Genomic DNA, 229,777 nt, shown 5'->3' with positions numbered 1-229,777 from the left:
GCGTAGGAAATGCCCTCGTCGGAATTCAGGCGCGAGGAAACGATCTCCTTCTTGATCATGGTCCCGACCCGGAAGTGCTTGCCGATGTCCCGGAGGAAGTCGATGGCACTCATCGGCGCCGTCCAGTCAAGGTTGTTGACCATCTGCGCCGCGTTGTCTCCCTCGAAGCTGAGGAAGCGCTGCACCTGGCCCTGCAGGTAACCGACCCATTCCGAGACGGTTTCCTTGGTGTTCATGGTGCGCTCGGCCGTGGGGCGCGGATCTCCGACCAGTCCGGTGGAGCCACCCACCAGGGCCAGCGGACGGTGGCCCGCCAGCTGCAGCCGGCGCATGGTCAGCAGCTGCACCAGGTTGCCCAGGTGCAGGCTCGGAGCCGTGGGATCAAAACCGCAATAGTAGGTGATCGAATCCCCGGCGAGCATTTTCTCCAGTTCGGCCTCGTCAGTGGACACGTGGACCAGGCCACGCCACTTCAGTTCCTGCCAAACGTTCTCGAAAGTCGGATCATTCTTCTGGGCGCTCAGGCCCGCTGGGGTTTCGGTAGTCACGGTTTCCAAAATATCAGTCTTCTTCTTCGACAATGCCAGCGGGAACCGGGCGTGCAGCAATAAGACGCAGCCGCTGTGTGGGCCGGGTCATCGCCACGTAGAGGTCCCCCACCTTGCCGGCAGCAGCGGTCAGCAGCTCTTCGGGCTCCAGGATGACGACGCCGTCGAACTCCAGGCCCTTGGCTTCCCGGGGCGAGGTGACCACGATGTCCTGCTCCAGGCCTCCCGCGCCGGTGCCCAGGCGGCGGCCGTACACGGCGCCGACTTCCCGGCGGACGGCGTCGAGGTGGTGCTCCTCGGCGATGATCGCCAGCAGCCCGCCCTCGAGCGCGGCCAGGTCCTCGGGCAGGGTCTCCATCAGGCGGGTAATCAGCCCGCCATCGGGCACCTGGTCGATGAACGGCGCCCAGCGGCCTTCGCGGACCGCCTTGGGTGCGGACACCACGAGCCCTGCCGCATTGGCCATCCGCACTGCTGCTTCGGCGATCTGTGCCGGGGTGCGGTAGTTGACGGTGAGCTCTTCGAGGGTCCAGCGCTCCCCCACAAACGGGGTCAGCGCCTGCTGCCAGGAGGTGGCACCGGCAGCGGAACTGGTCTGGGCGATATCGCCGACCACGGTGAAGGACTTCAGCGGGCAGCGGCGCATCAGCAGCCGCCACTGCATCGCGGACAGTTCCTGCGCCTCGTCCACCACGATGTGCCCGAAGGCCCAGGTGCGGTCGACGGCGGCGCGGTCGGCGGCGGTCAGGCGCTCCTCCCCCACGGTGTTGTGGTCGGCCAGGTCCTCGGCGGAGAGGATGCCGTGCGCGCCGGAGTCTTCGAGGAAGCCCTCGGTGTTCTCGATGGCGCGTTCGGCGTTGGCCAGGTCCCGCTTGCGCTGTTCCTCGCGCAGGGCGTGGTCGCGTCCGGCCGAGGCGTCAAGCTCGCCCAGCAGTTCGGCGGCCTCGTCCAGCAGCGGAATGTCGGATTCGGTCCACGGGGCGTCCGGGCTGCGGCGCAGCAGGGCGATTTCCGCATCCGTCAGGGCGGGGGCGGCAGCTTCGAGCTGGCCGGGCTTGCTGAAGAGCTCGGAGAGCAGTTTCTCCGGCGTCATCGGCATCCAGCACAGGTTCAGGGCCACCCGTACATCGCGGGAGCTGCGCACGTCTTCGGCCAGGTAGGCACGGTCGGTGCTGTTGCCGGCGCCGGCCGATTCCTCGAGCTGGTCGGTCAGCTGCTCGGTGAGTTCGCGCAGCAGGATCTTCACGAACGTCACGCGGGCTTCGTTGTGCGGCTTGCCGGTGGCGCGGGCCTTGTCGCGGGCCCGGGCGACCATTTTCGGCGTCAGCGTGAGGATGGTTCCCTCAACGTTCAGGCGGCGCGGTTCCAGGACCATGCGCTGGCGGTTCGCGACGGCGTTGGCCATCACCTCCACCATGTCGATCCGGCCCTTGATTTCGGCGACGTGGGCGTCCTCTTCCTGCACTGCGGTGATGCCGGGCATCAGCTGGCCGAGGCTGGACATCACGACGCCGGTCTCGCCCAGGGAGGGCAGCACACGTTCGATGTAGCGGATGAAGGCATTGGAGGGGCCAACCAGCAGCACGCCGGCTGACTTGAGCCGTTCGCGGTGGGTGTACAGCAGGCAGGCGGCGCGGTGGAGCGCGACGGCGGTCTTGCCCGTTCCCGGTCCGCCCTGCACCACCAGGGTTCCGGCCAGCGGTGCCCGGATAATGCGGTCCTGTTCGGCCTGGATGGTGCCGACGATGTCAGACATCTGTCCGGTGCGCTTGGAGTTCAGCGCGGCCAGCAGGGCGCCTTCTCCCTGCAGGGCGGCTTCCTCTTCGAGCATGCTGTAGTCCAGGACATCGTCTTCGATGGCCTGCACGTTCCTGCCTTTGAGGATCAGGTGGCGGCGTCGTCGTACGCCCTGGCGTTCAAATGCCGTCGCCTGGTAAAAGGTGCCGGCCTCGGGGGCACGCCAGTCGACCATCAGGCGCTGCAGGTCCTCCGTGGAGAGGCCGATACGGCCGATGTAGCGCTCCTCGCCGTCGTCGAGGTCCAACCGGCCGAACACCAGCCGGTCATCCACGGCGTTCAGCTGTGCCAGGCGGTCTTCATACATGGTCGCAAAGGCATCGCGCTCGGAGCGGTTCTGGTGCGAACCGGCGGAGTGGCTGCGCCGCACCTGGGCCAGCTGTTCGCGCTTTTCCTCGCGGAGTTCATCGAGTCGCTGGTACAAACCGGCGACATAGTGTCGCTCATGTTCCAGCTCGTGGTGGGCAGAAGACGTTTCAGGCATGTTCGCGTTCCCTCTCGCAAAGGCAGACCGTCAAGTTTAGCGTGGATTTGGACATTTTCCACGCATTGGGCTAGACGGGGGTGGACACCGGCCCTGCCGGGGTGGTCGTGGCGCGCCGCAGGGGTGCGATGACCGGGCCGCATTACAGCTGCCCGGTCATGACATGGAGCGTCTAGTAAGCGGCCAGCGCGTGGACGGGATAGTCGTGAAGCGCCGTGCGGCCGCCAAGGTCGCGCAGTTCGAGCACGACGCCGAAACCGGCAACAATTCCACCGGCTTGTTCAATGAGGCGGGCCGTGGCGCCGAGCGTCCCGCCGGTGGCCAGAACGTCGTCGAGGATCAGGATCCGCGAGCCGGCAGGGAAATCGTCCTGGTGGACCTCGAGCGTGTTTTCGCTGTATTCCATGGAGTAGCTTTCCGAGTACGTATCGCGCGGCAGCTTGCCGGGCTTGCGGACGGTCAGGACGCCCTTGCCGGCAGCATATGCGGCGGCTGCCGCGAGGAGGAAGCCGCGGGCTTCGATGCCTGCAACGTAGTCAAAGCGGCCCTTGTACTCGGCCAGCAGGGAATCCACGACGGCGCGGAAGGCCTCTCCGCCAGCGAAAACGGGGGTCAGGTCACGGAAGACCACACCCGGCTTGGGGTAGTCCGGTACAACTGCTCCCAGACGTTCGATCGTTTGTTCAATGGTCTCGTTGTTAACCGGTTCTGCCGGGGCATCTTTCACCCGTCCACCTTACCCGCTGCGTCCGCTCCGGCCCGAGCCGTATGAACAGCTGTGGTACTTGTCTCGCCGCCTCCCGTTGTCCTCGAGACAGTCCGAGCGGCGTCACACGGGGCGCGGTCCCGGGCGGGGGTGCAGCCGGGCGGAGTAATCGGCTGGAGGAATAAAGGGGCAACAGACCCCGGTTGGCATGTTTTGGGTGCTTTGGACAGGGCACTAAATTTAACGGCCCCAACAGTCAAGGATTTCAACACATATGGCTAACCTCCACGAAGTGCTTCAGAACAAGATCGGGTTCGGTACGGCCCCGCTGGGAAACATGTTCCGCGACATTCCGCAGGAGGAAGCGCTGGCAACGGTTGAGGCCGCCTGGAACGCGGGCATCCGCTACTTCGACACCGCTCCCTTCTACGGGGCCGGCCTGGCGGAATTACGCCTGGGCGAGGTCCTCTCGGAATACAACCGCGACGAGTATGCGCTTAGCACCAAAGTAGGGCGGCTAATCCTGGATGAAGAGGAGGAAAAAGGCTCCGGCCTCTTCAACCATGGGCGGTCGAACAAGATCGCCACGGATTACACCGCAGATGCGACCCTGCGGTCCATCGAGGAGAGCCTGAACAGGCTGAAGACGGACCGCCTGGACTTTGTGTTCATACATGACACATCCCGGGATTTCCTCGGGGATGAGTGGGTAAGCAAGTTCGACGAGGCGAGGACCGGCGCTTTCCGGGTACTCGCCCGGCTACAGGACGAGGGCGTGATCAACGGGTGGGGCCTCGGCGTCAACACCACCGAGCCGATCGAACTGGCTATGGACATGGACGAGGCTGCGCCGACCATGAGCCTCTCCGCCACTCAATACACGCTGCTGCAGCACGAGCGTGCCCTGCAGCGCATGATGCCCGCTGCGCTGGAGAAAGGCGTCGGCATCGTGGTCGGCGGACCGTTCAACTCCGGCGCACTGCTGGGCGGCAATTACTTCGACTACGCCGAAATCCCCCCGCAGGTCAAGGCTCGGATTGCTGAGCTGACCTCGATCGCCCAGCTGCACGAGGTGAGCCTCAAGGCCGCTGCCCTGCAGTTCTCAACCGCCCACCCCGCTGTGGCTGCGGTCATCCCGGGCTCCAGCCGGCCTGAACGCGTCGCGGAGGATATTGCCGCGATGAAGGTTGAGATTCCGGGCGCCTTCTGGGACGACCTGCTGGAAAAGAAGCTCATTTCAGCACAGGCTCCGCTTCCGCGCTCCTAGCAGGCGGCTTCGCGGGACGGCGTTCGGGATGGCACTCATCCCGAACGCAGTCCTGCGTTTCACGGCCGGAGGGCCGTCGCTCCTGCGGCCGTCCGGCGCCGCGGCTGCGCGGGACGGTACTTGGAAACAGTTGGCTCTCCGGTAAGCCAGTAGCGCCAGGGGTACTCGATGCTGCCGCCGGGTCCGCTGACACCGACGCGCGGCCCGGTGGATACGGCGGCCGGCGGCGTCGGGTGGGCAGGCAGCTCCAGCCGCAGCGGTGCGGCAAAGACATCGGCTCCGTCCAGTTTCCGGTTGATCCCCAGGGCCTGGGCCAGCCGGGCCGGGCCGCGGGCCAGATCCAGGTCGGTCCGAGGGTTGCCGCGGCGTTCCCGGGCTGTTTCGATGCCGTCGACGATCTCCCCGGCCCGCAGCAGCAGCCCCGTGGCCTGGCCGTCAACGCCGCAGACGACGTTGGCGCAGTAGTGCATTCCATACGTGAAGTAGACGTAAAGGTGTCCGGCCGGGCCGAACATCGTATTGTTCCGGGCGGTGCGGCCGCGGAAGGCATGGGAACCGGGATCCACGTCCCCCATGTAGGCCTCTACCTCGGTGATACGTACGCTCACTGGTTCGCCGCCGTCGTCGTGCGTCAAAACCGATCCGAGCAGGAGCGGGGCTGCATCGATAGCGGGGACCGCCAGCCGTAAGCGGGTGCTTGTCTCATCCATCTTCCGACCGTAGCAAGAGCCGGTGCCGTGGCCGGAATCGGGCCCCCTGGGCCTGGTGCGGGGAGCCCGTCAGACCATCCCGCGGTAGAACCTGCGGAGTGCGGCAAGGCGGTGCGAATTGGGATGCGGGGTCTGGCCGTCGAGCTGGTCGCGTACCGCGTCGAGGCCTGCGTGCCAGGCGGCAAGCAGCGCGGCTGTTTGATCCTGGCTTCCGGTGGCCGGTTCCCGGAGAGTGGCTTTGGTTTCGTGCCCGTCGTCGGTCATTTCCAGTTGTGCGTCCCCGCCAAGTTCCAAGGTTCTGCCGACCGCCTCCACTGCCGCTTCCACATCCTCCGACGGCGCCCGGTACCAGCGTTCAAACACCAGCTCGGCGTCGTCGCCCGCGCCGATCACCCTTCCCATCGTGGGCGAGACATCGAATTCGCGGGAGTACGCATCGCGCAGGGCCAGCCACTGCTCCATGCTGTCAGGATCCGGCTCCCGTCCCGCGGCGACGTTGGCGAAGGAGTTCAGGATCCCCTGCCAGCCTGCGCTGCCCTCGGCCAGGAAATCAGGGGTATCGGTGCGGGAACGGAACTGCAGGAGGGCTCCCCCGCCGCTCTCCAGGACCTGCCACTCCAGTACGGATTCCAACCCCAGCTGGTCCTCCCACGTGATCTGCAGGCTGGAGCGCGGTTCGAGCTGCAGGACTGTACCCGAGGTGCTGCCGCCGTCCATCTCCAGCGTGTATTCCTTGCCCAGCTGCCATTGCGGGGTCACCTGTCCCAACCAATGGGAGACCTTTTCCGGATTGGTCAGGATGTCCCAGATATGGGCGGTCGGATAGTCGAACTGATGGTCGAAGGCAACCGCATAGCCATCGGAGAGCTTTTCGATCCGCCCTTCGAGAACGGGTAACGCACCGGACTGTTCAGGCATGGCCGCCGTCCTTCTGATCGGTGGGAACCACGGTTTGGTGTTCCAGCGTAGCCGCGGTCCGGAGAGTCCGTAAGCCCGCTGGGCTGTCCTGCATGGGGCGCCCGATACCTGCTGTTCAGGCACCTGTTCCAAGAACGACTGCGGCAGGTACGTGTGGCCGAAGGGTGCCTGGGCAGCCGGGCTTCCGGTGCTAAGCGTCCTCAAGCTGCTAAATCTGACGTTTGACCTGCGGAGATGATCGGCGGCGGAAATGTCGGTGGTGGTTGAAAGTATGTGTTCATGGACACAACAACGACGTTTGGCCAACGAATCAACCCTCCACCTGACGCTGCCTGGCGCGATGGATTTCAGGGGTGGGATCCGGTGTGGGACACACAGCCGCCCGATCCCCACCGGCCACCCGATCCCGATTGGCCACCCGATCCAAAGCCGCCGGACCCATGCTGGCCGCCCGGATCCATCCCGTTCGATCCGCTGTGGGCCTCAGGCTCCCGTTCCACCCCCTTGGAGGACGACGGCGGCGGCTGCGGTGGCGCGCGTGCCGGCTGCGCTGCCAGCGAGTGCATGACGTTCCGTACGAGCCGCCGTGGTCCTGTTGCCACTCTGCAGGCTCCGGAAGGCGCTCTCCTCAAGGGATTTACCGGATCCCTCGGCCTGCGCGGTGCATCCGCCCTCGACCAGGAGCTGACAGGTGCCGCACTGCAGGATTTACGGCTTTTGGAAGGCTGGGCCGCTGCGGCCAAGGTGCGCCTGGTGCACCGCCAGCACCTGCTCATGATCGACGAACTCGACCGCTTCGACCGGCAGCGTGATGCCGAGGAAGCGGAACGCAGGGCAGCCAGCAACGCCGACAGAGACAAACCAGACGGCGGCGAGACGGACGGCGGCGCACCCTCAGGTCCTGGTCCGGGCCCGGCAGCCCGTTCTCGAGCAGGTGCCGGTTCCCGTTTTCGGGGTGCCGACCGCAGTCTGGCGTTCAGTCTCACCGCCACGGAGATCGCTACCTTGTTCCGGATTCCCGAGGGAACCGCCATGGCTCTGGTCGAGGAAGCCGACGACCTGTGCATCCGTTGCCCCGAGACCCTGCACCAGCTGGAAACCGGGGCGATCACTCTGGCCCAGGCCCGGACCATCCTGGACCAGACCAGAACGCTGATGAACCCCGAACCTGTGGCTGGCGCGGCCTCGGGTGATGCCGGTGACTCTGGCGACGGGGCTGAGCCTGAGAACGACCCTGACGATGCCGGGCAGTTGAAGGATCAATCAGATGACGAGGCTGCGCTCCTGTTTCCGCCCGGTGCCGCTGCGGCCCTTGAGCAGGAACTGCTCACTCTGGCACCGGAGCTCACCAACGCACAGCTGACCCGGAAAGCCCGAAGACTGCGCGAACGGAGCTTTCCGCAGAGCATTCCGGTCCGGCACCGGACCGCCTTCGAGCAGCGCAGGGTCTGGTTCCAACCCAAACCCGACGGGATGGGACACCTGACCGCCTGCCTTCCCGCGGCCCAGGGCCAGCAGATCTATGGTGCGCTCACCGGAGCCGCCCGTGGAGAGCAGGCTCAGGGCGACCCGCGCGGTCTGGACCAGCTGCGCACCGACATCCTCGCGTCTTTGCTCCTGCACACTCCCGAACCTTGGATCGGTGCTGCCCCCGGTAGCGGTGCTCACTCCGGCACCGGGGCTCACGCGGGCACCGGGGCTCACGCGGGCACCGGGGCTCACGCGGGCATTGACCATGAAGGTGCCGGCGGTGACTCTGAGGATATTGGCTCTGGCGGTACCGACTCTGACGATGGCGATGATCTTCCGTCGCTGCCACCGGGTACGGTCGCGGAAATCATGGTCCTGATCAACGCCGACACACTCTTCGGCGCCGATGATGCTCCGGCCGAGCTGGCCGGCTACGGGCCCATCACCGCCGAAGCCGCCCGCCGGCTCGCCCGCACCGCGCTGCGGTGGACCGGCTTGGTCCAGGACCGGGCCACGGGTCAGATTCTGGGCGTGGGGCGGCGACGTAAAGTGCCGGCCGGACTGCGGCGGTGGCTGCAGGCGCGAGACCAGACCTGTCGGTTCCCCGGCTGCAGCACCGGAACCTCCCGCGCGGAAGCAGACCACCCCGCTGGGCCGGCACTACTCGACCCAACCGGAGCTCACGCTCTCACCACAAGACCGGACAGCTGACCATCCGGCTGCGGGCTCACGGCCATCCGTCGGGCGAGTTCCTCTGGCCACTGTGTTTTCCCGAGAAGACACTGGATCAGGAAAGGACCAGGACGATCCGGCACCGTTCTAAGACGCCGGCAGCTGATGCTGGGCGGCAGTGTGGACTGATAGGTCCGGATGCTTCAGCGCATCGGGCCTTCCGACAGCTTGTTCGTCACGCGGCTAAAGCGGTCCAAACGCCTACTCGACCGTTTCGGAAGCCCACTTTTCCTGTTGCGGATCCCACTTGTCCGGTCCGGATGCTTGCTTGCTCGATTCACCCGCCCCCTACTTGGCCGGCAGTGCTGACGGCCAGGGCAGAAGTGCCGGAAGCTCCACTCCGTCGGCTGCGGCTTCGGCACGCAGGCTACCCAGATTCGGGTTCCGGCCGGCCAGCCAGGCAGCAATGTCCGTTGCCATGCCGTTGACAGATACCGTTCGGGACCTGGCAGTGGCAGCGGTGGCAGCGTCCTCAGAGGTACTGGCAAGAATCCGCGGTGCCATACCGAACGGCTGGACACTCAACCGCAGATCGGAGGGAACCCGAGCTGCCAGGAAACCGAAAAGATGCTCACAAAACAGCGGTGTCCAGGCATCGGCCTCGACGCCCACGTTGAGGTCCGTCAGGTGGATGACGAGTTCGCGCCACAGGGCAAGTCCCCCATCGCGGACGATGCCGTCACGGTAGGAGATCGGAACGTCCCAGTCCGACTCCCCTAACCGGTGGAAAGCGGCGAGTGCACGGTCCAGTGCCGTGTCCAGATCAGCCCGCTGCCTGTCGGCACTCCGGACCGATCCTTCCTCAATGGCCCGGTTCCTGCCATCGACACCGCCGTCGTACAAATCGATGGTCTCGCCGGCGGCGGCGTATTCGAGCTGCCGAGCCATGCCATCGGCCACACCGGCCACATGTGCCAGTACATGGCCACGCGACCAACCAGGAAGACCGGAGGGAGCCCGGACGTCGGCATCGGTCAGCGGGACAAGATGCTCCCGGAAAGCCGAAGCCGCCTCGTCCAGCAGGGATACCAGCTGTTCGGGGCCAGGACGCGGTCCCGGCTTGGGCACCGAAGAGGCGGGAGCAGAACCAGGGACAGCGGAACCAGGGACATCAGGGAGACCAGTCATGGACCCACTGTAGGGGTGATCGGGCCTAAAGTGCGGCAGCGGCAGAGCGCCGGAGCCCTGAGGCGGCGGGCGGCGTCAAAGGTCATAACGGTGACGGATATGCTGCCGGCCCGGGTCTGCCTGCCAGAACTCAATCTCCCGCGGCTGCAGCGCGTAGAGCTGCCACTCCGGATTCCCGGCGCCATCCGCAGCAGGCCGCTCCTCCCAGTCACGCTCCGAAGCAGCTCGTGAGAGCTCCACCACGGTTCCGCTCAGACGAATCTGCCGACCCATTTCCGCCCAGTAGAAGTTCATGGCGGCATGCGGATTCTCCGACAGTTCCCGCCCCTTGCGCGAGGTGCGGGAGGTGGCGAAGTGCCATCCGTCGTCGTCCAGGTTTTTCAGGATGAGCATCCGGGAGGACAGGTTCCCGGCTGCATCAGCTGTCGCCAGGGAGAACGCATGGGGCTGGCGGACACCCGTTGCAAGGGCCTCGTCCAGCCAGGAACGGAACAGAACCGATGGATCGGCGGGCGCCGAACCGGGGTCAAACCCCGGAAGGTCGTCAGGAAAATCCGGCAGGGCACGCAGCACTAATCGGAAGGAGTCGCTCATGGGCCAAGGGTAGCCATGGATCTGGCGCGTGCGACAGATTGGTGCGGAGCAGAGCCGCCGACAGCAAAGGCGGTGCCCCAGCGGGAAAGCTTCCCACCGGGGCACCGCCTAGTGCGGTTCGGTACTTCACACGTCGGGCAATCCGGACATACCCGGCAGTCCCGACTGTCCCGAGCTACGCGATGTAGCTGCGCGCTTTATCCACTTCAAGCTTCAGCGCCGCCAGCTGCTGCTCCACTGCGGACTGTGCCGTACCACCCTGGGCGCTGCGGCTGCCGAGGGAACCTTCGGTGCTCAGGACGGTGCGGACTTCCGGAGTCAGGTGCTCGGAAATCCCGGCATAGTCCTCGTCCGTCAGATCCCAGAGTTCAACCCCGCGGCCCTCGGCCAGCTTAACGGCAGCACCGGAGAGCTCGTGCGCTTCGCGGAACGGAACTCCCTGGCGGACCAGCCACTCGGCAATATCGGTAGCCAGGGCAAAGCCCTGCGGTGCCAGTGCCTGCATGCGCTCGGTGTTGAACGTCAGGGTCGCAATCATGCCGGATACAGCCGGAAGCAGGACCTCCAGAGTGTCGGCAGCGTCGAAGACCGGTTCCTTGTCTTCCTGCAGGTCCCGGTTGTACGCCAGAGGCAGCCCCTTGAGGGTGGCCAGCAGTCCGGTCAGGTCACCGATCAGGCGGCCGGCCTTGCCACGCGCAAGCTCGGCCACATCGGGGTTCTTCTTCTGCGGCATGATCGAGGATCCCGTGGAGAAAGCATCGTCCAGGGTCACAAAGGAGAATTCCTTGGTGGCCCAGATAATGATTTCCTCGCTGATCCGGGACAGGTCAACGCCAATCATGGCCGCAACCCAGGAGAACTCGGCGTAGACATCGCGGGAAGCGGTGCCGTCAATGGAGTTCCAGACCGCTGAGTCGAAACCCAGCTCGGCAGCGACAGCGTTCGGATCCAGGCCCAGCGAAGATCCGGCCAGGGCGCCGGAACCGTACGGTGACACGGCGGCACGCTTGTCCCAGTCCATCAGGCGCTGCACATCGCGCAGCAGCGCCCAGGCATGGGCCAGCAGGTGGTGGCTAAGCAATACCGGCTGGGCGTGCTGCAGGTGGGTGCGGCCGGGCATGGCCACACCCAAATGCTTTTCGGACTGCTCCACCAGGGCATCCACAGTCGCCAGAACACCGGCGGCGATGATGCGGGCATGGTCGCGCAGGTACATGCGGCCCAGCGTGGCGATCTGGTCGTTACGGGACCGGCCGGCGCGGAGCTTGCCGCCCAGGGCCGGACCGGCACGCTCAATCAGCCCGCGCTCCAGGGAGCCGTGAACATCCTCATCCGACTCCGCGGGAGCGTAGGCACCCGAGCGGACATCGGCGTCGAGCTGATCCAGAGCGGAGAGCATGCCCGCCAGTTCGGCGTCGTCGAGCAGCCCGGCGGTGTGCAGCACACGGGCATGGGCCCGCGAGCCGGCAATGTCGTAGCCGGCAAGCCGCCAGTCGAAGTGGGTGGACTTGCTCAGCGCCGCAAGGGCATCAGCGGGACCGCCGGCAAAGCGGCCACCCCACAAGGCGCCCTGAACGGTGGAGCCAGCTGATCCGGTGCCGGTTGCGTCAACCGGCGGCTTGCCGTGATTCATTTCCTACTTACCTTCTGCCACACGCTGGTCGCGGCCGGAGGCCACCTTGGAGGACATGCCGAACAGCTCGATGAAGCCGCGCGCCATGGACTGGTCGAAGCTGTCGCCGGTGTCGTACGTGGCCAGGTTGAAGTCGTACAGCGAGGTATCGGAACGGCGTCCGGTCACCACGGCACGGCCACCCTGCATGTTCATGCGGATGTCGCCGGAGACGTACTTCTGGGTGTCGTCGATGAACGCATCCAGGGACTTCTTCAGCGGGGAGAACCACTGGCCGTCGTAGACCAGTTCGGTCCAGCGCTGGCCCACGGTCTTCTTGAAGCGGGACTGCTCGCGCTCCACCGTGACGTTTTCGAGCTCGCGGTGTGCAGCCATCAGCGCCATGGCGCCGGGAGCTTCATAGATTTCGCGGCTCTTGATGCCCACAAGGCGGTCTTCGACAATGTCGATCCGGCCAATGCCCTGGGCACCGGCGCGGAGGTTCATCTGCTCGATGGCCTGCAGCGGAGTGACGGGCTTGCCGTCGATGGCCACCGGAATGCCTTCCTTGAAGGTGATGACCACTTCGTCGGCGGCAAGGCCGGCGGCGGGGTCGGAGGTGTACTCGTACACGTCCGGGGTGGGGCCGTTCCAGATGTCTTCCAGGAAGCCGGTTTCCACGGCGCGTCCCCAGACGTTGGCGTCAATGGAGAACGGGTTCTTCTTCGTGGTGACGATCGGCAGGTTCTTTTCCTCGGCAAAGGCGATGGCCTTGTCGCGGGTCAGGGCCAGGTCGCGGACCGGGGCGATGCACTTCAGGTCCGGGCCCAGAGTCTGGATGCCGACTTCGAAGCGGACCTGGTCGTTGCCCTTGCCGGTGCAGCCGTGCGAGACGGTGGTGGCACCGAACTGGCGGGCCGCTGCCACGAGGTGCTTGACGATCACCGGGCGGGACAGGGCGGAGACGAGGGGGTAGGAATCCATGTACAGGCCGTTGGCCTTCAGGGCCGGCATGCAGTACTCGGAGGCGAATTCGTCCCGGGCATCTGCAACGTAGGCTTCGACGGCGCCGCAGGCCAGGGCACGCTGGCGGATGGTCTCCAGGGACTCGCCGCCCTGTCCGACGTCGACTGCCACGGCGATCACTTCGGCGCCGGTTGCCTCGGCAATCCAGCCAATGGCTACTGAGGTATCAAGGCCACCGGAGTAGGCCAGAACAATGCGTTCGCTCACGAAATATGCTCCTCTTGCGTTTTGCGCAGCCTCTGCAGGCTGCCTATTGATGAAGGTAGGTGGAAAGTTGTGGGGGCGGTACCGCAATCGCTGCCGGTGCCGCACGGGATGGGGAAACTCCGGGAGCGGGAAGCTACAGGATGCGGCTGTCCGGAGCCTGCCCGGTGGCGGTGGCCTCATCGGCGATACGCAGGAAACGCGCCGCGACGTCGGCACCGCCGTCGGGCGCCCGGGTCACCATAAGCACCGTGTCATCACCGGCGATGGTGCCCAGAATCGAGGGGAGCACCGAATGGTCGATGGCCAGGGCCAGGAAGTTCGCTGCTCCCGGCGGAGTCCGCAGCACCACAATGTTGCCTGAGGCTTCGGCGGTAACCAGCAATTCTCCGCAGAGCCTGGCCAACCGCGCGTCCAGGACCTCCGGAGTCACACCGGACTGCGGAGCCCGCTGGCCTCCCTCGGACGGGACCGCGTAGACCAGCATTCCCTCCTTGCCGCGCATGCGCACCGCACCGAGTTCCACGAGGTCGCGGGACAGCGTGGCCTGGGTGACCTGGACGCCGTCGTCGGCAAGCAGCGCGGCCAGCTCGGCCTGGGAACGGACGGACAGGCTGGTCAGCAGGGAGCGGATGCGCGCCTGCCGGGCGGTTTTAGTGGCGGGCATCGTCATGACTTGCCCTCCGCAACGCCGGTGAGGCCGGAGCGGGCCATCAGCCACACCATCAGAGCCTTTTGCGCATGCAGCCGGTTTTCGGCCTCGTCCCACACCACTGACTGCGGCCCGTCGATCACGTCGGCGGCGATTTCGTAGCCTCGGTAGGCGGGCAGGCAATGCAGGACGACGGCGTCATCCGCGGCCTGAGCCATCGCTGCGGCATCCACGGCATAACTGCGGAACAGCTCGGAGCGGGCCGCTTTTTCGTCCTCCTGGCCCATGGAAACCCAGGTGTCGGTAGCGACGACGTCGGCACCGGCCAGCGCCTCGGCCGGATCGGTGGTGATCATCACCGATCCGCCGGTCTCCTCGGCACGGGCGGCCGCGGCGTCGACAATCAGCGGATCCGGAAGGTACCCGACCGGCCCAGCAACCCGGACGTGCATGCCTGCGGTAACGCCGGCGAGCAGGTAGGAGTTGGCCATGTTGTTCGCGCAGTCCCCCAAATAGGTCAGGGTCAGACCGGCGAGCTTGCCCTTGTGCTCACGGATGGTCATCAGATCAGCCAGCAGCTGGCACGGATGGTAGTCATCGGACAGGGCATTGATGACCGGAACCGCTGAGTTCGCAGCCATCTCTTCCAGCCCGGACTGGGCGTACGTGCGCCACACGATGGTGGAGACCATGCGCTCCAGCACCTTGGTGGTGTCCGCAACGCTTTCCTTGTGGCCAAGCTGGGACTCCCCCGCACCGATGATCAGCGGAACGCCGCCAAGATCGGCGATGCCGGCGGCGAAGGACACCCGGGTGCGGGTGGAGGTCTTATCGAAGATAACGGCAACGGTCTTACGGCCCGTAGCAGCACCGGCATAGGGCTGGTACTTGTTGCGGTCCTTCTTCAGGACATCGGCAAGGTCCAGCACTTCGGTCTGTTCGGCCTGGGTGAGGTCGGTGTCGATCAGGAAATGGCGGGTCATGATTGTCCTTCTGTTTTTCCGGTGGTTCCGGTAGCGCGGGCTGCCGCCAGGATTCCCGGCAGTGCATTCACGAACGAGTCGGCCTGGTCGCGGGTCAGGATCAGCGGCGGAGCCAGGCGCAGCGTGTGCGGGCCGGTGGCGTTGATGATGAAGCCTGCCTCCAGCGCAGCGGCGACGGCGGCGGGAGCGGGTGCGACGGCGGCGGGTGCAGGTGCGACGGCGGCGGGTGCGGGTGCGACGGCGGCGGGTGCGGGTGCGGTGCCGGCCGTGCCGCCGGCGGGTGCCGGCGCTGTGTCGGGATCGAGGTCAAACCCTATAAGCAGGCCCTCGCCCCGGACCTCGGCGACGCCGGGAACCGCTGCCAGCGCGGCCCGCAGATGGGCTCCCATATCCCGGACCTGGGCCAGCAGTCCGGAAGATTCGATGACGTGCAGCGTTGCCAGCGAGGCAGCGGTGGCCACCGGATTGCCGCCGAAGGTGGTCCCGTGCTGGCCGGCGGAGAGCAGCGATGACGTCGTCTCGCCGAACGTGATCAGCGCTCCGACGGGGAACCCGCCGCCCAGGCCTTTGGCCAGGGTCATGGCGTCCGGAAGGACCCCTTCGGAGGCGAACCACTTTCCGGTGCGCCCGATGCCGGTCTGGACTTCGTCCACGATCAGCAGGGCACCGGCGGCAGCGGTGATCTCGCGGGCCGCCTGCAGGTAGCCCTCAGGCAGCGGGCGGACCCCGGCCTCCCCTTGGATCGGCTCGATGAAGACGGCGGCAACGGTCTCATCCACTGCCGTGCGGAGGGCCTCGACGTCGCCGAAGGGCACATGCTCCACTCCCCCGGGCAGCGGCTCAAACGGTTCGCGGTAGGCCTTCTTGGCCGTCAGGGCCAGCGCGCCAAGGGTCCGGCCGTGGAAGGCGCCGTCCAGGGCGATGATCCGGGTGCGCTGCACCGCGCCGTCCGGACTGACGGTTCCGGTGTTGCGGCGGGCCAGCTTGAACGCTGCTTCGTTGGCTTCGGTGCCGGAGTTGGCGAAGAAGACCTTCGACCCGGCCGGTGCGCCGGAGAGCGCCAGCAGCTTTTCGGCCAGTGCCACCTGAGTGGGACTGGTGAAGAAGTTGGAGACGTGGCCGAGAGTGGCCAGCTGGCTGCTGATCACCGAGGTCAGGAACGGGTGCGCATGGCCGAGGGCGTTGACCGCAATCCCGCCCAGCAGGTCAAGGTATTCCTTGCCGTCGGCATCCCAGACGGTGCAGCCGTTGCCGCGGACCAGGACGCGCTGCGGCGTGCCGAAGACACCCATCAGCGAGGAGCCGTAGCGGCGCAGCCAGTCCTCGGAGGAACCCGTGAGTTCCGCGAGGGCGGCATCGGCGTCCAACCCGGAAGGTGCGGTCAGCGGGCTGGTCTGTCCGCTCAGGGCCTGGTTTCTCATGCCTTTTCCTCCGGAACTACCTGCGTGCCGATGCCGGCGGTGGTGAAGACCTCGAGCAGCATGGAGTGGGCCATCCGGCCGTCCACGACGGCGGCACGGTCCACACCACCGTCGACCGCTGCCAGGCAGGCCTGCATCTTGGGAATCATCCCGGCTTCCAGGGACGGCAGCATCTCGCGCAGTTCCCCGGCGGTAATCGCGGAAATCAGCGACGTCCGGTCCGGCCAGTTGGAGTAGAGGCCCTCGATGTCGGTGAGGACCACCAGACGTGAGGCACCCAGCGCAACGGCGAGGGCGGATGCGGCGGTGTCGGCATTGACGTTGAGCACCTGGCTGGTGAGGCCGCCGTCGTCGTCGATTTCCGGAGCGACGGTGGAGATCACGGGGATCCGTCCGGCTTCGATCAGGTCGATGATGGCGCTGGGGTTCACTCCGGTCACCTCGCCGACCAGCCCGAGGTCCACTTCTTCGCCGTCGACAATGGTGCCGGTGCGAACGGCCTGCAGCAGGCCGCCGTCTTCGCCGGAGAGGCCGACGGCGTAGGGGCCGTGGGCGTTGATCATGCCGACCAGTTCGCGGCCGACCTGCCCGGTGAGGACCATCCGGACGGCGTCCATGGCTTCGGGCGTGGTGACGCGCAGTCCGCCCTTGAACTCGGACTTGATGCCCAGGCGCTCGAGCAGGGCGCTGATCTGCGGGCCGCCGCCGTGCACGACGACGGGGTGGACGCCCACGTGGTGCAGGAAGACGATGTCTTCAGCAAAGGCGCGGCGCAGCTCATCGTTGACCATGGCGTTGCCGCCGTACTTGATGACCATGATGGAGCCGGCGAACCGCTGGATCCAGGGCAGCGCCTCAATGAGGGTTGCGGCCTTGTCCTGGGCGGCCAGCTGTTCCTGGGTCTGGGCCTGTGTCTTGGCCGGATCCTGGGCCTGTGTGGATGTACTCATGATGTCCCCGATCAGCTGCTGTACGCCGAGTTTTCGTGGACGTAGTCCGTGGTCAGGTCGTTGGTCCAGATGGTGGCGCTTTCGACTCCGGCATTGAGGTCGATTTCCACTGTAACCTGGCGGCCGGTGAGGTCCACCAGGTCGCGGGAATCGCCGATGCCGCCGTTGCGGCAGACCTGGACCCCGTTGATGCTGACGTTGAGCTTGTCCGGTTCAAACGCGGCGTCGGTGGTGCCGACGGCGGAGAGGACGCGGCCCCAGTTGGGGTCGTTGCCGAAGATGGCAGTCTTGAAGAGGTTGGAACGGGTGACGGCGCGGGAGGCCGTCTCCGCATCGGCCACCGTTGCGGCGTTGACGGTGGTGACGGCGATGTCGTGGCTCGCGCCTTCGGCGTCCGTGATCAGCTGCTGGGCCAGGGAATGGCAGACCTCGGTGAGGCCCGCGGTGAAGTCCTCCAGCGCCGGAGCGGTTCCGGAGGCGCCGGAGGCCATGAGCACCACTGTGTCGTTGGTGGACATGCAGCCGTCGGAGTCGGTGCGGTCAAAGGTGACGGCAGTGGCGGCGCGCAGGGCGGCGTCCAGATCGGCAGCGGGCAGCTGCGCATCGGTGGTCAGCACCACAAGCATGGTGGCCAGGCCGGGCGCCAGCATGCCGGCGCCCTTGGCCATGCCGCCGATCGTGTAGCCGCTGCCGGTAAACACCGCCTGCTTCGAAACGGTGTCCGTGGTCATGATCGCTTCGGCTGCGGTTGCACCGCCGTCGGCTGCCAGGGCTGCGGCGGCTGCCGCGACTCCGGGCAGGATCTTCTCCATCGGCAGCTGTTCGCCGATTAGTCCGGTGGAGCAGACGACGACGTCTGACGCGGAAAGGCCGAGCACCTCGGCTGTCTTCTCCGCGGTGGCGTGCGTGTTCTGGAAGCCCTGCGGTCCGGTGCAGGCGTTGGCGCCGCCGGAGTTCAGGATCACGGCGTCGGCCCGGCCGTCGGAAATGACCTGCCGCGACCAGTGGACGGGAGCCGCGGCAACCCGGTTTCGGGTGAACACGGCGGCTGCTGCCTTGGACGGTCCGTCGTTGACCACCAGTGCCATGTCGCGGCCGCCGGAGGCCTTCAGGCCCGCGGTGATACCGGCTGCCCGGAAACCGGCCGGAGCGGTGATGCCGGTGCTGTTGTTGGTGGTGCTCATTACGGTGAGACTCCCTGCGTTGTCAGTCCGGCGGTTTCTTCCAAACCGAGGGCAATATTCATGGACTGCACCGCGCCGCCGGCGGTGCCCTTGTTCAGGTTATCGATCACGCAGCTGACGATCACGCGGTTGGCGTGGGCGTCATAGGCCAGCTGCAGCGCGGCGTAGTTTGAGCCCACCACCATCTTCGTGGCGGGCCACTGCCCCTCGGGAAGCAGCCGGACGAAGTGCTCGCCGGCGTAGGCGTCCTCCCACGCAGCACGGAGCTGCTGGGCTGTAACGCCGGGACGTACCTTGGCGGTGGCAGTGGTAAGAATGCCACGCGCCATGGGCGCCAGTGTGGGCGTGAAGGAGACGGCAACGGATTCGCCGGCCGCCAAGGAGAGGCCCTGTTCGATTTCCGGAGTGTGGCGATGCCCGCCGCCCACGCCGTAGGGGCTCATGCCGCCCATGACTTCGGACCCGAGCAGGTGGGGTTTCGCTGCCTTCCCCGCACCCGAGGTACCGGAGGCAGCAACGATGACGACGTCGTCGGGCTCCAGCAGGCCGGCGGTGAAACCCGGTGCCAGGGCCAGCAGCGAGGACGTGGGATAACAACCGGGAACGGCAATCCGGGTGGCACCCTTGAGTCCGTCGCGGTGTCCGGGAAGTTCCGGCAGGCCGTAGGGCCAGGAGCCGGCGTGCGGGGAACCGTAGAACTTTTCCCAGGCCAGCGGGTCTTGGAGCCGGTGGTCGGCTCCGGCGTCGATCACCAGGACCGACGGATCCAGCTGTGCAGCAATCGCCGCGCTGGCGCCGTGCGGCAACGCCAGGAAAACGACGTCGTGTCCGGCGAGGTTCTCGACCGTGGTGTCCACGAGGACGCGGTCTGCGAGCGCATGCAGATGAGGCTGCAGTTCACCCAGGCGGGACCCGGCATTGCTATGCGCGGTAATGGCACCGATGGTGACGTCCGGATGCCCCGTCAGCAGGCGCAGGACTTCACCTCCGGCGTAGCCCGAGGCTCCTGAGACAGCAACTGAAATGGTCATGGTTTCACCCTACAGCAGTTTTATGCAGACACCTTCATAATTATGCATTCATGACGCGGGGTGCCGATTTCCCTGTCCGCAGTGTCCACAGAACGGATGCGCGGTGCGCCGTTCCGGGCTGCTGCCCTACGATGGCAGCGACATTGATGCCTGCGACAGAAGAGACGTTCCATGCATAAAGCTACTGTGGTCCCCGCCCCGGGCGGTCCCGAAATCCTGCGCTTCGAAGACGTGGCGCTGCCCGAGCCCGGCCCCAACGAACTCCTGGTGCGGGTTGCCGCCGTCGGGGTGAACTTCATTGACACGTACAAGCGCAGCGGCATCTACCCTATGCAGTACCCGTTCATTCCCGGCGTGGAAGCGGCAGGGACCGTGATTGCCGTGGGACTGAACGTGGCCAACTTCCGTGAAGGCGACCGCGTGGCCACTGCGGAGGGCGGCGGCACCTACTCCGAATACACCATCATGGAAGCGGACAAGGCACTGCCCGTTCCGGACGGCGTCGGCAACGAGATTGCCGCGGCGCTGCCGATGCAGGGCATGACCGCCCATTACCTGTGCAACTCCACCTTCAATGTGGAGGAAGGCCAGACGGTCCTGACGCACGCCGGTGCCGGCGGCGTCGGGCTGCTCCTGATCCAGCTGCTCAAGGCAAAGGGTGCCACCGTCATCACCACCGCTTCCTCCGAGGAGAAGCGGGAGCTGGCCCGCGGCGCCGGAGCCGACCACACCCTCGGTTACGAGGGGTTCGCCGACGAGGTCCGGCAGCTGACCGATGGCAGGGGCGTGGACGTGGTGTACGACGGCGTGGGGAAGGCGACGTTTGACGGTTCCCTGGCCAGCCTGCGCAGGCGGGGCATGCTGGTGCTGTTCGGGGGCGCCTCGGGACAGGTGCCGCCTTTCGACATCCAACGGCTCAATGCGGCGGGCTCGCTTTACCTGACCCGGCCCACGCTGGGCGATTACCTGCTGACTCCGGAGGAACGGCAGTGGCGGGCGCATGAGCTCTTTGAGATGGTCCGTGACGGTTCACTGGACGTCCGGATCGGCGCCACCTATCCGCTGGCCGAGGCCGCACGGGCGCAGGAGGACCTGGAGGGGCGGAAGACCACGGGCAAGGTGCTGCTGCTTCCGTAAGGAGAGCGGCGGGCTCCTCTTCCTGGTGCCCGCAGGCCGGGGTTCCCGGGTAGTGGCAGTTCCCGGCGACTGAGTAGTTTTCTCGGGATGGGTCGTGCTGAAGGGCAAGCATGGCTGTCAATACGTAGGTTGCATCCAGCGAGCGTACTGACCGCGTAGTTGCTACTCGTGAACCATCCAACCGCGGCCTATCTAATGGTGTCTCAGTCCCGTCGATCCATTAGAAGGTCTCGAAATGCCGCGTTCAACCTCCAAGTCCCATGCCCACTTCCGTGTGGGAGCGTGAAGCCGCCCCGGGCTCGCCCGCGAGCCGAAGACCGCGGTGTGAAGGTAGCTCTGATTACCGAAGGAACCTATCCAATCGTCACCGGCGGGGTCAGCACCTGGTGTGATCAGTTGCTGAACGGCCTGCCCGATTACACCTTTGACGTCGTGGCCCTGACCGGCAGCGGCGTCAGCAAGGCGGTTTGGGAAGTACCCCCGAATGTCCGCGCAGTGCGCATGATCCCGGTGTGGGGGGCTACGGCGTCCCCGCTCCGCCCCGGTCCAAGGCGGCGGAAATGGATCGACACCACTCAGGATGCACTCGTTGAACTGTGGGATGCCGCGTTGGGCCCGGACGGCGACGATCCGGTTGGCCGGACCAGCAACGCTTTGCTGCAGCTCGTCGGCATCAGTGACCGAGTCGGATTGGCCCACTCGCTGGCGGCCCGGGGATCGGTCGCCCCCATCCTCAACGCCTGGTCCCGCCATTCCCCGGCTGCGGGCGAAGCGCCAATGTCTGTGGCTGACGCCGTCATGGCTGCGGGAATTGTGGACCGTGCCCTTGCCCTCATCGACCATCATCTGGGAGAGGTGGATGTCATCCATGCCTCCAGCAACGGTCCTTCATCGCTGGTTGCGCTCGCTCACTCATGGCGGCACGGCACCCCGATCCTGCTGACGGAGCACGGCGTGTATCTCCGCGAGCGCTATCTGGCACTGCATGGGGCCAATCTGTCCTGGCCGGTGCGGCGCACCGTAACGGCCTTCCTGCGCAGGCTCTGCCAAGTGGTTCATGTGCACGCCCATCTCGTCCTCCCCGTGAATCAGTTCAATGCCCGGTGGGAACGGAGACTGGGGGCCCTCCCCTCCCGGATCCACACCATTTCCAACGGTGTCGACCCCGCAAAGTTTCCGCCCGTCACCAGCGAACCCGCGGTACCGACCATTAGCTTTGTGGGGCGTATTGATCCCCTCAAGGACCTGGAGACCCTCATATCTGCGTTTGCCCTGGTTCGGGAGCGGGTGCCGGCCGCACAGCTGCGCATCTTCGGCCCTACCCCTGCAGAGAACGCTGCCTACAAGGCACTTCTGGTGGCTCTGGCCCAGACTCTCGGCGTCGCCGATGCAGTGCATTGGGAAGGCCCGAGTAAAGGGAGCCGCCCTGCGATCCAAGCCGGCCACGTGGTGGCGCTCTCCAGCGTTTCGGAAGGACTGCCGTTTACCTTGATTGAATCCATGATGTGCGGACGCGCCACGGTCAACACCGACGTCGGGGGCGTGTCGGAATGCCTCGACGAGCAGCAGAGCACGGGGATGCTTGTTGCGGCCCGCGATCATGTGGCATTCGCGGAGGCCTGTGTCACCCTGTTGTGCGACCACGAGCTGCGCGCCTCCATGGGTGCCGCTGCTAGACAGCGGGCGCTCACCGAATTCACCTTGGAGCGCTGCCTCACCCAGTATCGGGAGGCATACGCCGCGGCGTATGCCCGGCGGCCCTTCGAACCCGTCCCCAGCCTGGCCTCGCGGCTGGCCGAAGCTGCGTCCCCGCTTGCCGCGACCAGCGGTTTGGAGTTGTCGGCATGAGCGCCGACAGCGTCGTGGTGCCCGCCTCCGGTGAGTCGCTTCCGGTCTTCGCTAATGACCGTCTTGCTTTCGACGCCGTCGACGCGCTCGAAATCACGGCGCGGCTGGAAGCCTCCGGCCTGAGCGACCGCACGGTGCGCCGGCGCCATGGTGCGACCGATGTCTTCGAATATGCACAATCGCTCGTGCAGGTAGTACGGGAGCCGGCGCAGGCGTCGCCGATACTCCAGGGATGGTTGGGGCGGGCTGCGTTGCTCGATGCCGTCTGCCGCGCCGTTGTCCTCATCCTCGGTGCCGTGCTTGGCGGTCTCACCGCAACTGTCATGGCGACGAACACCCGCGAAGTCCTGATTGCCGGAATCAGCGCCTGGGTCGTCGGGCAATCGATCTCCGGCATCGTCTGGGCGCACGCGGGGGCAGGCCAGCTGGACCGCGGCATCGCCCGCGGTACCGGGGCGGCTTTGCTCATCATGCTCGGCCTTGCCGGCTTTCTGGGAGTTCTTCTACTTCTGCCGCGTCACGACGCAACCTTGGCCGGTCTCATCATGGCTTGGTGCTGGTACTCCTGCGTGGTGTCGATGCTCGTCATCCTGGGTCGGTCCCGGTTCCTCCTCACCGTCCTGGCGATCGCCGTTGCAGCAGTGCTCCTGGCGCTGGCACTGGGACATCAGGCCGCCCCGGCAATCGTCTTGACCCTGGCCATCCTCGCCATCGCGGCAGTCACCGGGGCACTGGCCAAACACCTGCGGACGGTGAGCGAACCTCGAACCCCGGATCCGGGCGACCTGCGGGCTGCCCTTCCGCCGGCTGCCCAGGCCGGATTCCTGGCTGCTGCCCTGACCATAGCGCTCATCCGGCTACCTGCATGGGAGGGAACGGCCCTGGTCGTGGCGACCGTCGTCGCCGCCGCAGCCACCGATCCAGCCCTGGTCCTTATGCGCCAAAGGCTGTTGTGGTCCTCCAACCGAACGCCCCTGCTCCGCCACGCGGCCCGGCACGCACGGTCCCTCACCATGGCGATGTCGGCTGCAATCGTGGTGATCTCCGGATCTGTCTCGATCCTTGTTGTCGTTTTCATGGTCGAGGACCACAGGGCGGCCGCAACGGTGATTGTCGCCGCTGCCTTTAGCGCCCTGGCCACGACCGCCACAACACTGGCAGCCTTTGGCCTGCCCCGCGGCGGCGTGGTTTTTGCCGCTGCAGCCTTCCTCTCCTCAGCGGTCTGGGTAACGCTCGGAGACATCCCCGGCATGCTCGTGGCCATGGTCTTCCTGGTCGCGGGCATCGTGGTGCTTCTGGCTCGGGTATCGGACCCGCGGGCCTACGCATGAGGATGGCCCGGCTGGCGGTTCCCTGGTACGTGCATCCCGCAGCAGCTCCCCAGGACTGGGCCTGGCTCGCCGCTCAGCACCGGGATGTCTCGTTCGCCGTCGTCAATGTCCACAATGGTCCGGGCGCTGAAGAGAATTCATATTATCCGGATGCCATGGCCGGGCTCACTCGTGTCCGGACGCTAGGCTATGTGGCGGTGGACTACGGCAACCGGCCCGTGGCTGTCGTTGCCCGTGAGATTGCGCTCTGGCAAAGGCTCTACCGGATAGGCGGAATCATGTTGGATGAGCTTCCCACGTCTGCGCAGAGCCTGGCCCGGTGCGCCGAATACGCAGCGGCCGCCCGAGCCGCAGGAGTCACCTTCCTTGCTGCCAACCCGGGGGTGTTCCCCTCGCCCGCGCATCTGGATTTGTTCGATGTCACTGCTGTTTTCGAGGGAACCGCGGCGGACTACGCACGGTTCAAGCACCCTGGGTGGGCACGCGACGTCCCGCCGTCCAGCCTGTGGCATCTCGTGTACGACTGCGCTCCGGAGCAGACGACGGACATCTGCCGTACTGCGGCCGAGCACGGGGCCGGTCATGTCTTTGCCACCGATCGCTCGCTGCCTAATCCCTGGCTGGGGCCGCCAACGGCTGTTTCCGACCGCCTCCGGGCAGGACTTTCCCCGGCGTGCCGTTGAGGGCTCTCTGGTGGGGCGTCGGAACAGGACTTCTCGCCCTGACGCTGGCCGCCTGTGCCCCGGCCGGCGCCCCGGCAGTTGGTTTCCCGGCTGCTGGTACCGCAGCATCGCCTGCGGAACGGCCCGTCGCCGACGCCCCGTATTGGCGGCCCGCACCGGCTGCCAGCTGGCAGTGGCAGCTCAGCGGCACCCTGGACCTCGCGGTCGATGCAGAGATTTTCGATGTCGACTATGAAACAACCTCGCCAGCGGAAGTCGCCGCTTTGAAGCAGCAGGGACGGCATACCGTCTGTTACCTCTCCGTCGGCTCCTGGGAGGATTTCCGGAGCGACGCCGGCGGTTTTCCGGTATCAACCCGCGGCGCGGTCATGGACGGCTGGCCGGACGAACGCTGGCTGGATATCCGCCGCAGGGACGTTCTCCTGCCGATCATGGCGGCCCGGATGGACATCTGTGCGGCCAAGGGCTTCGACGCCGTCGAACCCGATAACGTCGACGGGTACCTAAACGAGACGGGCTTTCCGCTTACGGCGGCGGACCAGCTGGCCTACAACCGGGCAGTGGCAGAGTTGGCGCACGCCCGCGGACTGTCGGTCGGGCTGAAGAACGACGTCGACCAGATACCCGAACTCGTGGACCACTTCGACTTCGCCGTGAACGAGGAATGCGTCCGCTATGACGAATGCGACCTGTACCAACCTTTTACCCAGGCGGGGAAAGCCGTTCTGCACGTCGAGTATGACGGCGCCCTGGACTTTTGCGCCGAGTCCAGGCAGCGCGGGTTCTCCTCGCTGCTCAAACCGCTGGATCTGTCATCAACGAGGCAGGCCTGCCCGGACGCACCCGCTCAGTGAAGCAGGGTTTCGCTGGGGGTGGCTGCCAGCTTTTCCACCATGCGTCCCAGCCACTCGGCGAGAAGGGCCTCGGTGAGCTCGGGCTGATCCAAATGGGCGTTGTGCCCGGCACGGTCCAAGACGATAAAAGTGGCGTGGACGTAGTGGTCCAGCAGGGCGAGGTGGTCCCGGAACCCGACGACGTGGTCCTGCCGGCCCGTGATGATCAGCGTCGGTCCAGGGAACGGCGCTGATCGGGCCTCGGGCTCCACGGCGAGGGAATAGGTGGAGGAAATTCTCTCGATGGCGGCCGGGTCAAAGGCCCGTGGCCCGGGCAGCACGGCATCGCGGAAAAGTATCCAGTTTTCCGGGGACTGGACAACTGCCATGGATTGGTACTCCGCCGCTTCCCACTGGTCCAGGCCTGCCAACAGGACCGGGTCCGCGTGCAGTACGGTCTGCGCAGGGACATCACGTGAGCTGTGCTCCGCCACTGCCACCGGGCACAGCAGCGCCAGGCCCAGGATCTGGTCACCGAACTCGGCCACAAGTTGCCGGGCGATCATGCCGCCAAAGGAGTTACCCAGAACCGCGAACTTCTCTTGTCCAAAGGTCTTGCGCACGAAGTCGACAACGGCTTCCGCGACGGAATCGGAGCCGTTGATCCCGGGTCCCGCGGCGGACCGTCCCATGCCGGGCAGATCAAGGTAGACACGCCGCCACCCTCCCGCGGCAAAAACGGGGTCCAGCCCGAGCAGCAAGCGGTGATCAAGGCAGAAGCCATGGATCAGCAACAACGGGGTTCCGGAACCGTACTCCACAGAATGCACCACTGAACGCTAACACCGTTGATGCTCAGTTAGGGTGGCCCGATGGATGACGAAAAGGGGCCAGACGCAGCCCGCCAGGCAACACCACCAAAGCGGCGTAGGTTGTCCAGTCCGCAGGCGTTGGCCCTCGCCTGGCTCGCACTGGGCCTCGGCTGGCTGGCCATCTGGCTGTTCCCTGTAGGCGACGGAGACCCATTCCAGCTGGTGATGTCCGTCGTGAGCTTGGCTCTGGCGACGGGGTGGTTTGTGTTGTGGCGGCGGGCCAGGCGCCGCAGCGCTGTCGGCGGCAGCGATCCAGACGAGGCCGCGCATAATCCATAGCCGGAAAGCCCGGGAATCAGGACCAGCGATCCTGCTGCCAGTATCAACGACCCACGGATGGGAACCGCCAGGGGCACCTACCGTGGACGAGGCAGGTGCTCATTCGTGGCAGGCTGTGTCCATGACCGACGACACGCCACATGCGCAAGGGGAGCCCTTCCTGCCGGGCGGATTGCCGCTATACGGCACTTTCGCGCGGTTCCAAGGCGCGTTGTACGCGTGTCGCCTTGGAAACTTCCCGGGAAGCGGCCAGCGCAATGACATGGTGACGCTCATCAGCGGCGACGGGGACATGCCTGGACCCGAATGGCGGCTTGCACCCCACCCCTGGCGCACGGGATGCACTGAACTCACCCGGGTGATCGACCGCAGCCAAGCCGACGAGGTCTTTGATTGCCAGAGCACTGCACAGTGGCACGGCGTGGAGCTGGGAGCTCTCCTCTATCTGCCGTCCAGCAGACGCATCAGTGGCTACATCAGCAGGTTTTCGGAGCGTCTGCGCCCGACGATTGAGTCCATGCCGGAGTTCGGGCGGGTTGACCGGGGCACCTGGCACGGTGAGGTGCCGTTTGATGAACTTGAACGCCTTGAGATCCGGCGTGATCCCTCGCCTGCCCGGGAACCGCTCGCAAAACGGCGGCGGCTGTTCCACGGCAGATGAGCATGCTGTAACAGCAGCAGGTCCCGTCCGGAAACCGGACGGGACCTGCTGCTGTTGGTACCTGTAAGCGGGTTAGCGCTGTACCGCGCCAAAGCGCTCGGCGGCCAGCGCGACGGCGGCGGCCCGGGACTCCGACGCCTCGTCAGCAGTCAGGGTCCGGTCCGGAGCACGGAACCGCAGAGCGAAGGCCAGGGACTTGTGTCCTTCTTCAATGCCCTTGCCGGAGTAGACATCAAACAGGGAGATGTCTTCGAGCAGTTCCCCGGCGCCTTCGCGCAGGGTCTCCAGCACCGTCTCGGCCGGAACGCCGGCTTCAACAACCAGCGCCACATCCTGCGTGGTCGCCGGGAACGAGGAGATCTCCCGGGCCACGATCACTTCGGGTGCGGCATCAAACAGGGCATCGGCGTCGAGCTCCAGTGCCACCGTGCGGGCCGGCAGATCTTGGGCTGCGAGCAGCTTGGGATGCAGCTCGCCGGCGTAGCCCACGGTCTCGCCGCTGCGCAGCGAGAGCTTGGCGGTGCGGCCCGGATGGAACGCCTGGTGCTCACCCTGGCTCACCACCAGTTCCACACCCAGCACGTCGCCCATCAGGCGGGCGGTGTCGACGGCGTCGGCCCAGTCCCAGACGCGCGGCGCGTGGCCGGCTCCGGGCTGCGACTCGTGGCCGATGAACACCACGCCGATGTGCAGCGGCTGGTCCGGAACACCCTCGTACAGCGAATCCAGGACTTCCTCGGAGGGCTTGACGCCCAGCGGCGGAATCGTTGCCGTGCCCAGCTGCTCACCGGGCAGGAAGACCGATCCGGATTCGAACAGGGCCAGGTCGCGGAAACCGCGGGAGAGGTTGCGCTTGGCCACTTCGAACAGCCCCGGCAGCACCGAGGTGCGCAGGTAGCCGAACTCCGCGCTCAGCGGGTTGGCCAGCTTGACCGCGGCAGGCGAGGTGCCGGCGTCGGGCGTTCCGAAGGTGTTGTTGTCCTCCTCCGTAACGAACGGGTAGGACAGCACCTCGGTCAGGCCAGCGGCGGCGAGGGCCTGCTGCAGGCGGCGGCGCTGCTGCTGGATCCGGGTCAGGCCGCGGCCGGGAGGGGCCGTGGGCAGGGTGGACGGAATGTGCTCGTAGCCCACCAGACGGATGATTTCCTCGGTAAGGTCCTCACGCGTTTCCAGGTCCGAACGCCAGCTCGGCGGGGTCACTGAGTAGCCGGCAGCCGTCTTGGCTACCTCGGCACCCAGGTCACGCAGCGTTCCGGTGATCTGGTCCTCGCTGAAGTCGTAGCCGATCAGCTTGGACGCGAAGTCCGCGGGCAGGTCGATGGCCTTGGCTTCGGGCTTTGTTCCGACGTCGGTCACTGACGCATCGGCGGTACCGCCGGCCAGTTCGGTGAGCAGGTCCACGGCGCGCTGCGCGGCGACGTCTGCGACGTTCCAGTCCACACCGCGCTCGAAACGCTTGGATGCTTCGGAGGGCAGGCGGTGCCGGCGGCGGGAGCGGCCGATGCTGACTTCCTCGAAGTGCGCGGCTTCGATCAGGACGTTGCGGGTCTGTGCCGAAACCTCCGTGGCGGCGCCGCCCATGACACCGGCAATGCCGATGGCACCGGAATCGTCGGTGATGAGCAGGTCCTCGGGATCCAGGGTGCGGACCTTCTCATCCAGGGTCTTCAGGGTCTCCCCGGCGGCCGCGCGGCGCACCACAATGTCGCCGGACAGCTTGTCCAGGTCGTAGAAGTGCAGCGGCTGGCCCAGTTCGAGCATCACGTAGTTGGAAATATCCACGATCAGCGAGATGGACCGGATACCGGCCAGGCGCAGGCGCGAGGACATCCACGGCGGGGTCGGACGGGTGGGGTCCACGCCGCGGACGGTGCGGGCCACAAACCGGTCGCAGCCGGCCTTGCCGTAGATCGGCGCGCTGTCCTCGAGGCGCACGCCGTAACCGGCGCCGTCCGCAACGGGCACGACGACGGCGGCAGCCGGATCGGTGAACGGGGTTCCGGTGGCGTGGGCGTATTCACGGGCCGCACCGCGGATCGAGAACACATAGCCGCGGTCCGGAGTGACGTTGATTTCGGCTGCTTCGTCGTACAGGCCGAGCAGGTCCATGGCGTCGGTACCGACCTCGGGGTCCAGGCCCAGACGGGAGAGGACCAGGATGCCGTCGTGGTCATCGCCGATGCCCAGTTCCCGCACCGAGGCGATCATGCCGGCGGAGACATGGCCGTAGGTCTTGCGCGGGCTGATCCGGAAGTCTCCGGGCAGCACGGCGCCGGGCAGGGTGACAACAACCCTGTCCCCCACCGCGAAGTTGTGCGCACCGCAGACGATGCCCTGCACGCCGGAGGGATCGATACCGTCGCCGTCGAGCGCCTGCTCGGTGCCCTCGGGCACCACGCGGACGGTGCACCAGTTGATGGTCTTGCCGTTCTTCTGCGGCTCGGGCTCCATGGAGAGCACCTGGCCCACAACGATCGGGCCGGACAGCTCGTCGGCGGGACGGTGGACGTCCTCTTCCTCCAGGCCTACCTTGACCAGTTCGGCCATTACGTCTTCGGCGGTTGCGTCCGCCGGAACCTGGGCATACTCGCGCAGCCAGGAAAGTGGGATTCTCACTTAGATCTCCATCCCGAAGTGTTCGCTGAAACGTACATCGCCCTCGATCATGTCGCGCATGTCCCCTACTTCGTTGCGGAACATCAGTGCGCGCTCGATCCCCATGCCGAAGGCAAAACCTGAATAGACCTCGGGATCAATACCGGCCGCGCGGAGCACGTTCGGATTGACCATGCCGCAGCCGCCCCACTCGATCCAGCGCGCACCGCCCTTGGCGCCCGGGTGCCAGATGTCCAGTTCGGCGCTGGGCTCGGTGAACGGGAAGTAGTTCGGGCGCAGGCGTACCTTGGCCTCGTCTCCGAAGAGCACGCGGGTGAAGTGCTCCAGCGTGCCGACCAGGTCGGCCATGGTCAGGCCCTTGTCGATGGCCAGGCCTTCGAACTGGTGGAACACCGGAGTGTGGGTGGCGTCGAGCTCATCGGTGCGGAACACCTTGCCCGGGCACAGCACGTAGATCGGCAGGTCGCGTTCGAGCATGGAGCGCACCTGCACCGGCGAGGTGTGCGTGCGCATCACCAGGTGGGCCTCGGGCGGCTCGACAAAGAACGTGTCCTGCATTTCGCGGGCCGGGTGGTCCGGCTTGAAGTTCAGTGCGTCGAAGTTGAACCACTCGGATTCAACTTCGGGGCCTTCGGCGATTTCCCAGCCCATGCCGACGAAGATATCGATGACGCGGTCCTGCAGCGTCGAGAGCGGGTGGCGGCCGCCCATGCGGCGGCGGCGCGGCGCAGCGGTGACGTCTACGGCCTCTTCGACGAGGATCCGCGCGTCGCGCTCGGCTTCCAGCTCGACGGTGCGGGCGGCGAGCGCTGCATTAATGCGGCCGCGGGCCGGGCCCACGAGCTTGCCCGCTGCGGACTTCTGGTCCTTGGGCAGCGATCCGATGGTGCGGTTGGCCAGGCTCAGCGGCGACTTGTCGCCGGCGACGGCGATGCGGACGTCTTTGAGGCCGTCCAGGTCGGCGGCGGAGGCAATGGCCGCGAGCGCCTGCTCGACGGCGGCAGCAACTGCCGCCTCATCCAGCGGATTGGGCGGCTCGGGGACGGTGTCTGGGGATGGTGTCCCCGGTGTGGAGTTCGACATGTACAGTTCTTACCTATTTCCGGCCCTGTTGATGGACGTTTTGGTGGACGTTGGTTCTGAAAAAGCAAGGGAAAATGCCCGTAGCTTCCAGTCTAACCAACCCGGCCTGCCAACCGCCGCAGAAGCGGCTGGATGACGGGGCCCGGGATCACCGGCCATACAGGACGTGACCGGACTGTTCCCCCCTCCTACACTGGCAGCGTGCCCCTCCGTCAGTTGCCATCTCTTACCCGGCCGGCCTTTGTGCTGGCGCGCAGGATCCTGAATACCGTGAACCTGACGACGCCGGCCGGGCTGGTTCTGGCCCGTGCCGGACGGTGCCGGCTCTCCCCCGGACCTGACGGGCTGCTGTTGGCAGAGGGCTGGTCCTGGGTGCTGCCGAAGGCGGCTGCCTTCACTGTCGGAAACGTGATTCTCTACCGGTCCCGGGTTGCCGCTTCGTTCCGGCCCGGGCCCGCCGAACAAGGCGGTTCCCACGGTTCCGGGGCCTCGCGCCAAAGCCCGCTGCTGCGCCACGAGGCCCGGCACAGCAGCCAGTACGCGGCACTGGGATTCCTGTTCTATCCGCTGTACTTTGCGGCCGCCGGAGTCTCCGTGCTGCGCAAGGGGGATCCGGCGTCGGGCAATGTCTTTGAGCAATGGGCAGGGCTGCACGACGGCGGCTACCGGACCGCGGCACGCCGCACCGGACCACGGCGACGCGTGATGTGAGCTTGTCGGTGACGGCCCGTTTCGACGTCCTCCGCCTTCCCCGCGTATCGAACATGTGTTCTAATTGTCGGCATGAGATGGGAAGCGCAGGAACCCAAGGCGGCGGGCTCGGAAGACGCATTGCTGGCCTTGCAGGGGGTGGTGCGCAGCGTGAGGACACCCGAGTTTGCCGGCATCACCTTCCATGAAGTCATCGCCAAATCTGCGCTGAACAAGGTAGGCAAGACCTCAGGCATGCCGTTCGGGTGGACCATCAATCCCTATCGCGGCTGCAGCCATGCCTGCGTGTACTGCTTCGCCCGCAAAACGCATACCTATCTGGATCTGGATGCCGGTATGGATTTCGACAGCCAGCTCGTCGTCAAGACCAACGTGGCCGAGGTCCTGCGGCGTGAACTGGCCCGGCCGTCCTGGAATCACGAGCACGTTGCCATGGGCACCAACACGGATCCGTATCAGCGGGCCGAGGGCCGGTACCAGCTCATGCCGGACATCATCAGGGCACTGGCCGCTTCCGGAACGCCGTTCTCCATCCTGACGAAGGGAACGCTGCTGGCGCGGGACATCCCGCTGCTCAAAAGCGCCGGGCAGGATACGGAGATCGGCATGGGCATTTCCCTGGCCCTGCTGGATCCTGATCTGGCCCACCGGGTGGAACCGGGTACGCCCACACCCAAGGCGCGGCTGGAACTGGTCAGCCGGCTGCGGGACGCCGGGCTTCCGTGTTCGGTGATGGCCATGCCGATCCTGCCGTGGCTCACCGACGGAGATGAATCGCTGGATGCCCTTTTCGGTGCACTCGCCGGGGCAGGTGCCACGGGTGTCACTGCGGGGGCCCTGCATCTGCGGCCGGGCGCCCGGGAATGGTATCTGTCCTTTATTAACCGGGAGTATCCGCAGCTGGCCGGCAAGTATGCGCAGCTGTACAGCGGCGGAAGCTATGCCTCCAAGGAGTACCGGCAGTGGCTGGCAGGCCGGGTGAACTTCTTCAAGAAGAAGCATGGCTTCACGTCCAAGGCGGAGTTCATGCCACTGCGGAAGGCTGGCGCCGAATCTGGCCAGGCGGCTGCCAAGGCCGGAGGGGATGCCTCTACACCTGCAGCATCGGGAGCATCGGCAGCCGGAAAGCTGAGCGCCGATACGCTCTTCTGAGCCGGGGCGGCTCTGCCAGCCCACAGCCCCACAGCCCTACAGCCCTACAGCCCAGTTTCGTGGTCCTTACCGGATTCCATCACCGAGTGTCGGGTCCGTGCCCGTTCCACACACCGGGTGTCGGGTCCGTGCCGGTTCCAATCGCCGAGTGTCGGGTCCGTGCCCGCTCCAATCACCGAGTGTCGGGTCCGTGCCGGCCCCACACGCCCATAGCGGCATTGCCGCCACATTGGAATGCGGAGAACCGCACCACAAGGGCTTGCCCGGCACGATCAACGCCAGCGCCCGCAGGGGTTCCCACTGTCTATGTATTCGTGGGCCGGCGTGACAACGGCAGCATCCGCTCTTCACTGAGGTTGGGAACCCGTGAGCGTTACGGCTAGGCCCGGCGGGCGGCCTCGAGCAGGGCGCTGACAATCGGCAGGTCGGCAGGGATCCACGCCAGGGCATGCAATTCTTCGGCGTCCAGCGTGACCCAGCGAAGCTCGTCGTGATCCTCCAACGGAGCGGGGGTTCCGTCCGTGACTTCCGCCAGCCAGACACGCATCGCGGCCCGGGCGTTCAGCGGCCAGCCCTGCTCCCCCGGTCCGGCAATTTCGGCCCCAAGCCTGACCATGACGCCGAGTTCCTCCTGCAACTCGCGGTGCAGGCCCTCCTCGCAGGTTTCCCCGGGTTCCACTTTGCCGCCGGGGAACTCCCACATGCCGGCAAACTCCTCCGGGGCAGTCCGGCGGGCGGCAAGCATCTTGGTGGGCGCAGCCAGGCTGTCCACCAGCGCGGCCCCGACAACCTGTTTCAGTTTCAGGATAGACACTCAAGCGAGTCTACTGGCAGCGCTGCACTAAACTGGCCCTGACAGTGCTGTTGCGGTGCCACAGCGATGTTGCGGCCCCGCCGCCGGACCAGGGCATTTCCGCCGCTGAGGTCCGAGCGCCATACCCGCTTCAGCGCCCTTCCCCGCCGCGGAACCCGCGGCCTCAGGCCGCCGGGGCCCGCTCTTGTTCTGAAAGAGTTGCATGTCATCTTCAACCGCGCTCGCCGCCAGGCGCGCATCACTGGCGGTCTTCGCCCTCGCCGTCGGCGGCTTCGCCATCGGCACCACGGAATTCGCCATCATGGGCCTGCTGCAGGAAATGGTCAACGATCTGGGCATTTCGGTTCCGGCCGGCGGCCACGTCATCTCCGCCTACGCACTGGGGGTGGTGGTCGGCGCTCCGGTCCTGGCCGCTTTGGGTGCACGCCTGCCGCACAAAACGCTGGCAGTGGGCCTAATGGCACTCTTTACGGTGGGCAACCTGTCGTCCTTCTTCGCCCCGGACTACAACTGGCTGCTGGTAACCCGGTTCCTGTCCGGACTGCCGCACGGAGCATTCTTCGGCGTCGCTGCGGTGATCGCCGCTTCCCTGGTAGCCCCGACGCGGCGAGCCCGGGCGATCTCCATGGTGATGCTGGGGCTAAGTATCGCCAACGTTGTGGGCGTTCCGTTTGCCACTTGGCTGGGGCAGCAGGCTGGCTGGCGCTGGATGTTCGTGATGGTCGGCGTCATCGGGCTGCTTACCGTGGCCATGGTGGCCCGGTTCGTGCCGTTCCAGGCTGCCCATCCCGAGGCCAGCATCCGGCGCGAGCTGAGCGCGCTGCGCCGGATCCAGGTCTGGCTGGCGCTGCTGGTCGGCACCGTGGGCTTCGGCGGGTTCTTCGCGGTCTACGCCTACATCTCCCCCACTATGACCAATGTGTCAGGCTTTGATGCCTCACTGCTGCCCCTGATCGTCGGCCTCTACGGCGTGGGCCAGGTCGTGGGCAACATCGCCGGAGGCCGCCTGGCGGACCGCAACGTCATGGGCAGCATCTACGGGATCCTGTTCGGCACGGTGGTCATCCTGGCGGCCTACGCGTGGCTGGTGCAGTACAAGGCCGGAGCGCTGGCGCTGGTGTTCCTGGTCGGAGCGATCGGGTCCATGCTGGTCCCGCCGCTCCAGACCAGGCTCCTGGATGCGTCTCCGGGAGCCCAGTCCCTGGCGTCGTCACTGAATCACGCGGCCCTGAACATGGCCAACGCCCTGGGCGCACTGCTGGGCGGGCTGGTCATCGCCTGGGGCTGGGGCTACCGTTCCCCCGCCGTCGTCGGTGCGGTCCTTGCCCTGCTGGGACTGGGCGTTGCCCTGTTTAGTGGCTGGCTGGACCGGCGGGGTCCGACGGAATCTGTTCGGCCTGCCGCGGAGCGTACAGATCAGGTTCCAGATAAATCACTCGCGCGATAGGCGCTGCCCCGCGGATCCGCTGCTCGGCACCGTTGATCGCCTCGGCGATCCGGTCGCCGGTCCCGGAGGAGTCCACGGAAATCTTGGCGGCTACCAGCAGTTCCTCCGGACCCAGGGGCCAGGGTCTTGAGGCGGATAAGGCGGGTGTCATCGGGGCCGATGGCTTCTTCGATCCTGCGCACATCGTCTGCGGTAGCGGATTCGCCCAGCAGCAGGGACTTGGCCATAACCGAAGGGATGCTCCGGGCTTGCCTGGCGCCCTGCGCGCCTGCCGCCGATCAGGAGCAGGATCTGGTTGCCGGAGTCGGCCAGAGAGTGGATCGCTTCAGCGAGCAGGGAAGAGGACCTGGTCAGCCCGAACGCAATGAACTTAAAGACTGCAATGGTGAGGTTGGCGGCCAATGCCGCAACAACCGCATTGGTGCCGCCGCCGGCAGAGCTGGTGGAGACCTTCGTTGTGCTGAGTGCCTAGCGGTTCTGCGCGCGGGCGGAGGCATACAGGCACACGGTGGCGGCTGTTCCCACGTTGAGACTCTCGGCGCGGCCGTAGACCGGAACCGCCACGCGGTAGTCCGCAGCGGCCAGCTGTGCATCGGCCAGGCCCTGCGCTTCGTTGCCGAAGAGCCAGGCGGAGGGGTTTTCCAACCGCGGCTGGGACGGTTCCAGGCCCGGGGCATCGGCGCCGGCGGCGTCGTCGGCCTCTTCCGAGAGCGCCGGAGCCAGGCGCCGGACGGCACTTTCGTCCTGCAGCCGGTCAAGGTCAACATTGCCGTAGCCGTCGGCGGCCAGCACGGTAATGCCGTGGGCGTGGAGAGCGCTGACAACGGCGTCAAAATCTGCCCCGGTGATAACGGGCAGATGGAACAGGGAGCCGGCAGTGGAGCGCACAGCCTTGGGATTGTGGATGTCCACGCTGGACGTGGTGAGGACGACGGCGTCGGCGCCGGCGGAGTCAGCGGCGCGAAGAATCGTTCCGGCGTTGCCGGGGTCGCGGACCTCGCACAGCACGGCCACCAGCCGGGCTCCGGACGCGAGCACATCCTCCAGGGAAAAATCGGTAATGCGGCATACGGCCACGATGCCCTGCGGGGAGATGGTGGTGGCCATGGCGCCGATGACTTCATCGGTGGCCAGGCGCAGCGGCACATCACTAGCCAGCTCAGCGAGCTCGGGCAGGCGTTCCAGGCAGGTCTCGGTCGCGAAGACTTCAAGTACGACGCCGGTTCCACCGTCCTGCATATCGGCACGGTGGCTCAACAGCGCCTCGCGGACTGCCTGAGGTCCTTCGGCCACAAAGCGGCCGGTCTTTAAACGCGCCGGGCGCCCGGCCAGCTTCGCCACGTCCCGTACCCGATCTGCTCGGGGATTGGACATTAGCGGTGCCGACGGGCGCCCAGCGATATTCATGATCGGTCAGAAACCGATTTCTAGCCCTGGAACTTCTGGCGGGATTCTCCGCCAGCAGGCTCCAGGCCGGCAGCCTTGGCTGCTTCGACGGAGTTGAACCAGTACTCGGCTACGGTCTGCTCGTACCAGGTGGAACCCGGAACGTGGTACTTGCCCGAACCAAGGTTGCCCTTGATGACAAAGCCCTCGGGAGCGTCGCCCTCGGAAGCCTTGAAGCCACCCTGAGCGTCGGCAACGGCAGCAGCCGGCTTCGAGGCAGCCGGAGCAGCCTTTGCAGCGGGAGCAGCAGCAACGGCCGGAGCCGAGGTGTCGGACGGCAGGGCGTTCTTGGCGATCTGGACCAGCGTGGCGAACGCGGCGGCGTCGTTGACGGCCAGTTCTGCCAGCATGCGGCGGTCAACCTGGATCTCGGCAGCCTTCAGGCCCTGGATCAGGCGGTTGTAGGTCAGGCCGTTGGCGCGGGATGCAGCGTTGATGCGCTGGATCCACAGGCGACGGAAGTCACCCTTGCGCTTGCGGCGGTCGCCGTAGCTGTACACAAACGAGTGCAGCAGCTGCTCTTTGGCCTTACGGACCAGGCGCGAACGCTGTCCGCGGTAACCCTTGGCGCGCTCGAGAATAACCCGACGCTTCTTGTGGGCGTTTACCGCCCGCTTCACACGTGCCACGTGCGTACTCCTTCAGATAAATCTCCCGTGCACCCGCTGATGAGGTGCTCCGGCCTGCTAATCAGACCCGGGAAAGCTTGGTGATGTGACGGCAGCCCGGACGGGCCGCCTGTCAAAGGGGGAAAGACTAGATGCCCAGCATCTTCTTGATGACCTTGGCGTCTGCCGGGGCAACAAGCTTGTCACTGGCGAGGCGGCGCGTCAGCGTGGACGGCTTGTGCTCGAGGTAGTGGCGGCGGTTGGCCTGCTGGCGCTTGAGCTTGCCGGTTCCGGTCAGCTTGAAGCGCTTCTTGGCGCCACTGTGGGTCTTCATCTTCGGCATGACTACCGATCTCCTTTGGGTTTCCGCGGGCCTGGGCCCGCGGGGCTTTGGGCACCTTTGCAGGTGCCAGGGATTTACTGGACGCCGGGACGTCCTGCGGGGAAAAGCTGAGTTTTACTCCGCAGTTCCGGGCTTGTTCTGGCTTGCTGCATTCCGTGACGGAGCAGCCTTGCCAGCAGGTTTGGACGCAGAAGCCGGCTTGGCAGCAGCTGCCGGCTTGGGCCGGGCAGCAGGCTTCGGAGCAGGCTTCATGGCCGTGGGCTTGGGCACTGCAGCCGGCTTCGGGGCCGGTGCGGGCTTCGACTCTGCGGCGGGTGCCGGAGCGGCCGGAGCCTCTGCAACCGGCGCGGGAGCCGGAGCCTTGGCAGCCTGAGCTGCGCGTCGTGCATCGGCGGCAGCCTTTTCAGCTGCAGCCAGGGCGCGCTTTTCAGCCATTTCCTTGTCAGCGATTTCCTTCTCTACGCGGGCCTTGTCGGCCTCTGCAGCGGAGGAACCCAGGCGCAGGCCGTCCGGCAGAAGATCTGCCAGGCTCTGCGTCAGGGGCGCCTTGTTCTCAGCGGAGGTATCCACCCGTGCGGGGGCCTCGCCGTTCTTGACAGCCTCGTTGGCAGCCTTGGCATCGGCACGCTGCGACGCGCGCCGAGCTTCTGCCTTCGCTTCAGCCTTGTTCTTCAGCGGACCGATCACCATGACCATGTTGCGGCCGTCGATGCGGGGGGTGGATTCCACCATGCCCACCTCGGCGACGTCTGCTGCGAACTTGTTCAGCAGCTTCATACCCATCTCGGGACGCTGCTGTTCGCGGCCACGGAACTGGATCATAGCCTTGACCTTGTCACCGGCGGCCAGGAAGCGCATGGCATGCCCGCGCTTGGTTTCGTAGTCGTGGGTATCAATCTTCAGACGGAACCGGATTTCCTTCAGGACGGTGTTCGTCTGGTTCTTGCGTGCCTCACGGGCCTTAACAGCGGCTTCGTACTTGTACTTGCCGAAGTCCATTAGTTTGCACACCGGAGGCTTGGCCTGCGGTGCTACCTCAACAAGATCCAGGTCGGATTCGGCTGCCAGACGCAGGGCGTCTTCGATACGGACGACCCCAACCTGTTCTCCAGCCGGTCCTACCAGCCGCACCTCAGGGACGCGGATTCGATCATTGATTCTTGGCTCGCTAATGTTGCAGCTCCTGTTTAATTCAAAACGGCTACCGCCTGCAACTGAAGAAGGCCCCCAATTGCACGCGCAATCGGAGGCCTCGAGGGTCGGCGGGAGCCGCGTGAGCAGCAACCTCCCGGGTTGGCTGGCCAGGTAAACCTGGACCCGCCACCGGGGGCCGACCGTACCCGGCAACTCTGTCTTCCTTACTGGCGCCCTGAGGCACAAGTACTGAAGATTCAGGCTGACGCGGGTGGGAGGATTCTCCGCTTGCATACTGGCTGATGTGAGACAGTCAACATCCGCCCCGTGAAGGGCGCTGAAAGTAACGACAACCAGTTGGTCTGTGACAAGCTTACCAGTATGAGTACCCCACAGAGCAACCCGGCGGCAGAGCCCACCCGCCATTCCTTCCCCGGCACCACGGAAGAGGCCTACCAGCCTTCTGCACAAGAGCAGGAAGTGGCAGCGCAGATGCGCGACATCGCCGAGGTCCCCGCAATTGAAGTCATCACCACCGCTGCCGTTCACCTGATGAGCGCCGCTGCTGTTAAGTGCGGCCTTGCCGACGGCGACGACGCCGAAGAGCTCACCGACCTGGATGAAGCCCGCAAGCTGATCACCGCCCTGGCCGGTTTCGTTACCGCTGCCGCCCCCGAGATCGGCAGCCAGCACGCCGGACCATTGCGCGATGGCCTGCGGTCGCTGCAGCTGGCGTTCCGCGAGGCGTCCCTGGTCCAGGATGCTCCGGGCAAGGGCCCGGGCGAGAAGTTCACCGGCCCCGTCAACTAATCCAGCAACAGCCCTGCGCCCGGAGCGCCTGCCCTCGCGGCAGGCACTCCGGGCTTTTCTCTGCCCGGGCGGGCCGCGTACCCTGTACGGGATGTTGAGCGGGAGGCGGTGATGAAGGATGGGCGGCAGTGGTGCCGAGGCCTACAGGAAAAGACTTGAGCAGGCTGCACGGCTCAAGGCCGCCGGGGCACCGGAGCATGCCGGGTACAAGCTGCCCGAGGGTCTGGGGCCGGCACAAAAGGAGCTGGAAGAGAAGCGCCGGAAGGTAAGCGCTGCGGACAAGGCGGACTATCTGATCCGCGACGCCATGAACCGGGGCGAGTTCAACAACCTCCAGTACGCCGGAAAGCCGATTCCCGGACTCGATGATCCCGATCCGGACTGGTGGATCAAACGGCTGATCAAGAGGGAGAACATCACCGGGCTCGGTCCCCCGGCCCTGCAGCTCCGCGTCGAGGACGCCGAGTTAGAGACACGGCTGGACCGGCTGCCTTCAGAGCGCCAGGTCCGGGAAGCGGTGGAGGACTTCAACGCGCGGGTGATCGAGGCCCGGCGGCAGCTGCTGGGCGGACCCCCGGTAGTGACGAAGACACGCGACTCCGAGGCAGAGGTGCGGGGCTGGCGGCAGCGCCGTGGCCTGCCGGACACACCGGGCCTGCCGGACACACCGGTGGCAAAAGAGCGCCGCGGCGGGGGCACGGAACATGTCCCATCGGGCGCGACGTCCGGATGGGCAGCACGCCTGCGTCGCTGGCTGCACCCCGGTCGGTAATCCACTGCTGCATCAGCCCCGCGCCTCTCGACACCCGGCCCCAGCCGCACGTCTCACGCGCCACCAGCCTCACCTGCTCTCAGCGCCTCCACGCAAGAGCACCGGATACGTTCTACTTGACTGCTGCGCTAGCTTTCCATGGACCCAGCCGGCGGGCCGTCAGGGTCACGAGCACCAGCAGGGACGCTGCTACGCCGGCGAAGGCGAAGCCGGCCCAGGGGCCGATCCCGTCGATGGCTGCACCGGCCAGCGGAGCGCCCAGCGCGGTGCCGGAGGTCAGCGCCGAACCGTACCAGCCCATCGCCTCGCCCCGCCGCTCCTCGGACACGAGATCCGCCACCCGCTCGGAAGCCGAGGACAGGACCGGAGCGCAGAGCAGGCCCGCCGGAATCGACAGCAGGGCCAGGCTGATGGTGTCGGTGGCCAGTGCCATCGGCAGGGTCATGACAGCCATGGCCAACAGCAGCAGCATGGGCGAGATCCGGCGGTGCATGGCGCCGTAAATCAGACCGCCCACCACGGAGGCAGCACACCAGGCGGCGAAGACGATGCCGACTTCCTGGGGCCGGCCGGAGGATTCAACCTGGGCCACCATTCCGACGTCGGTCCCTGAAAGCAGCAGCCCGGCACCTACCGCGACAGCGAAGACCACTGCCACGCTGGTGGTAAACCAGGAGAATCCGGAGCGCAGCCGCTGACCGCGGCTCAAGGCTGCCAAGGGCTGCAGCTCCGCAGAGGCTTCAGAGAGATGGGCCGGCGCAGCAGCCACCACGGCGGCGTTGGCCGCGTCCCGTTCCTGGACTGCGGTGGCGGCGTCGCGCGGGTTTTCCGACCGGGTGGGCGGGTTGAACCACATCAGCAGCAGCCCCGCCAGCGAGGTTGCCACCCCCACCATGGTCAGCCCCACCACGGAGGAGAGCTGCGTGGCAAGGACGGCGCCCAGCGCGGGACCACCCATGAAGACGAGTTCGGTGGCAATGGAGTCCAGGGCGAAGGCGGTGCGGCGCTGCTCGCCGGTCGCCATGACGCCCAGGGACTGCCGGACGACGCTGAACACGGGCAGCGTGAACACGCCGCCGATCAGGGCCAGGACCAGCAGCCATTCGTAGCTGGCGTGCGGGGCGATGGACCAGATCACGGCCTCGGAGATCACTGAGGGGATCAGGGCCTTGCGCAGGCCGATGTTATCCACCCGGCGTCCGCGCCAGGGGGCTCCGACGGCGATGCCGATGGTGACGACGGCGGCCACGGCTCCGGCCTTGGCGTAGCCCATGTCCATGGTCATGACCACATGCAGGGTCAGAAGCACGCCGGCGGCGGAATGCGGGAAGCGGGCGATCATCCCCACCAGCAGCAGCCGGCGGATCGGGGCAATACGGAGTAACTCCCCGTAGGCGGAAAAATTCACTGCACTTCTCTCCGGCGGTCCCCCGCCCGACAGGTCAGCGCGTGATTTTTAGTTCCAGGGAATCAACGCGCTCAACAAAAACGGGATCGGCAGCGAGACGTTGCTGCAGTGCTGACGCAATAGCCTGCACCGCCTGCGCATCCAGTCCCGGTGCCAGTTGAAGAACCATTCTAAGCTCAGGCCCGGCACCCCCTCCGGCCACGACATTCCCGCGGGCGGAGCGGGTGGCTGTGCCGGGTCCCTGGACCAGCTGCACACCGGTGACGGCGCGTTCGGCCGATACTGCGGCGGAGACACTCGCCGCCACCTCTTCATCCGCATAGGACGGCGTCCAGGTCCGCTGCTGCGCAAGCGCCCACATCGCAGGCCGGCGTACGACGAAAGTCACATCAGCACCCGGATCCACGACCAGCAGCTGGGCTTCCTCGGAGACCGCGGACAGCGCAGCACGCGCGGCATACACGGCGACCGGACGGGCCTCGGCATGCCATGCCTGGAGCGCCGGCACGGAGGTGAAGACGGGCAGGGCCTTGCGCCCATCCGGCGCCGTCAGCGTGACCAAGGCCATGTCGGCCTCCTTGTCCGCGGTGAGGCCGTGTTCGCCCTGCGCCTCGGCGCCCAGGGTGGCCACAATGGGCACAAAGACGCGGGCGGTGGCCAGAGCGGCAACAACCTCCGCCTCTGTACCGGTACCTGCCTCCAGCGCGGCCAGCGCGGCCAGGTAGCCCGCATCGGCACCGCCGTCGTCGGCATCGAAATTGTGCAGCGGATTACCCTCGCCGGACAGGTCCCGGCCGGACCAGGACTGCCCGGCGGAATCGGCGGGGCCGCCGGCTCCGGCGAGGGCTGCGGCGATGTGTCCCGGAAGGGCGCGCTCAGCCATGGGTCCTAGCGCTCCGGATGTCCGGCGACGTCGAAGGCCTGCGGCAGCGTGAAGGCGCCGGCATACAGCGCCTTCCCCACAATGGTGCCTTCCAGGCCCAGCGGTACCAGCTCGCGCAGGGCGGCGAGGTCATCCAGGGAGGAGATCCCGCCGGACGCTACCACCGGGCGGTCGGTGCGCTTGAGGACTTCGCGCAGCAGTTCCAGGTTCGGTCCGCGCAGCGTTCCGTCCTTGGTGACGTCGGTGACGACATAGCGCGGGCAGCCGGCGTCTTCCAATCGGGCCAGGACCTCCCAGAGGTCTCCGCCTTCCTTGGTCCAGCCGCGGGCGGCCAGGGTAGTGCCGCGCACGTCGAGGCCGACGGCGATCGCGTCACCGTAGCGGGCGATGGCGCTGGCGGTCCATTCCGGGTTTTCCAAGGCCGCGGTGCCCAGGTTGACCCGGCTGGCACCGAGCTCGAGTGCCATATCCAGGGAGGCATCATCCCGGATGCCGCCGGACAGCTCCACCTTGATGTCCAGCTCCTTCACCACGCGCTTGAGCAGCGGAAGGTTGGAGCCACGGCCGAAGGCTGCGTCCAGGTCCACGAGATGGACCCAGGCGGCGCCGTCGTTCTGCCAGGCCATGGCGGCGTCGAGCGGGTCGCCGTAGCTGGTCTCACTGCCGGCCTCGCCCTGGACCAGGCGCACGGCCTGGCCGTCGGCGACGTCCACGGCCGGCAGCAGTTCAAGGATGGGGGTTTCAACGAATGACATGGTTCTGCTTTCCGTGGTGGAGGCGGAGGGGCGCGGTGCCGTTGGGATGATTACGCGGCGTCGGCTGCGCGGAGTTGATTTTGCGGGGTTGTTTACGCGATGTTGTTTACGCGGTGTCGATCAGGAGGTAGGCGCCCAGCAGGGCCATGCCCGCCAGGATCCAGAAACTGACGATGATGATTTTGGACATGCCCTGGCTGCGGAACGAGATGGCGCCGCCGATCAGCAGGCCGGCCAGGCCCATGAGAATAAGGCTCCACATAGCTCTAGCCCAGCGTCTTCAGCCAGTTTTCCAGCAACGCCGCACCGGCATCACCGGACTTTTCCGGATGGAACTGCGTGGCCGTCAGAGGCCCGTTTTCCACGGCTGCCACAAAGCGGCTGCCGTGTTCGGCCCAGGTGACCTGGGGTGCGCGCATGGCCGGCTGGGTGACGTCAAAGTCCCACTTCTGCACGCCGTAGCTGTGTACAAAGTAGAAGCGTTCGTCCTCGATGCCGGCGAACAGCTGCGAGCCTTCCGGCGGCTGGACCGTGTTCCAGCCCATGTGTGGCACCACGTCGGCGTCCAGACGTTCCACGACGCCGGGCCACTCCCCCATGCCGGGGGTGCGGACACCGTGCTCCACGCCCTCGTCGAAGAGGACCTGCAGGCCCACGCAGATGCCCATAACGGGGCGTCCGCCTGCGACGCGGCGGCCGATCATGCGCAGGGCGTCCACGTCTTTCAGGCCCTGCATGACGGCGGCGAAGGCACCGACACCGGGGACCAGCAGTCCGTCGGCGTTGAGCACGTCAGCGGACTTGGCGCTGAGCGTGACGTTGGCACCCACATGTTCCAGTGCACGTACGGCAGAGCGGATGTTCCCCGAGCCGTAGTCCAGGACTGTGACGTTGCGGGTACTCACAGGGCCCCCTTGGTGGAGGGGATGCCGTCCACCCGGGGATCGGGCTCGACGGCGGCACGCAGCGCGCGGGCGAAGGCCTTGAACTGGGCCTCGACAATGTGGTGCGGATCGCGGCCGCCGAGGACCCTCATGTGCAGGCAGATCTGCGCGTGCAGTGTGATCGCTTCGAACACGTGACGGGTCAGGGAACCGGTGAAGTGCCCGCCGATCAGGTGGTATTCCTGGCCTGCCGGTTCACCTGAATGCACCAGGTAGGGGCGCCCGGAAATGTCGACGACGGCGTTCGCCAGCGCCTCGTCCAGGGGAACCGTGGCTTCGCCGAAGCGGCGGATGCCTGCCTTGGTGCCCAGCGCGGTCTTCAGCGCCTCACCGATGCTGATGGCTACATCCTCAACGGTGTGGTGGACGTCAATGTGGGTGTCTCCGGTGGCCTGGACCGTCAGGTCGATCAGGGAGTGCTTGGCCAGGGCCGTGAGCATGTGGTCGTAGAACGGCACCGAGGTGCTGATGTTGGACTGGCCGGTTCCGTCCAGATCCAGTTCGACGACCACTGACGACTCGCTGGTTACCCGCTCGAGGCGGGCCGTGCGTCCGGTGGTGGTCTGAACGGTCATGGTTTTCCTTTGAAAGAAGGTGGTCTCTGGTAACAGTTTAGTGGCTGGGCTCCGCGGCACCGCCGTGCGTCCTGAGTGTGACAGGCGCGTCCCCCTGCCTGGACGCCGGGGACAGGCAGCCTGCCCGGGCGCTGCCGCTGGCACAGGCCGGCCCTGCGGATACCCGGCCTGCCGGATACCGGCCTGCCGGATACCGGCCTAGCGGATGCCGGCAGCGAGGAGCTCGCGCAGCCGGGCCAGGAAGGCACTGGTTTCAGGTTCCGTTCCGGCCGTCACGCGCAGATGGCCGGGGATGCCGACGTCGCGGACCAGCACACCGGCTTCGAGCAGGCCTTCCCAGAGAGCATGGGGATCTTCGAGACCGCCGAAGAACACGAAGTTCGCGTCCGAGGGAGCCGGCTTCAGACCCAGTTCCTGCAGTTCGGCCACGATCCGGTCGCGCTGGATCTTGATCGCTTCCACGTTGGCCAGCAATGCGTCGGCGTGCTCCAGGGCTGCACTGGCCGTGGCCTGTGTGATGGCCGAGAGGTGGTACGGAAGCCGGACCAGGCGCAGCGCGTCCGTGACCTCCGGTGCGGCTGCCATGTAGCCCACCCGGGCGCCGGCGAGTGCAAACGCCTTGCTCATGGTGCGGGACACGATGAGCCGTTCGCGACCGGGCAGCAGCTCCAGGGCACTGGGTGTTCCGGCATGGAAGAACTCTCCGTAGGCCTCGTCCACGACCACGATCGCGGACGAAGCCTCTCCGGCTTCGTAGACCGCCTTCACCACGTCCAGGGACAGTGCAGTTCCCGTGGGGTTGTTCGGTGTGCAGAGGAAGACAATGTTGGGAGCCTGCTCACGGACCTGTTCCGCTGCGGCTTCCGGCGTCAGGGTGAAGTCGTCGCTGCGGACGCCGGTGACGTAGCGCGTGCCGGTGCCGCTGGCCAGCAGCGGGTACATCGAGTAGGTGGGAGGAAAGCTCATGGCGGTCCGGCCGGGCCCGCCGAAGGCTTGGAGGATGTGCTGCAGGACCTCGTTGGAGCCGTTGCCGGCCCAGATGTTATCGGGTGTCAGCCCGTGGCCCAGATATCCGGCCAGCCGTTCCCGCAGTTCAGTGAATTCACGGTCGGGGTAGCGGTTCAGTCCTGCCACCGCCTGTTCCACGGAAGCCACGATGGCCTTGCGCACCTGCTCGGGCAGTCCATGGGTATTTTCGTTCACGTTCAGCAGGATGGGCACTTCGAGCTGCGGCGCACCGTAGGGCGTCAGGCCGCGCAGATCGTCGCGCAGGGGAAGTCGGTTCAGTCGCTCCAGCTGTTCAGTCACCTGTACAGCTTAAGACCGCGGGGTGAAGGGGAAAGAATTGTTGCGGGCTCGGCAGGCCTTTTTCCGCAATAGGCGGAACCGGCAGGCTCTGCATAAGCCGGACGGCTCTGGGCAGCGGGGCGGCCCTGGCTAGCGGGTATCCCTGAGTAGCGAGGCGACGCCGGGGCGCCGGAACGCAGTGCAGGTCCGACCGCGGTGCGGATCGAATGCAGAATGCGTCAGCGGGCGACCGGAATAAACAGCTGAACTCCGGCAGGGATACGGTCATCGCTCAGGTTGTTCAGTTCAATCATGTCGGCAACAACGGCCCGCGGATCCCGGTCTGGTGCGTATTCCTGTGCGAGCCCCCAGAGAGACTCGCCGGGTCCGACGCTGACCTGGACTGTCCGGGTGACGTCCGGTCCGCCGTTGGATGCCATGGCCGGAGCTGTGAAGAACCCGAGCATGGTGAGTGCGGCCGCTGCGGTGAGCATCGCAGGAAGGCCAATAAGCACCAGGCGCCCGCGGCGGGTCAACCGCAAGGGTGCAGCCGGGCTGGCCGGGCTCGCCGTATCAAGGGCAGATGGATCTCCGGCGGACGGAACTTCCGAGGTACTGCGAAGTTCCGAAGCGGGGGAAAGTCCAGGGGTAGTGAGAAGTGTAGGGACGGGCATAACATCACCTTTCCGGCTCGATCGCTACGGAAGGAACCCGAAGCTGTATTCGAACATTTGGCGGCCATCTCGCATATTTTCGTCCCCGTATCCTGCTGGGTCGAAACTATGTTCGATTCCTTGCTGAGTTATTTCTAGCACCTATCTACTAACAAAGTCGAGACTCACTCGAACAAATGTTTGAAAAGCTTCCCCTACTCGCCTAGCGTTGTACCAGTAAGAGGTTGATCCGGTGCCAGCCGGCTGACCCGGGACAAAAGTCCCGCTTCGGCCGATATGGAACACTGAACCACCTGCCTCTGACACAACGGCCGGCGCGGCTTGCACAGCGTTCCGGCTGCTCCACCATTCACCGACCAGCTCCCGGCCAACCCGGCCAGCTGACCCGAAGGGAAACCCACCGTGGCCCGCAGGACTGTTTCCGAAGACAGCACCAATCAGCCAGCCGCCGCAGCCGTGCGTCCCAAAGGGCTCACCCCCCGGCAAAAAACGGTGCTCGAGATGATCCAGCGGTCCGTTAGCACCAACGGGTACCCGCCCACCATGCGCGAAATCGGCGACACGGTGGGGCTGGCCAGCCTGTCCAGCGTGACCCATCAGCTGGTCCAGCTGGAGAAGCTGGGCTACATCCGCCGCGACCCCAAGCGCCCCCGTGCCATGGAGATCCTTATCCCCTTGATGCTGCGCGACGGCAAGGCTGAAGATCCGGCAGCGGGCGGATCAGCCTTCGGCACAGGGGTTTCCCCGGACACGTCGGCCGGCGGCCGGGCCCAAGGGATCGCAGGTAACGCCGAAGGGCGCTCCGGACAGGATTATTCCGCACCGCTGGCCTCGGTCACCGAGCTCTCCACCTCCGTGGATACGGCCATGGTTCCCCTTGTCGGCCGCATCGCCGCAGGCGGGCCGATCCTCGCGGAGCAGGTGGTGGAGGACATCATGCCCCTGCCGCGGCAGCTGGTGGGTCACGGCGACCTCTTCATGCTCAGGGTCTCGGGTGATTCGATGGTCGATGCGGCAATCTGCGACGGCGACTGGGTGGTCGTCCGCCGGCAGCCCACCGCCGACAACGGCGACATCGTTGCAGCACTGCTTGACGACGAAGCCACAGTGAAGACCTTCCGGCAGCGCAACGGCCACACCTGGCTGCTGCCCCAGAACACCCGCTATGAGCCCATCGTGGGCGACCACGCGGTGATCATGGGCAAGGTAGTCTCCGTGATGCGCTCGCTCTAGCAGCTTCTCCCGGTTCGGCGGCCCACAAAGGGAACAGACGCCAGAGCCGGACAATCCCGCAGAGGTTGCAGATACAAAAGGCGGCCGGATGGATTCCGGCCGCCTTTGGCGTATCCGCCTTTGGCGTCTGCCCACGCGGATACTTCCGAACACGTTACTTCCGCACTCTGTCCCTTCCGCAGGGATCACTTACTTCCGGGCGGTGCGCTGCACTTCCTGCCCACCGGACTGTTCCGCAAGACGGCCCAGGACCTTGAGCACCACAGAACGGTCAGTGGTGGACCAGAACGGGGGCAGGGCGGCCCGAAGGAAACTGCCATAGCGCGCCGTCGCCATCCGTGAATCAAGGATGGCGACCACACCGCGGTCGCCGGAGGCGCGGATAAGGCGTCCGGCTCCCTGAGCGAGCCGCACGGCGGCATGGGTCGCGGCAACGGACATAAAACCGTTCCCGCCGGCCTTCGCCACGGCGCGGGTGCGCGCCGTCATCAGCGGATCATCGGGGCGCGGGAACGGAATCCGGTCGATCATCACCAGCCGGCACGAGTCACCGGGCACGTCAACGCCCTGCCAGAGTGACATGGTTCCGAACAGGCAGGTGTCAGGCTCCTCTGAGAACTGCTTCACCAGCGCCGACATGGAGTTCTCGCCCTGGCACAGGATCGGGAAATCCACGCGGGACCGCATGGCGTCGGCTGCGTCTTCGGCGGCCCGCCGGGACGAGAACAACCCCAACGCTCCCCCGTTGGATGCCGTCAGGAGCGCCTCGATTTCATCCAGCTGCGCTTCGGAGGTGCCGCGCTCAGGCTTGGGCAGGTCCTTCGCGACATACAGCACGCCCTGCCGCGGATAGTCGAAGGGGCTGCCGACGTCGGTGCCGGTCCAGGCAGGCGCTCCCGGGCCGAGCAGCCCCAGGGCTCCGGCCACGGGCCCGAATTCGGAGCCAATCGCCAGGGTCGCAGAGGTCAGCACCACGGTGTGTCCGTCAAACAGGCCCTCGCGCAGGCGTCCGGCCACGGACAGCGGTGCCACGTTCAGGGTGGCCGGTGCCGTTTCATCCGGCGGCGAATATCCGCCCGAGGGCGAGAAGGAACTGGGGCGTGAGGCCCAGATGACTTCTCCCGCATCCGGCGCCAGGACCAACCGCTCGCAGATTGCGAGGACGGCCATCAGCCTCGAGCGCGCCGTCTGGCGGCCGCCGTCGGCCGTTTCCCCGGGTTCTGGCTTGGAATCGGACAGCGCCACCCGGCACGCTTCACGCACCCGGGCCACCGCCTGCCCCTGTTCTTCGTTCAAGCCGCTGGGCAGCAGTCCGGAGGGGACGTCCTCCATCGACTTCTCAAAGGCGCGGGCGGCCTGCGCCAGCTCCTCCACACTGGCCGAGGTGTGCTTCCGGGCAGCCGTCACCGCCGCGGAAATCACTGTTCCGGACAACTGACCGGTCACGGCACCGGTGACCCGGTCCTGCAGTTCGTGGGCTTCATCGATGACAACGACGTCGTAGTCCGGCAGCACGGCCAGACCTTCGAACGCGGCAATGGCCAGCATCGCGTGGTTGGTAATGACGACGTCGGCCACGGCCGCCTGCGCGCGCGCACGCTCGCTGAAACACTCGGCGGCGACAGGGCATTTCTGCGCACCGAGGCACTCCATGGACGTTACCGATACCTGGCGCCACGCTTTGTCGCTGACACCGGGCACCAGATCGTCGCGGTCTCCGGTGTCGGTCTCCTCAGCCCATTCACGCAGCCGGAGCACTTCCCGCCCCATGGGCGAGGTGGGAGCTGGAGAGGGGTGGGCCACGGCGCGGTCCTCCCCCATGGTGAACAGGACACCGCCCGGATCCTCATCTTCCGGGAAGCCCCCGCCGGTCTTGTGCAGGCACACGTAGTTGCTTCGGCCCTTGAGCAGCGCCACGTCAACCTCGCGCGGCAGCTTGGGCTTGAGGGTCTTGAGCAGGCGCGGCAGGTCACGCCCGACAATCTGGGACTGCAGCGCCAGGGTGGCGGTGGAGACGAGCGTGGGCTTGGTGCTGTCCAGGGCGTGATGGATCAGCGGCACCAGATAGGCCAGCGACTTGCCGGTGCCGGTCCCGGCCTGCACCAGAAGGTGCTGTCCTTCATCAATGGCGTGCGTGACCTGGCGGGCCATTTCATGCTGGCCGGGACGGTTCTGCCCGCCCATGCCGGCGACGGCGGCGTCCAGCAGTTCCAGGACGTCGCCGGTGGTGTCTTTACTCATGGGTGACGAACGGCTCCAGATCAGATGCCAGGCCTTCGCGGACCATTACGTGCAGGCGGGTGCCTTCCTCGGAATGCTCCACGGAGAGGATTTCGGTGTCAGAGCTGTGCAGCCGGGAAACAACGTCGCCGCGTTCGTAGGGCACCAGCAGCTGCAGGTCCACGCCGGGGCGCGGAATGCCTTCGGAGATGGCCTGCAGCAGGTCATCCAGACCCTCGCCGGTCCGGGCGGACACCACAACGTGGCGGCGTTCCTTCTGGCGCAGCCGTTCCAAGACAAACGGATCGGCGGCGTCGGCCTTGTTGAGCACGATGATCTCAGGCACGTTCCGGGCGTCCACATCGCTGAGCACGGTGCGAACAGCAGCGATCTGGCCCTCGGGATCCGGATGCGAGGCATCCACCACGTGCAGGATCAGATCGGCGTCGGCCACCTCCTCCAGGGTGGAGCGGAAGGCCTCCACCAGCTGGGTCGGCAGGGACCGCACAAAACCGACGGTGTCGGCCAGCGTGTAGCCGATGCCGTCTTCGGTCTGTGCCTTGCGGATGGTCGGATCCAGCGTGGCGAACAGGGCGTTCTCCACCAGCACCCCGGCGTCCGTAAGCCGGTTCAGCAGCGAGGACTTGCCGGCGTTGGTGTAGCCGGCAATGGCCACGGAGGGCACCTGGTTGCGATGCCGGTTGGCCCGCTTGGTTTCCCGGGCGGGCTTCATGCCGGCGATTTCGCGCCGCAGTTTCGCCATCCGGGTACGGATCTTCCGCCGGTCCAGTTCAATCTTGGTTTCACCGGGACCACGCGACCCCATGCCGGCGCCGGCGCTGCCCACCTGGCCACCTGCCTGGCGGGACATGGATTCACCCCAGCCGCGCAGGCGCGGCAGCAGGTACTCCAGCTGCGCGAGCTCCACCTGGGCCTTGCCCTCACGGGACTTGGCATGCTGGGCGAAGATGTCCAGGATCAGCGCGGTGCGGTCAATGACCTTGACCTTGACGATGTCCTCCAGGCCGCGGCGCTGCGACGGGGACAGCTCGCTGTCCACGATCACGGTATCCGCGCCGGTGGCAGCAACGATGTCCTTGAGCTCCTGCGCCTTGCCCGAGCCCAGGAAGGTGCCCGGATCCGGCTTCAGGCGCCGCTGGATGATGCCGTCGAGCACCTCGGAGCCCGCGGTCTCGGCCAGCGCGGCCAGCTCCTGCAGCGAATTCTCGGCGTCGGCCGCTGTTCCCTCGCTCCACAGACCGGCCAGTACCACGCGCTCCAGGCGCAGCTGGCGGTATTCGACTTCGGTGACGTCTTCGAGTTCGGTGGACAGCCCGGCCACGCGCCGCAGGGCGTGGCGTTCGCGCAGATCCTCCTGGTCGCCGTCGTGCTCCGAGTGGCCTGCATCGTCCATGGACAGTGCTTGGGCCCTGCCCCGGGGTGCGTTGCCGTCGGGCGCCTTGGCCTCGGCTGCATCTTCCTTGGCGAGGATCCTGTCAATGACCCCCTGGATATCCTCCGGGCTCAGCTCCGAGTTGGGCTGGGCGGAACCGGACGTGCCAGGACGGGAATTGTTGATCGTCATAATCTCCTTATAAGCCGTGTTCTCCATGGTAAGTCAGTGCACGGACATTTGGGCGAGTGTTCCCGCTCCGGCCTCCGGTTTCACCAGCCCGGCGCAGACCCACTAATCTGGTTTGTTATGGGTTCAGACCATTACTTCAGTTCACGGCCCTCGGGCCCCGAGGTCCGCAGGCCGCTACGAGTTACCCTCGACGGCGTCGAGCGGACCCTGGTGACCTCCGGCGGGATCTTCAGTCCCGATGCCATCGACAAGGGAACCGTGATCCTGCTGGACGAGGTCCCCGATCCGTCACCCGCAGGCAACCTGCTCGACATTGGCTGCGGCTGGGGGCCGATTGCGCTGACCATGGCCCTGAAATCCCCCGGTGCCCGCGTCTATGCCGTCGATGTCAACGAACGCTGCCTGGCCCTGACCAGCGACAATGCCGCTGCCCTTGGCCTGGCCAACGTCACCGCATCCCGCCCCGAAGACGTGGACGCCGATCTGCGCTTCGACACCATCTGGTCCAATCCGCCCATCCGCATCGGCAAGGACGAACTGCATGCCCTGCTGCTGCTGTGGCTGCCTCGTCTGGCCCCGCAGGGCACCGCCTGGCTGGTGGTGCAGAAGAACCTGGGCGCCGACTCGCTGCAGAAGTGGATCGCCGAGCAGCTCGGCAGCGGGTACCTGGTCTCCCGGTACAGCACCGCCAAGTCCTTCCGGATCCTGAAGATCGTCCGCAAGACCGCGGACGCCTAGGTCTCGTCGCCGGTTTTGTCCTGAATTATCTGCAATTATCCGGATAATCCGGTGCTTGATTCCATGACAGATCCAACCGGGCCAGCGGGCAGTTTATTCCGCCCGTACGCCTCCTAGAGCAGGGTGCCGCGGGCGACCAGGACGGCGGGACCGCTGAGTTCAACGTGTTCCCGCCCGTCCTCGGCGGTGAGGAACCGGACGCCGACGACGCCGCCGGGCACGGTGACGGCCCATTCGTTCGGAGCGTCGCGGCCGGCCCAGAAGCGGATGGCGACGGCAGCCGCGCAGGCACCGGTGCCGCAGGAGAGGGTCTCCCCCACGCCGCGTTCATGGACCCGCATGGTCAGCAGTCCAACACCGTCCACCACCAGGGGCTCAGCGGGAACCACGAATTCCACGTTGGTGCCGTGCTCCGGTTCCGGCTGCACCGAGGGCTTCGTGTGCAGGTCGGTGGCAGCCAGTTCGGACAGCTCAGCCAGGGCCACCACGGTATGCGGGTTGCCCATGCTTACGGACAGGCCCGGGCGGGGAACCTCGAGACCGCCGGCGTTGACCACTGCATCCATGGCCTTGGCTGCGGCATGATCGGGGTAAATGAATTCCCAGGGCCCCATGTCCACCGCGTAACCGCCCTCGATCCGGGTAACGGTCTTGATTCCGGCGCGGGTGCCGATGGTGAGGGTTTCACCCTCACCAATCTCCGCCAGCCCTTCGGCAAGCAGGAAGTGCACAAACACCCGCACGCCGTTGCCGCACATCTCGGACAGGCTGCCGTCGGAGTTGCGGTAGTCCATGAACCATTCCGCGGCCGGATTGGTCTGCAGCAGGGCCTGGCCCTCGGGCAGGTGTTCGGAGCGCACGGCGCGGATCAGCCCGTCGGCACCGATTCCACGGTGCCTGTCGCAGACCGCTGCCGCGGCGGCAGGGGAAAAGTCGTGATCCCCGGCGGGGTCGGCCACCAGCACAAAGTCATTGCCGGTGCCGTGGCCCTTGGCGAAGGGAAGGCCGGCCAGGGAGACGGGCAGGCCGGACGCGGAAACCCCTGAATCGGGCAGGCCGGCAGCGGACGAGGGGGTGGAGAGTGTTGTGTTCACTGTTCAAGGATAGCGGCGGCGGCCCGGGCCGTGAGGTCGGGATCGTCCCAGTCCAGCCACGTGATCCGGGGATCGGCCCGGAACCAGGTCAGCTGGCGGCGGGCGAACTGGCGGGTGGCCACCACAGTCTGTTCCGCTGCCTGCGCCACGGTTGATTCGCCGTCGAGCACTTGGAGGAACTGCGAATAGCCCAGGGCGCGGCCGGCGGTTTTGCCTTCGCGCAGCCCGCGGGCCTCCAGTGTCCGGACTTCTTCCAGCAGCCCCTGCTCGACCATCTTGTCCACGCGGGCGGCCAGCCGCCGGTGCAGCAGGCTTCGTTCCACATTCAGTCCGAGCTGGACGGCGGGCTGGACGTACTCACGGGTGGGCATGAAGGAGCTGAACGGGCGCCCGGTGAGCCGGTGGACTTCCAGGGCGCGGACCACGCGCCGTCCGTCCCCCACCCGCTGCGCGGACACCGGATCCACCGCGCGCAGCCGCTCGCGAAGAGCCTCGAATCCTACCGTTTCCAACTCGCGTTCCAGTTCCGCCCGCAGCGCCGGATCGGTCCCGGGGAACTCCAGCACATCCAGGGCGGCCCGGACATACAGGCCGGAGCCTCCCACCAGGATGGGATACCGTCCGCGGGACTGGATGTCGGCGATCAGGGCGCGGGCCTGGGCCTGGAACGCCGAAACGCTGGCCTCTTCGGTCACATCCATGATGTCCAGCAGATGGTGCGGCACACCGCGGCGCTCCGGGACGCTGATTTTAGCGGTGCCGATATCCATGCCGCGGTAGAACTGCATGGCGTCGGCGTTGATCACTTCGCCGCCGAGTTTCAGGGCGAGGTCCACTCCCAGGTCGGATTTGCCGGAGCCGGTGGGGCCGACGACGGCGACCACGGGGTGGGTGCGCGCGTCACCGTGGGCATCGCGCGGGGCATCGGCAGAAGAAGAATGGTGCATTGGAGATCCGGACCTAGGCGCGCGGAGGCAGCGTGGGCATGCCCAGTGAAACCCCCGGTTTGCCGCCGGCGGCCGCGGGAGCCGGAACGCCGCAGGATTCGGCCTGCGACCGGTCCCAGGCATCTCCGGCGCGCGACCTGCGCAGTGAATAATCCGCTGCGGAGGCCGGATCCGACACCAGATGGAAGGACGCTGCGGAGGTCACCGGCACGGTCACCAGGTCGCCCGGGCGCGGCACCGGGCAGCCCTCGGGAACCGAGAAGTGCACCAGGCGCTGGTCGCGGGACCGGCCGGACAGGCGGCCGGTCTCGTCGGACTTGCGGCCGGAGCCGGCGGTGACCATCACCTCCACAGTGGTACCGACCTGCTTGGCGTTCTCCTCGGCGGCAATGCGGTCCTGCAGCGCGGTCAGCCGTTCGAACCGTTCCTGCACCACTTCCTTGGGCAGCTGGTCCTCCAACTCCGCCGCGGGTGTGCCGGGGCGTTTGGAGTATTGGAAGGTAAAGGCGGTGGCAAAGCGGGAGCGCTCCACGACGTCGAGCGTGGCGGCGAAGTCCTCTTCGGTTTCGCCGGGGAAGCCGACGATGATGTCGGTGGAAATGGCTGCATGCGGCATCCGCTCGCGCACGCTGTCCAGGATGCCCAGGAACTTCTTCGAGCGGTAGGACCGGCGCATGTCCTTGAGGACCTTGTCCGATCCGGACTGCAGCGGCATGTGCAGCTGGGGCATGACGTTGGGGGTCTCGGCCATCGCGTCGATGACATCCTGCGTGAAGGCTGCCGGATGCGGGCTGGTGAAGCGCACGCGCTCCAGGCCCTCAATGCTGCCGCAGGCGCGCAGCAGTTTGGCGAAGGCTCCGCGGTCGCCAAATTCGACCCCGTACGAGTTCACGTTCTGGCCCAGCAGCGTGACTTCGATGGCGCCGTCGTCGACCAGTGCCTGGATCTCGGCCAGGATTTCACCGGGACGCCGGTCCCGCTCCTTGCCCCGCAGCGCGGGAACGATGCAGAACGTACAGGTGTTGTTGCAGCCCACGGAGATCGAAACCCAGCCGGCATAAACGGAGTCCCGCTTGGTGGGCAGGGTGGACGGGAAAACGTCCAGCGATTCCAGGATTTCCAGCTGCGCCTCGTCGTTGTGCCTGGCGCGCTCGAGCAGGGCCGGCAGGGAGCCGATGTTGTGCGTACCGAAGACGGCGTCCACCCAGGGAGCCTTGCGCTGGATGGTTTCGCGGTCCTTTTGCGCCAGGCAGCCGCCGACGGCAATCTGCATGCCGGGCCGTGTTTCCTTCACATGCGCCAGCATGCCCAGGTTGCCGTACAGCTTGTTGTCAGCGTTTTCCCTCACCGCGCAGGTATTGAAGACGACGACGTCGGCCGTGTCGCCGTCGGCCGGCACGTAGCCGGCGTTTTCCAGCAGGCCGGAAATCCGCTCGGAATCGTGGACATTCATTTGGCAACCGAAGGTCCGTACCTGATAGGTGCGCGGGGGCCGCAGCTCTTCGGCGGGAGAAGGCGTGGATATAGTCAAGCTCACAATTCCAGAGTACCTGCCGCGGGCGGGGCCGGTGGTCTTCCGGCGCCCGCCCCCCTCCTAGCGGGAGCAGCCACAGGACCGGAACCATGAACACCAAGGCCAGGACCGCGTTCACGGCGGCAAAGGCATGCGTCCAGCGCCCGGCCACGTAAAGAACGACGGCGAACACCGCCTCCAGCACCAGCACCAGCACCAGCACCACGATGATGTACGGCAGCCAGAAATCCCAGAGCGTCACAGAAGGAGCGAGTTCATGGTCCTGTTTCTTCGTTGAGCTGGCGAATGGAGGCATGCAGGTCGTCCCAGTCCTTGAGCAGCAGCGCCAGGAGTTCGCTGCCCTGCTCGCTGGTCCGATAGACCCACAAAGACCGGAGGAAAGGCCTATACCCCTCCTGTCCAGGAGCATGGATTCGCTGTTAAATACGGCGGCCGCCCCGGCCTCGAAGGGCAGGGGCGGCCAGGGCCGCAATGGTTAGTACCAGTTGTTGGCGTAGTGGAAGTTGAGTGCTCCGCAGGGGGTGCCGTAGCGGGACGCGATGTAGTCCAGACCCCAGTTGATCTGGGTCTTGTAGTTGGTCAGGTAGTCACCGCCGGCTGAGGCCATCTTCTCGGCTGGCAATGACTGCACAATGCCGTACGCACCGCTGCTGGCATTGGTGGCACTGGTCATCCAGTTGGATTCCTTCTCCCAGAGGGTGTCCAGGCACGTCATCTCGGAAGCCGCCCAGCCGCGGGCCGCCAGGGCAGATGCAGCGTAGGCCTTTGCCCCCGCCGGATCATCCACCACCGCCGGAGCGGCTGCCTCTTCGGCGGCCTGCGCGGCTGCCTCGGCTGCTGCTGCCTCCTCGGCTGCAGCCTGCTCAGCCGCCTGGGCTGCCGCTTCGTCCTGCGCTGCCTGTTCGGCGGCTGCCTGTTCCTCGGCGGCCTGGGCCTCGGCGGCCGCAGCCGCATCCGCGGCCCGGGCGTCCTCAGTTGTCTGGGCTTCCCCTGCCGCCTGGGCCTCGGCAGCTTCGGCCGCACCCGCCTCGCCGGTGCCGGCTTCGCCGCCGCCGGCGGCGGACTGCTCCGTCTCGGCTGCGTCCTGGGAATCTGTGGGGATCGCCGACTGGCTCTCGTCGTTGCGGTCCGGCCCGACCAATGGCGTGGTCAGTCCGGCCAGTCCGGCGCGCAGGTCATCTCCCTGTAGTGCAGCTCCCGCAATACAGGAAAAGGCCAGGGCTCCGGCAACCGCGACGGCACCGAAACGAAGCTTTCGGGTGCGTTTGTCACGGCGGCGCTTCTGGGCGAGTTCCCGGCGTCCGGGGATATTTCCTGGGGCGTTGTGGTCTGCGTCGGTCATGGAAGGGAACGTACAGACGGATTCTGGGAACCGGTAACATTTTCATAACAACCCGGTTGACAGCCGGGTGGAGGACGAGCTTTAATACCAGTTTTTGTCTTCTGAATGCTGCCAGGCCGCACAGGGATTGGCGTAGCGCCACTGGATGTACCCCAGGCCCCATTCGATCTGCGTGCGGTAGTTGGTCCGCCAGTCCGCACCCACGCTGGCCATCTTGTCGCCGGGGTAGGACTGCGGGATACCGTAGGCGCCGCTGTACGGATTGTTTGCGCTGGTCCGCCAGCCGGATTCACGCTGCCAGAGGTTCAACAGGCACCGGAACTGGTCCTGCCCCCAGCCGTAGGCACCCAATCTGGAGGATGCATAGGCCTGGGCAGCGGCAGGATCATCCACCGGGACAGGGACGGGTGCAGGGGCGGGGACCGGCGCAGGAGCCGGTTCAGGGACAACGGGTGCAGGTGGTACTGGAGGGGCCGGTGAAACTGGTTTGGGTTTTGGGACCTGCGGCGCGGGTATGGGAATAATCACTGGATCCCGGCCTCCTGCCGCCGGTGGAGCCAGCTGTCCCGACCCGCGGTTTACCGTTACGGATCCGGTCTCGCCCGCAGTCTCTTCCGCCTGGCGGGCCGCCTGCTGCTGACGGTACGTTTCCTCCGCCTGGAGCCCCCGGATACGTTCGGTTTCCACTTGGACGCTGGTGCCGCGGAGGTCGGCCAACTGCTCCAGCATCAGGGCGCTGCGCTCCTGCTGCTCCCGCACGGCCGCGTCGGCAACGGCCGCAGCTGCTTCGGCATCGGAAGCCAGCCTCTGGGCTTCACCGGCTGATTCCTCGCGGATCCTGACCGCCGCCGATTCCTTTTCCTCCAAGCTGTGCAGCACGTTGGCCGCTGCCGTGGACTGTGCATGGAGATTGCCGGTGCGGTCGGTGAGGCCCTGCAGGGTCGTGAGCCGCTCCATCGCCCCCACCGCTTCATCGGCGTCCAGGAGCATCAGCAGACTGGAGTCCATGCCACCGGTCTTGTAGGTCTGCGCGGCCAGCGCACCCATCTGCTCAGAGAGCAGCTGTGCCGACTCCGCAGCTTCCTGCCGCTGCCGGGAAAGAACATCAAGGGCGCGGTTGTTCTCTTCGGCTTCGGCCGCCGCCCGCTGGTACTCCCCGGAGGCCTGCACTGCAGCTGTTCCGAGGCTGCCGGCATCAGCGGTGAGCTCGCCGAGCAGCTGTTCGATCTCGGAAACCTGGCCGGCTTTGTCGGCAGCGTTCTCCTTGGCCTGCTCCACCTCTTCCCACGTGGGGAAATCGCCGGCGGCAGCCGGAGCGGCCGGCGCAGCGGTGAGGACCGCGGCGGTCAGCACGGCGGTCATCAGCACGGAACCGAGGGAAACCTGAGTTAACTTCTTCCCCCGCAGCAACATAGTCAACATCGTGGCTCAGCATACGGTACCGATGGGCGATTACCCTAGGGGCTCCTCCCAGGCATCATCGGGCTGCTGTTCCAGGACGTCTCCGATGACCTCGTTCACAACGCGGTAGCCGACCGAGGGCGAGTAGCCCTTGCGGGCAAGCATGGAAACCAGCCGGCGAGCCTGCTTGTCGCGGGCGGCCCGGTCGGTCAGGTCAACCGAGGACTGCAGTTTCCGTTGTGCCAGGGCCCGTGCCGCTGCCAGTTCATCTTCGTCGCTGACCTGCTCGAGGGCTTCTTCGGCCAGCTCACCCGCGATCCCCTTGTCTGCCAGTTCACGCTTGAGCGCACCGCGTGCAAGGGACTTGGTTTGGGACCTGCTCGCAACCCATCTGCGGGCGAAGTCTGCGTCGTCAACCAGCTGGACTTCTTCAAAGCGGTCCAGGACCGCCTGTATTACCTCGTCAGGAATGTCCTTTTCGGCCAGTTTCACCGCCAGCTGGCGCCGGCTCTTGGGCGAATTGGTGAGCTGCCGAAGCACGATGTTCCGTGCCGTGGCATAGGGATCAGCCTCGCGGGACCGTGCAGCGGCGGGTTTTCCGGACGATGCCTCCGGTCCGGAAAACCCGTCACTCTGCGTATCCACGGCGCCTAGGCGTCCTTCGGAACGGCCTTGAGCTTCTTTTCAGCCGGTTCCTCTGCAGCCGGTCCGTCGATGCCGAGCTTCTCGCGCAGGCGGCGCTCCAGCTCGTCGGTCAGCTCGGGGTTGTCGCGCAGGAACTTGCGGGCGTTTTCCTTGCCCTGGCCCAGCTGGTCGCCGTCGTAGGTGAACCAGGCACCGGACTTCTTGACGAAACCGTGCTCCACACCCATGTCGATCAGCCCGCCCTCGCGGGAAATGCCGGTGCCGTAGATGATGTCGAACTCGGCCTGCTTGAACGGCGGAGCCATCTTGTTCTTGACGATCTTGGCCCGGGTGCGGTTACCGACCGGCACCGTACCCTCCTTGAGCGTCTCGATGCGCCGGACATCGATGCGCACTGACGCGTAGAACTTCAGCGCCTTGCCACCGGTGGTGGTTTCCGGGCTTCCGAACATGACACCGATCTTCTCGCGAAGCTGGTTGATGAAGATGGCGGTTGTGTTTGTGTGGCTCAGGCGGCCGGCGATCTTACGCAGGGCCTGGCTCATGAGCCGGGCCTGCAGGCCAACGTGGCTGTCGCCCATGTCGCCTTCGATTTCGGCGCGGGGAACCAGCGCGGCAACGGAGTCAATGACGACGACGTCAACGGATCCGGAACCGATCAGCATGTCCATGATTTCCAGCGCCTGCTCGCCGGTGTCGGGCTGCGAGACGAGGAGGGAATCCGTGTCAACGCCCAGGCGTGCTGCATAGATCGGATCAAGTGCGTGCTCGGCATCGATGAACGCGGCAATGCCGCCGTTCTTCTGCGCGTTGGCGACGACATGCAATGCGAGCGTGGTTTTACCCGAGGATTCCGGGCCGTAGATTTCCACGACGCGGCCACGGGGAAGGCCGCCTATGCCCAGGGCAAGGTCCAGTGCGATCGAGCTGGTGGAGATGGTCTCAGCCGGAGCGCGGACCTCGTCTCCGAGCCGCATGATCGAGCCCTTGCCGTACTGCTTATCGATCTGGGCCAGCGCTGCTTCAAGAGCCTTTGCGCGGTCGACTGCTGCTGCCATTCTTCACCTCGGTTGTTGTGGTTTTACGTGGCCCGAAGGCCGGTTGTCCTGCTCACCTACGACCATATGCGGCGGCACTGACAAAACAGCGGAGCGGACTGCCGTGGGGAGAGCGGAGCGGTTGTGCGGTCGTTTTGCCCCTTGTGTAGGAGCATATCCGCACCCGAACAGATATTCGAACATGCTCGGCGGCGTGTCCCGCTGCGGCTTGGCTCCGCGGTCACTTCTTCGGCTGGATGTCCCTGCCAAGACGACGCTCGGGAGGTACCTCCTGGATGTCGCAGACGGCCAGCCACACCGCTTTGGGTTCCACTCCGGCGCGGAGTGCGTCTGCCGCGGTCCTGCCCCCCAGGGAGCCCAGGACCAGATCGGCGGCCAGCACACGGGAGTAGGCCGGACCGAATTCTTCATCCATGAGCCGCCAGAAATCACTAAGTCGCATCGGTTAATCTTCTCACGCCCGGACCGTCGACCGTCGGCGTCCCTCCGGCTCCCGGGGCCTCTGAGTCCGGGTCCGCCTCCGCGTGCGGGTCCGCGTCCTGGCCCGGCTCAGCGGCACTCGGCCCGGAGGGCGGCTCGGTCGCTGCCGGCCACCCCTAGAATGGGAAGCATGAGCGAGCAGGCGCCCGGTGCGGAACATCCGGAGAATGAACCGGCGATCGAAACCCTGGAACATGCACTGTCGGTGCTTTGGCGGCGCGCCCGTTCCAACTCCCACAAGGTTGCGCGCGAGGTCCATCCCGATATGGAACCGGCCGCGTATGGGCTCCTGCTGTTGCTCCAGCAGCAGGAGGCGATGCGCCTGACGGACATCGCTGCAAGCATCGGCATCGGCAAGCCCTCTGTCAGCCGCCAGATCGTGATGCTTGAGAACCTGGGCCTGGTCCAGAAACATGCTGACCCGCAGGATGGAAGGGCCCAGACCATCTCCCTCACCGCGGAGGGCGCCCAGGCACTGGCCCGGACGCAGGCGGCGCGGAAGGAACTTTTCCGGACGCTGCTTGCAGGCTGGGAGCAGGAGGAACTCGTTCAGTTGGGTTCCCTGCTCACCAAGCTCAATGACTCCTACGCCCAGGCCCGGTAGCTGCACCCCCAAAAAACGCCCCGCGGGCCAAAGGCCCCGGACACAAAAAGATCCCCGCAGGCGGTGCGCCGGCGGGGACTTTTCGTAGTGCGGTGCAAGCTGTCACGCCAGCAACAGCCTACCGATGTAGGTCTAGGGTGTGCGGGCCAGATCCCGGGCCAGGTCCTCCGGAAATTCGCGGGCAAACTCGCGCGAGAATTCCGAGGGAACAGTGTCGGGTATGGCAATGCCTTCAGCACTGGCCACCCGGTCACTGACCTCACGAAGCATCAGGGACAAAGGCACGTCCAGCGCGGTGCAAATCGAGGAAAGAAGCTCTGAAGACGCTTCCTTCTGACCTCGTTCCACCTCGCTGAGGTAGCCAAGCGAAACACGTGCGCTGTGCGAGACCTCGCGCAGGGTCCGACCCTGGCGCTGACGGACGTCGCGCAGTACATCGCCAATTTCATGACGCAGAACAACCATCTTGCGCTCCTTTGGCTCCCGGTGTGCATCTTCCGCCAACCCTACATCCCGCCAGCGAATAACGCCGTTCACGGATACGGGTTGCTTAACCATCTGTATCGTCCTGCTCCCTATGTGGTCCGACTGCGGTTATCATCACCGCAGATATCTTAAGATCGTAGTCCGGAAACCTTGGCGGTTCCTGATACTAATAACTGCGCTCCTCCGGGTTTTGTTCCCCGTCGGTTCCTGTCCTGTCCGCCGGCCCCGTTACGCGCTATCCGCGAGGGCCCGGGCGAGCATTGACAGTGCTTCGTCGCAGGCACTGCGACGGATGGCTGCCCTGTCTCCGGTAAACAGAAACTCCCTGACCATTGTCTGCTCCGGGCCCGCCACCGCGATAAAGACACAGCCCACAGGCTTGCCGTCGTGCGGCTGGGGCCCGGCAACGCCGGTCGTGGAGATGCCGATATCGGCTGCCAGCAACCTTCTAACTCCGGCTGCCATCTGTTTGGCCACCCCGGCATCCACAGATCCGGCCGTCTCCAGCAATCCGCCGTCGACGCCCAGGACTTTTTTCTTAACAGAGTTGGCATACGCTACCACGCCGCCCTGCAGCACCGCTGAAACACCGGGCACCGTCCCCAGTTCAGCGGCCAGCATGCCCGCGGTCAGGGATTCGGCGGTGGCCAGGGTCAGCCCTGCCGTGACGGCTGCCCGCACCACATCGGCCGCGGAACCAGCCCCGGGAGCGGAGCCGGCATCGGCGCCGGCAACCGGTCCCGAACTCACTGACCCGGATTCTGCAGCGCCCTGCGGCGCAGCTGCACTGCCTTGATCACATAGTCGGCCCCGGTCACTACCGTGACAACAACTGCAGCGGCCATGACCGTGGCGCTGATCCACCAGGCCCAGGCCCCCAGCCAAGCGGCCAGCGGCAGCAGGAAGAGGAAGATCGCCAGGGTCTGGATCACGGTCTTGAGTTTGCCGCCCCGCGATGCCGCCATCACGCCGTAGCGGATCACCACGAATCGCAGCACGGTGATGCCCACTTCGCGGACCAGGATCACGAGGGTGACCCACCACCACAGCTCCCCCAACACCGAAAGCATGACCAGGGCCGAACCGATGAGCAGCTTGTCGGCGATCGGGTCGGCGATCTTGCCGAAATCGGTGATCAGGCCGCGGCTGCGGGCCAGGTCGCCGTCGAGTTTGTCGGTGTAGATGGCCACAGCGAAGGTGGCCACGGCCAGCCAGCGGAACAATCCGTCACGGCCGTCGTCGGCCGCAAGCAGCCAGATGAACAGCGGCACCATGAGGATGCGGATGACCGTCAACACATTCGCGATGTTCAGGGTGGGGGCTTGCCCGGTAGAAGAGTTGCTCACGTTTCCAGCCTAGCCGGGATTCAGTGACCGGTCAGATTCCAGGCGTCTTCGGATCCGCCTTCTTCGTCGTCGCCGTCGTAATACTCCGTGGCCTGAGCCCGTCCGGCCAGGTCCTGGGCCACCAGGTCCACCGGACCCGCCGGCTGCTCGGGTTCGAATCCATGGTTCGCGTTGGCATTGGCTGCCAGCGCGGCCGTCTGGGCGGTGCCCGGTCCGCCGGCACCGTTGGCGCCGTCGCCGCCGCTGATCGCGGCCAGGGTGGCCGCCAGGTCGTCCGGCTTCACCAGCACGTCGCGGGCCTTGGAGCCTTCGGACGGGCCGACGACGCCGCGGGACTCGAGCAGGTCCATGAGCCGGCCCGCCTTGGCGAAGCCGACCCGCAGCTTGCGCTGGAGCATGGAGGTGGAGCCGAACTGCGTGGTGACCACCAGCTCTGTGGCCTGCAGCAGCAGGTCCATGTCGTCTCCGATGTCGTCTTCGATCTGCTTCTTGGGCGCGGTGACCGTGACGTCCTCGCGGTAGACGGCACCGAGCTGGCCCTTGACGTGCTCCACCACGCGGTGGATTTCGGATTCCGTGACCCACGCGCCCTGCACGCGGATCGGCTTGTTGGCACCCATCGGCAGGAACAGGGCGTCACCCTGGCCCAAGAGCTTCTCGGCGCCCGGCTGGTCCAGGACCACCCGGGAGTCGGTGACCGACGACGTCGCAAACGCCATGCGGGAGGGCACGTTGGCCTTGATCAGGCCGGTGACGACGTCGACCGAGGGGCGCTGGGTGGCGAGCACCAGGTGGATGCCGGCGGCACGGGCCAACTGGGTGATACGGACGATGGAGTCTTCCACATCCCGCGGGGCGACCATCATCAGGTCGGCGAGCTCATCCACGATCACCAGCAGGTACGGGTACGCGCGGACCACGCGCTTGGAGCCGGCCGGCGGAATGACCTTGCCGAGCTTGACGGCCTTGTTGAAGTCGTCGATGTGCTTGAAGCCGAAGTTCGCCAGGTCGTCGTAGCGGGTGTCCATTTCGCGGACCACCCACTGCAGCGCCTCGGCGGCCTTTTTCGGGTTGGTGATGATCGGCGTGATCAGGTGCGGAACGCCTTCATAGGCGGTCAGTTCCACGCGCTTGGGGTCCACCATGACCATGCGCACTTCATCCGGAGTGGAGCGCATCAGGATGGAGGTGATCATCGAGTTCACGAACGAGGACTTACCGGCACCGGTGGCACCGGCGACCAGAAGGTGGGGCATCTTGGCGAGGTTGGCAACCACGAAGCCGCCCTCCACGTCCTTGCCGACCCCCATCACCATGGGATGTTCGGTCTTGCGGGCGGCGTTGGAGCGCAGCACGTCGCCCAGGGCCACAACTTCCTTGTCGGCGTTCGGGATTTCGATGCCGATGGCGCTCTTGCCCGGAATCGGCGACAGGATACGCACGTCCGAGGAGGCCACGGCGTAGGAAATGTTCTTGGACAGGGCGGTGACCCGCTCCACCTTGGTGCCCGGGGAGAGCTCGATTTCGTACCGGGTGACCGTCGGGCCGCGGCTGAAACCGGTGACGTGCGCTTCGACCTTGAACTGGTCCAGGGTGTTGGTCAGGGCGGCGACGACGGCGTCGTTGGCCTCGGAGCGCTCCTTGGCGGGCGGTCCGGCGGGCAGGAACTCCGACGGCGGCAGGGTGTAGGTCACGTCGCCGGAGAGCTGCAGCTGCTCGGTGCGCTGCGGGATGGGGGTGGCCGGGGTCAGGTTGCGGACCGTGCGGGCCGGAACCGGGGGCACCTCCGGAACCGGGGGCAGGCCGGGAGGCGTGCCCAGGGCCGCTGCTGCGGAAGGCACCATGGCGAAGGCTTCGGTGGGCGGCTCGGCGCCGTCGAACCCGCCGTCGAAGTCTCCGTCAACGGGCAGGCCCTGGTCGCGGCGGATCTTCTGGGTGGCCAGCTCGGAGCGGGTGGGGCGGCGTACGCCCGGCGGAACGGCCGGTTCCGCTGCCGCTGCTGCCGCAGCCGTGTCTTCCTCTTCGTCAGCCAGGAGGGCCCGGGCAAAGGCCTCGTCGCCGGCGAAGCCCTCGGCGGTTTCCTCCTCCTCGGCGGCGCTTCGGCCGAACATCCGCGACTTCTTTTTCGGTTCCTTGGGCGCCTTGGCCGGTCGCCGGTCGCGTTCGTAGAGGTAGCTCTGGTCGTGGGCCTCGGGATCGTCCGGGGCAAGGTCCTGGCCCATCAGGTGTTCGTAAAGGCCGCGCAGCCGCAGCGGAATGTGCCGGAACGGGGTGGCGGTGATGATCAGCAGGCTCACGAAGACCAGGACGCCGAGCAGGATGGCCACCGGCCAGCGGGTCAGGGCCACGGACAGCGGCCCGGCCACGAGGAACCCGACGATGCCGCCGGAAGCCCACAGCCGGTCGAAGCCGTCGGACAGCGCCGGGGATCCGCCGACAATGTGGGTGATGCCGGAGCCGGAGAACAGCATCAGGACCAGGCCGATGCTGATGCGGCTGTTGGCCTGGTGCCGTTCGGGATAGCGGAACAGCCGCACGGCGCCGGTCAGGAGCATAAAGGGCACGACGACGGCCATCCAGCCGAAGGTGCCGGCCGCGCCGGCGTGGATGACATCCGCAACGGGGCCGCGCAGGGCCCACCATTCGACGGTTGCCACGGCCAGGGCGGTGAGGATCAGGAAGAAGCCGGTGCCGTCACGGCGGACCTCACGGTCGGGAACGACGTCGGCGCCGAGTTTGCGGACGCCGGCACCTGCCAGCCGGGCCATGCCCATCCAGGCTCCCTGGACCGCGCGCAGCGGCAGCGGCAGCTGTTCGGCGTCGGCCTGCGCCTTGGCGGCGGCAGAGCCCCGTCCGCTGGTGGCTTTGCCTCGCGGCTGCGCCTTGCCGGAGGTTTTTGCTGAGGTGCTGCCGCCGGAACGGCTGGAAGCACCGCCGCGTGCGGCAGGGGAAGTACGAGTGGCCATAGGCTCCACGGTACCCGATAGGGCCGGACAAACCGCGGATTTACGCGTCTGTCCGGCCCTATCGCACCCATCCGGGTGCATACGGTGCAGTGGCCGCAGCCTAAGCTTCCAGGACCACCGGAACGATCATCGGGCGCCGGCGAAGGCGCCGGTTGACCCAGGTTCCAACGACCCGGCGGACCACCTGCTGCAGCTGGTGCGTGGTGTGGTCCTTGTTGGAGGTGACGGCTTCCTGCAGGGCAGCGCTGATCTTGGGCTTGATCTCATCGAACACGGCGTCGTCCTCGGCAAAGCCGCGGGCGTGGACCTCCGGGCCGGAGACGATGGTCCCGGTGCTGCGGTTGACTACGGTGATGACGGAGATGAACCCTTCCTCGCCGAGGATGACGCGGTCCTTCAGGTCGGTATCGGTAATTTCGCCGACGCTGGAGCCGTCCACATAGACGAAGCCGCATTCCACGGCTCCCACCACGCGGGCCTTGCCGTCGCGCAGGTCCACCACGGTGCCGTCGTCGGCCAGGATGACGTTCTGCGCCGGCACCCCGGTGGCTTCGGCGAGTTTGCCGTTGGCGATCAGGTGCCGGGTCTCCCCATGCACGGGCATGGCGTTCTTGGGTTTGAGGATGTTGTAGGTGTAGAGCAGCTCCCCCGCCGAGGCGTGGCCGGAGACGTGGATCTTGGCGTTGCCCTTGTGCACCACGTCGGCGCCGAGCTTCATCAGGCCGTTGATGACCCGGAAGACGGCGTTTTCGTTGCCCGGGATCAGCGACGAGGCCAGGATGACGGTATCTCCCTGGCCGACCCGGATGCGGTGGTCGCCGTTGGCCATGCGCGACAGTGCAGCCATCGGCTCGCCCTGGGAGCCGGTGGACATCAGCACGAGCTGGTCATCGGGCATGTCGTCGACGTTCTTCAGGTCCACCAGGATCCCGGCGGGCACGTTGAGGTAGCCCAGCTTCTCGGCGATGGCCATGTTGCGGACCATGGACCGGCCCACGAAGCAGACCTTGCGGTTGTGGACGGCAGCGGCATCCAGCACCTGCTGCACGCGGTGGATGTGGGAGGAGAAGGACGCCACGATGATGCGCTTCTTCACCTTCCCGAAGAGGGCCTCCAGGACCGGCCCGATCTCGCGCTCGGCGGTGGTGAATCCCGGTACATCGGCGTTCGTGGAGTCCGCCATGTACAGGTCCACGCCTTCCTGCCCCAGCCGGGCGAAGGCGCGCAGGTCGGTGATCCGCCCGTCCAGGGGCAGCTGGTCCATCTTGAAGTCGCCGGTGTGCAGCACGTTTCCGGCCGCGGTGCGGATAAAGACAGCCAGGGCATCCGGAATGGAATGGTTCACGGCCACAAATTCACATTCGAACGGCCCGAAGGACTCCACCTGCCCCTCGGTCACCGTGAAGGTGAAGGGCTTGATCCGGTGCTCCTGCAGCTTGGCCTCGATCAGTGCCAGGGTGAGCTGCGAGCCGATCAGCGGGATGTCGGCCTTCAGGCGCAGCAGGTAGGGCACCGCACCGATATGGTCTTCGTGGCCGTGCGTGAGGACCACGCCGACGACGTCGTCGAGCCGGTCTTCGATGTAGGAGAAGTCCGGCAGGATCAGGTCGACGCCGGGCTGGGTCTCCTCGGGGAAGAGGACGCCGCAGTCTACGATCAGCAGCTTGCCGTCGATCTCGAAGACCGCCATGTTGCGCCCGATCTCGCCGAGGCCGCCGAGCGCGACAATCCTCAGGGTGCCCTCTTCCAGGGCCGGCGGGGCGCTGATCCCCGGTGCGGCGGTGACTGTCATGGTGCCTTATGCCTTGTCTGCCGAAACGGGCCGGGAAAAGTCCCAGCCGGCTTCGGCGAGATCGGTCAGCACGGTCTCCATTTCGACGGCGTCCGGTGCCACCAGCGGCAGGCGGACTCCGGCGTTGGGGATCACGCCCTGCATCTTCAGGATCGCCTTGGCGGACATGGCACCCGGGATGTGGGTCATCACGGCGCGGACCACGGGGTCCAGCTCGAAGTGGATCCGGCGCGCGGTGGCGAAGTCCCCCGCTGCTGCGGCATCCACGAGGGCGCGGAACTGGCGGGTTGCCACATGGGCGCTGACGCTGACCACGCCGACCGCTCCGGCGGCCATCCACGGCAGGGTCAGGCCGTCGTCGCCGGCGTATACATCCAGGTTGGTGTTGGCCAGGACCTGGGTGACGGCGGCGAAATCAGCCTTCGCGTCCTTCAGCGCCAGGACAGCGGGGATGTTCGCGAGCCGGACCATGGTGTCGGTGGATATGGCGATGCCGGCGCGGCCCGGAATGTCGTAGACCATGATCGGCAGGTCGGTTGCGGCGGCCACTGCCTCGAAGTGGGCGACGACGCCGGCCTGGGTGGGCTTGTTGTAATAGGGCGTCACAACCAGCTGCGCGTCGGCGCCGGCGCGCAGGGCCCGGCGGGCCATCTCCACGGAGTGGGAGGTGTGGTTGGTGCCCGTTCCGGCAATAACTTTGGCCCGGCCGCCGACCGTTTCGGCGACAACCCGGAACAGGTCTTCCTTTTCGCTGTCCTCCAGAGTGGAGGTCTCTCCCGTGGTTCCGGACACCACCAGGCCGTCGCAGCCGTCTTCAACGAGCTTGTTCGCGAGCCTCGCCGTGGCATCGAAGTCCACGGCACCGTCCTCGGTGAAGGGTGTCACCATGGCGGTGACGAGGGTTCCAAACGGAAGTGCACGAATATCAGAGTCAGCCATGGGTAAAACGTTACCCGTTGCAGGTGCCCTTGGGACAACGCGGGACGCTGCCGGAGGCTGCGCGGGACCGCCTTTCGCTGTGAGACGATCGAAGGATGATCGGACGGCGGCTTACGGGCATCGATGCGGCCCGGGGCATCGCGCTTCTGGGCATGATGGCCACCCATATCTTCCCCCTCTACAACGAGCAGACCGGTGACCCGTCTTGGACGGCCCTGGTGTTTTCCGGACGTGCCTCGGCCCTGTTCGCCGTGGTGGCCGGTATCGGCCTGGCGCTGCTCACGGGCGGCAGCCAACCCCGGTCCGGACGTGCGCTGGCCGGGGACCGCCGCGGCATTGCGGTTCGTGCGCTGATGATCTCCCTGGTGGGACTGACTCTGGGAGGGCTGGACACCTCCATCGCCATCATCCTGTTCCACTACGGCATCCTGTTCCTGCTGGCCCTGCCCTTCGTCGGGATGCGGGCGCCCAAACTTGCCTTGTGGGCCGCCGCCTGGGTGGCACTCTCCCCCGTCCTGGCGTATCTGGTCCGGCCCTGGCTTTACGAAAACGTCTCACCATCAACGCTGGACGCGAACATCACGTGGGAGTCCTTCCTGGAGCCGGCGACCCTGCTGGCCGATGTCCTCTTCACCGGTTTCTATCCGGTTGTCCAGTGGCTGAGCTACCTGCTGATCGGCTTGCTGATCGGCCGGCTGCGGCTCGGTGAACTGCCGGTCCAGGTGGGCCTGGTGGCTGCCGGGATTGTTGCCGCCGCCGGCGCGAAGTTCCTGAGTTATTACCTGCTGCTGGAAGAGGGCGGGCTCGATGCGCTGCTGGCCACTGACTCCGGCCGCACCTGGCCCCTGGCCCGCATGATGGAGGTCAACCTGGCCGGGGTGGAGCAGACCGGCTCCTGGTGGTGGCTGGCCGTCAGCGGACCGCATTCGGGCACGCCGCTTGACCTGCTGCACAGCGCCGGGACGGCAGCGGCCGTCGTCGGCGTCTGTTTGTTGCTCACCCGGGCACGGCCGAACCTGCTGCTGCCGCTTTCCGCAGCCGGCGCCATGACGCTGACCCTGTACAGCCTGCATGTCTGGGCCATGTCCGTCACCGATGCCCAGCCGGTACCGCCGGATCCGATGGTGCTGTTCTGGGTTTCCGCCGCGGCGGCCGCCGGAATCGGCATCGCCTTCAACAAGCTGGGTTCACGCGGGCCGCTGGAAATCGTGACGCACGGGGCCTCCCAGCTGGTGCGGCACGGCTCGCTGTCCGGGAAATAGCCGTCCGGAAGACACGGTTTCCTGCCGGACCGGGCTGCCCCTACGGCGTGTAGAGCTTGCCCGCCTGGCGCATGGCCGAACGGGCGCGCTTGCGGTCACCGGCGGCGTCGTATGCGCAGGAGAGCCGGAACCAGGCACGCCAGGACTCCGGCTCGGCCTCGACCTCGGCCTGGTAGCGGGGGAACTCGGCATCGGCGGCCTTGCGGATGATCCGCCCGGCCGGGGTGCGCGGCAGGTTATCCACCGGCAGCCCGCCCTCCTCGGCGAGGATGTGCGCCATCGTTTCGGTCCGGCTGCCGAACTGCAGTTCGCGGATCAGTGCCCACGCGCCCACGATCGGCAGCACCAGGTACGCCGCGCCGAGGGCCTTGGCGCTGAGCTCATCGGCGCTCAGCAGCGTCCAGCCGCGCTGGACGACGATCACCATGTAGAAGACCAGCAGGACAGTGATCAGCAGGACGCCGATCTTGGCTTTGTTTCGGAAAAGCCCGGAAAAAAAAGACAACGTGTTCCTTACGCGTTCAGGTTCAGGTAACCGTCAAGACCAACGGTCAGGCCGGGGTGGGCAGCGGCTTCGCGGATGCCCAGCAGCACACCGGGCATGAAGGATGCCCGGTCGAAGGAATCGTGGCGGATGGTCAGCTGCTCGCCGGCCCCGCCAAACAGCACTTCCTGGTGTGCCACCAGGCCGCGCAGCCGGACGGAATGGACGCGGACGCCGTCGACGTCTGCCCCGCGCGCTCCCGGGAGCTCCTTGGTGGTTGCGTCCGGGGACGGTGCGACGCCGGCGTCGGCGCGGGCGCCGGCGATCAGCTGGGCGGTGCGCACCGCGGTGCCGGAGGGGGCATCGATCTTGTCCGGGTGGTGCAGTTCAATGACTTCCACCGACTCGAAGTACCGGGCGGCCTGCGCGGCAAACGCGGTGGCCAGCACCGAGCCGAGGGCAAAGTTGGGGGCGATCAGCACCGCGGTGCCGGGGTGCTCCGCCAGCAGGTCGGAGAGCCGGGCCAGCCGGTCCGCGTCCCAGCCGGTGGTGCCGACGACGGCGTGCATGCCGTGTTCGACGGCGAAGCGGACGTTGGCTTCGGTGCTGTCCGGAACGGTGAGGTCAACGACGTACTGCGCACCGGCCGAGACGAGGGTTTCCAGCGAATCCCCGCGGCCCAGGGCGGCGACCAGGCTCAGGTCCGGCGCCGCTTCGACGGCTCGGACGGCTTCGGATCCCATGCGGCCGCCGGCACCGAGTACCGCTACGGCAAGTTGCTCACTCATACCCCCAGATTACCGGTCACTGCGGGGCGTCGCTGACACCCACCCACTCGGTGCTCCCGTCGCCGAAGCCCTGTTCCTTCCAAATGGGAACGCGCGCCTTGACGGTATCGACCAGGTCGGAGCAGGCGGCAAACGCAACACCGCGGTGTGCGGCAGCCACCGCGGCGACCAGAGCGGCGTCGCCGATGTCCAGCGGACCGGTGCGGTGCCCCACCCAGATGCGGACGCCGTCGTACCGGCCGGCAATCTCGGCCGCAACCTCGGTTATGACCTGCTCTGCGGAGGGATGGGCGGTGTAGGACAGGGTGGCCACCGCGCGTCCGCCGTCGTGGTTGCGGACAATCCCGCTGAAACCCACCACGGCGCCGCACTCCGGCGACCAGGCGCCATCGGCGGCATGCCCGGCATCCAGCGGCAGGTCGGACACCGTTGCGTTGACGACTTCCGATGCGGGGCTCATGTTCCCGGGGCTCACGTTCTCAGTGCTCACGCCGGCCCTCCAACTGTCCGCAGATGTGGGCGATGATCGGCTCCAGCACTGCAAGTCCGTCCGCCACGGCGCCGGGCGAACCGGGCAGGTTCACGATGAACGTGCGGCCCGCGGTCCCTGCGTAGCCGCGGCTGATGGCGGCCATCGGGGTCTTGGTGCACCCGTACGCACGCAGCGCCTCCATGACCCCTGGCACCTCCCGCTCCAGCAGCGGCAGCGTCTGCTCGGGCGTGTGGTCGGTGGGGCTGAGCCCGGTGCCGCCGCTGGTGAGGATGACTGCCGGTTCAAGCGCCAGCATCCGACGCAGTGAATCGCCCACCCCGGGGCCGTCGGGCACCACTTCGGCCAGCACGACGTCGAACCCCAGGGCGTAGAGCCAGTCTGCGGCCAGCGGGCCGCATTCGTCCTGGTACTCGCCGCTGGAAGCCCGGGTGGAGGCGATCAGCACGGCGGCGGTCCGGCGCGGCGGCTGGGACGGAACATGCGGGGCCGGTGTGGAATGGGGCTGCTGCTGCGGCGTTGCAGGCTGGGAGGTCATAGCGTCCAGTCTCCGCTCTTGCCACCGGACTTGGCGAGCACCTGCAGGTCGGAGATGACGGCGTGCTTGTCCACGGCCTTGATCATGTCGTACAGCGTCAGCGCGGCCACGGACGCGGCGGTCAGGGCCTCCATTTCCACGCCGGTGAGCGCCTTGGTCTTCACCGTGGCGCGGATAACAACGTCGGCTTCCCCGGGTTCGAAGTCCACGGTCACCTTGGTCAGCGGCAGCGGATGGCACAGCGGGATCAGGGTGGAGGTCTGCTTGGCACCCATGATTCCGGCAATGCGGGCGACGGCGAGGGCATCGCCCTTGGGCAGCCCGCCCTCGGAGAGCAGCTTCACCACCTCGGCGGTGGTTTTCAGCCGGGCCTGCGCCGTGGCAATCCGGGTGGTTTCGGTCTTCCCTGACACGTCCACCATGTGGGCGGTGCCGTCCTCGCGGACGTGGGTGAGTCCGGGCTGCTGCTCGTCGGTGCCGGGCATGAATACACTCCGTTTCGGGGGAACTGGCCGATTCAAGGATCCGGCAGGTCGGGATTCTAGGGATTTCGTGGATCTGGCCGATTCAAGAATCTGCTGGGTCCAACAGCCATACTGTCACTTCCGCGCCGGCCGGAACCGCTGCCGTCCCCGCCGGGATATGCACCAGGGCATTGGAGGTGGCCAGGGCATGGAGCAGATGCGAGCCGGGCCCGCCGACCAGTTCGACCCGGCCAATGGTTCCGGCGCCGGCCGGCGGCGTGTAGCGGCCGCGCCGCACCTGGTGCTTGGCGGCAGGGCTGTGGGCGTCTTCTGACAGCAGGGCGGGAAGCTGCGGACGCGGTGCTGGCCGGCCGGTGAGCGCACCGAGTGCCGGGCGGAGGAACACCTCGAACGACACCAGGGAGCTGACCGGGTTGCCGGGGAAGCCGAGGAAGGGGATGCCGTGTACGGTGCCTATCCCCTGCGGGCCGCCGGGCTGCATGGCAACCGGGAGGAACTGCACGCCGTCGGAAGCCAGGGCCAGCCGGACCACCTCATACGCGCCCATGCTGATTCCACCGGAGGTCAGCACCAGGTCAACGGGATGAGCTTCCAGGTCCTCGCGGAGTTGGGCCCGGAAGTTGTCCGGCGAATCGGTCACGATGCGGGCCCGGGCCACCTCGGCGCCGGCTTCCTGCAGGCTGACCGCGAGCAGGGTGGAGTTGGCATCGTGGATCTGCCCGGGTGCCAGCTCCCGTCCCGGCTCCACCACTTCATCCCCGGTGCTGAGCAGCAGCACCCGGAACGGAGCACGGACCTGTACCGCCGGAATGCCAAGCGCGGCCAGCAGGCCAAGCTGCAGAGCACCCAAGCGGGTCCCGGCGGCCAGCGCGACGGTTCCGGCCCGGATGTCGCTGCCGGAGCGGCGGACAAAATCTCCGGCGGCCGCCCCGTCGGGGAAGCACACAGTTGCCCCGGGCCGTTGCCCGTCCGTAAAGAAGGTGTCGGGCACGGCACGCTCGATGGGGACGACGGCGTCGGCCCCCGCCGGCAGCATGGCACCGGTCATGATGGGCGCGGCGTGGCCGGCTGCCAAGACGGGAGCAGCTATGCCGGCGGGAATCGGATCGCTGACATGCAGCTGCACGGCCTGCCCGGAGGCCGGGGCGAGATCCGCAGCGCGGACCGCGTACCCATCCATCTGGGAGTTGTCGAAGGGAGGAAGGCTGCCCGGCGCCCTCACGTCCACGGCCAGGATCCGCCCGGCTGCCTGCACGAGCTCCACGGTTTCAGTACGCTGCGGTGCTGTGGCCAGCGAGGTCTCCAGCAGCCGGTGCACCGCTTCCCGGTGTTCTTCCACTGTCCTGGTCACTGCTGCACCCGCAGCCGGCGGCGCAGCATCACCAGCTCGTCGTCGGTGAGTCCGCCGGAGCGCAGATAGCCGGCGGCGTCGCCGTGTTCGGCAGCGACCCAGGCCATCGCCTCGGTGATGGCTTCGACAGGTGCCCGGGTGACCAAGGTCGTTACTTCACTGGTCAGGGGGACGCCCATGCCGCCGATCATTCCGAGCATCCGGTCCGCCCACTCCCCCGCCAGGTTCGCTTCGCTTTGCCGGTAGTCGGCAACCACGGACTGCGGCTCCACACCGACCGCGCCCAGGATCAGCGCCACGGCCACGCCGGTGCGGTCCTTGCCCGCGGTGCAGTGAACCAGGGTCGCGGAGCCGTCCGCTGACGCCGCCACCCGACGGGCGGTTTCGGTGAAAACCGAGCGTCCGTCCTGCAGCATCCCGATGTAGATCCGGCCCAGGGTAGGAAGCTGCGCCACAGCGGCCTGCACCGCCCGGGATGCTACCGCGGGATCATCGGATCGCACTGCCCGCTGCATCTCTTCTTGGGCCAAACCTGTGAAAGCGCCCTCAAAGAGGGGCATGTCCAGGCAGGAAAACGTGCGGGCCGGGGGCAGCCGGTCCGGTGCCATCTGCTGTTCCGAAGCCGTGCGGAAATCGATGATGGCCTGGATCCCGGACCCGGCGAGGTCCGCCAGGCCACGGGGCGTCAGCCCGCTGATCGCATCCGAGCGATAGAGGACCCCGCATGCGGTCCTGCCGCCTCCGGCCAGCGGCAACCCGCCGATGTCGCGGAAATTCACGGTACCTTCCAAGGCGCTGATCGTCACAAAACGAGCGTAGCCCATCGTCAGCGGACGTTGATCCGAACGGTATGCAGGCCGGTGGCGCCGTCGGGGACCACCGGCCGCTCACGTTCGTCCTGCTCGCTTCCCGTCGCGTTGACGGCGCGCACCGTAAGGGTGTGGTCTCCTGCCTCAAGGTCCACCCGCGCGGACCACTGCACCCAGGTGTCTGCCGAGATCCCGGCGGCCAGCTGCGCATCCTGCCAGCCGCCGTCGTCGACCCTCAGCTGCACTGCCCGGATCCCGGTGTGCTGGGCCCAGGCCATGCCGGCCACGGTGAGCGTCCCGGCGTCAACGGCTGCGCCGCGGGACGGCGTGTCGATCCGGGAGGAGAGCTTGATGGGACCGCGCTCGGACCAGCCACGGTCGGTCCAATAGGCGCTTTCGTCGGCGAACCGGGAGACCCTCAGCTCAGTGACCCATTTCGTAGCCGAGACGTATCCGTAGAGTCCGGGCACCACCAGCCGCACCGGGAAGCCGTGCTCCAGGGGCAGCGGTTCTCCGTTCATGCCCACCGCCAGCAGCGCGTCGCGGCTGTCGGTCAGCGCCTCAAGCGGCGTGGACGCCGTCCAGCCGTCTTGGCTGGTGGAAAGGACCATGTCGGCGCCGCTTTGCACGCCGGCCTCGGCCAGCAGGTTCCGCACCGGCCAGCCCAGCCATTTGGCGTTGCCGATCAGGCTGCCGCCCACCTCGTTGGACACGCAGGCCAGCGTGATCCAGCTTTCCTGCAGCGGTTTGGCGAGCAGCTGCGCGAAGTCGATCTCGATCTCGCGGTCCACCAGGCCCGTGACCTTGAGCGTCCACTGCTGCGCGTTGACCAGCGGCACGCTCAGCGCGGTGTCGATGCGGTAGAAGTCCGCCGCGGGCGTGAGAACCGGGTCCAGCCCGCTGATCCCGAGTTCGGCACCGGCCGGCAGGGGCGCGGCAGGGGTTACCGCAGCCGGCAGCTGCACTGCCTCCCGGACGGCCGCAGTGCTGACCTGGCCTCCGCGTGCGCTTCCGGCCAGGGCACCCGCGGCAAGGCCGACGACGGCGCCGCCGCCCACCGAACGCAGCACATCCCGGCGCCGGGCCCCGGCCTGGCCTGTCCCGGCACCGGCACCGGCACCGGCACCGGCTCCTACTCCTGCTCCTACTCCTGCTCCTGCTTCGGCACGTGCTTCGGCCGTCGCAGCGTCGCGCCAGCGTTCAATCCGCACCATCAACGCGCGCAGCACCAGGATGCCCACGGCCGCGGCCAGCAGCGGCGGGAGCAGGGACAGGGCGCTCATTTGTGCCCTGGTCAGCACGGCTGCCAGGCCGGCGGCGCCGAACAGGCCGATGACGACGGCGCCGGCGGGAGGCCTGCGCAGCTCCAGGACACCGGCGGCGGCGGCAACCACCGCGATGACCACAGCCATCGAGACCAGGAAGGCCACCTTGTCCGCGGTGCCGAACAATCCAATGGCCCAATCCTTCACCGCCGCGGGCATGCCATCGATGACCACGGAGCCGACGGCGCTGACCGGTGACAGAGATGGACTGAGCAGGGCTGCGGCCAGCTCTCCGGCCGCCACCCCCAGGCCGGCAGCAACGATGCCGGCAGCTGCGGCCCAGAGGGTGAAGTGCGGGGCTTTGGTGTTCATGCTGCTCGCTTCTGTTCTTGTGGCTGCCGTCCCTGCGCCGGTCATGGAGGGTGGTCCTCAGCGCGGCAGGAGCAGGGCCATGCCGAACCGGGCGATCACGAGCAGCACCAGGTACAGGGAAATCAGGATCAGGCAGATCCCCAGGGCAATCTCGGGCTGGTTCGAATTCAGGCTCAGCTCGATCTGCAGGGGCAGGGTCCGGGTGCGGCCCTCGATGCTGCCGGCAAAGGTGATGGTGGCACCGTATTCGCCCAGCGACCGGGCGAAGGCCAGCAGCGCCCCCACAACGATGCCCGGCAGAGCCAGCGGCACAGTGATGTAGCGCAGGATGGCCGTCGGCCCGGCGCCCGAGGTGGCTGCGGCCATTTCCAGGTCATGGTCCACGCCACGCAGGCTGCTCAGCGAGGCCACCACGAAAAACGGCAGGGAGACAAAGACCTGGACAATCAGCACAGCCGCCGGGGAATAGCCCACACCCAGTCCGGCAGATTCCAGCACCTGTCCGGCCAGGCCCTGGCGTCCCCAGAAATACAGCAGCGCAATGCCGGAGACCACGGGGGAAAGTACCAGCGGAACCAGCAGGACCCCGCGCAGCACCTGCATCCAGGGGCCGGTGAGTTTACTGAACAGCACTGCCAGCGGCAGGCCCAAGGCCACGCAGATCAAGGTTGACCCCACCGAGGTGGCCAGCGAGAGCCCCAGCGCAGTGCGGGCCTCCGGTGCGGCGAGCAGGGGCCCGAGGGACGTCCAGGGGACATTGAGCAGCAACGCGGCAACGGGTCCGGCGCAGAACAACAGGGCCAGCGACGCCGGGATCCACAGCCAGGCCGGGGTGGTGGCCCTGGCTTCCCGGCTCATGCCCTGCCCCGGCTGCCGGCGGTGCGGCCCGCTGCCCGGGCTGCTGCGCCGGTTCTTCGGCTGGATTTCCTGCACGGGGCCGTCCCGCTCAGGTCCCGGCGGGCTGGAAGCCGGCGCTGCGGAGGATCCGGGCGGCTTCTTCCCCTGCAAGCCACTCATAGAATCGGACAGCTGCCTCATGCTCTGCTCCCTCCGCGGTCAGGGCCGCGGGGTACTGGTTGGGTTCAGGATCGGTCACTTCAAGATACGTCACCCCTTGGTTCGCTGCCGAGAGCGCGTCGGATTGGTACACCAGCCCTGCATCGGCCTGACCGGTCGCCACCTTGGTCAGGACCGAGCGCACGCTGTCCTCCCGGCTTTCCCCGCTCACCATCACCCCTGCCGCAGCAAGCACCCGCTCCGCGGCACGGCCGCACGGTACGGAGGGAGCACAGAGAGCCACTTGTACCGACTCCTGCGCGACGTCGGCCAAGGCCTGCACCTTTCCCGGGTTGCCCGGCGCCAGCGCCAGGACGGAGGTGTTCCCGGCGACCACCTGCTCGGCACCGAGCAGTCCCTCGTCCCGGACAGCCTGCAATGCCTCCAGATCCGCGGTGATAAGCACGTCCGCCGGCGCGCCGGAGCGCAGCTGGGCGGTCAGCTGCGCGCTCGAGCCGAGATTGATCAGCAGCTGCCCGCCGCCGTCGTACGCCTCATTCATTGTGGAGATCACGTCGGTGAGCGAAGAGGCTGCGAAAACGGTGATTTGCTGCCCTGTCCGGTCGCTGCCGGACCCGCTGCCGGCGCCCGGCCCGGAGCAGCCAACGGCCAATACCAGCAGGACGGCGGGGGCCAGCAGATGCCGGCCGGAACGAATACGTCGCATTGATAGAGCCTAGCCATGAAAGGGCGTAGCCTCGACCCATGGGAATCCAGCTGGGAATGCCGGCCGTCGGCCTGCCCGCTCCGCCAACAGGGGCTTCAGCACCGCCCGTGACCGAAGGCGGCACGGCCGGGATCGCCGCCGCTGCCGGGATCCGGGCCGCTGACGGGCTGCTGGACCGTTACGGCCGGCGGGCCACCGACATGCGCCTGTCCCTGACCGACAAATGCAACCTGCGCTGCACCTACTGCATGCCGGCCGAAGGGCTGGACTGGCTCGCCAAGGACAAGGTGCTCAGCGGCGCCGAGATCATCCGGCTGGTAGGCATCGGCGTGGATGTCCTGGGCGTCCGGGAGCTGCGGCTGACCGGCGGCGAGCCGCTGGTGCGGGCTGACCTGGTCGATATCGTGGCCGGAATCCGGGCCAACCACCCCGGGCTGCCGATTTCACTGACCACCAACGGCCTGGGGCTGGATAAAAAGGCCCAGGCGCTCAGGGACGCAGGGCTTACCCGCATCAACGTGTCGCTGGATTCCCTGCACCCGGATACCTTTGCCCAGCTGACCCGCCGGCCGTTCCTGGCCCGGGTCCTCGCCGGCGTGGAGGAAGCGGCGCGGGTTGGGCTGGGACTGATCAAGATCAACGCGGTGCTGATGCGCGGGATCAACGACGTCGAAGCTCCCGATCTGCTGGAGTGGGCAGTCAGCCACGGGTTTGAGCTGCGCTTCATCGAGCAGATGCCGCTGGACGCAGACCATGGCTGGACCCGTGACGGCATGATCACCGCAGCGGAAATCCGCGGCCGGCTGGAGCGTGACTTCGTCCTTACCCCTGATCCGCGCCAGCGCGACGGCGCCCCCGCCGAGCGTTGGGAAGTCCGGCGCCGGGCGGAACCGGAGACGGTGGCCGGCACGGTGGGCATTATCGCCTCGGTAACCGAGCCCTTCTGCGCCGACTGCCGGCGCACCCGGATCACGGCCGAAGGCAGCGTCCGCAGCTGCCTGTTCTCCCACGAGGAAACCGACCTGCGCGAGCTGCTGCGCTCCCCCGGGGTGGGCGATGCCGAGGTCGCGGCCCGGTGGCAGGATGCCATGTGGGGCAAACCGAAGGCCCACGGAATGGACCATACCGGCCTGGGCGATGCTGACTATGTGCAGCCGGACCGGACCATGAGCGCGATAGGCGGCTAAGTGCTGATCCGATATTTTGGGGCTGCGAAGGCGGCATCCGGCGTGGAAGAGGAAACCCTGGACCTGTCCGGGGCGACGCTTCAGTCGCTGCTGGAACTCCTGGCCGGGCGCCATCCGACGGCCTCCGCCGGTGCTCCCCCGCTCAAGAGCGTGATCTCCCGCAGCACGTTCCTGGTCAACGGCTTTGCAGCGCGTGACCGGTCGGTTCCCCTGCAGCCTCAGGACACCGTGGACATCCTGCCGCCCTTCGCGGGCGGCTAAATAGATGAGAACCCCAGCGGTTGAGCCGCTGAACGCGGAAAGTGCGCCTCCCAGGAGTGGGAAACGCACTTTCCGTGGTCTGAAACCGGGCAGGAAGGGCTAGAAGCCCAGCTCCGCGGCCGATTCGAACGGCCCGACAATCGTGATGGTGCGCGGTGCGGCAGCCAGCTCGGCGGCCAGCGCCTGCACTTCCTCCGCAGTCACTGAACCAATACGGGACAGTGACTCGTCGATGTCGATAAACTCTCCGCTGACCAGTTCGGCCCGCCCCAGCCGGGACATGCGGGAGCTGGAGTCCTCCAGCGCCATGACCATGCCACCGGCGATCTGGCCGCGGGCCTTCTTCAGCTCGGCGGCGTCCACGCCGTCCTTCGCGAGGCGTTCCAGTTCGGACCCCATCAGGTCAATGACCTGCCGGGTCTTGGCCGGAGAGCAGCCGGCGTACATGCCGAAGTACCCGGCATCGGCATAGGACGCAGAGAAGGAATACGTGGAGTAGACCAGGCCGCGCTTTTCGCGGATTTCCTGGAACAGGCGCGAGGACATGCCGCCGCCCAGGATCGTATTCAGGACGCTCATGGCAAACCGCCGGTCATCGGTGGCCGTCAGTGACGGGCAGCCCATGACCACGTTGGCCTGTTCGACCGGCCGGTTGATGACCTGGACTCCGGCGGTGCCGGTGATGACTGCGGGCTCGGTGTTCCGCCGGGGCGCCGGTGTGGCGTCTTCGGACAGGTCCCAGCCGGCCTTCTTCAGGGCATCGAGCACCAGGGCGCAGACGTCGTCGTGCTCCAGGCCGCCGGCAGCGGTGACTACCAGTTCAGTGGGGCGGTAGTAACGCCGGTAGTGCTCCAGCACGGCTTCGCGCGGAACGCTCTTGATCGCCTCGGGAGTGCCGCCGATGGGACGTCCCAGGGCGTGGTCGCCCAGGACGGCTTCGGCGAACTTCTCGTGGCACAGGTCGGCGGGATCATCGGCATCCATGGCAATTTCTTCCAGGATGACGTCGCGTTCCTGCTCCAGCTCCTCCGGGTCCAGGACCGCGGAGGTGATCATGTCGGTGATGACGTCAATGGCCATCGGCAGATCGGTATCCAGCACCCGTGCGTAGTAGCAGGTGCTTTCCTTGGCCGTCGCCGCGTTGGACTCCCCGCCGACCTCGTCAAAGGCCAGCGCGATGTCCAGCGCCGAACGGCGCGTGGTGCCCTTGAACAGCAGGTGCTCAAGGAAGTGGGTGGAGCCGTGCCGGCCCGCGGCTTCATCCCGCGAGCCGACACCAACCCAGAAGCCGATGGTTGCGCTCCGCTGGCCGGGCATGGCTTCGGTCAGCACGCGCACTCCGCCGGGAAGGACGGAACGGCGCACGACGGCGCCTCCCGGAGTTCCCATCACAAGGGACGGGTCACCGGGAAGAGTGGTCAGCGGAAGGCGGACAACCGTCCCGGATGCCGGAGCATTTCCGGCATCGGGACGGGTTCCATCAGCAATATGTGACATCTACTCTGCGGACTCGGTTTCTGCTGCTTCTTCGCCTTCGGCGTCTTCAGCAACAACCGGAGACAGGGACAGCTTGCCGCGGTCATCGATCTTGGTGATTTCCACCTGGATCTTCTGGCCGACGGAAACAACCTCGTCAACGTTGTCGACACGCTTGCCACCGGCGAGCTTACGCAGCTCGGAGATGTGCAGCAGGCCGTCCTTGCCCGGGGTCAGGGAGACGAAGGCACCGAACGTGGTGGTCTTCACTACCGTACCGAGGTAACGCTCGCCGATCTCAGGGATCTGCGGGTTGGCGATCGCATTGATCGCCGCGCGGGCAGCCTCGGCGGATCCGCCGTCGGTTGCGCCGATCAGGACCGTGCCGTCATCTTCAATGGAGATGTCAGCGCCGGTGTCTTCCTGAATCTGGTTGATCATCTTGCCCTTCGGGCCAATGACCTCGCCGATCTTATCCACGGGGATCTTCACCGAGATGATGCGCGGCGCGAACTCGGAGAGCTCGTCCGGGGTATCGATCGCAGCGTCCATGACACCGAGGATGTGCAGGCGGGCTTCACGGGCCTGCTTCAGTGCTGCTGCCAGCACGGATGCGGGGATGCCGTCGAGCTTCGTGTCCAGCTGGATGGCCGTGACGAACTCGGAGGTACCGGCAACCTTGAAGTCCATGTCACCGAAAGCATCTTCGGCGCCGAGGATATCGGTCAGGGCGGCGTAGCGGGTTTCGCCGTCGACCTGGTCGGAGACCAGGCCCATGGCGATACCGGCAACCGGAGCGCGCAGCGGGACACCGGCGTTGAGCATGGACAGCGTCGAGGCGCAGACCGAACCCATGGAGGTGGAACCGTTGGAGCTCAGGGCTTCGGAGACCTGGCGGATGGCGTACGGGAATTCCTCACGCGTCGGCAGCACCGGCATGAGCGCGCGCTCTGCCAGGGCACCGTGGCCGATTTCGCGGCGCTTGGGCGAACCCACGCGGCCGGTTTCACCGGTGGAGTACGGCGGGAAGTTGTAGTTGTGCATGTAGCGCTTACGCGTTACCGGCGACAGCGAGTCGATCTGCTGTTCCATCTTGAGCATGTTCAGCGTGGTGACACCCAGGATCTGGGTTTCGCCGCGCTCGAAGATGGCCGAGCCATGAACGCGGGGCAGAACCTCTACCTCGGCGGTGAGCTGACGGATGTCCGTCAGGCCGCGGCCGTCGATGCGGACCTGCTCCTTGAGGATGCGCTGGCGCACAACCTGCTTGGTGACGGAGCGGAATGCTGCGGAGAGTTCCTTCTCGCGGCCTTCGAAGCGCTCGGAGAGCGAACCAACAACTTCGTCCTTGAGCTGGTCGGCGGCGATGTCGCGTTCCTGCTTGTCGGCGATCGAGAAGACCTTGGCCAGCTTGTCGGCGGCTGCGGCTTCCACTGCTTCGTAGACGTCGTCCTGGTAGTCCAGGAAGATCGGGAACTCGACGGTGGGCTTGGCGGCGCGGGAGGCCAGGTCCGACTGTGCCTCGCACAGAACCTTGATGAACGGCTTGGCCGCTTCCAGGCCCTCTGCAACAACCTCTTCGGTCGGGGCGGTGGCGCCCTCTTCCTTGATGAGGTTCCAGGCTGCGTCGGTGGCTTCGGCTTCCACCATCATGATGGCGACGTCGTCACCGGCAATGCGGCCGGCAACCACCATGGAGAAGACTGCGCGCTCCAGTTCGGAGTGCTTCGGGAAGGCAACCCACTGGTCGTCGATCAGGGCAACGCGGACGCCGCCGATCGGACCGGAGAACGGCAGGCCGCTCAGCTGGGTGGACATGGAGGACGCGTTGATCGCAACGACGTCGTACAGCACGTCGGGGTTGATCGCCAGGACGGTGACCACGATCTGGACCTCGTTGCGCAGGCCCTTGACGAAGGCGGGGCGCAGCGGACGGTCCATCAGGCGGCAGGCCAGGATGGCTTCGGTGGACGGGCGGCCTTCGCGGCGGAAGAACGAGCCCGGGATGCGGCCGGCGGCGTACATGCGCTCTTCGACGTCGACGGTCAGCGGGAAGAAGTCAAAGCCTTCGCGCGGGGACTTGCCGGCTGACGTAGCCGAGAGCAGGACGGTGTCATCGTCGATGTAGACAGTGGCTGCGCCTGCAGCCTGCTGGGCCAGACGGCCGGTTTCAAAGCGGATGACGCGCTGGCCGTACTTGCCGTTGTCAATGACGGCTTCTGCGAACTGAATTTCGGGACCCTCCATAGAAGAGTCACCTCCGTTTCTTCGTTGGCGGAGGCATCCAGCATCGTCCCAATAAACGCGTGCACCGCTCCTGGAGCGGGTCGGTTCAACACCCGGTCTTCGATCGAGGTCCACGGGCACAAACTCCCGGAGACCACTACCGAGGACCGCGAATGCTGCGATGCTGGCTGACTCCTGTTGATGTTTTGCTGGTTACTGCTGTCTTGCTGGTTACTGCTGTAGTGCTTGTGTTTTCACACGGCGGGTGCGCTTCCGGTCAAAGCCGGTGTCCATGCCTGCCTGAAAAGGGCGGCTCCCACGATACGCAGGGCCGCCCTTCTGCAAAGACTACTTACGCAGGCCGAGACGCTCGATGAGCGCACGGTAGCGGGTGATGTCCGTTTCCTTCAGGTAGGAAAGCATACGACGACGACGACCAACCAGGGCCATCAGGCCGCGGCGGGTGTGGTGGTCATGCTTGTGCGTCTTCAGGTGTTCGGTCAGGTCGAGGATACGACGTGACAGCACAGCAACCTGCACCTCAGGCGAACCGGTGTCGCCTTCGGCGCGGGCGAACGCCTGAATGATTTCCTGCTTGACTACGGGATCAAGTGCCAATGTAACTCTCCTAGAGTTGTGCCGTGAGGCCCGAGTCAGCACTGCGCTGCCGGGAACTTGGCGTCCTGCGAGGACGAGTCCTCCAGACGCAAAGAAATTCAGCCGCCACGGACCGCAGCCGAATTTGAACCCAGTTTACCTGTCGGCGCTGCTATCTGTCGAAAGGACATCCCTGGTGCGCGCCACGTCAAGGCGCATCTGCTCGATCAGGGCGGCAGGGCCGGTATAAGCGACCATCCCGCGCAGCCTCTCCACGAACTCGACCACCACCTGCTGGCCATACAGGTTGAAGTCGGTGATCTTCTCGTCCGGCCGGTCGATAACGTGGGCCTCGACCTGCCGGCTGACGCCGTCGAACGTCGGGTTCGAGCCGACCGAGATGGCTGCCGGCCAGCGGGTTCCGGCGGCGTCGACCATCCACCCCGCGTAGATCCCGTCCGCGGGAATCAGCCCGGTGGACTCCGGCGCCAGGTTGGCGGTGGGGAAACCCAGCTCGCGGCCGCGGGCAGCGCCGTGGACCACCTCGCCGCGCATGCGGTGCGTGCGGCCCAGCAGCCGGGCGGCGGTACGTACATCGCCGCTGCGCAGAGCTTCCCGGATCCAGGTCGAGGAGCAGCGCCGGCCGCCGGCGTCGGACCCGTCCGGCAGGGCACCGAAGTCCTCCACTGCCTGTACTTCAAAGCCCAGCTGCGCACCGAGGTCGCGCATGGTCTGCAGGTCACCGGCGTTGCCGCGGCCGAAGCGCACGTCGTGCCCGATCACGACCGCGCAGACGTGCAGCCCGTCCACGAAGACCCGGCGCACGAATTCCTCGGGGGTCAGGGAGGCCAGCTGCAGGTCGTAGTGCATCATCAGCAGCCCGTCCAGGCCCGTGGCTGCCAGCGCCTCGCGGCGGTCCTGCGGGCCCATGATGAGTTCCGGGGCGGCTTCCGGCCGGTGGATCTGGGCCGGATGCGGGTCGAAGGAGATGGCCACGGCTGCGGCGTCCTTGGCGCGGGCCACCTTCACCAGGCGGTCCAGCACGTGCTGGTGGCCCAGGTGCACGCCGTCGAAGTTCCCGATCGTGACTACTGTCGGACCGATACCGGCAGGAACCTCCGCCAGGTCATTCCAGTAGTACACACAGGCTCCTTAGGACAGACGGTTCAAAGGTCGCGGCGGTGCCGCGGCTGGGGGGCCGGCAGCGCACCTGCGCCAACCGGACCTATCCATTATGGCCGAAAAGGATCAGCCCCGCGTTCCGCCGCCGGCAGCTGTACCGCCGCGGTTTGCGTTACCCTCGCTGTATTCGCGCTTGAGGTCGCTGGTCTTGGCGATGAAGCGGTGCCAGACGAGCAGGGCCGGCGGGAAGGCCAGCTCAAGGATCATCAGGATGATCATGCTGTAGTGCGGGGTTCCGCTGAAGGCCCAGGACAGCACCCGGCCGATCCCTCCGAGGAAGACCATCAGGCAGACCAGCCAAAGCATGTTCGCCCATTTGAATTTCACCGCAATGGCAATGAACGCCGCACCGACGCCCACCATCATGGCCGAGAAGAACCGGAACTGGGACTCCAGGGAGGTGTTGACCTCTCCCCCGCCGGTGTCCGGCACACCGGCAGTGCCGGTGACGAGGTAGAAGATCCCGACGGCGGCAATCAGGACACCCACGATGATGACGACGGCGCGGAAGACACCCCAGTCGTCGCTGCTCTTGTACGGCCGAGTCTTGGACTTGGAGGGCTTGCCCTGTGGTGCGGCTGTTCCGGCATTTGTACCGGCAGGCTTTCCAGCGGGCGGAACCTGCAGCTTTTCGGTGGGGCGCGCCCCGGCGGCAGCTGGGTTTTCGGCGGGGTTTCCGGCAGCCGGGTTTCCGGCGGCGGGAACATGCGGCTTGCGCCCTGCAGGGGGCTGGTTCTGGGCCGGCCGGCCCTGATCGGGCTCGGCGGGCTGGGCGGGCTGGCCCTGCCTCGGCTGACCTGCGCCGCCGTCGGGGCGGTCACTGGGACTTGCGGCGGTATTACTCATGTCTGCCCCCTGAAGGCGTGGAAAACCATGCGGATGTGATGCACTCCTGCCATCGTCTCACGCGTCACATCACAAGGGGGCACAGCTGCGGGCCGGTTTTGCGAACCGCGGCTGCCCGGTTGCCTCAGCCGCGTGCGGACGCGCTTCCGCGGTGCCGGTACAGCCACCAGAGGCCGAGCATCGGAAGCAGCAGCGGCACGTAGCCGTAGCCTGCACCGAAGCCGGACCAGACGGTGTCATCGGGCAGCGCGGCAGGATCCACCAGGCCGAAGATCCCCACCGCCAGCACGCCGAGCATTTCGATGCTCACGGCAACAACGGAGACGGCATAGGCGCGGGGGCCGGATTTTGCCAGGCCGACGGTCGCCACGATGTACACGACGGCGGCAAAGGCAGACAACAGGTACGCCACCGGGGCGTGGTCGAACTTGGTGGCGATCTGGAAGCCCGCACGGGCGGTGGCGGCCAGGGCGAAGATCGCGTAAACAGCCACCAGCAGGCGGCCGGGGCCGGCATTGCGGCCGGTCGGTTCGGCTGCCGGCTCAGCCTGGGGGCTGCCGGGTGTATTGGTGGGTTCGGGGTTGTTCATTTTCATGCGAGGGGTACTCCGTCCCAGATCTGTTCCATCCGGAACAACATGACAAAAACCGTGATGCCGACGGCGCCGAGGACCACGTTGGACCAGCGGCTGCGGTCCATCAGCGACCACCAGATGGCGCCTGCCGGAACCAGCATGGCGGTAAAGAGGTAGCCCCAGAACTCCCAGACCGGGCCGGCCACGCCTTCCCCGCCGATCTGGCGGAACACGGCGGTTACGCCGTAGACCAGCAGGAACAGCTCCACGGCGGCCACGGACAGGATGGTGAGGTCGTTCGGCCCCTGCTTCAGGATTGCCGCTCCGAAACACAGGACCAGCGATACCAGGCACACGATGGTGCCCACAATGAACATCGGATCGACAACCACCTACGCTGCCTCGTTCCCGGGCGCGAAGACCAGCAGGGCCTTGGCGTAGGCCGCCGGGAACTCCCCGCCGGAGGGGCCGCGGTTTTCGAGCAGGCCCACCAGCGTGCCGCTCGGGGCGAAGGCGGCCACTGGCGCGCCGTCGTCGTTGGCGGTGTCAGACGGCGCGATGCGGCGGCCGTGGGAAAGATCGGTGGCTTCGGCGGCGGTCAGTTCCCGGACCGGGAACAGCGCGCGGGCGGCGTCGTCGAGCTCGAGGACCTGCAGGTCGGCAGCGAGCTGCTCCAGCGTGGCGGCCTGGGCCAGGCTGTACGGACCCACGCAGGTGCGGCGCAGCGCGGTCAGATGCCCGCCCACGCCCAGGGCGGCGCCGAGGTCGCGGGCCAGGGCACGGATGTAGGTGCCGGAGGAGCAGTCAACGGTGACATCGACGTCGCGCAGCTTGCCGCCGGCTTCGCGGCGGATGTCATGGACCTCGAAGCGGGAGACGGTCACCGGACGCGGCGGAAGGTTCACCTCGGCGCCGGCACGGACCCGGGCGTAGGAGCGTTCCCCGTTGACCTTGATCGCGCTGACGCTGCTGGGGATCTGCTGGATGTCGCCGGTCAGGGCCGCAACGGCAGCCATGATCTCTTCATCGGTGACGGCTGCGGCGATTGTTTCGGCGGTGACCTCGCCCTCGGCGTCGTCAGTCACGGTGGACTGCCCCAGCCGGATGGTCGCTTCGTATGTCTTGGAGGTGCCCACAATGTAGGTGAGCAGGCGCGTGGCCTTGTTGATTCCGATCACCAGCACGCCGGTGGCCATCGGATCCAGTGTCCCGGCATGCCCCACTTTTCGGGTTCCCGCTAGTTTCCGCAGGCGGCCAACCACATCGTGGCTGGTCCATCCCTGCGGCTTGTCCACAATAATCAGCCCTGAACGGACCTGCCCGGAATTCACGCCTTTCAGTATATGCGGCCCCGGACTGCTGTTACGGACGCAGGTCGCTGCGGGCACCGTTGCGGCGATAGCATGCCGGTATGCCTGAGCTCTCCTCCCACGTCCGCGACGCCGCTCCGAACCAGATCCGCGAGATCACCCAAGCCGCGTGGGCGCAGCCCGATTCCATTGTGCTCAGCATTGGGGAACCGGGTTTCCCCACTCCCCCGCACATCCTCGAGGCCGCGCAGGCAACCCTGGGCCGGGACGAGACCGGCTACACCCCCAACGCCGGGATCGCCCCGCTGCGCGCCGCGTTCGCCGACCGCATCTCCCGGCAGACCGGCACGGAGGTGTCACCGGGCCGGGCGTTTGTAACCTCCGGAGCGCAGCAGGGACTGCACCTGGCCATGAGCATGCTGCTGGACGCAGGCGACGAGATCCTCATCCCCAACCCCGGGTATCCCACCTTCGCCATGACGGCCCGGCTGCTGCATGCCGAGCCGGTGGAGTATCCGCTGTATCCCGAGCACGACTTCCAGCCGCGGATCGAGGACATCGAAGCGCTGATCACCGAGAAGACCCGGGTGCTGCTGCTGAATTCACCGTCGAACCCGCTGGGCGCTGTGTTCAGCGCCGGTTTGGTCCGTGACCTGGTGGAGCTGGCACGGCGCCGGGACCTGTGGATCATTTCGGATGAATGCTACGAGGCGTTCACTTACGACGTCCCCCATGTGAGTCCGCTGGCGTACGACGGCGGACCGGGCGGGGAACGCGTGATTGTCTCAGTCACGCTGTCCAAGACATACGGCCTCACCGGGCTGCGGATCGGCGCCCTCATTACTCCTGCCGGGCTCGAGGCTCCGATGAGCATCGCGATGGAGGCGATCGTCTCCTGCGTTGCATCCCCGTCGCAGTACGCGGCCCTGGCTGCGCTGACCGGGCCGCAGGATTACGTCAGCGCGGCTGCCGCACATTACCGCACCAACCGGGATGCGGCGTCGGCCGTCCTTGACGCCAAGTCCATCCCGTACCTGAAGGCGCAGGGGGCGTTCTACCTCTGGGCCGACCTCTCCCACGCCTCGGACGGCAACGTCCGGGCATGGACGCAGAAGTTCCTCGCGGAGCAGGGTGTGGCCGTGGCGCCGGGAACCGCTTTCGGCTCGATCGGTGAAGGGTGGATCCGGATCGCGTTGTGCGGTGATGCCGTGGAGCTGGTGACCGGGCTCGGACGTCTTCCGGCGCGGGATTCCGGGTAAATTCGGTAAACCACGCTGCCCCCGCCGTCGACTGTCGGGATCACGCCGCTTCCAGGGGGCCGAAGGGGCATCACCTCGACACTCGGCGTGCCGAAGGGGCATGACCTCCACACTCGGCGTGGCAAAGGGGCATGACCTCCACACTCGGCGAGGCGTACCGGGCGTGATGCCACCACGGCGGATCGACCGAAGGTGGCCCGGGACAGCGCTACCGGCGACATACGCCTGGCCGGCACGTGGGCCCGCAGCCGATTACCCACTACCCGGTTGGTTGCAGCAAGTGGAGTACTTCAGCACCGGATCCTGATATGTACCTGCCCAAACGCTGAGCCTAAGCTGTGAAAGCTTCATCCGGGGGCGTGGCTGGGAACCGCGGAAATGTTGAAGCGAGTCTCGCATTGCACTTGACCAATGCTGAGGAGATCACCGTGAAAAAAGCACCCCCCGCCATTGCCGTCCTGGCCGCTGCGGCGGCCCTTGGGCTGGGCGCCTCCCCCGCTTCTGCCGGAGGTTGGGACAATGATCCACCGGATACGCCGCCCACAGCAGGCGAAGTCAGCACCGTCGCCGAAGGACTGCTCTCGCCCCTGAGCTTCGCCGTCGGCCGGGGACCGATATTCGACGTGGCCCAAAGCAACCTCGGGCTGCTGACCCGGATCACCGGCGACGGGACCACCGAGGTCCTCGATACCGGGCCCGAGGGCTATTCTTCGGGAGCTGTCTCGCGGTCCAGCGGAACCACGTACTACACAATGGCCGTCGGAGCCATGACCCATGATCCTTCGGAGAATTTCTCGGTTCTCAAGTCGATCGACAGCGACGGCACGATCGAGACCCTCGCCGACATCGCAACCTACGAATACACGGAAAACCCTGACAGCATCAATACCTACGGCTTCGAGGGCCTGGATCAGGCCTGTGCGGCGCAGCTCCCCCCGGACATGCCGGCCAGCTACACAGGGCTGCCAGACTCCAACCCCTATGCCACCCTTCCCGTTGATGACGGCGTGATCGTGGCAGATGCCGGCACCAACGCGCTGCTGCTGGTGGACACCGACGGCGGCATTTCCACACTGGCCGTCCTGCCGCCCATACCCGCCACGATCACGGCCGAAGCCGCAGCGGGGCTGGCGCTCCCGGCGTGCACTGTCGGCCAGGTCTACAATCTGGAACCGGTGCCGACCGATGTCGAGATGGGACCCGACGGCAGCCTGTACGTGACATCGCTGCCCGGAGGGCCTCCGGACCTGGGCGTCGCGCCGGGATCGGTGTTTCAAGTGAACCCGGACGATGGAACCTCGGAACTGGTTGCCACGGGTTTTGCTGCTGCCACCGGCCTGGCCGTGAACGACAACGGAGACATTTTCGTAGCTGAATTGTTCGGCAACCGCATTTCGGTGGTCCGTGCCGGATCTGACACTCCGGAACTGTTCTACGAAGTGAACCAGCCTGCCGCCCTGGAGCTGCGCGGCGACGTTCTCTACGCGAGCGTGGACGCCTTGCCGCCGGGAGGGGAAGCGACGGAGCCCGAAACCGGAGAGCCCCCTGTGGCGGAGCCTCCCGTCGATCCGGGGCCACCCGCCGGACGGATCATCAGCATCCAGCTCGACGACGGCCAGGGTGACGGCCATGGCGATGATTGTGACGACGGCAAGGGCCACGGCCACGGCGACGGGTACGGCGCCGGCTGGGGCCATGGCGGAGGCAAGGGCGATGGGTACGGCACCGGCTGGGGCCATGGCGGAGGCAAGGGCGACGGGTACGGCGCCGGCTGGGGCCATGGCGGAGGCAAGGGCGACGGTAAAGGTGACGGCCACGGCTGGGGCAAAGGAAAGGGCCACGGTTACGGCGCAGGCTGGGGACATGACGGAGGCCGCAGGTAGCGCCTAGCGGACACCGCCGAACACATCAGCTTCAACAGCAAAGAGGGGCGGTTCCTTTCGGAACCGCCCCTCTTCTCTTCTCCGTCCCGTGGACGAAGTGCTGCTGACTACTTTGCGTCGGAACCGGTCGGAGTTTCCTCGTCGTCGTCTTCGTCGAAGTCCTCGTCCTTGCGGTACGGGTCGGCTTCGCCGGCGTACGTCGCGCCTTCCTTGAGGGCCTCAAGCTCCGCGTCGCGCTTCTTGGCGGCACGGATCAGTTCCTCGAGGTGGCTGGCGTTGACAGGGATCTCGTCGGGGACGAATTCCAGGGTCGGCGTCAGGCGAACGGTGATGTTCTTTCCGACCTCGGCACGCAGGACGCCGCGTGCGGACTCCAGCGCAGCCTTGGTGTCTGCCTGCTGTTCCTCGTCACCAAATACCGTGTAGTAAAGGGTGGCGTGCTGCAGGTCATTGGTGACACGGGCATCGGTGAGAGTCACAAACCCCAGCCGGGGATCCTTGATCCGCCGTTCCAGCGCCTGGGCAACTACAACCTTGATTCGGTCAGCGAGTTTCGCAGCGCGTGCTGGATCTGCCATTACCTCTCCTTAATAAGATGTGCGGGTTCGTACGACGACGGCGGCCGGGCCGGCACATCGTGCACGTTCGCAGCCCGGGGCCCGCCTGTCTGACAGGAGCGGCCACCGGAGCTGCCGAAGCGGGAGGGGCCAACACGATGGTGCCGGCCCTCCCGCTTGGGGGCGGGGCCGCCGGAAACCGGCAGCCCCGCCTGAGTACTGCTATGCGCGCGGCTTCTCGCGCATTTCGAAGGTCTCGATGATGTCGCCTGTGTTGACGTCATTGAACGAGCCCAGACCGATACCACACTCGAAGTCCGTACGGACCTCGGTGGCGTCGTCCTTGAACCGCTTGAGCGACTCAACGGTGAGGTTGTCACCGATGACCTTGCCGTCACGGGTAACCCGTGCCTTGGCGTTGCGCCGGATAACACCGGAGCGGACGATCGAGCCGGCAATGTTTCCGAACTTGGAGGAACGGAAGACTTCGCGGACCTCGGCGGTGCCGAGCTGGACTTCTTCGTACTCGGGCTTGAGCATGCCCTTGAGTGCAAGCTCAATGTCATCAATTGCTGCGTAGATGACGGAGTAGAAGCGCATGTCCACGCCTTCGCGCTCTGCCAGGTCGGCAACGCGCTCGGCCGGCTTGACGTTGAAGCCGATGATGACGGCGTTGTCCACCGTCGCCAGGTTGACGTCGTTCTGCGTGATGGCACCAACGCCGCGGTGGATGACGCGCAGCTGCACGCCTTCGCCGACGTCGATCTTGAGCAGCGAGTCTTCCAGGGCTTCAACGGCACCGGAAACGTCACCCTTGAGGATGAGGTTAAGGGTGTCAACCTTGCCGTCAGCAACGGCCTGGTCGAAGTCCTCGAGGCTGATGCGCTTGCGGCGCTTGGCCAGTGCGGCGTTACGGTCCGCTGCTTCACGCTTTTCAGCGATCTGGCGGGCCGTGCGCTCATCGTCGGTGACGAAGAACGTGTCGCCGGCGCGGGGAACGTTGGACAGACCCAGCACCTGGACCGGACGGGAAGGTCCGGCTTCGGTAACGGTCTCGCCGTTCTCGTTGAACATTGCGCGGACGCGGCCGTGGGCCGTACCGGCAACGATCGTGTCGCCGACCTTCAGCGTTCCGGACTGGACCAGAACGGTGGCAACTGCACCGCGGCCCTTGTCCAGGTTGGCTTCAATCGCGATACCGCGGGCGTCCTTGTTCGGGTTGGCGCGCATGTCCAGGGCAGCGTCTGCGGTCAGCAGCACAGCCTCGAGCAGGGCGTCGATGTTGAGGTTCTGGCGGGCAGAGACCTCAACGAACATGGTGTCGCCACCGTATTCCTCGGGAACCAGACCGTATTCGGTCAGCTGGCCGCGGACCTTCTCCGGGTTGGCGCCTTCCTTGTCGATCTTGTTCACTGCAACCACGATCGGCACATTTGCTGCCTGGGCGTGGTTCAGCGCTTCAATCGTCTGCGGCATGACGCCGTCATCGGCTGCGACAACCAGGACCGCGATGTCGGTGACCTTGGCACCACGTGCACGCATGGCGGTGAACGCCTCGTGGCCCGGGGTGTCAATGAAGGTGATCGGACGGGTAGTGCCTTCATGATCGAACTGGATCTGGTAGGCACCGATGTGCTGGGTGATGCCGCCGGCTTCACCTTCAACCACCTTGGTGTTGCGGATGGCATCCAGCAGGCGCGTCTTACCGTGGTCAACGTGACCCATGATCGTGACAACCGGAGGACGTGCCTCAAGGTCGTCGTCGCCTTCTGCTTCCAGCTCGGCATCGAAGTCGATGTCGAACGTGCTCAGCAGTTCGCGCTCTTCGTCTTCCGGCGAGACAACCTGGATCTTGTAGCCCAGCTCCGAACCCAGGACACCGAATGTCTCTTCGTCCAGGGACTGCGTGGCCGTTGCCATTTCACCGAGGTGGAACAGAACGGTTACGAGTGCTGCCGGGTTGGCCTCAATCTTGTCGGCGAAGTCCGTGATGGACGCGCCGCGGCGCAGACGGACAACAGTGTTGCCGTCGCCGCGGGGTACCGAAACGCCACCCAGCGACGGAGCTGACATCTGCTCCAGTTCCTGCCGCTTTGCCCGCTTCGACTTGCGCTGCTTGCCGCGTCCTGCGCCACCCTTGCCGAAAGCACCGGCAGTGCCGCCGCGTCCGCGGCCGCCCTTGCCGAAGCCGCCGCCAACGGGTGCGCCGCCGCCTGCACCGGGAGCTCCGCCCGGTGCGCCGCCCGGACCCCTGCGGGGTCCGCCACCGGCACCGCCGCGGGCCGGGGCTGCCGGCCGCTCGGTGCGGTTGGGCATCATGCCCGGAGTAGGACGGGGACCGCCGGGACCGGCGGGACGAGCCGAAGCCGGACGGGGTGCGCCCGGACGGGCCGAAGCCGGACGGGGTGCACCCGGACGGGGACCGCCGGAGCCTGCAGCCGGACGGGGTCCGCCGGCGCCTGCTGCTGCTGCGGGACGTTCGGTGTTCTCGTCACGACGGCCCGGACGGGGCATGCCCTGGGACGGAGCGAACGGGTTGTTGCCCGGACGCGGTGCGCCCGTGCCCCGCTCGTTCTCGCCGCGGCCACGGGGGCGCGGCATGCCCTGGGAGGGGGCAAACGGGTTGTTGCCCGGACGCGGTGCGCCGGGACGGGGTGCGCTGCTGCGGGTTTCGCCGTCAGCGGGCGCAGCAGGCTTTTCGGCCGCGGGGGCCTTCGGTGCCGGGCGTGCGCCGGGCTTGACGCCTGACGGTGCGGCGGCCGGCTTGTCAGCAGCCGGTGCCTTCTCTGCAGCGGGTGCTGCCGGAGCCGGCGTGGCCGGCTTCTCGGCGGCGGGTGCTGCCGGAGCCGGTGCGGCGGGGGCTGCCGGAGCAGCTGCCGATGCCGGGGTAGGTGCCGACGGCGCCGGTGCAACTGGTGCTGCGGCCGGGCGCGGGCCGGGAGTGCCTGCCTGAGCGGCGGGCTTGGAATCGGGCTTGGATTCGGACGCCGGGAAGGCGCCACGAAGCTTCTTGACTACAGGTGCCTCAATTGTTGATGAGGCAGAACGGACGAATTCGCCCAGTTCCTGCAGTTTTGCAACTGCATCCTTCGAGGTGATGCCGAGCTCTTTGGCGAGCTCGTGTACGCGGACCTTGGCCACATTTCTCCTGTCTCGGTCCGCACCGAGCCAGGTACGAACCGTCTATTTCCTGCGGGCTTCCACTGCAGTCACAGCAAAGCCCATAGCAGAGCACAACAAAGCACTCATCGCTGGGTACTCATCGGGTTTCCATCAGATTTCTGACCCGCTTTCAGGTTGGACGGTTTCGAGCCCGCTCCCGGACGGAGCCGACTCAAGAGCCTTGAACCAAGCTTCCGCATCCGCGGTATCCACCTGGCCCCGAAAGGCCCGATTGAACGCACGTCGCCGAAGCGCTGCTGCAAAGCATGCTGATCCGCGGTGCACCCAGGCCCCGCGGCCAGACATACGGCGGTGTTCGTCGATGTGGACGGCAATCCTGCCATCCGACTCGACGCCAACCAGCCGTATCAGAACGGCCTGGTCATCCTTTTTCCTGCATCCGATGCATGTCCTCTGTGGGATATGCACTGCAGCGCCTGAGGCTGCAGAGGATGTTGGGAAAGCGGATGGTGACCCGGCCTCATACATTCTAACGCTTTTCTTCCCTTGTGCCGCATTCACCGCTGGGTGCGCGAGCTTAGGCGCTCTTGGCGTCGGAGACGATGTCGATCCGCCAGCCGGTCAGCTTCGCGGCGAGGCGGGCATTCTGCCCTTCCTTGCCGATTGCCAGAGAGAGCTGGTAGTCGGGAACAACAACGCGCGCCGAACGGGTGTCCTCATCCGTGATGGTGACGGAAGTCACGCGCGACGGCGAGAGTGAATTGCCGATGAAGGTGGCCGGATCATCGCTGTAGTCCACGATGTCGATCTTCTCGTCGTGCAGTTCCGTCATGACGGCGCGGACACGCGAACCCATTTCACCGATGCAGGCGCCCTTGGCGTTGATGCCGGAGACATTGCCCTTTACCGCGATCTTGGTGCGGTGGCCGGCTTCGCGGGCCAGCGCAACAATCTCGACGCTTCCGTCGGCGATTTCAGGAACTTCCAGCTCGAAGAGCTTCCGGACCAGGCCCGGGTGGGAGCGGGACAGGGTGATGGACGGGCCCTTGAAACCGCGGCGGACGTCCACCACGAAGGCCCGGATCCGGGAACCGTGCGTGTACTTCTCACCGGGGACCTGCTCCGTGGGAGGCAGCAGTGCCTCCACGGCACCCAGGTTCACCTGAATCATGTGCGGGTTGTTGCCCTGCTGGATCTGCCCGGAGACGATTTCTCCCTCACGGCCCTTGAACTCACCGACGATGGCGTCGTCTTCGACGTCGCGCAGCCGCTGCAGGATGATCTGGCGGGCGGTGCTTGCGGCAATACGGCCAAAACCGGTGGGGGTGTCGTCGAACTCGCCCACGGCCTCGCCGTCGTCGTCCACTTCCGTAGCCCAAATGGTGACGTGGCCATTCTTGCGGTCCACCTCGGCACGGGCTTTGTCCTGCGCGCCGGCGGTCTTGTGGTAAGCCACCAAAAGCGCCTGCTCGATGGTCGGAACCAGCAGATCCAAGGGGATCTCCCGTTCGCGTTCCAGCAGCCTCAGCGCACTCATATCAATATCCATCTAGGCCTCCTCAGCTGTGGGTTCTTCATCACTGTCGGCGATGCCGTCCAGCGGTACATCTTCGATATGCGCGAATTCGACTTCAACGCGTCCCTTGCGGATGTTCTCGAAGGGCAGGGTCCTCTGCTCGCCCTGCTTCGGCTTCATGCCCTTCTTGACCGGCAGTTCGGGGATCAGGGTGATGCCGTGGTCGTCTACGGACACCAGGCGGCCCATGACGTCGTCGCCGGTCAGGACGTTGACGCTGACCATGCGCCCGACGTTGCGGCGCCAGTGGCGCGGCGCTGTCAACGGGCGCGAAACACCGGGAGACGAGACCTCGAGGCTGTAGGGCCGGCCGTCGTCGTGCGGATCTGCATCCATGGCTTCGGAAATTGCGTGCGCGACGTCGGAGATGCGGTCGAGGCTGACGCCGCCGGCTTCACCTTCGGGAAGGTCGACAATGACGTGTACGGTGCGGTTGGCACCTGCCATTTTGATCTCGATGTCCTCGAGGAAAAGCTGCTGCTGTTCAACCGTGGGAGCGAGGAAGTTCTTGAGGCGCTGGGTTTCAGCGGTGATTTCTGCGTGCATGGCCTTCTTGCGGTAATCCGATGACGTGTCTTTTTTGGGGCTGGGCCGAACCGCCATAGGTGCCTCCCACTAGATGATGTTGTACCTACTAGCGTACCGACATTCCTGAGTCCCCGAGGCATCGGTGCTGATGGGGCGGCGTTCATGGCATCATCAGATGTAGTGAAAAAGCCACCGTCCCGCAGAACGCCCGCGGCCGGCCGCGCCGGATGGGCGACGGCGGTCCTGGGCGGCGTGAGGCGTACCACTCTGTTGCTGGTGCTGACCGCCGTGGTATTGAGCCTGGGCCTGGTCGCAGGCAACGGTTCCGGCGACGGCCGAGCCGCCAACTTCTCCGAGATCGCGCAGACCGATGCCCGCGCCGCCGCAGTGGAACTCTCGCGGCAGGCCCGCGCCCTGGCCGCGGACCCGGCGGGAGTGCCTAAGGTCATTGCGGCCGAGTTGGAAGGCCAGGCGGATGTGCTGGCAGACCAGTCGATCCTGCTGGTCCGGCCCGGCAGCCTCCGCAGCGGCGCGCTGCCCTTTCCCGATGCGGCGCAAACCCCGTCCGCACCCGCCGAGGCCTACATTCAGGCCCTGACCGCCTCCGCCCGGGCCAGCCTCGATGCCGCAGTGCGCGCCGATCCCGGAACCGCACGCCTGCTGGCCTCGACCGGGGCCGCCCAGCAGGTGCTGGCAGCCCGGGCCGCCGAAGCCGCCGGGATAGCTGCTCCGGGTCGCTGGCTGCCCGTTGCCCCGACAGCCGCAACTCCGGACTGCGCCCCGGAAGCGGCTGGCAGCGATCCAGCCGACACCGGAACATCCGGAGCGCAGTCCCCGGCCGGGCAGCCCGCCGAGGCGCCGGTTCCCACCGCAGCCACCTCGGGTCCGGAAGCACCTGCCCCTGACGCCGCAGCAGCACTCCAGGCCGTTGTGGACACGGAGTTCGGTGCCGCCTACGCCTACGAGGTGGCCATGGCCCGCACCACCGGTTTGGCTGCTGCCGAGCTGCTGGAGGAGAAGCGGGAGGCCCATCTGGCTGCCGGAGACCAGGCTGTGGACCTGCTGCCCCAGGTCTGCCTGCCGGCGCTGACCCCAACACCGGCCTATGCCCTGCCGGCGTCCTTCGGTGCGGATCCGGCCGGGGCGCTGGCGGATCTGGAAGCGGCAACGCCCGGCGTGTACGCGGATCTGTCGTCGCTGGGCAACGGCACCGTCCGTGCCTGGGCCGTTGAACGGCTGGCCGGGCTGAGCCTGGACCTGTACACGGACACCCGCAGTGTCCCCGCCTCCCCCGGCCTCGAGGCCCAGCCTGCGGGACTGCCGTGGATAGCCGGCACGGCCTAGCCTGTAGTAATGCGTCAGCCACTCCTGCGTCCCTGCGGCGGTCCCGGAATCATCACTGCCCAGCTCCCCGCTGCCCCCTTCGCCACGTCGGCCTGCCTGGTTCCTGACAGTGACCTGGTTCCTGACAGTGATGCGGTGCAGCCGTGGAGCTGAGCATTCCAGCGGAACTGCGCCAGCGGTACAGCCGCGACCGTTCCGGGCAGCGGTGGCTGGCCGCCCTTCCGCGGCTCGTGGCAGAGGCCGTGGAGCGCTGGGACCTGGCCCTGACACTGCCCGCGGGGAGCGGGCCCTGGTCGGGGCAGGGTGCCCTGGTCCTGCCGGTTGACTCTCCACACGGCGCTGCCGTGCTCAAGGTTGCCTATCCCCATGATGAGGCCCTCACCGAGCCTGCCGCGCTGGGCCTGTGGGGCGGGCATGGTGCCGTGGCGCTCTATGCCAGCCACACCGACAGCGGCACCCTGCTCCTGGAGCGGCTGGACCCCCTGCGGACTCTCGCCGGCGCCAACATGGATACCGCGGTCCAGGTCTGGGGAGGACTGGTACGCAAGCTCTCACTGCCAGCCGCCGACTCCCCCGGCTGGGCCGGTGTCCCCTCCCTCGCCGAGCGGGCCGAGCAGCTTAGTGATGAGCTGCCTGCCGATTGGGAGGACCTGGGCCGGCCCTGTGAACGCCGCCTGTTGGAAGCCGCCCTGGAGGTGTGCCAGACCCGCGGGGCGGTGGGACGGCGCAGCAGCAACGATGTGCTGGTCCACACCGACCTGCACTTCGGCAATATCCTGTACCGCGGTGGTGCTTCCGGCGAACCGTCCGGGTTCGTGGCCATCGATCCGCAGGCCATGGTGGGGGAAGCCGAATTTGCTGCCGCACCGATGCTGTGGAACCGGCTCGAGGATCTGGCCCCGGCCCGTCCGGAGGCGGCACTGCGGGAGCGGCTGGCCCGGCTCTGCGGCGCAGCCGGCCTGGACACCGAGGCCGCGCGGGCCTGGAGCGTGCTCCGGGAAGTGGACAACGCCCTGGATTACACCCGGGCGGGCCGGCGCAAGGATGCGGAGCGGTCGGTCTGGGTGGCCACCGCGATCGCCGGCTAAGCCCTCGGATAGACGCGGGCTCAGCCGCGGATGTTCTCCACCCACACGTCGTAGCCCAGCTTGCAGATCAGGGCTGAAACGACCACCAGGAACACGATCCGGATGAACTTGCTGCCCTGCTTCACGGCCATCCGCGCGCCGATGTAGCCGCCCACCATGTTGGCCAGGCCCAGGATCAGGCCGATCCCCCACAGCAGCGCGCCGTTGGGCAGGAAGAACGCCAGGGCGCCGAGGTTGGTGGCCATGTTCACGATTTTGGCCTTGGCGCTGGCGGCCAGGAAGTTGTATCCGAGGAACGTGACCATGGAGATGATCAGGAAGGACCCGGTTCCCGGTCCGATCAGCCCGTCATAGAACCCGATCACGAGGCCGATGGCCCCGGCTGTTCCGTAGTGCCGGCGCCCCTGGTGACGGAGCTTGGTGAGCTCGCCGACCGTCGGCTTGGTGGCGGTGAAGACAGCCACGGCAATCAGCGCCACCACGATGATCGGCTTGAACACCGAGGAGGGCAGCGTGGTCGCCAGCACGGCTCCCCCGAAGCTGCCAACCAGCGCGATGCCGGCCATGGGCAGGGCGGTGCGCAAATCCGGATGCGCGCGCCGGTAATACGTGATGGCGCTGGTGGTGGTGCCGAAGATGGAACCCATCTTGTTCGTTGCCAGCGCCTGCACCGGTGTGATCCCCGGAATCAGCAGCAGGGCGGGCAGCTGCAGCAGCCCGCCGCCGCCCACCACCGCGTCCACCCAGCCGGCGGCCAGGCCTGCCACCACCACAAGGAGGATGGTGGCAAGCTGGATCTCCTCGAGACCGGAGACCACTGGGTACTACTGCGCTGCTACACGGCGCACGTACTCCACCGCTTCGGCCACCGGCACGTTTTCGGCAACGCCGGTGGCACGGTCCTTGATCTCGACGACGCCGTCGGCCAGCCCGCGGCCGACCACCAGGATGGTGGGGACGCCGATCAGCTCGGCGTCGCCGAACTTCACGCCGGGAGAGACCTTGGGGCGGTCATCGTAAATGACTTCCAGGCCCGCGGCTTCGAGTTCCTCGGACAGGGTGGCGGCAGCTGCGAAGATTTCCTCGCCGCGGCCGGTGGCCACCACATGGACATCGGCCGGAGCGACGGCGCGCGGCCAGATGATGCCCTTATCGTCGTGGTTGGACTCGGCCAGGGCGGCGACGGCGCGGGTGACACCCACGCCGTAGGAGCCCATGGTCACGGTGACCAGCTTGCCGTTCTTGTCCAGGACCTTCACGCCCAGGGCCTCCGCGTACTTGCGGCCGAGCTGGAAGATGTGGCCCATTTCGATGCCGCGGGCCGCTTCGAGCGGACCGGAGCCGTCCGGAGCCTCGTCGCCCTCGCGGACCTCCACGGCCTCAATGACGCCGTCCCAAGTGAAGTCGCGCCCGGCCACGAGGCCGATGACGTGCTTGCCGGCCTGGTTGGCGCCGGTGATCCAGCTGGTGCCCGAGACAACGCGCGGGTCCACCAGGTACAGCAGACCGGTGGCGGATTCGGTGCCGAGGACCGGTTCCTCAACGGACAGGCCCGGGCCGATGTAGCCCTTGACCAGGCCCGGATGCTTCTTGATGTCTTCGTCGGAGGCCGCCTCGACTTCGAGCTCGCCGCCGATCTCGACATGTGAGGCAATGTTCGCTTCGATGCGCTTGAGGTCCACGGCACGGTCTCCGGGAACGCCGACGACGACGATCCGGCGTTCGCCCGTGGGCAGCTTCACGGCCAGGACGACGTTCTTCAGCGTGTCAGCCGCAGTCCATTCGCCGGCTTCACGCGGGAAGCGGGCATTGACGTCGGCGACCAGGGTCTCGATGGTCGGGGTGTCGGGAGTGTCGACAACCTTCGCTTCCGGGGCACCGGTGAAGTCGATGGGGGCCGGGGCGACGCTGGTCACGGCCTCGACGTTGGCTGCGTAGCCGCCGGCGGACCGGACGTAGGTGTCCTCGCCGACCGGTGTCGGGTGCAGGAATTCCTCGCTCTTGGACCCGCCCATGGCGCCGGACACAGCGGACACGACCACGATCTCCAGGCCGAGGCGCTCGAAGATGCGCAGGTAGGCACCGCGGTGGGCCTGGTAGCTGGCCTCCAGGCCGTCGTCGTCAATGTCGAAGGAGTAGGAGTCCTTCATGATGAATTCGCGGCCGCGCAGCAGGCCGGCGCGCGGCCGGGCTTCGTCGCGGTACTTGTTCTGGATCTGGAACAGGGAGACCGGCAGGTCCTTGTACGAGCTGTACAGGTCCTTGACCAGCAGCGCGAACATTTCCTCATGCGTGGGGGCCAGCAGGTAATCGTTGCCCTTGCGGTCCTGCAGGCGGAACAGGTTTTCGCCGTACTCGGTCCAGCGGTTGGTGGCTTCGTAGGGTTCGCGCGGCAGCAGCGCCGGGAAGTGGACTTCCTGGGCGCCGATGGCGGCCATCTCCTCGCGGATGATGGTCTCGACCTTGCCCAGCACGCGCAGGCCCAGCGGCAGCCAGGAGTAGATGCCGGGGGCGGCGCGGCGGATGTAACCGGCCCGCACCAGCAGGCGGTGGCTGGCAACCTCGGCATCGGAGGGGTCGTCGCGCAGGGTACGCAGGAAAAGATTGGAAAGTCGAAGGACCACGCTGGGTATCCGTTTCTGCAGCCATCGGCTGCATTCAAGCTGGGAACAGGGAAATAACGCTCCCCTCTAATCTAGCGCGTGCCGCCCCCGCAGGCGGACAGGCTGTACAACGACGACGGGGCCGGACCAGCGCTGCAGGTCCGGCCCCGGTTCGCACGGGTTGTGATTAGTGCAGGTTACTTCTTTTCGAGTTCTGCAAGTGCCGCATTGATGGTTTCCTCGGCACTGGCCACGGCGGCCGCTGTATCGGTCGGGTCGAAGATGGTGACGCTGAGACTCGTCGTACCCGAGAGAGCCCTGACCAGAACGGTTTCAGACTGCCCATCGGCCCTCGTAATCGTGGCCCGGTACGCCTGGGTGGCCGGCGCCTCCGAGGCAGCTTCAAGGGCTTCGACTGCACCGGTGAGGGCCACTCCCCCGCGCTCGAGCTGGAATTCGGCGCAGTCCGTCGCGAGCTGGGCACCGGTCTCGGCCTGTTAGCGAATCGGTTGCCGTGAGCATCAGGATCGCCATGCTGGCGTTATCCAGCACACCTGCGATGTCGGTGGTGGCCAGAACGTCACACTGTTCGGGGGTGACCGTAACTCCGGCCAGGGCGTCCGGGGTGCCCTCGAGCAGTGGAGCCAGGGTTTCCTGATTGAAGATGTCCCCGCCCAGGCCCTCGTCTGCCTTGACTGCCTGGAGCGCGGCCTCGAGCTCTTCCGGCGTGTACTGATCCTGGCCAACGGACAGGGTGGGGGTCGGGGAGGACTCTGCCGAGCCGGAGTCGGCTGCCTCGCTTGAGCTGCCGCAGCCGGAAAGTGCAAAGACTCCGGCAACAAGCAGTGCGCCTGTTTCCCCCATAGATGTCCCACTGTCCGGCGTTGACCGGAAGCGGAGGTCGTATTCCGTCTGGGCTTCCTGTCTGACCAGCAAGCACACTGAGCATCCTAGTGAGACGACACGCGTCATACGAAATCAGAAGAGGGAAATCAGAAAAGGATGGTCGCGAAGGTCCCCACCTGCTCGAAGCCCACGGTTTCGTACGTGGCGCGGGCGGGGGCGTTGTACGCGTTGACGTACAGGCTGACCACCGGCGCGACCTGCCGTGCAGCCTCCACCACGGCCGACATATAGGGCGCGCTCAGTCCCCGTCCGCGGTAGGAGGGATTCACCCAGACGCCCTGGATCTGCACCACAGAGCTGGAGACAGTGCCCAGTTCTGCCTTGAAGACCACCTGGCCTGAAGCGTCGAAGTCCACCAGTGACTGCTGCCGGGCAATCAGGGACTTGACCCGCTGCCGGTAATGATGGCTGCCGCCGGAGACCGGCGAATAACCCACTTCCTCCTCGAACATCGCGGCGCAGGCCGGCAGCAGGACGTCCAGCTCAGCGGGCTGGGCGTAACGCAGACCCGGGGCGGGTGAGACCTGCGAAGTACCTGTCATCTGCAGCAGCGGCTGGTCGCTGCGCACGTCAAAGGGCTGCGGACTGGAGAACTGCAGCTGGGACCAGATGGACAGCACCGCTTCGGAGGGTCCAAAAATAGAGGAGTAGCGGCGGCCGGAGCGGGCAAGGAACGCGCCGATCTCAGGCCCGGTATCCGCGTCCACACCGACGGGCACCAGATTGACGCCGGCCCAGCAGGCCGCGATCAGCTCGTCGCCGTCAAAAACGCCGACGACCCGGCCGCCGGCAGCGGTGGGCGCGGCGGTCCGGGTCGTTTCAAGATGTGACAACACGAAGATATTGGCGACCGGATCGGCTTCGGCCAAAGCCCAGAGGGCAGCAGTATCGGCGTGGTCCAGGATGCGGAGCGCGCCGGAGCTGCTGCCGCGGATCCCGTCTGTTTCGCGGCCTGCGGTACCTGTCTTAGCCGACAGTAACCATGGGGCCACCCGTGCCAGCATTTTCGCCATCGGATTCCCCCATGCTCTCTGCGATCTTCATAGCCTCTTCAATGAGGGTCTCAACGATCTGGTCTTCGGGGACAGTCTTGATGACTTCCCCCTTCACAAAGATCTGGCCCTTGCCGTTGCCGGAAGCAACGCCGAGGTCAGCTTCACGGGCCTCGCCCGGTCCGTTCACGACACAACCCATGACTGCGACGCGGAGGGGAACCTCCATGCCTTCCAGACCGGCCGTCACCTGCTCAGCGAGAGTGTACACGTCCACCTGGGCACGGCCGCAGGACGGGCAGGACACGATTTCGAGTTTGCGCGGGCGCAGGTTCAGCGACTGCAGGATCTGGTTGCCAACCTTGATTTCCTCTACCGGCGGGGCGGAGAGGGAAACACGGATGGTGTCGCCGATGCCCTGGGAGAGCAGGGCGCCAAAGGCGGTGGCGGACTTGATGGTTCCCTGGAAGGCAGGACCTGCTTCGGTCACGCCCAAGTGCAGCGGCCAGTCGCCGCGATCGGCCAGCAGCTCGTAGGCGCGCACCATGACCACCGGGTCATTGTGCTTGACCGAGATCTTGAAGTCGTGGAAGTCGTGTTCCTCGAAAAGGGAAGCTTCCCAGACGGCGGATTCAACCAGTGCTTCCGGGGTTGCCTTGCCGTACTTGGCCAGCAGCCGCGGATCCAGCGACCCGGCGTTGACGCCAATGCGGATGGAGGTGCCGTGGTCCTTGGCGACCTGGGCGATTTCCTTGATCTGGTCGTCGAACTTGCGGATGTTGCCCGGGTTTACCCGGACAGCGGCGCAGCCTGCTTCGATCGCGGCGAACACGTACTTCGGCTGGAAGTGGATGTCAGCGATCACGGGGATCTGCGACTTCTTCGCGATGATCGGCAGCGCCGCGGCGTCGTCGGCACTGGGGCAGGCCACACGGACGATGTCGCAGCCCGATGCCGTCAACTCGGCAATCTGCTGCAGGGTGGCGTTGATATCCGTGGTCGGCGTCGTCGTCATGGACTGGACACTGATCGGCGAATCGGATCCGACACCGACCGACCCCACCTTGATCTGGCGGGTCTTGCGCCGCGGCGCGAGGGTGGGCGGCGGGGCTGCTGGCATTCCAAGGTTGACCGAGGTCAAAACGTCCTCCATGTGCCCACAAGGGCAGTTATTCGATTGAAAGCGCGGTGCGAACCTGCGCTTGTCTATTATCCACCCCGCACCTGGGCGGAATGAACGAATTTCGTTGCAGGCTTAGACCAGGTGGGCAAATGGTCCGATAACGGGCTGCCACTCCGTGGTCTTCATCCCGGAGATGGCGCCTACGGCGGCGAACGGGTCCTTCATCAGCAGTGAAGAGAGGTCAACCTCGTCTTCGGCGGTGAAAATCAGCAGTGCACCGGCCCCGTCCTTGAACGGACCCGATGCCAGCACACGGCCTTCCTCGAGCAGGCCGGCCAGCCACTCGCGGTGAGCCGGGCGGTGCTCGTCCCGAATCTGGGCGGAATCGGCGTCGTAAACGTACTCAACTGCAAAAATACTCATTGCCCCAGCCTACGGGATGGCCGCCTCAGAGCAGGAAGGCGCGGGCCGCGGCGGCTACCGCCACTGCCCACAGCATTGAGGTCAAAGTCCCGATAATGAACCGCTCAGCGGCCGCCGGTGTGTCTTTGAGCTCAGCGTAGCGGCCCAGGCCCTTGATGGCGACGACGTAGGCGATCGCCACCGGCTCTGCGGCCAGCACCGACGCGGCTACCGCCAGCCGTTCCAGGACGCCGATCACCAGCCCGCCGCGGAGCACGGATCCGGGCGCCGGCCCGCTGCTGCGGCCTGCCGTGGCAGGAGTTGGGGCCGGGCGCGGGGCCGGAGATATGGCAGCTGATCCAGCCGGGGCCGGAACTGCGGCGGCGGCCGGCAGTTCCGCGTCCCGGTCCTGGTCCGCGGCCGGATCGGAATCGGAGAAGGGCGGTCCGGAATTTTCCACGGCGCGGGCCAGCCGCAGGACACCGGCTGTCACCGGCCAGCCGAGGACGGCAGCAGCCAGCAGGGTCAGGACGATCCAGAGGAACTCCATCAGGCACGCTCCCCCGGGACGGCCGCGGCTGTCCCGGGCGCCCCCGAGGCATCCGACGTGACGGGATTCTGCCCGTCAGGTTTCGGCCCACCTGAAGCCAGGTCGTCGGCTCTGGAGAGCAGGACGGCGGCGGCGGGGCGGGCCGCCCATTCCTCCTGCCATCCGGCACGGGCAGTGGTTTTACCGACCGACTGCGGGCTGATCCCGAGCCTGCGCGCTGCCGCGCTCTGGGCACCCCAGATACCGGGCTCCACCTGGTCCAGGATGCGCCATTGCTCCGCGGAACGGTCCCGGATGAGCCTGCCGATGAGCACCAGCACGGCCTCTGCTTCTGCAGCACCTGGGGCGCCAGCCACTGCCAGGGGCGGGCGGTCACCGGTTTTCTTGGCCCGGTCCACCGCCTCCCGGGCGGCGAAAAACGCCGGGCCCGAGGCTTCACGGGTGCTCACGGGCAGCGGGGTGTCCACGGCTCCGACTCCAATCCCCACTGACCAGTGGCCGTTGCGCAGGGCGAGCAGGGCGGCATCCACCGCGGTGCCGGCGTCGGCCGTGATGCCCTGGACTTCATCACCCACGGAGCGTTCGAAGGCACGGTCCATGGGCACGCCGCGCAGCAGCTCCAGGAGTTCGGGCACCCGGTCCCGGCCGCCGCGGCTGCCCTTTTGGTCGATCGTCAGCACGAACATGTTGAAACCGTAGCCGGTTGAAATCCGAATATCAACCGTTTACGGCTTCAAATCCGCGAACCCCGGGCCGCCCTGCCGGAAGAGGCTGGGCCTAGTTGAAGAGGCTCACCGGCTTCACGATGTCCGCGTAAATCAACAGGGCGCTCATGCCCATGAGCAGGATCGCCACCGCATAAGTCAGGGGCAGCATCTTGGCCAGGTCGAAGTGGCCCGGATCCGGCCGCTTGAAGAGCTTGGCCACCCGGCGGCGCAGCCCTTCCCAGAGGGCGCCGGCCACGTGTCCACCGTCCAGCGGCAGCAGCGGGATCAGGTTGAAGACAAAGAGTGCCAGGTTCACGCTGGCGACCAGCCCCACCAGGGTAGCGACCCGGCTTTCCACGGGCACTTCCTCCATGGAGGAGATTTCACCGGCGATGCGCCCCACGCCCACAACACTCATGGGGCCGTTCGGATCGCGTTCCTCCGAGGAGAACGCCGCCTGGGCGACGTCCACCACACGCTGGGGCAGGTTGAGGATCACGCCGGCGATGCTGGACAGGTTCTCCCCCACGGCGGGCAGCACTTCGGATCCCGGCTGGCGGACCAGCTCGGTGGAGGCAGCCACGCCAATGAACCCAACCTCCTGCGTCACCGGGTTGCCTGCGTCGTCCACCGCCGGCGCGCCGTCGTCGCCGGCCACCGGGCGTTCGGTGAGCAACGGGGTGATGACCGTGTCGTGTTCCACGCCGTCGCGCATGTAAGTGATCGGCACTGATTGGCCGGCCGCGTCCCGGATGCGGGAGGACAGGTCTTCCCAGGACGTGACAGGGCTGCCGTTGAACTCGGTGATCGTGTCGCCGGGCAGGAGACCGGCCTGATAGGCGGGCGCTGCCGGGTCGGCGTCGGTGCACTCGGTCTGTCCCTGGGCTGCCTGGTCAGAGGTGATGACGCACTGGTTCACCTCTGAAAGGGTGGTGGTGCTCTGTGCCGTTCCGAAGCCCATGAGCAGCACGGCAAAGAGCACGACGCCGATCACCAGGTTCATGAACGGTCCGCCGAGCATCACGATGATGCGCTTCCAGATCGGCAGGTTGTAAAAGACCCGGTTCTCGTCACCGGGCTGCAGCTGTTCCGCTGCCGCGGAGCGTGCATCCGTGGCCAGCTGCTGGAACATTCCGGTGCTGGAGCTGCGGACGGTCCCATCGGTTTCGTCGGCGGCGTTCGGCGGGTACATGCCGACCATGGATACATAACCGCCCAGCGGCAGGGCCTTGACGCCGTACTCGGTTTCGCCGCGGCGGCGGGAGAATATGGTCGGACCGAAGCCGATCATGTACTGGGTCACCCGGACCTTGAACGCTTTGGCCGGTACCAAATGGCCCACTTCGTGCAGGGCAATGGACACGGCGATGCCGACGGCCACGAACAGCACGCCCAGGATGAAGAGCAGAACGGTCAAGGGTTTTTCCTTCGGGGTTATGGAGTTGTGCGGAAAACTACCGGCCGCAGCGGGCGCGTGCCGCTGTGCGGGCCCACTTTTCCGCAGCGAGCACCGACTCCAGGGTGAGTTCCGCGGTGTCGGTGTGTTCGGCCAATACGGCCGCGATCGTATCAACGATGTCTGTGAATCCGATGAGTCCGTCGTGGAAGGCATCCACGGCCTCTTCGTTGGCTGCGTTGTACACGGCCATGCCGGTGCCGCCGGCCGCGGCGGTGGCCTTGGCCAGAGCGACGGCGGGAAATGCCTCCTCGTCCAGCGGCTCGAACGTCCAGGTGGCGGCCTTGGACCAGTCGCAGGGCTTCGCGGCGCCCGGAACCCGGTCCGGCCAGCCCATGCCCAGGGCGATCGGCAGGCGCATGTCCGGCGGGGAGGCCTGCGCGATGGTGGAGCCGTCCACGAACTGAACCATGGAATGCACCACGGACTGCGGGTGGACGACGACGTCGATCCGGTCCAGCGGCACGTCGAAGAGCAGGTGGGCTTCGATGACTTCCAGGGCCTTGTTGACCATGGAGGCCGAGTTGGTGGTGACCATCCGGCCCATTTTCCAGGTCGGGTGGGCCAGTGCCTGGTCGGGGGTGACGTGTTCGAGCTGGCTGCGGGTCATGCCGCGGAACGGACCGCCGGAAGCGGTGACGACCAGACGGTCCACCTCCGCGTCGGTGCCCGAGCGCAGGGCCTGGGCCAGGGCGGAGTGCTCGGAATCCACCGGCACCAGCTGTCCCGGAGCTGCTGCCCGCTTGACCAGCTCGCCTCCGACGATCAGGGATTCCTTGTTCGCCAGGGCCAGCAGGTGGCCGGCGGCCAGTGCGGCAAGGGTGGGTTCCAGGCCGATGGAACCGGTAATGCCGTTCAGGACCACCTCGGCCTCGGGCCAGGCGGCGATGGCGGTGGCTGCGGAGGGGCCGGTGAAGAGTTCCGGGTCATAGTCGTTGACACCGGCGTCGCGGGATGCAGCCTCGATGGCGTTGCGCAGGGTGGCGGTGTCAACGACGGCTGCGCCGACGGCGGCGGCCCGGGTATGGACGGCCTGCCGGGCGAGCAGGTCCAGGTTGGACCCGCCGGCGGCCAGGGCAACAATGGTGAACCGGTCCGGGGCGCCGTCGGCCACGTCGATGGCCTGAGTGCCGATCGATCCGGTGGAGCCCAGGAGCACCACGCGCCGGGGCACGCCCTCGGTACTGCCGAAGGGGCGGTCGGTGGCTGCGGACGGGGTGCCGGAAAAACCTTGAAGCTGCATGGTTCAAGTATTACGCACCGCGGCTGTCGCGGGCTGCGCTCCCGGTGCTCTGGCCACGGGTGGAGCCCGCCATAACTGCGATCTCGATACCGGGGACGCCGGGATAACCGGCAGAGCTGCACTCTCGGCGGCGGGCGACAGCGTGCTACTTCGCCAGAGCTGCACTCTCGGCGCCGGGGGCGCCCGGGTACTCGCCATATGTGCGCACTCGGCGGCGAGAGCGCACCTAACGCGGGAAAAGGTCCGTGCCCGGACCGCGAGAGTACACGTTTGGCGACTTCCAGAGGCCCGACCCCGCCGTAGGTGCACTCTCGATGCCGGGGACATCCGGATAACCGCCACAACTGCACACTCGACGGGCGGCGCACCAGCTCCCACCCTATGGGGACAGGGGTGACAGGCGGCGGGCGCCCCATCAGCTGCGGGAGTGGACGAGAGGGGGAACCACCCGTGCCAGCGGAGTCGGCGAAGCCTGCCGCCGGCCCCGGGAGGGCACCAGATTGGGGCCGGCTGGGAAGGCCGGCTACAACGTGATGGGCAGGGCCGCGACGGCGTCCGGGATCGGGTCGTTGCCCGAGACAACGTCCAGGGTGAGCCGGGCGCCGCGGCCGCTGTGGATCAGCTCCGCGAGGACCGCCGCGACGTCGTGCCGGGGAATGCTGCCCGGCTCGACCTCGGGGGCAAGTTCCACCAGGCCCACGGCCTGGTCATTGGTCAGGTGCCCCGGCCGCACGATGGTCCAGTCCAGGTCGCGGGTCTTGAGGTCCTCCTCGGCAGCCAGCTTGGCAACGAGGTAGGCGTACATGACGTCGTCGAGGCCCTCCGGCCGGGCACCCCCGGCCACCGCATCGAGACCGTCGGCGGAGATCTGCACAAAGCGGGACACCCCGGCCTGTTCCGCTCCTTCGGCCAGCAGCACTGCGGCACCGCGGTCCACGCTGTCCTTCCGGGCGGCACCGCTGCCCGGGCCGGCACCCGCGGCGAAAACGGCTGCGTCGGCACCGGTGAGGACCTGGATGACGTCGTCGACCGTGCTGTTCTCCAGGTCGATAACCACCGGGGCAACGCCGTCGGCCTCCACGTCAGCGGCCTGGTCCGGGTTGCGGATCAGGCCGGCCACATCGTGGCCGTTGGCGGTGAGCAGCCGGCCGAGTTCGCGGGCAATCTGTCCATGGGCACCTGCTATGACTATGCGCATCTTAAGAAGGTAACGCAGCCCCTGTTCCCAGCGCCCGGGTGCCTCGGGAATTCGGCTGCCGGAGCCCCGAGATCAACAGCCGCGCACTGGCAGCCGGCGCAGCAGCTACCGGCCGGCGCGGCGCAGTGTCTGCCGGGCCTGCTTCAGCAGCGGACCGTCGATCATCTGGCCGCGGAAGCTGAACACTCCGCCCTGGTTCTCGGATTCGGTGATGAGCTCGGCCGCGTACAGAACCTCATCCTCCGACGGCGCATAGGCCGCGCGCACCGCCGGCACCTGCCCGGGATGGATGCAGGCCTTGGCAGCGAAACCGGAGGCAACACCGTCGCGTGCTTCCAGCTCGAGGCCCCCGGTATCTTCGATGCTGCCGTAGATCGAGTCGATGGCGCCCTTGCCGTAGGCACCGGCGGCCAGCAGCACCGTGGCCCGGGCGTGCTGGGCCACGCCCCGGTAACTGCCGTCGGCGTGGCGGCTGGATTCCCCGCCGAGGGAGGCCATCAGGTCTTCGGCGCCCCACATCAGCGCGGTCACGCATGCCACCTGCGCAATCTCGGCCGCGCGGACCACGCCCAGGGCGGTTTCCAGCAGGGCGACGACGTCGAAGTCCGCGAGCGCCGCACCGAGGGCCGCGGGGTCCTCTGCCTTGGCGACCATCAGGGTCCGGTAGGGCGTTTGCCGGATGGCGGCCAGGTCCTTCTCGAAGTCAGCGGACCCCACCGGGTTGACCCGGACGATCGTGGTCTCCGGATCCAGGTCGGAGTCGACCAGGTTCCGGCGGGCGGCGTCCTTATCGCCGGGGGCCACTGCGTCCTCGAGGTCCAGGATCACGGCGTCGGCGCGGTCAGCTGCCTTGGCGAAGCGCTCGGGCCGGTCAGCCGGGCAAAAGAGCAGGGCCGGACCCATGGGGAAAGTGGTCACGTGGAAATCTCCTTCAGTGCGGGTGGTGCGTCCAACCTATCCTTCGTCCCGGGCGGATTCCATCCACATCAATGCGGTCCGGGTGCAGCGCGCCACCACATTCCCGTGCTGGTTGCGGCCGGTATGGGCCAGGGTGACAATTCCCTGTCCCGGGCGGGACCCGGACGGACGCTTGTCCACCACCTCGGTCTCCGTGTACAGCGTGTCGCCGTGGAAGAGCGGCTGCGGAAAGCTAATCTCCCCCAGCCCCAGCTGCGCCACCAGGGTGCCCTGGGTCAGCTGCCCCACGGACTGGCCCACCATCGTGGCGAGCGTGAACATCGAGTTCACCAGCCGCTGGCCAAAGGGTTCGCCCGCACTGTAGGCGGCATCCAGGTGCAGGCCCTGGGTGTTCATGGTCAGGGTGGTGAACAGGACGTTGTCCGCCTCCGTGACAGTGCGGCCCGGGCGGTGCCGGTAGATCACCCCTGGCTCGAACTCCTCGTACCAGAGCCCGCGCTGCTCAATGACCCGCGGTGCCATGGCCAGCTCCTCGGTCCCGGCGTCGGGCTCCTCATACGTCACAGCCCAACCTCCAGCCGCGCGCCGGTGGCGGCCAGCACCTCGTCCACGCTCACCCCGGGAGCGGTTTCGCGCAGGACCAGCCCCCCGGGGCCCACCTCGATCACGGCCAGGTCGGTGACGATCAGGTCCACGCAGCCCTTTCCGGTCAGCGGCAGCGAACATTCGGACACGATCTTGGGGTTGCCGCCGCGGTCGGTGTGGTCCATCATCACGATCAGCTTCTTGGCCCCGAACACCAGGTCCATCGCCCCGCCCATGCCCTTGACCATCTTGCCGGGAACCATCCAGTTGGCCAGGTCCCCGTTGGCTGCCACTTCCATGGCACCGAGCACCGCCACATCCACATGCCCGCCGCGGACCATGCCGAAGGACGCCGCGGAATCGAAGAACGACGCACCGGCATTGACCGTGACGGTTTCCTTGCCGGCGTTGATCAGGTCCGGGTCCAGTTCCGCTTCGGTGGGATAGGGGCCGACGCCGAGCACCCCGTTTTCCGAGTGCAGCACCACTTCCACTCCCTCGGGAATGAAGTTGGGGATCAGTGTGGGCATGCCGATCCCGAGGTTGACGTATTGTCCGTTTTCCAGCTCGCGGGCCACGCGGGCGGCCAGCTCGTTCCGGGTCAGTGCCATGTCAGGAATCCTTTTGTGGATGCCGCCGCTGCCGGGGTTCCGGTAGTGGCGGTCACGGTCCGCTTTTCGATGCGCTTCTCCCCCGGTGCCACCGGGACGACCCGTTGGACGAAGATGCCCGGGACATGGACCGAGGCCGGGTCCAGCTCGCCGGGTTCCACCAGCTCTTCCACCTCGGCAATGGTGATTTTTCCGGCCATGGCACAGAGCGGGTTGAAGTTCATGGCGGTGGCATGGAAGACCAGGTTGCCGTGCCGGTCCCCCTTCCACGCGTGGACCAGCGCGAAGTCCGGGGTCAGGGACTCCTCCAGCACGTACTCCGCGTCGCCGAAGGTGCGCACTTCCTTGGCGTCCGAGGCCTGCAGCACACCGCCGTCGCCGTCGTACTTCTGCGGCAGCCCGCCCTCGCTGACCTGGGTTCCCACCCCGGCGCTCGTATAGAACGCGGGGATGCCTGCCCCGCCGGCGCGCAGCTTCTCGGCGAGCGTGCCCTGCGGCGTGAGGATGACTTCCAGCTCGCCGGCGAGGAACTGCCGGGCAAATTCTTTGTTCTCCCCCACGTAGGAGCTGACCGTGCGGCGGATCCGGTGGTCGGCCAGCAGCCGGCCCAGGCCCCAGTCATCGACGCCGCAGTTGTTGCTGACCGTCTCCAAGTCGGAAGCCCCGGCGTCGTGCAGGGCATCGATCAGTGCCACGGGAATGCCGCACAGTCCAAAGCCGCCCACGGCCAGGGAGGCGCCGTCGGGGATGTCGGCGACGGCGTCGGCAGCCGTGGCTATCACCTTGTTAATCATGGATCCACCGTTCGTTAATCGCCGTTGACCAACCGGACATCCTAGAGCCCCAGTTCCCGGGCGATCAGCATCAGCTGGACCTCCGTGGTGCCCTCGCCCACTTCCAGGATCTTGGAATCGCGGTAGTGGCGGGCCACCCGGAACTCGTTGATGAAACCATAACCCCCGAAAATCTGGGTGGCGTCGCGGGCATTGTCCATGGCCGCCTCGCCTGCGACCAGCTTAGCCATGGCCGCCTGGGTCTTGAACGGCTTGCCGGCGAGCATCCGCGCGGCGGCGTCGTAGTAGGCCAGCCGGGCGGTGTGGGCGCGGGTCTGCATCCGGGCGATCTTGAAGGAAATGGCCTGGTTGGTGCCGATCGCAGCCCCAAAGGCCTCGCGTTCCTTGGCGTAGCGCAGGGCTTCCTCGACGCATCCCTGGGCTGCTCCGGTGGCGAGGGCGGCAATCGCGATGCGTCCCTCGTCCAGGATCTGCAGGAAGTTCGCGAAGCCGCGGCCCTCGGCGCCAAGCAGGTTGGCTTCCGGAACCCGGACGTTGTTCAGGGTGAGCGGATGGGTGTCCGAGGCATTCCAGCCCACCTTGTTGTAGGCCTTTTCCGCAGTGAAGCCGGGGGTGTCGGTGGGAACCAGGAGGGTGGAGATCTGCTTCTTGACCGTGCTGCCGCCGTGGCCGTCCGGAACCTCAGTGCTTCCGGTGACGGCTGTGACGGTGACCAGGGTGGTGATGTCGGTGCCGGAGTTGGTGATGAACTCCTTGGTCCCGTTGATCACCCACTGCCCATTCTCGCGGTGCGCGTTGGTCCGGGTGCCGCCGGCGTCTGAACCGGCTTCGCTCTCGGTCAGCCCGAAACCGGCGAGCGCCGTGCCGGAGGCGAGGGAGGGCAGCCACTGCTGCTTCTGCTCCTCGGTGCCGAACCGGTAGATGGGCATGGCTCCCAGGGACACGCCGGCCTCCAGGGTGATGGCCACGGACTGGTCCACCCGGGCCAGCTGCTCCAGGGCCAGGGCGAGGGCAAAATAGTCGCCGCCCTGTCCGCCGTACTGCTCCGGGAACGGCAGGCCGAACAGGCCCATCTCCCCCATCTGCGCCACTACCTTGTAGGGGAAGGTGTGCTCGGCGTCGTGCTGGGCGGATACGGGCGCGACGACGGTGTCGGCGAAGTCGCGGACGGTATCCACCAGGTCCTGGTAGTCCTCGTTCAGGTCAAAGTCCGGCATGTCCTGCTCCTTCGGTTGCGGGGTTTGGGGTGGCGGGGTCCGGGACGGGGTCCGCCGGCATGATGGTCGCCAGCACCTGGTCGGCCTTGACCAGGTCGCCGGGCCGCAGGTTCAGCGACACGGTGCCAGTGAGCGGCGCGGTGAGCTGGTGCTCCATCTTCATGGCCTCGACGCTGAGCAGCGGCTGCCCGGCGGTGACGGAGTCGCCGTCGGCGACTGCCACGGCCGTCACCGTCCCGGGCATCGGCGAGCGCAGTACCGGATCGGCGGCACCGTCGGCACGGCCCGCCGCGGCCAGCGCCGCAGCCAGCAGTTCGCGTCGGCTGCGGATCCGCAGTTCGGCGGCATATCCGCCGTCGGCAACCCACACCGTGCCGGGGCCGCGGTCGGGGCCGGGTACCGGGGCCAAGGTCAGCGGGTGCACGGTGCCGTCCAGCGTGAGCAGGACACGGTCCCCGTCCCGGTGCAGCGACGCCCTATGCTCCGGTCCCCCGTTGATGGTGACCATGGCGTCCGTTGCGCTGCCGCGGACGGTGACGACGACGTCGCGAGGTACCGGGGCGCCCGCGCCGGGCGCAGGAGGCGCGGCGGGCGCAGGAGGTGCGGCGGCCGCGAAGGTGAGCGTCAACGGCCGGTGCACCCCGATCCGCCAGCCGTCGGCCCGCCGCCAGGGCGAGGGGTCCGCCGTCCGGCCCGCAGCCGGTGCTGAGGACAAGCCCGGTGCGGCGGCCCCGGCCAGCTCCTCCACCCGGACCAGCGCGGCGGCGGCCAACTCCGGTTCAGAAGGGCTGCGGAAGGTCAGCCCCGGCAGCTTCCGTTCGATCATGGTGGTATCCAGGCGGCCGGCCCGGACGTCGGGATCGTTGACCAGCAGGCGCAGGTATTCCAGGTTGGTGCCGATTCCCAGGATGACGGTCTGCGCCAGTGCTGCATCCAGCCGGTCCAGCGCGCTCTGCCGGTCCGGGCCCCACGCGATCACCTTGGCCAGCATCGGGTCGTAGCTGGAGGAGACGGTGAGTCCCGGCAGCAGCGAGGAGTCCACCCGGATCCCCTCCCCTGCGGCCTCCTGCAGGCGGTGTACCCGCCCGGAGGTGGGCAGGAAGTCCCGCGCCGGGTTCTCCGCATAGACCCGGGCTTCCACGGCGTGGCCGGTGAGGCGCACATCGTCCTGGACCAGCTCCAGCTTCTCGCCGGCGGCAATGCGGACCTGCCATTCGACCAGGTCCAGTCCGGTGACCATCTCGGTCACCGGGTGCTCCACCTGCAGCCGGGTGTTCATCTCCATGAAGAAGAACTCTCCGGGGGCCGCGTCGGAAACCAGGAACTCCACCGTTCCGGCCCCGGTGTAGTCCACCGACCGGGCCGCCTCGCAGGCAGCCTCCCCGATCCGGGCGCGGGTTGCCTCGTCCAGCAGGACCGATGGCGCCTCCTCAATGACCTTCTGGTGGCGTCGCTGCAGCGAGCACTCACGCTCCCCCAGATGGATCACGTTGCCATGGCTGTCCGCCAGCACCTGCACCTCGATGTGCCGGGGCACAGCGATCAGCCGTTCCAGGAAGAGGGTGTCGTCGCCGAACGCCGATGCCGCGACCCGGCGGGCGGTGGGCAACGCGGCCGGCAGGTCTGCGGCGTTTTCCACCGCGTGCATGCCCTTGCCGCCGCCTCCGGCCGAGGGCTTGATCAGCAGCGGGAAGCCCACGGAGGCGGCGGCGGTGATCAGCTGGTCGTCGGTCAGGCCGGGTTCGGCGATACCCGGCACCACCGGAACCCCGTGCGAGGAGACGTGGTTCTTTGACCGGATCTTGTCCCCCATCAGGTCCAGTGCGCGCACGCCGGGGCCGATGAACACAATCCCGGCAGCTTCAAGGGCCCGGGCGAACTCGGCGCTTTCGCTGAGGAACCCGTAGCCGGGGTGCACCGCCTGCGCTCCGGAGCGCCGGCAGGCAGCGAGCACGGCCTCGATGTTGAGGTAGCTGTCCCGGGGCGCCGCCGGGCCGAGCCGGACGGCAAGGTCGGCCTCGCGCACGTGCCGCGCGCCGGCGTCGTCGTCGCTGTAGACCGCAACGGAGCGGATCCCCAGCCGGCGCAGGGTCGCGATGATGCGGCAGGCGATTTCGCCGCGGTTGGCGACCAGGACGGTGTCGAAGAGTGCGTCGGTCATAATCTGCTCACATCCGGAAGAGGCCGAAGGAGGTCTCCGGCAGCGGGGCGTTGGCGCAGGCGTCCAGGGCCAGGCCCAGGACGGTGCGGGTGTCAGCGGGGTCGATGACGCCGTCATCCCACAGCCGGGCCGTGGAATAGTACGGGCTGCCCTGGGCCTCGTAAGTGTCGCGGATGGGCGCCTTGAAGGCCTCCTCGGCGCCGGCGCCCCACTCCTCGCCGCGGGCCTCGAGCTGGTCGCGCTTGACGGTGGCCAGGACTGAGGAGGCCTGGGCGCCGCCCATGACCGAGATCCGCGCCGCCGGCCACATCCAGAGGAAGCGCGGGCTGTAGGCGCGCCCGCACATCGAGTAGTTGCCTGCGCCGAAGGATCCGCCGACCACAACGGTCAGCTTGGGTACGCGGGCCGTGGCGACGGCGGTGACCATCTTGGCGCCGTTCTTCGCGATGCCGCCTGCCTCGTAGTCCCGGCCGACCATAAAGCCGGAGATGTTCTGCAGGAAGATCAGCGGAATGCCGCGCTGGTCGCACAGTTCAATGAAGTGGGCGCCCTTGAGCGCTGACTCCGAGAAGAGGACGCCGTTGTTGGCGACGATCCCCACCCGGTGGCCGTGCAGCCGGGCGAAGCCGGTGACCAGGGTGGCGCCGTAGTCCTTCTTGAATTCGGAGAATTCGCTGCCGTCCACCAGCCGGGCGATCAGTTCGCGCACGTCGTACGGGGTCTGCAGGTCAGTGGGCACGGTGCCGTAGATTTCCTCCGCAGGGTACGACGGCGCCCGGCCGGGCTGGATCTCCCAGGCCGGGGACTGTTCGGGGAAGGTTTCCACGATGCTGCGGACGATTTCCAGGGCGTGCGCGTCGTTCTCGGCCAGGTGGTCGGTGACGCCGCTGACCCGGGAGTGCAGGTCTCCGCCGCCGAGCTCCTCGGCGGTCACGATTTCCCCGATGGCCGCTTTCACCAGCGGGGGGCCGCCCAGGAAGATGGTCCCCTGGTTGCGCACGATCACCGTTTCGTCGCTCATCGCTGGCACATAGGCGCCGCCGGCGGTGCACGAGCCCAGGACGGCGGCGATCTGCGGAATCTTCCGGGCCGACATCTGCGCCTGGTTGAAGAAGATCCGGCCGAAGTGCTCCCGGTCGGGAAAGACATCGTCCTGCAGCGGCAGGTACGCGCCCCCGGAGTCCACCAGATAGATGCAGGGCAGGCGGTTCTCGAAGGCGATTTCCTGCGCACGGAGGTGCTTCTTGACGGTCATCGGATAGTACGTGCCGCCCTTGACCGTGGCGTCATTGGACAGCACCATGACCTGCCGGCCGTGAACCAGGCCGATGCCGGCCACGAGTCCGGCGCCCGGGCACTCGTCGTCGTACATGCCGTTGGCGGCCAGCGGGGCGATCTCCAGGAAGGGGCTGCCCTCGTCGAGCAGCCGGTCGACCCGCTCGCGCGGCAGCAGCTTGCCGCGGGCGGTGTGCCGTTCCCTGGAGCGCGCGGGCCCGCCCAGCGCCGTCTCGGCCAGCCGCTCCCGCAGGTCCTTCGCCAGATCCGCCTGGGCCGCGGCATTGCGGGCATACTGCGGTGAAGCCGGATCCAGCAGGGTTGCAAGGGTCTCCATTGACGTCTCTCTGCTCGCTGGGGCGGCAGCCTCCCGGGGCGGCCCGAAGGCCATATGTCGGTTAATCACCGCTAACTCAAATTAAGGTTATTGGTTATTAACCGACCTGTCCACCACAATGGAAAGCGAGCTTGGAAACGAATCTGCCGGAAAGGGTGGCATGGACGCAGCCAAAGAAGAAGCATCACCAGCGGTCCCGAGGAAATCGGGGGCGCCGCTGGCGGCTGTCCGCACCACCGGCCGCAGCCTGGCCAAGGCTTCCCGACGGGCTGCGATGCTCGATGCAGCCGCTGCCCTCTTCGCCGAGCGTGGCTACAACGGTGTCTCCATTGAAGAGCTGGGTGCGGCTGCCGGCGTCAGCGGCCCCGCCGTCTACCGGCATTTCAGCGGCAAGCCCGCGGTGCTGTCCGCCCTGCTGGTAGGGGTCAGCGAGGATCTGCTCGACGGCGGCAAAGCCGTGGTTGCCGAGTCCGCCACCGCGGAGACGGCCCTGCGCGGCCTCATTGAATTCCAGGTCGACTTTGCCTTGCGCCAGGCGGACGTGATCCGGGTTCAGGACCGGGATCTGAACAGCTTGCCCGAAACTGACGAACGGGCAGTGCGCTCGCTGCAGCGCCAATATGTGGAGGTCTGGGTCGATGCGCTGTCCGCGCTGCACCCCGGAACCGGGCTTCCCCTGCTCCGGCAGCGGGCACAGGCTGTTTTTGGCCTGATCAATTCCACCTCCCATACCCTGAACCGGAGAATGGGCCCCCGGGAGATGTCGCGCCTGAGGTCACTACTGGAAACAATGGCCTGGGCCGCCCTCAAGGCCTAGTAGGCTGAACTAAACCCCTCGAGCAGAAAGACCTGCTGTGATTGAGCTTCGTGCCGTAGTTCCCGCCGATTTGGATGAATTCTTTTCCCATCAGTTGGATCCAAGCGCCAACCAGATGGCCGCATTTGCTGCCAAGAACCCGTCAGACCGGGGTGTGTTTGACCACCACTGGCAGAACATCCTGAATGACCCCAACATCACCGTGCGCACGATCGTTGCCGATGGCGACGTCGTCGGCAGCATCCTTGCTTACCGCGAGTCCGGCGTTCCGGAAATCAGCTACTGGATCGATACCGCCCGCTGGGGCCAGGGCATCACCACGGCGGCCGTGGGCCAGTTCCTGCAGGAATTCGCCGAGCGCCCCATCCGCGCCCGGGCCGTGGCGGACAATGCCAGCTCCATCGCCATCCTGGAGAAGCACGGCTTCACCGTGATCGGGGAGGCGCAGGGCTTCGCCAACGCACGCGGCGCCGTCGTGCGCGAACTCGAGCTTGAGCTGAGCTAGCCGCACCTCGAAACTGCACACGGACCCGCCGCCGGACAATGTCCGACGGCGGGTCTTTGCCTTTCCCGGCGGGTTCCCCGCCCTGAACCGGGAACCGCCCCTACGCCAGGGCGAGCGCCATGGCCGGCTCGGAGAGGACCAGTCCCACATCGCTGAGGAACCGGGCGCCCTGCTCTCCGTCGACCAGCCGGTGATCGAAGGACAGGCTCAGGGTCATGACCTGGCGCAGGGCAAGCGCACCCTCGTGCGCCCATGGCTGCTCCCGGACCGCCCCCAGTGCCAGGATCCCGGCCTCACCCGGATTCAGGACGGGTGTCCCGGAATCGATGCCGAACACGCCCACGTTCGAGATGGAGAACGTCCCTCCCGCAAGGTCTGCCGGGGTGGTCTTTCCGGCCCGCGCGGTCTGCGCCAGCGATCCGAGGGCCGCTGCGAGGTCCCGGAGCCCCAGGGCCTGGGCGTCCTTGACGTTGGGAACCATCAGTCCGCGCGGAGTGGCCGCGGCAATGCCCAGGTTCACGTATCCGTAGTGGACGATCTCCCGGGCTGACTCGTCCCAGCGGGAATTCAGCGACGGATGCCGGGCGAGCGCCAGGCACACCGCCTTGGCCGCCAGGGTCAGCGGGGTCAGTTTCAATCCCTCGAAGGCCGGCTGGGTGCGCAGCCGCTTCAGCAGTTCCACCGAGGCGGTGACGTCCACGGTGAGGAAGACCGTTACATGCGGAGCCGTGAACGCGCTGGCCACCATGGCCGCTGCGGTGTGCTTGCGCATCCCGGCGATTGGAATCCGCGTCTCCCGGCTGCCAGCCCGGCTGGCATCAAGGGCGGGGCCGGCCTCCGCCGGTGCCACAGCCGGCGGCGGCGGCAGGTGCGCCGGGGATGACACGCCTTCTGCCGCGCGGGTTACGTCATGCCGGACGATCAGTCCGTCGGGTCCGGTTCCCTCCACCTGCTCCAGGTTTATGCCCAGGTCGCGGGCCAGCTTGCGGACCGGCGGGGTGGAGCGCGGACGCTCCTTCGAAGGCCGGGGCTCCTGCGGCGGAACCCCCTGCTGCCCAACCGGGTCCGGCACCGCGGGCGGGTGGTTCCCGGACGCCGGGCGACGGCGGGCCGGCCGTCCGGCCTTCTCGGGAACAGCCCCGTAGCCCACCAGATTGGGAGTGCGCTTCTGCGGCTCGTCCTCACCCAGGCTGTCGGGAGCGGCGCTCTCCGCAGAACTCCCGGCCGTTCCGGCCACATCGAACGACACGATCGGCGCGCCGACCGCCACCACCGAGCCGGCGGCCTCGTGAAGCTGCGAGACGATGCCTTCATAGGGCGAGGGAAGCTCCACGACCGCCTTGGCGGTTTCCACGTCGGCGATGACCTGGTTCAGCGTGACGGTGTCCCCCACGGCGATGTGCCAGTTCACGATCTCGGACTCGGTCAGGCCTTCGCCCAGGTCCGGCAGCCGGAATTCGCGGATCACAGGCCTGCTCCTTCCAGCGCAGGGCGGACCGTGCCGGATGGTGCGGGTGCGCTTAGCGAGTTGGGGCGCCGCAAGGCGCGGTCCACGCCGTCGAGGATCCGGTCCAGATCCGGCAGGTGATGGTGTTCGAGCTTTGATGGCGGGTACGGAACATCGAACCCGGTGACCCGGACCGGCGCATGCTCCAGATAATCAAAGCAGCGCTCCGTGATGCTGGCGGAAATCTCGGCCCCCACTCCCCCGGATTTTCCGGCCTCATGGGTGATCACCAGCCGCCCGGTCTTGCGCACCGATGCCTCCACCGTGGCGTAATCCACCGGCGCCAGCGAGCGCAGGTCAATGACCTCCACGGACACTCCCTCATCGGAGGCTGCAATGGCCGCATCGACGGCGGTCATCACCAGCGGACCGTAGGTCACCAGCGTGACGTCGGCGCCTTCGCTGACCACCCGGGCGCGGCCCAGCGGCAGTGCCCCGTCCAGCGTTTCGGCCACCTCACCCTTGACGTGGTAGCGGCGCTTGGGCTCGAAGTAGAGCACCGGGTCGTTGCTGGCGATGGCCTGCTGGATCATCGTGTAGGCGTCCTGCGGGTTGGACACGCTGACCACGCGCAGTCCCGAGGTGTGGGTGAAATAGGCTTCCGGTGACTCCGAGTGGTGTTCCGGCGAGCCGATGCCGCCCCCGAAGGGAACGCGGATGGTCAGCGGCATGTTGACCGTCCCCCGGGTGCGGTAGTGCATCTTCGCGACCTGGGAAACGATCTGGTCAAAGGCCGGATAGATGAACCCGTCGAACTGGATCTCCACCACCGGCCGGTAGCCGCGGAAGGCCAGCCCGACGGCGGTGCCCATGATCCCGGATTCGGCCAGCGGAGTGTCAATTACCCGGGAGGCGCCAAAATCCTTCTTCAGTCCGTCGGTAATGCGGAAGACCCCGCCGAGCGTACCGATGTCCTCACCCATCAGGACGACCTTGGGATCGGCCTCCATGGCAGCGCGCAGGCCGGCGTTGATGGCGCGGCCAAATGTCATGGTGCTCATGCCCGGCCACCCTTCTTCCCGGCACCGGCATGATCGGAGCCTGCCGGACCGCCGTCGTCGTCTGGACCATACGCCGAAAGGTAACGGGCATATTCTTCCTGCTGGGTATCCAGCCAGGAGTTGGGCTCGGCGTAGACATGGGCAAAAACGTCCATGGCTGCCGGCGCGGGCATGCCGATGCAGGCGGCCCGAAGCTCCGCGGCCACGGAGTCGACCCGGGCGGCGACGGAGGCGGCAAAGTCCTCGGTGAACAGGCCGCCGGCACGCAGCAGCGCTTCGATCCGGGTGATCGGATCCTTGGCCCGCCATTCCTCCAGCTCCGCTGCGTCGCGGTACCGGGTGGGGTCATCGGCGGTGGTGTGCGGGCCCATCCGGTAGGTGACCGCCTCGATGAAGCTTGGTCCTCCGCCGCTGCGCGCCCGTTCCAGGGCCTCGCGGGTCACGGCCATCACGGCCAGGACGTCGTTGCCGTCCACCCGGACGGAGGGGATCCCGAAACCGGGGGCACGGTTGGCGATGGGCACCTGGGCCTGCAGCCCGACAGGTTCCGAGATGGCCCAGTGGTTGTTGGAGCAGAAGAAGACGACTGGCGTGTGGAAGCTGGCAGCGAAGACCATCGCCTCATTGACGTCGCCCTGACTGGTGGCGCCGTCGCCGAAGTAGGTGATGACGGCGTCGTCGGTTCCGTCTGCAACCACGCCCATCCCGTAGCCAGCGGCGTGCAGCGCCTGCGCGCCGATGATCACCTGAGTGGGGGCCATATTGACGGTGAACGGATCCCAGCCGGCGGCGGCATTGCCCCGCCAGACCCGCATCAGGGATTCCGGGTCCACGCCCCGGCACCAGGCCACACCGTTCTCGCGGTAGCTGCCGAAGACAAAATCAGTGGGCCGCAGCGTTCGGGCGGAACCGATCTGGGCTGCTTCCTGGCCCAGCAGGGGCGGCCACAGGCCCAGTTCTCCCTGGCGCTGCAGGGCGGTGGCTTCGGTGTCGATCCGGCGGATCACCACCATGTCCTGGTAGAGACTGCGCAGCTGCGCGGCGTCTACGTCGTCGACCCAGTGCTCGTACGAGGACGGGACGCGCGAACCATCCGGACGGACCAGCTGGACGTAGGGGCCGGCAGCGGTGGCGCCGGCATCATGGGGCGTGCGGACAGGAGTATGCAGAGACACGTCGGTACGCATCCTTCCGTGTTGGGCCCCAGGGGTGGCGGGACCGAACCGATGCCCGGGCGCCATTGCCCGGATACCTGTGACCCTACTCACACTCATCAGGTGGCACAACCATGGGCTCATTCATTGAGCATTGTGCCCCGTTCACCGCCCAATGCCCGTGCTAACGTTTCGCACTATGCCCCTCTTGGACGGTACCGACACCCGCCTGCTGCTTGCCCTGGCGAAGGATCCGCGGCGCACCGTCGTGGCCCTGGCCGCCATCCTGGGCATCTCGCGCAACACCATTCAGGCCAGGCTGGCCCAGCTGGAGAAGAAGGCGGTGTTCCTGCCCTTCGAGCGCAGGATCAGCACCACCGCCCTCGGCTACCCGTTGATGGCGTTTGTCCATGTCCATGTCCGGCAGCGGCAATTGGCCGCGATCACCGAACAGCTCGCACTGGTCCCCGAAGTGGTGGAGGCCCACGGACTCACCGGCGATGCCGACATCCTGCTGCGGGTGGTCGCCGCCGACGCCGAGGATCTGTTCCGGGTCACCAAGGCCATCCTGGAGATTCCCGGCGTCGAACGGTGCGACACCAATCTGGCCATGGGCGAACTCATCCCGTTCCGGGTCACCCCGCTGCTCGAGCGGGCCGGCGCCAACGGCTGACCTGCCCGGACGCAGGTGCCGCCGGAACACACAAGGGGCCCCGCACAAAAAGTGCGGGACCCCTTGTTTCCGGCCTGGAATCAGCGCCGGACGGTGTAGCCCTTAGTGGTCAACGGCCTTCTCGGCACCGACGCCGGTGAGCGAACGGACTTCCATCTCCGCCTGCTTCTGCGGCGATTCGTTGTCCTTGCCCACCACGGTTCCGAGCCAGCCCAGGAAGAAGGCCAGCGGAATGGAGACCAGGCCCGGGTTGCTCAGCGGGAAGATCGAGATGTCGATGCCCGAAACCATCGACGTCTCGGACCCGGAGAAGACCGGCGAGAGGAGGATCAGCAGGATGGCTGAGCCGAGGCCGCCGTACATGCTCCAGATGGCGCCCTGGGTGTTGAAGCGGCGCCAGTACAGCGAGTACAGGATGGTCGGCAGGTTGGCACTGGCCGCCACGGCGAAGGCCAGAGCCACCAGGAAGGCAACGTTCTGCCCCTGCGCTCCGATACCGCCGAGGATGGAGACCACGCCGATCACGATCACCGTGCGGCGGGCCACCTTGACCTCGCCGTCGGCGTCGACCTTGCCCTTGCGGATGACATTGGCGTAAATATCGTGCGCAAAGGAGGCTGCAGCGGTGATGGTCAGGCCGGCGACAACCGCCAGGATGGTCGCAAACGCCACCGCGGAGATCAGCCCCAGCAGGACCGGGCCGCCCAGGGCGAAGGCCAGCAGCGGAGCCGCCGAGTTCACGCCGCCCGGAGCCGAAGTAATCGTCTCCTGGGGGATCAGCGCAGCAGCGCCGTAGCCCAGGACCAGGGTGAACAGGTAGAACAGGCCGATCAGCCAGATGGCCCAGACCACCGAGCGGCGGGCTTCCTTGGCGGTCGGCACGGTGTAGAAGCGCATCAGCACGTGCGGCAGGGCCGCGGTACCGAGCACCAGTGCCATGCCCAGGGACACGAAGTCCAGGCGGGACGTTTCGGTCTTGCCGTACTGCAGTCCCGGGTTCAGCAGTTCCGGGTTGCCCGACATTTCGACGGCGCTGCCCAGAAGTTCGGAAAGGTTGAAGCCGTGCAGGGCCAGGACCCAGATCGTCATGATGGCTGCGCCGGCGATGAGCAGGCAGGCCTTGATGATCTGCACCCAGGTGGTGCCCTTCATGCCGCCGATCAGTACATAGATGATCATGAGGGCGCCGACGACGGTGATGACCAGGGACTGGCCGATCTTGCCGTCGATACCCATCAGCAGGGAGACCAGTCCGCCGGCGCCGGCCATCTGGGCCAGCAGGTAGAAGAAGCAGACAGCAAGGGTGGTGATTGCCGCGGCAATGCGGACCGGGCGCTGCTTCAGCCGGAAGGAGAGCACATCGGCCATGGTGAACTTGCCGGTGTTGCGCAGCATTTCCGCCACGAGCAGCAGGGCCACCAGCCAGGCGACCAGGAAGCCGATGGAGTAGAGGAAGCCGTCGTAGCCGTTGATGGCGATGGCTCCGACGATGCCCAGGAAGGACGCCGCCGAGAGGTAGTCACCGGCAATGGCAGTGCCGTTCTGCGGCCCGGTGAAGGACCGGCCGGCGGCATAGTAGTCGGCAGCGGTCTTGTTGTTGCGGCTGGCCCGCAGCACCACCACCAGGGTGACCGCCACGAAGAGCCCGAAGATGAGCATGTTCAGCCATCCGGTTTCCTTGACGAGTTCAGCGGTCACCTCCTCCGCGGCGACAATGTTCATCGTGCTCATTTGCTCTCCTCCGGACGCCGGACGCCCTTGGCCTCAAGTTTCTCGCGCAGGCCCGCAGCGATGGGATCCATTCGACGGTTGGCGTAGCTGACGTACCACATGGTGATTCCGAAGGTGCTGACGAACTGCAGCAGTCCCAGGATCAGCCCGATGTTGATGTTGCCCCAGACCTGGGTGGACATGAAGTCGTGGGCGTAGTCGGCCAGGAGAACATAGGCGAAGTACCACAGCAGGAACACCACGGCCATCGGGAAAATGAAGCTGCGCTGCCGCTTGCGCAGCTCCTGCAGCTCGGGTGATTTTTGGACTTCGGTGAAGTCGACCGGCGGCGCAGCATGCGCACCGGTTCCTTGCGGCTCTTGTGTTGCCATCGCTCCTCCTTGAGTTGGGGCTCGTCCGCACGGGCGCGCTCCCACCGGCCACGCCGGTCCCCGGGCACTGCGCACGCACAAACTGTGATCCCCATCACTGTCCTATGCCCTGTCGTGATGCACCAAGTTTCACCGTCCATGCCTCGCCAAGCGGTCATTCCCCTGCGGTGAACGGTCTGCGGACACCTGCCCCTGCACCCGGCGAAGGTTCGCGTTCGGCTGCGGCTAGGGTGGGGACATGCTCAGCCCCGCCGTCGACATCGCCCTGGTCTGCGCCGTCGCCGTGCTCACCGTGGTGGCGGTGGCGGCCCTGGGCCACAGGCTGATCCGGTCCCAGGGGGACCTGGGCTCGGATACCGAACGGGCGGTCTATTCAACCCTCCACACGGCAACCCTGGCCTCGCAGCATCTGCGAGCCGGGCTCACCCCCGGCGGTGCGTCCAAGGCCGGACGGCACCTGCGCGCCCTGCTGGGCTGCGACACGCTGGTCATCACCGATGCCGCCGCCGTCCTGGCCTGGGAAGGGTCACTGCCGGACACCCCCCGGTCCCGGGTCCGGCTGCTGGAAGCCTCCCGCACGGTGCTGGAGAGCGGCCGGACCAAGGTTTTCCGCGGCGCGGGGCTGCGGTCCCTGGGGCTGGACCTCAGCCCGGGCCGGGACAGCAGCGCCGGGCAGGACGGTGGCGCCCGGCAGCTGCTGATCTGTCCGTTGCAGGTCAACCGGCAGACGGTGGGCACGCTCGCGGTGTTTGCCCCGACGGTGAGCGCCGGACTGGTCCGCGCTGCGAACGACGTCGCCGGTTGGGTGGCCGCGCAGGTGGAGCTGGCCGAACTGGACACCTCGCGCACCCTGCTGATGGAGGCCGAGGTGCGGGCCCTGCGGGCGCAGATCAGCCCGCACTTCATCTACAACTCCCTCAACGCCATCGCTTCGTACATCACCACCGATCCGGCGCGGGCCCGGGAACTTGTCGTCGAATTTGCCGACTTCACCCGCTACACCTTCCGGCGCAGCGGCAACTTCACCACCGTGGCCGAGGAGCTGCAGGCGATCGACCGGTACCTTCTGCTCGAACGCGCCCGCTTTGGTGACCGCCTGAAAATCAGCCTGCAGATCGGCCCCGAGGTCCTGGGCACAGCCATCCCGTTCCTGTCGCTCCAGCCGCTGGTCGAGAACTCCGTACGCCACGGATTGGAGGCCAGCGACGGCAACGGGCACATCACCATCACCGCGTCCGACGCCGGGTCCCTGGCCGTGATCACCGTCGAAGACAACGGGGTGGGCATGGACCCGGAGTACCTGCGCTCCATCCTCGCCGGCCATGCCGACGGCGACCACGTGGGCCTGCGGAATGTGGACGTGCGGCTGCGCCAGGTGTACGGCGAGGACCACGGCTTGGTCATCGATACCGCTCCCGGCGCCGGAACCCTGATAACCATGCGTATCCCCAAGTCGCAACCCGGCCACCGCACCTGAGTCTTGTAGCCTGTTCCACATGCCCGCACCCGGAAAGACCGCCGCCCGGCCTATCACTGTGGTTGTCGCCGATGATGAGCTGCCCGCCGTGAATGAGCTGGCCTTCCTGCTGGGCCGGGATTCCCGGGTCGGCGAGATCCATCGCGCCTCCAGCGGCGCCCAAGCGCTGCGGGCCATTGAAGCCCATGCGGTGGATGCCGTCTTCCTGGATATCCACATGCCTGCCCTCTCCGGCCTCGACATTGCCCGGGTGCTGGCAGCGCAGGAGCGCCCACCCGCCATCGTGTTCGTCACCGCTGACGAGGAGCAGGCCCTCACGGCCTTTGACCTGGCCGCCGTCGACTACCTGCTCAAGCCGGTGCGGCCCGAACGGCTGGCGGAATCCGTCCGGCGGATCTGCGAGTCGGGCACGGAACCGGCAGTGACGGATACCGACGTCGTCACCGTGGTGCAGGGCGGCACCACCCGGGTGATCCGCCGTGAGGACATCCGGTATGTCCAGGCGCAGGGTGACTACGCCCGGCTCCACACCGACGGCGCCTCCTACCTGATCCGGGTGCCGCTGGCGGATCTCGAGGAGCAATGGGCCGGCAGCTTCGTGCGGACGCACCGCTCGTATCTGGTGGCCCGCTCCTTTATCCGTGCGGTGCGGGTGGCCGGCGGCCGGGCGAGCATCACTGTGGGATCCACGGAACTGCCAGTCAGCCGGCGCCATTTGCCCGGTGTCCGCACCACGCTTGCCGCCGGCCGGATCCGGCCGAGTTCGTGAGCCGGGAGCCGGCAGCATCGCCGCCGCCGACGCCGTCGGCCGCTGCGAAGGCAGCCTCGGATCCCGGGCAGCTGGCCGGCCAGGCGCCAGCCACGACGCGCGGCCCGGCAGGCCGTCCGCAGCGCATCCGGGTCACGGCGCCGCGCAGCGCACCGGCTGCGGCGGTCCCGTACACCGTGTCGCGCGAACTGGATGAGCAGACTGAGGTGGGCGAGCTGTTCATTGGATCGCTCATCCGGTCCCAGCTGCGGCTTGCCCTGGTGGTGGCGGCGGGCTTCCTGCTGATCCTCTTGGGCGTGCCGGTGCTGCTGGCCTTCCTGCCGGTGATCGCCGACCTGACCCTGTTCACCGTGCCGGCTCCCTGGATCCTGCTGGGGGCCGGGGTGTATCCGCTCGTCATTGTCTGCGGCGCGCTGTACGTCCGCAGCGCCACCCGCAATGAACGCCGCTTCCTGGACCTGGTCGATGATGCCTAGGCCCGCCGGAGGCCCGGCGTGAACCCCGCGACAGGCTACGCCGCGCTGGCAGCGGTCACCGCCGTCACGTTGCTGATCGGGGTGTACGGGCTGCGGATTTCCCGCACCACCGGCGACTTTTACGTTGCCTCCCGGACGGTGCGGCCGTGGTGGAATGCCTCGGCCATCGGTGGGGAGTATCTGTCTGCAGCCAGCTTCCTTGGCGTGGCCGGGCTGATCCTGGTGTCCGGGGTCGATGCCCTGTGGTTCCCGATCGGCTACACCGCCGGCTACCTGATGCTGCTGCTGTTCGTGGCTGCCCCGCTGCGCCGCTCCGGCGCCTATACCGTTCCCGATTTTGCCCAGGCCAGGCTGGAATCGATAGCGGTCCGCCGGATCACGAGCCTGCTGGTAATCGCCGTCGGCTGGCTGTACATCGTCCCGCAACTGCACGGTGCGGCGCTGACTATCCGCATCACCACAGGGCTGCCGGGATGGGTGGGCTCCGTGGCAGTCGCCGTCATTGTCTGCCTGAGCGTGGTCACCGGCGGCATGCGCTCCATTACCTTCGTGCAGGCGTTCCAGTACTGGCTCAAGCTTGCCGCCATTGCCGTGCCGGTCCTGTTTGTGCTGTTCCGGCTCTCCAGCGAAGGCCTCCCCTGGACCAACGGCGGCGCTGCCTTCGAAGCCGCGCTGAACCCGGAAACCCATGCTTCGCTGTACCGGAACATTTCACTGAGCATCGCCCTGCTCTGCGGCACGCTCGGCCTGCCACACGTGTTGGTGCGTTTTTACACCAACCCTGACGGGGTCTCGGCGCGACGGACCACACTGATTGTGCTCGGGCTGCTGTCCCTGTTTTATGTTTTCCCGATCATCTACGGGGTGCTGGGCCGCATCTACACCCCGGAGCTGGCGGCAGGCGGCGCCGATTCGACCGTTCTGCTGCTGCCGGGCCGGGTGTTCGACGGCGCCCTGGGAGACCTGCTCTCCGCACTGGTGACAGCCGGGGCCTTTGCGGCGTTCCTCTCCACCACCAGCGGACTGGTGGTGTCCTTGGCAGGGGTGGTGAGCCAGGAGTTCTTCCGCGGCAGTGTCAGCGGATTCCGGCTCTCTGCCGTGTTGGCCGCGGCTGTGCCGCTGGGCCTGGCCGCCCTGACCAGCTCGCAGGCGCTGGCCGGCAGCGTGGGCATGGTCTTTGCCTTCACGGCCTCGACGCTGTGCCCGCTCCTGGTGCTGGGCATCTGGTGGCGTGGGCTCACGGCCCCCGGCGCGGTGGCCGGGATGGTGACCGGGGCTGCACTGTGCGGGGGCGCCATGGTGTCCGGCGGCCTGCTCTCCACCATGGACAGGGTCTCCCCCGTATGGCTGGAACAGCCGGCCGCGTGGACCGTGCCGGCGGCGTTTGCCGTGACCGTGGCGGTGTCCCGGCTGCGCCCGGATCTGGCACCGTCGGGCGCCGCCAAGATTCTGGCCCGCCTGCATACGCCGGAGCCGCGGCGCTAGCCGGGGCTGTTAATCGATCGAAGCCATCAGCTCAACGACGCGGTCCAGGAAGGCATCCACTTGGGTCTCTTCATAGCCCTCGGCGCCCTTGGCCTCGCGGAAAACCGCCCGCCGGACGACGTCGACGCTGAGCGGCTTATCGTTTTCGAAGTAGCCGAGGAGCTCGTTGCAGAGGGCGTCGACGTCCTTGATGTTGTAACTGGGCACCTTGCGCTTGCTGGGGCGGCGGAACCGCTCCCCGGGCTTGCGGTGCAGGCGCGCGCGCAGGACGGCCGACGTGCGGCCGATCTGCAGCAGCCAGGCTTCCTCGCCCTTGTCCTGAATCAACTGATCTCTTTCACGCTGTGCAAATACGTCTTCCAGGCGGTCCAGCGCCGCGTCAACGGCCTGCGGCTCGTAGCCTGCCTTGGCGGGGTCAAAGGCCATCGACCGGACGCTGGCGCTGGTAATGGGTTTCGCCCCAGGGGTTTCGGAGGTGTAGTAGCTCCGGGCCTTGAGCAGGAATTCATCGACTTGGCGCGTGTTGTACCCGTATTCCCGACGCCCCACACGCTCAAAAGGGGCGCTGTTCTGCCGCGCTTCGTCCATATCTAAACTGTTCCTCTGTGGTCGTGCCGCTTGTACCGAGACTGTTGGTTAACCTCTGAATATCTTACGTTGCGCCCAGTCAGCTCCGGGTCAGGAGCTAACTGGGCCCTGAAACCGTGTCAGGCGCCGGGAATCAGCAGAGCTGAGATCAGGAAAACCACCGGCGAGGCGAAGACAATCGAATCAAGCCGGTCCATGATCCCGCCGTGTCCGGGCAGCAGGTTGGACATGTCCTTCACACCGAGCTCGCGCTTGATCATGGACTCCGAGAAGTCTCCGGCAGTTGCCGCGGCAACCGTGGCCACAGCAAGGACCAGGCCAAACCACCAGGGCTGATCAAGGAAGAACAGGGCCGCCACGATGCCGACGACGGTGGCGCCGGCAGCTGATCCGGCGAAACCTTCCCAGGATTTCTTGGGACTGATTTTCGGTGCCATGGGGTGCTTTCCAAAGAGCGCACCGACGAGGTAGCCGAACGTGTCATTGGAGACCACCAGCAGCAGCAGGATCGCCACCCTGACCTGGCCGCCGGGTTCACCCAGCAGGAGCATGGCGAAACTGAGCAGGAACGGCACCCACAGCACCACGAAGATGCCGGCCAAGACACTGCGGACGGCGTCTTCGGCGGTGTCGATGGTCCGCCAGAGCAGGATCGCCACCACAGTGGCCACCAGTGCAAAGGCCAACGATTCGCTGCCGCCGAAGTAGGCGGCAAAGGGCAGGGCGACGGTACCGACAAGTACCGGCACCATGGGCACCTTGATGCCGCGGACCTCTAGGGCGCGGCTGACTTCCCAGACCCCGACGGCGGCGAAGACCGTGGCGATGGCAACGATTCCGAAGGGGAAGAACAACAGGGCAGCAAGAAGCGCGGCCACGAGGATGACACCCACGACGATGGCGGCCGGGAGGTTCCGGCCAGCCTTGGAGACTTTGGCGGGTGCCTTCGGCGCCTTGAGGGGTTTCGGCGTCCTGAGGGGTTTCGGCGTCTTTCTTGCCCGCCGGGCACCGTCCGTCCCGGAAACTCCGGCTCCGTCAGTAGCACTCATATCCGTGGCCTTTGCTGCCGGGTCAGTCTCAAGGGACGCACCGCCAGCCTTGCTGGGAGGCTGGTCGTTCGTCATCAGACCTCGAGGAGCTCGGCTTCCTTGCGCTTGAGCAGATCGTCAATGGCGTCCGTGTGCGCCTTGGTCAGCGCGTCAAGGTCCTTTTCGGCACGGGCGCCGTCGTCCTCGCCGACCTCGCCGTCCTTGACCAGGCGGTCCAGGGCATCCTTCGCCTTGCGGCGGATGTTGCGGACCGAGACCTTGGCGTCCTCACCCTTGGTCTTGACAATCTTGACGTATTCCTTGCGGCGGTCCTGCGTCAGCTCAGGCATGACAACCCGGATGACCTTGCCGTCGTTGGACGGGTTGGCGCCCACCTCGGAGTCGCTCAGCGCGCGCTCAATGGCGCGAAGGGCCGAAACATCGTAGGGCGTGATCAGCAGGGTGCGTGCATCCGGCGTGCCGAAGGAAGCCAGCTGCTGGAGCTGCGTGGGTGAACCGTAGTAGTCCACCAGAACCTTGGAGAACAGGGCGGGCGTGGCGCGGCCGGTGCGGATGGTCGAGAAGTCTTCCTTGGCTACCTCCACCGCCTTGTTCATTTTGTCGGTGGCCTCGGCCAGGGTTTCGTCGATCATGGTGTCTCCTAACGTGCAAAAAACGTCCACGCGGTGGTGGTTGGACTCTCTTATTCATCCTAAGCCAAAAGGGTCAGGGTTCCCTGCACCGAGCTTGCGAGGTGGAGGGGAAACCCTCTTGGCGCAAAAGGGTCGCCGGTTCCCTGCACCGAGCTTGCGAGGTGCAGGGGTCTTCGGGACCTGGATCAGCGGCAACGATATTCCCTCGGCCGCGGACGGCCTCCCGAATAATAAAGCCGCCTTCCTCAGGACTGCCGCAGTCGGAGGAGTGCACAGGCAGCGGTGAAAAATACGGAAGCTGAAGCCAGCAGCACGAGCAACGTCGTCGTCCAGGCAGCCTGGTGAAGGTTGCCTGAGGCGGATGCAGACCCGACGACGACGCCGGCACCGCACCAGGCGATCACATGGATACCGAGCCCCATGGCCGCCCAGTAGCCGGCCAGACCGCGCGTCGCTGCCCAGCGCTGCCCGATCCGGTGGCTGAGAACCAGCAGGCAGGCCCCGAAGCCCGCGAGGACCGCCGAATACAGAAGTGCGACGGCTATATCCGCACCCGGACCGGGGAAGACCTTTTCGGGTGTGAACACTCCGCTGGCCCGAAGGATGACAAAGAGCGCGGCGAATCCCGCTGCTCCCAACCATGCCTGCACCCGGTCTGAACCTAAAGTAATCGCCATGGAAACTGCACCTTCCACCGTGGGACGCATCAGTGCCCATAGTGGCACAGGGTTGCCGGAGTTCCAGGTCCCGCAGGCACCAGACCCCAGCGCACCTACCTCAGGACCGTGCAGCATGCACTAGTTCGAGACGATGGTGCCGATCTTCTCGCCGCGGATGGCGCGGGTGACGTTGCCTTCGCCTTCCATGCCGAAGACCACCATGTTCAGGTCATTGTCCTTGCACATGGTCATGGCCGTCTGGTCCATCACGCGGATGTCCTGGCGCAGGGCGTCGTCGTACGTCAGCGTCTCGAGACGCTTGGCGGTCGGGTCCTTATGCGGATCCGCGGTGTAAACGCCGTCCACGCCGCTCTTGGCCATCAGCACCTCGTCGGCGTGCACCTCCAGGGCCCGCTGGGCTGCAACCGTGTCGGTGGAGAAGTAGGGCAGTCCGGCACCGGCACCGAAAATGACGACGCGTCCCTTTTCAAGGTGGCGGATCGCGCGCCGCGGAATATAGGCCTCAGCGACCTGTCCCATGGTGATGGCGCTCTGGACGCGGGTTTCCACGCCCGCCTGCTCCAGGAAGTCCTGCAGCGCCAGGCAGTTCATAACGGTGCCAAGCATGCCCATGTAATCCGCCCGGGACCGGTCCATGCCGCTCTGGGAGAGCTCGGCGCCGCGGAAGAAGTTACCGCCGCCGACGACGATGGCCACTTCCACTTCACCGACGGTGGCAGCAATCTGCTTGGCCACGGCACGCACAGTATCGGGGTCAACGCCGAGCTTTCCGCCGCCGAATACCTCGCCGGATAGCTTCAGCAGGACGCGGCGTCGCGTATGTTCGGTTTCATTCAGGACGTGGGCCATGGTGCCTCCCGGGGCATAGGGTGCTTGCTTTATAGACTAGTGAGCTGTTTTGGGCAGACAAAAGGGGTGGCCACCTCGGTGACCACCCCCTCTGTTCATGATGACGTGTCCGTCAGGTCCAGTGCCTTAAGGGCTAGGCGCCTACGCGGAAACGGGCGAAGCCGGAGGGCGTTGTGCCGGCTTCTTCGAGTACCTTCGCAACAGTCTTCTTGGCGTCCTTCGCGAACGGCTGGTCCACCAGAACGATTTCCTTGTAGAAACCGGTCATGCGGCCTTCGACGATCTTGGTCAGCGCGGCTTCGGGCTTGCCCTCGGCGCGTGCCGTCTCGTCAGCGATGCGGCGTTCGTTCTCCACGGTCTCGGCGGGAACTTCTTCGCGCGTCAGGTAGGTAGGAGCGTAGGCAGCGGTGTGCACGGCGATGTCGTGCGCAGCGGTCTTTGCCTCGTCGCTGTCACCATCCACAGCGAACAGCACGCCGACCTGGGCCGGAAGGTCCTTGGAGGTCTTGTGCAGGTACGCGTCGACGGTCTTGCCTTCGAGGCGTGCAACCCGGCGGACAACAATCTTCTCGCCCAGGATGGCGCCTTCTTCGACGATGACCTCGGAGAGCGGCTTGCCGTCTACGTTGTAGGCCAGGAGCGTCTCGGCGTCAGCAGCAGCGGACTCCACAGCAGCATCCAGAACCTTGGCGGCCAGTTCAATGAACTTGGGCGACTTGGCAACGAAGTCGGTTTCGCAGTTGAGCTCGATCATGACGCCGGCAGTGCCGTCGATGACCTTGGCAGCAACCAGGCCCTCGGCGGTGGAACGGCCTTCGCGCTTGGTGGCGCCCTTCAGGCCCTTGATGCGAATAAGCTCCATGGCCTTGTCGGCGTCGCCGTTGGCCTCGTCGAGAGCCTTCTTCACATCCATCATGCCGGCGCCGGTGCGCTCGCGCAGAGCCTTGATATCAGCAGCGGTGTAGTTCGCCATTTGGACTCCAGTCCTCCCGTTGTAAGTTTTGGTGAGCTTCCGCCAGTGCGGCTGGCCGGAAAATTCCGGCCAGCCGCACTGGCAGTTACCCCGAAATCACCGCAGCCTCAGGCCGCGGTGATTCGGGAACTTCTATTTACTTCTCTGTTGCGTCCGCGGCGGGTGCCTCGGCAGCGGCTTCGGCCGGAGCCTCGGCAGCCGGAGCAGCTTCAGCGGCCGGAGCCTCTTCAGCGGCGGGGGCAGCTGCGCCTTCGAGGAGTTCGCGCTCCCACTCAGCAAGCGGCTCGGCCGGTGCTTCCGTGTTGCCGGACTTGTTGTGGCGGACGATCAGGCCCTCAGCAACGGCGTCGGCGATAACGCGGGTCAGCAGGTTGACGGAGCGGATGGCGTCGTCGTTGCCCGGGATCGGGAAGTCGACGTCATCGGGATCGCAGTTGCTGTCCAGGATGGCCACAACGGGGATGTTCAGCTTCTTGGCCTCGTCAATGGCGAGGTGTTCCTTCTGGGTATCAACGATCCAGACCACGGACGGAGCCTTGGTCAGGTTGCGGATGCCGCCGAGGTTGGTCTGCAGCTTGGTGAGCTCGCGCTTCAGCAGCAGCAGTTCCTTCTTGGTGTGGCCGGAACCGGCAACATCGTCGAAGTCGATCTCTTCGAGTTCCTTCAGACGCTGGATGCGCTTGGCAACGGTCTGGAAGTTGGTGAGCATACCGCCGAGCCAACGCTGGTTCACGTACGGCTGGCCAACACGGGTGGCCTGCTCGGCGATGGCTTCCTGAGCCTGCTTCTTGGTACCGACGAACAGTACGGTTCCGCCGTGGGCAACGGTGGCCTTGACGAACTCGTATGCACGGTCGATGTAGGACAGCGACTGCTGCAGGTCGATGATGTAGATGCCGTTGCGCTCGGTGAAGATGAAACGCTTCATCTTCGGGTTCCAGCGACGGGTCTGGTGTCCAAAGTGGACGCCGCTGTCGAGCAGCTGGCGCATTGTAACGACGGGCATGTCGTCACTCCTTCCGGCAGCAGTGGGCGCACCTAAGCGCGGTCGACCTGCTGCCAATTGACGGTTATAGCTGTACGCCCGGGCGGGCGAAGCTCCTGGTGCCCATCAGCTGAAACCAGCATGTCTCCCCTGCCGGCTTACCGGACCGATGGAGAGGCACCCGCTGCTCCCCCGAAGGAGGGCCGCGGATAATTGGGGCACGCGTAGTCAGGATTCCGTGCCGGAAGCCGCTCGTTTTTCGGTGAAACCATGGGCGGCATCCTCCCTGCGGGCAGGGAACATGGCACAGCAAACTGCTTCGTCAACTATACACCAGCACAGTGGGGCTTTTGTCCTCCCCGGCCGGGCTTCGGCCCGCCAGGCCCCGAGGTTTCCCCCAGCTCCGCCGCAACCGCATCTGCCGGCCTGCGGAAGCAGGATGCTGGGGCGATGAACAGGATACGACGACGGCGGCTGGCGGGGTTCGGGGCGGCTCTGCGGCTTCCGGTCAGGGTGGGTTACCGGACCGGGCGATGGGCTGCGGTTGCGCTGCTCGCGGCCGTGGCAGTGTCACCCTCGCTCGCAGGGCCGGGACCGGAGGCAAAAGCGGCTTCGGGGCCGGGCAGCAGCCGGTTCGAGCCTGAGTGGAGCTGGCCCCTCTCCCCCGCACCGACCGTACAGCGGTTCTTCCAGCCGCCCGCGCAACGCTGGCTGCCGGGGCACCGGGGCGTGGATCTGCCGGCAGAGCCGGGCACCGCCGTGCTCAGCCCGGAGGCCGGAACCGTGGTGTTTGCGGGCTGGGTGGTGAACCGGCCGGTACTGACGGTGGATCTGGGCTCGGGTGTGCTGGCGAGCTTCGAACCGGTGCAGGCAGTGAAAGCGGACGGGACGAAGGTGTCAGAAGGTGAGGTGATTGGCCATGTCGGCGCCCCCGCGGAACCCGGGCATTGCCCGGCGTCGTGCCTTCATTGGGGAGTCAGGGTCCACGGCAACTACGTCAACCCGCTCAACTACGTCACCGACCGGCGTCCGTCCATTCTGCTGCCGCTCGAATAGCCCTGCGGCTGCAGCAGGAGGCCGGCCGTAGGGACAACGATGAAACAGGCGGCGGAAACACGTTTGGCCGGCCCGGCAGATGCCGGGGCCGGCCAAACAGTTACACAAGCGGGCTTCACCCGCAACAACGTCCTAGACGAACGCGGCAACGCCGGTGATGGCGCGGCCCGTGACCAGGGTGTTGATTTCGTAGGTTCCCTCGTAGGAGTAAATCGCCTCGGCGTCGGAGAAGATCTTGGCCATCCCGTAGTCGGTAACGATGCCGTTGCCGCCGAGGATGCTGCGGCCCAGAGCCACGGATTCGCGCATGCGGGCCGTAGTGAAGGCCTTGGCCAGTGCGGACTGCTCATCCTTGGCCTGGCCGAGGTCTTCGAGCTGCGCCAGGCGCACCATCATGCCCATGGAGGCAACGGTATTGCCCAGGATCTGGACGAGCTGATCCTGCACCAGCTGGAAGGAGGCCAGCGGCTTGCCGAACTGATGGCGCTCCACCGCGTATTTCCGGGCCACGTCGAAGGCCGCCATCTGCTGGCCGACTGCCTGCCACGCCACAGACAGGCGGGTGACCTTCAGGACCTTATTGGTGTCCTTGAAGCTGTTGGCGCCCTTGAGGTGGAAGTCATCGCTGACCACCACGTTGTCCAGGACGATGTCCGCATTCTGAACGGTGCGCAGGGCGATCTTGTTTTCGATCTTGGTGGCGCTGTATCCCTTGGTCTTGGTGTCGACCATGAAGCCCTTGACCTGGTTGTCGGCCACGTCGCGGGCGTAAATGACCACCCAGTCGGAGAAGGTGGCGTTGCCGATCCAGCGCTTTTCGCCATTGAGGATCCAGTTGTCACCCTCGCGGCGGGCAGTGGTGCGGGTGCCGCCGGCCACATCGGAGCCGCCGAGCGGTTCGGTCAGGCCGAAGGCGCCGATCTTCTTCATCGAGTAGATGTCCGGCAGCCAGGCTGCCTTCTGCTCCTCGGAGGCCAAGGCTTCGATAGAGCCGGTGAACAGGCCGTCATGCACGCCCAGGAAGGTGGCAAACGAGGTGTCGGCGCGGGTGAACTCGGCGTGGCACAGCCCTGCGAAGAGGTTCGAGTGGCCCTGGCGGTAGACCGGGCTCATGGCGTCCAGTTCGGCGATCTTGGGGATCATGTGGTGCGGGAATTCCCCGGCGTTCCACCAACCGGTCGCGTGCGGCGTCACCTCCGCCTTCAACCAGGCACGGACTTCGTGGAGGCGGTCCCGCTCCTTGTCGGAGAGCAGATCCTCGAATGCGTAGAAGTCGCCGTCCGCGTACGGGAGATTGTCGACGTCGATAGTTGCCATGGAAAATGTCCTTCGCTGCTGATCATCGGTGATCCGGGGCTGTGAAGCCGGTCTCACCTATGTTACCCACGAGTAACATCATGCACAACACCAGCTGGAAGGCCGCCACAACAAGAAAACACCCCGGTCCGAAGACCGGGGTGTTACCTATGTCGCGACTCATCCGTGAACGATGTCTCGACTCATCACACAAGGTAGGGCTGGTGGGGCTTGAACCCACGACCCACGGATTATGAGTCCGCTGCTCTGACCAGCTGAGCTACAGCCCCCGGAGCGCCAGTGAAGGACGCTGCTGCCGATGAGGGCATTATGGACATCCTAGTGGCTGCCTGACCCGTCCCACCAATTCCGCACGGCAACCTTGGCGGCCAGGCCGGGTCTGGCTAGAACGCCTGCTGCTGGACGGGCCGCCCGTAGTAGAGGTCCTCGAACGTTGACAGGGTGGCTTCCAGGCTGTGGCGGTCCACCAAGGCCCGGCTCTCTGCACCCATCTTGGCCCGTTCCTCGGAAGTGAGTTCCAGGATGGAAGTGAGCTGCTCGCTGAGCTGGTCGCTGTTGCCGGGCGTAAACAGATAGCCGTTGCGGCCCGGTTCAACCAGGTGCGGCAAGGCCATCGCATCTGCCAGCACCACCGGGGTGGAGGCGGACATGGCCTCGAGGGTCACCAGTGACTGCAGTTCGGCGGTTCCTGGCATCACAAACACGTCGGCGCGCAGGTAGGCCAGCCGCAGCTCGTCGTCGGACACCAGGCCGCGGAAGACCACCCGGTCCTGCAGGCCAAGCCGCTTGACCTGTTCCTGCAGGCCGGCTTTGACCTCGCCGCCGCCGATGATCTCGGCATGGACCCTCAGGTGCTCCGGTGTCTTGGCCAGTGCATCAATCAACACATCCACATGCTTTTCCTCGGCAAGGCGACCGACAAAAAGGACCGTGGGATGCTCGTGCGGCGTAACCTGCTCACCCGGCTGGAGCTCGTATACCGAGGCGTCAATGCCGTTGGAGAGGGGCAGCACATCGGGCAGGAAGGCATGCTCGTGCATCGCCTTGGCAGCCAGCGGGGTGGGCGTGGTGACCATCGCCGCGCGGCCCATGACCTTGCCCATGTCCTTCCACGAATTCCTGGCCACGATGTTCTTGAACCAGCGCGGGAACGGAAGGAAGGGATCCAGGTTCGCCGGCATGAAGTGGTTGGTGGCAATCACGCGGATCCCGCGCTTCTCCGCCTCGTAGAGGGTGTACTCCCCCACCATGTAGTGGCACTGAATGTGCACGACGTCGGGCTGCACCCGGTCAAAAAGCAGGCTGATTTCCTTCTTGATCTCCCAGGGCAGGCAGATCCGCCAGTAGTCGTGGGTGGGAACGCCATGCGAACGGAGGCGGTGGACCGGCCACTCCCCGTCCAGGTCGGAGCGGCTGCCGCCGTCAACATCGTTGGGTGCCAGCACATGCACATCGTGCCCTTTGCCGTGCAGCCCGCGGGCCAGCCGGTAACCGAACTGGGCGGCGCCGTTCAGGTGCGGCGGATAGGTATCGCAGGCAATCAGGATTGTCAGCGGCTCGTCGGCCGGGGCGTGCGTCACAGAGAGTTCCTCTTCTGGTCTTTCGGAGATTTGGTGGCGGCCTGCTTTTGCCGGCGCCGTTCCTCGGCCCTCCGCTGGATCACATCCGGATGGTAGCGGGAGAGCGCAACGACCCCCACGATAGCAATCAAAGCAGCCACTCCCATGGCAACGAGCGTCACGGCGGGCACGTCGGGGCGGAGTTCGTGGAGCACGCCGATCCCGATCGCGATGCCGACCATCGGGTCGATCACGGTCAGCCCGGCGATCACCAGGTCCGGCGGGCCGCTGGAGTAGGCGCTTTGGACAAACCAGGCTCCCAGCCCGGCCGCCACAATAATGCCGATGAGTGTGTACCAGGGGACATTGAGCAGGAACCGGCCGTTGGGATTGAACAGGTCAGCGGTGATGACCTTGGTCAGCACGGCCACGAAACCGTAGAGCACCCCGGCCCCGATAATGAAGCCAATGGCCCCGATCCTGCGGCCGAAAAGGGTGTTCAATGTGCCGAATACCACCACGACCACCGCGAGGATGAGGACAATGGCCACCTCCTGGGCGGGGAGTATTTCCTGCTCGGCGCGGGTCGCACCAATGGCCAGCGACACGAAAAGAACGCTGCCCAGCACGCATGCCACGATCGAGACCACGGTGATGCGGTTCATCCGCAGCCCCTGCTCGCGGGAGTTCACCACAGTGGTGATCACCAAGGCGATGGAGCCGATTGGCTGGACCACGGTCAGCGGAGCCAGCGAGAGGGCGGTGACGTTCAGCGCCATGCCGATCCCGAGCAGGCACAGCCCCAGCAGCCAGCGCGGGTTGCGCAGCAGCCGCACCAGCTGCGAGGAGTTCAGTTCCAGTCCGCCGGTGTCGGCACTGACGGCGCTGCCCTGCCGCTGGGCGCCGAAGGCCAGGAAAACCGCACTGGCCAGCGCGCAGATAATGGCTATGGCGATCATTAGCTGGTCCCGGCCGCACTGCGTTCCCGTGCATGCTTGCGCCAGGAAGCGCGCAGGTACCCGAGCGCGGCAACAACGTGGCCTATGCATCCCAGCAGGAGCAGGATGTACCCGGTGTTGTACAGCCAGTCGTAGTCAAAGCCCGGGACCCGGTGCAGTAGCAGCACGGGGGCGCCGAGCAGGAGAAGCGCCATGCGGATCTTGCCGAGGTTGCTCACCGGCAGGTTTGGACTTCCGCGGAACAGGACCAGGGCATTGAGGATCTGGATGGCGTCGGGAATGACGATGGCCAGGACCAGCCATGACGGGGCGATGCCCTGCACCACGAACGTCACGGCGACGACGATCAGGGCCAGCCGGTCCGCCACTGGATCCAGCCACTGGCCTACTCGGGAGACCTGGTCCAGGCGGCGGGCCAGGTAGCCGTCCACCCAGTCGGTGGACCCCACGGCCACGAGGGTAATAAAAGCCGGTCCGTACTCTTCGCGGACGATGAAGAGGACAAAGAGCGGAACGCCCAGGAAACGGAGAACCGTGACCAGGTTGGGAATGGTCCAGAAAGTCTCCCGTACCGTTTCGCCGCGGCCCGGGCGAGATCCTGCACCGATCAACCTGATCACGGTCCGGTCCCCTTGTCGCTGATGGTCGGAGCCTACTTGCGCGTAAGCCTGCGCACCATGATGGCCATGGCCAGCAGCGATGCCGCCAGGACGGACAGCGGCTGCCAGCGTTCCCGGACAAGGGCCATGATGTCATCAGAGGTGGAGGGGCCGGTGCCCGGGGAATCCGCGGCTGCTGACCCTCCGGCGGAGCGCCGCGACTTCAGCTCGCGGATCTGGGCCTTGACGTCAACCTTCTCGCCAAGCCCGTCGCGGACAGCGGCCATGTGCTCGCGGCGCTGACGGGTCCGCGTACGCAGCTCTTCGGGAGTGGCCTGCTGGGGGGCTTCCTCCTGCTGGGCCTTCTTCTGCTCTTTTTCCTTGGCCTTGTCCTTGGGTTCCTTCGGCTTCTTTTCCAGGCTGGCCGGATCGAAGCTGCGGCCTTCCTTGAGGACGCCGAGGTCGTAGCGCAGCCCGTAAAGGGCCTCCTCGGGCAGCAGCGGGAGGGTCTTCTTGAACCGGTTGTAGCCAATCAGTCCGCCCACGGCGGCGATGACCAGGAAGAGCAGGGCAACCAGCAGGGCGGCGAGCCAGCCGGGCATGATGGTGGCCAGGCCCAGGATCGCGGCAACAATCAGCGCGATGGCCAGGCCGGCGATGAAGAGCAGTGCCACAACCATGAATGCGGCTGCGACACCGGCCTTGATGCCCTTCTGCTTCATTTCGGCTGTTGCCAGACCGAATTCGTCATTGAGCTGGCGGGGGGTCAGCCGGGCCATCACCTTCGCCAGGCCGACCAATGAGGAATTCCCTGCGGTCCTGCGTGTGCTAGCGGAGCGATTCATGCGCCCTGCCTCCGTCCCCTGATTAATCTTCGCCGTTGCCATTACCCAAAATTACCATTCTCCTCAGGTTTCACATCGTGAACAGGTATACCTGCCCTCTAGGAGGCTTCCAGCCCCTCGCGGTCCTCAAGCTCCCGGCCGGAGAATTCGGGCAGCTTCGTTTTGACGAACCAGAAGGACAGGACGGAGAAGATCGTGAACAGGGCGTACATGATCCAGACCCCGAAGTTGTCGCTCACCCACGGGAACGCGAGGGTGACGATGAAGTTGAAGATCCAGTTGACCATCGCGCCCAGGCCCAGTGCGAGGGAGCGGATGTTGTTCGGGAAGACCTCGCCGAGGGTGACCCACATGACCGGACCCCAGGTCGCGGCGAAGAAGATGACGAACAGGTTGGCGCCCACCAGGGCAACGGGCCCCCAGATGCCGGGAAGCGACACATCGTCGCCCATGCCCTCGGCCTGGGAGAAGGAAAGGGTGGCCATCAGCAGGCCCACGAACATGCCCGCTGAGCCGATCATCAGCAGCAGCCGCCGGCCGATCCTGTCGACAAACGCAATTGCCACGATGGTCATCAGCACGTTGATGACCGAGGTGATGACCGACGTCGTAAAGGAATCGCTTTCACTGAAGCCCACAGACTGCCACAGCGTGGTGGAGTAGTAGAAAATGGCGTTGATACCGACCAGCTGCTGGAACGCGGCGATCGCCATGCCCACCCACAGGATGGGCTGCAGGCCGAACTTCGGACCGCGGAGGTCCCTGAAGGTGGGCTTTTTGCTCTTGAAGCTGTCCCTGATCTGGCTGATCTTCAGGTCGGTATCCACTACGCCCGAGACGTCGCGGAGCACCTTGGCTGCGTCTTTGTCGCGGTTCTGCCGGACCAGGTACTGCGGGGATTCGGGAATGGTGAGCGCCAGGGCGCCGTACACGATCGCCGGAATCACGCCCACCAGCAGCATCCAGCGCCAGGCGGGCAGGCCCCACCACAGCTCTCCCAGGGCGCTGCCGGCGGAATTCGCCAGGAAGGCGTCGGAGAGCAGCGCGGCGAAAATACCCAGCGTAATGGCCAGCTGCTGGACGGATCCCAGCGCGCCGCGCCACTTGCTTGGTGCAACTTCGGCGATGTAGCCCGGTGCGATCACGGAAGCGGTGCCGATGGCGAGGCCGCCGATCAGGCGCCACCACATCAGGTCCCATTCGCTGAACGCGTAGGCGGAACCGACCGAGTTGAGCGCAAACAGGATGGCCGCAGCCACCATGACTTTCTTGCGGCCCAGGCGGTCGGCGAGCTGCCCGGCAAACCAGGCGCCGACGGCGCAGCCCAGGAGCGTAATGGCAACGGTGAAGCCCAGCACGCCGGGACTGAGCGTGAATTCCTCGCCAATGGCGTCGACCGCACCGTTGATGACCGCAGTATCGAAGCCGAACAACAGGCCGCCCACGGCCGCCGCAACAGTGACGGCAATCACCTTGAACGGATGGGCCACCTTCTCTGATTCGCCCGGATTAGGCCTTGGCTGGCTCGCGCCCATGGAAGGTCCCTCTGTCTCTCGTCGTCGTAATCGAAATATTCCACCCAAACCCACTAATCCTACGCATAACCCTAGGCACGGCGGGCGGCAGTGGGAACCCGTAGGGCGGCATTCCGCCACGTCAGTAGGGCGACAGCCCGGACTCCCCCGCCCGCACAAGAACCGGCAGGCCCGCTTTTGAACTGCGGGGCCTGCCGGCGGAATGTGTGTGGCGCTCAGGGCGCGACGGCGCGGGCCGGGCTAGCGGACGACGGCGGCGGCCACCGCTGCGGCGACGGCCGGTGCGACGCGCGGGTCCAGCGGACTGGGGATGATGCAGTCGGGGGCGAGGTCGTCGCCGACGAGGTCGGCAATTGCCGTGGCTGCGGCCACCTTCATGGCAGCGGTGATCCGGCGTGCGCCACTGTCCAGGGCGCCGCGGAAAACCCCGGGAAAGGCCAGCACGTTGTTGATCTGGTTCGGGAAATCGCTGCGTCCTGTGGCAACGACTGCGGCATACCGGGCCGCCACGACAGGGTGCACCTCAGGGTCGGGGTTGGACAGGGCAAAGATGATGCCTTCCGGGGCCATGGTCGAGAGGATGGCTTCATCCACGGTGCCGGAGGAGACGCCGATGAACACATCGGCGCCGGCCAGCGCCTCGGCGGCTGTGCCGTGCACGGCACGGGGATTCGTCCGTGCCGCCAGATCCGTCTTGACGGGCGTCAGGTCATCGCGGGCGGCGGAGAGGATGCCGCGGGAATCCAGCACCACCACATCCGCAATGCCGGCTTCCAGGAGGATGTTGGCGCAGGCGACGCCGGCTGCTCCTGCTCCGGAGATCACCACCCGCATGTTTTCCGGTGTGCGCCCGGTGACCCGCGCGGCGTTCCGCAGGGCCGCCAGCACCATGATCGCCGTGCCGTGCTGGTCGTCATGCATCACCGGGCAGTCCAGGGCTTCGATCAGCCGCTGTTCCAGTTCGAAGCAGCGTGGAGCGGAGATGTCCTCGAGGTTCACTGCGCCGAAGCTGGGGCGCAGCCGGACCAGGGTCTCGATGATCTCGTCCACATCCGTGGTGTCCAGGACCAGCGGAATGGAATTCAATCCGCCGAAGGCCTTGAAGAGCGCCGATTTCCCTTCCATGACCGGAAGCGATGCGGCCGGCCCGATGTCTCCCAGGCCTAGGACGGCGGTGCCGTCGCTGACCACCACCACCAGCCGGGAGGCCCAGGTGTGGCTGGCGGCGAGGCCCGGATCAGCGGCGATGGCGCGGCTGACCTGGGCGACGCCGGGCGTGTAGGCGATGGAGAGGGCGCGGCTGGAATCCAGTGGCAGCCGCGGCTCGACCGAGAGCTTTCCTCCCTCGTGCGAGGCGAAGATGTCTTCGGTACTGATGGGCTGTTGGGTGTTCACGCGTGCGGTCATGGCTCAAGCTCCTGTTCAACGGTGCCGGGAAGGGCCGCGCTCCGAGGGCCGGGTCGGACCGGTGTCGGGAAAGGCGCGGCGGAATCCGAGGGCGGGGCCACGGATTCGAGGCAACAGGATGGTTTGCCTGCAGCAGGCCGGGGGCGGGCTCCGGGGAATATCCAGAGCTGCCGTCAGCGGCGGACTACGGTGCCAGTGTAACCGGAATCACGTTTTCCAGCAGGCATTACATGTCGGTGCGGCCCCCCGCCCACGTCAGCTGCGGTTTCCGGTGCTGCGCCGGGAGGAAACGGCGAGAGGAAGCGGCGGAATTTTGCCCTGGTGCCGGCGCGGAATCCGCCAGAAAACGGGTCAAAAAAAGACTCCCCGGCCAGCATTTCAGCTGGCCGGGGAGCCTGTTTGCTCCTCCGACTGGACTTGAACCAGTAACCCTTCGATTAACAGTCGAATGCTCTGCCAATTGAGCTACGGAGGAAAGCGCGAGTTCTACTATACAGGCTTTTTGGGATGCCAGTGCACGGGGGAACGTGTTCTGGATCTCAACCGGTCCCCACTCACGGTTAAAAGGGAAGGACCCGCGTCCGGCAAGCTGCCGGACGCGGGTCCTTCCTTTTTGCTCCTCCGACTGGACTTGAACCAGTAACCCTTCGATTAACAGTCGAATGCTCTGCCAATTGAGCTACGGAGGAAAGCGCGTGTCCTACTCTACAGAGGTTTTGCGGGGAAGCGAAATCGGTGCGGTTGCGCGGATTTTGGCGCCTCCCCGCCGTCCGTCCTACTGGTCTTCGCGCAGTGCGCGGCGCTGCATTTCCAGCTCCATAAGTTCACGGTTCAGCTGCTGGAACAGGGCCGGGTCCGCGGACGGATCCAGCCGCTGCAGCTGGCCCAGCTTCTCGGCCTTCAGATGCGTGACCTGCAGTTCGAAGAGCCGGTTGAGGATGTCGCGGCAGTAGCGCGCCAGGCCGTCATTGTCGCGGGCGTGCAGCGGGGTGACCGCCAGTTCGCTGACGAAGTCGCGCAGTGTGTCGGGCAGTTCCTCGCGGACCTGTTCCACCCACTGGGCCGGAGCCGTTCCTGCGTGGCCGGCGGCAATGATGGCGTTGTGCACCGCCAGATAGGCCGGTACGGAGAAGCGGGCCGCCTTGAACCGCTCCCACTGCCCCTCGTCCAGCATTCCCGGCTGCTGCAGGGCAACCTCCAGTGCCTGGCGTTCCATCCGCGCGGCCGGGTCCCGCGGGTCGGGCCGCAGGAACGCGGGCTGCTCCAGGACCGGCTCCGGGACCTGCTGTGCAAAGCCACCCTGCTGCGCGAAGCCACCGGATTGGCCATGCTGCTGTCCCTGCGGCTGGTGGTTCTGCTGCCCCCGCCCGTCACGGGACTCGCGCTGGGAGCCGCGGGCGCCGTCGTGCCCTGCAACGCCGTGGGAAGAGACCATGCCGTGCGAAGCCTTGCCCTGCGGCTTGCCGTGCCCGGCACCCTCGCGCAGCCGCTTGCCGGCCGAGGCGACGGCGCGGGCCGCCTCGTCGACGTCGATGCCCAGCCAGCCGGCGAGCTCGCGGGCGTAAGCCGGGCGCATCGCCGGATCGCGGATCTCGGCGACCACCGGAGCGGCCGCGCGCAGTGCCTGCACCCGGCCTTCAACGGTGTTCAGGTCGAACTTGCGCAGCGTGGAGCGGATGGCGAACTCGAACAGCGGACGGCGGGAGCGGACCAGTTCGGCGACGGCGGCGTCGCCGTGCTTCTGCCGGATGTCGCAGGGGTCCATGCCCTCGGGGTCCACGGCGACGTAGGTCTGCGCGGTGAAGCGCTGGTCATCCTCGAAGGCGCGCAGTGCTGCCTTCTGCCCGGCGGCGTCGCCGTCGAAGGTGAAGATGACCTCTCCCCCGCTGCCGTCGTCGGAAAGCAGCCGGCGGGCGATCTTGACGTGGTCCTCGCCGAAGGCGGTGCCGCAGGTCGCGACGGCGGTGGTGATCCCGGCGAGGTGGCAGGCCATGACGTCGGTGTAGCCCTCGACGACGACGATCTGCCGCTCCTTGGCGATGGACCGTTTGGCCAGGTCGATGCCGTAGAGCACCTGGGACTTCTTGTAGAGCTGGGTCTCGGGGGTGTTCAGGTATTTGGGGCCCTGGTCGTCTTCGTAGAGCTTGCGGGCACCGAAGCCGATGACGGCGCCGGTGAGGTCGCGGATGGGCCAGATCAGGCGGCCGCGGAAGCGGTCATAGAACCGCGAGGCGTCGGAGCCGGTGGAGAACATGCCGGTGCCGGCGAGCTCATCACGGGTGAAGCCCTTGTCGGTGAGGTGCTTGAGCAGCGAGTCCCAGCCCTGCGGGGCGTAGCCGACGCCGAAGTGCGCTGCCGCTGCCGGGTCGAAGCCGCGCTCCTGCAGGAAGTCGCGGCCGGCCTGGGCTCCGGGAGTGCGCAGCTGGGTGGCGAAGAACTCGGCGGCGATCTTGTGGGCGTCCAGCAGGCGCTGGCGCTTGCCCACGTCTTCGCGCCGCGGGCCGGTGCCGCCGTCTTCATAGTGCAGCTCGTAGCCGAGCCGGGCGGCGAGCTTCTCCACCGTTTCGGAGAAGGTGCCGTGGTCCATCTTCTGCACGAAGGAGATGACGTCGCCGCTCTCCCCACAGCCGAAGCAATGGTAGGACCCCACCTGCGGACGGACGTGGAAGGACGGGGAGCGCTCGTCGTGGAACGGGCACAGACCCTTGTAGGAGCCGATGCCGGCGGACTTCAGCGTCACGTAGCCGTCAATAACGGCCTTGATGTCGGTGCGGGAGCGTACTTCGTCAATATCTTCGCGTTTAATCAGACCGGCCATGCATCCCAGTCTATTCTTCCTGTCCTAACGCCGCGGCGGGTGACGCGCGGCTCGCCCAGGGGGTCCGGTGCAGAAAGGTCCCGCACAAAGAGGATCCCGCACAGCCACCGGCCGCGCGGGATCCTCTCTGACTGCTACTGCGGATTACTGCTGATGGCTGCTGTCATCCTCCGCAATGTTGGCCCTGCGGCGGCTGGCCGCCATTGCGAGGCCACCGGCCAGGAGCAGTCCGGCTCCGGCGGCGAGGAAGCCGACGGTTCCGTTGGCACCGGTGGAGGGCAGATACGCACGGGTCGGCTTGACCGGTGCCGGGGTGGGTTTCGGCGTCGGAGCGACCACCGGGCTGTAGGTGTTGGTCACAACAGCCGTAACGGTGTCGCTGGCCGGCACGATGACCGGCTCCGGGACCTCCGATTCCACCAGCACGGTGGAGGTGGCGCCGGTACTGGACTCCGTCACCGTGCATTCAGTGCCCGCCGTCAGGCCTTCGTATTCGGTGGTCACCTCCCCCGTGGTGCCCGCCGGGATGGTGACCGTTTCATCCAAAGCGGACCCGTCCGTGCCGCACCGGACTTCCAGGACAACTTCTCCCTGGTTACCCGCTGCCGCCCCCGTGATGACCTTGCTGACCACCAGCGCGCCGGGGTTGAACCCGTACGTGTTGGTGACCGTCAGTTCCGCGCCGCCCGCAGCCGGGATAGTGACCGGATCGCTGATCACGGTGTCCACCGAGACCGTGGCGGTGGCTCCGCTTTCGGTTTCAGTGACCGTGCATTCCGTGCCGGCGGGCAGGTCCTCGAAGTTGGTGGTCACCGTTTCGGCGGTCCCGGCGGGGATGGTCACGGTTTCATTCAGGACCGATCCGTCCGGTCCGCAGGTCACCTGCAGCACTACCTCGCCCTGTGCTCCTGCCGCGTCACCGGCAAATTCCTTGGTAACCGCCAGCGTGCCGGGGGTAAAGGTGTATGTGTTGGTCACCGTGGCGGTGTCCCTGCTACCGGGGGTGATGGTGACCGCCGCCGGGAGCTCGGGGACAACCTGGACAAACTCGGTAGCCCCGGTGACCGGTTCAGTAATGGCACAGGAGGCGCCCGAGGGAATGTTCAGGAACTCCGCACCCACCTCTCCGGTCTGTCCCGCTGGGATCTGCGACGTCTCGAAGAATACCGTTTGCCCGGCCAGGGTGCAGAGGACGTCCACTTCCACCGCATCCTGGTTTCCGGCGGCCTCACCGGTAATCACCTTGGTGACGATGAGGGAGCCAGGGTTTTCCGTGTACGTGTCCGTCACGGTGGCCGTGGCAGTGATGCCTGCGGCGATGGTTACGGAATCAGGCAGATCCACCACCACGCCTATTTCGGTGCTCTCGCCCGTGACGGGTTCGGTGACGGCGCAGCTCGCGCCTTCCGGAATGCCGGTCAGGGTGCCCGCCGGAACGGTTCCGGTTGCACCGGCAGTGACGGTGAATTCACCCTCTGCGACAACTGCGCTCTCCAGAGTGCAGGTGACCTGCAGGGTGACATCGCCCTGCCGGCCCGCAGCCGCCCCCGCAATGGACTTGTTCACGACCAGTGCTCCGGGGTTGACCGTGTACGTGTCCGTGACCGTGACCTCGACGCCGTCACCGGCGGGAATGGTTACCGCCCCGCCCGCCGGGTCAGTCACGGTAACGACGGACACCGCGGTGGTCGCACCGTCCGCTGTCTCTGTGACCGTGCAGGTGGTCCCGGCGGGAAGGCCCGTAAATTCTTCAGTGGTGGGGTCAACGGTTCCGGCCGGGATGGTAATGGTTTGGTTCAGGCCGGAGGAGCAGGTCACCTGCAAAGTGACGACGCCCTGCCGCCCCGCACCGGTGCCGGCGATGTCCTTGCGGACCGCCAGTGTCCCGGCGTTGAAGGTGTAGGTATTGATCAGCGCCGCCGTGACACTTCCTGCGGCCGGAACCGTCACGGTCCCTCCCCCTGTCACCTCGACTGACACAGCCGTGGTCTCCCCCGTGGCGGTTTCCGTCACGGTGCAGCTGGTGCCGGCGTCGAGGCCGGGGAATTCGGCTGCCTCCGGAATGAGGGTTCCCGCCGGAATGGTGACAGTGGTGTCCAGTACGGTGGCACCGCCCAGAGTGCAGACCACGGAAATTGTCACGTCGCCCTGGGCGCCGGCGGCCTCGCCGATGTTGGTCTTGGTGACCACCAGCGTTCCCGGCGTGAAGGTGTACGTGTCCGTAACGGTTGCCGTTGCCGTTGAACCCGAGGGGATGGTGACAACGGTGGGCACAATGGTAGTGCTGACCTGCACACTGGCAGTGGTGCCGTTGGTAGGCTCGGTGATGGTGCAGGCGGTTCCCGCCGGAATGTCGGTGAAGGTCTCCGACGACGCCCCGGTGGATTCAGCGTCGATGTTGAAGGTGAACTGGTATCCCGGTCCGCAATCGATACTGATGACCACTGCGCCCTGGCTGCCGGCGGCCGGACCCTCTATTGACTTGGTAACCGTCAGGGACCCGACCTCGTAGAAGGTCGCCGTGGCACTGGCTGCGGAGCTCAGTTCCCGGGTGTCCGCGAGGATCAGTTTCTGGGCAGCGTCCAGCCCGGGTGTCGCCCCGTCGTAGAGGTACACATTGCCGGTGGGAACTGTCACCGTTGCCCGGGCACTGAAGGTGGCGGGCCCGGTGCCTCCACCCTCGCTCCGCACCCAGACCTGGGTGCCGCTGGCCACGGGGTTGGTGATTGGCACGGTGCCTGCGGCGTCGGCGAAGAGGCCGAAGCCGGCGCTGGCCGTCAAGGTGATTTCATCCGCCTCGGACGTCACGGTGTACGGTCCGGCCACCCCGGTCACCGGCGCTTCCGCACTGGCAGGCGTTATCGAGATATCGGGAGCGTCCGGTTCCTCCAGCGGCCCGGCCTCGATGGTGTCGTTCACGATCTGTGCAACCGGGGCATAGAGGTCGTTGGTGGGATTGACCACGTAGCCGTCCGTGAAGAACCAGATGGCGGCCTGCACGGCCGCGGCCTTCCTATTGTTGTCGGGACCGGCAGGGAGATTCGTACTCGGAAAGTAGGTGTTCAGGATCCGGTTCACATATCCGATATTGGGAACGTTGGATTCATCCCAGGTGCCGTTTTCATACCCGATGCCCACCCGTGTGGAGGTGCGCAGATCGATGCAGTACATCTGGGCCGTAGTGGTCCCGTCCACTTCCTGAGTATTGATGACCCCTGCGAAACCCACGGTCTCTCGCTCGTAACCGGCCGGAATGGTGGTGGGATACGCGTCGATGGGCCAGGTGGTCCCGAGCGGCGGCAGCGCCCCGGGGACGTTCCGTCGTCCTTCGCCCAGGGACGTGATCACAATGTCAGTGCCGGCGTCCGAGGCGGGAGCCTCGTTGGGAGGCGGCCCCGGATCGACCGCAGCCTGGACCGGCACCGCCAGGGGAACCGCCATCAGCAACAGGCCTGTCAGGAACACCAGGAAACGTCGCAAACGGGTCTTGCGATTCCCTGCCGGGAATCCGAAACGAATGCGGGGACGGAATACACGGGATTGCAGACGGCTCATCAGGATCCTCGGGTGCGCTAGTTCGTCCGGCATCTCCCGACAGTGGCTCGGGAGACTCTGAACGCCAAACGGTAACGGCCGGTGGCTCCCACGGCTAGAGAGCAGCCGGAAAATCCCTTCCTTCGACCCGGGGGCCGGGGCTACCAGAGCGCCGGAACCGGGAGGATCCCGCGTAGCCGGCAGCTACGCGGGATCCCCTCCAGGCCTGCCCGGATTCGGGTTTACTGCGGCCTACTGCTGGTCTGAACCACTGTCCTCCGCAATGTTGGCCCTGCGGCGGTTGGCCTTCAGCGCGAGTCCGCCCACCAGCAGAAGACTCGCTCCGGCTGCCAGCAAGCCGGTGATTCCCGCCGCTCCCGTGGAGGCAAGCTGCGTGCGGAACTGCTTCTCCGGAGCCGGGGTTGGCTGCGGTTTCGGTGTCGGAGCGATTACCGGGCTATAGGTGTTGGTGACGAAGATTTCCACCCCGCCGCGGGCAGGAATAATTACCGGGTCCGGCAGGTCAGCCATCACATTTACGGTACTGGTTTCCCCGCCCGTTGTTTCGGTAACGGCGCATTCGGTCCCGGCGGGAAGGTCCGCGAAAGTGGTGGTGACCGCTTCCGTGGTTCCGGCGGGAATAGTCACAGTTTCGTCCAGCACCGAACCATCCGGGCCGCAGGAAACCTGGAGCACCACCTCGCTTTGCCGCCCGGCAGCTTCACCGGCAATCACCTTGGTCACGGCGAGTTCACCCTGGGCGAAGCTGTAGGTGTTCGTCACCGTGGTGTTGATGGTTTCACCGGCGATGATTTCGATGTCGCCGGGCAAATCCGTGACCACGGTGACGACGTCGTTCTCCCCGGTGACCGGCTCGGTGACCGAGCAGACGGCGCCCTCCGGAATTCCGCTGACGGTGCCGGGAACGGTGCCTCCGGCTCCGGCTTCAATGGTGAGGTCCTGCCGGATTACTTCTTCTCTGCCCATGGTGCAGATGACTGTGACCGTGATGGGACCCTGCTCACGGGCCGCCGGTCCGGTGATCACCTTGTCGACGATCAAGGCACCGGGGTTCACCGTGTACGTATCAGTTACCACCACTTCCACGCCGTTGCCCGCCGGAATCGTCACCGTTCCGCCGGCAGGATCGACCACGGCTTCTACGCTGACCTGGGTTGTGGCACCGTCGGCGGTCTCCGTCACCGTGCAGGTGGTCCCGGCGGGAAGGCCCGTGAATTCCTCGGTGGTGGGTTCCACGGTCCCGGCCGCGATGGTGATGGTTTGGTTCAAGCCCGAGCTGCAGGTTACCTGCAGGGTCACCACGCCCTGACGGCCGGCCCCATCGCCTGTGATGTCTTTGCGCACCACCAGCGTCCCGGGGGCGAACGTGTAGGTGTCAGTGACCGTCGCCGTCACCGTGGTTCCGGACACGATGGTGACGTCGCCGGGCAGGATGGTGCTGACCTGGACGCTGTCGTTGCCTCCGTTGGTGGGCTCGGTAATGCTGCAGGCCGTGCCTGCCGGAATGTCGTTGAAGGTCTCCGACAGCGTCCCGGTGGTTTTGGCATCGATGTTGAAGGTGAACTGGTATCCGGGTCCACAGTCGATACTGATCACCAAGGCATCCTGGCTGCCGGCTGCGGGGCCCTCGATGGACTTGGTGACGGCCAGCGATCCCACTTCAGTGAAGGTAACGGACGCCGTCGCATTGGAACTCAGCTCGCGTGTGACCGCGAGGATCAGCTTCTGTGCGTTGTCCAGCCCCGTGGTCCCGCCGTCGTACAGATACACGTTGCCCGTCGGTACGCTGACCGCGGCCCGGGCAGAGATATTCGCTGGCCCCGTAGCTCCGGTATCGCTTCGCACCCAGACCTGCGTTCCGCTGGGCACGGGACTGTTCAGCGGTATCGTCCCCGCGGCGTCGGCGTAAAGGCTGAACCCTTCGTCCGTTGTGACCTCGATTTCGTCCGCTTCCGACGTCACCGTGTGCGGCCCGGCAACACCGGTCACCGGGGCTCCCGTGGCGGGGGGCGTGATCGCAATAGCCGGCGGATCCGGCTCTTCCAGTATTCCTGCCTCAATGGTGTCGTTCACGATGCCGGCCACTATCGGGTAAAGCGAGCTGTCGGGATCAACGATGTACCCGTCGGTAAAGAACCAGATGGCTGCCTGCACTGCGGCCGCCCGGGTGTTGTTGTCCAAGCCGGCGGGGAGATCCGAGCTCGGGTAATACGTGTTCAGGATCCGGTTGACGTAGCCGATGTTCGGCACGTTGGACTCATCCCAGGTTCCGCCGCCGTAACCGACATTGACCCGCGTGCTGGTGCGGAGGTCAATGCAGTACATCTCTGCCGTGGTGCCGTAGGCATCCTCGGTGTTGATGATGCCGGCAAACGAGACATTTTCACGCTCATAGTCCCCGGGGATGGTTGTTGGATAGGTGGCAACCGGCCAGGTGCTGCCAAGGGGCGGCAGCGCGCCGGACACCGCGCGTCCGCTGCCGAGGGAGGTGATCACGATGTCGGTGTTGGCGTTTCTCTCAGAAACACTGCCCCGAACAGGCTCGGGTTCGATGGCGGCCTGGGCCGGCGCCGCCAGGGGCGACGCGATCAGCAGCAGAGCCAGCACCATCCCCGCGAGGTTCCGGATCCGGGCCGGTCTGCGGGAGTATCTGACGAGTTGACGGCGGCGAAAGACAGGAGACAGGGGGCGCATGAAGGGTCCTCAAGACTGGTCCTGGTAGAGGTACCCCTGCGGCCAGTGGTAACCGAAGGGGTGGATGTTGCACCTCAGATCCTTCACCCTATTTAGGGTCCCTGCAGGTCAGCTAGGGGGCTCGGCCTTTTTGCGGGTGCCGTGCCCAAACCGGAGGCCCGGGGCTACCAGAGCGCCGGTACCGGGCCCACCAGCCGTTCGTGCAGTGCCAGTGCCGAACCGTCCGTGAGCGACGCCACCTGGTCGACGACGACGCGCAGCCGGGCGCCGTCGTCGGCCGCTTCCCGCCAGTCGGCGGCAAACATCGGCTCCAGGTGCCGGTCGCCGGTGGCCGCGAGCTGAGCCACGAGGGCGGTGAGGATTTCGCGCTGGCGTTCGTAGAGCGGCTGGCGTTGGTCGGTGGTCATCACGAAGGTGGTGGCCAGGCCCTTCATGACGGCGATCTCGAGCTGGGTCTCCTCGGGGATGACCATTTCGGCGTGGTAGCGGGTCAGCGGTTCGGTGCCGTAGATGCCGCGAGTGGCTTCCAGGGCGCTGTTGCAGAAGCGGCCGATCAATTGGCTGGTCATGTCCTTCAGGGCGGCCATGGATTTGCGGCTGCCGTCGGATTCCCGGACCCAGACCGGATCCGCCTCGAGACGCTTCAGCGCGTCCTCAATGGCGGCGCCGTCGGTGCCGGGCAGGTACCACTGCTGGGTGTAGCCGACCACGCGGGCCCGCTGGTCGGGGTTGTCCAGCCACTTGAGCTGCACGTGCCCGGCGACGATGGCGTCTTCGACGTCGTGCACGGAGTAGGAAATGTCGTCGGCCAGGTCCATGACCTGGGCCTCGAGGCAGGAACGGCCGGCGGGGGCGCCGTCGCGCAGCCAGTTAAAGACCGGCAGGTCGTCCTCGTAGACGCCGAATTTCGTGGTGCGGTGGCCGTTGACCAGCGGGGCGTCGGCGATGGACCAGGGGTACTTCGTGGCGGCGTCGAGGGAGGCACGGGTCAGGTTCAAGCCGGCCGGACCGCCGTCGGGCGCAATGATCTTGGGCTCCAGCCGGGTCAGCAGCCGCAGGGTCTGGGCGTTGCCTTCGAAGCCGCCGATGGCGTGGGCAATGTCGTTCAGCGCGGTCTCGCCGTTGTGGCCGAACGGCGGGTGCCCTAGGTCGTGCGAGAGGCAGGCTGCGTCGACGACGTCGGGATCGCAGCCCAGCGCGTTGCCCAGTTCGCGGCCCACCTGGGCGACCTCCAGGGAGTGGGTCAGCCGGGTGCGGACAAAGTCGTCGGTGTCCGGTGCCACGACCTGGGTCTTGGCACCCAGCCGGCGCAGCGCCGAGGAGTGCAGCACCCGGGCGCGGTCGCGGCCGAACTGGGTGCGGTTGGTGTTTTTGGCAGGCTCGGTGACCCAGCGTGCAAGGTCAACGTCGGTATAGCCTGCGGTTTGGAAAGCCTGCGGAAAGGTCATGGGTGTTTAGCCACCTGAAATGTTGAGTTCGGCTGCCGAAATGATGGACTTCTGCGCGGCGTTGAGCTCCCGCGATTCCAACCAGTTTTCCGGCAGTGCTGTCTTCTTGGGTGAACCGGCGCGCCCACGGGGGCCTTCGGCGTCGGCACCCGGGTACGGCGCCTCGGGATCCAGCTGGTCCAGCAGTTCGCGGAGAACTTCCAGCGTGGGCACGGTGGCCAGCTGGGCGCGCAGGTCCCCGCCCACCACGTAGCCCTTGAAGTACCAGGCCATATGCTTGCGGATGTCGCGCAGGGCCATCATTTCCCCGCCGAAGGTTTCCACCAGCAGTTCGGCGTGCCGGTAGACGCTCTCGGAGACTTCCTTCAGCCCCGGACGGTGCCGCACGTCGCTGCCTTCGAAGGCAGCCTGCAGATCCCCGAAGAGCCACGGCCGGCCCTGGCAGCCGCGGCCGATGACGACGCCGTCGACGCCGGTTTCGCGCACCATGGCGATGGCGTCCTCGGCGGACCAGATGTCGCCGTTGCCCAGCACCGGGATGTCCGGCAGGGCTTCGCGGAGTTCGGCGATGGCGGACCAGTCGGCTTTGCCGGAGTAGAACTGCGAGGCGGTGCGGCCGTGGAGCGCGACGGCGGCAACACCGGAGTCGCGGGCGATCCGGCCGGCGTCGAGGAAGGTCAGGTGGTCCTCGTCAATGCCCTTGCGCATCTTGATCGTCAGCGGGATGTTGCCCTTGGAGGCTTCCTTCACCGCGGTCTGGACGATGGCCTTGAACAGGTCCAGCTTCCAGGGCAGGGCCGAGCCGCCGCCCTTGCGGGTGACCTTAGGGACGGGGCAGCCGAAGTTCAGGTCGATGTGGTCGGCGCGGTCCTCCTCCACGAGGATGCGGATGGCGGCACCGACGGTCACGGGGTCCACGCCGTAGAGCTGGACGGAGCGGACCTTTTCGTCGTCGTCGTGCTCGATGATGCGCATCGACTCCGGCGAGCGCTCAACGAGGGCGCGCGAGGTGACCATTTCCGATACGTAGAGGCCGCCGCCGTATTCGCGGCAGAGGCGGCGGAAGGCCTTATTGGTGATGCCGGCCATGGGGGCCAGGATCACCGGGGTGTCAACGGTGATGGGACCCAGCTGCAGCGGGGGCAGCTCGAGCTTGAGTTCTGGGGATGAAACAGTCACACCCCCATTCTCGCAAGTCGGTGCAAATCCTGCTCGGGTGGTGTGGATTGGAGTTTGCGGGTGGGGTTCCCGGTCTGCGCGCAGCAGTTGCCGGAGGGGCGTTCTCGGCGGCCCGGAGCGGGTCACTTCGGGGAGAATTCGTCGGAGCTGCGTTCTGGGTCCGGAACCGGTCGCTTCGGGGATTGCAACGCATCCATGCAGTAGCCGGGCTATCCCTGCGTCCATAGTGCAGTTGCCGGGCTATCCCAGCGCCCATAGTGCAGATAAGGGGATCTAAGGGCGTTTTTCAGGCTCTGAAAGCCCCTGATCTGCACTATGGATTCCACAGGCCCCGTTATCTGCACTATGGACCCCCGCGGCTTAGCCTGGTGACCCCTAGACCGGGCATTGAACGGCGATAGTGCAGATATGGCGAGTATCCCGAATCCATAGTGCAGATACGGCGGCCTCAAGCCGGGCAAAGCCACCAGAAGTGCACTCTCAGCGGCCAGTTGCCGGGCAAAGCCACCATAGGTGCACTCTCAGCGGCCGGTTGCCGGGCAAAGCCACCAGAAGTGCACTCTCGACGGGCTGGTTCCCGGGCAAAGGCACCAGAAGTGCACTCTCGACGGGCTGGTTCCCGGGCAAAGCCACCAGAAGTGCACTCTCGATTCAGAGCGGGGCGAAGGGCAGCCGAACCCAGAGTCTGCGATGGAGATCCAGCGAGACAGGTCCAGCTAGGGCTGATTTCGCAACGACCGACGCGTTGGCATTGCACCCGGAACGGCAGCGTGGGACTGGGCGTCACCATGGGCGGCCGGAGCCGGCACGCCGGCCACGCGGTCGCTGTCGTCCTCGTGCCCGTCGCCGTCGTTCCCCTCGTCGACGCTCCGCTGCCCGACACCGGCACCGGCACCACCGGCACCCCCGGCCCCGGCGCCGGCACCATGCGGCACACCCTTGATCCCCACCGCCTTGACCACCAGCACGGCCAGCGCCGTAGTCACCGGAATCGCCAGCACCAGCCCGATGGACCCTACGAGGGTGCGGATGACCTCCTCGGCCAGTTCCCCGCTGGTGATGCTGTCCAGGAAGGACCGGTCGTAGAGCGAAACGAGGATAAGCACGGGCAGCGCGGCACCGGCGTAGGCAAAGGCGATGGTGTACACGGTGGAGGCGATATGATCCCGGCCCACACGCATCGCGCCACTGAAGAGCCGCTTGGCGCTGGCCCCGGGAGCCAGCTCGTACATCTCCCACACGGCCGAGGACTGGGTGATGGTCACGTCATTGAGCACGCCCAGCCCGGAAATAATCAGCCCACATAGGATAATGCCGGAGACGGAGAGGCTGTCCGAGGCGTTGATCAGCGTGTACGCGTTCTCGTCGTCCACGCCCACCAGATGCGCGGCATCGGTGGCCCAGGCCGCCAGTCCGGCGGTTATCAGCAGCCCGAACAGCGTCCCCAGCAGAGCGGTGGAGGTCCGGGCCGTGAAGCCGTGCGCAAAGTAGAGCACCCCGAACATAATCACGCTCGATCCGACCAGTCCCAGCAGCAGGGGCGGCTGGCCCTCCACCAGCCCGGGCAGGATGAAGCCGGCCAGCACCGCGTAGGCGCCGCCAAGCCCCAGCAGCGCGCGCAGCCCACGCCAGCGCGCGACGGCGATCACCACTCCCGCGTACAGCAGGGTCAGCGCCGCCATCGGAATGGAGCGGACAAAGTCCACGAAGACATACGGCGGAGCTCCCCCGCTGCTGCCCATCACGGCTTCCAGGTTCAGGTACTTCACGGTGTCGCCGGCCTCGATGGCCTCGCTCGCGGCGACCTCGGGCGGCACCTCGATCTGGATGGTCTTCCCGCCGGCGGACGGGACGGTGTAGGCGACCAGGCACTGCTGAGCGGTGCCGCCGGCGTCGACGAGTGCCTGCGACGACGGGCAGTCCTCCCGACTCACGCGCTGCACCTCCCCGGTGTCGAAGGTGACGCCGTCGGCGGTGGCATAGGGATCGGCGACGGTGATCCCGCCGCGGTCCCCCGTTGGCCACATCAGGACCATGGCAGCCAAGGCCAGCAGGCCCAGCGGAACCAGGATCGCGGTCAGCAGCCGGTTGGCCCGGCGCCGGGCGGCCAGGGCAGCCGGCGACGGCGGCGCATCGGAGTGCGGGGAATGGCTGTGTCCCATGAGGGTCGGTCCTTCGGGGTTGGCAGCGAGCTGCAGCCCGGTGAAACGGACGCAGGAAACACGGTCGGCATCATTGTCCCAAGTGCACGGGCAGACGGCGAATCGCGATGCGGGCCGCAGGAAATGAACGGCCGGGAACTGCGGTACAACGGCGGCGGGTCACGAAAGCAGGTACAACGACGGCGGGTGCCGGATCCCGAAGGAACCGGCACCCGCCGCCGTCGTCGTGTTACTGCGCCGGCACGCTAACGCGCTGCCGCAGCAAAACCCGCCTACGTGCTGACAACCTCGGTGGCCGCACCGATTTCGCGGGCGGCACCCTTGTCCAGCAGCGCCTGCACGATCCGCGCCACGGGAGCCATCGACTCGTCAACCTCCAGCTGCACCGGGTACTGGTAGGTCAGCATGGCCAGCAGCGATTCCAGCGCTGCCTCCTGCTCCGACTGTTCCAGCGTGGTGTCGTAACCGAGGAAAACATCCGCGGGCTCATCCGTGCGGTTGTGCGTGTAGCTCACGGCGAAGGCGGCGATCTTGCCGCCCTGCGCCTTGGGTGCATCCCGCAGCACGACGGCGCCGGCAGCACCGGTGGCGTCGTTCAGCAGCATCTGCTGGGCGCGGCCCAGCGTCATCTCCGACCGGTCCCAGCCGTGCACGGCGTTGTAGAACGCCACCACGGCCTGGGTCAGTTCCACGGAGCCGGTGGCTGCCTCGTCCAGCTGGGGTCCGGCGTCGTCCTGGAAGACCGGCAGGGTGATCCGTCCGGGCTCGACCACGACCACGCGGGACCGCTGGATCCGCGAGAATCCCGCCGCCTCGGCGAAGGCGGCACCGGCGGTGCCGGGCTCCACCTTGGCGCGCATGGCGGTAACGCCCGACGGCGCCTGCTCGGCTTCGCGGCGCAGCATCGCCAGGAGGGTGGAGCCGAGGCCGGCACGCCGGTTCTCCCGGGCCACCTCCACATAGACCCAGAGCCGGTCCGGGTGCAGCGAGGTTTCGTAGACGACGCCGGCGGCTACCGGAATGCCGTCGTCTTCGGCCACGATGCACCGGCTCCACGGCTCGTCCGAGGACGGGCGGAGCACGGCACGGAACTGCCCGGCCTGCACCGTTTCCGGGTCGCCCCAGAGCTGGTTCAGGGCCAGGTCGTCATCTTCACGCCAGGGGCGGAACGTCAATGCCATTACGCGCCGATCAGCCGTTCGGCGAGGTAGCCCTCGACCTTGTCCAGGCTCACCCGCTCCTGCGCCATGGAGTCGCGCTCGCGCACGGTCACGGCCTGGTCTTCAAGGGTGTCGAAGTCCACGGTGATGCAGAACGGGGTGCCGATTTCGTCCTGTCGGCGGTAGCGGCGGCCAATGGCACCGGCGTCGTCGAAGTCGATGTTCCAGCTGCGGCGCAGCTGGGCGGCAAGGTCCTTGGCCTTCGGGGACAGGTCCTCGTTGCGGCTCAGGGGCAGCACGGCGGCCTTGACCGGGGCCAGGCGGGGATCCAGCTTGAGGACGGTGCGCTTGTCGACGCCGCCCTTGGCGTTGGGTGCCTCGTCCTCGGTGTAGGAGTCCACCAGGAACGCCATGAAGGAACGGGTCAGGCCGGCGGCGGGCTCAATCACGTACGGCGTGAAGCGCTCGTTGGTGGCCTGGTTGAAGTAGCTCAGGTCGGTGCCGGAGTGCTTGGAGTGCGTGCCCAGGTCAAAGTCGGTGCGGTTGGCGATGCCTTCGAGCTCGCCCCACTCGGAGCCGGCGAAGCCGAAGCGGTATTCGACGTCGGTGGTGCCCTTGGAGTAGTGGCTGAGCTTTTCCAGCGGGTGTTCGAACAGGCGCAGGTTATCCGGATTGATGCCCAGCTGGGTGTACCAGTTGAAGCGGTTTTCGATCCAGTACTTGTGCCATTCCTCGTCCGTGCCCGGTTCGACGAAGAACTCCATTTCCATCTGCTCGAATTCACGGGTGCGGAAAATGAAGTTGCCCGGCGTGATTTCGTTGCGGAAGCTCTTGCCGATCTGGCCGATGCCGAACGGCGGCTTCTTGCGCGAGGTGGTCAGCACGTTGTTGAAGTTCACGAAGATGCCCTGCGCGGTTTCCGGACGCAGGTAGTGCATGCCCTCTTCATTGGCGACCGGGCCGAGGAAGGTCCTGAGCAGGCCGGAGAATTCCTGCGGCTCGGTCCACTGGCCCTTGGTCCCGCAGTTGGCGCAGGCAATGTCCGCCAGGCCGTTCTCGGGCGCGTGGCCCTTCTTTTCCTCGTAGGCCTCTTCGAGGTGGTCTGCACGGTAGCGCTTGTGGCAGCTCAGGCACTCGACCAGCGGGTCGGAGAAGACCTCAACGTGGCCCGAAGCCTCCCACACCTGGCGCGGCAGGATGACGGCGGAATCCAGGCCGACGACGTCGTCGCGCCCCCGGACCATGTGCTGCCACCACTGCTTCTTGATGTTTTCCTTGAGCTCGACGCCGAGGGGTCCGTAGTCCCATGCGGAGCGGGACCCGCCGTAAATCTCACCCGACTGGAAGACGAACCCCCGGCGCTTGGCGAGGGAGATGATCGGATCCAGTTTGGATTTGGTCGAAGCCATGGAATGGTACCGCCGTTCTTTCGTGTTTACAGGGCCGCTGGGTGCGGTCCGCTCATGGTCCCGTCCGCAGTATGCACCGGCAGGTTGCACGGTCAGGGGCTGTGGAGGGCAAAAGCTACAACTACCAGCTTAAGGTCCCGGCAGCGAAAGGCGGTTATCGGCGGCGCAAGAGCCCCGGCATGTTCCACGGCAGGGTGGCCACCACAATGGCGACCAGGGTCAGCCCGGTGCCGAGAACGGTCGCGGCGACCACCACGGACCCGGGCGCCGGAAGGACGATGTCCAGCACCAGGGACCCGATGAGCTGGCCGGCGATCATGCCCAGGCTGGTGAGCAGCACGCCCAGGCTGCGCACCAGCAGCGCGCCCACCCCAATGAAGATGCAGCCCAGCGGCCCACCCAGGTAGAGGTACCACTCCCCCGGCAGCGGCTGCCCGAAACCGGAGACGGCCAGCTTCACCCCCCACACCAGTGCCAGCACCACGGTGCCGGCGATGAAGTTGACCAGGGTGGAGGTGATCGGCGTGCCGTAGTGCATGCCGGTGGTGCCGTTCATGGCCTGTTGGAAACTCATCAGCATTCCGGCGGTCAGCGGCAGCAGCACGGGCAGCAGCAGTTCGGAAACATCCGAGGTCCCGCTGAGCTTGGGGCTGACCGCCCAGGCGACCGCCGCGATGGTCAGCACGGCTCCCACCACGCGCATCACCGTCAGGGCTTTCTTACCGGCGGGGCCGATCCCCAGCCGGTCCACCACCAGCCCGGTCAGTGTCTGGCCGGCGACGGCGGCCACCGTGAACACGGCAACGCCCAGGAGGCCGATGGTCAGGGTCTGGGAGAGCACGAAGTATCCGCCGATGGCGCCGGCCAGCACGTAATAGCGGGGGAAACGGCGTTCGCGCAGCGCGGGCAGCAGCTGGGCGGCACCGGCCCGGCCCCGCGGCAGCAGGGCGGAAATCAGGATCATGACCACCAGGCCGACTGTGAAGCTGACCAGCGCCGCGGCCAGTCCGTCGTCGAGCCGTTGCCCGAGGGCACCGTTGACCCGGGCCTGGGCGGGAATGGCGGTTCCGGCGAGGACGGCGAGGGGAAGACCTATCAGCGGATTGATCCGCACAGCATGTGGCACGGACCAACCCTACGACAGGCGCGGCGCTGCTCTGGAATCCGCTGGCCTGCAAAGACAGGGCAGAATGGACACATGAGTTCTACTGATTCCCAAGACCTTCCCATCCGCGACGAAATGATCCGCCTGGGCCAGCTGCTCAAGCTTGCCAGCCTGGCCGAAGACGGCATCCAGGCCAAGCAGCTGATCGAAGACGGCCTGGTGAAAGTCAACGGCGAGATCGAGGAACGCCGCGGCCGCCAGCTGCACCCCGGCGACACCGTCTCCGTCAACGGCGAAACCATCCGGATCGTCACAGAGGACTAACCCTCGCCGGCCCGGGCAATCGTCCCGGGCCGACCCCTCGGTTAGCCCTGGGCCTTGAGCACCAGCTGGGTCAGGAATTCCTTCACATGGCCCAGCTCCTGCATATTGATTCCGTGGCCCATGTTCGAGTAGAGGATCTTGGTCAGCGCGGTGTGCTCATTGAGCCACGCGTGGGTGAATTCGATCCGCGGCGCGTCGATCACCGGATCGGCCTGGTCCCGTCCCCAGAAGAACGGCACGCGGCCGGCCGTCAGCTCCTCGTCGTGGAAGAACGGGTTGCCCTCGGCGGGAACCACAAAACCTGAAAGCCCGACGACGGCGGCAAAGTCAGCGGGTCGGTGCCGCAGCAGGGTGCTGGCCACGGCCATGCCCATCGAGAAGCCCAGCAGCGACACGCTGCTGTGGACGCCCTTAACCCCGTCCAGCCATTCGGCGACGTCGGCCACGGCGTCCACGACGCGCTGGACGGAGAACTCCGGCTCGTTCATCAGCGGGAACCAGGTATAGCCGGGGCCCAGGGCCTGCGGCGCCCGGATGGAGGCGATGGTGAACTCCGAGGGCAGGTAATCCGCCAGACCCATCAGGTCTTCCTCGTTCGCGAGATAGCCGTGGAAAAGGACCAGCAGCGGCGTTCCGGCACGTTCGGCTTCAGGCTTGGACCAAAGGACAGTGGGGTTCCAGGGAGCTGTTTGGGGCATGACTATTATTCTGGCACGGCCGGATCCCCAACCTACGGTCGCGTAGGGGGCCTCCCGGTTGACAGGATGGGTCGGTGACTTCTCCTTCCAATCCCCCGACAGACTCTTCACTTTTCCCGGACGCCTCTCCGGAGGCCGTTCCGGAGGCCCCTCCGGAACACCCCTGGCACCGGTACGTTGCCCTTGGTGATTCCTTTACGGAAGGGATCGGCGACCCGAGTCCGGAAAGCCCCGGCGGGCACCGCGGCTGGGCTGACCGGGTGGCGGAGGAACTGGCCCGGGACCGGGACGACTTCGCGTACGCCAACCTTGCCATCCGCGGCCGCCTGCTGAACCAGATCCTCGAGGAGCAACTGGAGCCGGCCATCGAGCTTAGGCCCGACCTGGTGACGATCTGCGCTGGCGGCAACGATGTCATCCGCCCCGGCGGAGACCCTGACAGGCTGGCCGAAAAGATGGATGGCGCCGTCGCCCGCCTCGCTGAAAGCGGCGCCACGGTGGTGCTCTTCACCGGCCCGGACCTTGGCACCACACCGGTGCTGGGCAGCGTCCGTGGCCGGGTGGCCATTTACAACGAGAACCTGCGGACCATTGCGGCCCGCCACGACATCGTCATGGCGGACATGTGGGCCCTGCGTGAGCTCAGCAACAGGGAGATGTGGGCGCCGGACAGGCTGCACTTCTCGCCTCTGGGCCATCACACCATTGCAGCGATGGTGCTGGAGACCCTCGGCGTCGAGCACACCCTGGAACCGCTGGAGCCCAAGCCCCTGCCGGCCAAGAACTGGCGGACGGCGCGGACCGAGGACCTTACCTGGGCCCGCGACTACTTTGTCCCGTGGGTGGTGCGCCGCGTGCGCCACCGTTCCTCCGGGGACGGAATTGCCGCGAAGCGCCCCGTGGCCGGGCCGCTCTTTGGCGGCCAGGGCATGCCGCCGGGGTCGGGCGACTGACAGGTCCGGTGGGGGCCGCAAGCGCCGGGGTGCCCGGATCCGGTCACGTCCCGGAGGCATCCTCAGCGAGTTTGATGAGGTCCGCCAGATGGTCCGCCCAGTCCCCCGTGTGGGCGGCCACCACGTCCCCGCCCGCGGCGATGGTACCCAAGCCGCTTTCGGTAACGACGACGTCGGTATAATCCATCCCGGTGCTCCCCTGCCAGCCGGCGCTGCTGCCCGGAGCCTCCGCGCGGTCCAGGGCATCGTCATCATCGGGCCCGGGCGCGGCGTCCAGCTGGAAGCTCACCACCGTGTGGCCGCTCCAGCCCGGCTTGGTCCAGCGGAAGGACAGCAGCCGTCCCCGCGCCACCGCCAGGACCGTTCCCGTGGCCTGCTGCGCACCGCCGTCGGCCGCCCGTTCCGTCAGCGGGGCACCCGGGCTGGCCGTGAAATCCAGCTCCGGCCACCACGCCGCCCGGTTGTCCACCAGTGTGTGCCAGAGCTGGGCCGGCGAGCATCTGGCCTGCGCCGTGACGCGAATTTGATCAGGCATGCTCTTGTTCTGCCATGCCCGGTCCGGGATGGCAAGAGCAGCGGCGGCGGATGGATGCGGGCGCGGCTCAGGCGAAGAACCGCTCCCGCAGCGGCGCACCGATCTTCTCGGCGTCGGTGAGGAACCCGTCGTGCCCGATCGGAGCGCTGATCATGTGCACCGCCGTCTCCCGGGGCAGGGCAGCGGCCAGGTCATGGGACTGCTGCGGGAAATACAGCCGGTCCGAATCCACCGCTGCGATGAGGAACTCCGCGGTGGTTCCGGCCAGGGCCTGCTGCAGGGTGCCCCGACCACGGGTTACGTCGTGGCTCATCAGCGCCTCGGTCAGCACCAGGTAGCTGTTCGCATCGAACCGGGCCGTGAGTTTGCGGGCCTGGTGATCCAGGTAGCTCTCCACGGCGTAGCGCCCGCGCGCCGCCGGAACAGCCGATCCCAGCGGATTCTCGGGCTCCTGCGGGCTGCGGCCGAACCGGTATTCCAGTTCCGCTTCGGACCGGTAGGTGATGTGCGCGATCCGGCGGGCCAGACCCAGCCCGGCCGCCGGCGTCGCGCCGTTGTAGTAGTCGCCGCCGTTGAAATCCGGGTCCAGCCGGATGGCCGCCAGCTGCGCCTGGCCAAACGCAATTTGTTCGGCAGTGCTGGCAGCCGTACAGGCGATGACCGCGCAGTGCCGCACCCGGTCCGGCTCGGTAACCGCCCATTCCAGCGCCCGGGCCCCGCCCAGCGAACCGCCCAGCACCGTGTGCCAGGAGGCGATACCCAGCAGGTCCGCCAGCCGGGCCTCGGCACGGACCGAGTCCCGGACGGTAACAAACGGAAAGCGGGAGCCCCAGGGCAGGCCCTGCGGATCGGTGGAGGACGGGCCGGTGGAGCCGTAGCAACCGCCGAGCATATTGATGGCAACCACGAAAAAGCGGTCGGTGTCCACGGCTTTTCCCGGACCCACCAGGGCGTCCCACCAGCCGTCTTCCCCGCTGCTGCCCCGCGCCACATGGGTGCTTCCGGTCAGGGCGTGGGCCACCAGGACGGCGTTGGAGTGGTCCGCATTCAGGCTCCCCCAGGTCTCATAGGCGAGGGTCACCTGCGGCAGGTGCCCGCCGGTTTCCAGGTCGAAGCTGCCGATCCCGGCGTACCGCAGCACCCCGTCCCGAAGAGGTGCGGGGTGCCGCGGCGGCGCCGGTGTCACAGTGGTGTTCGAAGGCAGTGTCACGCGAACCGCTACGCTCCCTTGGCTGCCCGGAAACCGGCGTCGAGGTCCGCAATGATGTCATCGACATGTTCCAGGCCCACCGAGAGACGCACCAGGCCCGGACTCACTCCGGCCGACGCCTGTGCCTCCGCGCCGAGCTGGCTGTGCGTGGTCGACGCCGGATGGATCACCAGGGAGCGCACGTCACCAACGTTGGCCACGTGGGAGTGCAGTTCCAAGGCGTCCACGAAGCGCTTGCCGGCCTCGATACCGCCGGCGATGTCGAAGGAGACAATGGCTCCGGTACCGCGCGGCCCGTACTTGCGGCCGCGCTCGAACCACGGACTCGATTCCAGGCCCGCATAGGCGACCGACAGGACGTCGTCGTGGTTTTCCAGCCAGTTCGCGACGACGGCGGCGTTGGCCACGTGCCGCTCCATCCGCAGGCTCAGCGTTTCCAGCCCCTGTGCGATAAGGAACGCGTTGAACGGCGACACCGCCGGCCCAAGGTCGCGCAGCAACTGGACCCGCGCCTTGAGGACAAAGGCCAGGTTGGCGCCCAGCAGCCCGTTGGCGCCGAGGTCGCGGGCATAGACCAGCCCGTTGTAGCTCTCATCCGGGGTGTTGAAGCCGGGGAACTTCTCCGGATCGGCGCCGAAGTCAAAGTTGCCCGAGTCCACGATCACGCCGGCAATGGAGGTGCCGTGTCCGCCCAGGTACTTCGTGGCCGAATGCACCACGATGTCCGCGCCCCATTCGATCGGCCGGATCAGGTACGGCGTGGAGAGCGTGTTGTCCACGATCAGCGGCACGCCGGCGTCGTGGGCGATGGAGCTGATGCCCTCGATGTCCAGGACGTCCTGGCGCGGGTTGGAAACCACCTCGCCGAAGAACGCCTTGGTGTTGGGCTGCACTGCCTCGCGCCACTGGTCCAGGTTGTCCGGGTCTGCGACGAAAGTGACGTCAATGCCGAACCGCTTCAAGGTGTGCTTGAACAGGTTGTAGGTGCCCCCGTAAAGGCTGGGGCTGGCCACAATGTGGTCACCGGACTGGGCCAGGTTCAGGATCGACAGGGTTTCCGCGGCCTGCCCGGAGGCCAGCAGCAATGCGCCGATCCCGCCCTCCAGCGAGGCGATCCGCTTTTCCACCGCTTCCTGGGTGGGGTTGCCGATCCGGGTGTAAATCGGCTCCAGCTCGGCCAGCGCAAACCGGTTGGCTGCTGCTTCGGCGCTGGGAAAGACGAAGGAGGTGCTCTGGTAGATCGGCAGCGCCCGGGCGCCGGTGACGGCGTCTGGCTCCTGTCCTACGTGGATCTGCCGGGTTTCGAATGACCAGTTTCCTGACATGTTGTGCTCCCTTTAACCAGGGGCCGCACCGAGACTTCTCGCCGGAAAAGAGCCGGCAGCCACGTGTGACCCGCGCTTGCCGCACGCCGGATTGACGTGCAGCCAGGTCTTCACCCGGGGCACCCCACCGCGGTTGGAGGGTTGCCGGCCAGCAAGCCGGGGCTATCTGCTGGCACTCATGACCTATTCCCCCTATGAAAACGGATAACCCCTGCGCCCGCAACCTCTGTGACGGTTCGTTTCCGGGTAGTGCGCGGCGGCTCGGCGGCCGGGCAAACATCAAAGTTCGCGGTGTTCAGGGATCCTTTTTCCTACTTAGGCAAGCCTTGGTCGAGAGGTGCGTCACAACGTGCCATTATGGGCCGCATGCGTTTGGACCATGTATCTTATGCCTGCGAATCCGACGGTCTTTTGGCCACGACCGAGAGGATCGCCTCTGCTCTGGGAGCTGACTTCGTCAAGGGCGGTGTGCACCCGCGTTTCGGAACCCGCAACATGATTCTCCCCCTGGCCAACCACCAGTACATTGAGGTCGTCGAGGCGCTGAACCACCCGGCGTCGGACAAGGCGCCCTTCGGCCAGGCCGTGCGCCAGCGCTCCGAATGCGGAGGCGGCTGGATGGGCTGGTGCGTAGCGGTGGACAACCTCGCACCGTTTGAAGAGCGGCTGGGCCGGGCGGCCGTTCCCGGCAACCGGAAATTCCCCGACGGCCAGGAGCTCACCTGGCAGCAGATCGGGATCAACGGCCTAATCGCCGATCCCCAGGTGCCCTACATGCTGCGCTGGGACGACGGCACTGAAGCGCTCCACCCGTCCGCTGCCCTGCCCGGCATGCCCGGTGCGGTGAAGCTGGCCTCGCTGACCATTGCAGGTTCAGCGGACCGCGTCGCGCAGTGGCTTGGCACCCCCATCGAGGAGCCGCTGGAAAACGTGGGCGTCACCTGGATTTCCCCCAAGGGAACCCCGGGCATCATGTCCGTCACCTTCGATACGGCCAACGGGTCCGTCGAAATCTAGCTCTGCCGCCGGGGTCCCCTCCCGTTTGTCCGGATCCCTCCGGTGCGTCCGGGGTCCGCTCCGGTTTGTCCGGATCCCTCCGCTTTGCCCGGATCCCTCCGCTGCGCAGTGGCAGGAATTTCCCAAACCGGAGGGTTTTCCACACCTGGGACTGCTGCCCTCGCAGGCCCGCGGCCGCACGTCCAGCCTTGAGGCATGGACCCCGCACTCATTTTCTCGGCAGATGCCGAAGCCAGCGGTACGGACCGGCGTTCCCTGGCGCTGAGCTGCCGATCGGGCAAACTCGTCCGCCTCCGCCCTGGTGTCTACATGCAGGCGGACGACTGGCAGAAGCTGCCGCCCTGGGAACGGCAGCGGGCACGAATCCGGGCCGCTGTGGAACAGGTGCCGGGGCAGCGCGTCCTGATCCAACAATCCGCCGCTGTCATCTGGGGACTCCCAGTGATAGGGGATTCGCCCGAAGTACTGCTGCTGGCCATCCACCCGACCCATGGCAGGCGCCGCGGGAATCTCCGCTGGACTGAGCGCCGGCTGCTGGAACCGGTCACCATGCGGGACGGAGTCCCTGTGACTTCCCGTGCGCATACCGTCCTGGACATGGCTGCCTATCTGAACTTTGAGCGCGCGGTCCCGGCCATGGATCACGTCCTTCGTCCGGACCCCGATCGCGGTCTTCCCGCTCTGCGGAAAGAGCAGCTCCGGGAGTTAGCCGAGCACCTGCCTGACAGCGCCAAACGACTCCGGGCCCTGCGGGTTATCGACTTCGCGCAGGTGCTCTCCGAGTCAGCCGGGGAGTCCTACTCCCGGGCCGTGCTGTACCGGCATGGTTTTCCAGACCCGGAGCTCCAGCACGAATTCGCGACCACGGCAGGCCGGTTCCGTACTGACTTTTACTGGCCCGGGCACAAGCTCGCCGGGGAGTTCGACGGTTCGGTGAAATACGGACGCGGCAAAGCCGGCATTGCACCGTCGTGGGACACCCTCCTGCGGGAGAAACGCCGGGAAGACGCCATTCGGGCCACCGGAGTTGGATTTGTCCGCTGGTCCTGGAATGACATCACCAGGCCACCGCAACACCCGGAGGCTTTGGTGCAGCGTCTGGTCCGGGCGGGGCTGTCCCAATCCCGCCACCGCTGATTCCCCTCCGCTTTGTGGCAATCCCTCCGCTGCGCCGCGGAGGGATTGCCACAAAGCGGAGGGATTACCGAACCGCCCCGGCTCTGCCCTTACCGGATCGGAGGAGCTGCCGAAGCTGCCGCCGCGACCAGCCGGGCATTGAGCCCGCGGACGGTGCCGGCATCGATCTTCACCACGCGGCGGTCGTAGGTGAGCAGCCCGTTCACCTCGTCCTCGACGTCGGTCAGCTGCGTATAGACGGTCGCGGCCAGGCCCCGGGCCACCGCCGGTTCGATCTGCTTGCGGTGCAGCTTCACGTAGGCCTTGAGCAAGGCGTCGGGTGTCTTGAACCGCCGGTAGCCGAACTCCTTGTCGTTGAATGTGTGGCCCGGCACCCGCAGGCTGTAGCCACCGTATTCGGAGAGCACCACGGCGCGGCCGTCCTTCAGCCAGCCCCGGTGCAGCTTGAACGGCACGAAGTACACGTGGACGCTCTTGAGGTCTCCCCCGCCCTGGTCATGCCAGCCGCTGGCATGGTCGATGCTGCGGGTGGGGTCCAGGCCGCGCAGCAGGTCAGCGGCGGCGTTGGCATCGAACTGCCCCCAGCCTTCGTTGAACGGCACCCAGACGGCAATCGAGGCGGCGTTGCGCAGCAGGTCCACCGTGCCGCGCAGCTCGGTGCGGAAGTCCTCCCGGCCCTGCGTGTCCGCGCGCCCGAACGCCTTGTAGTCGCCGTCGTCGTGATGACGCGCGCCCACGGCCGGGGCGTCGGCAATCGCAGGCCGGTAGGGCCGGCCGCCGTTGACCAGGTCCTGCCACACCAGCATGCCCAGGCGGTCGCAGTGGTAGTACCAGCGCAGCGGTTCAATCTTGATGTGCTTGCGCAGCAAGGTGAAGCCCAGGTCCTTTGCGGCCTGGATATCGTAGGCCAGCGCCTCGTCCGACGGCGCGGTGTACAGCCCGTCCGGCCAGTACCCCTGGTCCAGCAGCCCGGCGTGGAAGTACGGCCGGCCGTTGAGCAGCAGCCGGGTATGCCCGGCGGCGTCCGGTCCCGTGCCGAAGGTGCGCAGGCCGGTGTAGCTGCGGACGCTGTCGACGGTTTCGCCCGCCGCCTGCAGCTGCACCGTCACGTCGTACAGGAACGGATCTTCCGGCGTCCACAGCTGCGGGTCGGGCACCGGAATCTGTGCCGGGGTTCCGGGTACGACGACGGCGTCCGCCACAGTGCGCCCGCCGGCGGACACGGTAATCACCGCCTGCAGCTCCGCTGTGACAGGGCCGCCTGAGGAGGGGCCACCGGCCCCGGCCGGTTCGCCATCGAGCAGGACGGTCACCGCCACGGAGTCCAGCGAGGGCACCAGGACCAGCTGCGAAATGCTGATGCACGGCACTGATTCCAGCCAGACGGTCTGCCAGATGCCCGACTGGGCGGTGTACCAGATGCCGCCACGGTCCAGGGTCTGCTTGCCGCGGCTTGCGTAGCCGGTGTTGCTGATGTCCCGGACCCGGACCACGATTTCCTGCTCGGGTTCCTCCGCGGAGCCCTCCACCGCGGCGGCATCTCCAGCTCCGGAGCGCAGCGCAGCGGTGACGTCCAGCGAAAACGGAAGGTAGCCGCCGTCGTGCCCGCCCACGTCGATGCCGTTGACCGTGACGGTGCAGCTTTGGTCCACGGCCCCGAAGTGCAGCAGCACGCGCTCGCCCGCGAACCCGGCCGGCAGCCGCAGGGTCCGCCGGTACCAGAGCACCTGCTGGGGCTGGAGCTGCCGGTTGACGCCGGAGAGCGGGGCCTCAGGAGAGAAGGGCACCAGGATGCGGCCGTCCCACTCATCCTCCGCGGGGGCCAGTTCGCGGCGGGCCGAGGTGATCGTGTACTGCCAGTAGCCGTTGAGGTTCAGGTAGCTGTCGCGGACCAGCTGCGGCCGGGGATATTCCTGCAGCACGGCGTCGGGGTCCAGGTCTGCTCCCCACGGGGTCGTCAGTGTCACGAGGGGGTGCTCTCCATGTGCTTATCGGCGTCGCTCATTCGAAAAGCCTAGCGTGGGACCCGGCGCCCCGGCTCCGAAACGAGGGCTCAGCCGCCGATCCCGATCGCCGGACCGAACAGTGCGAATCCGACAAAGCCGGCAATATCCACGAGCGCGTGCGCGATCACCAGCGGCATCACCCGCTTCGTTTTGGTGTAGGCGTAGCCGAAGAGCAGCCCCATCAGGAAGTTGCCGATGCCCGGTCCGATCCCCTGGTAAAGGTGGTAACTGGCGCGGATCAGGGCGCTGGTGAGGATGATCGCCGGTGTGCTCCAGCCCAGCTGCCGCAGCCGCACAAACAGGTATCCCACCACGATGACCTCCTCCAGCACGGCGTGCCGCAGGGCGGAGAGGATCAGCACCGGCAGGGTCCACCAATAGGTGTCCAGCGCCGCCGGGACCAGCGCCGTGGTGATGCCCAGTGCCCGGCCTGCCGCGTAGACGCCGAGCGTGCCGACGCCGATCACGGCTGCCAGGGCGACCCCCAGCCCGAAGTCGCGCAGCGGCTTGGCGAAGGTGAAGCCGATCCGCCGGAACGCGCTCTTGCCCGGCCCGGTCAGCAGGTAGAGCACCAGCGCCACCGGCAGCAGGGAGAAGAAGATCCCCAGCAGCTGATAGGTCAGGTCGAACCACGGGCTCTCGTCCAGCACCGGATTCAGCGTGGTGGTCTGCCCGGCGAGGGGGCCCTTGGAGGCTTTTTCCAGGAGTTCGACGACGGCGTACACGCCGGATCTGCCCAGCGAGAGTCCCAGCACAATCAGGATTTCGAAGACGAGCATCTTCCGCGCCCGCGGATCCAGGGCTTCGGCGGGGGCGGAGGGAAAGGCGGCGCGCATGGTCCCATTGTGCCGGATGCCGCCGTGCCGGATGCCGCCGGCGTCCCGGCTGCTCCGCTCCGGGCCGGCTCCCGCTGCCGCGGTGGGAAGCGGGCGGGGTTTGGGGTCCGGTTTAGGAGCGGACCGTTTCGTACGTGAGTTTGACCATTCCGGTCCTGTCGAAGCGCTGTTCGCTCAGCAGCCGCAGGTTGAGTTTGAGTCCCTCGGGAAACACCTTGGTGCCGGCGCCCACCGTCACGGGGTAGACCATCAGGGACACCACGTCCACCAGCCCCAGCTCAAAGGCGGCTGCGGTCACGGTGGGACCTTCAATCAGCAGGTCGCCCGGCGTCTCGGCCTCCACCCGGTCGAAGGCTTCCACCGTGAATTCCCGTTCCAGCCGGGTCCGTTCCGTCCAGATGTCCCCAAGGGTGCGGGAGAAGACCACTTTGTGGGCCCGGTTCCAGTTCTCGGCGAAGGCTGCTGCCGCCGGTGAACCTTCGGCGAGGGAAGGATCGGTTTCCCAGACGGCCATGGATTCGTACATCCGCCGTCCATACAGGTGCGTGCCCACGTTGGCCAGGTCCGCGGTGACCGATTCCACCATGGCCTCATCCGGGACTGCCCAGGACAGGTCGCCCGTTTCATCGGCGATGTAGCCGTCCAGGGTGCAGGAGATCAGGTAAAGGAGTTTTCCCATGGCACATCTCAACCCGGAGCGCGAGCGGAGGGCAAGGGTGCCGGGATGAACCCGTCCTCCGGATCAGCGCACCCGCACACCGGCCCGCCAGACACTGCCGGTCAGCGGCATACCCGGCCGGTAGGCCAGGTGCGCGGCTGAGGGCGCGTTGAGCAGCTGCAGATCGGCACGGTGCCCGACGGCGAGCGAACCCACCGCCCGCTGCCCGTCCCGGTCCTCCCCGGTGTGCACCCGCAGGGCCAGGGCACCGCCGAACGTGGCCGCCCGGACGGCCTCCTGGACGGTCAGGCCCATCTGCAGCACGGCTGTGGCAACGCAGAAGGTCATCGAGCTCGTATAGGAGGTGCCCGGATTACAGTTCGAGGCCAGGGCCACCGGCACCCCGGCGTCCAGCAGCCGGCGCGCATCGGCCAGCGGAGCCCGGGTGGAGAGGTCACAGGCCGGCAGGCAGGTCGCCACGGTGCCCGGCGTTCCGGAGCGCCCCGGCCCCCACCCGGTCCAGGTGCCCGCGAGCGCCGCGACGTCGTCGTCGGACAGGTAGTTCACATGGTCCACGCTGGCCGCCCCGAACTCCACGGCCAGGGCCACCCCGGCACCGTATCCGAGCTGGTTTCCATGTACCCGCAGCCCCAGGCCGGCCTTGCGGCAGGCGGCCAGCACCCGCCTCGACTGCTCCGCGGTGAAGGCTCCCTGTTCGCAGAACACATCCGCCCACTGCACGTACGGGCGCACCGCGGTGAGCATAGCGGTGCAGACCAGGTCGGTGTACTCCTCGGCATCCATGCCGTCGGGCACCAGATGCGCACCCAGGAAGGTGACCTGGTCCGCCACCGTGGACGCGATCCGGGCGCTGCGCTGCTCCTCCTGAACGTTCAGCCCGTAGCCGGTCTTGGTCTCCAGGTAGGTGGTGCCGCCGGCGGCCGCCTCGGCAACGCGGGCGAGCAACAGCCGGGTCAGGTCGTAGTCCGACGCCGCGCGGGTCGCGGCGGTGGTAACGGCAATACCGCCTGCCGCGTAGGACTCCCCCGCCATCCGGGCCTCGAACTCAGCACTCCGGTCCCCGGCGAAGACCAGGTGCGTATGCGAGTCCACCCAGCCGGGCAGCCCCGCACGTCCTCCGGCGTCCATCGTCTCGTCTGCAGCGGGCGCGTCGGCGGCGGCACCAATCCAGCTGATCCGCTCGCCCTCGAACACCACTGCGGCATCCCGCAGCACGGAGGCCTCCGGCCCCTGGGCATAGTCCTGCGTGGAGAGTTCGCCGATGTTGGTGATGAGGGTCGAGGCCGGGGTCATGGGTGCGGGATTCCTTCGAAAGTGGTGGCGCCGGCGGTGTCGACGGCGGCGATAGCTGCCCCGAGCAGCACGCCCGGGTCGCCCAGGCTGCTGTGCCGGCCGTTGCGGGCCAGGACCCGCCCGCCGACGACGACGGTGTGGACATCGGCAGCGGTGGCGGTCAGTGCCAGCTGACCGGGACGGGACCCGGCCGTGCGCAGGCTGTGGGGGGCAACGCTCATCAGATCACAGACGTTTCCCGGCGCCAGCCCCGGATCCGGCCGCCCCTGGGCGTGTGTTCCGGCACCGGAGGCGGCCTGATGCAGGTCGCCGGGAGTAAACCGGCCGCGTTCCCCCGAGGCCAACCGTTCGCCGTATTCCAGCGCGCGCATCTCCAGGAAGGGATCGACGACGGCGTGCTGGTCGGTGCCCAGCGCGATCCGGGCCCCGGCAGCGCGGAGGGCGGCGGCGGGGCCGATGCCGTCGGCCAGGTCGGCCTCGGTGGTGGGACACATGACCACGGTGGCACCGGCGGCGCCCAGGACCGCGATGTCTTCTCCGGTCAGGTGGGTGGCGTGCACGGCGGAGAGCCGGCGGCTGATCAAGCCGCGCCGGTGCAGCAGCATGGTCGGGGTCAGGCCGGTGGCCTGAAGGCAGGCCTCATTTTCGGCCGGCTGTTCGGAGAGGTGGATGTGCAGCGGAAGATCGGCCGGCAGGTGCGCGGCGATCATTGCCAGATCGGCCTCCGGAACGCCGCGCACTGAGTGCAGGGCCGCACCGACGCTGACCTGGGCCGGATCGAACTCGTTGGCCAAGGCGTTGCGCAGCGAGGCCAGCCGTTCCAGCCAGGCCGCGGCGTCGGTATCGCCGAACCGCTGCTGTCCAGTGTTGAGCGGGGCATCAAAGCCGCCGGCCAGATAGCAGGTGTCCAGCAGGGTCAGCCGGATGCCGGCGGCGACGGCGGCCCGGGCCAGCGCCCGCTCCATGGCGTGCTCTTCTGAGTGTTCTCCGCCGTACGGGGTGCCGTCCGGCTGATGGTGGACATAGTGGAACTCGGCCACGGAGGTAAAGCCGGCAACCACCATCTCGGCAAACACCGCGGTGGCCAGCTGCTCGTACAGCTCCGGCGTCAGGGTGCCGGCTGCCTCGTACATCTGCTCCCGCCAGGTCCAGAAGCTGCCCCGGCCGCCGGCGTGGGTGCGTCCGCGCAGGATCCGGTGAAAGGCGTGGGAGTGCGCGTTCGACGCCGCGGGGAAGGTGACGCCGGTCAGCTGGAGGTCCCCGGGCTGCGGGGCGGTTGCGGGCGTGGCCAAGGTGACAGTGCCGGCGTCGTCGACCTCCAGCCGGATCCCGTCCTCCACCGCGCCGTTGAGCCAGCCCTGCTCACACCAGATGGCCTGCCCCGGTTTAGGTGCCGTCACAGCAGGTCTTCCAGCACGTCCGCGAGCGCTGTCACACCGGCGTCGGCGTCATCGTTCTCCACGTATTCCTCCGGGGAGTGGCTGATGCCGGACGGGTTGCGGACAAACAGCATGCCGGTGGGCACCCGCGCGGCCAGCACCCCGGCGTCGTGCCCCGCCCCGGTGGCCAGCACCGGAGCTCCGGGAACGGTACGCGCAACGGACTGCTCCAGGGAGCGCTGCAGTGCGGGGTCGAAGTGCACCGTGCCGGAGGAGGATTCCTCAGTCATGTGCACGGTGCAGCCTTCAAACGCTGCGATTTTCTGTGCCTGGCCGTGGATTTTTTCCACCAGGGAAGCGGTTACGGCGTCGTCCGGGTGCCGGACGTCCAGCCAGAGCTCCACTCGGGAGGCAATGACGTTGGTGCCGCCGGGAACCGGTTCCAGCCGCCCTACGGTGCCCCGCGCCCCGGGCTGGGCGGACGCGGTCTGGCGTACGGCCACGATCAGCTGGGCGGCTGCCACCATGGGGTCGGCCCGGTCGGTCATGAGGGTGGTGCCGGCGTGGTTGCCCTGACCGGTAAAACTGAACCGCCACCGGCCGTGGCCCAGGATCGACCCGCCCACGGCCAGCGCTGGTCCGCGCCCGGCCGCGTCGGTGAATTCCTCGGTGTTCAGGCCCTGTCCCTGCTCCACGTGCAGTTCCACAAAGTCGCCGATGGTGCGCAGTACAGCGTCGTCGCGGCCCATCGCCTCTGGATCCAGCCCGTGGGTACGGGAGACATCGGCGAAGGTGTTGCCGTCGGCGTCGCGCAGCGCGAGGGCCTTGCGCGGGTCGATTGTTCCGGCCAGCAGGCGCGAGCCGAGGCAGGCGACGCCGAACCGCGACCCTTCCTCCTCCGGGAACACCGCGACGGCGAGCGCCCGGTTCCGGACCAGGCTGCCGTCCCGCTCGCGGGCCCGCAGCAGGTCCACGGCAGCGAGGGCGCTGGCCACGCCGAGCGGACCGTCGAAGGCACCGCCACCAGGGACCGAGTCGAGATGGGAACCGGTGACCAGGGCGCCGCGGCGGTCCGGAACGCCGGCCGGGCCGGCGGACGCGCTGCTGTCGGACAGATCCCACCAGGCCCAGAGAATGCCGTTCCGGTCGGTTTCCACAGCCAGCCCGCGGCGGGCCGCCTCGGCGGTGAACCATTCGCGCAGCTGCAGTTCAGCACTGGAGTACACCGGGCGGGAATAGCCGCCGCGGCGGGTATCGCGGCCGGTATCTTCGATGGCGGACAGGAGACTGACGACGCTCGTTGTGTTCACCCTGTCTATGCTCCCACCAGCTAAGAACGCCGCCGGCATCCCCGTTCCTAGCCTTCGCTCATCGGCAGGCGGATGCCGCGCTCGACGGCAACCTCGGCCGCCCGCTGGTAGCCGGCGTCGGCATGGCGGACGACGCCGGTGCCCGGATCATTGGTCAGCAGCCGGTCCAGTTTCCGGGCCGCCAGTTCGGTCCCGTCAGCCACTGAGACCTGTCCGGCGTGGATGGAGCGGCCGATGCCGACACCGCCGCCGTGGTGGATGGAGACCCAGGTGGCCCCGGAAGCGGTGTTCAACATGGCGTTCAGCAACGGCCAGTCGGCAACGGCGTCGGAGCCGTCGGCCATGGCTTCGGTTTCCCGGTACGGCGAGGCCACCGAGCCGGAGTCCAGGTGGTCGCGGCCAATCACGATGGGCGCGCTGACCTTGCCCTCGGCCACGAGCCGATTGAACAGCAGCCCGGCCTTGGCCCGGTCGCCGTAGCCCAGCCAGCAGATCCGGGCCGGCAGCCCCTCGAACTCCACGTGTTCCGCGGCGGCATCGAGCCAGCGGTGCAGCCGCTCGTTCTCCGGAAACAATTCCTTCATCGCGGCGTCCGTGACGGCTATGTCCTGCGGGTCTCCGGAGAGCGCCACCCAGCGGAACGGGCCCATGCCCTCGCAGAAGAGCGGGCGGATGTAGGCGGGGACGAAGCCGGGGAACTCGAACGCGCGGTCGTAGCCGCCCTGCCGGGCCTCGTCGCGGATCGAGTTGCCGTAGTCGAAGACCTCGGCGCCGGCGTCCTGGAAACCCACCATCGCGGCGACCTGCCGGGCCATGGATTCGCCGGCCTGCTTGGTAAAGCCTTCGGGATCCGCCGCGGATTCGGCCTTCCACTGCTCCACCGCGATGCCCACCGGCAGGTAGCTCAGCGGATCGTGGGCGGAGGTCTGGTCCGTGACGACGTCCACGGTGATCTCGCCGGCGTTGTGCCGGCGCAGCAGTTCCTCAAACACCTCGGCGGCGTTGCCCACCAGCCCCACCGAGAGCGCCCGCTTTTCGGCCTTGGCGGCCACGACCTTGGCGACGGCAGTGTCCAGGTCGGTTTCCACCTCGTGCAGGTAGCGCTTGCCGGCCCGGCGGCGCAGGCGGGTCTCGTCGACGTCGACAATCAGCACCGCTCCCCCGTTCAGCGTCACGGCCAGCGGCTGCGCGCCGCCCATGCCGCCGCAGCCGCCGGTCAGGGTCAGCGTGCCGGCCAGCGTTGCGTTCTCATCCTTGAAGCGCTTGCGGGCGACGGCGCCGAAGGTTTCGTAGGTGCCCTGCAGGATCCCCTGGGTGCCGATGTAGATCCAGGAGCCGGCCGTCATCTGCCCGTACATCATCAGGCCCTCGGCCTCGAGCCGCCGGAACTCCGGCCAGGTGGCCCAGTCCCCCACCAGGTTCGAGTTCGCGAGCAGGACCCGCGGCGCCCATTCATTGGTACGGAACACGCCCACCGGTTTTCCGGACTGGACGAGCAGCGTCTCGTCGTCCGCCAGGGTGGACAGGGTCCGGATGATCGCGTCGTAGGCTTCCCAGCTGCGGGCGGCCCGGCCGGTGCCGCCGTAGACCACCAGGTCCTCGGGGCGTTCGGCGACCTCGGGGTCCAGGTTGTTCATCAGCATGCGCAGCGGCGCCTCGGTCTGCCAGCTCTTGGCGGTCAGCGCGGTGCCGCGCGGGGCCCGGATGCTTCGGGTGGGATCGGAGATAGTAGCCATCTTTCGACCGTAACTGCGCCCTGCCCATCTGGATCCAGGGCCAGGTGTGTTGTCTGGTATTTCAGACGGATGCGCCCAGAGCCGCGGTGTTGCCCAGGCGATGCGCCGGTGGAAGATCCGCTACATCCCTGACGGATTCTGTGGTGGCCGATACTTCAGCGGCCTGCCCCCATGGTTTTTCGGCGGGACCGGTTCAGGCCCGGAGGATTCATCGATCACGCCATACGATATGTGCACCCACTGGCCGGTTCCGACCTCAGGGCAGGTGGCGTGCATGCTCTGGAAGATGTCATCCTTATCCGTTGTGTGCCGTCCCCGGAGACCCTCTTTGTAGATGTCCACGTCGAATTTCACGTGCCCATCCGCCCAGCGTGCGTCGTAGCAAACCAGGCGCACCGGGCGGTGCAGCCACTTGGAGGTTCCAATATGGGCCCTCGCGCGGACTGCAACTGGCTGATCTGCGGTTTCGGACATGGATCGATAATTGCACAGCCCTTTGAGTGGAACGGGGACCGTCCGTCCTAGCCCTGCTGCGCTCCCTGCCACGTCCCGGACTGGCCCCCGAGCCGGCGGGAGATTTCCGCCGCACACTTGGACACGTCTGGCAGCCACTGCGCCGCCAGATCGTCGATCCCCCGCAGTCCCCCCGAATCAACAGGTGAAGCGTTCGGCGCGGTCAGCGTGACGCTGGCGACGGCGTGTCCCGTGCGGTCCAGCACCGGTACGGCAATGGAGGAGAAACCCTCGGTGACCTCGTTTTCCTCCCAGGCATAGCCGCGGTCCCGGATCTGGTGGAGCAGCGCGGTCAACGCCTGGCCGCCTGCGCGGACGGAGCGCACGGTCTCGGGCTCCGGGTAGAGCGCGCGCAACTGAGCGTCGGTCATTTGCGCCAGCATGGCCCGCCCGCTGGCGGTGCGGTGCGCCGGAAGCCGGATCCCGGCGTCGGTCACCAGGGGCAGCTGATTAGGGGCGCGTTCCTCGATTACATAGATGACGTCGGTTCCCTGCAGCACGGCCAGATGCCCGGTCAGCCGGGTCCGGGCCACGAGCTTGCGCAGGGGAAACCGGCCGATCCGCTGCAGCGGCGCCTGCCGGGCGTACCCGGTGCCCAGCTCGTGGGCCGTTGCCCCCAGCGCGTATTTGCGTTCCTCCGGCAGATGCACGGCAAAGCCGTCGGCGACCAGGGCAGCCAGCAGGTGATAGGTGGTGGACCTCGGGAGCATCAGGTCCCGGGCGACGGCGGTGGCACCTACCGGTCCGGCCTGCGTGCCGAGATAGCGCAGGATGGACAGGACCTGCGCGGCGGCGGGGACCTGCACCCGCGAATAGGAGGCTGGCATGCCCAGAGTCTAGGGCAGTGTCTGGGATCCCAGAAACGGAATCATCCGGCCTCGTAGGCCCGGCAGGCAACAGGTGCTCTGATAGAGAGTGCAACGCCAGATACTTCGGAGACAGATCTCCGCAACGATGGGGAGAGATGAAAACGCTACTGAACACCGGCACATCCGTGGAACTGGGGACCGGCCCGCTGGCCGCAGGGGACATTGTCGCCGTCGCACGGCACGGGGCGGCCGTCCTGCTGTCCCCCGCCTCGATCACCGCCATGCTGTCCTCCCGCGCCGTCATCGAGGAACTCGCCGCGGACGAGAAGCCCCACTACGGTGTCTCCACCGGCTTCGGCGCGCTGGCCACCAAACAGATCGTTCCCCAGCAGCGCCGGCAGCTGCAGCGCTCGCTGATCCGCAGCCACGCGGCGTCATCGGGCGCCGAGGTGGACCGTGAAGTGATCCGCGCCCTGATGCTGAACCGGCTTTCCACGCTCGCCACCGGCCGTACCGGCGTCCGTCCCGTCGTCGCCCAGGCCTATGCCGGGCTGCTGAACGCCGGCATCACCCCCGTGGTTGGCGAGTACGGTTCGCTGGGCTGCTCCGGCGATCTGGCACCCCTTTCGCACTGCGCGCTGGCTTTGATGGGCGAGGGCGAGGTGCGTACGGCCGACGGCGCCAAGGTGCCGGCGGGCGAGGCCCTGTCTGCTGCGGGGCTGGAGCCGGTGGAGCTGCAGGAGAAGGAAGGCCTGGCCCTGATCAATGGCACGGACGGGATGCTGGGCATGCTGACCCTGGCCATCGCCGACCTGCACCTTTTGCTCTCCACCGCCGACGTTGCGGCCGCCATGAGCGTGGAAGGGCTGCTGGGTTCCGACGCGGTCTTCGCTGCCGATCTGCAGGCCCTTCGGCCGCAGCCCGGACAGGGTGAGTCGGCGGCGAACATCCGCGCGGTCCTGGCCGGTTCTTCCCTGATTGAAGAACAGAAAACCGGCGGTTTCACCCGGGTACAGGATGCATATTCGCTGCGTTGCGCCCCGCAGGTGCACGGCGCTGCCCGGTCCACGCTCGCCCATGCCGAGATGGTCGCGGAGTGTGAGCGGGCCTCGGCGATCGACAATCCCGTGGTGACCCTGGACGGCCGGCTGGAGTCCAACGGCAACTTCCACGGCGCTCCGGTCGGCTACGTGCTGGATTTCCTGGCCATCGCCGTCGCCGACGTCGCCTCCATGAGCGAACGGCGCACGGACCGCTTCCTGGACCGCAACCGCAGCCACGGCCTCAACGCCTTCCTGGCGTTTGATCCGGGCGTGGACTCCGGGCACATGATTGCCCAGTACACCCAGGCCGGCATCGTCTCCGAGCTCAAGCGGCTGGCCGTGCCGGCGTCGGTCGATTCCATTCCGTCCTCGGCCATGCAGGAGGACCACGTCTCGATGGGTTGGGCGGCAGGCCTGAAGCTGCGCCGCGCGATCGACGGGCTGACGCGCGTGCTGGCGATCGAGCTGCTGACCTCGGCCCGTGCGCTGGACATGCGCGACGGCGGCGTCGTCACCTCCCGCAGCGCCCCGGCTGTCACAGCGGTGCGGACGGCGATGCGCGCCGCCGTCGACGGCCCGGGTCCGGACCGCTATCTGGCCCCCGAGATTGAATCCGCGCGTCTGCTGGTTGCTGACGGTTCCCTGCTGGCTGCGGCTGACTCGGCGCTGGACCGGCCGCTAGTCTAGGCCCATGACGCCTTCGGATTCAGCTGGTCCAGCCGCTCACCCTCCCCTGCCGGGCCGGCGCCTGACCGCCCGCATCACCGGCGAGGTGCAGGCCGTCGGCTTCCGTTACCGAACCCTGCAACAGGCCAACCGGCTCGGACTCACCGGCGTCGTTTCGAACAGCAGCGACGGGTCCGTGCACGTGGTGGCTGAAGGCGGACCCGCGGAGATTGCCGGACTGTTGCAGTGGCTCCGGTCTCCGGCCGCACCGGGAACCGTCACCGGCGTGGAGGAGTCGCTGTCCGCGGCCACCGGTGAGTTTCCGGATTTCCGGACGGACTAGCAGGCCATGCACGGGTAAATACCTGCCCGCTAGGACGCCATCGGGCCGCTTTGGAGCACATGTTGTTCCAGCGTGGCCAGGGCCAAAGGTTCTGCGGCGATCTCCACGGTTCCGTGCACCATCGCAAATGTCAGCACTTTCAGCCCCGGTGGCAGCTGATGCGCCACGTCACCGGTGACGGGCCGGGGAGGTCCGGCACGGTCGAGGACGTCTATCTCTGTGGGCGATCCCAACGTGACATCGGTGCCGGACATGACCTCTTGGAACAAGATCTTTCCGGGGCGGCTGGCGGCGATCCCTCCGGCCCACCGGTCCTGCAGTGATCCCGGCTGTGAACCGGGGTAACGGAGGTAGACGAGGGTGCCCTGCTTTTCCAGCGCGCTCTTGCGTGTTTGGTCCCGCCTTAGGTACAGGTAGAGCAGCCCGAACCACCACAGAGAATTGAACAGCGTGAAGAAGACGGCCATCTGCCAGGGGGTTCCGTTGGCGCGGAGAATCAGCAGTACTGCTGCAGTTGCCAGCAGGGCGGCCAGCGGAAACACTACGGCCCTGTGGCGCCAGATCCATTCCCTCATGCCACGAACTGCCCCCTCTATATGGATGCTCAGCATTCCGGACCCTCTCCCCTGCCCGCGGTTGCTGCCAGCGAATGAGGAACCGGGACGGTGAATTTCGGGTCAGTCTAGCTGGGCCGTCAACGAGTATCTCGGGATTAGACTGCAAAATCCGCATGGGTGGCGGCGGCACATCCGTCCCACGAAAGAACGGTGTGTCCCCTGCGGGGCCTGTCCATGAAGTAACAGCGCCGGTACGGTACGGATGAGGGTGCCCTGAAGATGAGGGGCGCCGGAGGCGTTTTGGACAAAGAGAAACGCCGGCAGACTATGGGCTGGTTGGGGGAACAACCCTAGTCTGCCGGCGTCTGGATAGGTCACTACGCTATCCATTCATCACTCGCACCCTTATGAGGTATTAACTACGATAATCCCCCTGGCTGGGCGGGAACTGTAGGTAAGCTGGCAACTGCCTGAACGTTCGGCTCCCGGACTAGGAAGCGCGCTTGCTGCTCTCCGGGATGTGCTGCCGGGAAGGCTGCGGGACGGAGTTGCTCGATGCCAGCACCAATACGGGGCGGGCGTTCTTGGCGGAGAGGCTGCGCACGGTGTGCTGTGCGCTGACCGCCGGCCCGCCGGATCCGGGACCGGAGTCCTTCGCAGCGCTGGGCTGCTTCTTGCCCGGGCTCCGTTCGGCGGAGCTGCCGGTGCGCTTGGCGGGCGCGGACTTGGCGCCGTTGTTGTTTCCGGGGCGGCCCTTGGCCTGGCTGGTCTTGGCCGGAGGGATCTTCGCCGGGCTCTTGGCCCCCTTGGCGGGCGCGGACTTGGCAGCTACCGCTTTGGCAGGTGCTCCCTTGACGGACTTGGCGGGCGCGGACTTGCCCGGCGCCGCCTTGGCCGCCTTGGCTGCCTTGGCTGCCTTTGCTGCCTTGGCTGCTGCCGACTTGCCCGACTTGTTCGGCACCGCCTTGCTGAGCGCAGACTTCGGGGATGCTTTCGCAGTGGTCTTGGCCTGGCCGGCCGCGGGTTGCTTTGCCGCCGGCGCGGAGGCCGCAACTGCGGCTGCCGTTTCCGATGAGACGGCAGGCCGTACGGTGCGCGGGCTGGCAGGTGCGTACTGCGGCCGTCCGGTGGCAGCCGCCGGGCGAAGCGCCGCCAGCAGCTCTTCCGTGGCCGAACGTGCGGTGTCCACGAAGACAATCGCCTTGGTGTCCTCCGGAGCCACCTCGGCACGCTTCACTGCGGACCGGTTTACGAGCCGGTACACGGCGCAAATGACCACGATCAGCGCGACACCCGTTCCGTAGAGCAGCACGAGTGAAAGAGCCAGAGAAGTTGTCCCGCCGGAAAAGAAACCGAACCCCGTGATTGCCAGGACCATCCAAATACTGGCCACCACGGTGGCGGTCGTTCGGACTTTTACATAGAGGGGACGCTGCTGCACGCCAACCAGCTGTGGCGGCAAAATATCTGGCACTGGGACAGACCTTTCAGGCAAAAAAGGTGGATCTAAAAGAAGAGAAAGCCTACGTGGCTTTGTCCTTCAACTTTAGGCATCGCGGCCGGGAAAAAAGACCATAAGCGCTGAGTTGGACCGATTCGTTATGCAGGAGGTATGAGACTTTGGTCACAGTGTCTTCCGGGCCGGATTGAGCGCCTTTGCGGCCGCCGTATTCACGTTTTCACCCATGAGCTGGGATGCCGCAAGTTCCGCAATTCCGGACGAGGTTTGGAACCCGTAACCGCCCTGGCCGGCGAGCCAAAAGAAGCCGGGAACGACGTCGTCGTACCCCACCACCGGAAGTCCGTCACCGGCTTCAGTGCGCAGCCCCGTCCAGGACCGGGACACCGCCGTGATGCCCAGCGTGGTGACGGAATTGATCAGCCGGACCAGCGCGTCAATGTCCCCGGCGTGCGGCTGGGCGTCCATCGGATCGCTGGGCACGCTCTCTGACGGGGAGATCAGCACCTGGTTGCCTTCGGGGCGGTAGTAGAAGGACTCGTCCGCGTCCGCCACCATGGGCGCGCCCTCTTCCAGCGGGTGTTGGACGTCGACGACGGCGGCCGTCCTCCGGTAGGGCTGCAGCCCGCGCGGCCGGGCTCCGTACACGGCGGCGAGCTGATCGGCCCAGGCGCCGGCGGCATCCACGACCAGGCGCGAGCGGATGCTCCTCTCCCCTGCCGCCGTGATCCAAAGGCCGGAGCTGCCGCCGTCGTCCCCGGCTTCAAACGCCGCGCTCCGGACCGGATGACCGGTGAGGATCTGCCCGCCATGGTCCAGGACCCGCCGCCGGTGGTACTTCATCAGGGCATCGGTATTGCAGGCCACGGACGTGGTGTCCAGGCCGGCGGCGGCAAAGGCTCCGGGCTTAAGCTCCGGAGCCAGGCCCTGCACCTCGCCGGCCGTAACGGGATGCATGTGGCCGCTGGCGCGGTCCCGCACGGATTCCTCGCTGCCCACGAGCAGGAAGCTGCGCGGGGTGAGGATGGGTTCGGGCAGGTCAACTTCCAGGGCCCGGATCATCGCCAGCGTGCGGACGGTCAGATCCTGCACCACCGCCGGGCCGTAACTCGGGATGAGCTGGCGGGCGGAGCGGGAGGAAGTGTGGAAGCCCAGGGATGCCTCGGCCTCCACCACAACCACCGCGGCCCGGCCGGCAAGGGCCGAGCCCAGGGAGAGCCCGGCGATGCCGCCGCCGATGATCAGGATGTCGCATTCCATCTGTGTGCCTCCTCGGGCAGGGTCTGTGGTCGGTGCGTGCCCAGGGTCGGCGTGCGCAGCCGTTAGGGCCAGCCGGGGCCCTCGGTCAGGATTTCCATCAGGGTTTCGGATCCCAGCAGATACATGCCCGGATGATCGTCGGAGTTGGCCAGCAGGGCCGAGGCCATGTAAACCGCCCAGCCCTGCGCTCTCCCCCACACATCCGGATCGGCGTCGTACTGGTTCCCCAGCGCCTCCCGGAACTCCGTGCGTCCGTGCTGGTCGAACACCAGCCACGCGGCGGCGAGGTCGGTAGCCGGGTCACCGGCGGTCAGGTCGCCAAAGTCGATCACGGCCTGCAGTTCGCCTTCGGCAGTGCCGACCAGATTGGCCGGATGCAGGTCGCCGTGCAGCCACAGCGGCGGCCCGGGCCATAGCTCCAGCTGGAGGCTCGCCTGCCAGAGCTCGCGGATGCGGGCAGCGTGCGGGACCATGCCGCTGTCGAGGCGTTCCATAACCGCCTCATTGCGCTGGGCGAGCGGGACGCCACGCACCGGGTTCACCGGAAAGCCTTCAGGGGCCGGACGGTGGAAGGCATTCAGGAATCCGGCCAGCGGCCCGGCCAGGATGACGTTGCGGTCCCGCGGCTGCAGCGACACTTCAACCCCGGGGAACCAGGCTGTCACGTTCCATGGCCAGGGGAAGGCATCGGAGGGTGCGCCGGCGAAAAGCGGGCCCGACGTCGCGACCGGCAGGTCCGCAGTCAGCCCCGGCAGCCAGGTCTGTTCATTGGCGGTCAGCGCGGCTGCCGCCCGCCTGCGCGGCAACCGGACGGCATAGTGGGTGCCGAGCCGAAAAATGTAGTTGTCCCAGCCGTTGGCCACCGGCTGCAGCGGCAGGTCCGCCAGCTCAGGGTGCTGCTCCTGCAGCAGGCGGCGCACCAGATCGGTATCCACGAAAATCTCTGCGGGAGGGTGGTTGGCCATGACTGAACCCTACCGTCCGCCGCGGGCGGGTAAAACGACGGCCCCGGGAGATCCCGGGGCCGTCGTTGTGTACTGCTTGGTTCTAAGGCACGTCAGCCCTGCACGCCGAGGCGTTCGAGGATCAGCTCGCGCACGCGGCCGGCGTCGGCCTGTCCGCGGGTGGCCTTCATGACCCCGCCGACAATTGCGCCGACGGCCTGCACCTTGCCGCCGCGGATTTTGTCCGCGATGTCCGGTGAGGCGGCCAGGGCGGCGTCGATGGCTTCGAGCAGGGGGCCGTCGTCGGAGACCACGGCCAGGCCGCGGGCTTCGATGACTTCCTCCGGGGTGCCTTCGCCGGCGAGGACGCCGTCGAGGACCTGGCGGGCCAGCTTGTCGTTGATCTTGCCTGCCTGGATCAGACGGTCCAGTTCGACGATGAGCTCGGGCGTCACGCCGACCTCGGTCGGATCGACTTCGGCTTCCTTGGCGCGGCGGGAGACCTCGCCCATCCACCACTTGCGGGCCACCTGTGCGGAGGCTCCGGCGGCGATGGTCTCCTCAATGGAGTCCATGACGCCGGCGTTGACGACGTCGCGGAACTCGGCATCCGAGTAGCCCCAGTCGGCCTGCAGGCGCTTGCGGCGCTCGGCGGGCGGCTCAGGCAGGCGGGAACGCAGCTCTTCGATCCATTCCTTGGTGGTGACCATGGGGACCAGGTCAGGCTCCGGGAAGTAGCGGTAGTCGTCGGCGTCGGACTTGGGCCGGCCCGACGTCGTCGAGCGCGTGTCCTCGTGCCAGTGGCGTGTTTCCTGGACGATCGAGGCACCGGATTCCAGGACGGCCGCGTGGCGCTGGATCTCGAAGCGCACGGCGCGTTCGACGGCGCGCAGCGAGTTCACGTTCTTGGTTTCCGAACGCGTGCCGAACTTTTCCTGGCCGTACGGGCGCAGCGAAACGTTGGCGTCGCAGCGCACATTGCCGCGTTCCATCTTGGCGTCGGACACGCCGAGGTTCTTGACGATCTCGCGGACCGCGGCCACGTAGGCCTTGGCCAGTTCGGGTGCACGGGCACCGGCGCCCTCGATCGGCTTGGTGACAATCTCGACCAGCGGGACGCCGGAACGGTTGTAGTCCACCAGCGAGAAATCGGCGCCCTGGATGCGTCCGGTGGAGCCGCCCATGTGGGTCAGCTTGCCGGCGTCTTCTTCCATGTGGGCGCGCTCGATCTCGACGCGGAACACGGTGCCGTCTTCGAGCTCGATGTCCAGGTAGCCGTCGTACGCAATCGGATCTTCGTACTGCGAGGTCTGGAAGTTCTTGGGCGTGTCCGGGTAGAAGTACTGCTTCCGGGCGAAGGTGCAGGTCGGGGCGATCTTGCAGTTCAGCGCCAGGCCGATCAGGATCGAGTATTCCACCGCGGTCTTGTTCACTACCGGCAGCACGCCGGGCATGCCCAGGCAGACCGGGGTGACGTTGGTGTTGGGCTCGTCGCCGAACACGTTGGGGGCGTCGGAGAACATCTTGGTGTTGGTGTTGAGCTCCACATGGACCTCAAAGCCGAGCACCGGGTCGTACTTTTCGATGGCCTCGTCGAAGGACAGGGTGTCGTCCTGGATGTACACAGACATTTACTTCACTCCTCCGAGTACGGGTGCGGAGGCCAGCAGCGGGCCGCCCCACTTCTGTTCCAGCAGGCCTTCCAGGGCGGCGCCGGCGCGGTACAGCCGGGCGTCTTCGCGGACCGGGGCCAGGAACTGGATGCCGACGGGCAGTCCGTCGGCGAGGCCGCCGGGGATGGAAATGCCGGGCACGCCGGCCAGGTTCGCCGGGATGGTGGCGACGTCGTTCAGGTACATGGCCAGCGGATCGTCCAGCTTCTCGCCAAGCTTGAACGCGGTGTTCGGCGAGGTCGGGGAGATCAGGACGTCGGCCTGGGCAAACGCGGCGTTGAAGTCGCGCTGGATCAGGGTGCGGACCTTCTGGGCCGAGCCGTAGTAGGCGTCGTAGTAGCCGGCGGACAGGGCGTAGGTGCCCAGGATGATGCGGCGCTTGACCTCATCGCCGAACCCGGCGGCGCGGGTGGCACCCATGACGCGTTCAATCGTCATGGGACCGTCGGCTGGCAGGGCACGCAGGCCGTACCGCACGCCGTCGTACTTTGCCAGGTTCGAGGAGGCCTCGGAGGGCATGATCAGGTAGTAGGCACCCAGGGCGTACTGGAAGTTGGGGCACGAGACCTCAACGATTTCCGCACCGGCGTCCTTGAGGAGCTCAAGGCTCTCCTGGAAACGGGCCAGGACGCCGGCTTCATAGCCTTCGCCCTGCAGTTCCTTGATAACGCCGATCCGCATGCCGGCGACGCTGCCGTTGCGGGCAGCCTCCACGAGGTTGCCCACGGGATCGGGCAGCGAGGTGGAGTCGCGGGGGTCGTGGCCGCCGATGACTTCCTGCAGCAGGGCGGCGTCCAGCACGGTCCGGGATACCGGGCCGATCTGGTCCAGGGAGGAGGCCATGGCAATGGCGCCGTAGCGGGAGACGCCGCCGTAGGTGGGCTTCACGCCGACCGAACCGGTGACGGCAGCGGGCTGGCGGATGGAACCGCCGGTGTCCGTGCCAAGTGCCAGCGGAGCCTCGAAGGCAGCCACTGCAGCAGCCGAACCGCCGCCGGAGCCGCCGGGAATGCGGTCCAGGTCCCACGGGTTGCGGGTGGGGCCGAACGCGGAGTGCTCTGTGGAGGAGCCCATGGCGAATTCGTCCAGGTTGGTCTTGCCGAGCATCGGCATGCGCGCGGCGCGGATGCGGGTAATGACGGTGGCGTCGTACGGGCTCATCCAGCCCTCAAGCATCTTGGAGCCGGCCGTGGTGGGCTGGCCCTTGGTGACGATGAGGTCCTTGATGGCGATCGGCACACCGGCGAGGGTGTGCAGCGTTTCGCCGGCGGCGCGGGCCTTGTCGACGTCGGCCGCAACCTGCAGCGCTTCGTCGGTGTTCACGTGGAGGAAGGCGTTGACGGCGCCGTCGACCTCGGAGATCCGGTCCAGGTGTGCCTGGGTGACTTCGACGGCGGATACCTCGCCGGCCGCGAGCTTCTCTGCCAGGACGGCAGCGCTCGAAGTAATCAGTTCATTCATGGAAGTCTTTACTCCTCATCCAGGATGGCAGGGACCTTGAAGCGGCCGGCAGCATTATCGGGTGCACCGGAGAGCGCTTCTTCATTGGTCAGCGTCTGCCCCACAACATCCTCGCGGAACACATTGACCAGCGGGATCGGGTGGGAGGTAGCCGGGATGTCCTCACCGGCAACTTCGCTTACGGATTTGATCGAATCAACAATGACATCCAGTTCACCGGCCATTTTGGCCAGTTCATCCTCGGTCATCTCAATGTGGGCCAGATGCGCCAGGTGCGCCACAGCCTCACGATTGATCTCAGACATGAGTCTCCCATGCGTCTTTTACGGATAAAAAGGTATCCGTTCCAGTCTACGGCGTTTGGTGGGGCCGTTTTCCGTGGCGACCCTGCACTGGTTCCCACTCTTTGTGGCGGATGCTGCCTTCCGGGACCCCACCGGCCCCGGAAGTGTTCCTACAGTGGGAACCCGTGCCTGGGTGCCTCCGACGACGGGCCCGTTCGCGGCATCCATAGTGCAGATCAGGGGCTTCCGTACATCTATTGTGCAGATCACGGGGCTTTCCCGGTATCTATCGTGCAGATCACCGGGCCAAAAGGGCCGTTTTGAGGATTTGATCCCCTGATCTGAACTAAGGATCACGCTGAAGCCCGTTATCTGCACTATGGACGCCGGCCAGGCCACCTGGGCACACCGCCGGGGCGCACCGACTGCCGAGAGTACAGCTCCGGCGGGATAGACCCCGCGAGGGTGCAGCTATGGCGGGACAGAGCGAGCGAAAGCCACCATAGCTGCGCTCTCGAGAGGCGGCGCGGCCCATGAAGACGCCACATCTGCACACTCGAGGATGCCATGGCACGGGCTCAGCCGGACAACGCGCCGCCAGTCCCAGGCCATGACGCCCGCTGACAGAGGGCTAGAGCTCCAGGCAGAAGACCCAGAGGATGATGTCCTCGTTGGGCACGTACCAGTCGCGCTCGGGAACACGCTTGAAGCCCATGGACTTGTACAGGGCGTGGGCGTTGGTCATCGGCGTCATGCTCGTGAGGCTGACGGTGTGGATGCCGTCCAGGCTCCGGGCGTGCTCGATGATGGCGGCCACCATGGCACGGCCGACGCCGCCGCGCTGCAGCTGGGGGTCGACGGCGAGCATACGGAATTCCAGCTCACCCTCGATCGCGATGTCGGTGTACGGCTGGCCGGCGAAGGTGATGGCCGTGGAGCCAGCTACCTTTCCGTCCAGTTCGGCCACCCAGACCACAGCGTTCTTGGCCCGGTCTTCAACGTTCTCAAGTTCCTTGACGTAAGGATTGTCGGCGTCGATGAATCCGGCGCTCAGGTACGCATCACGGGTAATCCGGCGAATATCGTCAAAGTCTGCCTCGGTGGCCTGCCGAACGGTGATGCTCATGCGTGTTACGAATCCTTACGTGGGTGTTGATTTCCAACGTAGATTCTATCCCGGCGATCCGACCCTGGACGCCAGGGGTGACCCGGGGCACGGAAGCACCAGAACAGGCCACGAGAAAGCGCGCACTCCCGGCTTACCGGCGGCGTGCGGCTGCGGCGCAGGCGACGCAGAACCGCGCTTCGGGCCGGATCTCGAGCCGCTCGGCGGGAATGGGATTGCCGCAGTTCCCACACACCCCGTAGCGGCCGTCCTCCAACCGGACCTGGGCATCGAGCAGTTCGACCAGCGACTCCTCGGCGGCCGCGAGCAGCGCCATTTCGTTGTTCCGCTCCACCGAGACGGTGGAACCTTCCGGGTCGTGTTCATCGTCCGCGGGAGTGTCCTTGGCTGCGAGCGTGACTTCACGGATATCTGCGAGCAGGACGGCGATTTTCTCGCGGGCCTGTCCGATCCGCTCATCCAGCAGCCCGGCAAAGAATGCCGTGTCGAGGTCGTTTGGAGTGGCCTGCTGTGCCGGCGGAAGCGGGGTGCCCGCGGTTGAGGATGTGCTCCGCGGTGCGGCGGTTGCTCGACGGGTCATGTGTGCCTCCCGGTGCGTTGCAGCGTTGGTTAAGTTCCTCAATTATCCGCCGCCACCTGCTCAAACACCCGGCGCCAGGAGGCCGCTTTCCTCAGGGCTTAATCCCGGAAAACCGTGCCCGTGCAGCTGGGCTAGCATTGCGGAAAAGAGCCGCCACCCGTTAGCGGCTGGATGAATTAGGGGAACTTCGTGGTTGACACGCATTACAACGAGCCGCGGCTGGTGGCCCTGTACGACGAGGACAATGCCGGCAGTTGGGACACCGATTTCCACGCGGCCCTGATCGGCCCGGAACCGAAGCGCGTGGCCGACGTCGGTTGCGGCACCGGCAGCTTCGCCGTCCGGCTGGCTCAGGCAGGACACACGGTCACCGGCATTGATCCGGCGGACGGAATGCTGGCCGTTGCCCGGAAACGCGCCGGCGGCCAGCTGGTGACCTGGCTGTCCGGCACCGCCGTGGACCTGCCGGCGGGACCGTTCGACGCAGCAGTCATGACCGGCCATGCCTTCCAGTGCCTGCTCACCGAAGCGGAAATCCTTGAAACCCTCACGGCCATCCGGTCCCGGCTGACACCGGGCGGGACGTTCTGTTTCGAGAGCCGGAACCCGGCGGCCAGGGCGTGGCTGGAGTGGGATTCCTCCAGCACCGGCCCGGAGCTGCGGGAATCATCTGCCGGGCCGCTGGAGGAGGAATGGGAGCTGATCTCGACGATGGAACAGCCCGACGGCGTCCTGGTCACGTGGGAGGACCGCACCCGGTTCCTGGCCGACGGCAAGCGCTTCGCGAGCCGAAGCACACTGAAGTTCACGCCGGCGCATGTGCTGGCGGAACTGATGGCACGGGCCGGCTTCAGCGACGTCGACTGGTACGGCGATTGGAACGGCGGGCCGCTGGATCCAGCTGAGAGCCGCGAGATCATCGTCGCCGCCCGTACCCCGGTGGCCTGATCGGAGCCAACGGGCCGGCAATCATAGTGCCCGGCCTCAGATGACGGTGGATCCTGCTGCCGTAACCGCCCGCAGCCGTTCCGCCTCGCTGCCCGGTGTCCCCGGCCGCCGCACCGGCACGCCGGCCTCCTCGGCGATCAGGGCACCGGCGGCGTAGTCGTACTCGTTCAGGCCCCACTCCGAATAGGCGTCCAGGGTGCCGTCTGCCACCAGACACAGATCCAGGGCCGCCGATCCCAGCCGGCGGACATCGGCGAAGCCTGCGGCCAGCTCCCCCAGCGCCGCATACTGCTCCTCGCGGACCGCTGCGTCGTAGGAGAATCCGGTGCCCAGCAACTTGCCTACCCGCTCCGGGTCCGGTCCGTGAAGCTGCCGGACGCTGCCGTGCTCGGCCAGCCAGGCGCCGTGGCCGCGGGCGGCCGAATACACGCGCACCAGCGCCGGGGCGTGGACGACGCCGGCCAGCCAGACGCCGTCGTCGTTCACTGCCGCCACCGACGTCGCGTAATAGACAATGTTGCGGATGAAATTCGTGGTGCCGTCCAGCGGGTCGATGGACCAGCGGATGCCCGAGGCGTGGACCGGAACACTGTCTTCGAGTTCCTCGCCCGTGACCGTGTCCTGCGGCCGGCGGCGTGCCAGCACTTCCCGGACCGCCTGCTCGGCGGCGGTATCGAAGGCCGTCACCCAATCGCCGTCGGCACTCTTGTTGACCGCGTTAAGCCCCTCGGACGTACGCCGCACCAGCACCGCTGCCCCGGCCGCGGCCGCCTCCCGGGCGACATCGAGCAGCTCCAGCGGATCACCCACCGGGACGGCTGCAGGCTCGGGCAGCGGCGTCATGCTGTGCCCGCCTCCGGCCGGTTCTCCTGCAACCGGCCGTCGAGCAGCAGGCGGAAACCGTCCTCATCCAACACGGGCACGCCCAGGGATTCGGCCTTGTCCAGCTTCGTGCCGGCGTTCTCCCCCGCGACCAGGTAGTCGGTCTTTTTGGACACTGAGCCCGACGCTTTGCCGCCGCGGGTGATGATGGCTTCCTTGGCCTCGTCGCGGCTGAAGGTCGGCAGGGTGCCGGTGACCACGATCGTCAGGCCCTCGAGGGTGCGCGGCACGGTTTCGTCGCGTTCATCGGCCATCCGGACGCCGGCCGCAGCCCAGCGGTCCACGATCTCGCGGTGCCAGTCCTCCGCGAACCACTCGGTCAGGGCCGCGGCGATGGTGGGGCCGACGCCGTCGACATGCGCCATCTGCTCTTCGGTGGCGGCGCGGATGGCGTCCATTGAGCCGAACGCGGTGGCGAGCGCGCGGGCCGCCGTGGGGCCGACATGCCGGATGGACAAGGCCACCAGCACGCGCCACAGCGGCTGGGTCTTGGCTTTTTCCAGCTCAGTGAAGAGCTTGCGTGTGGTCGCGGTGGGTTCGGAGGGCTTCTTGATGGTGCCCTTGGAGTAGAAGTACGGCACCAGTTCGGTGCCGTCCACGACGCCTTTGACCCGCTTGGGGCGCTCGATCCGGACATCAGCCAGATCTTCGACGCTCAGGTCGAACAGCCCGGCCTCGCTGGTCAGCGGCGGAACGGCGGGTTCCGCGGGCTGGGTCAGGGCAATCGCTGCCTCCCAGCCGAGGGCTTCGATATCGAAGGCGCCGCGGCCGGCCAGGTGGAACACGCGCTCACGCAGCTGCGAGGGGCAGGACTTGGCATTGGGGCAACGGATGTCGACGTCGCCCTCCTTGGCCGGCTTCAGTTCGGTGCCGCAGGAGGGGCAGTGGGTGGGCATCACGAAGTCGCGGACCGGAGGGACCTGCGCGTCGCGGAGCGCGACGACGGGGCCCACGATTTCCGGAATCACGTCACCGGCCTTGCGCAGCACCACAATGTCGCCGATCTTCACGCCCTTGGCCTTGACCACGTCCTGGTTGTGCAGGGTGGCCATCTCCACGGTGGAACCCGAGACGGACACCGGGGTCATGATTCCGTACGGGGTGACGCGGCCGGTGCGGCCCACGTTGACCCGGATATCCAGGAGCTTGGTGTTTACTTCCTCCGGCGGATACTTGTAGGCGACCGACCAGCGCGGCACCCGGGAGGTGTGGCCCAGGGCGCGCTGCAGTCCGAAGTCGTCGACCTTGACGACAATGCCGTCGATCTCGTGCGAGAGGTCATGGCGGTGTTCGCCGTTGACGGCGATGAAGTCCAGGACCTGCTCGTAGCTGTCCAGGACCTTGTAGTAGGGCGACGTCGGCAGGCCCCAGGCCTTGAGCAGTTCATAGGTCTCGGACTGGCTGGTTGCGCTCAGGCCCTCGCGGGCGCCGATGCCGTGCACGTACATGCTGAGCGGCCGCTGGGCGGTGACCTCGGGATCCTTCTGCCGCAGTGAGCCGGCTGCGGCGTTGCGCGGGTTGGCGAAGGGCGCCTTACCCGCTTCGACCATGGTCTCGTTCAGGTGGGCGAACTCCTTGGAGGGGATAAAGACTTCACCGCGGATCTCCATTTCCGCGGGAATGTCGGTTCCCTTGAGGGACCGCGGGATGGACTTGATGGTCAGGACGTTGTGGGTGATGTCCTCACCGGTGGTGCCGTCGCCGCGGGTGGCAGCCCGGACCAGCTCGCCGTTGCGGTAGAGCAGGTTCACGGCCAGGCCGTCAATCTTCAGCTCGGTGAGCCACTTGATCTTCTCCCCCGGCGCAATGTTGGCCACCGAGGCTTCGGCCCGGCGGACCCAGGCGTCGAGTTCATCCAGGGAGAAGACGTCCTCCAGGCTGTACATCCGCTGCAGGTGTTCCACCGGGGTAAAGGCTGCGGAGATTTCGCCGCCGACTTCCTGGGTGGGTGAGTCGTTGGTGACCAGCTCGGGGTGCAGCGCCTCGAGCTCTTCCAGCCGGCGGTAGAGCTCGTCGAATTCGGCATCCGAGACCAGCGGGGCGTCTTCGTTGTAGTACGCGAAGCGGTACTTCCGTACCTGGTCCGCCAGGCTCTGGTATTCCTCGCGCAGGTCTCCGCTGGGCGGCGTCTCCGTGCTCAGGGAATCGACGGCGGCGGCCGGGGCGGATGTATCCGGGGTTGTCTTCGCTATGCTCACCTAACCAATCTTGCCCCATTCCTCCCCCACTGCGGCAGTCCCGGCATGGTGGCTGCGGATCTGCACGGCCTGCAGTCGGGCTGCCGCCGGACCGGGTCCCCGTGCCGCACAGCTGCACGACAAATGCTTGCCTAGGGGTGCCTCACCTGCTAGGCCTGAACCTAGGAATGGCGGCGCGGGTCAGCAGGTGGGACCTCCGCTGCCCGGCGGCCGTTGACGAAGGGAAGTATGCCGTGGTCCGGAAAGAACCCCGCGTGAACGAAGTGGACGAAAAAGACATCGAGGTAAAGCCGCCCAAGGACTGGGCAGCCGGGGTACCCGCCGTCGTGCACTCGATGAAGCCTGCCATTGAACACATGGGCGCCAAGAGGGCGCTGGACGCCACCTTCAAGATGAACCAGAAGGACGGGTTCGACTGTCCCAGCTGCGCCTGGCCGGATCCGAACCACCGGAGCAAATTCGAATACTGCGAGGAAGGCGTCAAGGCCGTCACGTGGGAGGCGTCTCCGGTAGTGATCCCCTCGGAGTTCTGGGCAGAGCACAGCATCAGTGAGCTCCAGAACCGCACCGAATACTGGCTCGGCATGCAGGGCAGGCTGACGGAACCGGTCTATAAGCCCGCCGGCGCGGACCATTACCACCCGGTCAGCTGGGATGAGGCATTCCGGATCGTGGCGGACAAGCTCAACAGCCTTGAGTCGCCCCATGAAGCGGCCTTCTACACCAGTGGCCGCACCTCGAACGAGGCAGCCTTCCTGTACCAGCTCCTGGTGCGCGGCTTCGGCACGAACAACCTTCCCGACTGCTCCAATATGTGCCACGAATCCTCCGGCTGGGCTATGGGCCAGACCATCGGTATCGGCAAGGCCACCGTGACCTATGACGATTTCGGCAAGGCGGACCTGATCATCCTGATGGGCCAGAATCCGGGCACCAACCATCCCCGGATGCTCACGGCGCTGGAAGGGTGCAAGCGCAGCGGCGGCAGCATCGTGGCGGTTAATCCGCTTCCGGAAGCCGGCCTGAAGCGCTATAAGAACCCCCAGAAAGTGCGCGGGGTCGCCGGCAAGGGCACGGAACTGGCGGACCAATTCCTGCAGATCCGCCTCGGCGGGGACATGGCCCTGCTCCAGGCCATCTCCAAGCGGGTCCTTGAAGCGGAGGACCGGAACCCGGGGACCGTGCTGGACCACGACTTCCTGGAACGGCACTGCGAGGGTCTGGCAGACCTCAAAGATCACCTGATGCACCTGGACGACCAGACCGTGGAGGCGGCCACCGGGCTGCCGATCGCTGAGGTCGACGAACTGGCAGAACGCTATCTGAGGGCCGAGAAGGTCATCATCACCTGGGCCATGGGCATCACCCAGCAGAAGAAGGCCGTGCCCACGATCAAGGAAATGATCAATCTGCTGCTGCTGCGCGGCAACATCGGCAAGCCCGGCGCCGGAGCGGCACCCATCCGCGGACACAGCAATGTCCAGGGCGACCGCACCATGGGCATCTGGGAGCAGATGCCGCCCGCTTTCCTCGACGCCCTGGGCAAGGAGTTCAACTTCGATCCGCCGCGGGACCACGGCCTTGACGCCGTGGAGACCTTCTACGGAATGCACGACGGGCGCGTCAAGGTCTTCGTGGCGCTGGGCGGAAACCTCATCTCGGCGATCTCCGACACCCGCTTCGCCGAGGAGGCGATGCAGAAGACCGACATGACGGTACAGATTTCCATCAAGCTGAACCGCTCCCACCTGATTACCGGGCAGGAGGCACTGATCCTGCCTACCAAGGGCCGCACCGAGTTGGACGTCCAGGAAAGCGGACCGCAGTTCGTGTCGGTGGAAGACACGGTGTGCGTGGTCCACGCCTCCCGGGGAAACCTGACGCCGGTCGCCCCGAACCTGCTCTCGGAGCCTGCCATTGTCTCCCGGCTCGGAGCCCTCGTGGTCGGCGACCGGATCGACGCCGATTGGGCCGGATACGAAAAAAACTACGACCTGATCCGCGACCACATCGCGGCGGTGGTGGAAGGCTGCGACAACTACAACGAGAGAATCCGGCATGAAGGCGGGTTTGTCCTGCCCAACGGGCCGCGTGATTCCCGCACCTTCAACACCCCCACCGGGAAAGCGGTTCTGACGGTCAACGATCTGGAAGCCGTGGAACGCCCCGAAGGCACGCTGATCCTGCAGACGCTGCGCTCCCATGACCAGTGGAACACCACCATCTACGGGCATAACGACCGCTACCGGGGAATCCGCGGCGGGCGGCACGTCCTGTTCATGAACGCCGGCGACATCGCTGAACTGGGCCTGGTGGACGGGCAGTACGTGGATATCCACGGCGTCCACCACGACAGCGTCCGGCGGGTACTGCCGAGATACCGGGTGGTCTCCTACCCCACTCCCAAGGGCTGCGTGGCGGCCTACTATCCGGAGGCCAACGTCCTGGTTCCCCTGGACCGTGTTGCCGAGGGCAGCAACACCCCGGTATCCAAGACCGTCCTCGTCCGGGTGGAGCCCAACCTCGACACCGCCCGGGAGCAGGCGGAGGACTTCACGACGCGGGCTCCGGCCTAGGGCTGCCTTACTGCGCGGCCTTACTGCGCGGAGTCCTTCCAACCGGGCTCTTCCGACTGCTGCCGGCTCCCGGGACCGTCGAGCCCGGTTTCGGCCAGCTGGAAGGCGGTGTCCGCGGCGCTCTGCACCGCCTCCGCCGCGGATTTCCGTCCGCTCGTCTTGGACAGCCCGGCCGCATACCCGACCACGAAAGCGCTGACCAGGCCAGCATCGCCACCCACCGTTTGCTCTGACCGGCGTCCCAGTTCCACGAGCATTTTTTGGTCCACCTCCAGGTCCAGGATCTGCAGGGCCTGCGTCAGCAAACGGCTCCAGTCGCTAAGCGCGCGCTCCTGGGCATCGGGATTGGTAGTCATGGCTGCTCCTTCTGATCGTTGTGCTCAAGGAAAGCACCGGGAGGGGCATTGCACAACGTAGGGCCCCTCAGCGGCGTCCTGCGCAGGAGCGTGGGCAGCCAAAGTTATCCCCAGCTGAAGCCGGCCGGCACCCAGGCGGCACCCGTGCTGTCAGGATGAGCGAAAACGCGTCCGGCGAGGGGACCAGATGGCCAGCGACTACGACACCCAACTCATCGAGTCCGTCACCGTACGGCGGAGCCGGCTGGTGTCGGCATTTATCTTCGGCACCAACCCGTTCCAGCAGCGCTGGCTGAACACGCTGCGGCTGCTGATCTTCGGCGTCGCGCTCGCTGCCGGGATTGCCGCTGCCTGCGTGGGCTATTCCTTCATCAGCAGCATGCTGGCGCAGGCGGACGCCTAACCCGCCATGGCACATTCCTTTACGAGAATCACCGTGGCCGGCACACGGAAGCGCGCGAACCTGCTCCTGCCCTCCGACCAGCCCGTGGGCACCCTGCTGCCGCAGGTCCTGGCCCTCCTGGAGGAGCCGCCGGCCGACGAGGCCAGCGCCAAGGTGCTGGTCACGACAGACGGCACGGCCTTGGAAGCCGGAACATCCCTCCGCCAGGCCGCTGTGCTCGATGGGTCCTCGCTGCTGCTGTGCAGCGCGCCGGATGCACCGCCGGCGGCAGAGGTCTACGACGTCACGGATCTGGTGGCCGGCGGGAGGCGCGAGGTGGCCGGCCTCTGGAACGGCCGGCACCGGCTTCTCGCCGGCAGCGCGTTCGCCGCGGCCGCGGTGTGGGCTGGCACGGAGCTCCTGCTGGCGGTGCTGGCACCCGTTGCGGCTTGGTGGATCCTGCTGGTGCTCTCCTTGGCCGGACTCGGTGCCGGCGCCGCGGCCGGCCCTCCGCCGCACCGGTCTGCGCTCACTCCCGCACTGCTCATGGTCGGATGGCTTGCCGCAGCGGGCGCCGTGTGGCACCTGCACGACGACGGAAAGCTCGGCGGCAGCCTTGGGCTGGCCGCACTGGCCCTATCGGCCTTGACCGTGCTGGGACTGGCCGCCGTCGGACTTGCCTCTGCCACGCCGCGGGCGCTTTTCTGCGGAGCCGGAACACTGGCGATGGCCACGGGGTTATGGGTGGCGGCTGCCGCGATCGCCGGTGGATCTGTCCCGGCGGCGGGCTTGGGGACGCTGGGCGGCATCCTGCAGCTGGGGCTGCTGCCGCAGCTGGCCCTGAACTCCTCTGGACTGTCGGGCCTGGATGACCACCGGGCGCGGGGCCATTCCTTGATCCGGGCGAATACCGTCGAGGCCGTCGCCTCAGCCCATCACGGCCTGACATTGGCAACCGCAGTCACGGCAGTGTCCCTATCCGTGGGCCTCTGGCTGCTGGGTACGGACACCGGCCGGCTGCAGTGGACAATGCCGTTGCTGCTGGTGCTGACCCTGGCAGTGTTCCTGCGCGCCCGTGCCTTTCCGCTGGCCGCCCAACGGTACGCACTGTACCTGGCAGCCGCCGTCGGCCTCTGTGCCCTGGCCGGTGCAGCGCTCGTCTACTTTCCCGGTCAGCAATGGGTGGTGGGCCTGGCCATGGTGGCCGCCGCCGGCGTCATCGCTGCGTGCCTGGCCCTGGCGCTACCCGAACACCACCAGGCACGGTCCAGGCAGCTGGCCAAACATCTGGAGACTGTGGCAGTGGCGGCCGCGGTGCCCCTGACCGCCGGACTGCTCGGTATTTTCAGCCAGCTGCTGGAGAGTTTTCCATGACCGGTGCAGCCGGTTTCCGACAGCGACGGACCGGCTGGCGATGACGGTCAAGGTCCTCCACCGGCCCGCACGCACGACCGTGCCGGCCCGCGGTGTCCAGCCGTTCGCCCTCGACGCTCCGCCCATGATCCCTGACGGCAAGGATGGCCTGAACCTGCTGTCCCTGGTACCGCTGCTGGGTGCCGCGGCGTCGATGACGGTCATGATGCTCTTCCGTGGCTCGGCGCTGGCTGCTGTCGGAGCGCTGATGATGATCCTGACTGTGCTCGCGTCCCTGGGCATGATGCTCAGCCAGCGCGGCAGGCAGGGACGGCAGCGTCGGGAAGAGCGCGAAAACTATCTGGAATACCTGGAGCGGGCACGAGCCGTCCTGAGTGCGGAGGAACAGGCTGCCCGCAGGGTCGCCCGGGTGGCCAACCCTCCCCCGGGCGCTCTGTTCGACGTCGTCCGCAACAGCCGCCGGGTCTGGGAACGCCGGCGCAGCAGTGAGGACTTCCTCCAGATCCGGATCGGCACGGGGACACGCCGTTGCCGCAGCATCACAGTGGCAGACACGGGTCCGGCGCTGGCCCGGGCCGATACCTTCATGACCAGCGAGGTGGAAATCCTCAAACGCCGCTATGAATCCGGTCCGGGGCTGCCGCTGACCGTGCCGCTGGACTGTGGTGGGAATGTATCGGTCATTGGATCGCGGGAATTCGTGCTGCAGGTCGCACGGCTGCTGTTGGTGCAGGGCGCCGCACTGCATTCTCCCGAGGATCTGCAGCTGGCGCTGACTGTGCCCGAGGACCGGCGGGAGGGCTGGGAATGGGCCACCTGGCTGCCGCATCTGGCGGACCAGCAGCAGCATGACGGCGCCGGCCCGCTCCGACGGGTGGCCCACTCCGCTGCTGCACTGGCCGAGGTGCTGGGTGATGACCTGCTCCGCCGGACCGCCCTTGCCGCGCAGGCCCGGAAGAACTTTATGCCCGCCGGAGCACGGGGATTTCCGGCCCGGCTGCTGGTGGTCAGTGATTCCTACGGAGAGCTCCCGGCCGGGCTCACGCTGCCGGACCCAAACGCCTCGCCGGGCGCCGTGGGCCTGACAGCGGTGTTCCTGGTCTCGGAGCGCGGGCAGGAACCGGGTGACGTGGCGCTGCGCATCAGCGAGGACGACACCTCGCCGGACGCCTTCATCCTGGAGGACTACCGCGCAGATTCCGCGGTGCCCGTTGTTGAACGGGGTGTCCTGGACCCCCTTCCAAAACCATTGGCCGAGGCACTGGCACGGGAGCTGGCACCGCTGCGCCTGTCCCCGGACTCACTGGAGCACCCTGCCGCCGAAGATACCCAGGGCTTCGTGGAGATGCTGAGGCTCCCGCGCAGCCTCGATCACCCGGCCATCCGCCGGCTTTGGACACCCCGCGGCGACGCCGATTTCCTCCGGGTCCCGGTGGGCGCGGACGAAAGCGGGCGGCCGGTCCTGCTGGATCTGAAGGAGTCGGCGCAGTTCGGCCAGGGCCCGCATGGACTCTGTGTCGGTGCCACCGGGTCAGGCAAATCCGAACTGCTGCGCAGCCTGGTCGTCGGCCTGCTGACCGCCCATTCGCCGGAGGTCCTGGCCATGGTGCTCGTGGACTACAAGGGCGGAGCCACTTTTGCCCCGTTCGCCGCTGCACCGCACGTAGCCGGGGTGATCACCAACCTGTTCGACGACGCCAGCCTCATCGACCGGGTGCATGCCAGCCTGTCCGGGGAAATCAAACGCCGGCAGGAGGTCCTGAAGGCTGCGGGGAACCTCGCCAATATCAGCGAATACCGGCTGTACCGGCAGGAACAGCAGAGCCGGGGCCAGGCGCTGGCTCCGCTGCCACATCTGGTGGTCATCATTGACGAATTCGGAGAACTGCTCGCGGCCCGCCCAGACTTCATTGACCTGTTCCTCTCGATCGGGCGCATCGGCCGCTCCATCGGGGTGCATCTGCTGCTCTCCAGCCAGCGCATCGAGGCAGGCAAACTCCGCGGCCTGGACACCTACTTGTCCTACCGGATCGGGCTGCGGACGCTCACCGAGGATGAGTCCAGGACCGTGCTGGGCACCCCGGATGCCTTCCACCTGCCTCCGGTGCCAGGCTTTGGCTACCTGTTGGTGGACACCAGCACCTTCACGAAGTTCAAAGCCGGCTACGTGTCCGGCCCGCTGGCGGAACGGACGGATACCGGACCCACCGAGGACAACACCGCTCCCACGGTGCAGCCGGTGCCCCGTTACGCGGCGGCCCAGGGTTCTCCGGCCCCGGCTTCCCCCGGCCCGGACCCGTCGGGCGAACCTGCGGCGCCGTCGTCCTCCCGGCGCGTCACCGGACCGACTGTCCTGTCCGCCCTGATGGACACCATGGCGACCTTTCCCCGGGCCGTAGACCCGATCTGGCTGCCGCCGCTGCCCAGGCAGGTCGCCCTGGATGCCGCGGCGGGCGGACTGCTCGACGGCGGGAACCTCCGGCTGGCCAGCAGCGGCCCGCTGCGGGTTCCCGTTGGGCTGCTCGATGATCCGGCCCGGCAGTGGCAGGGCGCCTGGGAACTGGACCTGGCCGCCAACGGAGGCAACACGGTCATCGTTGGAGGCCCCCAGAGCGGCAAAAGCACCGCGCTCCGCACCATAGTGGCGTCCCTCGCGCTGACCCGCAGCCCGGCCGAGGTAGGCATCTACGCGCTGGATCTGCTGGGCAGCGGTCTGTCCGCACTTGAGGGGCTTCCGCATGTCGGCGGGGTGGCCGTCCGGACCCGGCGGGAGGTGGTCCGGCGGACGGTGGAGGAGCTGCTGGCCATGCTCGCCCACCGGGAGCAGATCTTCGAACGGCGCCGGATCGATTCTCTGGCAGCGCTCCGCCGGCTCAGCGCCGAGGGACGGATCCCCGAGCTGGCCAGCGCCGACATCGTGCTGGTGCTGGATGGCTACGGCCAGCTCGGTGACGAGTTCGAGGAGATTGAGAAGCCCGTGCACGCGCTGATCAGCCGCGGCGCAGGCTACGGCATCCACGTGCTGGCGACGTGCTCGCGGCTGCACGACATCCGGATCGCACAGCAGGGGTTTTTCGGCAACCGGATTGAACTGAGGCTTGCCGACCCCGGCGAATCAATCCATGGCCGCAAGCTGGCCGAGGCGGTGAGCGCGGACAGCCCGGGCCGGGCCCTGACAGACGCCAAACTCCAGGGGCAGTTCGCCCTGCCGCGCCTGGCGGCAACGGCAGGCACGGCAGGCACGGGCGGCACGGCAGGCACGCCTGATGGCGTGGACCTGCCCGGCCTCGTGGCCGCAGTGGCGGCGTCGACCCGGGAACGGGCGGTGCCGGTGCGGGTGCTCCCTGCTGTTGTCGCCGCCGGGACTGCGCCCACGCCGGCCGGTCCCGCCGTCGTGCCGCTGGGCCTGCGGGAAACCGATCTGGGCGTTGAATCCCTGGACCTGCACGGCCGCGAGCGTCATCTGCTGGTCCTGGGTGACGACGGCGCCGGCAAGACCAATGTCCTGCGCTCGGTTATCCGCCGGTTGACTGCCCAACATGGGCCGGACGGCGTGATCTTCGCGGTCTTCGATCCGCGCCGCTCCCTTACCGGGGAGGTTCCAGCCGGCTGCCGGGCCGGCTATGCCACCAACGCGGTACAGGCCGGAGAGCTGGCTGCCACCATCGCCGGGGAGCTGGCGCAGCGCAGTGCCGCCCCGGCCGCCGGGATCGCCGGCCTGCCGCGGATGGTCCTGGTGATTGACGACTACGACATCCTCGCCGCGGGAGGTTCCTCGCCGCTGGGCCGCCTCATCCCTTACCTGTCGCTGGCGCCGGAGCTCGGGCTGCATGCGGTTCTCTCCCGGCGGGTGCGCGGCGTGGGCCGGGGCAGCTACGAACCCTTCTTCACCTCACTGCGGGATTCCGGCAGCGCTGCGCTGGTGCTTTCCGGGGACCGGGCCGAGGGCACGCTGCTCGGCGGAGTCCGGGCACAGTCCCTGCCTCCAGGCCGGGCCCACCTGGTCCAGCCGGGCCGGCCAGTGCAGGTGCTGCAGCTGTTCCTCAACGAGGAAGACGGCGCCGGCGCATCAGCCGACGCCGGTGCGGCGGGCTAGTGCTCGCTGAATTCCGTTGCTGGTTCGGGTTCGACGACGGCGGGCGTCACCGCTGCAGCGGAATCGGAGCGGGCGCCTTCCAGGTCAACGACCAGGACAGTGATGTTGTCGCGGCCGCCGGAGCGGAGCGCTGCCTGCACCATGGCGGCACATGCGTCCTGCGGGTTGGCCTCGGACAGGAGGATCTCCTGCAGCTGCCCGTCGCTGACTTCGCCCGTGAGCCCGTCTGAGCACACCAGGAGGCGGTCACCGGGTTCGGCCGGAATAAGCCAGTAGTCGGCCTCGGTGTCGTTGCCGGTTCCCAGCGCCCGGGTCACCACATGGCGGCGGGGGTGGATGAGAGCTTCTTCGGGCGTTATCTGGCCCATGTCCACCAGTTCCTGGACCTCGCTGTGGTCCACGGAGATCTGCTCCAGCAGGCCATCAACCAGGCGGTAGGTGCGTGAGTCTCCGACGTTGAACACCAGCCAGGAGGGAGTGCCTGCGTCCTGCACCAGCACGGCGCCGGTGAGGGTGGTTCCCGCCCGGCCTTCGGTGGCTTCCCGGATGTGGGTGTCTGCTTCCTGGAGCAGGATCCGCAGGTCGGCGGCACCGATCTTGGGAAGGGACTCACCTACAAAGGAGGCATCACCCAGGGTGCGCACGCAGATGCTGGACGCAACTTCACCTGCTTCGTGCCCGCCCATGCCGTCGGCGACGGCAAAGATAGGGTCCGCAGCGATCAGCGAGTCCTCGTTCTGTTCCCTGCGCAATCCGCGGTCCGAGGCATAGCCAAAGACTGCACGGAGTTCCAAGCCCGGGGATGTCGTTTCGTCGGAGTTCATGCACGCCCTATCCGGAAGCTGCCCACTGTGCGGACCACAGTAGTGACACATATTACGCTTTCTCACCCTTACCTTAGCTGAACGCACCCTGTGTTCCGGGCCAGGGCAGCCGGGCGCGGAGGCAAGGGACCGCCGCGGCCCGGACCACCGAAGCGGATCAGTCCAGCGTCAGTCCAGCGTCAGTCCAGGATCAGTCCGGTACCGGTGCCGCGGGCCAGGGTCACGGGATGGATCTCACCGAAGCCGCGCACGTTCCGCGGCTGGTGCGGAATCAGCACGAACTTCTCGTTGTTCCGCAGGGCGGCGGCGGTGGAAGCATCAGTGAGCACCGTTCCCGGCTCCGCCAGCGAGGTCAGGCGGGAGGCCAGGTTCACAGTGGGACCGTAAATGTCGCCCAACCGCGAGAGCACCCGGCCCCAGACCAGTGACACGCGGGCGGCCGGCAGCAGGTCGTCTTCGGTGAAGGCCTTGGCCAGGGCAAGCGAGATCTCGGCACCGGCCTCGGGGGTTTCGGCGTTGAACAGGACCTCGTCGCCGATGGTCTTCACCAGCCGGCCGCCGCCCACCGAGATGATCTCGGCGCACTTGTGCTCAAACCGCTGCACCATCTGGGCCAGGGTCTTTTCGTTCATCTGCCGGGACAGGGAGGTGTAGGAGACCAGGTCGGCGAAGCCGACGGCGCGTGCCAGCGGCAAGGGATTGTCATCGGACATCGACCCGTCGTGGCTGGCCAACCCGGCTTCGGCGCGCAGGGCCAAGCGCTGCACGGCGGAGTTCATCTGCCGCTTCCACGCGTAGACCAGGGTTTTTTCCAGCGGTTCAATCAGATCCGGCAGCGCTGCCACCAGGGCTTTGCGTGCCTGGGCATCGGGAATGCCGCGCTGGACCACCATTTCCTCGACCAGTGCTTCGATCTGCCAGACCACCATCCGGTCGGTCATCTGCCCGATGGAGCGCATGATCGAAATGGCGGCTTCCTCGGTGAGCTGTTCGTCGCGGACCAGCTCAATGACGGTGGTCAGCGCCTCGCGGTCCTGCTCGGTGAAGAACACGGCGTCGTCGTCGAGGTTGGGAAAGCCCATGGCACGCCAGAGCTTGCGTGCCGAGAGCAGCGAGACTCCGGCTTCGGCGGCGGCTTCGCGGCGTTTGAGGGTACGCGGCCCGCCGATCAGCTGCGCTTCCAGCCGGCGCACGTCGTCGCGGTCGATGGCCGTGGAGTCGCCGTTGGGCTCAGCATCAGCGGACGCACGTCCGGTTTCTTCCGCGGGCCGGGCCCAGGGGTCTACCACCGGCATGGACAGGGTCATCGGCGCGGGGTCCGGTGCCGCTTCGGCGTCCTGCTCTGCTGCGGCATCGTCGCGGGGTTCCTCACTCATCGTCCCTCCCTTCATTGTCGTAGTCCCCATGTCCTTCCATATCTACACCATCGAACATGGCGGTCAGCGGCAGCTGGTTTATGGCGGCCAACACAATCGCCTTGAATTTATGCACTTCCGGAACATGCTCGTAGTGCACCGACTGGCCGTAACCGACGTCCACGGCGAGCGTGCCGGAGCGCTGCATGCGGTCCGGCACGGTCTGCCAGGCCTCCAGCTGGAAGATCGAGGCCAGCGCCAGCTCGCGTTCCCTGCGGCGCAGCACTCCCTGCCGGTGGATGATTCGGCGGTTGGTCACGATGTAGCGGGAAAACGCCCAGCGCAGCACCGGCGGCACAGAAAAGCGCAGCAGCAGGACGGCGGCAACGGCCACGATTGACGCCTGCAGGTAGCCGCTGAAATCCCCCACCTGCCCCGGCAGGGAATCCCGGTCCAAATAGCCGTAGCCAAATCCGGCGGAGGCGCAAACCAGGACGGCCAGGGCCACGGGCCAGGCCAGCTGGCGGGCATGGGGCCTGCTGGCCACGATGATCCGCTCGCCCGGGGCCAGTTTCAGCCGGATGCTCACGCCTGCGCGGCACGCAGGTGCACGACGTCGGCCGCCACCACCGCATGCCGCTCGCCCTGGGCGTCCACCAGGATCAGGGATCCGTTCCGGTCCAATGCCACGGCGCGTCCGGTCAGGGAGCTGCCGCCGGGCTTCTCGGCCCGGACCTCCTGGCCCAGAGTGACCATCCGGGTACTGATCTTGTGCAGCAGCGAAGTGCCATCGGCCCATGGCCGGTCCGCATCGCCGTCAACAGCACAAAACTCCCGGTAGGCGGAGGCCAGCTTCAACAGATAATCCTCGAGCAAGATGTTGCGGTCCGTTGTGGAGGCGTACTCCATCAGCAGGGACGTGGCGGCGGGAACCGGCAGGTCCTCGTCGGTGAGCGAGACATTCATGCCCACGCCCACGACGACGGCGGGCGGGGCGCCGCTTGAATCGACCACCAGCTGAGCCAGGACACCGGCCAGCTTCCGCCCGTCCACCATCACATCGTTGGGCCACTTCAACCGTGCTTCGACACCGGTGCGGCGGGCCACCGCCTCCGTCAGCGCCAGCGCGGCCAGCAGTGACAGCCAGCCGTAGGACTGCGTGGGCAGCGGCCGGCCGGCGGCGTTGACCGGCCGGAGCAGCACGCTGACGAACAGCGAGGAGCGCGGCGGAGCACTCCAGGCCCGGCCCAGCCGGCCCTTGCCGGCCGTCTGCATTTCGGCAGTCAGGACGGACAGGTCCGGGGCCTCGGCGGGCCGCAGCCGTGCCAGCTCTGCCAGATCCGTGTTCGTGGAACCCGTTTCGGCCACAACCTCCAGCCTGGACAGAGGCCCCCGGGGCGCCAGGAGGGCAGCACGAAGGCTGTCCTCGTCGAGCCCGGGTCTTTCCATGCTGGAGTAACGCAGATGCATGCTTCCGATCTTACGCGGCAGCGCTGGCATTCCTCCGCTGCGGGCCCGCGGGCCCAGGGCCTTTAGAGGAAGAAGTCCGGAACGAGCTGGTCTTCGGGGGCGCCCAGGGAATAGGGGCGGAAGTCGGTGATGCCCTCTTCGCGCAGCACCTCTTCGTCGGTGTAGAAGTTGCCCGTGGTTCCGCGGCTGGGCCGGGTCAGGATGGTGTGCGCGGCGTCCGCCATGATGTCGGTGCTGCGCGAGGCCGCCGCCATCTTCTCGCCGCCGAGGTTGCGGATGGCGGCAGTGTCGATGGCGGTGACGGGCCAGAGCGAGTTCACGGCCACGCCGTCGGCCTTCAGCTCCTCTGCCAGCCCCAGGGTGGTCAGGGACATCCCGTACTTGGCCATGGTGTACGCCAGGTAGGAGCCGGCCCACTTCGGATCCAGGTTCAGGGGCGGGGACAGGGTAAGGATGTGCGGGTTCTCCGATCGGCGCAGCGCGTCGAGTGAGAACTTGGAGAGCATGAAGGTGCCGCGGACATTGATGTCGGCCATCAGGTCGTAGCTCTTCATGGTGACCTGATCCGTGTTGCGCAGGTCGATCGCGGAGGCGTTGTTGATGACGATGTCGATCCCGCCGAACCGCTCCACCGTGTCGGCGACGGCGCGGGCGACGTCGTCGTCGTTCCGTACGTCACCGATGATGGGCAACGCTTTGCCGCCGGCTGCCTCCAGCTGCTCGGCCGCCGTGTAGACGGTGCCCTCGAGTTTCGGGTGGGGCTCGGCCGTCTTGGCCATGATCGCGATGTTCGCACCGTCGGCAGCGGCGCGCAGGGCAATGGCCAGGCCGATGCCGCGGCTGCCACCGGACATCAGGATGGTGCGGCCGGCGAGGGATCGGGACGCGGAATCAGGTGTGATAGAAGTCATGCGCCAAGGCTAGTACATTGCCCGGCCCAATGTTACCCACCAGTAACTTAGGCGCCCCGGGCCGACGCCCGGGCTAGGTCCGCAGCAGATGCACCCCCAACAGGACCGCCGTCGTGGTCAGTGCCAGCCGCAGCAGGAAAAACGCCTGCGGATAGCGCCGCGCCACCCGCAGCCACAGGCCTGGCCGGCCGGCCGGCCAGGACCGGGATTCGCAGCGGATCACGGTCAGGGTGAATATGACCGCTCCGCCCACGCCGCACATGGTTGTCAATGCCCCCACCAAATCCACATTGCCGGCCAGCCCGCCTGCCAGTAGGACTCCGAGAGCCAGCCCGAGGCTGCTGCCGCGGCCGACAAAGTCCAGATAGCGGGCCATGCCCGGCAGGAACGCCGCCAGGAAACGGCCGGAAACCTCACGCCGCAGCCGCCACACAAGGTTCCGCTGCAGTTGCCGCATGCGGACCAGGTCCCCGACAGTTCCGGCCGCCGCGGCTGCTCCGGCCACCTCCGCAAGTGCCGCGTCCATGGCGGGCTGCGGGCGTGCGGCGAGTGCAGGACGGCCAAGCAGCCGCAGCAGCGCATCCTGCGAGGCGGCGCGTTCGTTCCGCGACGGCCGGGCCGCCAGGGACCGCCCGATCCGGCGGAGGTACTCCGCATCGCGGCCGCGGGCTCCGGCAGACGACGACGGCCGGGGCTGCGCAGCGGATATTCCGCGCCGGCGGACCCTGCCTACGGCTGCAAGCACCGCTTCCCGGGCAGGGGTGGGTGCGGCCTCGCCCAGCTCCTGGAGCCGATCGTCGACCGCGTGGAGATAGGTGTCCTGCAGGACGGGCAGGCCGGCATAGTCCCAGCAGGCCCGCGCCAGAATCCAGACGCCGAATCCTGCAGTCACCAAGGCAGATGCCTGCAGCAACACCCACAGGTCGATCCCGCCCATACTCATAGGGCTCCTCCCCCGGCATGACCCACGTCCGTTGCCAGCTCGGGAAAATCCTTTCACGGCCCGCGGATTGTTACGCCGGATCCGTCCACCCGGCACCGCCGCCGCGCGGCCTCCGCAGCACCACTGGACCGGCCACCGCACCGGCACCGGCCAAGCCCAGCGGCACGAAATTGTAGGATCCCTACACCGGGACTCGACGGCGAGCGTCATTAGACTGGACAGATCGCCCGCCGCTTTGTGCATTTCCTACTTAACGCCGTGCGACGCCCCAGCCACTCAGCATTCCGGAGACCAGATGAGCATCGACCAGGACCTTGATCTGCAGACGACAGCGGGCAAGATCGCTGAGTACCGCCGCCGCCAGGCGCAGGCCGAAATGCCCTCCGGGCCGGCCGCCATCGAGAAGCAGCACGCCCGCGGCAAGCACACCGCCCGCGAGCGCATCGAGATGCTGGTGGACGCCGGATCCTTCGTCGAGTTCGACGCCCTGGCCGTGCACCGCTCCACCGCCTTCGGCATGGAAAAGAAGAAGCCGCTGGGCGACGGCCTGGTTTCGGGCTATGCCACCGTGGATGGCCGGCCGATTGCCGTCTACAGCCAGGACTTCACCGTTTACGGCGGCTCGCTGAGCCAGGTCAACGGCGAGAAGATCGTCAAGGTCCAGGAACACGCGCTGCGCAACGGATGTCCCGTCGTCGGGATCCTCGACGGCGGTGGCGCGCGCATCCAGGAAGGTGTCGCCTCGCTGGCCATGTTCGCCGACATCTTCCGCAACAACGTCCATGCCTCCGGCGTTGTCCCGCAGATCTCGCTCATCATGGGCCCGTCCGCCGGCGGTGCCGCCTACTCCCCCGCGCTGACCGACTATGTGGTGATGGTGGACAAGACCAGCCACATGTTCATTACCGGCCCCGACGTCATCAAGACCGTCACCGGCGAGGATGTGGACATGGAAACCCTCGGCGGTGCCCGGCAGCACAACGCCAACACCGGAACTTCCACCTACCTGGCCTCGGACGAAGAGGACGCCATTGAGTTCGTCCGCGAACTGCTGGATTTCCTGCCCTCGAACAACCTCGCCGAGGCGCCGCTGGCCGCCTTCGCCCAGGACATGGAACTGACCGACGGCGATCTCGCCCTGGACAGCCTCATCCCGGACTCCGCGAACCAGCCCTATGACATGCGCACCGTCATTGAGCAGGTGCTCGACGACGGCCACTTCCTCGAGATGCAGGCCCTCTACGCCCCGAACGTCATGATGGGCTACGGCCGCGTCGAGGGCCACACCGTGGGCATCGTCGCCAACCAGCCGCTGCAGTTCGCCGGCACCCTGGACATCGCCGCCTCCGAGAAGGCCGCCCGCTTTGTCCGCAACTGCGACGCCTTCAACATCCCGATCCTGACCTTCGTGGACGTCCCGGGCTTCCTGCCGGGCAAGGACCAGGAATTCCAGGGCATCATCCGCCGCGGCGCCAAGCTGCTCTACGCCTACGCCGAAGCCACCGTCCCCAAACTCACCGTCATCACCCGCAAGGCCTACGGCGGCGCGTACATCGTGATGGGTTCCAAAAAGCTCGGCGCCGACCTGAACCTGGCCTGGCCCACCGCGCAGATCGGCGTCATGGGCGCCCAGGGTGCGGTCAACATCCTCTACCGCGGCCAGCTCAAGGCAGCGGCCGACGCCGGGGAAAGCGTCGAGGACGCCCGCGCCGATTACATCGCCCAGTATGAAGAGGAACTGCTCAACCCCTACCAGGCCGCTGAGCTCGGCTACGTGGACGCCGTCGTCGCGCCGTCCGAAACCCGGCTGCAGCTGATCCGCGGCCTGCGGGCACTGCGCGACAAGCGCGCCTCCCTGCCCGCCAAGAAGCACGGGAACATGCCGCTGTGACCGGGTGGGACCTGCCGGATCCGTGGGGCCGTCCGGCCGAGGCCGCCGCACCGGCCACACCGCTGTTCTCCGTGCTCTCCGGAAACCCCTCCGCGGAGGAACTGGCGGCGCTGACCGCCGTCGTCATGGGCCTGGAGGCGGGAGCCGCGGGGACCGCCGCCACGCCTGAGTCGACCCGCCGGATCTGGAACCGGCGCCGCATGCTCAGCCTGGCTCCCAAGCCGGGGCCGGGGTCCTGGCGGCGCAGTTTCCGCTAGCGGGACCGGCCCCGCACGTTACGCGGGCGGCATCGCCGGAACGTGGCCAGGGCGGCGTTGGCGTTAGGCTTCACGTGTGACCCAACAGACTCCTTCATCAGATCCCCTGTCCTTCGCTGGCTCGCACACCCGCCAGCCGACCGCCATCGACGCCGTAGCTGACGCCTTCACCGAGACGCTGCTGCAGCTGGATCCGTCCCTTGCCACTTCGCTGGGAATCCCCGGCCACGAGGCCGAGTACGCGGACTACTCCCCCGCCGGCCTGGAATCCATCGCCGAAGCCATCCGCGAAACGCTGGAACGCCTCGACGGGCTGCAGCCGGCCGACGACGTCGACAGCGTCACCCTCGACGCCATGCACGAGCGCCTGGGCCTGGAACTGGAGATCCACGAATCCGGCTGGAACCTCGCGAACCTGAACAACATCGCCTCCCCGGCACAGGAAATCCGTTCGATCTTCGACCTGATGCCCACCGACACGACTTCCGACTGGCAGCACATCGCCGGGCGCCTGCACAATGTGGCCGACGCCGTCGCTGGCTACATCACCTCCCTGCGCGCCGGTGCCCAGCGAGGGCTGCTGCCCGCCCGCCGCCAGGTCCTGATCGTCATGGAACAGACCACCAAGTACGCCGAAGACGGTGGGTTCTTTGACGATTACGCCGCCACCGCGTCCCTGTCCGACGGCGCCGCGCTGCCCGAGGGCCTCGCCGCTGACGTGCGCCACGGCGCCGAGTCGGCCCGCGCCGCCTACCGCACCCTGGCCTCCTTCCTCGAGAACGAGCTGCTGCCGCACGCTCCGGAAAAGGACGCCGTCGGGAAGGAGCGCTACGCACTGATGTCCCGCCGCTTCCTCGGCTCAGCCGTGGACCTGGAGGAAACCTACGCGTGGGGCGTGGCCGAACTTGACCGCATCATCGCCGAGCAGGAGGCCGTGGCCGAGCAGATCCAGCCCGGCGCCACCGTTGCCGAGGCCATGGACCTGCTGAACTCCGACCCGGCCCGGCAGTTGCACGGCACGGAAGAACTCCGGACCTGGATGCAGGGCCTGGCCGACCGCGCCGTCGCGGACCTGGCCGGCACGCACTTCGACATCGACGGGCCGATGCGCGAGATCGAATGCATGATCGCCCCCACGCAGGAGGGCGGCATCTACTACACCGGCCCCAGCGACGATTTCTCCCGCCCGGGCCGCATGTGGTGGTCCGTGCCGGCCGGCGAGGACACCTTCACCACCTGGAACGAGACCACCACGGTCTTCCACGAGGGCGTGCCCGGACACCACCTGCAGATCGCCACGGCCACGGCCGCCCGCGGGCTGCTGAACAAGTGGCGCCGGAACATCTGCTGGGTCTCCGGCCACGGCGAAGGCTGGGCGCTGTACGCCGAGCGGCTGATGGATGAGCTGGGCTACCTCAGCGATCCCGGCGACAAGATGGGCATGCTCGACGCCCAGCGCATGCGCGCCGCCCGCGTGGTCTTCGACATCGGCGTCCACCTGGAACTGGAGATCCCCGAACGCTGGGGCTCGGGCACTTGGACCGCGGAGAAGGGTTACGAGTTCCTCAAGCAGAACATTGCCATCTCGGAGGGGCAGCTGAACTTCGAGTTCACCCGCTACCTCGGCTGGCCGGGCCAGGCCCCCTCCTACAAGCTGGGCCAGCGGCTCTGGGAGCAGATCCGCGACGAGGTCCGCAGCCGCGAGGGCGAGGACTTCGACCAGAAGGCCTTCCACACCCGGGCCCTGCTGCTCGGATCGGTCGGCCTGGACACGCTGCGCCGGGCGCTGCTCGGCTAAGGAGCGGCTGCTCAGCTCAGGGCACAAGCGGACGACGGCGGCTGCGGCTTCCGTACGAGACACTCCTCACAGCAACAGCCGGAATAACCCCGGGGTGCGCGCGGTACGCCGCCACATCCCGGGGTTTTCGCCTGTCAGGCCGCGGGAGCCGCCGTCGTGCCTCCGTAATATTTCGTTATGTGCAATCTCCTCTGATAAGAGCTGCCCACTACTATTCTCAGGTGACTTCCCAGACCTCTTCCCCTGAAACTTCTGCCCGCCGCAGGCTGCCCCGCTGGGTCACGTCCTTCGGACCGCAGATCATTGCCGCCCTGGTCGTTGGCCTGCTGCTGGGCCTGCTGGCCAAGGAAATGGGTACCGTCGGCGACGATGAACCCAACTGGCTGACGACCACGCTGACCGTCATCGGTTCGAGCTACGTCTCACTGCTGAAGGCAGCCGTTGTCCCCCTGATCTTCACCGCCGTCGTCAGCTCCATCGCCAACCTGCGCGAGGTCTCCAACGCCGCACGCCTGGCCTGGCAGACGCTGCTCTGGTTCGCGATCACGGCGCTGATTGCGGTAGTGATCGGCATCCTGATGGGCGTGCTGTTCCAGCCCGGCGCCAACGCCGACGCCGAGCCGCCCGCTGACTATGCAGGCAGCACCGGCAGCTGGATGGGCTTCCTCACCGGCCTGATTCCGGCCAACTTCATGGGCCTGACGGCTTCCTCCACCGCCGTCGACCCGGGAACCGTCACCACGGCCCTGAACTTCAATGTGCTGCAGGTGCTGGTCATCGCGATCGCCGTCGGCATTGCCGCCCTGAAGGTCGGCGCCCCCGCCGCTCCGTTCCTGTCGCTGAACGCTTCAGCCCTGGCCGTCATCCAGAAGGTCCTCTGGTGGATCATCCGCCTGGCCCCGCTGGGCACCGTGGGCCTCATCGGCCGCGCCGTCGCCACTTACGGCTGGGACACCATCGGTTCGCTGGGCATGTTCGTGGTTGCCGTGTACGTCGGCCTGGCCCTGGTGGTCTTCGTTGTCTACCCGGTCCTGATCAAGGCGCACGGACTGTCCGTGAAGCAGTGGTTCTCCGGTGCCTGGCCCGCGATCCAGCTCGGCTTCGTCTCCCGCTCCTCGGTGGGCACCCTGCCGCTGACCCAGCGTGTGACCGAACGGAACATGGGCGTCCCGCGCGCCTACGCCTCCTTCGCCGTGCCGCTGGGTGCGACCACCAAGATGGACGGCTGCGCCTCGATCTACCCGGCCGTGGCCGCCATCTTCGTGGCGCAGTTCTTCGGCATCGATCTGGGCTTCACCGACTACCTGCTGATCGCCCTGGTCTCCGTGCTGGGTTCGGCCGCCACCGCCGGCACCACCGGCGCCGTCGTCATGCTGACCCTGACCCTGTCCACGCTGGGCCTGCCGCTGGCCGGCGTCGGCCTGATGCTCGCCGTCGATCCGATCCTGGACATGGGCCGCACCGCGGTCAACGTGGCCGGACAGACAGTGGTTCCGACCATCGTCGCCAAGCGCAATGGGCTGCTCGATGCCGCCATCTACAACGCCAAGCGCAACGGCGATCCGTTCGCCGATGACTCGGCCGAGGTCCAGGCGCCGGTGCTCGTTCCGGCCGGCGGCGCGGGCGCTTCCGCTGGTGCGGCGCCGTCGTCGTCAGGTGCCGACGCGTCAGCTGCCGCCAAGCGCTGATCCTTCGCTTCAGCAGTTCCGCCAAAGGCCGCTCCGGGTTCCGGGGCGGCCTTTCGGCTGCCCGGGCCGACTAGGCTGGAGGGGTGACTGACCTGAACCTGATCCTCGCCTCTGCCTCCCCCGCCCGCACCAAGCTGCTGACCAACGCCGGCATCACGCACACCGTGCTCGTGTCCGACGTCGATGAAGACGCCGTCACCGCCCGTTACGGCACCCCGGATCCGCATGACACAGCCCTGCTGCTGGCCCGGGCCAAGGCCGAGGCCGTTGCCGCGCTGCCCGAGGCCGAAGGATCCCTGGTGATCGGCTGCGACTCGGTTTTCGAATTCCAGGGCGAAGCGCACGGCAAGCCGTGGGAAGCCGAGGTGGCCCGTGAACGCATCCGCCGGATGAGCGGCAACGTGGGAGTGCTCCACACCGGGCACTGGCTCGTGGACTGCCGCGATACCGACGACGACGGCGGTTCGGGCGCGACGCTCGGGGCCGTCAGTTCCGCCTCGGTCCATTTTGCCAAGCTCACCGACGAGGAGATTGACGCCTACGTTGCCACCGGCGAGCCGCTTCAGGTCGCCGGCTCCTTCACGATCGATTCCCTTGGCGGGGCGTTCATCGAGAAGGTTGACGGGGATCCGCATGCCGTCGTCGGGCTCTCCGTGTCGATGTTGCGCGAGCTGCTCGCCAGCGCCGGCGTGAAGATCACTGATCTCTGGGACCGGTAGGTCCTTTTCCGCGCTTTCAGGCCCCGGCCGCGTGGCAAGGCCACTGCGCCGCGCCGAGAGTGCAGCTCTGGCGGGTTAGCGCCGGGATCTCGCGCCGAGAGTGCAGCTCTGGCGGGTTAGCGCCGGGATCTCGCATCGAGAGTGCAGCTCTGCCGGGTTAGCGCCCGACCCCCGCGCCGAGAGTGCAGCTCTGCAGGGTAAACCACGTGATTGCCCACCATAGCTGCGCTCTCGAGCCCGGGAATCACCCGGAACCCACCATAAGTGCACTCTCAGTGCCCGGACCGCACCGAGAGTGCAGCTCTGGCGGGTTAGCGCCCGACCCCCGCACCGAGAGTGCAGCTCTGGCGGGTTAGCCCCCGACCCCCGCACCGAGAGTGCAGCTCTGGCGGGTTAGCCCCCGTCCCCCGCACCGAGAGTGCAGCTCTGGCGGGTTAGCGCCGGGATCTCGCATCGAGAGTGCAGCTCTGCAGGGTAAACCACGTGATTGCCCACCATAGCTGCGCTTTCGAGCACGGGAATCACCCGGAACCCACCACAAGTGCACTCTCAGTGCCCGGACCGCACCGATAGTGCAGCTCTGGCGGGTTAGCTCCCGACCACCGCGCCGAGAGTGCAGCTCTGCAGGGTAAACCTTCAGATTGCCCACCATAGCTGCACTCTCGAACCCGGCATCCGCCCCGAATACGCCATAGCTGCACACTCACGGTTCGTAACCACCTTGGACGAGCGCATGACGCACCTTTCCTACGACCCAGGACTGCCCCTGTGCCATGTCGTAGCTATTCAGCCTGACCTGGTGCCAGCCCAGTTCACGGGTGCGCGCGTCCCGCCCATAGTCCCGGCTCTGTTGCCCGGGGTCCAGATGATGGGCTCCGTCGTACTCAATGCAGGTGCGGTACGTCTTACAGCCCAGGTCCACCCAAAGGGCCGGACTTCCAGTGGCGTCCATAATCGGCGTGTTGGGCGTGAACTCCGGCAAGCCCGCTCGGTGAAGCTCCAGACGTACCCTTGTCTCCTGCGGTGAGTCCACGCCCACCCGCATTAGCTCGATGGCAGCCCGCAGCTTGCGCAACCCCCGGGCCCCCACCTTTCCCTCTGAATAGTTGCGCAGATCTTTGAGGGGCAGCCGCGCGACCCGCCGCTTTCCGAAGCTCCGATGGTGTTCGCTGATCATCCAATCTCCGATGACGACCAGATCATCCGTTGCCAGCTGCGCGGCGAGATCAAGCAGGGTCCTGGGCAGTGACGTCACGGGCAGCATCGATACCGTGGTCAGTTCCTCCGGATCCAGATCCATTCGATGCCCGATCACCTGTCTCCGTCGGGGAACAGCAAGCCCCCGATTCCGACCAAGGTGAATTGCGGTGTCCTGTCCAGGCCCAAACGGCAGCGGGATTCCGTGCAGCCCAGCCGCGGTGAAGTGTGAGAAGAACACCCCTGGAAGCAACTCCGTATAGGGCCGACACCGATCCACCAAGTCGGGCACCGCTCCGCGCCTAACCCGAATCTCCCGGCTGGGAGTCAGCAGATCCTGCGCCCGCAGCCTGGACCGGGACAGACCCAGGTCCCGGGCACGGGCAACGGTGAAGGACCGATCCGTGAGCTCGTCGGGAAGCGGGGAAGGAAGGCGCATGACTCCATTAGCCTCCATGCCTTCCGTTGCATGGCCTCGTTATCCACAGCTGGGGCTTTCTCCACAGAAGACCCTCTCCTCCTTGCACTACCGTCACGACGGCGCCCCGCGAGGACGCGCCCGCGTCACAACGAGCCACCCGCGTTGTAGGGTCCCCACAACGAAACGCTCCGTCCCACGCAGAAACAGCACGCATTATGGCCGGAGACCACAAAACCGCGCTAGGCTCCGAACAGATCAAAAGGAGCCAGTGCATTCAATGAGCCAGTTCAACCCCGCGCCCGCCGGCGAGCAGCAGGACCCCCGTAGCATCACCAAAGTCCTGATCGCCAACCGCGGTGAAATCGCCGTCCGTGTCATCCGTGCAGCCCGCGACGAAGGCCTGGCCTCGGTTGCCGTATACGCCGATCCGGACCGCGACGCCCTCCACGTCCGCCTCGCCGACGAAGCCTTCTCCCTCGGTGGCAGCACCGCCGCCGAGTCCTACCTCGACATGGGCAAGATCCTCGACGCCGCCCGCAGGTCCGGCGCCGACGCCATCCACCCCGGGTACGGCTTCCTCTCCGAGAACGCCGAATTCGCCCAGCGCGTCATCGATGCCGGCCTGACCTGGATCGGCCCCTCCCCGCACGCCATTTCCCAGCTCGGCGACAAGGTGCAGGCCCGCCACATCGCTGCGAAGGTCGGCGCCCCGCTGGTTCCCGGCACGGCCGATCCAGTGAAGAACGCCCAGGAGGTCCTGGACTTCGCCGACGCCCACGGGCTGCCGCTGGCCATCAAGGCAGCCTTCGGCGGCGGCGGCCGCGGCATCAAGGTCGCCCGCACCCGTGCCGAGATCCCCGAAATGTTCGATTCCGCCGTCCGCGAGGCGACCGCAGCGTTTGGCCGCGGCGAGTGCTTCATCGAGCGCTTCCTGGACGCCCCGCGGCATGTCGAGACCCAGTGCCTGGCTGACGCGCACGGCAACGTCGTCGTCGTCTCCACCCGTGACTGCTCGCTGCAGCGCCGCAACCAGAAGCTTGTGGAGGAGGCTCCGGCCCCCTTCCTGAGCGAAGACCAGAACCAGCGCCTGTACGCCGCGTCCAAGGCCATCCTCCGCGAGGCCGGCTACCAGGGCGCCGGGACCTGCGAGTTCCTGGTCGGCACCGACGGCACCATCTCCTTCCTGGAGGTCAACACCCGGCTGCAGGTCGAGCACCCGGTGTCCGAGGAAGTCTCCGGCCTGGACCTGGTCCGCGAGCAGTTCCGGCTGGCCCGCGGCGAGGAGCTCGGCTACGGCGATCCGGAGATCCGCGGCCACTCCATCGAATTCCGCATCAACGGCGAAGACCCGGGCCGCAGCTTCATGCCCGCCCCGGGCACCGTGGAGACCTTCAAGCTGCCCACCGGCCCCGGTGTGCGCGTGGACTCGGGCATCGAAGCCGGCGAAACCGTGGGCGGAAACTTCGATTCCATGCTCGCCAAGCTGATCGTCACCGGCGCCACCCGCGAGCAGGCGCTCCAGCGCGCCCGCCGCGCCCTGGCCGAAATGGAAATCACCGGCATGCCCACCGTGCTGCCCTTCCACGCCGAGGTTGTCGCCCACCCGGACTTCGCCCCGGCCTCCGGCCCGTTCAAGGTCCACACCCGCTGGATCGAAACCGATTACGTCAACGAGATCGCGGCCTGGTCCGGTGAGCCCAATGCCCGGCACGACGACGGCGGCACGCGTCAGCGCGTCACGGTCGAGGTGGGCGGCAAACGGCTTGAGGTCGTGCTGCCGGCCGGGCTGGGCGGCTCCGGCTCCGGGTCCAACGGATCAGGCTCCCGCGGCACCGGTGCCAACGGCAAGTCCCGCAAGTCCTCCCGCAGCCGCGGCGGCGCCAATCCGGCCGCCACCGGTGATGACCTGACCTCCCCGATGCAGGGCACCATTGTGAAGGTGGCCGTGGAAGAGGGCGCGCTGGTCGCTGAAGGCGATCTCGTCGTCGTACTCGAAGCCATGAAGATGGAGCAGCCGCTGACCGCCCACAAGGCCGGTACCGTCACCGGGCTCAGTGCGCTTCCGGGCGCTACGGTCTCGGCCGGCGCCGTGATCGCCTCGATCCTGGACTAGGCACCACCTGGAAATGCCGAAGCGGCCCGGCCCCCTTGGATGGGGACCGGGCCGCTTGGCGTTAAGGGCCGGGGCGCGTGCCCCGTGAACCTAGCTCGAGTGGTTGGTGTAGTCGACGTCCTTGGTGTCCTTGGTGACGAACAGCGCGATCAGGGTCAGCACCGCCATCGAGGACAGGTAGATGCCCACCAGCCACGGGCTGCCGTCTGCGGCCTGCCACAGGGCGACGGCGATGAACGGAGCCACGGCCGCACCCAGGATCGAGGAGACGTTGTAGGCGATCGCCGAGCCGGTGTAGCGCACGTTCGTTGGGAACAGCTCCGGCAGCATGGCGCCCATCGGACCGAAGGTCAGGCCCATCAGGGTGAAGCCGATGATCAGCAGCGCCATCACGCCAACGGTTCCACCGCCCAGCAGCGGGTTGAACGTGAAGCCGAAGAGGAAGATCCCCGCGGTCACCACCAGCAGCGTCTTGCGGCGGCCGTACTTCTCCGCCAGCGGACCGGCGACGAGCGTGAAGATCCCGAAGAACACCACGCCGACGATCAGCATGATCAGGAAGTCGTTGCGTGCATAGCCCAGGCCTGCGGTGAAGGTCTCCGGATCGAACGCCTTGCCGGCCTTTTCGGCTGCGGCCCTCGCGGCTTCCTCGCTCTTCGCGGCGGTGCCGTAGGAGAGCGTAAACGTGGTCATCAGGTAGAACAGCACGTAGGTGGCCAGCATGATGAACGTGCCGGCGATCATCTGGCGCCAGCTGTACTTGAAGGCCCGGCTCAGCGGGAGCTTGCTGACTTCGCCGGAATCGACGACCTTCTGGAAGGCCGGAGTCTCAACCAGCTTCAGGCGCACATACAGGCCAATGATGACCATGACGGCGCTGGCCAGGAACGGCACGCGCCAGCCCCAGGAGTCGAACTGGTCCGCATCGAGCTGGAAGCTCAGCAGCAGGAACAGGCCGTTGGCCAGGATGAAGCCGATCGGAGCACCCAGCTGCGGGAAGGTTCCCCACACGGCGCGCTTGTTCGCCGGCGCATTCTCCGTGGCCAGCAGTGCAGCACCGGACCATTCCCCGCCAAGGGCCAGGCCCTGGGCGAAGCGCAGGACCACCAGCAGAGCCGGGCCGAGGATGGTCCAGCCCGGGGTCAGTGCGGTGGGCAGGCAGCCGATCAGGAACGTCGCGATACCCATGGTCAGCAGCGATGCCACCAGGGTTCCCTTGCGGCCCACCTTGTCGCCGAAGTGCCCGAAGACGATCGAGCCCAGCGGGCGGGCAATGAAGGCCACCCCAAACACGGCGAACGAACTCAGCAGGGCAGTGAGGCCCTCCGCATTCGGAAAGAACAGGCGCGGGAAGACGAGGACCGCAGCCGTTGCATAGACGTAGAAGTCGTAGAACTCAATGGACGTTCCGACGAGGCTGGCGACAATCACCCGGCCTTTGGAATTGGCCTTGGCCGGCGCCGGCGCCGTGGAGGGATTCGCTGTAGACATTTGGAGGTCTTTCTCAGGTGTGAGTGGAAGTAGGAGTAAGCCTAAATCCACTCGTCCGCGATACGGACAACGTGTCCACTATATGGACACCTTGGGTCAGGCGCCGGACATGAGCCCGACGACGGCGGCGTCCGCCCAGGATGCCTTCGCGCCGTCCGGGTCCCGGCAGCACCTGGACTTGTTCCGTCGCTGCGGCGCCAGTCGGCCTCGGAGCGGGTTGAGAGTGCAGCTCTGGCGGGGTTCCCGGCGGTGCCACACGCCGAGAGTGCAGCTTTGCAGGGATAATCACGAAATTGCCCGCCATACCTGCGCTCTCGAATCAGCTCTTAGGCTGGAACCCGCCATAACTGCACACTGGCGGGGCCACCGGCATCGAGAGTGCAGCCCTGGCGGGTATCCGGCGGTGCAACGCGCCGAGAGTGCAGCTCTAGCGGGTTCCCGACGGGCCACACGCCGAGAGTGCAGCTCTGGCGGGTATCCGACGGTGCCACACGCCGAGAATGCAGCTCTAGCGGGTATCCGGCGGTGCCACACGCCGAGAGTGCAGCTCTGGCGGGTATCCGACGGTGCCACACGCCGAGAGTGCAGTTCTGCAGGGATAATCACGAGATTGCCCGCCATACCTGCGCTCTCGAATCAGCTCTTCGGCTGGAACCCGCCATAACTGCACACTGGCGGGCCACCGGCATCGAGAGTGCAGCTCTGGCGGGTATTCGTCGGCCACCGGCATCGAGAGTGCAGCTCTGCAGGCCCGTCCGGGCGCCGAGCGTTGGACGGGCGGACCGTTCGGGCACGGGCCCAACATTCGAAAGGGGAACGGGGCGCAAAAAAGCCCGCACCCGGAGCGGACAGCGCCAATAGCGGCGGTCCGGCCCGGATGCGGGCCAGCAAAGCGAAGAAACCTACATGTGCACGTGCAGCCGGCGGGCCGCCTCGGAAATCGAGCCGGTCAGCGACGGGTACACCGTGAAGGTGTTGGCCAGGTCATCAACGTGCAGCTTCTGCGTCACGGCAATGGCGATCGGGAAGATCAACTCGGAGGCGCGCGGCCCCACCACGACGCCGCCGATCACGGTGCCGGAGCCCTTGCGCGAAATGATCTTCACGAAGCCCTCCTTGACCTCCATCATCTTGGCCCGGGCGTTGGTATGCAGCGAGAGCTTGATGACGTCGCCCTGGTAGCGGCCCTCGGCGATGTCCTGCTCGGAGACGCCAACGGAGGCGATTTCCGGCGAGGTGAAGATGTTCGAGGCGACGTTCTTGAGCTTGAGCGGCTTCACGCCGTCGCCCATCAGGTGCGCGATCGCGATCCGGCCCTGCATGGCGGCCACCGAGGCCAGGTTGAACACGCCGGTGCAGTCGCCCGCGGCGTAGACATTCGAGGCGGTGGTGCGGGAGACGCCGTCGACCTTGATCTGTCCGCGCTCATCAAGCGTCACGCCGGCTTCTTCCAAACCGATGTTGGCGGTGTTCGGAATGGCTCCCACGGCCACGAGGCAGTGGCTTCCCTCGACAACCCGGCCGTCCTCAAGCGTCACCACAACGCCGTCGCCGGTGTTCTTCACGGTTTCGGCGCGCGAGCGGTTCAGCACGGTCATGCCGCGGGCCTGGAAGACGTCTTCGAGCACGACGGCGGCGTCGGCGTCTTCGCCGGGCAGCACCCGGTCGCGGCTGGAGATCAGCGTGACCTTGGTGCCCAGGCCGTTGTAGGCGGAGGCGAATTCGGCGCCGGTGACACCGGAGCCGATGACGATGAGGTGTTCGGGGACCTCGGTCAGGTTGTAGATCTGCTTCCAGGTGAAGATGCGTTCGCCGTCGGGCATCGAGGATTCCAGCTCGCGCGGGCTGGCACCGACGGAGATCAGGAGGGCCTCGGCTTCGATGGTTTCGGTGCCGTTGTCGGTGACGACCTCAATGGTCTTGTTGTCCAACAGCCGGCCCTGGCCGATCTTCACCTTCACGCCCACGCGTTCCAGGGTCCGGCGAATGTCGTTGGACTGTTCCTTGGCCAGGGCCAGGAGGCGGTTGTTGACCATCTTCAGGTCGGCCACGGCAGGCTGCCCGTTGTCGCGGAAATCCACGCCGAGGGAGGAGGCGGAGGCAAAGCGGGTCATCACGTCGGCGGTGGCGATCAGGGTTTTGGAGGGCACGACGTCGGTCAGTACGGCCGATCCGCCCAACCCGTCCCGCTCAACGATGGTTACGTCGGCTCCGAGGGATGCAGCCACCATGGCAGCTTCATAACCGCCGGGGCCGCCGCCGAGGATTGCGATCTTGCGGGCAGTGAAATCTAGTTGGGTCGTCACAGTTGTCCATTCTGTCCCATCCCTGCCCGCTCCTCAAACGGCGGCCGCAGCCCCGCAGCCCGGCTGAACCTGCAGTGTGAGGGATCTCGCGGTAGGTTGGACCAGTGAATAACGATCCTTTTGACCTCGCCCAGCAGGCCGCCAAGTACATTGCCGAGAAAACCGGTGTGCCCGCCCATGACATTGCCCTCGTTCTCGGCAGCGGCTGGGGTGAGGCCGCCGACCTGATCGGCGAGACCACCGCCACACTAAATGCCAGCGACATCCCCGGTTTCTCCGCCCCGGCCGTTCAGGGCCATGTGGGCACCATCCGCTCCGTCCTGACGCCCTCGGGCAAGCGCGCCCTGGTACTGGGCGCCCGCACGCACTACTACGAGGGCAAGGGCGTCCGCGCCGTCGTCCACGGGGTGCGCACCGCAGCGGCTGCCGGAGCCAAGGTCATGGTCCTCACCAACGGCTGCGGCGGCCTGAACCCGGACTGGAAGCCCGGCACGCCGGTGCTGATCAGCGACCACCTGAACCTCACGGCCGCGTCGCCGCTGGAGGGCGCCACGTTCGTGGACCTCACCGACCTCTACTCCACCCGGCTGCGCGAGCTGGCCCGCACCGTGGACCCCACCCTGGATGAAGGCGTGTACGCGCAGTTCACCGGCCCGCATTACGAAACCCCGGCCGAGGTCCGCTACGCCAAGACCATCGGCGCCGACCTGGTCGGCATGTCCACCGCACTGGAAGCCATTGCGGCCCGCCACGCCGGCATGGAGGTCTTCGGCATCTCGCTGGTGACCAATCTGGCCGCCGGCATCAGCGCCGAGCCGCTGAGCCACGCCGAGGTGCTGGAATCCGGCGCCGCTGCAGGCCCCCGGATTTCCCGGCTGCTGGCCGACATCATCGGCAAGCTCTAACCGCTGCCGCTCCCCACCCATCCCAGATCCGTAGGTAATCCCATGACGCTGAACCCCACTGAGCTCACCGAGCTGGTGACCGCCGCCCAGACCTGGGCCGACGAGGATCCCGATGCCGCGACCGCGGCCGAGCTGCGGGCGCTGCTCGCCCAGCTGTCCACGCCCGGAGCGGCTGCGACCGCAGCAGCCGCCGAGCTGGCAGACCGCTTTGCCGGTGAACTGGAATTCGGCACGGCCGGCCTGCGGGCCGCATTGGGCGCCGGACCCCGGAGGATGAACCGGGTGGTGGTGCGCCGCACCGCGGCCGGAATCGCCTCCTTCCTGCAGGACTCGGCCGGGGACAAGTACACACCCAGCGCCGTGATCGGTTACGACGCCCGGCACAATTCCCGTGCCTTCGCGCTGGAAACCGCCGCAGTCTTCAGTGCCGCGGGCATCGAAACCTTCCTGCTCCCCTGCACACTCCCGACGCCGGTGCTCGCCTACGCAGTGCGGGCCCTGGACACCGACGCCGGCGTCATGGTCACCGCCAGCCACAACCCGGCCGCCGACAACGGCTACAAGGTCTACCTCGGCGGGCGGACCGTAAAGGGTCCGGGCAAGGGCGCCCAGATCGTCGCCCCGTACGACGCCGAGATCGCCGCACGCATCGACTACACGGTGCCGCTGGAGAACATTCATACCGCGCCGGAGGGCTGGACCGATGTGTCCGAGTCGATCGTCGCTGACTACATCAGCGCCGTCGACCGGCTCGTGGCCCGCGACCGGTATCCGGAGCGGGACCTGAAGATTGTCCTGACCTCGCTGCACGGGGTGGGCGGGGAAACCATGCTCTCGGTCCTCAGGGATGCCGGTTTCCGCAAGGTGGTTCCGGTGGCGGCCCAGGCGAAGCCGGATCCGGACTTCCCCACCGTCGCCTTCCCCAATCCGGAGGAGCCCGGCGCGCTGGACCTGGCGCTGGAAACCGCCGTCGAGCACAATGCCGACCTGGTCATTGCCAACGATCCCGACGCCGACCGTGTTGCCGTTGCCGCGAAGGACCCGGCCAACGGCGAGTGGCGGATGCTGCGCGGAGATGAAGTCGGTGCCCTGCTGGGCCGGCACTTGTCCCGCCGGATCGCCTCCGGTCACTGGAAGGTCCGCGGCGAGAAGACCAAGGCCGGCGTCGTGTACGCCAACTCGATCGTTTCCTCACGTCTCCTGGCCCGGGTCGCGGACGCCGCCGGCTTCGCCCACATGGAAACCCTGACCGGCTTCAAGTGGATTTCCCGGGTGCCGCACCTGACCTTCGGCTACGAGGAAGCCCTGGGCTACTGCGTGGCTCCGGGCATGGTCCGCGACAAGGACGGGATTTCCGCCGGCCTGCTGCTGGCCGAGATGGCTGCAGCACTGAAGGCCAAGGGCCGCACGCTCTTCGATGAACTCGACGACCTGGCGGTGCAGCACGGCCTGCACCTGACGGACCAGCTCTCGGTCCGGGTGGACAACCTCGACCTGCTGGGCGAGATGATGGCGCGGTTGCGGGCAACTCCGCCGGAGGCCTTCGGCGGATCGGCCGTGGACACCGCGGTTGACCTGTCCCTGGGCAGCGAGGACCTGCCGCCCACCGACGGGCTGAAGTACCTGACGCGGGACAATACCCGGGTCATCATCCGCCCCTCGGGGACGGAGCCGAAGCTCAAGTGCTACCTCGAGGTCATTGTTCCGGTGTCCTCGGCCGAGGACCTTCCGGCCGCCCGCCGGCAGGGACGTGCACGGCTGGACAGCGTGCTCGACGACGTCCGGGCGGCGCTGGGCTTGTAGCCTGACGGCGCCGGGTCGGCAACGGCCCGGCGTCTGGCGCCCCGGCGCGTCTAGCGGTCGCGCCGGACCGGCCCCGACTACTAGGCGGGCAGCGGACGGCCCTCTTCGAGCAGGGCGGTGACCTGGGCGGCCGTAATCGGCCGGCTGAAATAGTAGCCCTGGCCGCTGCAGCAGCCCATTTTCCGCAGCTGCCAGGCCTGTTCCGCGGTCTCGATGCCTTCGAACACCGCTTCCATGCCGGCGGCGTGGATCAGGCGGTGCACCGCTTCCACGAACCGCAGCTGGCCGTCGTCGTCGTCAATGTCAGCGATGAGTGACCTGTCCACTTTCACCGTGTCCACGGGCAGGCGGCGCAGGTAGCTAATGGAGGAATAGCCCGTGCCGAAGTCATCGATTTCCAGCCCGACGCCGAGCGCCTGAAGGGATTTGAGTGAGTAGGTTTCCACCTCTCCCCCGGTGACAAATGCCGTTTCCGTGATCTCCAGGACCAGCGAGGCCGCGGGGATCCCGCTGTCGCGCAGGGTCCGGCGTACGTAATCCACCAGATCCATGCTCTGGAGCTCGGCCGCAGCGAGGTTGATCTGCAGCTTCAACTGCTCCGGCTGGGCCGGCAGGAGCCGCCAGCAGGCCAGCTGGTCCAGGGCAGCCCGCAGCACCCAGCGGCTGATCTCCTCAATCAGGCCGGTTTCCTCCGCCAACGGAATGAAGGCATCGGGTTTCAGCAGGCCACGCGTGGGATGGTTCCACCGGACCAGTGCCTCCACGCCCTGCAGGTGCCCGGTGGCCAGCTCAACCACCGGCTGGTATTCCAGCAGCAACTGGTTCTGGGCCACGGCCTGGCGCAGTTCGGCGGCCATCTCCCGCCGCAGCTGCCGTTTGTAGAGCATCACCGGCTCAAATGTCTTGATCCTGTGCTGCGCATCATCCTTGGCAACATACATTGCGGTGTCGGCACGCAGCAGAATATCGCTGGCGCTTTCCTTCGGGGCGGCCAGATGGATCCCGATGCTGGCCCTGGGCCAGACCTCCAAATCATCCAGCCGGATACGCTGCTTCAGCGTTTCCATGAGGTGCATGGCAGCGGTTTGGGACTGGCGCGAGGTGGAGATTGGCAGGAGCACGGCGAACTCGTCACCACCAAGGCGCGCGACGACGCTGCCATCCCCCGCCGCCCCGGCCAGCCGGGCGGCAATCTCAATCAGCACCAGGTCACCGACCCGGTGCCCGTAGCTGTCGTTAATGTCCTTAAAGCCGTCCAGGTCCATCATCAACACGGCCGGACCCGGCTCACCGTCCAGCCGGGAGCTGACGGCGCCGTCCAGCGCCTGCAGCAACGCGGGCCTGTTGCAGACGCCGGTCAGCGGGTCCGTCATCGCCATCTGCTGCATCTGCTCGTGCGCCTCGCTCAGCTCACGGGTGCGGGTCTCCACCCGCTCCTCAAAGTCGGCGTAGACCTCGTTCAGTTCACCGGCGAGCAGGTTGATGCCTGTGATTACCGCGTCCACCTGGTCGCGGGCCTTGGAGACAGGAATATGGGTGTCCAGCTTCCCCGAGGCAATACGGATAATGCCCTCCACGACCTGGCTGAGCCGGTCATCCTCGGGAAAGGCATCCTCGGGGGTTGTCCCGCCGGTCACGGTGTTGGGGCTCCGGTCCTGGCCGGTGTCGGCGGGGGCAGCTGCGTCAGGCAACGGTGGCCTTGCGCTTCAGCCAGGCCAGCGCCTCCGACTCGGTGGAGAAGTAGCGCGTGGGGCAGGGTTGCTCCGCTCCCCCGAGGAGGAAATTGGCGATGACCCGATCCACCGGGGAGACCCCGAGCACGGCCACGGCCTGCAGCGAATGGGCATTGCTGAAAACGGTCCTGGCTCCCCGTGTCAGCGTTTCCACTCCGCTCAGGACCAGGAGCATCGGCAGTTTCCGGCTTCCGGCCAGTCGTTCGACCTCCATGGCAGCAGCAGCTGCCATGGTGCCGGTGACAACTTCTTCGGGAGGAAGGATTAGGAAAATATGGCCCTCCGGGGCGAGACCGACCTGCGGCTGCGCAACGGCTCGGCACGTTACATCAGGCTTGCCGGTCCGGTCAGATGGATGCCCCGCATCCCGGTCCCTTTGGATCGGGATCTCAATCGAACTTTGTTGTGCCATGCTTCCCCCAGAAGCTCTGCGCTCGCGAATGATACAAACCGAATGCGAGCGGCGTAACCAGCGTGTGAACCCTTATCCCAGACCCGTGCAGTTTTCCCTTGCGGGTGCTACCGACCACGGACAAACTCTGAGACTTCCATTCGTGCCAGATCATCGAATTATCCGATCTCGGCTTCAATAATGTCCATGTTTTCCCGGGCTCTGTCCGCTTTCCTCGAAGCACCAAGCATCATGAATGTCTCTTCGCTGGACCGAGCCGCACGCAAGGCTTCGGAATACCGGCCTAGCTCAGAAAGCGCCAGGGAATATATGTGTTCGACCTCGGCCAACAAGTGTCTGGGCAGGAGATCCCGCTCAGAAAGAATCTTTTCAAGTCTGCGTGCTGATTCCACCGCTTCTCCCGTAAGGAGGAGCCAGTGAGCGCGAACCAGACAGATCTCGAGTTCAT

Annotated in this window: 205 protein-coding genes, 3 tRNA genes, 1 pseudogene and 1 riboswitch (2 of these 210 running past the window's edge); of the genes and pseudogenes, 52 read left to right on the top strand and 157 right to left on the bottom strand. The window is 66.8% G+C overall.

Going from position 1 to position 229,777, the window contains the following annotated elements:
* From tyrS to KKR91_RS06140, 3 genes are all read right to left on the bottom strand, one after another.
* Positions 1 to 548, bottom strand: the start of a protein-coding gene (gene tyrS / locus KKR91_RS06150; protein ID WP_237687511.1) for a tyrosine--tRNA ligase. Its footprint begins 772 nt before the window's first position; only the first 548 of its 1,320 coding nucleotides appear in the window; its start codon is at positions 546 to 548; its stop codon lies beyond the left edge, outside the window.
* A gap of 13 nt (positions 549 to 561) precedes the next feature.
* Entirely contained in the window at positions 562 to 2,829 is a 2,268-nt protein-coding gene (locus KKR91_RS06145) for a HelD family protein (protein WP_210230684.1), read from the bottom strand.
* Between the two features lie 172 nt (positions 2,830 to 3,001).
* Complete coding sequence (locus KKR91_RS06140; RefSeq protein WP_210230683.1) at positions 3,002 to 3,556, bottom strand: adenine phosphoribosyltransferase; 555 nt, start codon at positions 3,554 to 3,556, stop codon at positions 3,002 to 3,004.
* A 253-nt stretch (positions 3,557 to 3,809) separates the two neighbouring features.
* Here KKR91_RS06140 and KKR91_RS06135 point away from each other — a divergent pair, with 253 nt between their 5' ends.
* The gene (locus KKR91_RS06135; RefSeq protein ID WP_210230682.1) at positions 3,810 to 4,802 is read left to right on the top strand and encodes an aldo/keto reductase; all 993 of its coding nucleotides are present in this window, start codon (positions 3,810 to 3,812) and stop codon (positions 4,800 to 4,802) included.
* 59 nt (positions 4,803 to 4,861) lie between these two features.
* Here the strand turns inward: KKR91_RS06135 and KKR91_RS06130 are convergent, their stop codons facing one another.
* Both KKR91_RS06130 and KKR91_RS06125 read right to left on the bottom strand, forming a co-directional pair.
* Positions 4,862 to 5,512 carry a DNA-3-methyladenine glycosylase gene (locus KKR91_RS06130; RefSeq protein ID WP_210230681.1) on the bottom strand — a complete coding sequence of 217 codons (651 nt, stop codon included), beginning with the start codon at positions 5,510 to 5,512 and terminating at the stop codon, positions 4,862 to 4,864.
* A gap of 69 nt (positions 5,513 to 5,581) precedes the next feature.
* Positions 5,582 to 6,430: an SRPBCC domain-containing protein gene (locus tag KKR91_RS06125; RefSeq protein ID WP_210230680.1), complete on the bottom strand. Its 849-nt coding sequence runs from the start codon at positions 6,428 to 6,430 to the stop codon at positions 5,582 to 5,584.
* 564 nt (positions 6,431 to 6,994) lie between these two features.
* On the opposite strand from KKR91_RS06125, the gene KKR91_RS06120 reads away from it, so the two are divergent.
* Complete coding sequence (locus KKR91_RS06120; RefSeq protein ID WP_210230678.1) at positions 6,995 to 8,611, top strand: DUF222 domain-containing protein; 1,617 nt, start codon at positions 6,995 to 6,997, stop codon at positions 8,609 to 8,611.
* Positions 8,612 to 8,920: 309 nt separating this feature from the next.
* Here the strand turns inward: KKR91_RS06120 and KKR91_RS06115 are convergent, their stop codons facing one another.
* The 10 genes from KKR91_RS06115 to argC form a co-directional block, all read right to left on the bottom strand.
* Positions 8,921 to 9,760, bottom strand: a complete 840-nt coding sequence (locus KKR91_RS06115; RefSeq protein ID WP_210230676.1) for a maleylpyruvate isomerase family mycothiol-dependent enzyme — start codon at positions 9,758 to 9,760, stop codon at positions 8,921 to 8,923.
* 75 nt (positions 9,761 to 9,835) lie between these two features.
* Positions 9,836 to 10,354 (bottom strand): pyridoxine/pyridoxamine 5'-phosphate oxidase, encoded by a 519-nt coding sequence (locus KKR91_RS06110; protein WP_210230675.1) that lies wholly within the window; start codon positions 10,352 to 10,354, stop codon positions 9,836 to 9,838.
* Between the two features lie 175 nt (positions 10,355 to 10,529).
* A complete protein-coding gene (gene argH / locus KKR91_RS06105) occupies positions 10,530 to 11,987 on the bottom strand; it encodes an argininosuccinate lyase (RefSeq protein WP_210230672.1) in 1,458 nt (485 codons plus the stop codon).
* A 3-nt stretch (positions 11,988 to 11,990) separates the two neighbouring features.
* The gene (locus tag KKR91_RS06100; protein WP_210230671.1) at positions 11,991 to 13,199 is read right to left on the bottom strand and encodes an argininosuccinate synthase; all 1,209 of its coding nucleotides are present in this window, start codon (positions 13,197 to 13,199) and stop codon (positions 11,991 to 11,993) included.
* 133 nt (positions 13,200 to 13,332) lie between these two features.
* A complete protein-coding gene (locus tag KKR91_RS06095) occupies positions 13,333 to 13,863 on the bottom strand; it encodes an arginine repressor (RefSeq protein WP_237686570.1) in 531 nt (176 codons plus the stop codon).
* Positions 13,864 to 13,865: 2 nt separating this feature from the next.
* Positions 13,866 to 14,831, bottom strand: coding sequence for an ornithine carbamoyltransferase (gene argF / locus KKR91_RS06090; RefSeq protein WP_210230668.1), 966 nt, complete (start codon positions 14,829 to 14,831; stop codon positions 13,866 to 13,868).
* Positions 14,828 to 16,252: an acetylornithine transaminase gene (locus KKR91_RS06085; protein ID WP_210230666.1), complete on the bottom strand. Its 1,425-nt coding sequence runs from the start codon at positions 16,250 to 16,252 to the stop codon at positions 14,828 to 14,830. Before KKR91_RS06085 ends, argF begins: the two co-directional genes overlap by 4 nt.
* On the bottom strand, positions 16,249 to 17,202 hold the full coding sequence (gene argB / locus KKR91_RS06080) for an acetylglutamate kinase (protein ID WP_210230665.1): 954 nt from the start codon (positions 17,200 to 17,202) through the stop codon (positions 16,249 to 16,251). The genes KKR91_RS06085 and argB overlap by 4 nt, the downstream gene beginning before the upstream one ends.
* Before the next feature lie 11 nt (positions 17,203 to 17,213).
* A complete protein-coding gene (argJ, locus tag KKR91_RS06075; protein ID WP_210230664.1) occupies positions 17,214 to 18,386 on the bottom strand; it encodes a bifunctional glutamate N-acetyltransferase/amino-acid acetyltransferase ArgJ in 1,173 nt (390 codons plus the stop codon).
* On the bottom strand, positions 18,386 to 19,417 hold the full coding sequence (gene argC / locus KKR91_RS06070; RefSeq protein WP_210230663.1) for an N-acetyl-gamma-glutamyl-phosphate reductase: 1,032 nt from the start codon (positions 19,415 to 19,417) through the stop codon (positions 18,386 to 18,388). The genes argJ and argC overlap by 1 nt, the downstream gene beginning before the upstream one ends.
* Positions 19,418 to 19,588: 171 nt before the next feature.
* On the opposite strand from argC, the gene KKR91_RS06065 reads away from it, so the two are divergent.
* The 5 genes from KKR91_RS06065 (at position 19,589) to KKR91_RS06045 (ending at position 25,270) form a co-directional block, all read left to right on the top strand.
* Positions 19,589 to 20,554 (top strand): quinone oxidoreductase family protein, encoded by a 966-nt coding sequence (locus KKR91_RS06065; RefSeq protein WP_210230662.1) that lies wholly within the window; start codon positions 19,589 to 19,591, stop codon positions 20,552 to 20,554.
* Between the two features lie 324 nt (positions 20,555 to 20,878).
* Positions 20,879 to 22,402 carry a GT4 family glycosyltransferase PelF gene (pelF, locus tag KKR91_RS06060; protein WP_210230661.1) on the top strand — a complete coding sequence of 508 codons (1,524 nt, stop codon included), beginning with the start codon at positions 20,879 to 20,881 and terminating at the stop codon, positions 22,400 to 22,402.
* Positions 22,399 to 23,733: a hypothetical protein gene (locus KKR91_RS06055; RefSeq protein WP_210230660.1), complete on the top strand. Its 1,335-nt coding sequence runs from the start codon at positions 22,399 to 22,401 to the stop codon at positions 23,731 to 23,733. Before pelF ends, KKR91_RS06055 begins: the two co-directional genes overlap by 4 nt.
* Positions 23,730 to 24,416, top strand: a complete 687-nt coding sequence (locus KKR91_RS06050) for a spherulation-specific family 4 protein (protein ID WP_210230658.1) — start codon at positions 23,730 to 23,732, stop codon at positions 24,414 to 24,416. The genes KKR91_RS06055 and KKR91_RS06050 overlap by 4 nt, the downstream gene beginning before the upstream one ends.
* Positions 24,407 to 25,270 carry an endo alpha-1,4 polygalactosaminidase gene (locus KKR91_RS06045; RefSeq protein ID WP_210230656.1) on the top strand — a complete coding sequence of 288 codons (864 nt, stop codon included), beginning with the start codon at positions 24,407 to 24,409 and terminating at the stop codon, positions 25,268 to 25,270. The genes KKR91_RS06050 and KKR91_RS06045 overlap by 10 nt, the downstream gene beginning before the upstream one ends.
* Here KKR91_RS06045 and KKR91_RS06040 read toward each other — a convergent pair.
* Complete coding sequence (locus tag KKR91_RS06040) at positions 25,264 to 26,079, bottom strand: alpha/beta fold hydrolase (protein ID WP_210230654.1); 816 nt, start codon at positions 26,077 to 26,079, stop codon at positions 25,264 to 25,266. The two genes, KKR91_RS06045 and KKR91_RS06040, sit on opposite strands and share 7 nt — an antisense overlap.
* 102 nt (positions 26,080 to 26,181) lie before the next feature.
* Here KKR91_RS06040 and KKR91_RS06035 point away from each other — a divergent pair, with 102 nt between their 5' ends.
* Both KKR91_RS06035 and KKR91_RS06030 read left to right on the top strand, forming a co-directional pair.
* Positions 26,182 to 26,400 carry a hypothetical protein gene (locus tag KKR91_RS06035; protein ID WP_210230652.1) on the top strand — a complete coding sequence of 73 codons (219 nt, stop codon included), beginning with the start codon at positions 26,182 to 26,184 and terminating at the stop codon, positions 26,398 to 26,400.
* Positions 26,401 to 26,521: 121 nt separating this feature from the next.
* A complete protein-coding gene (locus tag KKR91_RS06030) occupies positions 26,522 to 27,061 on the top strand; it encodes a hypothetical protein (RefSeq protein WP_210230650.1) in 540 nt (179 codons plus the stop codon).
* A gap of 72 nt (positions 27,062 to 27,133) precedes the next feature.
* Here KKR91_RS06030 and pheT read toward each other — a convergent pair whose 3' ends face one another.
* Together pheT and pheS are read right to left on the bottom strand one after the other, a co-directional pair.
* Complete coding sequence (gene pheT, locus KKR91_RS06025; protein WP_210230648.1) at positions 27,134 to 29,677, bottom strand: phenylalanine--tRNA ligase subunit beta; 2,544 nt, start codon at positions 29,675 to 29,677, stop codon at positions 27,134 to 27,136.
* Entirely contained in the window at positions 29,678 to 30,760 is a 1,083-nt protein-coding gene (gene pheS, locus KKR91_RS06020) for a phenylalanine--tRNA ligase subunit alpha (protein ID WP_210230647.1), read from the bottom strand.
* Between the two features lie 201 nt (positions 30,761 to 30,961).
* On the opposite strand from pheS, the gene KKR91_RS06015 reads away from it, so the two are divergent.
* A complete protein-coding gene (locus KKR91_RS06015; protein ID WP_237687510.1) occupies positions 30,962 to 31,471 on the top strand; it encodes a hypothetical protein in 510 nt (169 codons plus the stop codon).
* A gap of 72 nt (positions 31,472 to 31,543) precedes the next feature.
* Positions 31,544 to 32,623 (top strand): Rv2578c family radical SAM protein, encoded by a 1,080-nt coding sequence (locus tag KKR91_RS06010; RefSeq protein ID WP_210230646.1) that lies wholly within the window; start codon positions 31,544 to 31,546, stop codon positions 32,621 to 32,623.
* Positions 32,624 to 33,002: 379 nt separating this feature from the next.
* Here KKR91_RS06010 and KKR91_RS06005 read toward each other — a convergent pair whose 3' ends face one another.
* Positions 33,003 to 33,431, bottom strand: coding sequence for a (deoxy)nucleoside triphosphate pyrophosphohydrolase (locus KKR91_RS06005; protein ID WP_210230823.1), 429 nt, complete (start codon positions 33,429 to 33,431; stop codon positions 33,003 to 33,005).
* A gap of 208 nt (positions 33,432 to 33,639) precedes the next feature.
* Here KKR91_RS06005 and KKR91_RS06000 point away from each other — a divergent pair, with 208 nt between their 5' ends.
* Complete coding sequence (locus KKR91_RS06000; protein ID WP_210230645.1) at positions 33,640 to 34,884, top strand: MFS transporter; 1,245 nt, start codon at positions 33,640 to 33,642, stop codon at positions 34,882 to 34,884.
* On the opposite strand, the pseudogene KKR91_RS05995 reads toward KKR91_RS06000, so the two are convergent.
* The 5 genes and pseudogenes from KKR91_RS05995 to infC all read right to left on the bottom strand — a co-directional run bounded on the left by KKR91_RS05995 (position 34,790) and on the right by infC (position 38,412).
* Positions 34,790 to 35,286: pseudogene (locus tag KKR91_RS05995) on the bottom strand (cation diffusion facilitator family transporter). The gene KKR91_RS06000 and the pseudogene KKR91_RS05995 sit on opposite strands and share 95 nt — an antisense overlap.
* Before the next feature lie 66 nt (positions 35,287 to 35,352).
* Positions 35,353 to 36,291 (bottom strand): TrmH family RNA methyltransferase, encoded by a 939-nt coding sequence (locus KKR91_RS05990; protein ID WP_210230644.1) that lies wholly within the window; start codon positions 36,289 to 36,291, stop codon positions 35,353 to 35,355.
* Between the two features lie 20 nt (positions 36,292 to 36,311).
* Complete coding sequence (gene rplT, locus KKR91_RS05985) at positions 36,312 to 36,959, bottom strand: 50S ribosomal protein L20, sunset domain variant (protein WP_210230643.1); 648 nt, start codon at positions 36,957 to 36,959, stop codon at positions 36,312 to 36,314.
* 127 nt (positions 36,960 to 37,086) lie between these two features.
* Positions 37,087 to 37,281, bottom strand: coding sequence for a 50S ribosomal protein L35 (gene rpmI / locus KKR91_RS05980; RefSeq protein WP_104055427.1), 195 nt, complete (start codon positions 37,279 to 37,281; stop codon positions 37,087 to 37,089).
* 114 nt (positions 37,282 to 37,395) lie between these two features.
* Positions 37,396 to 38,412 carry a translation initiation factor IF-3 gene (gene infC / locus KKR91_RS05975; protein ID WP_237687509.1) on the bottom strand — a complete coding sequence of 339 codons (1,017 nt, stop codon included), beginning with the start codon at positions 38,410 to 38,412 and terminating at the stop codon, positions 37,396 to 37,398.
* A gap of 384 nt (positions 38,413 to 38,796) precedes the next feature.
* Here infC and KKR91_RS05970 point away from each other — a divergent pair, with 384 nt between their 5' ends.
* On the top strand, positions 38,797 to 39,225 hold the full coding sequence (locus KKR91_RS05970; protein WP_210230639.1) for a DUF1844 domain-containing protein: 429 nt from the start codon (positions 38,797 to 38,799) through the stop codon (positions 39,223 to 39,225).
* Between the two features lie 118 nt (positions 39,226 to 39,343).
* On the top strand, positions 39,344 to 39,997 hold the full coding sequence (locus KKR91_RS05965) for a DnaJ family domain-containing protein (protein ID WP_210230637.1): 654 nt from the start codon (positions 39,344 to 39,346) through the stop codon (positions 39,995 to 39,997).
* A 112-nt stretch (positions 39,998 to 40,109) separates the two neighbouring features.
* Here the strand turns inward: KKR91_RS05965 and KKR91_RS05960 are convergent, their stop codons facing one another.
* From KKR91_RS05960 to KKR91_RS16980, 8 genes are all read right to left on the bottom strand, one after another.
* On the bottom strand, positions 40,110 to 41,405 hold the full coding sequence (locus tag KKR91_RS05960) for an MFS transporter (RefSeq protein WP_210230635.1): 1,296 nt from the start codon (positions 41,403 to 41,405) through the stop codon (positions 40,110 to 40,112).
* 34 nt (positions 41,406 to 41,439) lie between these two features.
* Complete coding sequence (locus KKR91_RS05955) at positions 41,440 to 42,288, bottom strand: SseB family protein (protein ID WP_210230633.1); 849 nt, start codon at positions 42,286 to 42,288, stop codon at positions 41,440 to 41,442.
* Between the two features lie 5 nt (positions 42,289 to 42,293).
* The gene (priA, locus tag KKR91_RS05950; RefSeq protein WP_210230631.1) at positions 42,294 to 43,043 is read right to left on the bottom strand and encodes a bifunctional 1-(5-phosphoribosyl)-5-((5-phosphoribosylamino)methylideneamino)imidazole-4-carboxamide isomerase/phosphoribosylanthranilate isomerase PriA; all 750 of its coding nucleotides are present in this window, start codon (positions 43,041 to 43,043) and stop codon (positions 42,294 to 42,296) included.
* 106 nt (positions 43,044 to 43,149) lie between these two features.
* Entirely contained in the window at positions 43,150 to 43,305 is a 156-nt protein-coding gene (locus KKR91_RS05945) for a hypothetical protein (protein ID WP_210230629.1), read from the bottom strand.
* A 4-nt stretch (positions 43,306 to 43,309) separates the two neighbouring features.
* Positions 43,310 to 43,948: an imidazole glycerol phosphate synthase subunit HisH gene (hisH, locus tag KKR91_RS05940; protein WP_210230628.1), complete on the bottom strand. Its 639-nt coding sequence runs from the start codon at positions 43,946 to 43,948 to the stop codon at positions 43,310 to 43,312.
* On the bottom strand, positions 43,945 to 44,562 hold the full coding sequence (hisB, locus tag KKR91_RS05935) for an imidazoleglycerol-phosphate dehydratase HisB (protein WP_210230626.1): 618 nt from the start codon (positions 44,560 to 44,562) through the stop codon (positions 43,945 to 43,947). Before hisB ends, hisH begins: the two co-directional genes overlap by 4 nt.
* 198 nt (positions 44,563 to 44,760) lie before the next feature.
* Complete coding sequence (locus KKR91_RS05930; protein ID WP_210230624.1) at positions 44,761 to 45,870, bottom strand: histidinol-phosphate transaminase; 1,110 nt, start codon at positions 45,868 to 45,870, stop codon at positions 44,761 to 44,763.
* A gap of 218 nt (positions 45,871 to 46,088) precedes the next feature.
* Positions 46,089 to 46,343 (bottom strand): LysM peptidoglycan-binding domain-containing protein, encoded by a 255-nt coding sequence (locus tag KKR91_RS16980; protein WP_237687508.1) that lies wholly within the window; start codon positions 46,341 to 46,343, stop codon positions 46,089 to 46,091.
* Between the two features lie 582 nt (positions 46,344 to 46,925).
* Between KKR91_RS16980 and lexA the strand changes: the two genes are divergently transcribed.
* Positions 46,926 to 47,756, top strand: a complete 831-nt coding sequence (gene lexA / locus KKR91_RS05920; protein WP_210230620.1) for a transcriptional repressor LexA — start codon at positions 46,926 to 46,928, stop codon at positions 47,754 to 47,756.
* 189 nt (positions 47,757 to 47,945) lie between these two features.
* Here the strand turns inward: lexA and KKR91_RS05915 are convergent, their stop codons facing one another.
* Positions 47,946 to 49,997, bottom strand: coding sequence for an ATP-dependent DNA helicase (locus KKR91_RS05915; RefSeq protein ID WP_210230618.1), 2,052 nt, complete (start codon positions 49,995 to 49,997; stop codon positions 47,946 to 47,948).
* The gene (gene hflX, locus KKR91_RS05910) at positions 49,990 to 51,561 is read right to left on the bottom strand and encodes a GTPase HflX (protein ID WP_210230616.1); all 1,572 of its coding nucleotides are present in this window, start codon (positions 51,559 to 51,561) and stop codon (positions 49,990 to 49,992) included. Before hflX ends, KKR91_RS05915 begins: the two co-directional genes overlap by 8 nt.
* 117 nt (positions 51,562 to 51,678) lie before the next feature.
* Between hflX and KKR91_RS05905 the strand changes: the two genes are divergently transcribed.
* Positions 51,679 to 52,299: a class I SAM-dependent methyltransferase gene (locus tag KKR91_RS05905; RefSeq protein WP_210230614.1), complete on the top strand. Its 621-nt coding sequence runs from the start codon at positions 51,679 to 51,681 to the stop codon at positions 52,297 to 52,299.
* Between the two features lie 113 nt (positions 52,300 to 52,412).
* Here KKR91_RS05905 and dapF read toward each other — a convergent pair whose 3' ends face one another.
* The 8 genes from dapF to KKR91_RS05865 form a co-directional block, all read right to left on the bottom strand.
* Entirely contained in the window at positions 52,413 to 53,354 is a 942-nt protein-coding gene (dapF, locus tag KKR91_RS05900; RefSeq protein ID WP_237688448.1) for a diaminopimelate epimerase, read from the bottom strand.
* Positions 53,355 to 53,389: 35 nt separating this feature from the next.
* Positions 53,390 to 54,340 (bottom strand): tRNA (adenosine(37)-N6)-dimethylallyltransferase MiaA, encoded by a 951-nt coding sequence (gene miaA, locus KKR91_RS05895; RefSeq protein ID WP_210230611.1) that lies wholly within the window; start codon positions 54,338 to 54,340, stop codon positions 53,390 to 53,392.
* A gap of 13 nt (positions 54,341 to 54,353) precedes the next feature.
* Entirely contained in the window at positions 54,354 to 55,871 is a 1,518-nt protein-coding gene (gene miaB, locus KKR91_RS05890; RefSeq protein WP_273544732.1) for a tRNA (N6-isopentenyl adenosine(37)-C2)-methylthiotransferase MiaB, read from the bottom strand.
* A gap of 478 nt (positions 55,872 to 56,349) precedes the next feature.
* Positions 56,350 to 57,216 (bottom strand): aggregation-promoting factor C-terminal-like domain-containing protein, encoded by an 867-nt coding sequence (locus tag KKR91_RS16975; protein WP_237687507.1) that lies wholly within the window; start codon positions 57,214 to 57,216, stop codon positions 56,350 to 56,352.
* 81 nt (positions 57,217 to 57,297) lie between these two features.
* On the bottom strand, positions 57,298 to 58,638 hold the full coding sequence (locus tag KKR91_RS16970; RefSeq protein WP_237687506.1) for a coiled-coil domain-containing protein: 1,341 nt from the start codon (positions 58,636 to 58,638) through the stop codon (positions 57,298 to 57,300).
* A 30-nt stretch (positions 58,639 to 58,668) separates the two neighbouring features.
* Positions 58,669 to 59,262, bottom strand: coding sequence for a regulatory protein RecX (locus tag KKR91_RS05875; RefSeq protein WP_210230609.1), 594 nt, complete (start codon positions 59,260 to 59,262; stop codon positions 58,669 to 58,671).
* 5 nt (positions 59,263 to 59,267) lie between these two features.
* Complete coding sequence (gene recA, locus KKR91_RS05870; RefSeq protein WP_210230607.1) at positions 59,268 to 60,320, bottom strand: recombinase RecA; 1,053 nt, start codon at positions 60,318 to 60,320, stop codon at positions 59,268 to 59,270.
* Between the two features lie 220 nt (positions 60,321 to 60,540).
* Positions 60,541 to 60,762 carry a DUF3046 domain-containing protein gene (locus tag KKR91_RS05865; protein ID WP_210230605.1) on the bottom strand — a complete coding sequence of 74 codons (222 nt, stop codon included), beginning with the start codon at positions 60,760 to 60,762 and terminating at the stop codon, positions 60,541 to 60,543.
* 168 nt (positions 60,763 to 60,930) lie between these two features.
* Between KKR91_RS05865 and KKR91_RS05860 the strand changes: the two genes are divergently transcribed.
* Positions 60,931 to 61,404, top strand: a complete 474-nt coding sequence (locus tag KKR91_RS05860) for a MarR family winged helix-turn-helix transcriptional regulator (protein ID WP_210230604.1) — start codon at positions 60,931 to 60,933, stop codon at positions 61,402 to 61,404.
* Positions 61,405 to 61,536: 132 nt separating this feature from the next.
* Here the strand turns inward: KKR91_RS05860 and KKR91_RS05855 are convergent, their stop codons facing one another.
* The 6 genes from KKR91_RS05855 to dapA all read right to left on the bottom strand — a co-directional run bounded on the left by KKR91_RS05855 (position 61,537) and on the right by dapA (position 68,933).
* A complete protein-coding gene (locus KKR91_RS05855) occupies positions 61,537 to 61,962 on the bottom strand; it encodes a helix-turn-helix domain-containing protein (protein ID WP_210230603.1) in 426 nt (141 codons plus the stop codon).
* A gap of 156 nt (positions 61,963 to 62,118) precedes the next feature.
* Positions 62,119 to 62,640 (bottom strand): CinA family protein, encoded by a 522-nt coding sequence (locus KKR91_RS05850; protein ID WP_237687505.1) that lies wholly within the window; start codon positions 62,638 to 62,640, stop codon positions 62,119 to 62,121.
* Positions 62,637 to 63,164 (bottom strand): CDP-alcohol phosphatidyltransferase family protein, encoded by a 528-nt coding sequence (locus KKR91_RS05845; RefSeq protein ID WP_210230814.1) that lies wholly within the window; start codon positions 63,162 to 63,164, stop codon positions 62,637 to 62,639. The genes KKR91_RS05850 and KKR91_RS05845 overlap by 4 nt, the downstream gene beginning before the upstream one ends.
* 92 nt (positions 63,165 to 63,256) lie before the next feature.
* Positions 63,257 to 66,202, bottom strand: coding sequence for an FtsK/SpoIIIE family DNA translocase (locus KKR91_RS05840; RefSeq protein ID WP_210230601.1), 2,946 nt, complete (start codon positions 66,200 to 66,202; stop codon positions 63,257 to 63,259).
* 100 nt (positions 66,203 to 66,302) lie between these two features.
* Positions 66,303 to 67,994 carry a ribonuclease J gene (locus KKR91_RS05835; RefSeq protein WP_210230599.1) on the bottom strand — a complete coding sequence of 564 codons (1,692 nt, stop codon included), beginning with the start codon at positions 67,992 to 67,994 and terminating at the stop codon, positions 66,303 to 66,305.
* A 6-nt stretch (positions 67,995 to 68,000) separates the two neighbouring features.
* Positions 68,001 to 68,933 carry a 4-hydroxy-tetrahydrodipicolinate synthase gene (gene dapA / locus KKR91_RS05830; protein WP_210230597.1) on the bottom strand — a complete coding sequence of 311 codons (933 nt, stop codon included), beginning with the start codon at positions 68,931 to 68,933 and terminating at the stop codon, positions 68,001 to 68,003.
* 95 nt (positions 68,934 to 69,028) lie between these two features.
* Here dapA and KKR91_RS05825 point away from each other — a divergent pair, with 95 nt between their 5' ends.
* A complete protein-coding gene (locus tag KKR91_RS05825; RefSeq protein WP_210230596.1) occupies positions 69,029 to 70,195 on the top strand; it encodes a heparan-alpha-glucosaminide N-acetyltransferase domain-containing protein in 1,167 nt (388 codons plus the stop codon).
* Between the two features lie 40 nt (positions 70,196 to 70,235).
* Here KKR91_RS05825 and KKR91_RS05820 read toward each other — a convergent pair whose 3' ends face one another.
* From KKR91_RS05820 to modA, 10 genes are all read right to left on the bottom strand, one after another.
* Complete coding sequence (locus KKR91_RS05820) at positions 70,236 to 70,700, bottom strand: hypothetical protein (RefSeq protein ID WP_210230594.1); 465 nt, start codon at positions 70,698 to 70,700, stop codon at positions 70,236 to 70,238.
* A gap of 8 nt (positions 70,701 to 70,708) precedes the next feature.
* Positions 70,709 to 71,467, bottom strand: a complete 759-nt coding sequence (dapB, locus tag KKR91_RS05815; RefSeq protein ID WP_210230592.1) for a 4-hydroxy-tetrahydrodipicolinate reductase — start codon at positions 71,465 to 71,467, stop codon at positions 70,709 to 70,711.
* Between the two features lie 16 nt (positions 71,468 to 71,483).
* Positions 71,484 to 71,927 carry a molybdenum cofactor biosynthesis protein MoaE gene (locus tag KKR91_RS05810; RefSeq protein ID WP_210230812.1) on the bottom strand — a complete coding sequence of 148 codons (444 nt, stop codon included), beginning with the start codon at positions 71,925 to 71,927 and terminating at the stop codon, positions 71,484 to 71,486.
* 19 nt (positions 71,928 to 71,946) lie between these two features.
* Positions 71,947 to 72,495 carry a MogA/MoaB family molybdenum cofactor biosynthesis protein gene (locus KKR91_RS05805; RefSeq protein WP_210230591.1) on the bottom strand — a complete coding sequence of 183 codons (549 nt, stop codon included), beginning with the start codon at positions 72,493 to 72,495 and terminating at the stop codon, positions 71,947 to 71,949.
* Positions 72,492 to 72,980: a cyclic pyranopterin monophosphate synthase MoaC gene (gene moaC / locus KKR91_RS05800; RefSeq protein ID WP_210230589.1), complete on the bottom strand. Its 489-nt coding sequence runs from the start codon at positions 72,978 to 72,980 to the stop codon at positions 72,492 to 72,494. Before moaC ends, KKR91_RS05805 begins: the two co-directional genes overlap by 4 nt.
* Before the next feature lie 82 nt (positions 72,981 to 73,062).
* Positions 73,063 to 74,331: a molybdopterin molybdotransferase MoeA gene (locus KKR91_RS05795; protein ID WP_210230587.1), complete on the bottom strand. Its 1,269-nt coding sequence runs from the start codon at positions 74,329 to 74,331 to the stop codon at positions 73,063 to 73,065.
* The gene (locus tag KKR91_RS05790; RefSeq protein ID WP_210230585.1) at positions 74,328 to 75,137 is read right to left on the bottom strand and encodes a tyrosine-protein phosphatase; all 810 of its coding nucleotides are present in this window, start codon (positions 75,135 to 75,137) and stop codon (positions 74,328 to 74,330) included. The genes KKR91_RS05795 and KKR91_RS05790 overlap by 4 nt, the downstream gene beginning before the upstream one ends.
* Positions 75,138 to 75,157: 20 nt before the next feature.
* The gene (locus KKR91_RS05785) at positions 75,158 to 76,777 is read right to left on the bottom strand and encodes a molybdopterin-dependent oxidoreductase (protein ID WP_210230583.1); all 1,620 of its coding nucleotides are present in this window, start codon (positions 76,775 to 76,777) and stop codon (positions 75,158 to 75,160) included.
* 57 nt (positions 76,778 to 76,834) lie between these two features.
* Positions 76,835 to 77,710 (bottom strand): molybdate ABC transporter permease subunit, encoded by an 876-nt coding sequence (locus tag KKR91_RS05780; RefSeq protein WP_237687503.1) that lies wholly within the window; start codon positions 77,708 to 77,710, stop codon positions 76,835 to 76,837.
* A 13-nt stretch (positions 77,711 to 77,723) separates the two neighbouring features.
* Positions 77,724 to 78,500 carry a molybdate ABC transporter substrate-binding protein gene (gene modA / locus KKR91_RS05775; protein ID WP_210230581.1) on the bottom strand — a complete coding sequence of 259 codons (777 nt, stop codon included), beginning with the start codon at positions 78,498 to 78,500 and terminating at the stop codon, positions 77,724 to 77,726.
* Between the two features lie 38 nt (positions 78,501 to 78,538).
* On the opposite strand from modA, the gene moaA reads away from it, so the two are divergent.
* Complete coding sequence (gene moaA / locus KKR91_RS05770; RefSeq protein ID WP_210230579.1) at positions 78,539 to 79,687, top strand: GTP 3',8-cyclase MoaA; 1,149 nt, start codon at positions 78,539 to 78,541, stop codon at positions 79,685 to 79,687.
* Positions 79,688 to 79,948, top strand: a complete 261-nt coding sequence (locus KKR91_RS05765; RefSeq protein ID WP_210230577.1) for a MoaD/ThiS family protein — start codon at positions 79,688 to 79,690, stop codon at positions 79,946 to 79,948.
* A 99-nt stretch (positions 79,949 to 80,047) separates the two neighbouring features.
* Here the strand turns inward: KKR91_RS05765 and KKR91_RS05760 are convergent, their stop codons facing one another.
* The 8 genes from KKR91_RS05760 to truB all read right to left on the bottom strand — a co-directional run bounded on the left by KKR91_RS05760 (position 80,048) and on the right by truB (position 88,180).
* Positions 80,048 to 81,445 (bottom strand): M16 family metallopeptidase, encoded by a 1,398-nt coding sequence (locus KKR91_RS05760; protein WP_210230575.1) that lies wholly within the window; start codon positions 81,443 to 81,445, stop codon positions 80,048 to 80,050.
* A complete protein-coding gene (locus tag KKR91_RS05755) occupies positions 81,446 to 83,671 on the bottom strand; it encodes a polyribonucleotide nucleotidyltransferase (protein WP_210230573.1) in 2,226 nt (741 codons plus the stop codon). It lies immediately after the preceding gene.
* Between the two features lie 327 nt (positions 83,672 to 83,998).
* Positions 83,999 to 84,268 carry a 30S ribosomal protein S15 gene (rpsO, locus tag KKR91_RS05750; protein ID WP_210230571.1) on the bottom strand — a complete coding sequence of 90 codons (270 nt, stop codon included), beginning with the start codon at positions 84,266 to 84,268 and terminating at the stop codon, positions 83,999 to 84,001.
* A gap of 135 nt (positions 84,269 to 84,403) precedes the next feature.
* Complete coding sequence (locus KKR91_RS05745) at positions 84,404 to 85,390, bottom strand: bifunctional riboflavin kinase/FAD synthetase (protein ID WP_210230569.1); 987 nt, start codon at positions 85,388 to 85,390, stop codon at positions 84,404 to 84,406.
* Between the two features lie 105 nt (positions 85,391 to 85,495).
* Positions 85,496 to 86,275: a DUF4345 domain-containing protein gene (locus KKR91_RS05740; protein ID WP_210230567.1), complete on the bottom strand. Its 780-nt coding sequence runs from the start codon at positions 86,273 to 86,275 to the stop codon at positions 85,496 to 85,498.
* Positions 86,276 to 86,399: 124 nt separating this feature from the next.
* Entirely contained in the window at positions 86,400 to 86,870 is a 471-nt protein-coding gene (locus KKR91_RS05735; RefSeq protein WP_420481425.1) for a hypothetical protein, read from the bottom strand.
* Positions 86,867 to 87,241, bottom strand: coding sequence for a hypothetical protein (locus tag KKR91_RS05730; protein ID WP_237687502.1), 375 nt, complete (start codon positions 87,239 to 87,241; stop codon positions 86,867 to 86,869). The genes KKR91_RS05735 and KKR91_RS05730 overlap by 4 nt, the downstream gene beginning before the upstream one ends.
* The gene (gene truB / locus KKR91_RS05725) at positions 87,242 to 88,180 is read right to left on the bottom strand and encodes a tRNA pseudouridine(55) synthase TruB (protein ID WP_210230566.1); all 939 of its coding nucleotides are present in this window, start codon (positions 88,178 to 88,180) and stop codon (positions 87,242 to 87,244) included.
* A gap of 80 nt (positions 88,181 to 88,260) precedes the next feature.
* On the opposite strand from truB, the gene KKR91_RS05720 reads away from it, so the two are divergent.
* Together KKR91_RS05720 and KKR91_RS05715 are read left to right on the top strand one after the other, a co-directional pair.
* Entirely contained in the window at positions 88,261 to 89,418 is a 1,158-nt protein-coding gene (locus tag KKR91_RS05720) for a pyridoxal phosphate-dependent aminotransferase (RefSeq protein ID WP_210230565.1), read from the top strand.
* Positions 89,419 to 89,846: 428 nt separating this feature from the next.
* The gene (locus KKR91_RS05715) at positions 89,847 to 91,301 is read left to right on the top strand and encodes a ScyD/ScyE family protein (protein ID WP_210230564.1); all 1,455 of its coding nucleotides are present in this window, start codon (positions 89,847 to 89,849) and stop codon (positions 91,299 to 91,301) included.
* 107 nt (positions 91,302 to 91,408) lie between these two features.
* On the opposite strand, the gene rbfA is transcribed toward KKR91_RS05715, so the two are convergent.
* The 5 genes from rbfA to KKR91_RS05690 form a co-directional block, all read right to left on the bottom strand.
* Positions 91,409 to 91,879 carry a 30S ribosome-binding factor RbfA gene (gene rbfA, locus KKR91_RS05710; protein ID WP_210230563.1) on the bottom strand — a complete coding sequence of 157 codons (471 nt, stop codon included), beginning with the start codon at positions 91,877 to 91,879 and terminating at the stop codon, positions 91,409 to 91,411.
* Between the two features lie 201 nt (positions 91,880 to 92,080).
* Complete coding sequence (gene infB / locus KKR91_RS05705; RefSeq protein WP_210230562.1) at positions 92,081 to 94,999, bottom strand: translation initiation factor IF-2; 2,919 nt, start codon at positions 94,997 to 94,999, stop codon at positions 92,081 to 92,083.
* A gap of 132 nt (positions 95,000 to 95,131) precedes the next feature.
* Complete coding sequence (locus KKR91_RS05700; protein WP_210230561.1) at positions 95,132 to 95,509, bottom strand: YlxR family protein; 378 nt, start codon at positions 95,507 to 95,509, stop codon at positions 95,132 to 95,134.
* Positions 95,510 to 95,558: 49 nt separating this feature from the next.
* Complete coding sequence (gene nusA, locus KKR91_RS05695) at positions 95,559 to 96,530, bottom strand: transcription termination factor NusA (protein WP_210230559.1); 972 nt, start codon at positions 96,528 to 96,530, stop codon at positions 95,559 to 95,561.
* Entirely contained in the window at positions 96,531 to 97,160 is a 630-nt protein-coding gene (locus tag KKR91_RS05690; RefSeq protein WP_210230558.1) for a ribosome maturation factor RimP, read from the bottom strand. It lies immediately after the preceding gene.
* A 177-nt stretch (positions 97,161 to 97,337) separates the two neighbouring features.
* On the opposite strand from KKR91_RS05690, the gene KKR91_RS05685 reads away from it, so the two are divergent.
* From KKR91_RS05685 to KKR91_RS05675, 3 genes are read left to right on the top strand one after another with little or no spacing between them, the layout of a single operon-like run.
* Entirely contained in the window at positions 97,338 to 98,429 is a 1,092-nt protein-coding gene (locus KKR91_RS05685; RefSeq protein WP_210230557.1) for a DUF4439 domain-containing protein, read from the top strand.
* A 9-nt stretch (positions 98,430 to 98,438) separates the two neighbouring features.
* Positions 98,439 to 98,582 (top strand): hypothetical protein, encoded by a 144-nt coding sequence (locus KKR91_RS05680; RefSeq protein WP_210230556.1) that lies wholly within the window; start codon positions 98,439 to 98,441, stop codon positions 98,580 to 98,582.
* The gene (locus KKR91_RS05675) at positions 98,573 to 99,517 is read left to right on the top strand and encodes an aminoglycoside phosphotransferase family protein (protein ID WP_210230555.1); all 945 of its coding nucleotides are present in this window, start codon (positions 98,573 to 98,575) and stop codon (positions 99,515 to 99,517) included. Before KKR91_RS05680 ends, KKR91_RS05675 begins: the two co-directional genes overlap by 10 nt.
* A gap of 20 nt (positions 99,518 to 99,537) precedes the next feature.
* Here KKR91_RS05675 and KKR91_RS05670 read toward each other — a convergent pair whose 3' ends face one another.
* The 19 genes from KKR91_RS05670 to KKR91_RS05580 form a co-directional block, all read right to left on the bottom strand.
* Entirely contained in the window at positions 99,538 to 100,335 is a 798-nt protein-coding gene (locus KKR91_RS05670) for a sulfite exporter TauE/SafE family protein (protein WP_210230553.1), read from the bottom strand.
* Positions 100,336 to 100,341: 6 nt separating this feature from the next.
* Positions 100,342 to 102,141 carry a proline--tRNA ligase gene (locus KKR91_RS05665; RefSeq protein WP_210230551.1) on the bottom strand — a complete coding sequence of 600 codons (1,800 nt, stop codon included), beginning with the start codon at positions 102,139 to 102,141 and terminating at the stop codon, positions 100,342 to 100,344.
* A gap of 176 nt (positions 102,142 to 102,317) precedes the next feature.
* On the bottom strand, positions 102,318 to 102,554 hold the full coding sequence (locus tag KKR91_RS05660) for a hypothetical protein (protein ID WP_210230549.1): 237 nt from the start codon (positions 102,552 to 102,554) through the stop codon (positions 102,318 to 102,320).
* Positions 102,523 to 102,984, bottom strand: coding sequence for a hypothetical protein (locus KKR91_RS05655; protein ID WP_210230547.1), 462 nt, complete (start codon positions 102,982 to 102,984; stop codon positions 102,523 to 102,525). The genes KKR91_RS05660 and KKR91_RS05655 overlap by 32 nt, the downstream gene beginning before the upstream one ends.
* A 128-nt stretch (positions 102,985 to 103,112) precedes the next feature.
* Positions 103,113 to 104,018, bottom strand: a complete 906-nt coding sequence (locus KKR91_RS05650; RefSeq protein WP_420481424.1) for a GNAT family N-acetyltransferase — start codon at positions 104,016 to 104,018, stop codon at positions 103,113 to 103,115.
* On the bottom strand, positions 103,993 to 105,159 hold the full coding sequence (ispG, locus tag KKR91_RS05645; RefSeq protein ID WP_210230802.1) for a flavodoxin-dependent (E)-4-hydroxy-3-methylbut-2-enyl-diphosphate synthase: 1,167 nt from the start codon (positions 105,157 to 105,159) through the stop codon (positions 103,993 to 103,995). Before ispG ends, KKR91_RS05650 begins: the two co-directional genes overlap by 26 nt.
* A gap of 114 nt (positions 105,160 to 105,273) precedes the next feature.
* On the bottom strand, positions 105,274 to 105,564 hold the full coding sequence (locus KKR91_RS05640) for a YciI family protein (protein WP_210230546.1): 291 nt from the start codon (positions 105,562 to 105,564) through the stop codon (positions 105,274 to 105,276).
* Between the two features lie 25 nt (positions 105,565 to 105,589).
* A complete protein-coding gene (locus tag KKR91_RS05635) occupies positions 105,590 to 106,093 on the bottom strand; it encodes a hypothetical protein (RefSeq protein WP_210230544.1) in 504 nt (167 codons plus the stop codon).
* Complete coding sequence (locus tag KKR91_RS05630) at positions 106,093 to 106,779, bottom strand: MarR family transcriptional regulator (protein ID WP_237687501.1); 687 nt, start codon at positions 106,777 to 106,779, stop codon at positions 106,093 to 106,095. Before KKR91_RS05630 ends, KKR91_RS05635 begins: the two co-directional genes overlap by 1 nt.
* A gap of 91 nt (positions 106,780 to 106,870) precedes the next feature.
* The gene (locus tag KKR91_RS05625; protein ID WP_210230542.1) at positions 106,871 to 108,217 is read right to left on the bottom strand and encodes a M50 family metallopeptidase; all 1,347 of its coding nucleotides are present in this window, start codon (positions 108,215 to 108,217) and stop codon (positions 106,871 to 106,873) included.
* A gap of 37 nt (positions 108,218 to 108,254) precedes the next feature.
* Complete coding sequence (gene dxr, locus KKR91_RS05620) at positions 108,255 to 109,499, bottom strand: 1-deoxy-D-xylulose-5-phosphate reductoisomerase (protein ID WP_210230540.1); 1,245 nt, start codon at positions 109,497 to 109,499, stop codon at positions 108,255 to 108,257.
* Positions 109,500 to 110,022: 523 nt separating this feature from the next.
* Entirely contained in the window at positions 110,023 to 110,697 is a 675-nt protein-coding gene (locus KKR91_RS05615) for an SDR family oxidoreductase (protein WP_210230538.1), read from the bottom strand.
* A gap of 105 nt (positions 110,698 to 110,802) precedes the next feature.
* Positions 110,803 to 111,600, bottom strand: coding sequence for an HpcH/HpaI aldolase/citrate lyase family protein (locus KKR91_RS05610; RefSeq protein ID WP_210230800.1), 798 nt, complete (start codon positions 111,598 to 111,600; stop codon positions 110,803 to 110,805).
* 51 nt (positions 111,601 to 111,651) lie between these two features.
* On the bottom strand, positions 111,652 to 112,137 hold the full coding sequence (locus tag KKR91_RS05605) for a MaoC family dehydratase (protein WP_210230799.1): 486 nt from the start codon (positions 112,135 to 112,137) through the stop codon (positions 111,652 to 111,654).
* Positions 112,138 to 112,175: 38 nt separating this feature from the next.
* On the bottom strand, positions 112,176 to 112,811 hold the full coding sequence (locus KKR91_RS05600; RefSeq protein WP_210230537.1) for a CoA transferase subunit B: 636 nt from the start codon (positions 112,809 to 112,811) through the stop codon (positions 112,176 to 112,178).
* The gene (locus KKR91_RS05595; RefSeq protein WP_215057290.1) at positions 112,802 to 113,605 is read right to left on the bottom strand and encodes a CoA transferase subunit A; all 804 of its coding nucleotides are present in this window, start codon (positions 113,603 to 113,605) and stop codon (positions 112,802 to 112,804) included. Before KKR91_RS05595 ends, KKR91_RS05600 begins: the two co-directional genes overlap by 10 nt.
* A gap of 41 nt (positions 113,606 to 113,646) precedes the next feature.
* Positions 113,647 to 114,822 carry an acyl-CoA dehydrogenase family protein gene (locus KKR91_RS05590; RefSeq protein ID WP_210230535.1) on the bottom strand — a complete coding sequence of 392 codons (1,176 nt, stop codon included), beginning with the start codon at positions 114,820 to 114,822 and terminating at the stop codon, positions 113,647 to 113,649.
* A complete protein-coding gene (locus tag KKR91_RS05585; RefSeq protein WP_237687500.1) occupies positions 114,809 to 116,983 on the bottom strand; it encodes an acetyl/propionyl/methylcrotonyl-CoA carboxylase subunit alpha in 2,175 nt (724 codons plus the stop codon). The genes KKR91_RS05590 and KKR91_RS05585 overlap by 14 nt, the downstream gene beginning before the upstream one ends.
* 7 nt (positions 116,984 to 116,990) lie before the next feature.
* A complete protein-coding gene (locus KKR91_RS05580; protein WP_210230533.1) occupies positions 116,991 to 118,595 on the bottom strand; it encodes a carboxyl transferase domain-containing protein in 1,605 nt (534 codons plus the stop codon).
* A gap of 160 nt (positions 118,596 to 118,755) precedes the next feature.
* Here KKR91_RS05580 and KKR91_RS05575 point away from each other — a divergent pair, with 160 nt between their 5' ends.
* The gene (locus KKR91_RS05575) at positions 118,756 to 119,412 is read left to right on the top strand and encodes a TetR/AcrR family transcriptional regulator (protein ID WP_210230530.1); all 657 of its coding nucleotides are present in this window, start codon (positions 118,756 to 118,758) and stop codon (positions 119,410 to 119,412) included.
* A gap of 37 nt (positions 119,413 to 119,449) precedes the next feature.
* Positions 119,450 to 119,917 (top strand): GNAT family N-acetyltransferase, encoded by a 468-nt coding sequence (locus KKR91_RS05570; RefSeq protein ID WP_210230527.1) that lies wholly within the window; start codon positions 119,450 to 119,452, stop codon positions 119,915 to 119,917.
* A 100-nt stretch (positions 119,918 to 120,017) separates the two neighbouring features.
* Here KKR91_RS05570 and KKR91_RS05565 read toward each other — a convergent pair whose 3' ends face one another.
* The 3 genes from KKR91_RS05565 to pdhA are packed head-to-tail and all read right to left on the bottom strand — an operon-like array spanning position 120,018 to position 123,612.
* Complete coding sequence (locus KKR91_RS05565) at positions 120,018 to 121,385, bottom strand: dihydrolipoamide acetyltransferase family protein (RefSeq protein WP_210230526.1); 1,368 nt, start codon at positions 121,383 to 121,385, stop codon at positions 120,018 to 120,020.
* Complete coding sequence (locus tag KKR91_RS05560) at positions 121,382 to 122,425, bottom strand: alpha-ketoacid dehydrogenase subunit beta (protein ID WP_210230524.1); 1,044 nt, start codon at positions 122,423 to 122,425, stop codon at positions 121,382 to 121,384. The genes KKR91_RS05565 and KKR91_RS05560 overlap by 4 nt, the downstream gene beginning before the upstream one ends.
* Complete coding sequence (gene pdhA / locus KKR91_RS05555) at positions 122,422 to 123,612, bottom strand: pyruvate dehydrogenase (acetyl-transferring) E1 component subunit alpha (RefSeq protein WP_210230522.1); 1,191 nt, start codon at positions 123,610 to 123,612, stop codon at positions 122,422 to 122,424. The genes KKR91_RS05560 and pdhA overlap by 4 nt, the downstream gene beginning before the upstream one ends.
* A 166-nt stretch (positions 123,613 to 123,778) precedes the next feature.
* Here pdhA and KKR91_RS05550 point away from each other — a divergent pair, with 166 nt between their 5' ends.
* Positions 123,779 to 124,252 (top strand): Lrp/AsnC family transcriptional regulator, encoded by a 474-nt coding sequence (locus tag KKR91_RS05550; RefSeq protein WP_210230520.1) that lies wholly within the window; start codon positions 123,779 to 123,781, stop codon positions 124,250 to 124,252.
* A 102-nt stretch (positions 124,253 to 124,354) separates the two neighbouring features.
* Here the strand turns inward: KKR91_RS05550 and KKR91_RS05545 are convergent, their stop codons facing one another.
* Together KKR91_RS05545 and KKR91_RS05540 are read right to left on the bottom strand one after the other, a co-directional pair.
* Positions 124,355 to 125,974, bottom strand: coding sequence for a solute symporter family protein (locus KKR91_RS05545; protein ID WP_210230798.1), 1,620 nt, complete (start codon positions 125,972 to 125,974; stop codon positions 124,355 to 124,357).
* Between the two features lie 5 nt (positions 125,975 to 125,979).
* Positions 125,980 to 126,354 (bottom strand): DUF485 domain-containing protein, encoded by a 375-nt coding sequence (locus KKR91_RS05540; protein WP_210230519.1) that lies wholly within the window; start codon positions 126,352 to 126,354, stop codon positions 125,980 to 125,982.
* Between the two features lie 238 nt (positions 126,355 to 126,592).
* Here KKR91_RS05540 and KKR91_RS05535 point away from each other — a divergent pair, with 238 nt between their 5' ends.
* The 4 genes from KKR91_RS05535 to KKR91_RS05520 are packed head-to-tail and all read left to right on the top strand — an operon-like array spanning position 126,593 to position 130,561.
* Positions 126,593 to 127,831, top strand: coding sequence for a sensor histidine kinase (locus tag KKR91_RS05535; protein WP_210230517.1), 1,239 nt, complete (start codon positions 126,593 to 126,595; stop codon positions 127,829 to 127,831).
* A 19-nt stretch (positions 127,832 to 127,850) separates the two neighbouring features.
* Positions 127,851 to 128,600 (top strand): LytR/AlgR family response regulator transcription factor, encoded by a 750-nt coding sequence (locus tag KKR91_RS05530; RefSeq protein WP_210230516.1) that lies wholly within the window; start codon positions 127,851 to 127,853, stop codon positions 128,598 to 128,600.
* Positions 128,597 to 129,076, top strand: coding sequence for a DUF485 domain-containing protein (locus KKR91_RS17155; RefSeq protein WP_337925352.1), 480 nt, complete (start codon positions 128,597 to 128,599; stop codon positions 129,074 to 129,076). Before KKR91_RS05530 ends, KKR91_RS17155 begins: the two co-directional genes overlap by 4 nt.
* 18 nt (positions 129,077 to 129,094) lie before the next feature.
* Positions 129,095 to 130,561 (top strand): sodium/solute symporter, encoded by a 1,467-nt coding sequence (locus KKR91_RS05520; protein ID WP_210230514.1) that lies wholly within the window; start codon positions 129,095 to 129,097, stop codon positions 130,559 to 130,561.
* A 9-nt stretch (positions 130,562 to 130,570) separates the two neighbouring features.
* Here the strand turns inward: KKR91_RS05520 and KKR91_RS05515 are convergent, their stop codons facing one another.
* The 7 genes from KKR91_RS05515 to rpsB form a co-directional block, all read right to left on the bottom strand.
* A complete protein-coding gene (locus KKR91_RS05515) occupies positions 130,571 to 131,149 on the bottom strand; it encodes a DivIVA domain-containing protein (RefSeq protein WP_210230513.1) in 579 nt (192 codons plus the stop codon).
* Between the two features lie 119 nt (positions 131,150 to 131,268).
* Positions 131,269 to 132,198, bottom strand: a complete 930-nt coding sequence (locus tag KKR91_RS05510) for a phosphatidate cytidylyltransferase (protein ID WP_210230511.1) — start codon at positions 132,196 to 132,198, stop codon at positions 131,269 to 131,271.
* 74 nt (positions 132,199 to 132,272) lie between these two features.
* A complete protein-coding gene (frr, locus tag KKR91_RS05505) occupies positions 132,273 to 132,830 on the bottom strand; it encodes a ribosome recycling factor (RefSeq protein ID WP_210230509.1) in 558 nt (185 codons plus the stop codon).
* Between the two features lie 245 nt (positions 132,831 to 133,075).
* Positions 133,076 to 133,507, bottom strand: coding sequence for a hypothetical protein (locus tag KKR91_RS05500; protein WP_210230507.1), 432 nt, complete (start codon positions 133,505 to 133,507; stop codon positions 133,076 to 133,078).
* A gap of 120 nt (positions 133,508 to 133,627) precedes the next feature.
* The gene (pyrH, locus tag KKR91_RS05495; protein WP_210230506.1) at positions 133,628 to 134,359 is read right to left on the bottom strand and encodes a UMP kinase; all 732 of its coding nucleotides are present in this window, start codon (positions 134,357 to 134,359) and stop codon (positions 133,628 to 133,630) included.
* Between the two features lie 133 nt (positions 134,360 to 134,492).
* Positions 134,493 to 135,332: a translation elongation factor Ts gene (tsf, locus tag KKR91_RS05490; protein ID WP_210230505.1), complete on the bottom strand. Its 840-nt coding sequence runs from the start codon at positions 135,330 to 135,332 to the stop codon at positions 134,493 to 134,495.
* 136 nt (positions 135,333 to 135,468) lie between these two features.
* Complete coding sequence (rpsB, locus tag KKR91_RS05485; RefSeq protein WP_210230504.1) at positions 135,469 to 136,338, bottom strand: 30S ribosomal protein S2; 870 nt, start codon at positions 136,336 to 136,338, stop codon at positions 135,469 to 135,471.
* A 429-nt stretch (positions 136,339 to 136,767) separates the two neighbouring features.
* On the opposite strand from rpsB, the gene KKR91_RS05480 reads away from it, so the two are divergent.
* The gene (locus KKR91_RS05480; RefSeq protein WP_210230503.1) at positions 136,768 to 137,373 is read left to right on the top strand and encodes a murein hydrolase activator EnvC family protein; all 606 of its coding nucleotides are present in this window, start codon (positions 136,768 to 136,770) and stop codon (positions 137,371 to 137,373) included.
* Positions 137,374 to 137,505: 132 nt separating this feature from the next.
* Here KKR91_RS05480 and KKR91_RS05475 read toward each other — a convergent pair whose 3' ends face one another.
* The 19 genes from KKR91_RS05475 to KKR91_RS05385 form a co-directional block, all read right to left on the bottom strand.
* Positions 137,506 to 138,690 (bottom strand): acyl-CoA dehydrogenase family protein, encoded by a 1,185-nt coding sequence (locus KKR91_RS05475; protein ID WP_210230502.1) that lies wholly within the window; start codon positions 138,688 to 138,690, stop codon positions 137,506 to 137,508.
* Between the two features lie 195 nt (positions 138,691 to 138,885).
* Positions 138,886 to 138,959 (bottom strand) — tRNA-Ile (locus KKR91_RS05470).
* Between the two features lie 114 nt (positions 138,960 to 139,073).
* The gene (locus tag KKR91_RS05465; RefSeq protein WP_210230500.1) at positions 139,074 to 140,270 is read right to left on the bottom strand and encodes a glycosyltransferase; all 1,197 of its coding nucleotides are present in this window, start codon (positions 140,268 to 140,270) and stop codon (positions 139,074 to 139,076) included.
* The gene (locus KKR91_RS05460) at positions 140,267 to 141,208 is read right to left on the bottom strand and encodes a DMT family transporter (RefSeq protein ID WP_210230498.1); all 942 of its coding nucleotides are present in this window, start codon (positions 141,206 to 141,208) and stop codon (positions 140,267 to 140,269) included. Before KKR91_RS05460 ends, KKR91_RS05465 begins: the two co-directional genes overlap by 4 nt.
* Positions 141,208 to 141,828, bottom strand: coding sequence for a CDP-alcohol phosphatidyltransferase family protein (locus KKR91_RS05455; RefSeq protein ID WP_237687499.1), 621 nt, complete (start codon positions 141,826 to 141,828; stop codon positions 141,208 to 141,210). The genes KKR91_RS05460 and KKR91_RS05455 overlap by 1 nt, the downstream gene beginning before the upstream one ends.
* A 32-nt stretch (positions 141,829 to 141,860) precedes the next feature.
* On the bottom strand, positions 141,861 to 142,652 hold the full coding sequence (locus KKR91_RS05450; protein WP_210230497.1) for a phage holin family protein: 792 nt from the start codon (positions 142,650 to 142,652) through the stop codon (positions 141,861 to 141,863).
* A gap of 98 nt (positions 142,653 to 142,750) precedes the next feature.
* Positions 142,751 to 144,187, bottom strand: a complete 1,437-nt coding sequence (locus KKR91_RS05445; RefSeq protein ID WP_210230495.1) for a sugar porter family MFS transporter — start codon at positions 144,185 to 144,187, stop codon at positions 142,751 to 142,753.
* A gap of 240 nt (positions 144,188 to 144,427) precedes the next feature.
* Positions 144,428 to 145,594, bottom strand: a complete 1,167-nt coding sequence (locus KKR91_RS05440; protein WP_210230493.1) for an NAD(P)-dependent malic enzyme — start codon at positions 145,592 to 145,594, stop codon at positions 144,428 to 144,430.
* A 402-nt stretch (positions 145,595 to 145,996) separates the two neighbouring features.
* Positions 145,997 to 146,069 (bottom strand) — tRNA-Asn (locus KKR91_RS05435).
* A 141-nt stretch (positions 146,070 to 146,210) separates the two neighbouring features.
* A tRNA-Asn gene (locus KKR91_RS05430) sits at positions 146,211 to 146,283 on the bottom strand.
* Positions 146,284 to 146,369: 86 nt separating this feature from the next.
* On the bottom strand, positions 146,370 to 148,412 hold the full coding sequence (gene dnaG / locus KKR91_RS05425; protein ID WP_210230491.1) for a DNA primase: 2,043 nt from the start codon (positions 148,410 to 148,412) through the stop codon (positions 146,370 to 146,372).
* 144 nt (positions 148,413 to 148,556) lie between these two features.
* Positions 148,557 to 151,892 carry a thioester domain-containing protein gene (locus KKR91_RS05420; protein WP_215057287.1) on the bottom strand — a complete coding sequence of 1,112 codons (3,336 nt, stop codon included), beginning with the start codon at positions 151,890 to 151,892 and terminating at the stop codon, positions 148,557 to 148,559.
* A gap of 306 nt (positions 151,893 to 152,198) precedes the next feature.
* Positions 152,199 to 154,577 carry a thioester domain-containing protein gene (locus KKR91_RS05415; RefSeq protein ID WP_210230487.1) on the bottom strand — a complete coding sequence of 793 codons (2,379 nt, stop codon included), beginning with the start codon at positions 154,575 to 154,577 and terminating at the stop codon, positions 152,199 to 152,201.
* Positions 154,578 to 154,825: 248 nt separating this feature from the next.
* Entirely contained in the window at positions 154,826 to 156,109 is a 1,284-nt protein-coding gene (locus KKR91_RS05410) for a deoxyguanosinetriphosphate triphosphohydrolase (protein WP_210230485.1), read from the bottom strand.
* Positions 156,110 to 156,115: 6 nt separating this feature from the next.
* Positions 156,116 to 157,288 (bottom strand): tRNA dihydrouridine synthase DusB, encoded by a 1,173-nt coding sequence (gene dusB / locus KKR91_RS05405; protein WP_210230483.1) that lies wholly within the window; start codon positions 157,286 to 157,288, stop codon positions 156,116 to 156,118.
* A gap of 716 nt (positions 157,289 to 158,004) precedes the next feature.
* Positions 158,005 to 159,450, bottom strand: coding sequence for a YibE/F family protein (locus KKR91_RS05400; protein WP_210230481.1), 1,446 nt, complete (start codon positions 159,448 to 159,450; stop codon positions 158,005 to 158,007).
* Positions 159,451 to 159,722: 272 nt separating this feature from the next.
* Positions 159,723 to 160,631 (bottom strand): GNAT family N-acetyltransferase, encoded by a 909-nt coding sequence (locus tag KKR91_RS05395; protein ID WP_210230479.1) that lies wholly within the window; start codon positions 160,629 to 160,631, stop codon positions 159,723 to 159,725.
* Positions 160,631 to 162,019: a glycine--tRNA ligase gene (locus KKR91_RS05390; protein WP_210230477.1), complete on the bottom strand. Its 1,389-nt coding sequence runs from the start codon at positions 162,017 to 162,019 to the stop codon at positions 160,631 to 160,633. Before KKR91_RS05390 ends, KKR91_RS05395 begins: the two co-directional genes overlap by 1 nt.
* Positions 162,020 to 162,173: 154 nt before the next feature.
* Entirely contained in the window at positions 162,174 to 163,145 is a 972-nt protein-coding gene (locus KKR91_RS05385) for a DMT family transporter (protein WP_210230475.1), read from the bottom strand.
* Between the two features lie 72 nt (positions 163,146 to 163,217).
* Here KKR91_RS05385 and KKR91_RS05380 point away from each other — a divergent pair, with 72 nt between their 5' ends.
* Complete coding sequence (locus KKR91_RS05380) at positions 163,218 to 163,448, top strand: RNA-binding S4 domain-containing protein (protein ID WP_210230473.1); 231 nt, start codon at positions 163,218 to 163,220, stop codon at positions 163,446 to 163,448.
* A 41-nt stretch (positions 163,449 to 163,489) separates the two neighbouring features.
* Here the strand turns inward: KKR91_RS05380 and KKR91_RS05375 are convergent, their stop codons facing one another.
* Entirely contained in the window at positions 163,490 to 164,146 is a 657-nt protein-coding gene (locus KKR91_RS05375; RefSeq protein ID WP_210230471.1) for an alpha/beta hydrolase, read from the bottom strand.
* Positions 164,147 to 164,220: 74 nt separating this feature from the next.
* Here KKR91_RS05375 and KKR91_RS05370 point away from each other — a divergent pair, with 74 nt between their 5' ends.
* Positions 164,221 to 165,099 carry an SGNH/GDSL hydrolase family protein gene (locus KKR91_RS05370; RefSeq protein WP_210230469.1) on the top strand — a complete coding sequence of 293 codons (879 nt, stop codon included), beginning with the start codon at positions 164,221 to 164,223 and terminating at the stop codon, positions 165,097 to 165,099.
* 43 nt (positions 165,100 to 165,142) lie between these two features.
* Here KKR91_RS05370 and KKR91_RS05365 read toward each other — a convergent pair whose 3' ends face one another.
* The 3 genes from KKR91_RS05365 to KKR91_RS05355 form a co-directional block, all read right to left on the bottom strand.
* Complete coding sequence (locus KKR91_RS05365) at positions 165,143 to 165,634, bottom strand: SRPBCC family protein (protein WP_210230467.1); 492 nt, start codon at positions 165,632 to 165,634, stop codon at positions 165,143 to 165,145.
* A 67-nt stretch (positions 165,635 to 165,701) separates the two neighbouring features.
* On the bottom strand, positions 165,702 to 166,838 hold the full coding sequence (gene metX, locus KKR91_RS05360; protein ID WP_237687588.1) for a homoserine O-acetyltransferase MetX: 1,137 nt from the start codon (positions 166,836 to 166,838) through the stop codon (positions 165,702 to 165,704).
* Positions 166,839 to 166,852: 14 nt separating this feature from the next.
* Positions 166,853 to 168,169: a bifunctional o-acetylhomoserine/o-acetylserine sulfhydrylase gene (locus KKR91_RS05355; RefSeq protein ID WP_210230465.1), complete on the bottom strand. Its 1,317-nt coding sequence runs from the start codon at positions 168,167 to 168,169 to the stop codon at positions 166,853 to 166,855.
* 67 nt (positions 168,170 to 168,236) lie between these two features.
* Positions 168,237 to 168,353: riboswitch (SAM riboswitch) on the bottom strand.
* Between the two features lie 182 nt (positions 168,354 to 168,535).
* On the opposite strand from KKR91_RS05355, the gene KKR91_RS05350 reads away from it, so the two are divergent.
* Together KKR91_RS05350 and KKR91_RS05345 are read left to right on the top strand one after the other, a co-directional pair.
* Complete coding sequence (locus tag KKR91_RS05350; RefSeq protein WP_210230463.1) at positions 168,536 to 169,186, top strand: VOC family protein; 651 nt, start codon at positions 168,536 to 168,538, stop codon at positions 169,184 to 169,186.
* A gap of 195 nt (positions 169,187 to 169,381) precedes the next feature.
* Positions 169,382 to 170,323, top strand: a complete 942-nt coding sequence (locus KKR91_RS05345; RefSeq protein WP_210230462.1) for a type IV toxin-antitoxin system AbiEi family antitoxin domain-containing protein — start codon at positions 169,382 to 169,384, stop codon at positions 170,321 to 170,323.
* A gap of 89 nt (positions 170,324 to 170,412) precedes the next feature.
* Here KKR91_RS05345 and KKR91_RS05340 read toward each other — a convergent pair whose 3' ends face one another.
* From KKR91_RS05340 to KKR91_RS05305, 8 genes are all read right to left on the bottom strand, one after another.
* Entirely contained in the window at positions 170,413 to 172,290 is a 1,878-nt protein-coding gene (locus tag KKR91_RS05340) for a glycoside hydrolase family 2 protein (RefSeq protein WP_210230461.1), read from the bottom strand.
* 86 nt (positions 172,291 to 172,376) lie between these two features.
* On the bottom strand, positions 172,377 to 173,165 hold the full coding sequence (locus KKR91_RS05335; protein ID WP_210230459.1) for a CPBP family intramembrane glutamic endopeptidase: 789 nt from the start codon (positions 173,163 to 173,165) through the stop codon (positions 172,377 to 172,379).
* Between the two features lie 112 nt (positions 173,166 to 173,277).
* Entirely contained in the window at positions 173,278 to 173,844 is a 567-nt protein-coding gene (locus KKR91_RS05330; RefSeq protein WP_210230458.1) for a dihydrofolate reductase family protein, read from the bottom strand.
* 63 nt (positions 173,845 to 173,907) lie between these two features.
* Positions 173,908 to 175,137: an imidazolonepropionase gene (gene hutI / locus KKR91_RS05325; RefSeq protein WP_210230456.1), complete on the bottom strand. Its 1,230-nt coding sequence runs from the start codon at positions 175,135 to 175,137 to the stop codon at positions 173,908 to 173,910.
* Positions 175,134 to 176,537: a formimidoylglutamate deiminase gene (locus KKR91_RS05320; RefSeq protein ID WP_237687498.1), complete on the bottom strand. Its 1,404-nt coding sequence runs from the start codon at positions 176,535 to 176,537 to the stop codon at positions 175,134 to 175,136. The genes hutI and KKR91_RS05320 overlap by 4 nt, the downstream gene beginning before the upstream one ends.
* On the bottom strand, positions 176,534 to 177,865 hold the full coding sequence (locus tag KKR91_RS05315) for an allantoate amidohydrolase (RefSeq protein WP_210230454.1): 1,332 nt from the start codon (positions 177,863 to 177,865) through the stop codon (positions 176,534 to 176,536). Before KKR91_RS05315 ends, KKR91_RS05320 begins: the two co-directional genes overlap by 4 nt.
* An 8-nt stretch (positions 177,866 to 177,873) precedes the next feature.
* Positions 177,874 to 179,562 carry a urocanate hydratase gene (hutU, locus tag KKR91_RS05310; protein WP_210230451.1) on the bottom strand — a complete coding sequence of 563 codons (1,689 nt, stop codon included), beginning with the start codon at positions 179,560 to 179,562 and terminating at the stop codon, positions 177,874 to 177,876.
* 521 nt (positions 179,563 to 180,083) lie between these two features.
* On the bottom strand, positions 180,084 to 180,902 hold the full coding sequence (locus KKR91_RS05305) for an IclR family transcriptional regulator (RefSeq protein WP_210230449.1): 819 nt from the start codon (positions 180,900 to 180,902) through the stop codon (positions 180,084 to 180,086).
* A 137-nt stretch (positions 180,903 to 181,039) separates the two neighbouring features.
* Here KKR91_RS05305 and hutH point away from each other — a divergent pair, with 137 nt between their 5' ends.
* Together hutH and KKR91_RS05295 are read left to right on the top strand one after the other, a co-directional pair.
* Positions 181,040 to 182,614: a histidine ammonia-lyase gene (hutH, locus tag KKR91_RS05300; RefSeq protein WP_210230447.1), complete on the top strand. Its 1,575-nt coding sequence runs from the start codon at positions 181,040 to 181,042 to the stop codon at positions 182,612 to 182,614.
* A gap of 4 nt (positions 182,615 to 182,618) precedes the next feature.
* Positions 182,619 to 182,936 (top strand): acylphosphatase, encoded by a 318-nt coding sequence (locus KKR91_RS05295; RefSeq protein WP_210230445.1) that lies wholly within the window; start codon positions 182,619 to 182,621, stop codon positions 182,934 to 182,936.
* Positions 182,937 to 182,965: 29 nt separating this feature from the next.
* Here KKR91_RS05295 and KKR91_RS05290 read toward each other — a convergent pair whose 3' ends face one another.
* The 9 genes from KKR91_RS05290 to KKR91_RS05250 form a co-directional block, all read right to left on the bottom strand.
* Positions 182,966 to 183,511 (bottom strand): hypothetical protein, encoded by a 546-nt coding sequence (locus KKR91_RS05290; protein ID WP_210230443.1) that lies wholly within the window; start codon positions 183,509 to 183,511, stop codon positions 182,966 to 182,968.
* 472 nt (positions 183,512 to 183,983) lie between these two features.
* The gene (locus KKR91_RS05285; protein ID WP_210230441.1) at positions 183,984 to 184,967 is read right to left on the bottom strand and encodes a hypothetical protein; all 984 of its coding nucleotides are present in this window, start codon (positions 184,965 to 184,967) and stop codon (positions 183,984 to 183,986) included.
* A 150-nt stretch (positions 184,968 to 185,117) separates the two neighbouring features.
* On the bottom strand, positions 185,118 to 186,212 hold the full coding sequence (locus tag KKR91_RS05280) for an NAD(P)/FAD-dependent oxidoreductase (RefSeq protein ID WP_210230439.1): 1,095 nt from the start codon (positions 186,210 to 186,212) through the stop codon (positions 185,118 to 185,120).
* Between the two features lie 62 nt (positions 186,213 to 186,274).
* Positions 186,275 to 187,177 (bottom strand): aminoglycoside phosphotransferase family protein, encoded by a 903-nt coding sequence (locus tag KKR91_RS05275; RefSeq protein WP_210230437.1) that lies wholly within the window; start codon positions 187,175 to 187,177, stop codon positions 186,275 to 186,277.
* A 92-nt stretch (positions 187,178 to 187,269) separates the two neighbouring features.
* The gene (gene gatB, locus KKR91_RS05270; protein WP_210230435.1) at positions 187,270 to 188,787 is read right to left on the bottom strand and encodes an Asp-tRNA(Asn)/Glu-tRNA(Gln) amidotransferase subunit GatB; all 1,518 of its coding nucleotides are present in this window, start codon (positions 188,785 to 188,787) and stop codon (positions 187,270 to 187,272) included.
* On the bottom strand, positions 188,788 to 190,290 hold the full coding sequence (gatA, locus tag KKR91_RS05265) for an Asp-tRNA(Asn)/Glu-tRNA(Gln) amidotransferase subunit GatA (protein ID WP_210230433.1): 1,503 nt from the start codon (positions 190,288 to 190,290) through the stop codon (positions 188,788 to 188,790). It abuts the gene before it with no gap.
* 8 nt (positions 190,291 to 190,298) lie between these two features.
* On the bottom strand, positions 190,299 to 190,595 hold the full coding sequence (gatC, locus tag KKR91_RS05260) for an Asp-tRNA(Asn)/Glu-tRNA(Gln) amidotransferase subunit GatC (RefSeq protein WP_210230431.1): 297 nt from the start codon (positions 190,593 to 190,595) through the stop codon (positions 190,299 to 190,301).
* Between the two features lie 610 nt (positions 190,596 to 191,205).
* Positions 191,206 to 191,700 carry a GNAT family N-acetyltransferase gene (locus tag KKR91_RS05255; RefSeq protein ID WP_210230430.1) on the bottom strand — a complete coding sequence of 165 codons (495 nt, stop codon included), beginning with the start codon at positions 191,698 to 191,700 and terminating at the stop codon, positions 191,206 to 191,208.
* A 133-nt stretch (positions 191,701 to 191,833) separates the two neighbouring features.
* Positions 191,834 to 192,280: a TraR/DksA family transcriptional regulator gene (locus tag KKR91_RS05250; RefSeq protein WP_210230428.1), complete on the bottom strand. Its 447-nt coding sequence runs from the start codon at positions 192,278 to 192,280 to the stop codon at positions 191,834 to 191,836.
* 189 nt (positions 192,281 to 192,469) lie between these two features.
* On the opposite strand from KKR91_RS05250, the gene KKR91_RS05245 reads away from it, so the two are divergent.
* On the top strand, positions 192,470 to 193,228 hold the full coding sequence (locus KKR91_RS05245) for a class I SAM-dependent methyltransferase (RefSeq protein ID WP_210230426.1): 759 nt from the start codon (positions 192,470 to 192,472) through the stop codon (positions 193,226 to 193,228).
* Between the two features lie 36 nt (positions 193,229 to 193,264).
* Here KKR91_RS05245 and KKR91_RS05240 read toward each other — a convergent pair whose 3' ends face one another.
* Together KKR91_RS05240 and ligA are read right to left on the bottom strand one after the other, a co-directional pair.
* Complete coding sequence (locus KKR91_RS05240) at positions 193,265 to 194,071, bottom strand: inositol monophosphatase family protein (RefSeq protein WP_210230424.1); 807 nt, start codon at positions 194,069 to 194,071, stop codon at positions 193,265 to 193,267.
* Positions 194,068 to 196,308 (bottom strand): NAD-dependent DNA ligase LigA, encoded by a 2,241-nt coding sequence (gene ligA, locus KKR91_RS05235; RefSeq protein WP_210230423.1) that lies wholly within the window; start codon positions 196,306 to 196,308, stop codon positions 194,068 to 194,070. Before ligA ends, KKR91_RS05240 begins: the two co-directional genes overlap by 4 nt.
* A 233-nt stretch (positions 196,309 to 196,541) precedes the next feature.
* Between ligA and KKR91_RS05230 the strand changes: the two genes are divergently transcribed.
* Positions 196,542 to 198,884 (top strand): FdhF/YdeP family oxidoreductase, encoded by a 2,343-nt coding sequence (locus KKR91_RS05230; RefSeq protein WP_210230420.1) that lies wholly within the window; start codon positions 196,542 to 196,544, stop codon positions 198,882 to 198,884.
* Positions 198,885 to 198,904: 20 nt separating this feature from the next.
* Here the strand turns inward: KKR91_RS05230 and KKR91_RS05225 are convergent, their stop codons facing one another.
* Positions 198,905 to 199,240 (bottom strand): DUF6457 domain-containing protein, encoded by a 336-nt coding sequence (locus KKR91_RS05225; RefSeq protein WP_210230419.1) that lies wholly within the window; start codon positions 199,238 to 199,240, stop codon positions 198,905 to 198,907.
* A 187-nt stretch (positions 199,241 to 199,427) separates the two neighbouring features.
* Here KKR91_RS05225 and KKR91_RS05220 point away from each other — a divergent pair, with 187 nt between their 5' ends.
* Genes KKR91_RS05220 through eccCa form a run of 3 tightly spaced genes read left to right on the top strand, consistent with a single transcriptional unit; the run spans position 199,428 to position 205,092 of the window.
* Positions 199,428 to 199,643 (top strand): hypothetical protein, encoded by a 216-nt coding sequence (locus KKR91_RS05220; RefSeq protein WP_210230418.1) that lies wholly within the window; start codon positions 199,428 to 199,430, stop codon positions 199,641 to 199,643.
* 6 nt (positions 199,644 to 199,649) lie between these two features.
* Entirely contained in the window at positions 199,650 to 200,996 is a 1,347-nt protein-coding gene (locus KKR91_RS05215) for an EsaB/YukD family protein (RefSeq protein WP_210230417.1), read from the top strand.
* A 40-nt stretch (positions 200,997 to 201,036) separates the two neighbouring features.
* Entirely contained in the window at positions 201,037 to 205,092 is a 4,056-nt protein-coding gene (gene eccCa, locus KKR91_RS05210) for a type VII secretion protein EccCa (RefSeq protein ID WP_210230416.1), read from the top strand.
* Here eccCa and KKR91_RS05205 read toward each other — a convergent pair.
* The 6 genes from KKR91_RS05205 to KKR91_RS05180 form a co-directional block, all read right to left on the bottom strand.
* Complete coding sequence (locus tag KKR91_RS05205) at positions 205,089 to 205,916, bottom strand: PP2C family protein-serine/threonine phosphatase (protein WP_210230415.1); 828 nt, start codon at positions 205,914 to 205,916, stop codon at positions 205,089 to 205,091. The two genes, eccCa and KKR91_RS05205, sit on opposite strands and share 4 nt — an antisense overlap.
* Before the next feature lie 179 nt (positions 205,917 to 206,095).
* Positions 206,096 to 207,292, bottom strand: coding sequence for an adenylate/guanylate cyclase domain-containing protein (locus KKR91_RS05200; protein WP_210230414.1), 1,197 nt, complete (start codon positions 207,290 to 207,292; stop codon positions 206,096 to 206,098).
* The gene (locus KKR91_RS05195) at positions 207,285 to 207,860 is read right to left on the bottom strand and encodes a PH domain-containing protein (protein WP_210230412.1); all 576 of its coding nucleotides are present in this window, start codon (positions 207,858 to 207,860) and stop codon (positions 207,285 to 207,287) included. Before KKR91_RS05195 ends, KKR91_RS05200 begins: the two co-directional genes overlap by 8 nt.
* The gene (locus KKR91_RS05190) at positions 207,857 to 208,741 is read right to left on the bottom strand and encodes a biotin--[acetyl-CoA-carboxylase] ligase (protein WP_210230410.1); all 885 of its coding nucleotides are present in this window, start codon (positions 208,739 to 208,741) and stop codon (positions 207,857 to 207,859) included. Before KKR91_RS05190 ends, KKR91_RS05195 begins: the two co-directional genes overlap by 4 nt.
* A 62-nt stretch (positions 208,742 to 208,803) precedes the next feature.
* Positions 208,804 to 209,652 carry an SDR family oxidoreductase gene (locus KKR91_RS05185; RefSeq protein ID WP_210230409.1) on the bottom strand — a complete coding sequence of 283 codons (849 nt, stop codon included), beginning with the start codon at positions 209,650 to 209,652 and terminating at the stop codon, positions 208,804 to 208,806.
* A gap of 73 nt (positions 209,653 to 209,725) precedes the next feature.
* Positions 209,726 to 210,595 (bottom strand): hypothetical protein, encoded by an 870-nt coding sequence (locus KKR91_RS05180; protein WP_210230408.1) that lies wholly within the window; start codon positions 210,593 to 210,595, stop codon positions 209,726 to 209,728.
* 295 nt (positions 210,596 to 210,890) lie between these two features.
* Here KKR91_RS05180 and KKR91_RS05175 point away from each other — a divergent pair, with 295 nt between their 5' ends.
* The 5 genes from KKR91_RS05175 (at position 210,891) to KKR91_RS05155 (ending at position 216,948) form a co-directional block, all read left to right on the top strand.
* Positions 210,891 to 212,486: an acyl-CoA carboxylase subunit beta gene (locus tag KKR91_RS05175; RefSeq protein WP_210230407.1), complete on the top strand. Its 1,596-nt coding sequence runs from the start codon at positions 210,891 to 210,893 to the stop codon at positions 212,484 to 212,486.
* Positions 212,483 to 212,743, top strand: a complete 261-nt coding sequence (locus KKR91_RS05170) for an acyl-CoA carboxylase subunit epsilon (protein WP_237687497.1) — start codon at positions 212,483 to 212,485, stop codon at positions 212,741 to 212,743. The genes KKR91_RS05175 and KKR91_RS05170 overlap by 4 nt, the downstream gene beginning before the upstream one ends.
* Before the next feature lie 76 nt (positions 212,744 to 212,819).
* The gene (locus tag KKR91_RS05165; protein ID WP_420481423.1) at positions 212,820 to 214,541 is read left to right on the top strand and encodes a DUF885 domain-containing protein; all 1,722 of its coding nucleotides are present in this window, start codon (positions 212,820 to 212,822) and stop codon (positions 214,539 to 214,541) included.
* 221 nt (positions 214,542 to 214,762) lie between these two features.
* Positions 214,763 to 216,229: a dicarboxylate/amino acid:cation symporter gene (locus KKR91_RS05160; protein WP_210230406.1), complete on the top strand. Its 1,467-nt coding sequence runs from the start codon at positions 214,763 to 214,765 to the stop codon at positions 216,227 to 216,229.
* A gap of 83 nt (positions 216,230 to 216,312) precedes the next feature.
* Complete coding sequence (locus tag KKR91_RS05155) at positions 216,313 to 216,948, top strand: Maf family protein (RefSeq protein ID WP_210230404.1); 636 nt, start codon at positions 216,313 to 216,315, stop codon at positions 216,946 to 216,948.
* A 703-nt stretch (positions 216,949 to 217,651) separates the two neighbouring features.
* Here the strand turns inward: KKR91_RS05155 and KKR91_RS05150 are convergent.
* Positions 217,652 to 218,248, bottom strand: coding sequence for an endonuclease domain-containing protein (locus KKR91_RS05150; RefSeq protein ID WP_237687496.1), 597 nt, complete (start codon positions 218,246 to 218,248; stop codon positions 217,652 to 217,654).
* A 595-nt stretch (positions 218,249 to 218,843) separates the two neighbouring features.
* On the opposite strand from KKR91_RS05150, the gene KKR91_RS05145 reads away from it, so the two are divergent.
* Positions 218,844 to 220,679 carry an acetyl/propionyl/methylcrotonyl-CoA carboxylase subunit alpha gene (locus KKR91_RS05145; protein ID WP_210230402.1) on the top strand — a complete coding sequence of 612 codons (1,836 nt, stop codon included), beginning with the start codon at positions 218,844 to 218,846 and terminating at the stop codon, positions 220,677 to 220,679.
* 90 nt (positions 220,680 to 220,769) lie between these two features.
* Here KKR91_RS05145 and KKR91_RS05140 read toward each other — a convergent pair whose 3' ends face one another.
* Both KKR91_RS05140 and KKR91_RS05135 read right to left on the bottom strand, forming a co-directional pair.
* On the bottom strand, positions 220,770 to 222,170 hold the full coding sequence (locus KKR91_RS05140) for an MFS transporter (protein WP_210230401.1): 1,401 nt from the start codon (positions 222,168 to 222,170) through the stop codon (positions 220,770 to 220,772).
* A gap of 902 nt (positions 222,171 to 223,072) precedes the next feature.
* Positions 223,073 to 224,476, bottom strand: coding sequence for an NAD(P)H-quinone dehydrogenase (locus KKR91_RS05135; protein ID WP_210230399.1), 1,404 nt, complete (start codon positions 224,474 to 224,476; stop codon positions 223,073 to 223,075).
* 104 nt (positions 224,477 to 224,580) lie between these two features.
* Here KKR91_RS05135 and KKR91_RS05130 point away from each other — a divergent pair, with 104 nt between their 5' ends.
* Both KKR91_RS05130 and KKR91_RS05125 read left to right on the top strand, forming a co-directional pair.
* Complete coding sequence (locus KKR91_RS05130; protein WP_210230398.1) at positions 224,581 to 225,381, top strand: purine-nucleoside phosphorylase; 801 nt, start codon at positions 224,581 to 224,583, stop codon at positions 225,379 to 225,381.
* Between the two features lie 42 nt (positions 225,382 to 225,423).
* Positions 225,424 to 227,184: a phospho-sugar mutase gene (locus KKR91_RS05125; protein WP_210230396.1), complete on the top strand. Its 1,761-nt coding sequence runs from the start codon at positions 225,424 to 225,426 to the stop codon at positions 227,182 to 227,184.
* 80 nt (positions 227,185 to 227,264) lie between these two features.
* Here KKR91_RS05125 and KKR91_RS05120 read toward each other — a convergent pair whose 3' ends face one another.
* From KKR91_RS05120 to KKR91_RS05110, 3 genes are all read right to left on the bottom strand, one after another.
* Complete coding sequence (locus KKR91_RS05120) at positions 227,265 to 228,875, bottom strand: putative bifunctional diguanylate cyclase/phosphodiesterase (protein ID WP_237687495.1); 1,611 nt, start codon at positions 228,873 to 228,875, stop codon at positions 227,265 to 227,267.
* Positions 228,868 to 229,329 carry a DUF7793 family protein gene (locus KKR91_RS17235; protein ID WP_475558892.1) on the bottom strand — a complete coding sequence of 154 codons (462 nt, stop codon included), beginning with the start codon at positions 229,327 to 229,329 and terminating at the stop codon, positions 228,868 to 228,870. The genes KKR91_RS05120 and KKR91_RS17235 overlap by 8 nt, the downstream gene beginning before the upstream one ends.
* A 158-nt stretch (positions 229,330 to 229,487) precedes the next feature.
* A protein-coding gene (locus tag KKR91_RS05110) for a tetratricopeptide repeat protein (protein ID WP_210230392.1) crosses the window boundary here: on the bottom strand, positions 229,488 to 229,777 show its end. The gene runs 730 nt beyond the window's last position; 290 of the gene's 1,020 nt are visible here — the last part of the coding sequence; its start codon lies off the right edge, out of view — the gene reads right to left on this strand; its stop codon occupies positions 229,488 to 229,490.

The sequence above is a fragment of the Arthrobacter jiangjiafuii genome (assembly GCF_018622995.1).
Taxonomy (GTDB): Bacteria; Actinomycetota; Actinomycetes; order Actinomycetales; family Micrococcaceae; genus Arthrobacter_B; species Arthrobacter_B jiangjiafuii.
Note: the sequence above shows the minus strand (reverse complement) of the source record. Positions and strands in the feature narration are given on the sequence as shown.

Bases quoted from the DNA above. Each gene is read 5' to 3' on its own strand.
- dapA (WP_210230597.1), bottom strand. From the start codon at position 68,933: ATGGCTGACTCTGATATTCGTGCACTTCCGTTTGGAACCCTCGTCACC.
- KKR91_RS05330 (WP_210230458.1), bottom strand. From the start codon at position 173,844: ATGGGAAAACTCCTTTACCTGATCTCCTGCACCCTGGACGGCTACATC.
- KKR91_RS05945 (WP_210230629.1), bottom strand. From the start codon at position 43,305: ATGTGGAGCCTTATTCTCATGGGCCTGGCCGGCCTGCTGATCGGCGGC.
- rpsB (WP_210230504.1), bottom strand. From the start codon at position 136,338: ATGCCCGTCGTTACAATGCGCCAGCTGCTCGACAGCGGCGTCCACTTT.
- KKR91_RS06010 (WP_210230646.1), top strand. From the start codon at position 31,544: ATGAGATGGGAAGCGCAGGAACCCAAGGCGGCGGGCTCGGAAGACGCA.
- KKR91_RS05250 (WP_210230428.1), bottom strand. From the start codon at position 192,280: ATGACCCGTCGAGCAACCGCCGCACCGCGGAGCACATCCTCAACCGCG.
- gatB (WP_210230435.1), bottom strand. From the start codon at position 188,787: ATGTCTGTGTACATCCAGGACGACACCCTGTCCTTCGACGAGGCCATC.
- hutH (WP_210230447.1), top strand. From the start codon at position 181,040: ATGAAAACGCTACTGAACACCGGCACATCCGTGGAACTGGGGACCGGC.
- argC (WP_210230663.1), bottom strand. From the start codon at position 19,417: ATGACCATTTCAGTTGCTGTCTCAGGAGCCTCGGGCTACGCCGGAGGT.
- KKR91_RS05175 (WP_210230407.1), top strand. From the start codon at position 210,891: ATGAGCATCGACCAGGACCTTGATCTGCAGACGACAGCGGGCAAGATC.
- KKR91_RS05560 (WP_210230524.1), bottom strand. From the start codon at position 122,425: ATGAGCACCATGACATTTGGCCGCGCCATCAACGCCGGCCTGCGCGCT.
- KKR91_RS05460 (WP_210230498.1), bottom strand. From the start codon at position 141,208: ATGATCGCCATAGCCATTATCTGCGCGCTGGCCAGTGCGGTTTTCCTG.
- KKR91_RS05395 (WP_210230479.1), bottom strand. From the start codon at position 160,631: ATGGCATTGACGTTCCGCCCCTGGCGTGAAGATGACGACCTGGCCCTG.
- KKR91_RS05755 (WP_210230573.1), bottom strand. From the start codon at position 83,671: ATGGAGGGTCCCGAAATTCAGTTCGCAGAAGCCGTCATTGACAACGGC.
- dapB (WP_210230592.1), bottom strand. From the start codon at position 71,467: ATGAGTGAGCAACTTGCCGTAGCGGTACTCGGTGCCGGCGGCCGCATG.
- pyrH (WP_210230506.1), bottom strand. From the start codon at position 134,359: ATGGCCCACGTCCTGAATGAAACCGAACATACGCGACGCCGCGTCCTG.
- KKR91_RS05605 (WP_210230799.1), bottom strand. From the start codon at position 112,137: ATGGCACCGCGGGTCATTGAGCAGCGCGGGCTCTGGTACGAGGAGTTC.
- KKR91_RS05510 (WP_210230511.1), bottom strand. From the start codon at position 132,198: ATGAGTGCTACTGACGGAGCCGGAGTTTCCGGGACGGACGGTGCCCGG.
- priA (WP_210230631.1), bottom strand. From the start codon at position 43,043: ATGTCATTCGTTGAAACCCCCATCCTTGAACTGCTGCCGGCCGTGGAC.
- KKR91_RS06110 (WP_210230675.1), bottom strand. From the start codon at position 10,354: ATGAGCGACTCCTTCCGATTAGTGCTGCGTGCCCTGCCGGATTTTCCT.
- KKR91_RS05700 (WP_210230561.1), bottom strand. From the start codon at position 95,509: ATGTATGAGGCCGGGTCACCATCCGCTTTCCCAACATCCTCTGCAGCC.
- KKR91_RS05760 (WP_210230575.1), bottom strand. From the start codon at position 81,445: ATGTCACATATTGCTGATGGAACCCGTCCCGATGCCGGAAATGCTCCG.
- hutU (WP_210230451.1), bottom strand. From the start codon at position 179,562: ATGGCTACTATCTCCGATCCCACCCGAAGCATCCGGGCCCCGCGCGGC.
- rbfA (WP_210230563.1), bottom strand. From the start codon at position 91,879: ATGGCAGATCCAGCACGCGCTGCGAAACTCGCTGACCGAATCAAGGTT.
- KKR91_RS06065 (WP_210230662.1), top strand. From the start codon at position 19,589: ATGCATAAAGCTACTGTGGTCCCCGCCCCGGGCGGTCCCGAAATCCTG.
- KKR91_RS05180 (WP_210230408.1), bottom strand. From the start codon at position 210,595: ATGAGTATGGGCGGGATCGACCTGTGGGTGTTGCTGCAGGCATCTGCC.
- KKR91_RS05280 (WP_210230439.1), bottom strand. From the start codon at position 186,212: ATGGAATGCGACATCCTGATCATCGGCGGCGGCATCGCCGGGCTCTCC.
- KKR91_RS05855 (WP_210230603.1), bottom strand. From the start codon at position 61,962: ATGGTTAAGCAACCCGTATCCGTGAACGGCGTTATTCGCTGGCGGGAT.
- frr (WP_210230509.1), bottom strand. From the start codon at position 132,830: ATGATCGACGAAACCCTGGCCGAGGCCACCGACAAAATGAACAAGGCG.
- KKR91_RS05680 (WP_210230556.1), top strand. From the start codon at position 98,439: ATGCGTCAGCCACTCCTGCGTCCCTGCGGCGGTCCCGGAATCATCACT.
- KKR91_RS05785 (WP_210230583.1), bottom strand. From the start codon at position 76,777: ATGAACACCAAAGCCCCGCACTTCACCCTCTGGGCCGCAGCTGCCGGC.
- KKR91_RS06085 (WP_210230666.1), bottom strand. From the start codon at position 16,252: ATGAGAAACCAGGCCCTGAGCGGACAGACCAGCCCGCTGACCGCACCT.
- KKR91_RS05635 (WP_210230544.1), bottom strand. From the start codon at position 106,093: ATGGAGTTCCTCTGGATCGTCCTGACCCTGCTGGCTGCTGCCGTCCTC.
- KKR91_RS05915 (WP_210230618.1), bottom strand. From the start codon at position 49,997: ATGAGTAAAGACACCACCGGCGACGTCCTGGAACTGCTGGACGCCGCC.
- KKR91_RS16980 (WP_237687508.1), bottom strand. From the start codon at position 46,343: ATGCTCACCGCAGCGGCCGCACTCACCATGCTCGGGTTCTTCACAGCT.
- KKR91_RS05450 (WP_210230497.1), bottom strand. From the start codon at position 142,652: ATGAATCGCTCCGCTAGCACACGCAGGACCGCAGGGAATTCCTCATTG.
- KKR91_RS05860 (WP_210230604.1), top strand. From the start codon at position 60,931: ATGAGCGAGCAGGCGCCCGGTGCGGAACATCCGGAGAATGAACCGGCG.
- KKR91_RS05600 (WP_210230537.1), bottom strand. From the start codon at position 112,811: ATGGCACTGACCCGGAACGAGCTGGCCGCCCGCGTGGCCCGCGAGCTG.
- KKR91_RS05480 (WP_210230503.1), top strand. From the start codon at position 136,768: ATGAACAGGATACGACGACGGCGGCTGGCGGGGTTCGGGGCGGCTCTG.
- KKR91_RS05410 (WP_210230485.1), bottom strand. From the start codon at position 156,109: ATGACCTTTCCGCAGGCTTTCCAAACCGCAGGCTATACCGACGTTGAC.
- KKR91_RS05805 (WP_210230591.1), bottom strand. From the start codon at position 72,495: ATGACCTCCCAGCCTGCAACGCCGCAGCAGCAGCCCCATTCCACACCG.
- KKR91_RS05630 (WP_237687501.1), bottom strand. From the start codon at position 106,779: ATGTTCGTGCTGACGATCGACCAAAAGGGCAGCCGCGGCGGCCGGGAC.
- KKR91_RS05845 (WP_210230814.1), bottom strand. From the start codon at position 63,164: ATGGTGCCGCTGTTCATCTGGCTGCTTGCGGCCGACGACGGCCGTGAC.
- KKR91_RS05475 (WP_210230502.1), bottom strand. From the start codon at position 138,690: ATGGCAACTATCGACGTCGACAATCTCCCGTACGCGGACGGCGACTTC.
- KKR91_RS05350 (WP_210230463.1), top strand. From the start codon at position 168,536: ATGCGTTTGGACCATGTATCTTATGCCTGCGAATCCGACGGTCTTTTG.
- KKR91_RS05220 (WP_210230418.1), top strand. From the start codon at position 199,428: ATGGCCAGCGACTACGACACCCAACTCATCGAGTCCGTCACCGTACGG.
- eccCa (WP_210230416.1), top strand. From the start codon at position 201,037: ATGACGGTCAAGGTCCTCCACCGGCCCGCACGCACGACCGTGCCGGCC.
- KKR91_RS05515 (WP_210230513.1), bottom strand. From the start codon at position 131,149: ATGGACGAAGCGCGGCAGAACAGCGCCCCTTTTGAGCGTGTGGGGCGT.
- KKR91_RS05540 (WP_210230519.1), bottom strand. From the start codon at position 126,354: ATGGCAACACAAGAGCCGCAAGGAACCGGTGCGCATGCTGCGCCGCCG.
- KKR91_RS05415 (WP_210230487.1), bottom strand. From the start codon at position 154,577: ATGGTGCTGGCTCTGCTGCTGATCGCGTCGCCCCTGGCGGCGCCGGCC.
- KKR91_RS05255 (WP_210230430.1), bottom strand. From the start codon at position 191,700: ATGAGCATCACCGTTCGGCAGGCCACCGAGGCAGACTTTGACGATATT.
- KKR91_RS05225 (WP_210230419.1), bottom strand. From the start codon at position 199,240: ATGACTACCAATCCCGATGCCCAGGAGCGCGCGCTTAGCGACTGGAGC.
- dnaG (WP_210230491.1), bottom strand. From the start codon at position 148,412: ATGGCCGGTCTGATTAAACGCGAAGATATTGACGAAGTACGCTCCCGC.
- KKR91_RS05735 (WP_420481425.1), bottom strand. From the start codon at position 86,870: ATGAAAATGAACAACCCCGAACCCACCAATACACCCGGCAGCCCCCAG.
- KKR91_RS05990 (WP_210230644.1), bottom strand. From the start codon at position 36,291: ATGAATATCGCTGGGCGCCCGTCGGCACCGCTAATGTCCAATCCCCGA.
- KKR91_RS05275 (WP_210230437.1), bottom strand. From the start codon at position 187,177: ATGGCCAACCACCCTCCCGCAGAGATTTTCGTGGATACCGATCTGGTG.
- KKR91_RS16970 (WP_237687506.1), bottom strand. From the start codon at position 58,638: ATGTTGACTATGTTGCTGCGGGGGAAGAAGTTAACTCAGGTTTCCCTC.
- argF (WP_210230668.1), bottom strand. From the start codon at position 14,831: ATGACCCGCCATTTCCTGATCGACACCGACCTCACCCAGGCCGAACAG.
- KKR91_RS05145 (WP_210230402.1), top strand. From the start codon at position 218,844: ATGAGCCAGTTCAACCCCGCGCCCGCCGGCGAGCAGCAGGACCCCCGT.
- gatC (WP_210230431.1), bottom strand. From the start codon at position 190,595: ATGTCTGAGATCAATCGTGAGGCTGTGGCGCACCTGGCGCATCTGGCC.
- KKR91_RS05580 (WP_210230533.1), bottom strand. From the start codon at position 118,595: ATGGAGACCCTTGCAACCCTGCTGGATCCGGCTTCACCGCAGTATGCC.
- KKR91_RS05500 (WP_210230507.1), bottom strand. From the start codon at position 133,507: ATGGCGATTACTTTAGGTTCAGACCGGGTGCAGGCATGGTTGGGAGCA.
- KKR91_RS05355 (WP_210230465.1), bottom strand. From the start codon at position 168,169: ATGTCAGGAAACTGGTCATTCGAAACCCGGCAGATCCACGTAGGACAG.
- KKR91_RS05215 (WP_210230417.1), top strand. From the start codon at position 199,650: ATGGCACATTCCTTTACGAGAATCACCGTGGCCGGCACACGGAAGCGC.
- KKR91_RS05240 (WP_210230424.1), bottom strand. From the start codon at position 194,071: ATGACGCCGCTGCCCGAGCCTGCAGCCGTCCCGGTGGGTGATCCGCTG.
- KKR91_RS05955 (WP_210230633.1), bottom strand. From the start codon at position 42,288: ATGGCTGAGCGCGCCCTTCCGGGACACATCGCCGCAGCCCTCGCCGGA.
- KKR91_RS17235 (WP_475558892.1), bottom strand. From the start codon at position 229,329: ATGGCACAACAAAGTTCGATTGAGATCCCGATCCAAAGGGACCGGGAT.
- nusA (WP_210230559.1), bottom strand. From the start codon at position 96,530: ATGGATATTGATATGAGTGCGCTGAGGCTGCTGGAACGCGAACGGGAG.
- KKR91_RS05585 (WP_237687500.1), bottom strand. From the start codon at position 116,983: ATGACCGACGCACTCTTCGACACCGTCCTGGTCGCCAACCGCGGCGAA.
- KKR91_RS05550 (WP_210230520.1), top strand. From the start codon at position 123,779: ATGCCCCTCTTGGACGGTACCGACACCCGCCTGCTGCTTGCCCTGGCG.
- hutI (WP_210230456.1), bottom strand. From the start codon at position 175,137: ATGACCCCGGCCTCGACCCTCATCACCAACATCGGCGAACTCTCCACG.
- KKR91_RS05150 (WP_237687496.1), bottom strand. From the start codon at position 218,248: ATGGATCTGGATCCGGAGGAACTGACCACGGTATCGATGCTGCCCGTG.
- KKR91_RS05400 (WP_210230481.1), bottom strand. From the start codon at position 159,450: ATGGGACACAGCCATTCCCCGCACTCCGATGCGCCGCCGTCGCCGGCT.
- KKR91_RS05205 (WP_210230415.1), bottom strand. From the start codon at position 205,916: ATGAACTCCGACGAAACGACATCCCCGGGCTTGGAACTCCGTGCAGTC.
- KKR91_RS05345 (WP_210230462.1), top strand. From the start codon at position 169,382: ATGGACCCCGCACTCATTTTCTCGGCAGATGCCGAAGCCAGCGGTACG.
- KKR91_RS05615 (WP_210230538.1), bottom strand. From the start codon at position 110,697: ATGCGCATAGTCATAGCAGGTGCCCATGGACAGATTGCCCGCGAACTC.
- hisB (WP_210230626.1), bottom strand. From the start codon at position 44,562: ATGACCGTTCAGACCACCACCGGACGCACGGCCCGCCTCGAGCGGGTA.
- KKR91_RS06145 (WP_210230684.1), bottom strand. From the start codon at position 2,829: ATGCCTGAAACGTCTTCTGCCCACCACGAGCTGGAACATGAGCGACAC.
- modA (WP_210230581.1), bottom strand. From the start codon at position 78,500: ATGCGACGTATTCGTTCCGGCCGGCATCTGCTGGCCCCCGCCGTCCTG.
- KKR91_RS06125 (WP_210230680.1), bottom strand. From the start codon at position 6,430: ATGCCTGAACAGTCCGGTGCGTTACCCGTTCTCGAAGGGCGGATCGAA.
- KKR91_RS05840 (WP_210230601.1), bottom strand. From the start codon at position 66,202: ATGGCCACTCGTACTTCCCCTGCCGCACGCGGCGGTGCTTCCAGCCGT.
- KKR91_RS06120 (WP_210230678.1), top strand. From the start codon at position 6,995: ATGACGTTCCGTACGAGCCGCCGTGGTCCTGTTGCCACTCTGCAGGCT.
- KKR91_RS16975 (WP_237687507.1), bottom strand. From the start codon at position 57,216: ATGACCGACGCAGACCACAACGCCCCAGGAAATATCCCCGGACGCCGG.
- KKR91_RS05365 (WP_210230467.1), bottom strand. From the start codon at position 165,634: ATGCCTGATCAAATTCGCGTCACGGCGCAGGCCAGATGCTCGCCGGCC.
- gatA (WP_210230433.1), bottom strand. From the start codon at position 190,290: ATGAATGAACTGATTACTTCGAGCGCTGCCGTCCTGGCAGAGAAGCTC.
- KKR91_RS05530 (WP_210230516.1), top strand. From the start codon at position 127,851: ATGCCCGCACCCGGAAAGACCGCCGCCCGGCCTATCACTGTGGTTGTC.
- dxr (WP_210230540.1), bottom strand. From the start codon at position 109,499: ATGCAGCTTCAAGGTTTTTCCGGCACCCCGTCCGCAGCCACCGACCGC.
- KKR91_RS06095 (WP_237686570.1), bottom strand. From the start codon at position 13,863: ATGCCCGCCACTAAAACCGCCCGGCAGGCGCGCATCCGCTCCCTGCTG.
- KKR91_RS06030 (WP_210230650.1), top strand. From the start codon at position 26,522: ATGACCGACGACACGCCACATGCGCAAGGGGAGCCCTTCCTGCCGGGC.
- KKR91_RS05380 (WP_210230473.1), top strand. From the start codon at position 163,218: ATGAGTTCTACTGATTCCCAAGACCTTCCCATCCGCGACGAAATGATC.
- KKR91_RS05125 (WP_210230396.1), top strand. From the start codon at position 225,424: ATGACGCTGAACCCCACTGAGCTCACCGAGCTGGTGACCGCCGCCCAG.
- argH (WP_210230672.1), bottom strand. From the start codon at position 11,987: ATGAATCACGGCAAGCCGCCGGTTGACGCAACCGGCACCGGATCAGCT.
- KKR91_RS05335 (WP_210230459.1), bottom strand. From the start codon at position 173,165: ATGCGCGCCGCCTTTCCCTCCGCCCCCGCCGAAGCCCTGGATCCGCGG.
- KKR91_RS05740 (WP_210230567.1), bottom strand. From the start codon at position 86,275: ATGAGTAATACCGCCGCAAGTCCCAGTGACCGCCCCGACGGCGGCGCA.
- KKR91_RS06055 (WP_210230660.1), top strand. From the start codon at position 22,399: ATGAGCGCCGACAGCGTCGTGGTGCCCGCCTCCGGTGAGTCGCTTCCG.
- KKR91_RS06130 (WP_210230681.1), bottom strand. From the start codon at position 5,512: ATGGATGAGACAAGCACCCGCTTACGGCTGGCGGTCCCCGCTATCGAT.
- KKR91_RS05200 (WP_210230414.1), bottom strand. From the start codon at position 207,292: ATGAGTGAGGAACCCCGCGACGATGCCGCAGCAGAGCAGGACGCCGAA.
- tsf (WP_210230505.1), bottom strand. From the start codon at position 135,332: ATGGCGAACTACACCGCTGCTGATATCAAGGCTCTGCGCGAGCGCACC.
- KKR91_RS05595 (WP_215057290.1), bottom strand. From the start codon at position 113,605: ATGATTAACAAGGTGATAGCCACGGCTGCCGACGCCGTCGCCGACATC.
- KKR91_RS05295 (WP_210230445.1), top strand. From the start codon at position 182,619: ATGACGCCTTCGGATTCAGCTGGTCCAGCCGCTCACCCTCCCCTGCCG.
- miaA (WP_210230611.1), bottom strand. From the start codon at position 54,340: ATGCACCATTCTTCTTCTGCCGATGCCCCGCGCGATGCCCACGGTGAC.
- moaC (WP_210230589.1), bottom strand. From the start codon at position 72,980: ATGCCCGGCACCGACGAGCAGCAGCCCGGACTCACCCACGTCCGCGAG.
- KKR91_RS05445 (WP_210230495.1), bottom strand. From the start codon at position 144,187: ATGGGCGCGAGCCAGCCAAGGCCTAATCCGGGCGAATCAGAGAAGGTG.
- pheS (WP_210230647.1), bottom strand. From the start codon at position 30,760: ATGTCGAACTCCACACCGGGGACACCATCCCCAGACACCGTCCCCGAG.
- KKR91_RS05690 (WP_210230558.1), bottom strand. From the start codon at position 97,160: ATGGCGGTTCGGCCCAGCCCCAAAAAAGACACGTCATCGGATTACCGC.
- KKR91_RS05720 (WP_210230565.1), top strand. From the start codon at position 88,261: ATGCCTGAGCTCTCCTCCCACGTCCGCGACGCCGCTCCGAACCAGATC.
- KKR91_RS05440 (WP_210230493.1), bottom strand. From the start codon at position 145,594: ATGACCGCACGCGTGAACACCCAACAGCCCATCAGTACCGAAGACATC.
- KKR91_RS05655 (WP_210230547.1), bottom strand. From the start codon at position 102,984: ATGGGGGAAACAGGCGCACTGCTTGTTGCCGGAGTCTTTGCACTTTCC.
- KKR91_RS05315 (WP_210230454.1), bottom strand. From the start codon at position 177,865: ATGCCGGCGGCGTTCTTAGCTGGTGGGAGCATAGACAGGGTGAACACA.
- KKR91_RS06135 (WP_210230682.1), top strand. From the start codon at position 3,810: ATGGCTAACCTCCACGAAGTGCTTCAGAACAAGATCGGGTTCGGTACG.
- KKR91_RS06000 (WP_210230645.1), top strand. From the start codon at position 33,640: ATGTCATCTTCAACCGCGCTCGCCGCCAGGCGCGCATCACTGGCGGTC.
- KKR91_RS05305 (WP_210230449.1), bottom strand. From the start codon at position 180,902: ATGCCAGCCTCCTATTCGCGGGTGCAGGTCCCCGCCGCCGCGCAGGTC.
- KKR91_RS05390 (WP_210230477.1), bottom strand. From the start codon at position 162,019: ATGGCTTCGACCAAATCCAAACTGGATCCGATCATCTCCCTCGCCAAG.
- KKR91_RS05290 (WP_210230443.1), bottom strand. From the start codon at position 183,511: ATGAGGGAATGGATCTGGCGCCACAGGGCCGTAGTGTTTCCGCTGGCC.
- recA (WP_210230607.1), bottom strand. From the start codon at position 60,320: ATGGCAGCAGCAGTCGACCGCGCAAAGGCTCTTGAAGCAGCGCTGGCC.
- KKR91_RS05535 (WP_210230517.1), top strand. From the start codon at position 126,593: ATGCTCAGCCCCGCCGTCGACATCGCCCTGGTCTGCGCCGTCGCCGTG.
- KKR91_RS05825 (WP_210230596.1), top strand. From the start codon at position 69,029: ATGATCGGACGGCGGCTTACGGGCATCGATGCGGCCCGGGGCATCGCG.
- KKR91_RS05810 (WP_210230812.1), bottom strand. From the start codon at position 71,927: ATGAGCCCCGCATCGGAAGTCGTCAACGCAACGGTGTCCGACCTGCCG.
- KKR91_RS05190 (WP_210230410.1), bottom strand. From the start codon at position 208,741: ATGCATCTGCGTTACTCCAGCATGGAAAGACCCGGGCTCGACGAGGAC.
- moaA (WP_210230579.1), top strand. From the start codon at position 78,539: ATGGGAATCCAGCTGGGAATGCCGGCCGTCGGCCTGCCCGCTCCGCCA.
- rpmI (WP_104055427.1), bottom strand. From the start codon at position 37,281: ATGCCGAAGATGAAGACCCACAGTGGCGCCAAGAAGCGCTTCAAGCTG.
- KKR91_RS06050 (WP_210230658.1), top strand. From the start codon at position 23,730: ATGAGGATGGCCCGGCTGGCGGTTCCCTGGTACGTGCATCCCGCAGCA.
- pdhA (WP_210230522.1), bottom strand. From the start codon at position 123,612: ATGCGTACCGACGTGTCTCTGCATACTCCTGTCCGCACGCCCCATGAT.
- KKR91_RS05575 (WP_210230530.1), top strand. From the start codon at position 118,756: ATGGACGCAGCCAAAGAAGAAGCATCACCAGCGGTCCCGAGGAAATCG.
- argJ (WP_210230664.1), bottom strand. From the start codon at position 18,386: ATGAGCACCACCAACAACAGCACCGGCATCACCGCTCCGGCCGGTTTC.
- KKR91_RS05970 (WP_210230639.1), top strand. From the start codon at position 38,797: ATGAGTACCCCACAGAGCAACCCGGCGGCAGAGCCCACCCGCCATTCC.
- KKR91_RS05865 (WP_210230605.1), bottom strand. From the start codon at position 60,762: ATGCGACTTAGTGATTTCTGGCGGCTCATGGATGAAGAATTCGGTCCG.
- KKR91_RS06115 (WP_210230676.1), bottom strand. From the start codon at position 9,760: ATGACTGGTCTCCCTGATGTCCCTGGTTCCGCTGTCCCTGGTTCTGCT.
- KKR91_RS05375 (WP_210230471.1), bottom strand. From the start codon at position 164,146: ATGCCCCAAACAGCTCCCTGGAACCCCACTGTCCTTTGGTCCAAGCCT.
- KKR91_RS05640 (WP_210230546.1), bottom strand. From the start codon at position 105,564: ATGAGTATTTTTGCAGTTGAGTACGTTTACGACGCCGATTCCGCCCAG.
- KKR91_RS05835 (WP_210230599.1), bottom strand. From the start codon at position 67,994: ATGACAGTCACCGCCGCACCGGGGATCAGCGCCCCGCCGGCCCTGGAA.
- KKR91_RS05905 (WP_210230614.1), top strand. From the start codon at position 51,679: ATGGGTTCAGACCATTACTTCAGTTCACGGCCCTCGGGCCCCGAGGTC.
- KKR91_RS05185 (WP_210230409.1), bottom strand. From the start codon at position 209,652: ATGACTTCTATCACACCTGATTCCGCGTCCCGATCCCTCGCCGGCCGC.
- argB (WP_210230665.1), bottom strand. From the start codon at position 17,202: ATGAGTACATCCACACAGGCCCAGGATCCGGCCAAGACACAGGCCCAG.
- KKR91_RS05610 (WP_210230800.1), bottom strand. From the start codon at position 111,600: ATGGGTCCGGCCCTGCTCTTTTGCCCGGCTGACCGGCCCGAGCGCTTC.
- KKR91_RS05590 (WP_210230535.1), bottom strand. From the start codon at position 114,822: ATGCCGGACTTTGACCTGAACGAGGACTACCAGGACCTGGTGGATACC.
- KKR91_RS05965 (WP_210230637.1), top strand. From the start codon at position 39,344: ATGGGCGGCAGTGGTGCCGAGGCCTACAGGAAAAGACTTGAGCAGGCT.
- KKR91_RS05140 (WP_210230401.1), bottom strand. From the start codon at position 222,170: ATGTCTACAGCGAATCCCTCCACGGCGCCGGCGCCGGCCAAGGCCAAT.
- hflX (WP_210230616.1), bottom strand. From the start codon at position 51,561: ATGACGATCAACAATTCCCGTCCTGGCACGTCCGGTTCCGCCCAGCCC.
- KKR91_RS05545 (WP_210230798.1), bottom strand. From the start codon at position 125,974: ATGAACATTGTCGCCGCGGAGGAGGTGACCGCTGAACTCGTCAAGGAA.